Source organism: Pyxidicoccus sp. M6 (genome assembly GCF_055568925.1).
Window position 1 is genome coordinate 11,778,127 of record NZ_CM145714.1, and the last position, 230,686, is coordinate 12,008,812.

The 230,686-nt window shown below is 69.7% G+C and carries 180 protein-coding genes and 4 pseudogenes (2 of these 184 running past the window's edge); 76 read left to right on the forward strand and 108 right to left on the reverse strand.

From position 1 onward, the window contains the following. The 3 genes from ACVTJA_RS46340 to ACVTJA_RS46350 form a co-directional block, all read right to left on the reverse strand. Positions 1-158, reverse strand: partial view of a hypothetical protein gene (locus tag ACVTJA_RS46340; protein WP_465830495.1) — the beginning only. Its footprint begins 340 nt before the window's first position; only the first 158 of its 498 coding nucleotides appear in the window; the start codon lies at positions 156-158; its stop codon lies off the left edge, out of view. Between the two features lie 123 nt (positions 159-281). Then, complete coding sequence (bcp, locus tag ACVTJA_RS46345; RefSeq protein ID WP_465830497.1) at positions 282-950, reverse strand: thioredoxin-dependent thiol peroxidase; 669 nt, start codon at positions 948-950, stop codon at positions 282-284. Positions 951-1,018: 68 nt separating this feature from the next. Then, positions 1,019-1,543: a hypothetical protein gene (locus ACVTJA_RS46350; RefSeq protein WP_465830499.1), complete on the reverse strand. Its 525-nt coding sequence runs from the start codon at positions 1,541-1,543 to the stop codon at positions 1,019-1,021. A 61-nt stretch (positions 1,544-1,604) separates the two neighbouring features. Here ACVTJA_RS46350 and ACVTJA_RS46355 point away from each other — a divergent pair, with 61 nt between their 5' ends. Next, positions 1,605-2,249 (forward strand): hypothetical protein, encoded by a 645-nt coding sequence (locus ACVTJA_RS46355; protein ID WP_465830501.1) that lies wholly within the window; start codon positions 1,605-1,607, stop codon positions 2,247-2,249. 24 nt (positions 2,250-2,273) lie between these two features. On the opposite strand, the gene ACVTJA_RS46360 is transcribed toward ACVTJA_RS46355, so the two are convergent. Next, positions 2,274-3,596, reverse strand: a complete 1,323-nt coding sequence (locus tag ACVTJA_RS46360) for a response regulator (protein ID WP_465830503.1) — start codon at positions 3,594-3,596, stop codon at positions 2,274-2,276. Positions 3,597-3,712: 116 nt separating this feature from the next. On the opposite strand from ACVTJA_RS46360, the gene ACVTJA_RS46365 reads away from it, so the two are divergent. From ACVTJA_RS46365 to ACVTJA_RS46400, 8 genes are all read left to right on the forward strand, one after another. Beyond that, the gene (locus tag ACVTJA_RS46365; protein ID WP_465830504.1) at positions 3,713-4,114 is read left to right on the forward strand and encodes an MXAN_6627.5 family MYXO-CTERM protein; all 402 of its coding nucleotides are present in this window, start codon (positions 3,713-3,715) and stop codon (positions 4,112-4,114) included. A 9-nt stretch (positions 4,115-4,123) separates the two neighbouring features. Next, positions 4,124-5,167: a class I SAM-dependent methyltransferase gene (locus ACVTJA_RS46370; RefSeq protein ID WP_465830506.1), complete on the forward strand. Its 1,044-nt coding sequence runs from the start codon at positions 4,124-4,126 to the stop codon at positions 5,165-5,167. Between the two features lie 103 nt (positions 5,168-5,270). After that, the gene (locus ACVTJA_RS46375) at positions 5,271-6,716 is read left to right on the forward strand and encodes a UbiA family prenyltransferase (protein ID WP_465830508.1); all 1,446 of its coding nucleotides are present in this window, start codon (positions 5,271-5,273) and stop codon (positions 6,714-6,716) included. A 13-nt stretch (positions 6,717-6,729) separates the two neighbouring features. After that, the gene (locus ACVTJA_RS46380; protein ID WP_465830510.1) at positions 6,730-8,121 is read left to right on the forward strand and encodes an FAD-binding oxidoreductase; all 1,392 of its coding nucleotides are present in this window, start codon (positions 6,730-6,732) and stop codon (positions 8,119-8,121) included. A 25-nt stretch (positions 8,122-8,146) separates the two neighbouring features. Then, entirely contained in the window at positions 8,147-8,884 is a 738-nt protein-coding gene (locus tag ACVTJA_RS46385) for an SDR family oxidoreductase (RefSeq protein ID WP_465830512.1), read from the forward strand. Between the two features lie 68 nt (positions 8,885-8,952). Further along, positions 8,953-9,540, forward strand: a complete 588-nt coding sequence (locus ACVTJA_RS46390; protein ID WP_465830513.1) for a Uma2 family endonuclease — start codon at positions 8,953-8,955, stop codon at positions 9,538-9,540. 104 nt (positions 9,541-9,644) lie between these two features. Next, positions 9,645-10,235, forward strand: coding sequence for a Uma2 family endonuclease (locus ACVTJA_RS46395; protein WP_465830515.1), 591 nt, complete (start codon positions 9,645-9,647; stop codon positions 10,233-10,235). A gap of 123 nt (positions 10,236-10,358) precedes the next feature. Continuing rightward, positions 10,359-11,717: a DoxX family membrane protein gene (locus tag ACVTJA_RS46400; RefSeq protein ID WP_465830517.1), complete on the forward strand. Its 1,359-nt coding sequence runs from the start codon at positions 10,359-10,361 to the stop codon at positions 11,715-11,717. 36 nt (positions 11,718-11,753) lie between these two features. On the opposite strand, the gene ACVTJA_RS46405 is transcribed toward ACVTJA_RS46400, so the two are convergent. The 3 genes from ACVTJA_RS46405 to ACVTJA_RS46415 are packed head-to-tail and all read right to left on the reverse strand — an operon-like array spanning position 11,754 to position 15,969. Next, entirely contained in the window at positions 11,754-13,736 is a 1,983-nt protein-coding gene (locus ACVTJA_RS46405) for a hypothetical protein (protein WP_465830519.1), read from the reverse strand. Positions 13,737-13,770: 34 nt separating this feature from the next. Further along, positions 13,771-14,886: an MBL fold metallo-hydrolase gene (locus ACVTJA_RS46410; protein WP_465830521.1), complete on the reverse strand. Its 1,116-nt coding sequence runs from the start codon at positions 14,884-14,886 to the stop codon at positions 13,771-13,773. Positions 14,887-14,925: 39 nt separating this feature from the next. Then, positions 14,926-15,969 (reverse strand): SDR family oxidoreductase, encoded by a 1,044-nt coding sequence (locus tag ACVTJA_RS46415; RefSeq protein ID WP_465830523.1) that lies wholly within the window; start codon positions 15,967-15,969, stop codon positions 14,926-14,928. Positions 15,970-16,062: 93 nt separating this feature from the next. Here ACVTJA_RS46415 and ACVTJA_RS46420 point away from each other — a divergent pair, with 93 nt between their 5' ends. Both ACVTJA_RS46420 and ACVTJA_RS46425 read left to right on the forward strand, forming a co-directional pair. Then, positions 16,063-16,722 carry a TetR/AcrR family transcriptional regulator gene (locus ACVTJA_RS46420; RefSeq protein ID WP_465830525.1) on the forward strand — a complete coding sequence of 220 codons (660 nt, stop codon included), beginning with the start codon at positions 16,063-16,065 and terminating at the stop codon, positions 16,720-16,722. 150 nt (positions 16,723-16,872) lie between these two features. Further along, positions 16,873-18,549 carry an FAD-dependent oxidoreductase gene (locus ACVTJA_RS46425; RefSeq protein ID WP_465830527.1) on the forward strand — a complete coding sequence of 559 codons (1,677 nt, stop codon included), beginning with the start codon at positions 16,873-16,875 and terminating at the stop codon, positions 18,547-18,549. Positions 18,550-18,558: 9 nt separating this feature from the next. Here the strand turns inward: ACVTJA_RS46425 and ACVTJA_RS46430 are convergent, their stop codons facing one another. The 8 genes from ACVTJA_RS46430 to ACVTJA_RS46465 all read right to left on the reverse strand — a co-directional run bounded on the left by ACVTJA_RS46430 (position 18,559) and on the right by ACVTJA_RS46465 (position 30,925). Next, positions 18,559-19,119: a Uma2 family endonuclease gene (locus tag ACVTJA_RS46430; RefSeq protein ID WP_465830528.1), complete on the reverse strand. Its 561-nt coding sequence runs from the start codon at positions 19,117-19,119 to the stop codon at positions 18,559-18,561. Positions 19,120-19,294: 175 nt separating this feature from the next. Next, positions 19,295-19,855, reverse strand: coding sequence for a Uma2 family endonuclease (locus ACVTJA_RS46435; protein ID WP_465830530.1), 561 nt, complete (start codon positions 19,853-19,855; stop codon positions 19,295-19,297). A gap of 139 nt (positions 19,856-19,994) precedes the next feature. Beyond that, the gene (locus ACVTJA_RS46440) at positions 19,995-20,261 is read right to left on the reverse strand and encodes a hypothetical protein (protein ID WP_465830531.1); all 267 of its coding nucleotides are present in this window, start codon (positions 20,259-20,261) and stop codon (positions 19,995-19,997) included. Positions 20,262-20,332: 71 nt separating this feature from the next. Continuing rightward, a complete protein-coding gene (locus ACVTJA_RS46445) occupies positions 20,333-20,626 on the reverse strand; it encodes a helix-turn-helix transcriptional regulator (protein ID WP_465830533.1) in 294 nt (97 codons plus the stop codon). 152 nt (positions 20,627-20,778) lie between these two features. After that, positions 20,779-24,693: a hypothetical protein gene (locus ACVTJA_RS46450; protein ID WP_465830535.1), complete on the reverse strand. Its 3,915-nt coding sequence runs from the start codon at positions 24,691-24,693 to the stop codon at positions 20,779-20,781. 12 nt (positions 24,694-24,705) lie between these two features. Next, entirely contained in the window at positions 24,706-25,266 is a 561-nt protein-coding gene (locus tag ACVTJA_RS46455) for a hypothetical protein (RefSeq protein ID WP_465830537.1), read from the reverse strand. Beyond that, entirely contained in the window at positions 25,263-29,753 is a 4,491-nt protein-coding gene (locus tag ACVTJA_RS46460) for a PKD domain-containing protein (protein ID WP_465830539.1), read from the reverse strand. The genes ACVTJA_RS46455 and ACVTJA_RS46460 overlap by 4 nt, the downstream gene beginning before the upstream one ends. Before the next feature lie 26 nt (positions 29,754-29,779). Further along, the gene (locus ACVTJA_RS46465; protein ID WP_465830540.1) at positions 29,780-30,925 is read right to left on the reverse strand and encodes a peptidylprolyl isomerase; all 1,146 of its coding nucleotides are present in this window, start codon (positions 30,923-30,925) and stop codon (positions 29,780-29,782) included. Positions 30,926-31,155: 230 nt separating this feature from the next. On the opposite strand from ACVTJA_RS46465, the gene ACVTJA_RS46470 reads away from it, so the two are divergent. Continuing rightward, entirely contained in the window at positions 31,156-31,743 is a 588-nt protein-coding gene (locus ACVTJA_RS46470; protein ID WP_465830542.1) for a hypothetical protein, read from the forward strand. 26 nt (positions 31,744-31,769) lie between these two features. Here ACVTJA_RS46470 and ACVTJA_RS46475 read toward each other — a convergent pair whose 3' ends face one another. From ACVTJA_RS46475 to glgC, 6 genes are all read right to left on the reverse strand, one after another. Continuing rightward, positions 31,770-32,867 (reverse strand): NAD(P)/FAD-dependent oxidoreductase, encoded by a 1,098-nt coding sequence (locus ACVTJA_RS46475; RefSeq protein WP_465830544.1) that lies wholly within the window; start codon positions 32,865-32,867, stop codon positions 31,770-31,772. A gap of 340 nt (positions 32,868-33,207) precedes the next feature. Then, positions 33,208-34,917: a fatty acyl-AMP ligase gene (locus tag ACVTJA_RS46480; protein ID WP_465840681.1), complete on the reverse strand. Its 1,710-nt coding sequence runs from the start codon at positions 34,915-34,917 to the stop codon at positions 33,208-33,210. Positions 34,918-34,991: 74 nt separating this feature from the next. After that, a complete protein-coding gene (locus ACVTJA_RS46485) occupies positions 34,992-35,279 on the reverse strand; it encodes an acyl carrier protein (protein WP_465830546.1) in 288 nt (95 codons plus the stop codon). After that, positions 35,272-35,847 carry an isoprenylcysteine carboxyl methyltransferase family protein gene (locus tag ACVTJA_RS46490; RefSeq protein ID WP_465830548.1) on the reverse strand — a complete coding sequence of 192 codons (576 nt, stop codon included), beginning with the start codon at positions 35,845-35,847 and terminating at the stop codon, positions 35,272-35,274. Before ACVTJA_RS46490 ends, ACVTJA_RS46485 begins: the two co-directional genes overlap by 8 nt. Beyond that, positions 35,841-36,926, reverse strand: coding sequence for a type III polyketide synthase (locus tag ACVTJA_RS46495; protein WP_465830550.1), 1,086 nt, complete (start codon positions 36,924-36,926; stop codon positions 35,841-35,843). The genes ACVTJA_RS46490 and ACVTJA_RS46495 overlap by 7 nt, the downstream gene beginning before the upstream one ends. A gap of 245 nt (positions 36,927-37,171) precedes the next feature. Continuing rightward, entirely contained in the window at positions 37,172-38,419 is a 1,248-nt protein-coding gene (gene glgC / locus ACVTJA_RS46500) for a glucose-1-phosphate adenylyltransferase (RefSeq protein WP_465830552.1), read from the reverse strand. 138 nt (positions 38,420-38,557) lie between these two features. On the opposite strand from glgC, the gene ACVTJA_RS46505 reads away from it, so the two are divergent. The 3 genes from ACVTJA_RS46505 to ACVTJA_RS46515 all read left to right on the forward strand — a co-directional run bounded on the left by ACVTJA_RS46505 (position 38,558) and on the right by ACVTJA_RS46515 (position 41,419). Continuing rightward, positions 38,558-38,740, forward strand: a complete 183-nt coding sequence (locus ACVTJA_RS46505) for a hypothetical protein (RefSeq protein ID WP_465830554.1) — start codon at positions 38,558-38,560, stop codon at positions 38,738-38,740. A 22-nt stretch (positions 38,741-38,762) separates the two neighbouring features. After that, positions 38,763-39,713, forward strand: a complete 951-nt coding sequence (locus tag ACVTJA_RS46510; RefSeq protein ID WP_465830556.1) for a helix-turn-helix domain-containing protein — start codon at positions 38,763-38,765, stop codon at positions 39,711-39,713. Between the two features lie 95 nt (positions 39,714-39,808). Continuing rightward, the gene (locus tag ACVTJA_RS46515) at positions 39,809-41,419 is read left to right on the forward strand and encodes a TIGR02996 domain-containing protein (RefSeq protein WP_465830558.1); all 1,611 of its coding nucleotides are present in this window, start codon (positions 39,809-39,811) and stop codon (positions 41,417-41,419) included. Between the two features lie 10 nt (positions 41,420-41,429). Here the strand turns inward: ACVTJA_RS46515 and ACVTJA_RS46520 are convergent, their stop codons facing one another. From ACVTJA_RS46520 to modA, 4 genes are all read right to left on the reverse strand, one after another. Further along, a complete protein-coding gene (locus ACVTJA_RS46520; protein WP_465830560.1) occupies positions 41,430-42,557 on the reverse strand; it encodes a serine hydrolase domain-containing protein in 1,128 nt (375 codons plus the stop codon). 92 nt (positions 42,558-42,649) lie between these two features. After that, positions 42,650-43,720, reverse strand: coding sequence for a molybdenum ABC transporter ATP-binding protein (gene modC / locus ACVTJA_RS46525; RefSeq protein WP_465830562.1), 1,071 nt, complete (start codon positions 43,718-43,720; stop codon positions 42,650-42,652). Further along, the gene (gene modB / locus ACVTJA_RS46530) at positions 43,717-44,391 is read right to left on the reverse strand and encodes a molybdate ABC transporter permease subunit (protein WP_465840682.1); all 675 of its coding nucleotides are present in this window, start codon (positions 44,389-44,391) and stop codon (positions 43,717-43,719) included. The genes modC and modB overlap by 4 nt, the downstream gene beginning before the upstream one ends. Then, positions 44,391-45,158 carry a molybdate ABC transporter substrate-binding protein gene (gene modA / locus ACVTJA_RS46535; RefSeq protein ID WP_465830564.1) on the reverse strand — a complete coding sequence of 256 codons (768 nt, stop codon included), beginning with the start codon at positions 45,156-45,158 and terminating at the stop codon, positions 44,391-44,393. Before modA ends, modB begins: the two co-directional genes overlap by 1 nt. Before the next feature lie 110 nt (positions 45,159-45,268). On the opposite strand from modA, the gene ACVTJA_RS46540 reads away from it, so the two are divergent. After that, positions 45,269-45,769: a MarR family winged helix-turn-helix transcriptional regulator gene (locus tag ACVTJA_RS46540; RefSeq protein WP_465830566.1), complete on the forward strand. Its 501-nt coding sequence runs from the start codon at positions 45,269-45,271 to the stop codon at positions 45,767-45,769. Between the two features lie 185 nt (positions 45,770-45,954). Beyond that, a complete protein-coding gene (locus ACVTJA_RS46545; RefSeq protein WP_465830568.1) occupies positions 45,955-47,514 on the forward strand; it encodes a Do family serine endopeptidase in 1,560 nt (519 codons plus the stop codon). On the opposite strand, the gene ACVTJA_RS46550 is transcribed toward ACVTJA_RS46545, so the two are convergent. After that, entirely contained in the window at positions 47,495-48,148 is a 654-nt protein-coding gene (locus ACVTJA_RS46550) for a YdcF family protein (protein WP_465830570.1), read from the reverse strand. The genes ACVTJA_RS46545 and ACVTJA_RS46550 overlap by 20 nt on opposite strands. A gap of 225 nt (positions 48,149-48,373) precedes the next feature. On the opposite strand from ACVTJA_RS46550, the gene ACVTJA_RS46555 reads away from it, so the two are divergent. After that, positions 48,374-48,763, forward strand: a complete 390-nt coding sequence (locus ACVTJA_RS46555; RefSeq protein WP_465830572.1) for a hypothetical protein — start codon at positions 48,374-48,376, stop codon at positions 48,761-48,763. 132 nt (positions 48,764-48,895) lie between these two features. Beyond that, positions 48,896-49,447, forward strand: a complete 552-nt coding sequence (locus tag ACVTJA_RS46560) for a hypothetical protein (RefSeq protein WP_465830574.1) — start codon at positions 48,896-48,898, stop codon at positions 49,445-49,447. A 46-nt stretch (positions 49,448-49,493) separates the two neighbouring features. On the opposite strand, the gene ACVTJA_RS46565 is transcribed toward ACVTJA_RS46560, so the two are convergent. The 4 genes from ACVTJA_RS46565 to ACVTJA_RS46580 all read right to left on the reverse strand — a co-directional run bounded on the left by ACVTJA_RS46565 (position 49,494) and on the right by ACVTJA_RS46580 (position 52,616). Continuing rightward, positions 49,494-50,267 (reverse strand): endonuclease/exonuclease/phosphatase family protein, encoded by a 774-nt coding sequence (locus ACVTJA_RS46565; protein ID WP_465830576.1) that lies wholly within the window; start codon positions 50,265-50,267, stop codon positions 49,494-49,496. A gap of 292 nt (positions 50,268-50,559) precedes the next feature. Beyond that, positions 50,560-51,168 carry an MXAN_6652 family MXYO-CTERM-anchored protein gene (locus tag ACVTJA_RS46570; RefSeq protein ID WP_465830577.1) on the reverse strand — a complete coding sequence of 203 codons (609 nt, stop codon included), beginning with the start codon at positions 51,166-51,168 and terminating at the stop codon, positions 50,560-50,562. Positions 51,169-51,241: 73 nt separating this feature from the next. Beyond that, positions 51,242-51,916 carry a TetR/AcrR family transcriptional regulator gene (locus ACVTJA_RS46575; RefSeq protein WP_465830579.1) on the reverse strand — a complete coding sequence of 225 codons (675 nt, stop codon included), beginning with the start codon at positions 51,914-51,916 and terminating at the stop codon, positions 51,242-51,244. Between the two features lie 25 nt (positions 51,917-51,941). After that, positions 51,942-52,616 carry a DUF4336 domain-containing protein gene (locus ACVTJA_RS46580; RefSeq protein ID WP_465830581.1) on the reverse strand — a complete coding sequence of 225 codons (675 nt, stop codon included), beginning with the start codon at positions 52,614-52,616 and terminating at the stop codon, positions 51,942-51,944. 176 nt (positions 52,617-52,792) lie between these two features. Between ACVTJA_RS46580 and proS the strand changes: the two genes are divergently transcribed. Beyond that, complete coding sequence (gene proS, locus ACVTJA_RS46585; protein WP_465830582.1) at positions 52,793-54,226, forward strand: proline--tRNA ligase; 1,434 nt, start codon at positions 52,793-52,795, stop codon at positions 54,224-54,226. A 131-nt stretch (positions 54,227-54,357) separates the two neighbouring features. Here proS and ACVTJA_RS46590 read toward each other — a convergent pair whose 3' ends face one another. Next, a complete protein-coding gene (locus tag ACVTJA_RS46590) occupies positions 54,358-55,218 on the reverse strand; it encodes a caspase family protein (RefSeq protein WP_465830584.1) in 861 nt (286 codons plus the stop codon). A gap of 85 nt (positions 55,219-55,303) precedes the next feature. Next, positions 55,304-56,581: an adenylate/guanylate cyclase domain-containing protein gene (locus ACVTJA_RS46595; RefSeq protein ID WP_465830586.1), complete on the reverse strand. Its 1,278-nt coding sequence runs from the start codon at positions 56,579-56,581 to the stop codon at positions 55,304-55,306. 79 nt (positions 56,582-56,660) lie between these two features. Here ACVTJA_RS46595 and ACVTJA_RS46600 point away from each other — a divergent pair, with 79 nt between their 5' ends. The 4 genes from ACVTJA_RS46600 to ACVTJA_RS46615 all read left to right on the forward strand — a co-directional run bounded on the left by ACVTJA_RS46600 (position 56,661) and on the right by ACVTJA_RS46615 (position 60,574). Continuing rightward, the gene (locus ACVTJA_RS46600; RefSeq protein WP_465830588.1) at positions 56,661-57,185 is read left to right on the forward strand and encodes a metal-dependent hydrolase; all 525 of its coding nucleotides are present in this window, start codon (positions 56,661-56,663) and stop codon (positions 57,183-57,185) included. A 3-nt stretch (positions 57,186-57,188) separates the two neighbouring features. Further along, positions 57,189-57,773, forward strand: coding sequence for an RNA 2',3'-cyclic phosphodiesterase (thpR, locus tag ACVTJA_RS46605; RefSeq protein WP_465830590.1), 585 nt, complete (start codon positions 57,189-57,191; stop codon positions 57,771-57,773). Positions 57,774-57,812: 39 nt separating this feature from the next. Further along, on the forward strand, positions 57,813-58,424 hold the full coding sequence (locus ACVTJA_RS46610) for a YiiX family permuted papain-like enzyme (protein WP_465830591.1): 612 nt from the start codon (positions 57,813-57,815) through the stop codon (positions 58,422-58,424). 89 nt (positions 58,425-58,513) lie between these two features. Further along, a complete protein-coding gene (locus ACVTJA_RS46615; protein ID WP_465830593.1) occupies positions 58,514-60,574 on the forward strand; it encodes a MopE-related protein in 2,061 nt (686 codons plus the stop codon). Positions 60,575-60,580: 6 nt separating this feature from the next. On the opposite strand, the gene ACVTJA_RS46620 is transcribed toward ACVTJA_RS46615, so the two are convergent. The 11 genes and pseudogenes from ACVTJA_RS46620 to ACVTJA_RS46670 all read right to left on the reverse strand — a co-directional run bounded on the left by ACVTJA_RS46620 (position 60,581) and on the right by ACVTJA_RS46670 (position 71,512). Next, positions 60,581-61,348, reverse strand: coding sequence for a methyltransferase domain-containing protein (locus ACVTJA_RS46620; protein WP_465830595.1), 768 nt, complete (start codon positions 61,346-61,348; stop codon positions 60,581-60,583). Positions 61,349-61,411: 63 nt separating this feature from the next. After that, the gene (locus ACVTJA_RS46625) at positions 61,412-63,901 is read right to left on the reverse strand and encodes a sialidase family protein (protein ID WP_465830597.1); all 2,490 of its coding nucleotides are present in this window, start codon (positions 63,899-63,901) and stop codon (positions 61,412-61,414) included. Positions 63,902-64,332: 431 nt separating this feature from the next. Next, the gene (locus tag ACVTJA_RS46630) at positions 64,333-65,100 is read right to left on the reverse strand and encodes a hypothetical protein (protein WP_465830599.1); all 768 of its coding nucleotides are present in this window, start codon (positions 65,098-65,100) and stop codon (positions 64,333-64,335) included. 166 nt (positions 65,101-65,266) lie between these two features. Continuing rightward, on the reverse strand, positions 65,267-66,022 hold the full coding sequence (locus tag ACVTJA_RS46635) for an ABC transporter ATP-binding protein (RefSeq protein WP_465830601.1): 756 nt from the start codon (positions 66,020-66,022) through the stop codon (positions 65,267-65,269). Then, on the reverse strand, positions 66,019-66,264 hold the full coding sequence (locus ACVTJA_RS46640) for an ABC transporter ATP-binding protein C-terminal domain-containing protein (protein ID WP_465840684.1): 246 nt from the start codon (positions 66,262-66,264) through the stop codon (positions 66,019-66,021). Before ACVTJA_RS46640 ends, ACVTJA_RS46635 begins: the two co-directional genes overlap by 4 nt. Positions 66,265-66,330: 66 nt before the next feature. After that, a pseudogene (locus tag ACVTJA_RS46645) lies at positions 66,331-66,798 on the reverse strand (ATP-binding cassette domain-containing protein); the annotation flags it as partial. A gap of 95 nt (positions 66,799-66,893) precedes the next feature. Next, the gene (locus tag ACVTJA_RS46650; RefSeq protein WP_465830603.1) at positions 66,894-67,958 is read right to left on the reverse strand and encodes a branched-chain amino acid ABC transporter permease; all 1,065 of its coding nucleotides are present in this window, start codon (positions 67,956-67,958) and stop codon (positions 66,894-66,896) included. After that, positions 67,958-68,878: a branched-chain amino acid ABC transporter permease gene (locus ACVTJA_RS46655; RefSeq protein ID WP_465830605.1), complete on the reverse strand. Its 921-nt coding sequence runs from the start codon at positions 68,876-68,878 to the stop codon at positions 67,958-67,960. Before ACVTJA_RS46655 ends, ACVTJA_RS46650 begins: the two co-directional genes overlap by 1 nt. After that, a complete protein-coding gene (locus ACVTJA_RS46660) occupies positions 68,878-70,104 on the reverse strand; it encodes an ABC transporter substrate-binding protein (protein WP_465830607.1) in 1,227 nt (408 codons plus the stop codon). The genes ACVTJA_RS46655 and ACVTJA_RS46660 overlap by 1 nt, the downstream gene beginning before the upstream one ends. Positions 70,105-70,225: 121 nt before the next feature. After that, positions 70,226-70,921 (reverse strand): YsnF/AvaK domain-containing protein, encoded by a 696-nt coding sequence (locus ACVTJA_RS46665; RefSeq protein WP_465830610.1) that lies wholly within the window; start codon positions 70,919-70,921, stop codon positions 70,226-70,228. A gap of 36 nt (positions 70,922-70,957) precedes the next feature. Next, a complete protein-coding gene (locus ACVTJA_RS46670) occupies positions 70,958-71,512 on the reverse strand; it encodes a hypothetical protein (protein ID WP_465830612.1) in 555 nt (184 codons plus the stop codon). Between the two features lie 363 nt (positions 71,513-71,875). Here ACVTJA_RS46670 and ACVTJA_RS46675 point away from each other — a divergent pair, with 363 nt between their 5' ends. Beyond that, positions 71,876-72,730, forward strand: a complete 855-nt coding sequence (locus ACVTJA_RS46675) for a DUF2382 domain-containing protein (protein ID WP_465830613.1) — start codon at positions 71,876-71,878, stop codon at positions 72,728-72,730. Positions 72,731-72,758: 28 nt separating this feature from the next. Here ACVTJA_RS46675 and ACVTJA_RS46680 read toward each other — a convergent pair whose 3' ends face one another. The 5 genes from ACVTJA_RS46680 to ACVTJA_RS46700 all read right to left on the reverse strand — a co-directional run bounded on the left by ACVTJA_RS46680 (position 72,759) and on the right by ACVTJA_RS46700 (position 78,049). Further along, positions 72,759-74,273, reverse strand: coding sequence for a serine/threonine-protein kinase (locus tag ACVTJA_RS46680; protein WP_465830615.1), 1,515 nt, complete (start codon positions 74,271-74,273; stop codon positions 72,759-72,761). Between the two features lie 63 nt (positions 74,274-74,336). Further along, complete coding sequence (locus ACVTJA_RS46685; RefSeq protein WP_465830617.1) at positions 74,337-74,633, reverse strand: hypothetical protein; 297 nt, start codon at positions 74,631-74,633, stop codon at positions 74,337-74,339. A gap of 90 nt (positions 74,634-74,723) precedes the next feature. Next, entirely contained in the window at positions 74,724-76,547 is a 1,824-nt protein-coding gene (gene dnaK / locus ACVTJA_RS46690) for a molecular chaperone DnaK (RefSeq protein ID WP_465830619.1), read from the reverse strand. A gap of 6 nt (positions 76,548-76,553) precedes the next feature. Beyond that, the gene (gene grpE, locus ACVTJA_RS46695) at positions 76,554-77,447 is read right to left on the reverse strand and encodes a nucleotide exchange factor GrpE (RefSeq protein ID WP_465840686.1); all 894 of its coding nucleotides are present in this window, start codon (positions 77,445-77,447) and stop codon (positions 76,554-76,556) included. 95 nt (positions 77,448-77,542) lie between these two features. Continuing rightward, positions 77,543-78,049: a transcriptional regulator gene (locus tag ACVTJA_RS46700; protein ID WP_465830621.1), complete on the reverse strand. Its 507-nt coding sequence runs from the start codon at positions 78,047-78,049 to the stop codon at positions 77,543-77,545. 240 nt (positions 78,050-78,289) lie between these two features. On the opposite strand from ACVTJA_RS46700, the gene ACVTJA_RS46705 reads away from it, so the two are divergent. The 8 genes from ACVTJA_RS46705 (at position 78,290) to ACVTJA_RS46740 (ending at position 89,928) form a co-directional block, all read left to right on the forward strand. Continuing rightward, positions 78,290-80,578 carry a lamin tail domain-containing protein gene (locus ACVTJA_RS46705; RefSeq protein ID WP_465830623.1) on the forward strand — a complete coding sequence of 763 codons (2,289 nt, stop codon included), beginning with the start codon at positions 78,290-78,292 and terminating at the stop codon, positions 80,576-80,578. Positions 80,579-80,829: 251 nt separating this feature from the next. Next, complete coding sequence (locus ACVTJA_RS46710; protein WP_465830625.1) at positions 80,830-81,477, forward strand: hypothetical protein; 648 nt, start codon at positions 80,830-80,832, stop codon at positions 81,475-81,477. Between the two features lie 232 nt (positions 81,478-81,709). Next, the gene (locus tag ACVTJA_RS46715; protein WP_465830626.1) at positions 81,710-82,402 is read left to right on the forward strand and encodes an RNA polymerase sigma factor; all 693 of its coding nucleotides are present in this window, start codon (positions 81,710-81,712) and stop codon (positions 82,400-82,402) included. After that, on the forward strand, positions 82,399-83,154 hold the full coding sequence (locus tag ACVTJA_RS46720) for a hypothetical protein (protein ID WP_465830627.1): 756 nt from the start codon (positions 82,399-82,401) through the stop codon (positions 83,152-83,154). Before ACVTJA_RS46715 ends, ACVTJA_RS46720 begins: the two co-directional genes overlap by 4 nt. Further along, positions 83,151-84,869 carry a caspase family protein gene (locus ACVTJA_RS46725; RefSeq protein WP_465830629.1) on the forward strand — a complete coding sequence of 573 codons (1,719 nt, stop codon included), beginning with the start codon at positions 83,151-83,153 and terminating at the stop codon, positions 84,867-84,869. Before ACVTJA_RS46720 ends, ACVTJA_RS46725 begins: the two co-directional genes overlap by 4 nt. Before the next feature lie 22 nt (positions 84,870-84,891). After that, positions 84,892-86,766 carry a DUF7151 family protein gene (locus ACVTJA_RS46730; RefSeq protein WP_465830630.1) on the forward strand — a complete coding sequence of 625 codons (1,875 nt, stop codon included), beginning with the start codon at positions 84,892-84,894 and terminating at the stop codon, positions 86,764-86,766. 60 nt (positions 86,767-86,826) lie between these two features. Continuing rightward, the gene (locus ACVTJA_RS46735; protein WP_465830631.1) at positions 86,827-88,866 is read left to right on the forward strand and encodes a DUF7151 family protein; all 2,040 of its coding nucleotides are present in this window, start codon (positions 86,827-86,829) and stop codon (positions 88,864-88,866) included. A 117-nt stretch (positions 88,867-88,983) separates the two neighbouring features. After that, positions 88,984-89,928, forward strand: a complete 945-nt coding sequence (locus ACVTJA_RS46740; protein ID WP_465830633.1) for a hypothetical protein — start codon at positions 88,984-88,986, stop codon at positions 89,926-89,928. A 19-nt stretch (positions 89,929-89,947) separates the two neighbouring features. On the opposite strand, the gene ACVTJA_RS46745 is transcribed toward ACVTJA_RS46740, so the two are convergent. Continuing rightward, positions 89,948-90,856 carry a hypothetical protein gene (locus ACVTJA_RS46745; RefSeq protein WP_465830634.1) on the reverse strand — a complete coding sequence of 303 codons (909 nt, stop codon included), beginning with the start codon at positions 90,854-90,856 and terminating at the stop codon, positions 89,948-89,950. Between the two features lie 70 nt (positions 90,857-90,926). After that, complete coding sequence (locus tag ACVTJA_RS46750; RefSeq protein ID WP_465830636.1) at positions 90,927-92,441, reverse strand: matrixin family metalloprotease; 1,515 nt, start codon at positions 92,439-92,441, stop codon at positions 90,927-90,929. A 282-nt stretch (positions 92,442-92,723) separates the two neighbouring features. Between ACVTJA_RS46750 and ACVTJA_RS46755 the strand changes: the two genes are divergently transcribed. From ACVTJA_RS46755 to ACVTJA_RS46785, 7 genes are all read left to right on the forward strand, one after another. Beyond that, entirely contained in the window at positions 92,724-94,439 is a 1,716-nt protein-coding gene (locus ACVTJA_RS46755; protein WP_465830638.1) for a DUF6311 domain-containing protein, read from the forward strand. A 300-nt stretch (positions 94,440-94,739) separates the two neighbouring features. Continuing rightward, entirely contained in the window at positions 94,740-96,125 is a 1,386-nt protein-coding gene (locus tag ACVTJA_RS46760) for an ATP-binding protein (protein ID WP_465830640.1), read from the forward strand. A 198-nt stretch (positions 96,126-96,323) separates the two neighbouring features. Then, positions 96,324-96,821 (forward strand): hypothetical protein, encoded by a 498-nt coding sequence (locus ACVTJA_RS46765; RefSeq protein WP_465830642.1) that lies wholly within the window; start codon positions 96,324-96,326, stop codon positions 96,819-96,821. 27 nt (positions 96,822-96,848) lie between these two features. Beyond that, positions 96,849-97,745 carry a Gfo/Idh/MocA family protein gene (locus ACVTJA_RS46770; protein ID WP_465830644.1) on the forward strand — a complete coding sequence of 299 codons (897 nt, stop codon included), beginning with the start codon at positions 96,849-96,851 and terminating at the stop codon, positions 97,743-97,745. Positions 97,746-97,872: 127 nt separating this feature from the next. Then, positions 97,873-98,655: a VOC family protein gene (locus ACVTJA_RS46775; RefSeq protein ID WP_465830652.1), complete on the forward strand. Its 783-nt coding sequence runs from the start codon at positions 97,873-97,875 to the stop codon at positions 98,653-98,655. 161 nt (positions 98,656-98,816) lie between these two features. Then, positions 98,817-100,379: an AAA family ATPase gene (locus tag ACVTJA_RS46780; protein WP_465830654.1), complete on the forward strand. Its 1,563-nt coding sequence runs from the start codon at positions 98,817-98,819 to the stop codon at positions 100,377-100,379. After that, positions 100,376-101,098: a hypothetical protein gene (locus ACVTJA_RS46785; protein ID WP_465830656.1), complete on the forward strand. Its 723-nt coding sequence runs from the start codon at positions 100,376-100,378 to the stop codon at positions 101,096-101,098. Before ACVTJA_RS46780 ends, ACVTJA_RS46785 begins: the two co-directional genes overlap by 4 nt. A gap of 3 nt (positions 101,099-101,101) precedes the next feature. On the opposite strand, the gene larC is transcribed toward ACVTJA_RS46785, so the two are convergent. The 9 genes from larC to thiL all read right to left on the reverse strand — a co-directional run bounded on the left by larC (position 101,102) and on the right by thiL (position 110,038). Then, the gene (gene larC / locus ACVTJA_RS46790) at positions 101,102-102,274 is read right to left on the reverse strand and encodes a nickel pincer cofactor biosynthesis protein LarC (protein ID WP_465830658.1); all 1,173 of its coding nucleotides are present in this window, start codon (positions 102,272-102,274) and stop codon (positions 101,102-101,104) included. A gap of 1 nt (position 102,275) precedes the next feature. After that, positions 102,276-103,028: a nickel pincer cofactor biosynthesis protein LarB gene (larB, locus tag ACVTJA_RS46795; protein ID WP_206724145.1), complete on the reverse strand. Its 753-nt coding sequence runs from the start codon at positions 103,026-103,028 to the stop codon at positions 102,276-102,278. 25 nt (positions 103,029-103,053) lie between these two features. Next, entirely contained in the window at positions 103,054-103,659 is a 606-nt protein-coding gene (locus ACVTJA_RS46800) for a chemotaxis protein CheC (RefSeq protein ID WP_465830660.1), read from the reverse strand. After that, a complete protein-coding gene (locus ACVTJA_RS46805; RefSeq protein ID WP_465830661.1) occupies positions 103,656-106,031 on the reverse strand; it encodes a chemotaxis protein CheA in 2,376 nt (791 codons plus the stop codon). The genes ACVTJA_RS46800 and ACVTJA_RS46805 overlap by 4 nt, the downstream gene beginning before the upstream one ends. Positions 106,032-106,081: 50 nt before the next feature. Next, positions 106,082-106,450 carry a response regulator gene (locus ACVTJA_RS46810; RefSeq protein WP_011556618.1) on the reverse strand — a complete coding sequence of 123 codons (369 nt, stop codon included), beginning with the start codon at positions 106,448-106,450 and terminating at the stop codon, positions 106,082-106,084. 69 nt (positions 106,451-106,519) lie between these two features. After that, positions 106,520-106,942 carry a chemotaxis protein CheW gene (locus ACVTJA_RS46815; RefSeq protein WP_465830664.1) on the reverse strand — a complete coding sequence of 141 codons (423 nt, stop codon included), beginning with the start codon at positions 106,940-106,942 and terminating at the stop codon, positions 106,520-106,522. A gap of 43 nt (positions 106,943-106,985) precedes the next feature. Continuing rightward, on the reverse strand, positions 106,986-107,654 hold the full coding sequence (locus tag ACVTJA_RS46820; protein ID WP_465830666.1) for an MmcQ/YjbR family DNA-binding protein: 669 nt from the start codon (positions 107,652-107,654) through the stop codon (positions 106,986-106,988). Next, a complete protein-coding gene (locus ACVTJA_RS46825; RefSeq protein WP_465830667.1) occupies positions 107,651-108,976 on the reverse strand; it encodes a methyl-accepting chemotaxis protein in 1,326 nt (441 codons plus the stop codon). Before ACVTJA_RS46825 ends, ACVTJA_RS46820 begins: the two co-directional genes overlap by 4 nt. Positions 108,977-109,105: 129 nt before the next feature. Then, the gene (gene thiL, locus ACVTJA_RS46830; RefSeq protein WP_465830669.1) at positions 109,106-110,038 is read right to left on the reverse strand and encodes a thiamine-phosphate kinase; all 933 of its coding nucleotides are present in this window, start codon (positions 110,036-110,038) and stop codon (positions 109,106-109,108) included. Between the two features lie 121 nt (positions 110,039-110,159). Here thiL and ACVTJA_RS46835 point away from each other — a divergent pair, with 121 nt between their 5' ends. After that, a complete protein-coding gene (locus ACVTJA_RS46835; protein WP_465830671.1) occupies positions 110,160-111,728 on the forward strand; it encodes a hypothetical protein in 1,569 nt (522 codons plus the stop codon). 16 nt (positions 111,729-111,744) lie between these two features. Here the strand turns inward: ACVTJA_RS46835 and ACVTJA_RS46840 are convergent, their stop codons facing one another. From ACVTJA_RS46840 to ACVTJA_RS46850, 3 genes and pseudogenes are all read right to left on the reverse strand, one after another. Further along, the gene (locus ACVTJA_RS46840; protein ID WP_465830672.1) at positions 111,745-112,230 is read right to left on the reverse strand and encodes a YfbK domain-containing protein; all 486 of its coding nucleotides are present in this window, start codon (positions 112,228-112,230) and stop codon (positions 111,745-111,747) included. Positions 112,231-112,321: 91 nt separating this feature from the next. After that, a pseudogene (locus ACVTJA_RS46845) lies at positions 112,322-112,585 on the reverse strand (carboxypeptidase-like regulatory domain-containing protein); the annotation flags it as partial. An 81-nt stretch (positions 112,586-112,666) separates the two neighbouring features. Next, a complete protein-coding gene (locus ACVTJA_RS46850) occupies positions 112,667-113,470 on the reverse strand; it encodes a sigma-70 family RNA polymerase sigma factor (protein ID WP_465830674.1) in 804 nt (267 codons plus the stop codon). 223 nt (positions 113,471-113,693) lie between these two features. Here ACVTJA_RS46850 and ACVTJA_RS46855 point away from each other — a divergent pair, with 223 nt between their 5' ends. The 5 genes from ACVTJA_RS46855 to ACVTJA_RS46875 all read left to right on the forward strand — a co-directional run bounded on the left by ACVTJA_RS46855 (position 113,694) and on the right by ACVTJA_RS46875 (position 125,946). After that, positions 113,694-117,722, forward strand: coding sequence for an nSTAND1 domain-containing NTPase (locus ACVTJA_RS46855; protein WP_465830676.1), 4,029 nt, complete (start codon positions 113,694-113,696; stop codon positions 117,720-117,722). 102 nt (positions 117,723-117,824) lie between these two features. Beyond that, positions 117,825-118,892 (forward strand): ADYC domain-containing protein, encoded by a 1,068-nt coding sequence (locus ACVTJA_RS46860; RefSeq protein ID WP_465830677.1) that lies wholly within the window; start codon positions 117,825-117,827, stop codon positions 118,890-118,892. A 104-nt stretch (positions 118,893-118,996) separates the two neighbouring features. Further along, entirely contained in the window at positions 118,997-121,783 is a 2,787-nt protein-coding gene (locus tag ACVTJA_RS46865; protein WP_465830679.1) for a CHAT domain-containing tetratricopeptide repeat protein, read from the forward strand. 135 nt (positions 121,784-121,918) lie between these two features. Continuing rightward, positions 121,919-122,962 carry an ADYC domain-containing protein gene (locus ACVTJA_RS46870; protein WP_465830681.1) on the forward strand — a complete coding sequence of 348 codons (1,044 nt, stop codon included), beginning with the start codon at positions 121,919-121,921 and terminating at the stop codon, positions 122,960-122,962. Between the two features lie 152 nt (positions 122,963-123,114). Then, entirely contained in the window at positions 123,115-125,946 is a 2,832-nt protein-coding gene (locus ACVTJA_RS46875) for a CHAT domain-containing protein (protein ID WP_465830683.1), read from the forward strand. Positions 125,947-125,959: 13 nt separating this feature from the next. Here ACVTJA_RS46875 and ACVTJA_RS46880 read toward each other — a convergent pair whose 3' ends face one another. The 3 genes from ACVTJA_RS46880 to ACVTJA_RS46890 form a co-directional block, all read right to left on the reverse strand. Then, positions 125,960-126,547 carry an NYN domain-containing protein gene (locus ACVTJA_RS46880; RefSeq protein ID WP_465830685.1) on the reverse strand — a complete coding sequence of 196 codons (588 nt, stop codon included), beginning with the start codon at positions 126,545-126,547 and terminating at the stop codon, positions 125,960-125,962. Between the two features lie 72 nt (positions 126,548-126,619). Beyond that, positions 126,620-128,122 (reverse strand): ATP-binding protein, encoded by a 1,503-nt coding sequence (locus ACVTJA_RS46885; protein WP_465830687.1) that lies wholly within the window; start codon positions 128,120-128,122, stop codon positions 126,620-126,622. Then, entirely contained in the window at positions 128,119-128,844 is a 726-nt protein-coding gene (locus tag ACVTJA_RS46890; protein ID WP_465830688.1) for a GTP-binding protein, read from the reverse strand. Before ACVTJA_RS46890 ends, ACVTJA_RS46885 begins: the two co-directional genes overlap by 4 nt. A 288-nt stretch (positions 128,845-129,132) precedes the next feature. On the opposite strand from ACVTJA_RS46890, the gene ACVTJA_RS46895 reads away from it, so the two are divergent. The 3 genes from ACVTJA_RS46895 (at position 129,133) to ACVTJA_RS46905 (ending at position 132,756) form a co-directional block, all read left to right on the forward strand. Next, a complete protein-coding gene (locus tag ACVTJA_RS46895) occupies positions 129,133-129,669 on the forward strand; it encodes a GNAT family N-acetyltransferase (protein WP_465830690.1) in 537 nt (178 codons plus the stop codon). Positions 129,670-129,962: 293 nt separating this feature from the next. Next, the gene (locus tag ACVTJA_RS46900; RefSeq protein WP_465830692.1) at positions 129,963-131,648 is read left to right on the forward strand and encodes a type IV pilus twitching motility protein PilT; all 1,686 of its coding nucleotides are present in this window, start codon (positions 129,963-129,965) and stop codon (positions 131,646-131,648) included. 1 nt (position 131,649) lies between these two features. Further along, complete coding sequence (locus tag ACVTJA_RS46905; RefSeq protein ID WP_465830693.1) at positions 131,650-132,756, forward strand: type IV pilus twitching motility protein PilT; 1,107 nt, start codon at positions 131,650-131,652, stop codon at positions 132,754-132,756. A 26-nt stretch (positions 132,757-132,782) separates the two neighbouring features. Here ACVTJA_RS46905 and ACVTJA_RS46910 read toward each other — a convergent pair whose 3' ends face one another. From ACVTJA_RS46910 to ACVTJA_RS46945, 8 genes are all read right to left on the reverse strand, one after another. Further along, positions 132,783-133,355: an imm11 family protein gene (locus ACVTJA_RS46910; protein ID WP_465830694.1), complete on the reverse strand. Its 573-nt coding sequence runs from the start codon at positions 133,353-133,355 to the stop codon at positions 132,783-132,785. 19 nt (positions 133,356-133,374) lie between these two features. Continuing rightward, the gene (locus ACVTJA_RS46915; RefSeq protein ID WP_465830695.1) at positions 133,375-134,730 is read right to left on the reverse strand and encodes an AHH domain-containing protein; all 1,356 of its coding nucleotides are present in this window, start codon (positions 134,728-134,730) and stop codon (positions 133,375-133,377) included. A gap of 216 nt (positions 134,731-134,946) precedes the next feature. Further along, positions 134,947-135,948 (reverse strand): hypothetical protein, encoded by a 1,002-nt coding sequence (locus ACVTJA_RS46920; protein ID WP_465830697.1) that lies wholly within the window; start codon positions 135,946-135,948, stop codon positions 134,947-134,949. Then, positions 135,945-137,528 (reverse strand): AAA family ATPase, encoded by a 1,584-nt coding sequence (locus ACVTJA_RS46925; RefSeq protein WP_465830699.1) that lies wholly within the window; start codon positions 137,526-137,528, stop codon positions 135,945-135,947. Before ACVTJA_RS46925 ends, ACVTJA_RS46920 begins: the two co-directional genes overlap by 4 nt. Continuing rightward, the gene (locus ACVTJA_RS46930; protein WP_465830700.1) at positions 137,506-138,768 is read right to left on the reverse strand and encodes a restriction endonuclease subunit S; all 1,263 of its coding nucleotides are present in this window, start codon (positions 138,766-138,768) and stop codon (positions 137,506-137,508) included. The genes ACVTJA_RS46925 and ACVTJA_RS46930 overlap by 23 nt, the downstream gene beginning before the upstream one ends. A gap of 8 nt (positions 138,769-138,776) precedes the next feature. Further along, positions 138,777-140,285: a type I restriction-modification system subunit M gene (locus ACVTJA_RS46935; protein WP_465830702.1), complete on the reverse strand. Its 1,509-nt coding sequence runs from the start codon at positions 140,283-140,285 to the stop codon at positions 138,777-138,779. After that, on the reverse strand, positions 140,282-143,695 hold the full coding sequence (locus ACVTJA_RS46940) for a DEAD/DEAH box helicase family protein (protein WP_465830703.1): 3,414 nt from the start codon (positions 143,693-143,695) through the stop codon (positions 140,282-140,284). The genes ACVTJA_RS46935 and ACVTJA_RS46940 overlap by 4 nt, the downstream gene beginning before the upstream one ends. A gap of 52 nt (positions 143,696-143,747) precedes the next feature. Continuing rightward, complete coding sequence (locus ACVTJA_RS46945) at positions 143,748-145,289, reverse strand: sigma-54 interaction domain-containing protein (RefSeq protein WP_465830704.1); 1,542 nt, start codon at positions 145,287-145,289, stop codon at positions 143,748-143,750. A gap of 107 nt (positions 145,290-145,396) precedes the next feature. Between ACVTJA_RS46945 and ACVTJA_RS46950 the strand changes: the two genes are divergently transcribed. Together ACVTJA_RS46950 and ACVTJA_RS46955 are read left to right on the forward strand one after the other, a co-directional pair. Beyond that, entirely contained in the window at positions 145,397-147,085 is a 1,689-nt protein-coding gene (locus tag ACVTJA_RS46950; protein ID WP_465830706.1) for a hypothetical protein, read from the forward strand. A gap of 157 nt (positions 147,086-147,242) precedes the next feature. Continuing rightward, positions 147,243-147,638: a VOC family protein gene (locus ACVTJA_RS46955; RefSeq protein WP_465830708.1), complete on the forward strand. Its 396-nt coding sequence runs from the start codon at positions 147,243-147,245 to the stop codon at positions 147,636-147,638. A 47-nt stretch (positions 147,639-147,685) separates the two neighbouring features. Here ACVTJA_RS46955 and ACVTJA_RS46960 read toward each other — a convergent pair whose 3' ends face one another. Then, positions 147,686-148,513, reverse strand: coding sequence for an SDR family NAD(P)-dependent oxidoreductase (locus tag ACVTJA_RS46960; protein ID WP_465830710.1), 828 nt, complete (start codon positions 148,511-148,513; stop codon positions 147,686-147,688). A 186-nt stretch (positions 148,514-148,699) separates the two neighbouring features. Between ACVTJA_RS46960 and ACVTJA_RS46965 the strand changes: the two genes are divergently transcribed. From ACVTJA_RS46965 to ACVTJA_RS46980, 4 genes are all read left to right on the forward strand, one after another. After that, entirely contained in the window at positions 148,700-149,269 is a 570-nt protein-coding gene (locus ACVTJA_RS46965) for a regulatory protein RecX (RefSeq protein ID WP_465830712.1), read from the forward strand. A 69-nt stretch (positions 149,270-149,338) separates the two neighbouring features. After that, positions 149,339-150,523 carry a cytochrome P450 gene (locus tag ACVTJA_RS46970; protein ID WP_465830714.1) on the forward strand — a complete coding sequence of 395 codons (1,185 nt, stop codon included), beginning with the start codon at positions 149,339-149,341 and terminating at the stop codon, positions 150,521-150,523. A gap of 133 nt (positions 150,524-150,656) precedes the next feature. Then, positions 150,657-151,448 carry a hypothetical protein gene (locus ACVTJA_RS46975; RefSeq protein ID WP_465830716.1) on the forward strand — a complete coding sequence of 264 codons (792 nt, stop codon included), beginning with the start codon at positions 150,657-150,659 and terminating at the stop codon, positions 151,446-151,448. A 158-nt stretch (positions 151,449-151,606) separates the two neighbouring features. Continuing rightward, positions 151,607-151,996, forward strand: coding sequence for a response regulator (locus tag ACVTJA_RS46980; protein WP_465830718.1), 390 nt, complete (start codon positions 151,607-151,609; stop codon positions 151,994-151,996). Positions 151,997-152,020: 24 nt separating this feature from the next. On the opposite strand, the gene ACVTJA_RS46985 is transcribed toward ACVTJA_RS46980, so the two are convergent. From ACVTJA_RS46985 to ACVTJA_RS47055, 15 genes and pseudogenes are all read right to left on the reverse strand, one after another. Next, a complete protein-coding gene (locus ACVTJA_RS46985) occupies positions 152,021-156,133 on the reverse strand; it encodes a protein kinase domain-containing protein (RefSeq protein ID WP_465830720.1) in 4,113 nt (1,370 codons plus the stop codon). Between the two features lie 84 nt (positions 156,134-156,217). Next, a complete protein-coding gene (locus tag ACVTJA_RS46990) occupies positions 156,218-157,681 on the reverse strand; it encodes a HEAT repeat domain-containing protein (protein ID WP_465830722.1) in 1,464 nt (487 codons plus the stop codon). Between the two features lie 48 nt (positions 157,682-157,729). Next, positions 157,730-158,431 (reverse strand): hypothetical protein, encoded by a 702-nt coding sequence (locus ACVTJA_RS46995; RefSeq protein WP_465830724.1) that lies wholly within the window; start codon positions 158,429-158,431, stop codon positions 157,730-157,732. A gap of 111 nt (positions 158,432-158,542) precedes the next feature. Continuing rightward, positions 158,543-158,791 (reverse strand): annotated as a pseudogene (locus tag ACVTJA_RS47000) (sensor histidine kinase); the annotation flags it as partial. Between the two features lie 193 nt (positions 158,792-158,984). After that, on the reverse strand, positions 158,985-159,680 hold the full coding sequence (locus ACVTJA_RS47005) for a J domain-containing protein (RefSeq protein WP_465830726.1): 696 nt from the start codon (positions 159,678-159,680) through the stop codon (positions 158,985-158,987). 165 nt (positions 159,681-159,845) lie between these two features. Continuing rightward, complete coding sequence (locus tag ACVTJA_RS47010; RefSeq protein ID WP_465830728.1) at positions 159,846-160,655, reverse strand: hypothetical protein; 810 nt, start codon at positions 160,653-160,655, stop codon at positions 159,846-159,848. 26 nt (positions 160,656-160,681) lie between these two features. Continuing rightward, positions 160,682-163,834, reverse strand: coding sequence for a TonB-dependent receptor domain-containing protein (locus ACVTJA_RS47015; RefSeq protein ID WP_465830730.1), 3,153 nt, complete (start codon positions 163,832-163,834; stop codon positions 160,682-160,684). A gap of 138 nt (positions 163,835-163,972) precedes the next feature. Beyond that, entirely contained in the window at positions 163,973-165,736 is a 1,764-nt protein-coding gene (locus ACVTJA_RS47020) for a GMC oxidoreductase (RefSeq protein ID WP_465830731.1), read from the reverse strand. A 13-nt stretch (positions 165,737-165,749) separates the two neighbouring features. Continuing rightward, positions 165,750-166,409: a hypothetical protein gene (locus tag ACVTJA_RS47025; protein ID WP_465830733.1), complete on the reverse strand. Its 660-nt coding sequence runs from the start codon at positions 166,407-166,409 to the stop codon at positions 165,750-165,752. Continuing rightward, entirely contained in the window at positions 166,390-166,518 is a 129-nt protein-coding gene (locus ACVTJA_RS47030; RefSeq protein ID WP_465830735.1) for a hypothetical protein, read from the reverse strand. Before ACVTJA_RS47030 ends, ACVTJA_RS47025 begins: the two co-directional genes overlap by 20 nt. Positions 166,519-166,814: 296 nt before the next feature. Beyond that, positions 166,815-172,571 (reverse strand): RHS repeat-associated core domain-containing protein, encoded by a 5,757-nt coding sequence (locus ACVTJA_RS47035; protein ID WP_465830737.1) that lies wholly within the window; start codon positions 172,569-172,571, stop codon positions 166,815-166,817. 153 nt (positions 172,572-172,724) lie between these two features. Further along, positions 172,725-177,851 (reverse strand): PA14 domain-containing protein, encoded by a 5,127-nt coding sequence (locus ACVTJA_RS47040; RefSeq protein ID WP_465830739.1) that lies wholly within the window; start codon positions 177,849-177,851, stop codon positions 172,725-172,727. Between the two features lie 174 nt (positions 177,852-178,025). Further along, positions 178,026-178,802, reverse strand: coding sequence for a hypothetical protein (locus ACVTJA_RS47045; RefSeq protein WP_465830741.1), 777 nt, complete (start codon positions 178,800-178,802; stop codon positions 178,026-178,028). A gap of 92 nt (positions 178,803-178,894) precedes the next feature. Next, positions 178,895-180,652: a hypothetical protein gene (locus ACVTJA_RS47050; RefSeq protein ID WP_465830742.1), complete on the reverse strand. Its 1,758-nt coding sequence runs from the start codon at positions 180,650-180,652 to the stop codon at positions 178,895-178,897. Next, positions 180,649-181,287, reverse strand: coding sequence for a hypothetical protein (locus tag ACVTJA_RS47055; protein ID WP_465830744.1), 639 nt, complete (start codon positions 181,285-181,287; stop codon positions 180,649-180,651). The genes ACVTJA_RS47050 and ACVTJA_RS47055 overlap by 4 nt, the downstream gene beginning before the upstream one ends. 247 nt (positions 181,288-181,534) lie before the next feature. On the opposite strand from ACVTJA_RS47055, the pseudogene ACVTJA_RS47060 reads away from it, so the two are divergent. From ACVTJA_RS47060 to ACVTJA_RS47075, 4 genes and pseudogenes are all read left to right on the forward strand, one after another. Then, positions 181,535-182,389 (forward strand): annotated as a pseudogene (locus ACVTJA_RS47060) (YVTN family beta-propeller repeat protein); the annotation flags it as partial. A 16-nt stretch (positions 182,390-182,405) separates the two neighbouring features. Next, the gene (locus tag ACVTJA_RS47065; RefSeq protein WP_465830746.1) at positions 182,406-183,020 is read left to right on the forward strand and encodes a hypothetical protein; all 615 of its coding nucleotides are present in this window, start codon (positions 182,406-182,408) and stop codon (positions 183,018-183,020) included. 942 nt (positions 183,021-183,962) lie between these two features. After that, complete coding sequence (locus tag ACVTJA_RS47070) at positions 183,963-184,922, forward strand: cytochrome c oxidase assembly protein (RefSeq protein WP_465830748.1); 960 nt, start codon at positions 183,963-183,965, stop codon at positions 184,920-184,922. After that, entirely contained in the window at positions 184,919-185,299 is a 381-nt protein-coding gene (locus ACVTJA_RS47075; protein WP_465830749.1) for a c-type cytochrome, read from the forward strand. The genes ACVTJA_RS47070 and ACVTJA_RS47075 overlap by 4 nt, the downstream gene beginning before the upstream one ends. A gap of 231 nt (positions 185,300-185,530) precedes the next feature. On the opposite strand, the gene ACVTJA_RS47080 is transcribed toward ACVTJA_RS47075, so the two are convergent. The 3 genes from ACVTJA_RS47080 to map all read right to left on the reverse strand — a co-directional run bounded on the left by ACVTJA_RS47080 (position 185,531) and on the right by map (position 189,982). Next, positions 185,531-187,942, reverse strand: a complete 2,412-nt coding sequence (locus tag ACVTJA_RS47080) for an ABC transporter permease (protein WP_465830751.1) — start codon at positions 187,940-187,942, stop codon at positions 185,531-185,533. A gap of 251 nt (positions 187,943-188,193) precedes the next feature. Further along, positions 188,194-188,862 (reverse strand): DUF2231 domain-containing protein, encoded by a 669-nt coding sequence (locus ACVTJA_RS47085; RefSeq protein ID WP_465830753.1) that lies wholly within the window; start codon positions 188,860-188,862, stop codon positions 188,194-188,196. 307 nt (positions 188,863-189,169) lie between these two features. Continuing rightward, complete coding sequence (map, locus tag ACVTJA_RS47090) at positions 189,170-189,982, reverse strand: type I methionyl aminopeptidase (RefSeq protein ID WP_465840688.1); 813 nt, start codon at positions 189,980-189,982, stop codon at positions 189,170-189,172. Between the two features lie 104 nt (positions 189,983-190,086). Between map and ACVTJA_RS47095 the strand changes: the two genes are divergently transcribed. The 3 genes from ACVTJA_RS47095 (at position 190,087) to ACVTJA_RS47105 (ending at position 194,653) form a co-directional block, all read left to right on the forward strand. Then, positions 190,087-190,365 carry a LysR family transcriptional regulator gene (locus ACVTJA_RS47095; RefSeq protein WP_465830755.1) on the forward strand — a complete coding sequence of 93 codons (279 nt, stop codon included), beginning with the start codon at positions 190,087-190,089 and terminating at the stop codon, positions 190,363-190,365. Positions 190,366-191,138: 773 nt separating this feature from the next. Further along, positions 191,139-192,749, forward strand: coding sequence for a helix-turn-helix domain-containing protein (locus tag ACVTJA_RS47100; RefSeq protein WP_465840689.1), 1,611 nt, complete (start codon positions 191,139-191,141; stop codon positions 192,747-192,749). Next, a complete protein-coding gene (locus tag ACVTJA_RS47105; RefSeq protein ID WP_465830756.1) occupies positions 192,632-194,653 on the forward strand; it encodes a TonB-dependent receptor in 2,022 nt (673 codons plus the stop codon). Before ACVTJA_RS47100 ends, ACVTJA_RS47105 begins: the two co-directional genes overlap by 118 nt. 184 nt (positions 194,654-194,837) lie before the next feature. Here the strand turns inward: ACVTJA_RS47105 and ACVTJA_RS47110 are convergent, their stop codons facing one another. The 3 genes from ACVTJA_RS47110 to ACVTJA_RS47120 form a co-directional block, all read right to left on the reverse strand. Beyond that, the gene (locus ACVTJA_RS47110; protein ID WP_465830758.1) at positions 194,838-196,826 is read right to left on the reverse strand and encodes an ATP-dependent DNA helicase; all 1,989 of its coding nucleotides are present in this window, start codon (positions 196,824-196,826) and stop codon (positions 194,838-194,840) included. A 180-nt stretch (positions 196,827-197,006) separates the two neighbouring features. Beyond that, on the reverse strand, positions 197,007-197,789 hold the full coding sequence (locus tag ACVTJA_RS47115; RefSeq protein ID WP_465830759.1) for a hypothetical protein: 783 nt from the start codon (positions 197,787-197,789) through the stop codon (positions 197,007-197,009). Beyond that, the gene (locus tag ACVTJA_RS47120) at positions 197,786-198,781 is read right to left on the reverse strand and encodes a site-2 protease family protein (RefSeq protein ID WP_465830761.1); all 996 of its coding nucleotides are present in this window, start codon (positions 198,779-198,781) and stop codon (positions 197,786-197,788) included. Before ACVTJA_RS47120 ends, ACVTJA_RS47115 begins: the two co-directional genes overlap by 4 nt. A gap of 213 nt (positions 198,782-198,994) precedes the next feature. On the opposite strand from ACVTJA_RS47120, the gene ACVTJA_RS47125 reads away from it, so the two are divergent. From ACVTJA_RS47125 to ACVTJA_RS47135, 3 genes are all read left to right on the forward strand, one after another. Next, the gene (locus ACVTJA_RS47125) at positions 198,995-199,342 is read left to right on the forward strand and encodes a hypothetical protein (protein WP_465830763.1); all 348 of its coding nucleotides are present in this window, start codon (positions 198,995-198,997) and stop codon (positions 199,340-199,342) included. 106 nt (positions 199,343-199,448) lie between these two features. Continuing rightward, positions 199,449-200,243 carry a hypothetical protein gene (locus tag ACVTJA_RS47130; RefSeq protein WP_465830764.1) on the forward strand — a complete coding sequence of 265 codons (795 nt, stop codon included), beginning with the start codon at positions 199,449-199,451 and terminating at the stop codon, positions 200,241-200,243. A 49-nt stretch (positions 200,244-200,292) separates the two neighbouring features. Then, positions 200,293-201,000: an HAD family hydrolase gene (locus ACVTJA_RS47135; protein ID WP_465830766.1), complete on the forward strand. Its 708-nt coding sequence runs from the start codon at positions 200,293-200,295 to the stop codon at positions 200,998-201,000. A gap of 97 nt (positions 201,001-201,097) precedes the next feature. Here the strand turns inward: ACVTJA_RS47135 and ACVTJA_RS47140 are convergent, their stop codons facing one another. After that, a complete protein-coding gene (locus ACVTJA_RS47140) occupies positions 201,098-201,556 on the reverse strand; it encodes a transcriptional regulator (RefSeq protein ID WP_465830768.1) in 459 nt (152 codons plus the stop codon). 263 nt (positions 201,557-201,819) lie between these two features. Between ACVTJA_RS47140 and ACVTJA_RS47145 the strand changes: the two genes are divergently transcribed. The 3 genes from ACVTJA_RS47145 to ACVTJA_RS47155 all read left to right on the forward strand — a co-directional run bounded on the left by ACVTJA_RS47145 (position 201,820) and on the right by ACVTJA_RS47155 (position 207,003). Then, positions 201,820-202,689, forward strand: a complete 870-nt coding sequence (locus ACVTJA_RS47145; RefSeq protein WP_465830770.1) for a calcium-binding protein — start codon at positions 201,820-201,822, stop codon at positions 202,687-202,689. A gap of 244 nt (positions 202,690-202,933) precedes the next feature. After that, positions 202,934-203,944 (forward strand): lipid kinase, encoded by a 1,011-nt coding sequence (locus ACVTJA_RS47150; RefSeq protein WP_465830771.1) that lies wholly within the window; start codon positions 202,934-202,936, stop codon positions 203,942-203,944. Positions 203,945-204,147: 203 nt separating this feature from the next. Next, complete coding sequence (locus ACVTJA_RS47155; protein ID WP_465830773.1) at positions 204,148-207,003, forward strand: carboxypeptidase regulatory-like domain-containing protein; 2,856 nt, start codon at positions 204,148-204,150, stop codon at positions 207,001-207,003. 6 nt (positions 207,004-207,009) lie between these two features. Here the strand turns inward: ACVTJA_RS47155 and hrcA are convergent, their stop codons facing one another. After that, positions 207,010-208,044, reverse strand: coding sequence for a heat-inducible transcriptional repressor HrcA (gene hrcA / locus ACVTJA_RS47160; RefSeq protein ID WP_465830775.1), 1,035 nt, complete (start codon positions 208,042-208,044; stop codon positions 207,010-207,012). A 234-nt stretch (positions 208,045-208,278) separates the two neighbouring features. On the opposite strand from hrcA, the gene yedA reads away from it, so the two are divergent. Beyond that, positions 208,279-209,271 (forward strand): drug/metabolite exporter YedA, encoded by a 993-nt coding sequence (gene yedA, locus ACVTJA_RS47165; protein WP_465830777.1) that lies wholly within the window; start codon positions 208,279-208,281, stop codon positions 209,269-209,271. A 123-nt stretch (positions 209,272-209,394) separates the two neighbouring features. On the opposite strand, the gene ACVTJA_RS47170 is transcribed toward yedA, so the two are convergent. From ACVTJA_RS47170 to ACVTJA_RS47195, 6 genes are read right to left on the reverse strand one after another with little or no spacing between them, the layout of a single operon-like run. Further along, the gene (locus tag ACVTJA_RS47170; protein WP_465830779.1) at positions 209,395-210,297 is read right to left on the reverse strand and encodes a hypothetical protein; all 903 of its coding nucleotides are present in this window, start codon (positions 210,295-210,297) and stop codon (positions 209,395-209,397) included. 4 nt (positions 210,298-210,301) lie between these two features. After that, positions 210,302-211,402 (reverse strand): PAAR-like domain-containing protein, encoded by a 1,101-nt coding sequence (locus ACVTJA_RS47175; RefSeq protein WP_465830780.1) that lies wholly within the window; start codon positions 211,400-211,402, stop codon positions 210,302-210,304. Continuing rightward, the gene (locus tag ACVTJA_RS47180) at positions 211,402-212,466 is read right to left on the reverse strand and encodes a hypothetical protein (RefSeq protein ID WP_465830782.1); all 1,065 of its coding nucleotides are present in this window, start codon (positions 212,464-212,466) and stop codon (positions 211,402-211,404) included. Before ACVTJA_RS47180 ends, ACVTJA_RS47175 begins: the two co-directional genes overlap by 1 nt. Continuing rightward, a complete protein-coding gene (locus ACVTJA_RS47185; protein WP_465830784.1) occupies positions 212,463-213,587 on the reverse strand; it encodes a DUF2169 family type VI secretion system accessory protein in 1,125 nt (374 codons plus the stop codon). The genes ACVTJA_RS47180 and ACVTJA_RS47185 overlap by 4 nt, the downstream gene beginning before the upstream one ends. Positions 213,588-213,601: 14 nt before the next feature. Beyond that, positions 213,602-214,897, reverse strand: a complete 1,296-nt coding sequence (locus ACVTJA_RS47190) for a TIGR02270 family protein (RefSeq protein WP_465830786.1) — start codon at positions 214,895-214,897, stop codon at positions 213,602-213,604. Between the two features lie 11 nt (positions 214,898-214,908). Further along, positions 214,909-215,580, reverse strand: a complete 672-nt coding sequence (locus ACVTJA_RS47195; protein WP_465830788.1) for a DUF6484 domain-containing protein — start codon at positions 215,578-215,580, stop codon at positions 214,909-214,911. A gap of 563 nt (positions 215,581-216,143) precedes the next feature. Between ACVTJA_RS47195 and ACVTJA_RS47200 the strand changes: the two genes are divergently transcribed. After that, complete coding sequence (locus ACVTJA_RS47200; protein WP_465830790.1) at positions 216,144-217,154, forward strand: CPBP family intramembrane glutamic endopeptidase; 1,011 nt, start codon at positions 216,144-216,146, stop codon at positions 217,152-217,154. On the opposite strand, the gene ACVTJA_RS47205 is transcribed toward ACVTJA_RS47200, so the two are convergent. Together ACVTJA_RS47205 and ACVTJA_RS47210 are read right to left on the reverse strand one after the other, a co-directional pair. Further along, on the reverse strand, positions 217,124-217,780 hold the full coding sequence (locus tag ACVTJA_RS47205; protein ID WP_465830792.1) for a hypothetical protein: 657 nt from the start codon (positions 217,778-217,780) through the stop codon (positions 217,124-217,126). The two genes, ACVTJA_RS47200 and ACVTJA_RS47205, sit on opposite strands and share 31 nt — an antisense overlap. A gap of 79 nt (positions 217,781-217,859) precedes the next feature. Beyond that, positions 217,860-218,012: a hypothetical protein gene (locus ACVTJA_RS47210; RefSeq protein WP_465830794.1), complete on the reverse strand. Its 153-nt coding sequence runs from the start codon at positions 218,010-218,012 to the stop codon at positions 217,860-217,862. A gap of 64 nt (positions 218,013-218,076) precedes the next feature. Here ACVTJA_RS47210 and ACVTJA_RS47215 point away from each other — a divergent pair, with 64 nt between their 5' ends. The 3 genes from ACVTJA_RS47215 to ACVTJA_RS47225 all read left to right on the forward strand — a co-directional run bounded on the left by ACVTJA_RS47215 (position 218,077) and on the right by ACVTJA_RS47225 (position 220,912). Next, entirely contained in the window at positions 218,077-219,363 is a 1,287-nt protein-coding gene (locus ACVTJA_RS47215; protein ID WP_465830796.1) for a Kelch repeat-containing protein, read from the forward strand. 93 nt (positions 219,364-219,456) lie between these two features. Continuing rightward, positions 219,457-220,344 (forward strand): hypothetical protein, encoded by an 888-nt coding sequence (locus tag ACVTJA_RS47220; protein ID WP_465830798.1) that lies wholly within the window; start codon positions 219,457-219,459, stop codon positions 220,342-220,344. A 139-nt stretch (positions 220,345-220,483) separates the two neighbouring features. Continuing rightward, positions 220,484-220,912 (forward strand): hypothetical protein, encoded by a 429-nt coding sequence (locus ACVTJA_RS47225; protein ID WP_465830800.1) that lies wholly within the window; start codon positions 220,484-220,486, stop codon positions 220,910-220,912. Positions 220,913-221,038: 126 nt separating this feature from the next. Here the strand turns inward: ACVTJA_RS47225 and ACVTJA_RS47230 are convergent, their stop codons facing one another. After that, positions 221,039-224,026: a PAS domain-containing protein gene (locus ACVTJA_RS47230; protein ID WP_465830801.1), complete on the reverse strand. Its 2,988-nt coding sequence runs from the start codon at positions 224,024-224,026 to the stop codon at positions 221,039-221,041. 272 nt (positions 224,027-224,298) lie between these two features. On the opposite strand from ACVTJA_RS47230, the gene ACVTJA_RS47235 reads away from it, so the two are divergent. From ACVTJA_RS47235 to ACVTJA_RS47245, 3 genes are all read left to right on the forward strand, one after another. Next, positions 224,299-224,616 carry a type II toxin-antitoxin system RelE family toxin gene (locus ACVTJA_RS47235; protein WP_465830802.1) on the forward strand — a complete coding sequence of 106 codons (318 nt, stop codon included), beginning with the start codon at positions 224,299-224,301 and terminating at the stop codon, positions 224,614-224,616. A gap of 286 nt (positions 224,617-224,902) precedes the next feature. Continuing rightward, positions 224,903-225,103 carry a hypothetical protein gene (locus tag ACVTJA_RS47240; protein WP_465830803.1) on the forward strand — a complete coding sequence of 67 codons (201 nt, stop codon included), beginning with the start codon at positions 224,903-224,905 and terminating at the stop codon, positions 225,101-225,103. Positions 225,104-225,105: 2 nt separating this feature from the next. Further along, positions 225,106-225,390, forward strand: coding sequence for a hypothetical protein (locus ACVTJA_RS47245; RefSeq protein WP_465830805.1), 285 nt, complete (start codon positions 225,106-225,108; stop codon positions 225,388-225,390). Between the two features lie 60 nt (positions 225,391-225,450). Here ACVTJA_RS47245 and ACVTJA_RS47250 read toward each other — a convergent pair whose 3' ends face one another. Together ACVTJA_RS47250 and ACVTJA_RS47255 are read right to left on the reverse strand one after the other, a co-directional pair. Next, complete coding sequence (locus ACVTJA_RS47250; protein WP_465830806.1) at positions 225,451-227,433, reverse strand: hybrid sensor histidine kinase/response regulator; 1,983 nt, start codon at positions 227,431-227,433, stop codon at positions 225,451-225,453. Between the two features lie 118 nt (positions 227,434-227,551). Next, positions 227,552-230,686 carry the 3' portion of a HAMP domain-containing protein gene (locus ACVTJA_RS47255; protein WP_465840690.1) on the reverse strand. It continues 4,020 nt past the right edge of the window, so only the last 3,135 of its 7,155 coding nucleotides appear in the window; its start codon lies beyond the right edge, outside the window; the stop codon is at positions 227,552-227,554.

The following is a 230,686-nucleotide window of genomic DNA, read 5'->3' on the forward strand; positions in this document are numbered from 1 at the left end:
GCCTCGGGCTGATGGCCGCGCTGGGCAAAGACATTGCCCCGCGACTCCCCGGGCTGCTTGCCACCCGTCTCGGGCAGCCCACCGCAGCCCGCGCTCAGCAGCACGCCCACGGCCAGCGCCGCCGCCTGGCCCCACCGCCGAAAAGTCCGCTCGCGCATGTCCACTCCTCCGAATCCCTGCAATCGGTTGTCCGTCACCCCGAGGAGTTGGGCACGCCGGGTGTCCGAACCACGGGGCGGCTACACAGCGGCCCGTCTGGCCGCTCGGGCCCAGGTATAGCCTCAGCGACGGGCGCGGGCAGCAACCTTCGCGGTGCCCTTCTTCGCCGTGGCCTTCCGGGCAGGCGCCTTCTTCGCGGTGGCCTTCTTGGCCGGAGCAGTCTTCTTCACGGCCTTGGCACCGGTGGTCTTCTTCGCGGGCGCGGCCGTCTTCACGGGTGCGGCCTTCTTCGCGGGGGCGGCGACGGGCGCGCTCTCGCTCTTGCCGCTGCTCTTCGCGCCGAGCGCGGCGAGCACCTCGTCCACGTGGCCGTTCACCTTCACCTTGGGCCAGACCTGCTTCACGCGTCCATCAGGACCGATGAGGAAGGTGGTGCGGGTGATGCCCTCGAACTTGCGGCCGTAGAGCGACTTCTCGCCCCAGACGCCGTACGCCTCGAGCATCCGGTGCTCCGGGTCCGCGAGCAGCGGGAAGGGCAGGCTGTACTTCGACGCGAACTTCCGGTGGCGGTCCACGCTGTCCGCGGACACGCCCAGCACCACCGCGCCGGCGCCCCGCAGCGTCGAGTGCTCGTCGCGGAAGTTGCACGCCTCGGTGGTGCAGCCGGGAGTGTCGTCCTTCGGATAGAAGTAGAGGACGACGTGCTTGCCCGCGTGCTGCGCGAGCGTCACGGAGTTGCCGTCCTGGTCGGGGAGCTGGAAGGCGGGGGCCTGGTCACCTGCTTGGGGCATGGGCATGGCGCCTCATTAACGGCAAATCGCGCCGCCCTCAACGTCCAGCGTCGTGCCTCCGGCATCCGCTACGGCGGGTTGCCCGCGTCACCGGGGCGGGGGCCCGCGGGCTCGCCGACGTGGGCCGTGCCCTCCTCGCCCTCGGGGTGGGCGTGCGCCTCGTACTTCACGAGGTCCGCGTGGCACTGCGCCAGCGCGTGCTGCAGCGGCACGCGGGCCGACTCCTCGCGCGTCTCGCCCAGCTTCTTCGCCAGCGCCTCGCACGCCGCGCGCTTCACGTCCACCGCGGCGGTGCCGGGCCCGGTCGCGCCCGGCGTGGCCAGGGGACGCGGGGGCAGCGTGCCGCGCAGGGTGCGGATGGCGGACAGCCGCGCCTCCGCCTCCGGCCGCGCCTTCGAGTCGCGGGGCACCGCCTCGAACTCGGCGATGACGGCGTCCCATTGGGCGTCCCGGGGAGGCACGCCCTTGTCGACGAGCGCGGTGTAGTCCGCCTCCGCCTTCTTCAACTGCTCCGGGCCCTTGTCGCACCCGGGGGCCAGGAGCAGACAGAGCGACAGCGGCAGCGCGGCGAGACGTCGGATGGCAATCCTCATGAAGGGCGGGTCCTCCTGTCCCGCTGGCCTCCGGATTGAAGCACGGCTAGGGTGCCGCGTCGTGTCGCCCATCCTCCTTGCCTTCCTGGTCGGTCTCTCCCAGGGCCTGCTCCACGCGGTGGGGCCGGACCACTGCGCCGCCATGGCCACGCTCGGCACGCTGGGGGGAGGCCGCAAGCGCCTCGCCCTCGCCACGGCGCTGCGCTTCGCGCTCGGCCACGCGGCCATGCTGGGCGGTATCGCCGCCGTGTGCCTCCTGGCCGGCGTGGGCCTGTCGGAGACCTTCGAGCGCTGGGCGGAGGTGTTCGGCGGCGGCGTCCTCGTCGCGCTCGCGGTGACGGCGCTGCTCTTCCCCAACAGCCTCAATCACGGCCACCCGCACCTGCCCGGACACTCCAAGGAACCGCACGAGCACGTGCACACGGTGAGCACCGCGGCCGGCGCCTTCATGGCCATCAGCGGCGTGCGCTCGCTGCTGCTGGCGCTGCCCCCGCTGTTGATGGGCGGCAGCATGAGCCTGGCGGCGTGGACATACCTGCCCGGCTTCGCGCTCGGCATCCTCCTGGGCATGGGCGCGGTGGGCCTGCTCTTCGCGGAGGGGCTGTCCCGCCTGGGTGACGGGCTCACCGCGTGGGTGCAGCGCGCGGTGGCGCTGGGCTCCGGCGCGCTGGGCCTGTTCTGGATTGGCTCGCGGCTCGGCGGCTGACGCCGGCCGGGCCAGGCGCATCCACTACGAGCGCTTGTCCAGGATGCCCAGCGACATCATCGCCACGAGGAAGCCGTAGACGACGTGCTCGGGGCGGTTGGCGAAGGCCAAGAGCTCCGCCACGGTGCGGTTGCCGTCAATCTTCGGCAGGAGCTCCGCCTCCCACCGCTCCAGCTCCACCTCGTTGAGCTGGTAGGCCGGGGCCACGGCGGGGATGAGCCTGTCTTCGGGCTGCAGGAGGCGGCGCAGGCGCTCCGGCTTGTAGAGCTTCTTGATGCCGCGGACGATGAGGTTCGCCGGGTGCACGTCCAGCTTGATGGACTCCGAGGAGGCCTTCTCCTTGAAGCTCATCACGTACGTGCCCTCGTCCCACGCGAAGAGCGAGTAGATGACGGCCTTCACCTGCTGGCCCACGTAGTAGAGCCGCTCGGTGTCCTTGAGCAGGCCGCGCTCCACCAGCACGTCGCCGGTGCGGCGGTTGGTCTGCGCGGCCACCGCGGACGCGTCCTGGAGCTGCTCGGGCTTTATCTTCCCGACGCGCACGAGGAACTGGCCGAAGCGGTCCGCCAGGAGGTTGGAGAGGGCGAACACCGGCGTGCCCTTCTCGAAGTAGACGACCTTCTTCACCTTGCCCTTCTGGATGCCCAGCTCGCCCGTCTCGCGCGACAGGTAGAAGGCGGTGAGCAGCGAGGGCAGGTTGTCCTTCAGCTCGCCACGGCGGCTGCCCGGAGCGCCCGCCCCCACGGGCAACGGGTCCGGCGGCCGGCCCGGCGTGGGCGGACGCACCTGGGTGACGGGCACCTTCTGCATGGGGCTGGCGGTGAGGTTGGCGCCGCGGATTTCCGCCGTGATGTTGCCGCCGCCCGTCACCTTGATGCGGCCGGTCAGCTCCATGGCGTCCTGCGGGCCTTCGTCCTCCACGTCGATGTCCAGCTCCACCTCGAAGGCGTCATGCGTCGAGGCGGGCGGCGCCTTCTTCTCCACCGGGAGGACCTTCGTCATGGCCTCCAGGAGCTTCTGGGCCTCGAAGGGCTTCTCGAAGTAGCCGGCCGCCTGGTACTTCGTGCGCGACTCGACGGCGTGCTTGCCGCCCTTGAAGACGCCGGTGATGAAGAGGAGCGGGAGCTGGGGGTTGTCCTTCCGCAGCGCGTCCGCGAGGTGGTACCCCATCATGTCCGGCAGCAGGATATCGAGCACGGCGGCGGCCGGCGGGTTGGCCTTGGCCACCTCGATGGCCTGCTTTCCACGGTTGGCGCCGACGACCTCGTAGCCCGCATCCTCGAAGAGCTGGGTGAGGAGGGACAGAAGTTCCTGGTTGTCGTCGACGACGAGGATTCGGGGTGCCATCGCGGGGCGTACCGTACCAGATGCGGGGGGAAGGGTCAGACAATCCGCCTGCCCGCCGGCCCCGTTCCATGGAGGATGCATCCGTGCCGCCAGGGGGTTAGGGTGGCTGCCCCGTGATGTCCTCCACCCGTCATCCCCTCCTCTCCTGGATGGTGGGCCTGCTGGCCTGCCTCCCCCTCCTGCTGCCCGCCGGGGCCCTGGCGCAGTCCGACCCCGACGCGGGGGCTGATGCCGACGCGGGGGCCGACGCCGGCGGCGGCATCCATATCCCCATCCCCGACGCCTCCGTGGGCGAGGGAGGCCCGGACCGGGACAACCCCGAGGGCGAGGACGGCCATCTGCCCGTCACGTGCCGCCGGAGCGGGGACTGCGCGGCCCGCTTCACCTGTCAGGACGGCCTGTGCCGCTATACGGGGGTGCGCAAGGCGGAGAGCGCGGGGTGCCTGCTCGGCCCCGAGGCCACCCTGCTGGTGGTGGGACTGGCCGCGGTGGCCGTGCCCCGGCGGAAGAAGCGGTAGAGGACGCGCATGCGGCTGGGGCTCAAGGCGGACAACCTGCTGGAGCGCGTGGCGGACTGGTTCAACCTGGCCCCCCAGCCGCTGGCGCATGCCTTCTTCGGGATGATGGCGTCCCGCACGCTGATGGCAGGCGTGCGGCTGGGCGTGTACGCGGCGCTGGCGGAGGGGCCGGCCTCGGCGGAGTCCCTGGCGGAGCGGCTGAAGCTCTCTCCCGAGGGCACCCGCACCCTGTTGGAAGCCCTGGTGGCCTGTGAGGCCGTGGAGCGCCAGCGCGGCGGCCGCTACCGGCTGGCGCCCCGGGCGAAGCGCTGGCTGGACCCGCGCTCGCCGAGGTACGTGGGCGCCTTCCTCGAGTTCAACTACACCCAGTGGGACTGGTGGACGGGGCTGGAGGGCGTGGTGCGCTCCGGCGAGGCGGTGGACATCCACCAGTTCGCCCCCGAGGACCCGCGCTGGCGCGACTACATCCACGCCATGCACCAGCTCGCGCGGCTGGCGGCGCCGGAAGTCGCGGCGGCCATTCCCCTGCCTCGCGGGGCGAAGAGCCTGCTGGATTTGGGCGGCGCGCACGGCTGGTATGCGGCGGAGCTGTGCCTGCGGCACCGGGGGCTGAAGGCCACGGTGCTGGACTTGGAGGGCAGCGCGCGCGTGGGCCGGGACATCATCACCTCGGCGGGGCTGAGCCACCTCGTCACCCATCGCGAGGGGGACATCCTCACCGCGGAGCTGGGCGGCCCCTACGACGCGGTGCTGCTCTTCCAGGTGATGCACCACCTGTCGCCCGCGCAGAACGTGGCCCTGCTGCGGCGGGTGCGCGGCGCGCTGGGCTCCAAGGGCACCCTCGCCGTCCTGGAGTACCTGCGCGAGGACATCGACGACCCGGCCAGCTCCGCGCCGCTGATCGGCCTGCACTACTTCCTGACGTCCGGCGCGGCGGCCTACACCCCCGCGGAGGTGGAGGGCTTCCTGGACGACGCGGGTTTCCGCATCGAACAGAGCCGTCCCATCCGCCACCTTCCGCTGCAGACGCTGTTGCTGGCCCGGCCGGACTGAAGCAGGTTGCCCCAGGGGCGGGGCACCCCGGGCCGGCGACCCACGCTCCAGTTCCCGCGGCAGACATACGTCCTCCCCGTGCGCTACCCTGCGCCCCTTTCCGATGCTTCCCGAAAAACCGCTTCCCGCCGACCCGCCGGACGTGCCGCTCGCCGTGGACCTCGACGGCACGCTGGTGCGCACGGACACGCTGCACGAGAACCTGCTCGTCCTCTTCAAGCAGGCGCCGTGGCTGCTGCTGCTGGTGCCGCTGTGGGTGCTCAGGGGCAAGGCCTTCTTCAAGGCGGAGGTGGCGCGGCGGGCGGCGCTGGACGCCTCGCGCCTGCCGTACAACGAGGAGCTGCTGGCCTTCCTGCGCGAGGAGCAGGCGCGGGGCCGCAAGCTGGTGCTGGCCACCGCGGCGGACCGGCGCATCGCCGACGGCGTGGCCGCGCACCTGGGCCTCTTCTCGGAGGTGTTCGCGAGCGACGGCACGGTGAACCTGTCCGGCGCGCGCAAGCTGGCGCGGCTGAAGGAGGCCTTCGGCACCTTCGACTACGCGGGCAATGACGGCGTGGACCTGCCGCTGTGGCGCGAGTCGCGCCGGGTGGTGGTGGTGCACGCGCCGGCCGGCGTGCTGAAGCGGGCGCACGGGCTGGGCCGCGAGGTGCACCGCGTCTTCGAGCGCCCCCGCGTGGGCCCGCGCGTCTGGGTGAAGGCGCTGCGCGTGCACCAGTGGGCCAAGAACGCGCTCGTCTTCGTCCCGGTGCTGGCCGCGCACAAGGCGCTGGAGCCCGGCCTGCTGCTGCGGGCGGTGCTGGGCTTCGTCGCCTTCAGCCTGTGCGCCTCCAGCGTGTACGTGCTGAACGACCTGCTCGATTTGGAGTCGGACCGGCGGCACCCGACGAAGTGCAGGCGCCCCTTCGCCGCGTGCGCGCTGCCGGTGAGCACCGGCGTGGTGCTGGCGCCCCTGCTGCTGCTGGCCGGCGCGGCGGTGTGCCTGCTGCTGCCGTGGGCCTTCTCCGCGCTGCTGGCCTCGTACTACGCGCTGACGCTGGCGTACTCGCTGCGGCTGAAGCAGGTGGTGATGCTGGACGTGCTGGTGCTGGCGGGCCTGTACACGGTGCGGATTTTTGGCGGCTCGCTGGCGGTGGGCGTGCCCACGTCGAGCTGGCTGATGATGTTCAGCATGTTCCTCTTCCTCTCGCTCGCGCTGGTGAAGCGGCTGAGCGAGGTGCGGCGGCTGCGCCAGTCCAACGAGACGGCGGCGCACGGGCGCGGCTACCTGGCGCAGGACTACGAGCAGCTCGCCAGCCTGGGCGCGGCCGCCGGCCAGGTGTCCGTGCTGGTGCTCGCGCTCTACATCACCTCCAAGGAGGTGACGGCGCTGTACTCGCACCACGAGTGGCTCTGGCTGCTGTGCCCCATCATGCTGTACTGGGTGGGACGGGTGTGGGTGCTGGCGCATCGCGGGCTGGTGAACGAGGACCCGCTCGTCTTCGCGCTGAGGGACCGGGTGAGCTACGTGGTGGGGCTCTCCGCGGCCCTGGTGCTATGGGTCGCCCGGTGAGAGGTCTCTCGCGATGAAGTCTCTGGAGTCCTGGGGACGCTATCCCCAGGTGGAACAGCGCTCGCACGCGCTGGTGTGGCGCTCGGACGCGCTCCCCCGGACCGACGGCACCCAGCTGCCGCATGGCCTGGGCCGCAGCTATGGCGACTCCTGCCTCAACGAGGGCGGCACGCTGCTGCTCACGTCGGGGTTGGACCGGCTCATCTCGTTCGACGCGGCCACGGGCGTGGTGCGCTGCGAGGCGGGCGTCACGCTGGACACGCTGCTGCGCCTGGCGGCGCCGCGCGGCTGGTTCCTGCCGGTGACGCCGGGCACCAAGTTCGTCACCGTGGGCGGCGCCATCGCCAACGACGTGCACGGCAAGAATCACCACCGGAGCGGCACCTTCGGCCGCTACGTGCGGCGCTTCGAGTTGCTGCGCTCGGACGGCAGCCGCCGCGTGTGCGCGCCGGATGAAAATCCGGACTGGTACGGCGCGACGATTGGCGGCCTGGGGCTCACCGGCCTCGTCACCTGGGCGGAGGTGCAGCTCAAGCCCATCAGCAACCCGTACGTGCTGCAGGAGACCGTCCCCTTCGAGAACCTGGACGGCTTCCTCGACGTGGCCCGCGCGTCCGAGGCGGACCACGAGTTCACCATGGCCTGGGTGGACTGCCTCGCCGTGGGGCGGAAGGTGGGCCGGGGCCTGTTGTACCGGGGCAACTTCGCGCCGCCGCAGTTCGACGGGCTGCCGCTGAAGAAGAGCCACCTGTCGCACGGCTCGGGGCTGGCGGTGCCCATGGACATGCCGGCCTTCTGCCTCAACCGGCTGTCGGTGTCCGCGTTCAACTGGCTCTACTACCACCGGCAGAACGGCAAGCCGAAGCAGCACCTCACGCACTACGACCCGTTCTTCTACCCGCTGGATGCCATCTACGGATGGAACCGCATCTACGGGAAGCGCGGCTTCCTCCAGTTCCAGTGCGTGGTGCCCTACTCCACCGCGCGCGACGCGCTGAAGGAGATTCTCGAGCGCAGCTCTCGCGGCGGGCTGCCCAGCTTCCTCTCCGTGCTGAAGACGTTCGGTGACATTCCCTCTCCGGGGTGGATGTCCTTCCCGCGCCATGGCGTGACGCTGGCCATGGACTTCGCCAACCGCGGCGAGAAGACGTGGCGGCTGGTGGAGGAATTGGACAGGGTGACGCGCGAGGCGGGCGGCGCGGTGTACCCGGCGAAGGACGCGCGGATGAGCCCGGAGAGCTTCGCGGCGTACTTCCCGAGGCGCACGGAGTTCTCGCGGTACATCGACCCGGCCTTCTCGTCGTCCTTCTGGCGGCGGGTGAATCCGGTGACGCTGCCCTTCTCCCTGGAGTCCGAGCGCGGCCCGGCGGCCTCGCGACCCCAGTCCCTGCTTGCGATTCGCTGATGTCTTCTCCGAGATTGCCCACCCCATGAAGAAAGTGCTCGTCCTCGGCGCCACCAGCGCCATTGCCCAGGCGACGGTGCGGCTGCTCGCCGCGCGCGGTGCCTCGCTGTACCTCGTCGGCCGCAACGCGGCGAACCTGGACGCGGTGGCGAAGGATGCCGCCACGCGCGGCGCCGCGAAAGTGGAGCAGCGCGCGGTGGACCTGAACGACTTCGCCGCGCACGAGCCGCTGGTGGACGCGGCGTACGCGGCGCTGGGCGGGCTGGACGGCGTGGTGCTGGCGCACGGCGTGCTGGGAGACCAGGCGGAGGCGCAGAAGTCCTGGGAGGCGACGGAGGCGGTGCTGCGCACCAACTTCCTCAGCGCGGTGTCGCTGCTGACGGTGCTGGCCAACCGCTTCGAGGCGCAGAAGGCCGGCACGCTGGTGGTGATTTCGTCGGTGGCGGGAGACCGCGGCCGGCAGAGCAACTACGTCTACGGCGCGTCGAAGGGCGCGCTCAACGTGTTCCTCCAGGGCCTGCGCAACCGGCTGGCGAAGTCCAACGTGGCCGTCGTCACGGTGAAGCCCGGCTTCGTGGACACGCCGATGACGGCGCACATTCCGAAGAACAAGCTGTTCGCCTCGCCGGACAAGGTGGCGCGGGGACTGCTGCGCGCCGCGGATGCCCGGAAGAACGAGGTCTACGTGCCCGGCATCTGGGCGCTCATCATGCTCATCATCCGCACCATTCCCGAGGGAGTGTTCAAGCGGATGAAGCTGTAGCCGACGAAGCGCCCTACCTCCCGGGTGGGGCGCTTGTCAGACGCCCCTGATATCCCCACACTCCGTGCATGGCCTACGGCGCGCGCAAACTGGAGCGTCCGGCGACTCTCGCCGACATCGAGGCCCTGCCGGAGGGCGTGGTGGGGGAAATCATCGATGGGACGCTGTACACGCATGCGCGGCCTGGGGACGGGCACATCTATTTCGGGCTCCGGCTCTTCGGTGAGCTGGATGGGCCCTTCCAGCTCGGGGCCGGTGGACCGGGCGGGTGGTGGCTCCGGGTAGAGCCTGGAGTGCAGGTGGAGGGCTCGCCGGAGTTCATGCCGGACCTCGCCGGATGGCGGCGCGAGCGGGTTCCCGAACCACCCGAGGGACGGTGGACCCGCGCCCCGGAGTGGGTCTGCGAGGTGCTCTCTCCCTCGACGAGCGCCTATGACCGGCGCATCAAGCGCCCCTTCTACGCGCGCATCGGTGTCCAGCATCTGTGGTTCGTCGACCTGGAGGAGCGCACGCTCTCCGTCAGCCGGCAGGTGAACGGCTTCTGGATGGAGACGGGCGTCTACGGTGAGGACGACGCACGCATCCGCGTGGCGCCATTCGAGGACATGGAGCTGCGGCTGGGATGGCTCTGGCAGTTCGCCGGTGGAAGGCGCTGAAGCTTCTCCGACTCGGTTGGGAAAGGCCGTACATGCGGAACGCATGGCCTTCGCAATCAAGCATGCCCCTTGCCGGTGGCAGAGAGCCTCTTCATACTCATTACATGAGGTACGGGGAACAGAACCTGGGACGTCCTGCTACCTTCGCTGATATCGAAGCGCTACCGGAGCACCTCGTCGGTGAGGTTACTGACGAAAGACTCTATGTGCATGGACGCCCACCGGCTGTGGGCTCCTATCTACAGGGGCAGCTCATCCACGCTTTGTGGGGCCCGTTGGATCGAGGAAAAGGAGGCCCTGGCGGATGGAGGATCTCCAGGGAACCTGGTATCCGCGCGGGAGGCTCACCGGAATTCGTGCCTGACTTCGCGGGCTGGCGCCGGGAGCGGGTCCCTCGCCTTCCCGATGCACAATGGGAGCTCGTCCCCGACTGGGCCTGTGAGATTACGACCCGCTACACACGCGCCTATGACCAGCGCATCAAGCGCCCCTTCTACGCGCGCATCGGCATCCGGCACCTGTGGTTCATCGACCTGGAGGCAAAGACGCTCTCGGTCAGCGAGCTGAACGGAGGCCGCTGGGTGGAGCTGGGCGTGTACGGTGAGGATGACGTCGTCCGCGCCGCGCCGTTCGACGCCATCGAGCTGCGGCTCGGCGAGCTGTGGCCCGTCATCGACACGTCTTCCCAGGAGTGAAGGCGTCAATGCACCGAGACGCCATCGGGTTGCAGCAGCCCCAGCGTCCCGGCGATATGTTTGCCTTTTGAGGGGTGATTTGGGGCGACCTCCAGGGTTTGGCTACGCTGCGGCCCGCCCGCCATGACCACTGCCGCCCCGCTTCCGCCCACCCCGGAGCCGCTGGCTCCGGTTGCCTCCACGTTCCAACCCGTCACCACCCCCGTGCCCGGTGACTGGAGCCTCGCACGGCGCATCGTCTTCCGCTTCGGCTTCGCGTACCTGTTCCTCTACTCGCTCCCGGGGCCGGTGGGCTCCATCCCGGGCATGGGGTTCCTCAACGAGGCCTTCGACGCCTTCTGGCACGTCGTCGTGCCCTGGGTGGGCAAGCACGTGGTGGGGCTCGCCGAGGACATCACCGTCTTCACCAATGGCAGCGGTGACACGACCTACAACTACGTGCAGTTGCCCGTGTACGTCGCCTTCAGCGCGCTGGTGGCCACCGTCTGGTCCGTCATCGACCGGCGCCGCACCCAGTACGTGAAGGCGCACGATGTGCTGCGCGTCTTCCTCCGCTATGTGCTGGCCATCAGCATGCTGTCCTACGGCCTGGCCAAGGTCTTCAAGTCGCAGTTCCCCTTCCCGTCTCCGGACCGGCTGGTGGAACCGCTGGGCGAGTTCTCCCCCATGGGCCTCTTGTGGACCTTCATGGGGTACTCGAAGGGCTACAACATCTTCACCGGCGGCGCGGAGGTGCTGGGCGGCCTCCTCCTGCTCTTCCGCCGCACCACCACCCTGGGCGCGATGGTCGTCATCGCCGTCATGACCAACGTGGTGGCACTCAACTTCTTCTACGACGTCCCCGTCAAAATCTACTCCTCGCACCTGCTGCTGATGGCCGTCGTCCTCGCGCTGCCAGACGTCCAGCGCATCCTCAGCGTCGTCCTGCTCAACCGCCCCACGCAGCCTCGCGAGCTGGGCATGCCCTTCCAGTTGTCACGCCGGGAGGCCCGGGGCTTCCTCGCCGTGAAGGTGCTCTTCCTCGCCATCGTGGGCTGGTCGTTCTACGAATCGCGGGTGGAGTTCCTCGAGAAGTACAGCGACTCAGCGCCCAGGCATCCCCTCTACGGCCTCTACGAGCCCGAGTCCTTCACCCGCGACGGGCAGGTGCTGCCGCCGCTGCTGGGAGACACCCAGCGCTGGAGGTACTTCACCGTCAACCGCTTCAACCGGACGACCGTGCGGACAATGGATGGCAGCGTGCAGCGCTTCACCCTGGCGCACGACCCGGCGAAGAAGACCGTCACGCTCACCGAGGGCGCTGGCGAGGCGAAGAAGGAGACGGTGCTCACCTACTCCCAGCCGGACGCGGAGCACCTCGTCCTCCAGGGCACCTTCAAGGATGCCCCCATCGAGGTGCGCCTCAAGAAGGTGGACGAGTCCAAGCACCTCCTCATCAGCCGCGGCTTCAACTGGATTCAGGAGTTCCCCTTCAACCGCTGAGCCGGCCCACGCCGGGCCAGCCCATACGGCACGCCCTCACTGCCTCTTCGCGGGGACGTTCTTCTCCATCATCGTCAGCGCGAAGTTGTAGTTGTTGAACATCTGCATGCGCGACTTGAAGAGGCTGCCGCGGCTGATGCTGCCCTGGCACGCGTAGGCGTTCTCCGCGCTCGTGTTCGTCACGGTGTTCAAGAACGCCTGTACGCCGTTGTACCCATCCGTCAGCACCGTGTTCAGCGCCGTGGTGTCCGGCGTCGCGACCGCCGTCTGGAGGATGGTGCGGTAGGCCGGCACCAGGGTGGCGAGGATGTCCGCGCCGCCCTGGATGGTGGGGCCGAAGAAGCTCGGGCCCCCCGGCGAGAAGTGCAGGTACTGGCCCGCGGGCAGGGAGGTGTTGCGGAACAGCATGGCGGAGCCCGTGTTGGACGGGCACGACGTCGGGTCGCCGAAGTAGACGACCCCGAGCGAGCCCCAGCCCTGACGGAAGCCATAGCCTCCCGAGGCCACCAGCGGCGCGCCGCCCGGACGCCACGCCGTGGAGTAGGCGCTGTTGAAGGGCGCGGTGGTGTTGACGAAGGACAGCGCGTCCACGCCGCCGTAGGCCGCGTGCACCGTCCAGCCGCGGTGCGCGAGGATGGGCGCCAGGTGCTGCGCGTTGTAGGCCAGGCCGATGGGGTCCGTCAGCGTCGGGTAGATGCCGAAGACATGGCCCGTGGCCCAGTGATACAGCGAGCGCGTCGCCCCCGTGCTGGAGGACGCGTCGAAGCCCCGGCCATAGCCGGAGATGCGCGAGGCGTTGGAGGCGATGTCGAAGCCCAGCCGCGTGAGCTGCGCGAGCCCGCCCACCGTGTAGATGCTGGTGTAGCCGCCCTGCACCGGCTTCGCGGGGTCTCTCGACAGGTCCGTCCCCAGGAACGGGAGGATTTCCGTGCTGGTGTCCAGGCAGCCATCGGGCGAGGGCACACCTCCCGCGGGGAGCAGGTCATTGGCCCCCAGGCGTGTGGCCAGGGGCTGGAGCGCCGCCCCGCAGGGGTTGGTGGCGGAGTACGTCCGGCGTGCGCGGGAGCCCGTCATGGAGGCCAGGGCCGTCACCTCCGTGTGCAGCCTGAAGCGCACATCCAGGGTGCCATCGATGCTGGTCGTGTACGAGATGGGCGGGTAGTTGGTGTTCAGGCTCTGCGCGAGGAACGGCCAGATGAAGTAGCCGCTCGCGTCCGGGAGCATCTGCGCCGGTGAGTCGTAGGACAGGCTGCCGTTGGCGTTGAGGATGGAGGTGTCGCGCAGCCGCCAGATATTGAAGGCGGTGGAGGTGGGGCGCGGCAGCTTGAGCTCCTCGATGCGCGGGTCGGGGTAGCCGCCCGACTGGCCGTAGGTGCTGCCGGCCATCACCCGCTCGGCCACGCTGGAGGGAATGAGGACGCCGACGTCGTTGGTGCCGGTGACGAGCGGGGCATAGTGGAAGGAGATGCCCCACAGGTGCCCGCGCAGCCGCGCCTCGTGGAAGGCCGTGCCGAGCCCGTCGCTGATGCCGTACGTGCCCCCGCGCAGGTTCCGGTACGAGTACTGCGCCAGCAGCATGTGCGACAGCAGCATGCACGTGTGGTAGCGCACATAGCTGGCGGCGGACGCCGGGTCGACGGTGTTGTTGTAGCAGAGCTGCCGCGCCCGGAACTCCGCCCACTGGTCCTCGGTGAGCGGCGGTGCGAAGTGGCCGAAGGGGCTCACCTGCTCGCTGCGCGCGGCCCGGGCGTCAATCTGCCGCAGCGTCAGCGCGGTGCCCGCGCTGTCCACGCGCACCGTCGTGTCGTAGAGCGACGGGAGCTGGCAATAGAGCGAGCCGCCGCAGCCGTTGGCCAGGCGGTCGAGCGCCTCGCGCAGCTTGCCGCTGAAGTCGGCCTCGGTGATACCCGCCTCCACCGTGCCGAGGGCTTCCGGGGGCGGAGACACCACTTCGTCATCGGGCGCACAGCTCGCCACCGCGAGGGACAGCACCACCGCCGCAATGCTTCGCTTGAGCATCCATTCTCCTGGAAGAGAGGGTGCTCACATCCTCTCAGGGCCCCCTGACGAAGCCCCGTGACAATTGTTTCTGGATTTCATTACCCCCGGGCAGCGGCGGCACGTCTCGGCCCTCGCCGAAGCCCAGGGCCCAGAAGCGAGGGCGCACCGGCTCGCGCGCCACCAGCCGCAGGAGGAGGTACTTCGCCTCGTCCTGGCCATCCAGCGCCAGCGCGAAGGTGCCGTAGTGCATGGCCACCGACGTGGCCGAGCGCAGCACCTTGTGCGCCTGGAGCGCTTCCTTCGGCCCCATGTGCACCGGCCGGAAGGCGGTGGGCCGGTACGCGCCGATGGGCAGCACCGACAGCCGCATGGGCCCGAAGCGCTCGGCCATCATCGCGAACTGCGGGCCATAGCCCGTGTCTCCCGCGAAGAGCACCGGCCCGCCCGACGTGGAGAGGACGAAGCCCGCCCACAGCGTCGCGGACGTGTCCGTCAGCCCGCGGTTGGAGCGGTGCTGCGCCGGCACCGCCGTCACCCTGTGCCCCGGTGACACCTGCGTGGACTGCCACCAATCCAGCTCCTCCACCCGCCGGAAGCCCTCCCCGTGCAGCAATGCCTTGTTGCCCAGGCCCACGATGAAGAGCGGGTGGTGCGCCTCTTCCAAACGCCGCAGCGTGCGGAAATCCATGTGGTCGTAGTGGTTGTGACTCACCAGCACCACGTCGATGGGCGGCAGGTCCTCGAAGCGGATGCCCGGCGGGCGCACACGGTGCGGGCCCACGCAGGACAGCGGGCTCGGCCGGTCCGAGTAGATGGGGTCCGTCAGCACATTCAACCCGTCCGCCTGGAGCAGCACCGTGGCGTGGTTGATGAACGTGACGCGAAGCTGGCCCGGCCCCACGCGCTCCGGCGGCGGCTTGCCGGGCGGAAGCTCCTCGTAGTCGCGCCACGGGCCCCGGGCCTCCGTGCGCATCGCCTCCAGGACGTCGCCCAGGCCGAGCCGGCGGACGGGCTCCAGGTTCTCGAACTGCTCACCGTCGAAGTGGTCCGTGACGGGGCCTTCATGCCGGGGCCCGGCGAAGAGACAGCCGCCGAGCCACGGCGCGCACAGCAGCACGAGCAACGCGAGGCGCTTCGTCAGCGTCGGAGAGGTACCCAGGTGCGGCATGCGGAGGCGCTCCAGCGAATCCAGGGGTCCCTGCCCACGTCACGCGGCGGTGGCGGCCGGGGCCCCGCTCGCGACGCCGCCCACCCGGGCATCATGCTCGCGAACCCAGGCCACGGTGTCACGCAGCGTCTCCTCCAGCGGACGGAAGGACGCATCCAGCTCCCGGCGCGCCTTGCGCGAGTCCACCTTCAGCTTCGCGTGCATGGTGCGCACGCCCTCCACCGTCATCACCGTCGAGCCACCCGTCAGCCGCGCCCACGCCTCGGACATCGCCGCCACCGTCAGCGCCACCGGATGGGGCACGTTCCAGCGAGGCGCCGGTACTCCCGACACCTGGGTCAGCACCTGGAAGAGGCGCTGGAAGTCCACGAAGTCGCCGCCCACGATGTAGCGCTCGCCAGCGCGGCCCTTCTCCGCCGCCACCACCATGGCCGCCGCCACGTCCCGCGCATCCACCAGCGACGAGCCCCCGTCCGGCACCGCCGGCAGCTTCTTCGCCAGGAAGTCCCGCACGAGCTGCCCGGCCGCCGTCGGCGCCGCGTCCCAGGGACCGAACATCCACCCCGGCAGGATGAACACCACCGGCAGCCCCGTACGCACGCTGAGCGCCTTCAGCTCCCGCTCCGACTCCACCTTGCTCTTGAAGTACAGGTTGGTGGCCGCCACCGGCGCGGGCGGTGTGTCCTCGTCTCCCGCCGAGCCGTCCGGCTTCAGCCCCACCGTCCCCGACGAGCTGACGTCGAGAAAGCGCTTCACGCCCACCCGGTGCGCCGCCTCCGCCAGCTCCACCGAGCCCTTCACGTTGATGGCGTGCAGCTTCTGTGCGTGGTCTCCCGGCCCGTAGTACTCGCGGAAATAGGCCGCCGTGTGGAATACCGCGTCGCAGCCCTCGAGCGCGTCCGCGAAGCCCTTCACGTCCTCCATGTCCCCTTCCACCACCTCCACCCCGGACAGCCCGCCCAGCACCTCGCGCGCCTTGGCCCGAGAGCGGACGAGCGCTCGCACCGGATGCCCCTTCGCCACCAGCTCCCGCACCAGGTTGTTGCCCAACAGTCCCGTGCTGCCCGTCACGAACGCGTGCATGTGGCGCCTCCCGGCCAATATGAACAGTGCTCAGATAAAGACCGGACTTAACAGTGTCAAGATGAACGACACCGGCGCGGACGGGAGGAGGCCATGACGGCGCGCGGCAGGAAGTCCGCCCCCCAGGCGCGGCGCACCTACCACCACGGGGATTTGCGGCAGGCGCTGGTGAACGCCACGCTGGAGCTCATCGCCCGGGAGGACGCGGGAGCGGTGTCCCTGCGCGAGGTGGCGCGGCAGGCCGGCGTCAGCGCGGCGGCGCCCTACCACCACTTCCGCGACAAGAACGCGCTGCTGGCCACCGTGGCCGAGGAGGGCTTCCGCGCGCTCAACGGGCGCATGGCCGAGGCGCTCGGGCACGGACAGGGGGCGAACCCCACGGAGGTGCTGCGCCGGCTGGCGCGGTGCTACGTGCGCTTCGCGATAGAGCACCCCTCGCACTACCGGGTCATGTTCCGGGAGGAGTGGAACGACGAGGAGAAGTACCCGAGCACCCACGCCGAGGGGATGCACGCCTTCCAGCGCCTGCTGGAGTGGGCGGCAGCGGCCCGCGCGGCCCAGGGCCACGGCGACGACCCGGAGACGCTCGCGCTCACCACGTGGGCCTGGGTGCACGGCCTGGCCTCGCTGTGGAATGAGGGGCCGCTGCGCAAGAAGACGGGAGGGAGCTCCATCGAGCCGCTCCTGGAGCGCTCACTGGATTTGTTCGTCCAGGTCGTCGGCGCTCCCGCCCCCAAGCGCGCTCCCCGCTGAAGCGCCTCTTCGCGGACACGCGGCGGGTGATTCCAGGGTGGTCCGCCATGCCGCGCCGGCCGCCTCCTCTCCGGGCGGCGTGGCAGCGCCCCCACGCCCACCCGGCGGGGATTCATTGCGACGCTCCGGAGGCCTTCCCAGCTTCGGGGCATGGACATCCCCCCCGTCACGAGCGAGCCGGGGCTGGACCCGACGGACCCCTATGCTCGCGAAGCGCAGACCTTCCCGCGGCTCAACGCGGAGATGGCGGAGCGCATCGCCGCCTACGGCCAGGAGGAGCGGCTGCCCGACGGCACGCCCGTCTTCGAGCGCGGGCAGCGCAGCGTCGACTTCTTCTTCGTGCTCGAAGGCACCATCGAGATTTTCGCGACGGACGAAGAGGACGCGCCCCACGTCCTCGCCGTCCACGACGAGCACCAGTTCACCGGCGAGCTGGACCTCTTCAACGACCGGCAGATTCTGGTGAGCGGCCGAGCCCGGGGCGACAGCCGGGTGCTGCGCGTGAAGCGGAGCGACTTCCGGCGCATGGTGAGCAACGAGACGGACATCGGCGAAATCATCATGCGCGCGTTCATCCTGCGCCGCGTGGGGCTCATCAAACACGCGCAGGGAGGCGTGGCGCTGATTGGCGCGGGCCATGCCGCGGACACGCTCCGCCTCCAGGGCTTCCTGGTGCGCAATGGCTATCCTTACCGGCTGCTCGACACCGACGTGGACCCGGATGCCGGCGGCTTCCTCGACTGCTTCCACCTCACGCCCGAGCAGCTCCCCGTGGTGATTGCCCCCGGCGAGCACGTGTACCGCAACCCCACCAACGCCGAGCTCGCGGATGACCTGGGGCTCAACGAGACGGTGGACGCCGCCCATGCCTACGACGTCGCCGTGGTGGGCGCGGGGCCCGCGGGGCTGGCCTCCGCGGTATACGCGGCATCCGAGGGGCTGGAGACGCTGGTGCTCGAGGGCCTGGCGCCGGGAGGCCAGGCGGGGACGAGCTCCAAAATCGAGAACTACCTCGGGTTCCCCACCGGCATCTCCGGACAGGCGCTCGCGGGACGGGCGCAGGTGCAGGCGCAGAAGTTCGGCGCGCGGCTCATCATCTCCCGCTCCGTCACCGGCATCGACTGCGAGAGCACGCCGTACCGCTTGCACCTGGAGGACGGCCGCACCGTGTCGGCGCGCTCGGTGGTCATCGCCACGGGGGCGCGCTACCGCAAGCTCGACGTGCCGGACCTCGCGCGCTTCGAGGGCCAGGGCATCCACTACGCAGCGACGGCCATGGAGTCGAACCTGTGCACGGGCGAGGAGGTCATCGTCGTGGGCGGTGGCAACTCCGCCGGACAGGCCGCCGTCTTCCTGTCGCGCACGGTGGCGAAGGTCCACCTGCTCGTGCGCGGCGAGGGGCTGGCCGCGACGATGTCCGACTACCTCGTGCAGCGCATCCAGTCCTCGCCGCGAATCGAGCTGCACACGCGCACGGAAATCACCGGGCTCGCGGGGCACCGGTTCCTGGAGGAGGTGACGTGGGCACACCGGCCGACCGGGCAGCTGACGACACGTCGCATCGGCAACGTCTTCGTGATGATTGGCGCCGAGCCGAACACGGAGTGGCTCAACGGCTGCCTGGAGCTGGACGGCAAGGGCTTCATCCGGACGGGAGTGGATTCGCGGGGGCGGACGCTCGCGTCACCGTTCGCGACATCGCGGCCGGGCATCTACGCGGTGGGGGACGTGCGCTCGGGCTCGGTGAAACGCGTGGCGTCGAGCGTGGGCGAGGGCTCCGTCGTGGTGCAGGCGATTCATGGCTTCCTGCACCCCACGGTGATGTGAGGCGCGAGGTCAGCGCTCCCAGAGGGAGGCCAGCTTCAGCGGGAGCGCTTCGAAGGGCTCGGCGCGGACCAGGTCCTTGCCGGTGTGCGTGCCGAGCATGCGCCAGGTGCCCTCATCCAGCCGGTAGACCTCCAGCGTCTGGAGCCGCGGGTCCACGAGCCAGACGTGCTTCACGCCTTCTCGGGCGTACACCGCCATCTTCCGCTTCCGGTCCAGGGTTTCGGTGGAGGGAGACAGCACCTCGCAGAGCCAGTCCGGTGCGAGCTCCACGCCAATCGTGTCCGGCCCGTCTGGCATTCGCTCGCGCCGCCATCCCGCGAGGTCGGGCTCCACCACATCGCGCCTTAGATGCAGGCGGGGCTCGAACAGAATCACCCAGCCGCCAGGCCCCTCCTGACCTTCTTCTTCATCGAAGGGTACGAGTTTCTTGAACAGCCGGCTGGCAGCCCGACTGTGGATGAAGCGTGGCCCCGGGCTGACGTACAGCTCGCCGTCGATGATTTCGCCGGTGACGCCCGGCGGGAGTCGCTCCAGCTCCTCGTACAGGCTCTCCAGTCGCGACTTGCTCATGCCCCCAGAATGCGGCTCCGCGTACCGCCTCGCAAGCCGCGCCTCCCCCTCCACCTGGATGTCATCGGTCATGTGTGCAGCATGAATCAGACCTCTGACATCCTGACAGAGTCATGGAATCCAGGAGGTCACACGGCGATGACTCGTAGGTCGCCTTGCAAGAATTCACAGCCTCTCAGCGTTCCCAGAGGGAGGCCAGCTTCAGCGGGAGCGCCTCGAAGGGCTCGGCGCGGACCGTGGCATTCCCCTCGTGGGTAGAGAGGAGCAGCCACCGGCTTCCCTCCAACCGGTAGACCTCCAGCGTCTGGGGACGCGGGTCCGCGAGCCACAAGTGCTTCACGCCCTCTCTCGCATACGCCGCCATCTTCCGGGCCCGGTCCAGCTTCTCCGTGGACGGCGACAACACTTCACAGAGCCAGTCCGGAGCAAGCTCCACACCGACGACATCCGGTATCTCAGGCATGCGCTCGCGCCTCCATCCCGCGAGGTCGGGCACCAGAACATCGCCGCCCAGATGCAGCTCGGGCTCGGGAATGAAGACCCAACCTCCTGGCCCTTCCTGTCCCGGTTCCTCATCGAACGGCATCAGCCGCTTACCGAGCCGGAAAGCCGCCCGCCCGTGCGGCGTCCGAGGGCGGGGACTCACGTGCAGCTCGCCGTCGATGATTTCGCCGACGACATTCGGAGGGAGTCGCTCCAGTTCCTCGTACAGGCACTCCAGTCGCGACTTGCTCATGTCCCCAGAATGCGGCTCCACGTACCGCCTCGCAAGCCGCGCCTCCCCGCCCACCTGAATGTCATCGGTCATGTGTGCAGCATGCACCCGACCTCTGACATCCTGATGGATTCAGGCAATCCAGGAAGTCACATGGCAATTACTCGTAGGTCGCCTTGCACTGGTCCTCGTGCCAGAAGCAGGGACGCTTGTTCTTGCGACAGGACTCCTCGGTGGTGTGCTTCAAGCAACTGCACCCCCACTCGTCGTCGCACTCCACGGGGCCGCGCAGGGTCTGCACGGTCTGCACGGGGTACGGCGCGGGTACTGGCGCTACCGGCCCGGACTCCTCCCGCGGCTCCGGGGCTTGCTGTTCCTCACAGGCCACCAGGCCCAGCAACGACACGACGACGAGCCAATGACGCATCCACCACCTCCCGCGCGTCAGACAGTTGCCGCCTGGAAAACGTTCCCGCGCATGACACGCTCTGGTTCGACTCAGGCCTCCGCCCCGCCCCCCTTGCGCGCGGCGAGCACCGTGGACGCCCAGTCCTCCGGCGTCGTCTTGCGAAAGCGCGCCGGAGAGCACCCCACCTCGCGACGGAACGTGTTGATGAAGTTCGAGAGGTCGCCGAAGCCCACGTCGAAGGCAATCTCCGTCACCGGCCGCGAGGTGTCACGAAGCAGCTCGAGCGCGCGCCGCACCCGCACCTGCATCAGGAAGCGATGCGGCGTCACGCCCGTCTCGCGCTTGAACACGCGGAGGAAGTGGTACGGGCTCAACCCCGCCACCCGCGCCAGGTCTCCCAGGCCAGCCCCAGCGTCGGCCCTCCCTCCGCGAGGCGCCGCTCGGCGAGGTGCCGCAGCGCCTCGACTCGCGGCAGGGGCGGAAGCACCGAGCACGCGAAGTACCCGGGCTCCGGCGCTACGGGCCGAGCGTCAGCTCAGCCCTTGTTGTCCTTGTCGACGACGTTGTCCACGCCGTCCTTGTCGTCGTCGCCGGGCGGCTCCTTGCCGTCCGGGATGCCATCGGCGTCGCTGTCCGTGTCGAGCACGTTCGGCAGTCCATCGCCGTCCGCGTCGCCCTGGACCTCCTCCTTGTCCGGCAGCCCGTCCTGGTCCTGGTCTCCCTTCGAGTCGAGCGGCACCTCGAGGACGACTGTGTCCGTCCGCCCCGAGCCGCTGCACTTCCCGTCACCCGGGTAGATGGCCGTGGCGGACCACTTCCCTCCCGCCACCGTGAGCCGGTAGTCCTCGAACGCACCGCTGCTGTTCGTCGTCACCGTCTGGTACACGGGGTTGCCGTCCCCATCCGTGTAGCGCAGGAGCAGCTTCTGTCCCGGCCGCTCGGGCTTCGTGTAGCCCTTCACGAGGATGATGCCGCACACCTCGGGCGGATTCTTCGGGTCATAGAAGTAGACCCTGCGCTTCTCGTCCGGCTCCTGGTGATACGCGGGGAACTCCTTGCAGCTCACCTTGCTCACCTCGGGCGGCTCGATGAACACGGTGGTGCGGCGCCGCAGCGGCACGCGCACGGTGGCTCCGCCCATCCGCACCAGCGTGTCCCCTCGCGGAGTCCACGCGGTGACGTGAGCGTCGTGCGAGACGCAGTCCTTGTCCTTCTCGTCGGGCTGGAACACCAGGTGTCCCTCCAGCAGCTCGCCCGGCTTCACCGTCGCCTTCTTCGGCCCGAACTCCTGCTTCCAGTGGCCCGGCACGCCCTCGTAGCGGAAGTAGACGAGCTGCTCCTCCTTCTCGTTGGCGTTCTTGAACTGGAAGCCGAAGTCCACCACGTCGTACGGGCTCGCGTGGCTGGACTGCTTCACCCAGAGGTTCTGCTGCGCGTCGTTGTCGCTCGTGTTCGTGTCCGACGTCATGCGCCGCAGCTGCACCTTCACGCAGTTGTGCGGGTCATCCACGCCCACGGGCTTCCACACCACGTAGATGTCGCGCGACTCGCCGGCCGGAATCACCGGGATGTAGACAATCTTGTAGAGGTCGAATGAGCCCTCTCCGTCCACCGTGTGGTACGGCGCGGAGAGCAGGAAGCGGACCTCCGTGTCGTACGCGTCCGCCGGGCCGTCGTTGTAGACGCGGGCGTAGATGCGGTTGTCCTGGTCCGCGATGGGCCGCTCGTCCACCTGCGTGGTGTTGTAGCCGCCGCCGTCCTCCTGGTTGTCCACCCAGATGTCGGGGCTCGTCCACTCGGGGTTCCCCTTGCGGATGCGGACGTTGTAGTCGACGGGCGGCGTGTAATCGACGGTGACGTCGAAGCCGCCATTGGACGGGCGCTCGGCCGTCACGCGCACGGTGATGCCCGTGCCGGGAGGCGCATCCGAGTCCCCCACGCCCAGCGCCGCGTCGCCCACCGTGGTGGCCGGCGTGCGGTCCCGGATGACGACGGGCACCTGGCCCTGCGGAATGGCCTTGTTCGCGTAGTACACGAGCACGCCCTTCTGCGGCACCGTCTGGTCCCGGTTCGTCAGCGACGGCGTGCGCGACTCCACCCAGTAGAAGTGCGTCTCCTCCTCGAAGGACGTCACGCCCGGCGTCAGGCCAATGGCGATGGCGCCGTACTGCCCGCCTACCAGCGTGCTCTGGAAGCTCACCGGAATCGCCGGCTGGCCCGTGCGCGGCGACGTGCCGGGCGGACGGGGGATGAAGAGAATCTGCCCGCCGCTGCTCGTCACCCATTCGGCGTGCTGCTTGGACCACACCAGCGGGTGGGCGCCCTCGAAGGGCAGCGCCATGTTGTCCCAATGGTTGGCGGGCTCGGCGACGGGGAACTCCACGTTCTCGTGCGGGAAGAGGTCCACCAGGCCGAACTGGTGCGAGTAGCCATGCGCGAACTGCGCCAGCGAGTTGCTCGGGCCCTGGATGGAGACGGAGAGCCAGCGCGTGGTGCCGCCCACCGTGTACGGCCAGTTGCCCGTGGTGGCCCAGTCGCGCGTGAAGCCCGGGTCGTTCACCACCAGGATGACGCGGTCGATGTCATCCGACGGGTCCGCGGTGGGGCCGTCCAACGCGCCCGGCTCGTCGAACAGCAGCTTGTCCAGCGCGTCCGTTGCCAGCTCCACCAGCGGCGTCTGGTCGCTGCCGGAGTACTCGGTGCTGTCGTGCCCCAGCGCCAGCGGGCCCTTGAAGATGGGGAGCAGCGTGGCCTGGTTGTAGCTGACCTCCGAAATCCACTGCGTCAGCGCGTCCACGCGCGAGGTGACGGTGGCCTCGTCCGCGCTGCCCATGATGTCCGAGAAGTCCACCCGGAGCACCAGCGTGTCCTGGTTCCCGTCGGGGAACGGACCGCGCGCCACCTGGACGGGGCGGATGGCGAGGTTGTTGTTCTTGCGCACCTCGTCCAGTCCCGTGCCGGGCGTCAGCCGGTCATAGAGGTTCGTCACGCGCGCCGTCAGCGTGAAGCGGCCGTCGCCCGCGGTGGCGGACTCGGGGGCGGGCGGCCGGAAGAGGATGGGGCCCACCACGGTGACGCCGTGGGCCGTCATGGTGGCACCGGGCACCGTGGGCACCGAGAGCGCGTTGCCGGGCACGTTGACGGTGGAGCTGGAGTAGCTCTCGTAGAAGCCGTCCTCGCTCCAGTTGTTGGGGAACACGAGCGGCGACGACGGGTCACCCCAGTACAGCTTCACCGAGGAGTTGGTGGCGGGCGCGCTGTTGCGGTTGCGCACCATCACGTAGACGTAGTTGTTGGTGTCGAAGCGCGGCTGCTCGAAGGCGTAGTAGCCCAGCCCGTTCTGGGCCGCGGTGGCCAGGTTCACGTCCGGCCGGTGGCGCACGAGGATGTCCGGCGAGGACAGCGTGAAGCTCGTCGCCGTGGGCTCCGTGCCCGTGTCCCCCAGGTAGTCGCGCACGTACAAGTCGAAGGGCATCGGCGCGCCCGAGCCCAGGAAGGCCACGAGCCGCGCGGCGTCCGAGTCGATGACGAACACGCGCCCCAGCCCGTCAATCTCCAGCTTCTGCGGCGAGGTGAAGAGCGGCGCCACGCCCAGCGTGGAGTCGAAGGTGCCGTCCGACCGGAAGACGGTGACGCGGTGGTTCTGCGTGTCGGCCACCCACATCATTCCATCCGGCGACACCGCGACGTCGCGCGGGCTGCGGAACTGGTTGGCGCCCGTGCCATTCGAACCGAAGCGCAGCGGCGCGCCCACCGGCGGAACCTTCACAATCTGATGGTGGCCCGTGTCCGCGATGTAGAAGGTGCCGTCCGGCCCCACGTCGAAGCCGCTGGGGCTGAAACACGTGGGGTCCGACAGCGCCACCTCCCAGCTCGTGTCGTCCGGCCCGTCCGCCACGAGGATGCGGTTGTTGCCCGAGTCGAGCAGGTACACCCGCCCCATGGGCCCCACGGTGATGTCCTTCGGCTGCGCAATCGTCAGGCCCGCCACGCTGTTGCGCGTGGTGGACGCGAAGGCCGGGTCATACGTGTAGCTGGAGGTGCCGGCGTTCCACCGGTACAGCTCCACCTCGCCGCCCACGCTGTCCACGGCGTAGAGGTTGCCCTGCGCGTCCGCGGCCACGCCCTGCGGCTGGTTGAGGGCCTGCTCCTGCGTGGGGTCCATCACGAAGCCGACCTCGGACCAGGAGGGACTGCCGCCCGAGAGGGTGGAGATGGCCGTGTACTTGATGCGCCGGTTCGCGGTGTCCGCCACCAGCACGCGCCCGTTCAGCTCGTCGACACCAACGCCGAAGGGGATGAGGAAGCCGCCCGTGACGGGCTGGGGCGGACCGGCATCGGCCGCGCCACCGCCCAGGGACGTCTGGCTCCAGACGAGGACGAGCGCCACGAGCAATACGAGAGGACGCCGCACCGCCAGCAGGCGGTGGGAGGAAATGGTGAGGCTCAAGGAGGGAGTCCTTTACTTGTCGAGGAGGAACCGGGCCCGCGACACCGAGCCCTTGTGCTTGGTGGACTGGCCGTGCTTCGTCACGTAGTCGCGGAGGACGATCTTCCCGTCGGCCCAGCGCGACACCTCGGTGACGGCCAGCTCGCGCACGGTGTCGTCCGTGTCGTCCAGGAAGGTGAGCGTCTCCTCCTTCGCGACGTCCGGCCCGCGACGCGCGAAGGTGTTGAGGGACAGCCGGCGCAGCCCCACGCTCTTCGCCTTGCCCGCCTCGGCCACGTGCTGGCCCAGGCGCGCGTCCCACGGCATCTCCTTCACGGGCTTCGACACCAGGTAGGAGAGCACCGAGGCGCGCACGGCCTCCGCCTCGGGCTTGCCTTCCACCGACTCCCAGATGTCCGAGAGGGCCGAGGCGCGCGCCGCGGGCGTCACCTCCTTCTCGAAGCGGGTGAAGGCGGAGATGCGGCCGAGGCCGTCATCCGTGGCGAAGTCACGGCCGAGCCGCACGGCGCTGGACTGGGCGAGCGCCATGGAGGAAAGGGTGAGTGCCAGGACAGCCAACAGGCGCCGAATCATGGGTTCCTCATGAAGCGCGTGCCGCGCGCGCGGGTGATTTGCTGAATGGTGTGGACGGCGGTGTCGTCCCACAGCCGCTTCGTGTTGCCGATGTTGCGCGGGGCGGAGGTGATGGTTCCGTTCCGCATCAGGTTGAAGACGTCGTGCACGCCGCCGTAGTGCCCGCCCCCCGCCCAGCCGGCAGTCCCTCCACCGGCCTCGCCCGCCGTCAGCGTGGCGTTGGTGACCATGTGGCCCACCTCGTGAGCGCCCGAGTAGTCATTGGCGGCGGCCCGCCCCGCGACGAAGACGAAGTTCCTCGCGGTGGAGGCTCCGGGAATCCACCCGTCCGGGAAGGACTGACCGCGGTCACCCGACGAGAAGTTGCCCACGAGCATCATGTAGATCGTGTTGGCGTTGGCGGGCGTGGCGGGGTCCACTCCGCGCGCCAGGTTGATGAGCGCCTGCTGGTCCGCCGAGGGCGCGAGCGTCCCGTGGCTGCCCGTGAAGGTGCCGACGTTGTTCAGGTTCACCGCGCTGCCAACGGGCAGGCTGATGACGTCCGTGGCGGCGGTGTGCACCACCTCCACGCGAACCCCCATGGGGATGAACCGCTCCCGGAGGATGTCCGTGAGGGTGGTCACCGTCGCCGCGGGAATGGCCGCGATGCCCAGGTTGGCCGGGTCCTGGAAGTTGAAGACGCGGACCGTCATGACCCGGCGCTCCTCGGGCAGGCGCTGGAAGAGCGGCGTCTTGAGCAGGGTGACCGAGGCCGCGGGGTCCATGGGCTGGTACCTCGCCACCACGCGGCCGTCCGGGTTCTTCGTCTGGCGGACGCGGTGGTTCGCCGCGTCGTAGGCCGCGTTGCCCGGGTGCGCCGTAAGGCCCGTGTTGGTCGCCTGGTCCCGGTCCACCGGGTCCGCCACCACCATCACCGCCTGGGACACGAAGATGCCCGTGTTGGCCCCCGTCTCGGTGAGGGTAACGGTGCGGTTGGTGGCCGGGGAGTCCTGGACGGTGGTGCCGTCCGCCTCGGTGGTGAACCACTCCAGCGCGTACTCCTCCACCGTGGCGGCGTTGGTGTTCCGCGCCGCGTCGGTGAGCTGGTAGTAGAAGCGGCGCGAGTCACGGCCGATGAAGTTGTCCGGGGTGGCCGCGGCCGCCAGACGCGACTGGTCCTCCTCGTTGTAGAGCGTGTCGACGAGGCCGAAGGCATCCGCCGCCAGCCGGAAGGCGAAGTCCCACAGGCCCACGCGGACGAAGAGCGCCTGCGTGTCGGCTCCCGTGATGCGGAAGTCGTTGTTGGTGTCATTCATCGTCGCCAGGTTCCAGAGGTTGAGCTTCAGCTCCTTGCGCGGCGGCGCGGTGCCCGTGGGCGGCCGGAACTCCACCTGAAGCACGGGCGAGCCGGGCAGCAGGGCCTCGACGTAGACCTGCGCGGGGACGGCTTCCGCCGGGAGGTTGAACGTCTTGGGCAGCACCAGCTCGGTGGTCTTGTTCGCGTTGGTCCACACCTTGAAGAGCGCCGGCCCTCCCGTGCTCAGGACGAGCTGGCCGTCCACGCGGGGCTGGAAGCGGAGCGTGACGGCGACGAGGTCGTTCTCACCGGCGGCGGCGGGCGCCTGGGCCGAGTCGACGACGCCGTTCGCATCGTCGTCGTCCGAGTTGACCGCGATGGACAGGCCGCTGGCGGGGATGGCGTGGCCGGGGACCTCGAGGCCCAGGTCGTAGAGGTAGAAGGGCACGCGCGGCGACACGCCCAGGGAGCGGCCGCTACGGAACGCCTCCACCTCCATCTGGTATTTTCCCGGGGCCTGGGGCGTGGAGCCCACGCGGCCGTTCCACGAGAAGGTGCCCATGGCGGCGGCGCTCGGCGTGTTGCCGCTGGCCACGACGCTGCCGGACGTGTTGAGCACCCGCCACTGCACGCTGGAGATGGAGAGGGCGCCGTCCACGCGGTAGTCGAACGTCACGTTGCCCGTGCCCGCCACCACGGCGGAGCGGTCGAGGTACGGCGCGGAGCTGGCGAGCTGGAGCGTGACGGTCTCCGTCTGGATGGCGTGCGGCTGGAAGCCGACGAAGGGCGTCGGAGACAGCGAGAAGTCGAGCAGCGTCACGCGCACGTCGTAGTGGCCGGTGGGAGGCCGCGTGCCGGCGTTGGTGTACCCGTTCCAGTTGAAGACCAGGGGCAGGCCCTTGCTCATCGGCGGGACGTTCAGCTCGTACGCGGAATAGACGGGCGTGGCGCTGCCGGTGGGGAAGACCTCCAGCAGCGTGTACATGCCCAGGGCGAAGAGCGGGTCTTCGTAGAGCGAGGAATCGATGTGGTAGTAGACGTCGATGTCCGCGCTGTCGAAGGACTGGACGATGGCGGGCGTGAGGGTGGTGGGCGCGTCCACGCAGACGCCGGACAGGCAGTTGCCGATGGTGACGCCCGTCTCCGCGTAGTTGGTCTGCGAGGGCATGTCGTCATCGGTGACGGTGAGGCGAATCCTCCAGAAGCCCTGGCAGGCCGGCGGGACGGCGGCACCCGCCGGGTAGAGGGTGAGGACGCTGGCCGAGGGGCCGCTCGGCAGCGAGGGCGAGGCACACCCGACGGGCGGCACCGCGGACCAGGTGTAGTTCGTGATTCCCAGGCCCGAGCCGGGCGTGCCCGTCACCACGTTGTCGAGGTCGAAGCTGGCGGAGCCGTTCACCACGATGGCGTTGGGCAGCACGCCCGCGAGGTTGACGAGGTACCACGCCGAGCCGCTGAGGACGGCGGCCGGCAGCGTCTGGGGCGGGACGACGACGACGGTGTGCCGCGTGCGCGCGACATTGCCCTCGCCGTCATGAACCTCCAGCTCGAACTGCCACTGGCCGGGCTGCATGTCGCCCCAGTCCAGCGACAGCGTGGCGTTGTGCGCGGGGACGAAGAAGACGTCATCCACGCGGCCGGTGGTGTACTCGCCCCACGCGTCCGGCGGGATGTCCACCACGTACCAGGTGTAGCTGACGATGCCCGGCGAGATGTTCCGAGCGGGGCCGCTGTCCGTCACGTGGCAGCGATTGGGCTGACTGGGGCACGGCGAGTCGGGGTCCACCGAGCCGGTGCCGTCCAGCACCAGGGGGAACTCCAGCAGGTGCGCCACGTCCGGCCCGGAGATGTCCGCGGTGGGTACGTCATCCACGAGGATGGAGCGCTCCTGCTGCACGGACTCGCCCTCGTCGTCGGTGGCGGTGAGGCGCAGAATCCACGTGCCGGCGGAGCTGGCGGTGGTGGCGCGGGTGACGGAGGCGCTGGTGGACAGCACGGCCAGCGGGGACACGCCCGCGGACTGCGGCGCCTGGAGGAGCTCCCACTTGAAGGTGAGGTTGCCTCCGTCGTCATCCGTGGTGACGGTGGTGGACGCCTGGAGCGCCTGGCCCACGTCGATTTCGGTGGGGCCGGCGAAGGAGATGCGCGGCTTCAGGTTGCGCACCGTGACGGTGACTGTCTCGGAGTCGGTGTCGCCCTCGTTGTCGCGCGCGGTGACGCGGAAGCGCCAGGTGCCCACGTGGAGACCGGTGGTGGGGATGTTGATGCCCGGCGTGGTGGCGTAGCCCGTCGTCGGAGCCATGCCGGAGCGGGTGGGCGCCTCCAGGATGTCCCACGAGAAGGTCAGCGCGCCGCCGTCCACGTCGTTGGTGGGCGACGCCGTGAGGTTGATGGGCGTGTTGGCGTCAATCTCCGTGGCTCCGGCGACGCTGATGTTGGGCGGGACGTTGGGGACGGTGAACGAGTAGCTGAAGGTCTTCAGCTCGCCCTCGTTGTCGGCGACGTCCAGCGCGAAGTTGTAGGTGCCGATATCCCGGTCGCTGGTGAAGGTGATGGTGGGGTTGGCGGTGTTCGCGTTCGTCAGCGTCGCGGGAGACATGGGCGGCTTGCTGACGATGCGCCACGCATGGGTGAGCGCGCCGCCATCCCCGTCACTCGAGTTGGCGCGGAGCGTGACGGTGTTGTTCCACGCCGGCGTGGGCGTGTGATTGATGCTGGCCGCGGGCGGCGAGTTGACGACGTTGATGAAGAAGCGGACGGGGGTGGCGAAGTTGCTGATCGCCGCGGGGTCACAGATGACGTTGCATGGCGGGGCGACCCCGCTCCAGCAGTAGTTGGGGTTGGCGTACTTGCCGTTGCAGGTGACGGTCTTCAGGCCCAGGTCCCGAAGAGAGTTGTAGGTCAGCCTGAAGTGGAACTCGGGCTGGCTGTCCCCATTCGAATCGAAGATGGAGCAGGCCGCGGGGAGGGAGAACGGCCCCGCTGTGGGCGCGCCCGGGTCTCCGGAGCCTGGAGCAATCTGCACCGATGGCGCGGGCGAGAAGCCGGTCTGGGTGCACTCGACGAGAAAGGGCCAGAGGAAACCGTCCTCGGCGGTCACCCAATAGTCACCCGTGGTCTTGACCTGCTGGTTTCCGGAGAAGTCCGCGGCCTGGCTGGCGGAGGCAGCGAGGAGCAGGACGAGGGCCGCGGTCCATGGGATGCGCTTCACGATGGTTCTCCAGATGGGGACGGGGCTCATGGGCGCGGGCTGCTCTGCGGAGAGGAGGGAATGGCGACCGGGCCGGCCGGGACGGGCTGCGGCGGCGCCGAGGTGGTCGAGAGGGAGAACGAGACGTGGTCGGAGGTGGCGGTGGGCTTCAGCAGCTCCGCGAGCAACGCCGCGTAGCGTTCAGCGAAGAGGTCCTTGATTTGCGCCTTGGCGCGCAGCTCTCCGAGCAGCCCCTTCAGCCGGGCATCCGCGTACAGGCGCTCCAGGCCGGCCTGGATTGCGGGCGCGGCGTCCTCGAACTTGCGGTCCAGCTCGGGCAGCACCTCGTGCACGAGCAGGAAGCGACAGCCCTCCTTCGTCTCGATGACGCCGGTGAGCTTCCCGGGCTCGAGCTCCACGAGGGCCTTCCAGACCTCCGGGTCCACCGTGTCCTCGGTGAGGCCCATGCGCGCGCCGCCGAGGGCACGGGTGGGGCCTTCCGAGGACTCGCGGGCCGCGTCGGCGAAGGCGATGGCGCCCTCGCTCACCTTCTCGCGCAGCTCCTTGGCCCGGGCGTAGCACTCCTTGCCGGGGAGGATGAGCACCTCGCTCGCGTTCACCCGCTTCGGCTGGTGGAAGCTCTCCGGGTAGCTCTCGTAGTAGCGCTTCACCTCGTCGTAGGGGACTTCCACGGCCTTGCTCGCCAGCCGCTCGCGCAGGAGGCGCTGGCGGATGTCGGCGCGGATGCCGGTGCTGCCATCCGGGGTGCGCTCCACGTACTGCTTGAACTCCTCGGTGGTGGGGAAGGACTGCTCGAAGGCCGCGAAGGCCACATCGATGTCCTTCTCGGAGACCTCGAGGCCCTGCTCCTTCGCGGCCGCGTCGGTGACGGCTTCATCGATGAGCTTCTGGACGATGGAGTTCTTGAGCAGCAGCGCGTCCGCGTCGGGGATGCGGCCGTCCTCCGTCGTCACGCGCGCGGCGGTGAAGGCAAGCAGGTGATTGAACCGCTCCAGGGAGACGGGCTTGTCGTTGACGAGCGCGACGTCCTGCTCCTCGGGCAGGTCCAGCCGGCCCGAGTCATAGGCGGAAGAAGCCGCGAAGCCACCGAGGGCGATGGAGAGCAGGCCGGTTGCGAGGAGCCACCGGCGGACGGATGTTCGAGAACGAGGGCGAGAAGGCGTGGCTTCCATGGGCACCGGGAGCGGTTGTCGGGAACGGGAATGCGTCGGGCCCGGCCCTGAGCAAGGACCGGGCCCACGGAACGTCCCGAGGGAGCGCGGCTCCGCGCATGCGCCCACGTGTTGCCTGCGAGGCAACTGCGTGGGGGCGCTGTGGACTGCGGGTCTACGGCCGGCGGGGAGCTTCCGCGTCAGGTGCGATAGAAGAGGCCCGGTACGCGGTCCTCGAACCAGGAGCAGCGATGCGCCTTCATCTATTTGGAATCGCCCTGTCCGTCGTGCTTGGCGCGGGATGCGGGAGCACCCGTAGCAGCGCTCGCAACGACGCCGCTGGTGACTACCGTCTCGCGGACAACGGGAGGAAGGGGCTGATCATCGTCTCGACCCGCTTCTCCACTGACTGCAAGGAGGGTGAGACCCCCACCGCGACGCTCGGTTACCAGGACCCCTCTGCCAGTCACGGGTACGAGAGTGAGATTCCCGTGAACGACCCGTCCATCGAACAGGCGTTCCAATCGCCTCCCGGCCACTTCCAGGTCAAGGCGCTCTTCGAGGGGACGTACCGCATCCGAAGCCTGCAGATCAAAGACAGTCCGTCCTTCCGTCCCATCTACAAGGAGACCCGGACGGAGTTCGAAGTCGAAGCAGGCAAGGCCGTGTACCTCGGCGAAGTCCACATCAAGCTCACCCACTGCGACTCCATCCCGGTCATCACCACCATGATCTCCGACCAGTGGGAGCGGGACAGCAAGCTCTTCGAGCAGAAGATGAAGAACGTCCGCGCGGACGAGGTCGTCAAGCGGCTCCTGGGCCAGGCCGCGAAGCCGTAGCACGCCAGCGACAACGCGCCACCGGCTCAAGCCACCACGGCGTGGAGGATGCGCTCGAAGAGCCAGGGCGCCTTCGCGAGCAGGTGCACCACGGGGCGGCGCAGCCGGGGACGGCGGGCCAGCATGAGCAGCGCGCGCGTCGTCCAGGCGTACTTGCGGAACACGCGCTGGAAGCTGGCCTCGTAGGGGCGGAGGGCGTCCTGTGTCGCGCCCTTCGCCAGTGCATCGGGTAGCAGCGTGCCCAGAGACTCCGCGCAGGCGAAGGCGAGAGAGAGCCCCTCTCCCGTCAGTGCATCCACGTAGCCGGCGGCGTCTCCCACGAGGGCGAAGCGGTCCGCGACACGTGCCCTCGCAACTCGTGCGAGGGGGCCCGCGCCTCGTGCCTGCGAATCCGGCGCGGCTCCCGCGAGCCGCTCGGACAGGCGGGGGAAGCGTGCGAGCATCGTCTCGAAGCTCACGCGCCCATCGACGATGCCGTCCTCCCAGAGGAAGGCGAGCCCCACTCGGCGGGCCCCGGCGGGCGTGACGTAGGCCTCGACGCCGTCCGCGAAGTGCACCTCCACGTAGGGCGTCCACGGCTCCAATTGGAAGTGGCGACGGAGGCCGAAGCGCCTCGGGCCCGTGGACTCCACGTCCAGCCCTTCCGCGCGCCGCAGCGGCGAGCCGAGCCCGTCCGCCGCCACCAACATCCGCGCCTCCACCGGGCCTTCCGCCGTCTCCAGCGTCACGCCTTCGCGGGTGCGACGGTGGGACAGCACCTGCGTGCGCTCGCGCAACTCCACGCCCACGTCGCGGGCTCGGGCTACGAGTGCGGAGGCGAGGGCCACTCGCCGCACGCCGAGGCCACCGGCCCCGGGCAGCAGCCCCTCCACCGTGGAGCCATCCTCCTGCACGTAGCGGATGCCCACGAAGGGCGAGCTCTCGCGCCGGTCCAGAAGTGCCAACGCACCCAGCCGGTCCAGCACCGCGAGCGCCGGAGGCATCAGGCCCTCACCACAGGCCTTGTCGGCGGGCACCGTGGCGCGCTCCAACACCACCGTGTTCAGGCCGCGCGCGGTGGTGGTGATGGCCACGGCGAGTCCGGCCGGGCCTCCGCCCACCACCGCGACGTCGTACCGTCTCACGTGGCTCGCCCCCGGCTCTTCATCATGCTCCGTGTGCCCCGCTCGGACCGCACGGGCGCATGTGGCTCGCGCAGCCTCATGTCGAAGCATCGGGCGCAGCGCGCCGATCCATTCAGGACACGAGGACGAGGACTGCCCGCACGACGAGGGGGACCTCCCGGCGGCCGGAAGCAGCGGAAGGAACGTTCATTCCACCGGCCCGCCTCCCAAGAGGGTGGGCATGAGGCGCCTCCCTGCGGCCGGGAGCGGCGGAAGGAACACTCATTCCGCCAGCCCGCCGCCTGGTGGCATGGAGCGGAGTGCTGGGAGCGTCGGCGCCCTGAACCAGCCACGCTCCCGCTCACGTATCGTGCTCCGCCCTCGCCATGGCGATGGCGCTCTTCGCCATCTCCACCGCCATGCCGACCATGCCCACCTTCTTCGGCGGCGTCAGCTCTCCCGCCAGGTAGCGCCGCAGCGCCTCCGTCCGCCGCAGCTTGCCGCTCGACGTGCGCGGCAGCGTCCCCGGCTCCAGCAGCTTCACCGTGTGCGGCCGCACGCCCGTGGCCTCCACCACCGCCGCGCGGATGTGCTCCTCTACCTCGTCACCCACGCCCGGCGCAGCGCGCTCCGCGAGGATGAGCAGCGCCTCGTCCTCGCCGCCCTCTGGCGTGAAGCCCAGCGCCACCGCGCAGCCCGTGCGCACGCCGTCCACCGCCTGCAGCGGCTCCTCGAAGGCCTGCGGCGCGTGGTTGGCCCCGCGGATGATGACCACGTCCTTCGCCCGGCCCGTGAGGTACAGCTCGCCGTCCGCCACGAAGCCCAGGTCTCCCGTGTCCAACCAGCCGTCCGCCGACAGCGCCCGGCCCGTGGCCTCCGCGTCTCCGAAGTAACCCGACATCAACGACGGCCCCCGGGCGAAGACGCGCCCCACCCGCTTCTCCGGCAATGCCGCGCCCACGCCGTCGCGCACCTCCACCTCGAAGCCGGCCACCGGCGCGCCCACGCTCACCAGCTCGCGAGTCCCCGTCTCCACCCGCGCCTCTCGCGCCAGCACTCCGGCGTCCACGCCCAGCGAGCGTGGGCCCCGCCCCTCCGGCGGGAAGGTCACCGCCAGCGACGCCTCCGACAACCCGTACACCGGCCGCAGCGCCCGCGCGGAGAAACCCCACCGCTCGAAGCGCTGCGCGAAGCGGCGCAGCGTGTCCGCGGACACCGGCTCCGCGCCATTGAGCGCGTGCTTCCACCAGGACAGGTCCACCCCCTGCATCTCCTCGTCCTTCACGCGCTTCAAACACAGGCCATACGCGAAGTTGGGCGCGGGCGAGATGAAGCCCCGGTGTCTCGACAGCGCGCGCAGCCACAGCGCGGGCCGCGCGAGGAAGGCCTCTGGCGGAATCAGCACCAGGTTGCCCGGGTAGTACAGCGCGGACAGCACGCAGCCGATGAGCCCCATGTCGTGGTACAGCGGCAGCCAGCTCACGCCCACCTGCGGAGTCCCCGGCCGCAGCGGCATGGCCACCTCCAGCGCCGCCACCTGCGACATCAGCGCCCCTTGCGTCAGCGCCACTGGCTTCGGGTCCACCGTGGAGCCGGACGAGAACTGGATGAGCCCCAGTCCCTCCGGACTCACGGGCACCTCGTGCTCCTCGTCCCCGCGAGCCACCTCGTCCACCGTGTGGCAGCCCAGGCGGGGACGCGCCCGCTCCACGCTCGGCCCCAGCAGCAGCCGCACCCGCGAATCCGTCAGCACCGCCACCGCCGCCGTCACCTGGAGCATCCGCGCCGTGGAGCGGTGGTACTCCTCCAGCCGGCCGAGCCGCACCGGCGGATAGAGCGGCACCGGCACCGCGCCCGCGAGCAGCGTGCCGAAGTATGCGTCCATGAAGCCCGGCGACGTCGGCAGCAGCAGCGCGACCCGTTCACCCTCGCGCACGCCCAGCCGCGCCAGCCCCGCGGCCGTGCGCCGTGCACGGCGGTATACCTCCTCCCACGGCACGGACACCTCGCGCTCGGCCGCGTCCACGAACGTCAGCCCGTGCGGGGTGGTGCGCGCGGTGGCCGCGAGCATCGCATTCACCGTCGCGTACTTCAGCGCGGGAAGGGAGGGCCCCTTCACGGACGCGCCTCCAGCCTCCACGCCCTTCACGGGCGTACCTCAGGGCCCTGCGCGCCCTTCGCCGCCGCGGCGGCGGCCCGCTGCGCCACCAGCTTCGCCAGGTCCGCCACCGTGCGGACATCCTGCGCGTCCTCCTCGGACAGGCGGATGCGGAAGCGGTTCTCCAGCCCCACCGCCAGCACCGTCAGCCCCAGGCTGTCGAGCTGCAGGTCCTTCAGGAGGTCATGCCCCGGCTCCACCGCGCCCTTCCACTCCAGCTCGTCGGCGGCGATGCGGCGGATTTCCGCCAGCACTTCGAGTTCGGACTCAGTCACGGGGCACCTCCGGGATGAAGCGGGGACGGTGGGCAAACGCACGCGCATACGCGTCGCCGAGCGCCGCCTCCTCCGCGCGAATCCGCACGAAGAGCAGCGCCGCGTTTCCCACCGAGAAGAAGAGCGCCGTCCGCCACGCGCCGTGGATGAGCGGCACACACGCCAGCTCCAGCACCACCGCCACGTAGTTGGGGTGACGCAGGAACCGGTAGGGCCCGCCCGTCACCGGCGGCAACTCCGGCACTACGATGATGCGCGAGTTCCACCTGTCACCCAGCGTGCCGATGGCCCAGTACCGCAGGGCCTGCGCCGCCACCGCCCCACCCAACGCCACCCAGCCCCACGCTCCCAGGAAGGGGGACTCCAGGACGAGCACCTCGGCCACACAGGCCACGAGGAACAGCGTGTGGAACACCACCATGAAGCGGTAGTGCCCCTGCCCCGTCTCCACGCCGCCCCGCGCGAAGGCCCGGTCCGCGTTGCGCTTGGAGAGCACCAGCTCCACCAACCGCTCCGCCACGAGCAGCGCCATGAAGCCCAGGAAGACGGCGTGGGTGGACGTCACCATCGCAGGAGCACCATCTCCGCGCAGAAGCCCGGGCCCAGGGCCATCACCATGCCCCAGTCACCAGGACGCGCCCCGGCGTTCTCCAGCGTCTCGCCCAGCACGAAGAGCACCGACGCCGAGGACAGGTTGCCCACCTCGCGCAGCGACGCCCACGAGCGCTCCAGCGTGGCCGACTCCAGCTCCAGCGCCTCCTCGAAGGCCTTCAGCACCTTGGGCCCGCCAGTGTGCGCCACCCAGTGCCGCACATCCCCGCGAGTGAGGCCATGCTCCGCGAGGAAGCCGTCCACGTTGCCGCGGATGTGCTCCTTCACCAGCGTGGGCACCCGGGCGGAGAGCACCACCTTGAAGCCCGAGTCCACCACGTCCCAGCCCATGACGCGCTCGGTGTCCGGGTAGAAGACGGAGCGCGAGGCCACCACGCGCGGGCCCGTCGCACCGGGCGCCTCGGCGCCGCGCAGCACCGCGCACGCCGCGCCGTCTCCGAAGAGGCCGGAGGCGATGATGTTGGGGATGGAGAGGTCCTCCCGCTGCAACGTCAGCGAGCACAGCTCCGTGGCGATGACGAGCGCGGTGTGCTTCGGGAAGGCGCGCAGGTAGTCCGCGGCGCGCGCGACGCCGGTGGCCCCCGCCACGCACCCGAGGCCGAAGAGCGGCGTGCGCTTGAAGTCGTCGCGGAAGCGCACGCGGTTGGCCACGCGCGCCTCGATGCTGGGCGTGGCGATACCCGTCACGGTGATGAAGAAGACGTGGTCCACGTCCACCGGCCGGAGCTCCGCCTTGTCCAGCGCCTGGCGCACCACCGTCTCGCTCAGCTCCGTGGCCGCGCGAATCCAGGTGTCGTTGCGCTGCTGGAAGGTGACGAGCGGCGGGTAGGCCTCAATCGGAAGCGCGAGGTGGCGGCCGCCGACCTGCACGGCGCGGTGCAGGTCCTCCAGCCGCTCGAGGTTGAAGTGCCGCGTGGCCCACAGCTCGCGGAAGGCCGCGATGAGCTGCTCCTGCGTGGCGTAGTGCGGGGGAAGGGCACGACCTACCGCGTGGATGAAGGGCGAGCTGTCCTGGCCGGATGCGCTGCTGTGCATGGAGTTCTCGAATCCTACGCGACCATCGCGGGATGACGCTTACCCGGCTGCCCGGCCCGACGCGAGACGCGCCGCGCCTGGATGAATGCCGCCGGACGCGAACCCTGTACCATTGTCGTACGCTAGACGCGCGACACGGTTCCGAGAAGTCGTCGGGAGCGCGCTGTCTCACGGCAGACAGCGTCCAGCCCCGCTGAAGGAATGCACCCGAAGCTTGAACAGGGCTTGAACGCGGGAGGCGCAGCCTACTCGAAGCGGTAGCCCTTGGGCACCACGGTGATGCCCGACTCCGTCACGGTGAAGCCGCGTGCCTTGTCGGCCTCGAGGTCGAAGCCAATCTTCGCATTGGGCGGCACGCGCACGCCCTTGTCGATGATGGCATTCTTCACCTGCGCGTGCCGGCCGATGTCCACCTCGTCGAAGACGACGGAGCGCTCCACCTTGGCGTAGCTGTTCACCCGCACGCGGCGGAAGAGGATGCTCTCGCGCACCACGCCGCCGGAGACGATGCAGCCTCCGGCCACCATGGAGTTGAGCGCGCGGCCCACGCGCTCGCCCGACTCGTGGACGAACTTGGCCGGTGGGCTGTACTCGCTGCCGGTGCGCAGCGGCCACTCGGCGTTGAAGATGTCGAACTCCGGGTTGACGGACACCAGGTCCATGGACGCCTCGTGGTACGCGTCCAGCGTCCCCACGTCGCGCCAGTACGTGTTGGGCCCCGTCTGCCCGGGGATGGGGTTCTTCGCGAAGTCGTACGTCTGGATGTGGTAGCCGTCGCGCAGCGCGCGGGGCAGCACGTCCTTGCCGAAGTCGTGCTGCGAGCCCTCCGTCTTCGCGTCCACCTCCAGGAGTTCGGCGAGCACCTTGCTGCGGAAGATGTAGTTGCCCATGCTGGCGAGCGCCGTGTCCGGCCGGCCGGGGATGGGCTTGGGGTCCTGGGGCTTCTCCTGGAACTCCGTCACGCGGCCGCGCTCGTCCACCTGCATGACGCCGAAGCGGTGCGCGTCCGCGAGCGGCGTGGGGTACGCGGCGATGGTGATGTCGGCGCGCTGGGCCTCGTGCAGCTCCAGCATGTGCGCCACGTTCATCTTGTAGATGTGGTCGCCGGAGAAGACGGCGAGGTGCTCGGGGCGGTGGTTCTCCACCAGGTGCATGTTCTGGTAGATGGCGTCCGCCGTGCCCCGGTACCAGACGGGCCCCAGCTCCTCGTACAGGTACATCTGCGCCGGCACGAGCGTGATGAAGTAGTCCGACAGCAGCACCGAGCCGAAACGCCACCCGCGCTGGATGTGCTCCGTCAACGACTGCGCCTTGAACTGCGTCAGGACGTAGATGGAGAAGATGCCCGAGTTGATGAAGTTGTTGAGGGCGAAGTCGATGATGCGGAACTTCGACCCGAAGGGCACCGCCGGCTTCGAACGCCGCAACGTGAGCGGCGCCAGCCGCGTTCCCTGCCCGCCTGCGAGGACCATCCCGAGAATGCGCGTGGCCATGCGGTGCTGTGTCCCTCCCGGCCGCGCAGTATAGGGGCCCGCCCGGCTTTGTCCGGCCTCCCGGCTCCGCGGGGACAATGTCTTCATGCGTCACGGGACAGTGGCGGCGGTGCGGACAACGGCGCACGCGTCATCAACATGAGCTTCAGGACGTCCAACGGGACGTCGCTGTGCTCGGGCTGCGTGTCCATCCAGAGCGCGGTGGACTGCGCCGTGCAGAAGAACGTGGGGGTCGCCGCCGCGGGTGAAATGAAATTACTCGCGGTCTCGTTCGTCTTCACGGCCCGGGGGGTGCACGTTGCCGGCCATCTTTTCTACTGACTCGGTTTCCGAGAAACAGCGTGTGGAGTACTGGCAGGAGACGGCGAGCCGGGTGTTCCTCGGCCTGCGCACGGAGCGGAAGCGCAGGGATGAGCCGTTCTTCGGCCGGTTGGACCATCGGGAGGCCGGGCCGTTGTCGGTGACGCACCTGCACTCGGTCTCGCAGCGGGTGTACCGGGGGGAGCGGGAAATCTCCCGTGCGCCGCGCGAGTGCTTCTTCATCTGCATGCAGTTGGAGGGCGTCTGCACGGTGCGGCAGCCTCGGCGGCAGGAGTACCAGACGCGGCCGGGTGACGTGGAGTTGCTGGATGGAGTCCGGCCCGGGGAGATCTCCTTCGACGCCGCGTACCGCCGGGTCGTCATCCTCGTCCCGTATGCCGCGCTCCGGCCGAGGCTCGTCGACCCGGACAAGTCGATTGGGAGCGTGCTGCGGGCCACGGAGGGCACGGGCGCGCTCGTGTCCGCGTACGTGAGTGCCTTCGCGCGCAACGAGGTGGCAGAGCCGGTCTCGGGCTCGCTGTCGGACATCCTGGTGTCGTTGCTCGCGGTGGGCTTCAACGCGAAGGAGGATGGAGAGCGGCCGGACGCCGCGAGCGTGCGCGAGGCGCGGCGGCACGCCATCCGGGACTACGCCGAGCGCAACCTCTCGGACCCGGCGTTGAGCCCGACGACCGTGTCGGCCCACTTCCGCTGCTCCACGCGCTACCTGCACGAGCTGTTCGCGGAAGGGGGCGAGTCCTTCATGCGCTGGGTGCTGGCACGGCGGCTCGCGCGGTGCCGGCAGGCGCTGCTGGACCCGGCGCTGCGGGAGCGGACCATCGCGGACATCGCCTTCCGGTGGGGGTTCCAGGACCTCTCGCACTTCGGCCGCGCCTTCAAGGCGGCCTTCGGCATGACGCCCCGAGAGTGCCGCGCGGAATGCGCCGGACCTCGTGTGGCCGCGAAGAGCCGGCGGCGTCCGCTGCCGCACTGAGGCACACCGCGACGGGCCGGGCCCAGGCGTGCAAGATGCACCGCCCCGATGCGTCAGGTCGGGGTGAAGCCTGTTTCGCGTCCAGGAAGGGACCGATGCCGAAGAAGCGCGAGTCGAAGGAGCCCTCTCTCCCGGAGGCCGTGGCCAGCGGTGAGTGGAGCACCGTACTGATTGGACTGCTCGACGCGTGGCGGGCCGCACCGCACCGGGAACTGGCGGACCGCATCGTGTCCGTGGGCGCGAAGGTCTCTGGAGGCCAGCCGCTCTCCGGTGCGTGGGAGGACGTCGCGAAGATGCCGGACGCAGCGGTGCTGTCGGCCTTGCTGGACACGCTCCTCGACAAGGGCTCGGTCAAGGCGCGTGCGCGGCTGGAGGCACTCGAAGCCTGGCCGGAAGACCCGCGCATCGACCGGTGGGTGGCCGAGCGGTACGCCGACCCGCCCTTCACGAGCACCGGCGCCCGTCCCTTCTGGACGCGGCTGTTGCCGCTCGCGCGCCGCATCCGGGATGCGCGGGCCGCGGAGACTCTCAAGAAGGCCCGTGCGGGCTACGACCGCTCGATTCCGTACGAGGACTTCCTCGCGGCCCACCTCGACCGCATCCAGTCCGAGCTGGACGCCGCGACCGACACGGAGCTCTCCATCGGGATGAGCCAGGTGCTGCCGCAGGTGGACGCCGCGCTCCACACGGAGGCCGAGGCCTCGAAGCCCGCGCGCTCGGGAGATGCCGAAGCGCTGCTGGCGCAGGTGCTCGCGAATCCGGAGGACAACGAGGCGCGCGCGGTCCTCGCGGACGTGCTGCAGGAAGCAGGGCATCCTCGCGGTGAGCTCATCGCCCTCCAGCTCGAAGCGACCCGCCGTCCGCTCACTCCCGCCGAGGTGAAGCGCGAGCGGCAGCTCATCAAGACGTCACGCAAGGAGCTGCTCGGGCCGCTCGATGACGTGCTGAAGCCCGACTGCACCTTCTCCCGTGGCTTCCTCTCCCGCGCCGCGCTGAAGCAGGGCAATGCGCGCGCGCTCGAGAGCGCCATCGAGAAGACCGTGGGCCACCCGCTGTGGGCCACCGTCGAGCACCTCGAAGGACAGGGCGACTACGACATCACCCTGCATGAAGTGATGAAGTCGCTGCGCTCACTCGCGCATTCCAGCGTCGGCGCCAGGAAGCTGGCCCGGATGCCGAAGCTGGAGGCGCTCGTCGACGGCGGCGCCACCGACGAATGGCTCGACCTCGCGAAGGCCGCGGACGCCTTCCCACGGCTCCGCGAGCTCGACATCCTGCTCTTCCCGCGCCAGGTGCTCGAATTCCTCCAGTCGCCCCTCGTCGCGCGTCTGGAGCGACTCCACGTGAGGCTGAGCCTCCCGGGCCATGACCCATCCACCACCGAGTCCGCGCTCGCCCTTCTCGCGCTGGTGCCGAAGCTGAAGGTCCCCGACCTCACCCTCCGCATGGTCCGCTACACCACGAAGGACTGGGGCAGCGGCTACCACTTCGTACGGGATGCCGCCGGCAGGCTCTCGGTCCGCGTCTTCACCACGGAGATGAACGAACCACACGAGCGGCTCGTGCAGGCCGATGTGCTGCGAGGCCTGGACCACATCGCGAAGCTCCAGCCCGCGAGCTTCGTGGTGGCCCATCAACTGCGCACCGGGCTTCGGACGGCCGTCGAGCAACGGGCTCGCGAGCTCGGAGCCACGCTCGAAGGCTGACCGCACGGGCTCACTGAGTCGTGAGGACCTTCAGCAGCTTCCGCGCCGTGACTCCCGGCAGCTCGACGCCCTCGCGATTGGTCATCACCGCCAGCGAGGCCTTCTGCGTGGGCAGCCAGACGGCGAAGGCCGAGAAGCCGTAGATGTTGCCGTTGTGTCCCTGCATCGGCAGGACGGAGTCCGTCCACTGCGCGAGGCCCAGCCCATAGCCGGAGTCGCCCTCCGGCGTGCGGGCCCATCGGAGCATCTCGGCGCGCTGCGCCTGGGGCAACAGGTCCCCCGAGAGCAGGGCCTCGAAGAAGCGGCTGAGGTCGTCCGCGCTCGACACCAGGGCGCCGGCCGAGCCCGCCGCAGACGGGTGGAGCAGCCCCTCCAGGTTCGTCCACGCGCCACTCTCCGAGTCGCGGATGTACCCGCCCGCGGCGAGAGCAGGCAGTGTCTCCGCGCCATCCAGACCCGTGCTCGTCAGGTGGAGGGGCTCGATGATGCGCGTGCGGAACTGCTGTGCCACCGACGTGCCCGACACGGCTTCGATGATGCGGCCGAGGAGGATGTAGTTGGTGTTCGAGTACTCCCAGCGCATTCCCGGCTCGAAGGAGGGCGAGCGGGCCGCGCCGTACGCGATGAGCTCTTCGGGCGTCCACACCTTCCCGGGGTGGGCATATGCGTCGGCGAGGAAGTCCGGGCTCTTGGTGTAGTTGAACGCGCCGCTCGTGTGGTTGAGGAGCTGGCGCACGGTGATGCGGTCCGCGCGGGGGAAGTCCGGAACCCACGTCGCGAGCGGCGCCTCCAGGGACAGCTTGCTCTCCGCCTGGAGCTGGAGGGCCACCACGGCGACGAAGGTCTTGGTGATGCTTCCCGCGCGGAGCCGGTCCTCGGGCTTCATCGCGGTGGCGGACTCCACGAGGGACAGCCCCGTCGCGCCCCGCCACGTGCACTCCGGGAAGCGGAGCGAGGCAGTCATGCCTGGAAGGTCCTCCGCCTTCGCCGCCTCTTCGAGCGCGTCCTGCAGCCGGGAGCCGAGCCGCTCGCAGGGCGTGCCTTGCGGTTCGGGCTCGGGCTCGTCCTTCCCGCATCCCACGAGCGACAGCAACAGCCATGCGCCAAGGGCGAGCCGGGTGGAACGGTGACTGCGCATCTCAGGTCCTCCAGGTGAACGACGGGTACGAGCACCCGAACACCGGAGCCGGATGTTTCTGTCACTCAGTGGCGGACGTGTGGACGCAGCACTCAGCGCAGCCGGCGGCACGCAGCGGTCTTCACCGCGAGGTACACGCGCGCTCCTGGTGCCACGCCCAGCTCACGCACGGAGGCCGCGGTGAGCCGCACCACCCAGCTCACGCCGGCCACGTCCACCAGGGCGGCTTCCTCTCCCGAAGGCGCCGGCTCCAGCTTCGTCACAGTCCCCGTGAGCACGTTGCGCGCGGAGACGCCGGACAGGGGGCCCATGGAGAGCAGCACGTCCTCGGAGGGCACCGCGTACGCCGCGCGCGTGCCTGCCGCGAGCTCCGGCGCGTCCGGCACCCAGAGCGACAGGGCCTCCGCGATTCGCAACCGCAGGCCGCCGCCCTCCGGACGTTCCAGCGTGCCCTCCAGGATGTTCTCCTCGCCCTCCTCTTCCGCCGCGAGGAGCCCACGGGCCGCGGTGCCCAGAACCTCGGACGCGGGGCCTGCGGCGCGGACCCGGCCTTCATCCAGCAGCAGGGCTTCGTGGGCGAGGACCCGCGCCTCTCCGAGCTGGTGCGTCACGTACAGCATCGGCACCTTCGCCTCGTCGCGCACGCGCAGCAGGTACGGCAGCACCCGCTCCTTCAGCGCCACGTCGAGCGCGGCCAGGGGCTCATCGAGCAACAGCAGCGCCGGGTCCGTGGCCAGCGCCCGCGCCAGGGCCACGCGCTGCTTCTCGCCGCCGGAGAGCGTTGCCGGGTAGCGGTGCAGCAGCGGCGCCAGCTCCAGCAGGGCAATCGCCTCGTCCGCCCGCGAAGCCCGTCCCTTGCGCTCACCGAAGCGCACGTTCTGTCCGGCGGTGAGGTGCGGGAAGAGCAGCGCGTCCTGCGGCACGTAGCCCATGCGTCGTGCTTCCGGCGGAACGTCCACACGCGCGTCACTGTCGAGCAGCACGCGCCCGCTGACCTCCACGCGTCCACGTGCTCCACGCCGCAATCCCGCGAGCACCTCCAGCAGCGACGTCTTCCCCGAGCCCGAGCGCCCCATCACCGCCACGGACGCTCCCGCGAGGCGCGTCTCCACCTCCAGCGTGAAGCGCGCCAGCGGCAGCCGGATGGAGAGGACCAGGCTCACGCGCGACCCCGCCGTCCCCGCCGCCGCGTCACCACCTCCGTCGCGTACACCGCCGCGAAGGCCAGCAGCGTCGCCACGCCCGCGAGCCGCAGCGCCTCCGCGTCCTCTCCCAACTGCGTCCGGTGGAAGATGGCCAGCGACAGCGTCTGCGTCCGCCCGGGAATGTTCCCCGCCACCAGCACCGTCGCGCCGAACTCACCGAGCGCCCGGGAGAACGCCAGCAGCGCCCCCACCAGCACCCCGCGCCACGCCAGCGGCAGCGTCACGCGGAAGAACGCCCTCACCCGCGAGTCGCCCAGCGTGCGCGCCACCGCCACCAGCCTCGGGTCCACCTCCTCGAACCCCGAGCGCGCCGAGCGCACCAGCAGCGGGAACGCCATCACCGCGCTCGCCAGCACCACCGCCTTCGGCGTGAAGACCACCTCCACGCCCCACGCGTCCAACACCCGCCCCACCGGCCCGTTGCGCCCGAGCAACTCCAGCAGCACCAGGCCCACCGCCGTGGGCGGCAGCACCATGGGCAGTGCCAGCACCGTCTCCACCACGCCCTTGCCCGCCCCGTCCCACCGCGCCAGCGCGTACGCCACCGCCACCCCGGGCGGAAGAATCAGCAGCGTGGCCACCGCCGCCACCGCCACCGTGAAGAACACCAGGCCCGCCGTACCTTCCATCACGGCGCGCGCGGCTCCTTCCCGCCCAGCACGATGAAGCCCTGCCGGGCGAACACCTTCCGCGCCTCCTCCGTCCGCAGGAAGCGAACGAAGGCCCGCCCGACCTCCGGCGCCTTCCCCTTCGCCAGCGCCGCCACCGGGTACACGATGCGCGGCGCGTCCGCGTCCGGCACCGCGAAGGCCACCTTCACCTTCTTCGACTGCGCCGCGTCCGTCGCGTACACCACGCCCGCGTCCACCCGCCCCGCCTCCACCGCCGACAGCGCCGCGCGCACGTCCAGCGCCGGCACCACCTTGGGCTCCAGCGCCTTCCACAGCCCCGCGTTCTCCAGCCACCCCTTCGCGTACACCCCCGCCGGCACCGCCGCCGGGTCCGCCAGGGCCAGCCGCTTCACGCCCTTCAAGCCCTCCGGCCCGGACAGCGTCTCCTTCGCGTCCGCCGGCACCACCACCACCAGCCGGTTGGACAGGAGGTCCACCCGGGTGCCGGGCTGCACCAGCCCCGCCTTCTCCAGGGTGTCCATCCGGACCGCGTCCGCCGACAGGAATGCATCCGCCGGAGCCCCCGCCGCCACCTGCCGGGCCAGGTCACTGGACGCCCCGAAGGCGAACTCCACCTCGTGCCCCGTGGCCCTGGCGAAGGCCGGCGCCAGCTCCTGGAGGGCATTCGTGGTGCTCGCCGCGGCGAACACCAGCGCCTTCTCCGCGAGCGCGGGAACGGCGGTCAGCAGCAGAAGAAGCGAGCACAGCAGGGAGAAGGGACGCATGATGGGATGCCTCGTACGTTCCACAGCAGGCGAGGGCACATAGTCCATATGCTCGCTCCCGCCCAGACAACGGGTTGACCCCAGACCCCCAGGCCGCTAAGGCATACTCCGTGTCACGGAATATCCATAAAGAGGAAGAAGACGTCTCGAGCGATGTGCACAAGCTGCACCAGCTCCTGCTCGCGCTGGGCCGGCGTCGCTCGCTCCGTGACCCCATCGCCAGCACCTGCGAGCAGCTTCAGTTCACCCCGCCACAGGTGCACGCCTTGATGTGGCTCGGCCAGGACGGCGCGCTCACCATGGGCGAGCTGGCCCGGCGGCTGGGCGTCACGGAGAAGACCGTCACGGGTGTCGTGGACCGCCTGGAGCGAGAGGGCCATCTGGTGCGCGAGCGCAGCGCGTCGGACCGCCGCGTCGTCCGCTGCCGCCTCACGCCTGACGGGCAGGCGACCTTCCAGAAGCTCGAGCGCTTCATCTTCCAGGGCATGGCGCAGATGCTCGGCATCCTCGACGCCAGCGACCGCAAGGCCCTCTTCCGCATCCTCGAGAAGCTCCTGCGCCGCTCCGACGCGTCGGCGGCAGCCCCGGGCTCCCGCGAGCGCTCGGCCTGACCTTCGCCACCGCGAGGCCGGTGCCCCACCGACTCGCGGCCGGACAGGAAGTGAACGGAGGTTCATGTCGCCGCGCCGGCTCGGCGTGCGCGACGCTGCCGCCGTGACGAGTCCCCGGGCGACACTCCGCTCGGGGGGCAGGCAGGGAGGCCCGGCCCAAGGCCACGCGTAGATTGGAGGAAGCCATGAAGCGAAGCACACGCACGCTCACGGCGGGTCTGGGGCTGGTCCTCGTGCTGGCGGGCTGCCGCCGAAGCCAGGAGGAGGCTCCCTCCACTCCGCCGCCCTCCGCGACCCAGGAGGCTCCCGCGAGCCCCTCGCCCGGCGCCGGTGGCGAGACTCCCGCTCCCGCCCGGCAGCCGATGCCGCCGGACATGAGCTCCGCGCTCGCGTCCATCGCTCCGCTGGTGGAGTCCGTGAGGGCCGCGGTCGTCAGCGTGGAGGTCCGCTCGGTGGCGCCATCCCACCGCGTGCAGGAGGACTCTCCGTGGGGCGAGGAGGGCGAATCTCCCTTCGGCAACACCCCCTGGGGACCCTTCACGCCGTTCGGCCGAAGGACGCCGCCTCCCGAGGAGATGCCACGCCAGGGGCTCGGCTCGGGCTTCATCATCGATGCGCGCGGGCTGGTGCTCACCAACAACCACGTCGTGGAGGGCGCGACGGAGATTCACGTGCAGCTGCCCGACGGGCGCGAGCTGAATGCGAAGGTGCTGGGCACGGACCCGCTCACGGACGTGGCGCTGCTGCGGCTCCAGCTCCCCCGGGACGCGAAGCCGCTGCCGGTGGTGCGCCTGGGCGACTCGGAGGCGCTGCGCGTGGGCGACTGGGTGGTGGCCATCGGCAACCCCTTCGGGCTGAGCTCCAGCGTCAGCCTGGGCATCGTCTCCGCGAAGGCCCGCGAGATTGGCGCCAGCGCGTACGACGAGTTCCTCCAGACGGACGCCGCCATCAACCCCGGCAACTCCGGCGGCCCGCTCTTCAACATGAAGGGCGAGGTGGTGGGCATCAACACCGCCATCATCGGCGAGGGCTCGGGCATCGGCTTCGCGGTGCCCAGCAACCTCGTGCGCGCGCTGGCGCCGCAGCTCGAGAAGGAGGGCGCCGTCACGCGCGGCTGGATGGGGCTGACGGTGCAGGACCTGACGGCGGACCTGGGCGAGGCGCTCGGCCTGCCGATGCGCAAGGGCGCCATCGTCACCGACGTCTCCGAGGGCACGCCCGCCGCCGAGGCCGGACTCCAGCCGGATGACGTCATCGCCGCCGCGGACGGCAAGCCCATCGACTCGGGACGGGCGCTCACGCGCATGGTGGCGCTGACGCCTCCCGGCACCCCGCTCACCCTCTCCGTCCATCGCGGCGGGAAGAAGCAGGACGTGAAGGTGACGCTGGGCACGCGGCCGGACCTGGAGGGCGTTGCGTCGCGGAACCATCCCCCCGCGCAGGAGCAGCCCGCGCACCAGCGGCTGGGCCTGGGCCTGGCGGACATGGACCCGCGGCTCGCGCGGGCCCACGGACTGCCGCCGGTGGGCGCGCTGGTGACGGACGTGGACGAGGCTTCGGTGGCGGGGAACGCGGGGCTGGCGCCGGGCATGGTGGTGGTGGAGGCCGGCGGCAAGCCGGTGCGCGGCGCGGAGGACCTGATGCGGGTGCTGCGCGAGGCGAAGCCCGGTCAGCACGTGCTGCTGCGCGTGGCGGTGGCCGGCGGCGGGCGCGAGCTGCGCGCGTTCACGGTGCCGGCGGAGTAGCCGCGTCCGCGGGGGCCCGGGCCAGCAGCACGCGCGGGTGCAGCAGCAGGGCGATGGCCTCGCGCACCGTCCAGTAGAGGCGGTCCAGCGCGTGGAGGTTGCGCTCGGTCTCCAGCGCGGGGCTGGTGGCCACGTCCAGGCCGTTGAGGCGGAAGTACTGCCGCGCGCGCAGCAGGTGGTACGGGTCCGAGACCACCACCACGCGCCGCGCGCCCAGCATCCGGAGCAGCTTCGCGGCGAGGCGGGCGTTCTCCTCGGTGGAGTGGCTCTCCTCTTCGAGGACGCACGCTTCCGCCGGCACGCCCAGCCGCGTCGCGAGCGACAGCATCACCCGTGCCTCCGAGGGTGGATTCACGCCGACGCCGCCGGAGAAGACGAGGCGGGGGGCCACGCCGCGCTGGTACAGCTCCACCGCCTTCTCCGTGCGCGCCCGCAGCGCTCCGGACGGCACGCCGCCGGGCAGCACGCGAGCGCCCAGCACCACCACCGCGTCCGCGGACTCCGCGCGCTCGCGCTGGCCGAAGCGGTCCACCACCCACGCGAGGCCGAAGACGCCGCACGTCAGCGCGCCGGCAGTGACGATGAGGAGCCGGCGGATGAACCCGGCCCTGGGGGACAACGAGGAAGGCGGCACCCGCCGAACGGTAGCCGCGCTCCGGCCGGGTGTCGCGAGCGTCGCGGCCCGGAAGGAACGCTCATTCCGCCTGGTCAGCGAGCGGGCGGCCTGGAAGGAGCGCTCATTCCGCCCACCCCACCAGCGCCCAGGCCCAGCTGGAACGTTCATTCCGCTCCGGCGGCGAGCGGGCGCACACACCGGCACGGTGGACGAGCCGGGGCCGGCTGCGCTCCAATCCGCCGCATGATGACCGAGCAAGACGCGGCGAAGGCGCTGTCCGACGCGGAGTTGGTGCCCTGCGCGGAGATGCAGTTGATGGATGCTCGCCGGCTGGTGGAGGCGTGCCTGAGCGCGGACGTCCCGGCCCTCGTCCACCGCGAGGCCTGCGCCAAGGCGGGCTGCACCCCGAAGTTCCAGGTGCTCGTGCGTCCCGAGGACGGCCCCCGCGTCGCCACCCTCCTCCAGCAGCGCTGGCTGGACAGCATCCAGCGCGAGGGCCTGGTGTCCGCGGCAACCCCCATCCACCCCGCAACCACCCAGGACGAGGACGGAGAGCCGCCTTGTCCCGCCTGCGGCACCGCCGCGCCCCTGGTCGAAGGCGCCTGCGCCGACTGCGGTCTCCAGCTCGATTAGCAAGCAAGCTGCAAATTTCCGCTATTACATCTTTCTTCACTTCCGGGATTCGGCGCACAATGAATGGGCCGGAGCACGCCGGGAGCACACCCACGGGCCAGCGTGCTCGGGGCCCGTAGCGGAGGACATTGAATGGAAGTCAAAGGCGTCGCGTTCCTGGCGCGACAGCAGATGATGGTGCAGGCCCACGGCGAGGCGGCCTGGAAGGCCTTCCTCACGGAGTTCGCCAAGAAGGAGCCCTTCTTCGCCAACCCCATCATGCCGGTGACGCGCATGCCGGTGGACGCGTTCCTCCACCTCAACGAAGACCTGCTGACGCGCTTCTACGGCGGCAACAAGGAGGCGTGGTGGCAGTTCGGCGTGAAGTCCGCCGAGTACGCGCTGAGCCAGGGCCAGCTCAAGACGATGTTCAGCCAGGGCGATTTGCGCCGCTTCCTCCTCTTCACCCCGGGCATCTGGAAGGGCTACTTTACCGAGGGCGACCTCAGCGTCCACCCCGGCCAGGGCCACACGGACCTGAGCATCACCAACGTGCCCAAGCCCCATGTGTACTTCGAGCTGTCCGTCATGGGCTTCGCCCACGGCGGCCTGACCTTCCTCGGCGCGAAGAACCTCACCCGCCAGGTCCTCAAGGGCTACACGAAGGGCGACAGGGAAGTGCTGTACCGCTTCAACGTGAGCTGACGCCCGCCGCCGCCCCGCGACACTCCGGGGCGGCTGGCACGCGAGCTCAGGGCGCGGAGCCGGCGACGCTCCCGGCGGGGCGCTCGGCCACCGCAGGAGCCGGCGCCGGATTCAACCGCAGGTCCGCTACCACCGGGTAGTGGTCGGACGCCTCCACGTGCAGCACGCGGCTGGACACCGGCGTGAAGGCATCACACGCCAGCACGTAGTCGATGCGCAGCGCGGGGAGGACGAACGGCATCGGGTACGTGCCGCGCGCGCCACCGGTGGCGGCGACCACGTCGCGCAGCTCCCGCCGCAGCAGGCGGACGGGGCGCGAGTCCGGGTCGTCGTTGAGGTCCCCCAGCAGCAGCTTGGGCCGCGAGTCCTTCGCCATCAGCCGCGCCACCAGCGCGCTCTGCCGCACGCGCGCGTCGCCATTGAAGGGGCGGCGGATGAGATGCGTGAGGTAGAGGCTCACCTCGCGCCCGTCCACCGTCACCACCGCGTGGGCCAGCGTGCGGGGCTCCGCGCCATGAGGTACCGGCAGCGGGTACTGCTCCATCGCCTCCAGCGGGAAGCGCGACAGGAGCGCGATGCCGTAGGCGCCGCCGTACAGGTCCGTGGTGCGGAAGTGCGCGCGGTACAGCAGGCCGGTGAGGTGGGAGAGCTCCGCCACCTGGTCCACCCCGCCCGCGCGCGTGGAGCCGACGTCCACCTCCTGCAGCGCGACGACGTCCGGAGCAGAGGCGCGGATGACGTCCGCCACGCCCTCCAGCCCGCGGAGGCCGGACTGGATGTTGAAGGTCATCACCCGCAGCTCTCCCGTCTTGCGCTGCACGGAAGAGACGGCGGCCTCCGGAGCGCGGAGGCCAGGGCCGGTCGCACACGCGAGCGGCCCCATCAGGAACAGGATGGGAAGGAGTCGGCGGAGGTGCATGCGTGAAGGGCGCGGATGTTAGGCCGCGCTCCCGGACGCTGTCGCCCCACCCCTCCAGGCCCGCTCGTGGAGCGGGCAACCGGCTACGCAATGCGGCGCTCAGGCCCGCCGAAGCAGGTCCTGTCAGAGGGAGCCACCGCCGAAGCCGAGCCATCGGGATTTGGCGCTGCTCCCCCTGAACGGACGCAGCGGCCTAGCGACGGCGGCGCAGGCGGGCGCCCAGCATCAGCAGCGCGGCGCCGAGCAGCGGCGCGCCACCGGCGGCGGAGCAGCCGCCCTCGTCGTCCCCCTCGGCACTGCCGCCGGTGATGGTGATGGTCTTCACGGTCTGCGCGGCGCCGTCGCCCGTCGACTCGCTGTTGAAGTTGGTGGAGTTGCCCGCGCCGAAGAGCTTGATGGAGCTGCCGCTGGCCGGCGCCACCAGGGTGAAGTCGAAGCGCACCGTGCCGTTGGTGAAGGCCTTGGGAGCGGAGTGCGTCAGCTCGCCCTCGGACTTCCTCTGGCCGGAGCCGGCGGTCAGCGTGCCGCTGTCCACCGCCACGTTGAAGCCGCCGCGCTGGGCCGCGCCGCCCGAGATGATGAGCGAGTAGTTGCCGGTGGCGCCCGCCGCCAACGTGTCCGGCCCCTCCAGCGTCACCGTGGGGATGTTGGTGCCCGTGTGGCAGGTGGAGCTCATGCACGTATTACCGGCCTGCTTGCCGCTGGCGCCCGTTTGACCGGCGGCGGACGCGAACGCGGAGCCGGAGACGAGGCACGCCGCCATGGTGCCAACAATCCAGAGAGACGAACGAGACGACCGCATGAAGCCTCCTGAAGGCGAACGACTGGGAAGGAGGCCCTTCATACCGCGACGCGGCAACTGTTCCCAGCAACACTCAACGCACACCGGCCCGCATCAGCAGTGCACAGGCCTCGTCACGCAGCTGTGAAAGCGTGTGCCGCGTGCTTCCACCGGCATTTTCCAGCCCCGCCACCAGCGACAGCAGCCCGTGCGCCACCGTCCACGCGACGTTGGCCAGCCGGCGCGGCTGGAAGCCCGGGGCGAGCCGGCCCGCGCGCGCGTCCGCCTGGAGCCGCGCCTCCAGCGCATCGTTGAGCCGCGCGCTCAGGGCGTACACCCGCTCGCGCTGCGCGTCGGACTGGCGGCCCAACAACTGCGGCCAGAGGTACACGACGCGGAAGGAGTCCAGGTCCTCGGCGTACAGGTCCACCTTGGCCCGCACCAGCGCGGAGAGCGCCTCCACACCGCTGTCCGCGGAGGCCACCGCCGCCTCCAGCACCTCCACCTCGCGGGCCAGCCCCTCCACGGCCAGCTCGCCGACGAGCTCCTCCTTGGAACGGAAGTAGTAGAAGAGCGACGGCTTGCTCAGGTCCGCCTCCTGGGCCACCGCGTCCAGCGTCAGCCCGGAGACGCCCTCGCGCACCAGCACCGCGCGCGCGGCGGTGAGGATGGCCTTGCGCCGTCCCTCCTGACGCCGGGCCTTGCGCGCCTCGCGCTCGTCCGCGCCGGACGCGGGCGCCTCCGCGCGGGGCTGCACGCGGCGGCGCACGGCCGGGGACTTCTTCCCTCCTCCGCTAGAGCCGGGCGAAGCCATCCACCAGCGCCTTCTTACCGCCCTGCTCCACCACGTCGCCGTGGCACACCACCACCCGCTCCACGTCCCACGCGAGCACCTTCTCCAGCGACGCGCGCACCGCCGCCTTGTCCTTCATGAGGGCCCGCGCCGTCAGCGTGGTCGCCAGCCGCTGCCAGCCGCCGCTGAGCTTCAGGTAGGCGCGCAGGAGCCACGAGTCCGTCCTGTGGAAATTGAAGGCCAGGTCGGTGACGAGCGCTGTGCGGCTGGGGCGGTGAAAGAAGAGCACCTCGTCCACCCTCGGCATGCCCCGGACGAAGGCCTGGTCGATGACGCCCGCCCAACCCGCGTCCGGCGCGTCGCCCAACTCCAGGTCGATGCGCAGGTCCGGCCGCTTGCGCCTGAGCTTCGGGGGCGCCGCCACCTTCGCGTCCGGGTACGCCGCCGCCCAGTCCTGGACGGACAGGTGGTGCAGGAGGTTGGGCGCCACCAGGAAGCGCACCGGGCCCAGCGCGTCCACCGCGGCACGGACCTCGGGGCTGAAGCGGACGGGCGAGTGAACCCACAGTCCGCCGTCAGGCAGGCGAACCACCGTCATCCGGCCTCCCACCTCGAGGCCTCCCATCCGGAAAGGCACGGTGAGCACGTGGACGTCCTCGGCCACGGGGCGAAGCATGGCGACCTCCTGGCTGCGACTTTCAACCTTCGTTCCGTATTTTGACCTTTGGTCGAAAAATCCGCAACCCAATCCATGGGACAGGGAACGACTGGGGCGACGGGGCCGTTGATTTCCGGGGGGGCCCGTCGTAGGCAACCGTCCTCTTTCAACGACTCAAGAAGGGTGCTCCGCACATGGCCGAGAAGCTCACGCCCCGCGAGAAGGGCTTTTCCGAGTGGTACGTCGACCTGGTCCAGAAGGCGAAGCTCGCCGACTACTCGGACGTGAAGGGCTGCATGGTCATCCGGCCCAACGGCTACGCCATCTGGGAGAACATGCAGCGTGTCCTGGACAAGATGTTCAAGGACCTGGGCCACAAGAACGCCTACTTCCCGCTGCTCATCCCCGAGAGCTACCTGAAGAAGGAAGCCGAGCACGTCGAGGGCTTCAACCCGCAGCTGGCCGTCGTCACCCACGCGGGCGGCGCCAAGCTGGAGGAGCCCTACGTCATCCGGCCCACCAGTGAGACCATCATCAACCGCTCCTTCTCCAAGTGGATTCAGAGCTACCGGGACCTCCCGCTGCTCCTGAACCAGTGGGCGAACGTGATGCGCTGGGAGATGCGCACGCGCCTGTTCCTGCGCACCACCGAGTTCCTCTGGCAGGAGGGCCACACCTGCCACGAGACGGAGGAGGACGCGGAGAAGGAGACGCTCCAGATGCTGGAGGTCTACCGGACGTTCGCCGAGGACTACATGGCGATGCCGGTGCTGCCGGGGCGCAAGTCGGAGTCGGAGCGGTTCGCCGGCGCGCTGCGCACGTACAGCATCGAGGCGATGATGCAGGACAAGAAGGCGCTGCAGGCGGGCACCAGCCACAACCTGGGGCAGAACTTCGCCAAGGCCTTCGACACCCAGTTCCAGGGCCGCGACGGCAAGCAGCACCACGTCTGGCAGACGTCGTGGGGCGTGTCCACGCGCCTCATCGGCGGCCTCATCATGACGCACTCGGATGACAACGGCCTGATTGTCCCGCCGAAGCTGGCGTCCAACCACGTGGTCATCATCCCCATCTTCGGCAAGGCCTCGGACGCGGAGAAGGCGCAGGTGCTGGAGAAGAGCCACGCGCTGGCCGCGGACCTGCGCAAGGCCGGCCTGGGCGTGACGGTGGACGACGACGAGTCGAAGGGCCCGGGCTTCAAGTACTTCGAGCACGAGCTCGTCGGCACGTGCGTGCGCATCGAGATTGGCCCCAAGGACCTGGCCAAGGACTCGTGCGTCATGGTGCGCCGCGACCTCAAGCAGAAGGAGTTCGTCGCGCTGGGCGAGGCCGTCTCCAAGGCGCAGGCCATGCTGGACGCCATGCAGAAGGACCTCTTCAACAAGGCCAAGGCCTTCCGCGACGCCAACACCTTCGAGGTCAACTCCTACGAGGAGATGAAGGAGAAGGCGGACGCGGGCTTCCTGCTCGCGCACTGGAACCTGGACCCGAAGGTGGAGGCGCGCATCAAGGAGGAGACGGGCCTCACCACGCGCTGCCGGCCCTTCGCCCTCAAGCAGGAGCCGGGCAAGTGCATCGTCACCGGCGAGCCCTCGCCGGGCCGCATCGTGTTCTCCAAGGCGTACTGAGCTGACGCCGGAGCGAACGCCCGGATGCGGCCCGGGCGCACTGAGCAGCACGTGAGCTGAAGGAAGACAGAGGGCCGCGGGGATTGCCTCCGCGGCCCTTCGTCATTTCCGCGCCGTGGCGCCGTGCGCGCTCAGGGCTTGAACGGCGCCTGGCGCTCGAACTCGCGGCTGGGGACGCCCACCACCGAGTAGGCCGGCGACTGGAGCGGCGGCATGCGCCGGAGGATGCCGCGGTGGAAGGCGCGGTAGCCGGCTTGGAACTTGCCGCCGTTGTAGACGCGCAGCAGGTTGGCGGTGAACAGGCCGTTGAAGGTGCCGTCACTGGAGAGCTGGTTGTCCTGGCAGCCGGAGACGAGCAGCACCGTGGCCTTCATCGTCGCGCGCGGGTCCTCCTTCGGCAGCTCCTTCATGATGGCGTCGTACATGGCGCGGTTGTTGCGGTAGGTGCGCAGGGCGATGACCTCCGGCATGTTCTTGAAGCGCCGCTCCTCCCCCTGCACTTCCTGGACGGTGTCCGACAGCATGGCCAGGTTGCCGCTGCTGCGCAGCGCCGCATAGGCCGTCCGGCTCACCGAGCCGCTGTGACAACTGTCGGAGAGCATGAACACGCGCACGCCCGGACGGAGCTTGGAGAGCGCGGTGTAGATTTCGTCGTCGATGAGCTCTCCGTCATAGAGCACCCACGTCTCGTCCCGAGCATCCGCCTCGTCGCCGTTGGCGTCCGGAACCTGGCCGCCGTGCCCCGAGTACGTCAGCAGGAACAAGTCATTGGGTTGCAGCACGCGGGCCGCTTCCTCGAACTCCTTCAGCACACGAGCGCGCGTCGCCTCCTTCGTGAGCAGCTTCGTCACCTTGCTGTAGTTCAGCCCCCGGGCGATGGCCTCCATGTCGTCCGCGTCCGCCTCGCAGGCCAGAAGTGCTCCGTCCCAACCCGCATAGTGCTTGGGGTCCACCGAGTTGAGGCCGATGTTCAGCGCATATCCCTGAGCCATGAGTCACACTCCTCCCTTGTTGTGCGGGTGGAGCGTGGGCTCGGGCCATGTGACACGGCGGAGCGGCGGCCGAGCGGGCCGGCGCTCACTTCGCGGCGAGCAGGCCCTGCTTGCGAGGGGCGAAGGTGGTCACGGGCTCCGACTTGCCCGCGACGGGCAGGGGCGTGGCCGGCTCGAAGTCGAAGTCCGGCTGGCACTGCCGCATCGTCGCTCCGGACACGAGCATGGGGACGCCCACCTTCTTGGTGAGTCCCTCGATGCGGCTCGCGAGATTCACTGCGTCGCCAATCACCGTGTACTCGCGGCGCTGCTCGCTGCCCACGTCTCCCACGACGACGCGCCCGGTGTGGATGCCGATACCGATGCGCAGAGGCTCCTCGCCCCGCGCGGCGCGCCTGGCGTTGAGCGCATCCAACTCCTCCAGCATGCGGAGCCCACACGCGACGGCGGCCCGCGGGTGCCCCGGCAGGTCGAGCGGCGCGCCGAAGTACGCGAGGATGCCGTCGCCGATGAACTTGTCGAGCGTGCCCCCGTGGCGGAACACCACGTCCACCATGCGCGAGAGGTACTCGTTGAGCAGCGCCACCACCTCCGGGCTGTCCATGCGCTCGGACATGGAGGTGAAGCCGCGGATGTCGGAGAAGAGGAGCGTCACCTCGCGGTGCTCGCCGCCGCCGGACTCGGCGCCGCGCTCGGCAATCTGGCGGGCCACTTCCGGGGAGAAGTAGCGGCCCAGCCGCTCGCGCTGCATCTCCTCCTGCGCCACCTGCATCACGAGCCCCAACACCTGCCGGCCGATGAAGACGGCCGCCAGCGCGGCGAGCGCGACGACCAGCACCATGCCGTAGAGGAAGAACTGCCGGGGAATGTCCGCGGCGAGCGCCAGGGCCGCCTCCAGGACGATGGCCATCGCAGCGGCCGCGGCCACGCTGGCACGCGACAGCGTCACCAGCGCCACGACGACCACCAGGGTGATGTACACGCCCAGCGCCAGCAGGGCGATGGTGGCCTGATTGACGGCGACCTGATTGGCGATGGCCGGATTGTCGGCGGCCTGGGTCCCCAGCTCACGGATGGCCAACCCCTGGAGGATGAAGACAGCCGGCATGTCCACGAAGGCGAGCAGCAGCGCCGACCGACTGAGGAGGGCGGGGAAGAGGCGTGCCGCGAGCCACACCGCGAAGGCCACGCCCACGTAGGTTCCCAGCGCCCACAAGGGCACCTGCCAATCATCCGTCCAGGCCGCGAGCAGCCAGCACGCCACGCCCGTGAAGCGGACGCGGTTGAGCCACTCGCCCACTTGCGCGCGCCAGCCGTCCAGGCGCTGGCGCAGGGTATCCTCGACATGGGAGCGCTTCTGCATGGGGCCGCAACGCTAGCCCACGCGCCAAGGCCTCTCCAGACACGGGCCGGCGGGCCCGGGTGGGCTATCCTTCCGGTGCATGGCAAGCATCGGTCACGTGGCGGTGGGCATGGCGCTGGGGCGGTACGAGGCGGGCGGCGCGTCCGCGTGGAGGCAGGCGGGCGCCATGGCGCTGCTCGCCCTGCTCGCGCTGCTGCCGGACGCGGACGTGGTGGGCTTCAAGTTCGGCGTGGCCTACGCGGCGCCGTGGGGACACCGGGGCGCGTCGCACTCGCTGGTGTTCGCCACGGGGGTGGCGCTCGTCGCGATGGGGGTTGCTCGGGCCCTGCGTGCTCCGGTGGCGCGCTGGGGTGTGCTCACGTTCCTCGCGGTGGCGAGCCATGGGCTGCTGGACGCGCTCACCGATGGTGGCCTGGGCGCGGCGCTGCTGTGGCCGTTCTCGAATGAGCGCTTCTTCGCGCCGGTGCATCCACTGCCGGTGTCGCCCATCGGCGCGCGCATGCTGTCCGCGCGCGGTATGTACGTCGTCGGAGTGGAGCTGCTCGCCTTCATCCCCTTCTGGGCCTACGCGCTGTGGCCGCGCGGGCGCCGACTGGAGTCCTGAGCCATGCGCCTGTTCACCGCCGTCACGCTGGGAAGCACGATTGAGTCGCGCGCCACCGCGGAGCTGGAGCGGCTGCGCGCGCTGGCGCCGCATGCCCGTTGGGTGAAGGCGGAGGGCGTGCACCTCACGCTGGTGTTCCTGGGCGAGGTGGAGGAGGCGCGGCTGCCGTCCCTGCGCGAGGCGCTGGAGCCCGTGGGCCCGCGACACGCGCCCTTCGTGCTGTCCGTGGGCGGAGGAGGCAGCTTCGGCTCGCCCGCGCGTCCGCGCGTGCTCTGGGCGGACGTGCGCGGGGCGACGGATGCACTGAAGGCCTTGCAGGCGGACACCGCCGCCGCGCTGCAGCCGCTGGGCTTCGAGCCCGAGCACCGCGAGTACACCGCGCACCTCACGCTGGCGCGCTCGAAGGACCCGCGTGGGGACCCGGCCCTCGCTCGGTGCGCGCAGGCACTGCATGAGGCGAGCTTCGGTGAAGGTCGCGTGGACCGGCTCATCCTCTTCGAGAGCCGGGGCGGACACTACCACCCGCGGTTGGAAGTGCCGCTCACGCGAGCGCCCACCCGTCCGGGTGGCATCGGGTCTGCACAATGACGAGGGAGGCGCGGGCAAGCGCCTGAAAGGATTCGAACGATGCGGTGGAGTGTCCTTGTCGCGGTGTGGCTCGGAGCACACGGTGCGGTCGCGGCACCTCGGCTGGAGACGTCCTTGCGCACGGGCGATATCGTCCTGCACACCTCGCGCTCACGTCAGTCGGAGGCCATCCGCGCGGCGACGGAGAGCCCGTTCTCGCATGTCGGCATGGTGGAGGTGACGCCCCAGGGTGCGTGGGTGGTGGAGGCCGTGCAGCCCGTCCAGCGCGTGCCCTTCGCGAAGTGGAAGGCGCGCGGCGTGAAGGGCCACATCCTGGTGCTGCGGCCGAAGGACCTGAGCGACGCGCAGCGGCAGCAGGCGGTGGACGCGGCGAAGGTGCACCTGGGCAAGCCGTACGACTGGAAGTTCGGCTGGGACGACGAGGCGATGTACTGCTCGGAGCTGGTGCGCAAGGCGTACGCCCAGGGCGCGGGTGTGGAGTACGGGAAGATGGAGCGCCTGGGCTCGCTCAAGGTGCAGGGCCTGGAGAAGGCGATGCGTGAACGCTATGGGGTGAAGGTTCCGCTGGACCTGGAGCTGGTGACGCCCGCCAGCCTGGCCGCCGATGAGAAACTGGAGGTGGTGCACTCGGATTTCCCCTCGGTGCGATAAGCAGGCGTGTTCCGGCCTGGACATCTCGCGCCTGAGACTGAAGGGCGAGGGCTCTGGAATTGCGGGAGGGCACGGCTAGGATGTGCACCATGCGACGCGTCCTGCTGATTCTTCCCCTCCTCGCGCTTGCTGGCTGCAAGGAAGAGAAAACTCCCCAAGGTGGCGTGAAGGTCACCGTCACCTATGAAGGCTTCAAGCCCGGCTGCATGCACGTCATCGCGCGCGACGTGGCCAGCGGGACGGAAATCACCCAGGAGGTCAAGGACACGGTCACCCCCGACGACGGCACGCTCGTGGTCGCGGTGCTCCCACCGGACAACTGGGGCACCGCGATGCAGGTGGAAGCGCGAGCCTTTGAGCGAGTCTGCGGCGTCCAACAGGTCGCGACCGACTCGCTGGAAGTCGTGATGACACGAGGCCAGTCGGCCACTGCGTCTCTGTCGCTGAAGGCAACGGACGCGGATAAGGACGGTTACGTCGCCAGGCTCTCGGGCGGCACGGACTGCAATGACACGACCGGCGGGGCCAACATCCATCCGGGCGCGGAAGAGTTGTGCAACGACGTGGACGACAACTGCGACGGCGAGTTGGACCCAAAGACGTTCCAGTTGGGAGCGGCGTGCACCGCCTCCGGCTGCAGCGGCACAAATGCCTGTGGCAGCGATGGCAAGGCCTTCTGCCAGACGCCCACCGTCTTCCAGGCGTATCGGGACGCGGACAACGATGGGTACGCGGACAAGAGCGCGACCGCGAAGACCTTCTGCGGCACCGTGGACCCCGGCTATATCGTCACCACCACGCCCGACGACTGCGATGACACCCCCGTCACGGGCGCCAGCGTGCATCCCGGGGCCACGGAGCTCTGCGACACCCGGGACAACAACTGCAACGACCAGACCGACGAGGGCATCGCGGGGCGTGGTGACTCGTGCACCATTTCAGCGACCCAATGTAACGGCACCCAGCAGTGCACCGTCGGGAGCGGGTTGACGTGCATCGCGACGCAGGCCGCGATGAAGTGGTACCCGGACGCGGACGAAGACGGCTATGGCCCGAACTCAGGGGAGAGGGAGTCCTGCGTGCAGCCCCCCACTTTCGTCAATCAGGGCGGCGACTGCGATGATGGCAACCCCTACATCAACCCCGGCGAGACCGAGGTTTGCGATGGGCTCGACAACGACTGCAAGTCCCCATCCGACGATGCGGCCGTGTGCCCGGGGGGTGGACCGAAATGGGTTGCTACACAAGACGTAGGCTCGTCGACCCAGGTCTGGCATTCGGTCTCAACCTGGACGCCAGGAGGCGTGTGGTTCGTCGGCGACAACAACCGCCGCGCGTTCATGAAGCCGACAGAAACGGCGTTCACCGTGACGACGAATGGGTGCGGTAGTTCGACGACTGCCTGGTATTCCGTCTGGGCCGACCCCACCAACGGTCGTGCCTATATGGGCTCCGCAGGTGGCCGGTTGGCGACACAGGACCCGTCCGCCAATCCTGGCTGCACCGAGGTCGCGAACGCTGATGGTTACTCCGTCCAAGGCATCATGGGCGTGAGGAACAACAACGTGCTCGAGTTCTACGGAGCAAGCGACGAGAGCAGCGCGGCAGATTTCGGCGCTGCATTCCGCTGGGACGGAACCAGCAGCACGGTGACCTTCAACCCCAATACCGTGCTCCCCCTCTATGACGTCCACGCGGTGGCCCCGGACCGGGTCTTCGCGGTCGGGGGTAGTAACTCGGGCACCTTCGTGGGACCGCGTGTCAACTGGTTCAACAATGTGTCGGGGGGGTGGGACTCGATGGAGGTGGAGACGAAGGTCACGGGGCTGTTGCGCCTCAATGGAGTCTGGCTGGTAAACAGGCAACTGATGTTCGTCGTAGGTGATGACGGCGCCGCCCTGCGGTGGGACGGCTCGACCTGGACCAAGCTGAACTTCCCCAACAACGACGACCTGACTTCCGTGATCGCCTTCGGCATGAACTCGGCCTACGCCACCTCGCTCCAAGGCAACATCTACCGATTCAATGGCATGAACTGGACGCGAATTGGCGATCTCGGGAGCGTCCAGCTCCACGACATCGCGGGCACCAGTCCCGCGGACCTCTGGGTGGCCGGCAACAAGGGCAACATCATCCACTGGCCCCAGTGATGGAGCTCAGCGCACCCGCCGCGCCACCACGAAGCGGCGGGTGAAGAGGTACGGCGTACCCCGCTCCTGCTTCGGGTAGGCCTGACGCAGCAGGGGCTTCAGCGTGTCGAGGAAGCCCCTGCCCTCCTCCGGCTCCAGTGCCGCCAGCACGGGCCGGAGCGTGGTGCCCATCAGCCACTGGAGCACCGCGTCCTCGCCCGGCAGCACGTGCAGGTACGCCGTCTCCCACGCGTCCACCGCCAGCCCCAGGCCGGACAGCAGCGCCTCGTAGGTGGCCAGCGTCTCCGCGTGCCCCCGGCGCACCGACTCCAACTTCTGAGCGAAGCGCGGCAGGGCTCGCACGTCGTCGATGAGGCGGTGTGAGGGCGCCTCGAAGTTGGCCGGCACCTGGAAGGCCAGCACTCCTTCCGGCGCAAGCTTCGCCACCAACTGCTTCAAGAGCGCATCATGGTCCGGCACCCAGTGCAGCGCCGCGTTCGACACGAGCACATCCAGCGGCGCGGGAGGCTGCCAGCCCGCGAGGTCCGCCACCTCGAAGCTCAGTGACTCCGGCGGCGGGCGGCGGCGCGCCTCCTCCACCATCGCATCCGACGAGTCCACGCCGTACACGCGCGCGTCCTTCCACCGCCCGGCCAGGACTCGCGTGAGGTCCCCCGTGCCGCAGCCCAGGTCGGCCACGTACCTGGGCGCGTCCACGTCCACGCGCATCAGCAATTCGAAGAAGGGGCGCTTCCGCTCGTCACGGAAGTGCGAGTACTGCGACGGATCCCACATGGCGACCACCTCCTGGCGGTGCGGCGGGCACCGCGCGCCAGGAGGTGTAACGCGAGCGCCTGCTCAGCGCTTCACCCTCAGCACCTGGAAGCCTCGGCCGGACGTGCCGAAGCCGCGCACGTTGTCCATCCGCACCACCACGTCTCCCGAGGGCAGCACGCCCCACACGCCCGCCTGCGCGAAGGCGGTGCTGCTCAGTCGCTCGTAGCGCAGGGCCTCGCGCCAGGTGACTCCGTCCGGGCTGGTGAAGAGGCGCGCGTAGATGTCACCCGGCGCCTGGACGTCTCCGGCGCTCGCCCAGCCCGTGCCCATGGCCCAGCCACCTCCGGGCAGCGGCATGAAGGAGTACGCGGGACCGGGTAATCGCAGCAGCGCGTCCACGCGGCCGCTCGGGAAGAGGCGCAGCAGCTTCGGGTACTCGGGCGCGTAGAGCGTGGACTGGCCCAGCAGCAACGAGCCGTCGGACTGCACCGCGCCCGCCACTCCGTTGGCCGCGTACCCGTTGAAGATGCTCGTCCAGTTGCGCCCACCATCCGTGGAGCGGAGCACCGCCGTCTGCGCGCTGCTGCTGCCCATCGTGGCCCACAGCGCCCCCGTCGTCGCGTCCACGAAGAGCGAGTAGCCATGCCGGTGCGCCGTCAACGTGGAGCGCACCGTCCACGTGGCCCCGCCGTCGGTGCTGGCCCACAGACGTATCGGCGTGTTGGACGAGGTGAAGGTCTGGTACTCGAGGAAGAACCAGGTGCTCCCCAGCTCCGCGAAGCTGTGCGGGCCGAAGGCCCGATAGTTCCCGAGGCTCACCGCGTTGCCCCACGTGCGCCCGCCGTCCGTGGAGCGCTGGAGCTGGTAGACGCCGCTGCGACTCGCCACCGCGAGCAACGTGCCGCTCTTCATCGCGGCCATCACCCAGAGGTTGCCGCCGTTCTGCCCGCGCGCCGTGAAGGTGCGGCCACCGTCCGTGCTCGCCAGCAGGTTCGAGCGGCTCCCGTCGAGCGCCAGCGCGTACACCGTGCCCGCACCGTCCACCGCGAGCACCTCGTGCGTGGTGTTCGTGTACACGGGCTCCAGCGTGATGGGGCCTGACGTGCCACCGTCCGGCAGCGGCGTGCCGCCGTCCGTGGTGGTGCCTCCGTCAGTGCTGGTTCCGCCATCCGCGCTGGTGCCACCGTCAGTGCCTGGAGTGCCGCCATCCGTGCTGGTTCCACCGTCGGTTCCGGTGCCGCCGTCCGTGCTCGTGCCACCGTCAGCGCCAGTGCCACCGTCCGTGCTCGTGCCACCGTCGGAGCCGGGCGTGCCTCCGTCCGTGCCTGAGCCCCCATCCGGCGGCGGCGTCCCTCCGTCCGTCCCACCATCCGGCGGCGGCTGCGGCGTGACAGAGAGCGCCACGCGCGACACCGTGCCCCAGTTGCTCGCATCGGGCGCTTCGCCGAAGAGGCACGGCACCTCGGAGCTCTCCGCGGGCAGCACATCCACCGCGTTGAGATACCCCTTGAACGTCTCGTCCCCGTCGAGCGTCACCGCGCTTCCGAAGCTTCCATCGCGCAGCACGCGCACGCGCAATTCGTAGTGCTCGTTGAGCACGCGCACGCGGTTGTAGAAGGCATACAGCGTGCCGCCGATGCGCGTGGTGGCCGCCTGCATGGCCCAGTCCGACGTGCCCTCCACGAGGATGCGCGGGCCGAAGGACGTGCCGTCGAAGTGCCGGTAGTAGAGCTTCTCCGTCTCGTCCTTGTAGACGAGGTCGATGCCGCCCTTCCCATCCTCCACCGCGCTCAGCGCGGCCCCGTGGTAGATGCCGTCGGAGAACGCGTCGCGCACCGGCCCCCACGTGCCCAGCGGGTCCGAGTCATTGCGGATGCGCATGCGCGTGGGCTCGAAGCCGTCGTGCATGGCGTAGAAGAAGACGAGCTTGTTGCCCACGCTCAGCAGCCGCCCGCCGCCCCGGTGCTTCACCCACCCGAGGTCCGGCTGCCGCGTGAAGGTGGCGCCGCCGTCCGTGGACACCGTCACCACCGCGGTGGTGCTGCCATCCGACTCCAGCCGGAAGGCCTGCACCCAGAACCGTCCCTTCGAGTCGCGCGCCAGGAGCGCTCGCGAGTAGCCGGTGGTGTCGTCCGGCGAATCCAACACGCGCACCGCCGGCTGCGGCGCCCACGTGTCAGAGCCGGACTGGTAGCGCCACCACTGGAAGTACACGTCATGCCGCCGCGATGGCGACAGCTTCGGGTCCTCGTACGAGTACACGAGGGCCACGTCCCGCCCCACCGCGAGCAGCTCCGCGCGGTCCGGGTGCGTCGAGTCGGACTGGATGTCCGCCACGCGCCGCACGGTGCGAAGCGCGTCCTCGGAGCGGTAGAGCACCAGCCCCTTGCCGTCCCTTCCTCCCTGCTGAATGGCCACCAACCACGTGGCGGGACGCCCTGAACCTGTCTCGATGCGAACAATGTGGCGCTGTGCCGGGAGCGTGAGGGCATTGCCCCCGCTCACCGGAACCAGCGACGTCCCACCCGCCGCGAGCACCGCGGCGAGCAGGGCACCAGCCAGCCCCGTCATTCCTTTTCCCCTCCCGTCAACTCCCCGGAGGGAAGCTAGGACCGGGGCACAGGAGCGGAAACCGGGTCGGGACAACCACATGGCCCCATCCGAGGAGCCCGCCAGCCTGCCTGCCGCCCGGCCCGCGCTCCCTCGGGAGTGCATGGCTCACTGGGGAGTGGCTGACACCTACGCGCCTTCACGGGAGCGACTCGGACCCGCACGACCCCGTGAAGGAGTGCGTCTGGCGAAACGAACTGCTTCGCGCGGAGCTCCGGCCCACGCTCCCCACCGAGGAGCGTGCCCGGAAGAACTGTCCTGCGTCGCGCAGCGGCTCCATCCAGCCCGCGCTGTCTCGTCGAAGAGAAGCGGGTCAGGAGGAACGACCTACTCCGCGCAACGGCTCCGGCCCACGCTCCTCCACGATGAGGAGCGTGCCCGGAAGAAGCGTCCTACTTCGCGCGACGGCGGCGGGTGCCGGCGTCCGGAGCGGCGGTGCCCGCATCCGTGGCGGTCTCCGTGCCCGTGCCGCTGTCGACGGCCGGGCCCGCGTCGGCCGTGCCGGCGTCCGCGCCCGCTGCACCCGCGCGCTGCACCGGCGGGGGCGGGTTCACCAGCGCCAGCGAGCCGAGGAACTCGTCCGAGCCCGGCGCGCCGATGCTCGGGTTGTAGAGGACGAGCATGGTGTAGAGGCGCGGGCCCACCAGGTAGTTGCGCGCCTTCACCTCGCCGTTGGGCGAGGACACCGTGTAGGCCTTGCCGGGGTAGCCGTCGATGGTGATTTCCTGCTCGTTGCTGACGGTGCCCTTGAGCTGGTTGGTGAGACCGTCACGGCCCTCGTTGAGGAAGGCCTCCGCGGGACGCGCGGCGACGACCTTCTCCGGGTAGTCCGCCGTGCTCACGGAGAAGATGACGCCCTCCGGCGTCTGGAGCGAGTACGCGGCCGTGGCCACCTCGCCCGCCGGAATGGTGACCTTCTGACGCTGCGCCTTCGGCTCGCCGGGCATCTTCACCGAGAAGCCCTCTTCCGCGTTCACCGTGGTGAGCTGCGGGCCGGCGGCAGCGGGAGCTTCCCCGCCAGCGGCCTCGCCGCCCTCGTTGGGCAGCTCCTCAATCGTGGAGGTGGCTTCCTTGTTGTCGGTCTTCTGCTGACCGGCGCACGCGGCGGCAATCAGCGCGAAGGTGGCAACGGCTGCGAGGAGACGTGACAACGAGGGCATGGGCACTCTTCCTAATTGAGGTTGAACGCAGTGCGTCGTTGATGGACGCTAGACGAATTGCTTGCCTGCTGACTACCCGAACTTCGGGGGCTTGCCAGTTTCATTGCGACTTCTACGTCCGGGGAGCGTCAGCGAGAGGACGTAACGGCTGGCCCGTCCTCCCGGTCTACTCGCCGAGGTACGCGCGGCGGACCTCGGGGCTGTCGAGGAGCGCCTTGCCCGGCCCCGCCATCACCACCTCGCCCGTCTCCAGCACGTAGCCATAGTGCGCCGAGTTGAGCGCGAGGTGGGCATTCTGCTCCACCAGCAACACACTCACACCTGTAGCATTCACCTCGCGCAGCGTGCGGAAGATGGTCTCCGTCACCTGCGGCGCGAGCCCCAGCGAGGGTTCATCCAACAGCAGGAGCTGCGGCCGGCTCAAGAGCGCGCGGGCGATGGCCAGCATCTGCTGCTCGCCGCCGGAGAGCGTGCCCGCGAGCTGCTTGCGGCGCTCCTTCAGCACCGGGAAGAGCGTGAAGCCCTTCTCCAGGTCCTGCTGGATGCCGTCCGCGTCCTTGCGCAGGTACGCGCCCAGCTCCAGGTTCTCCAGCACGGTGAGGTTGGGGAACACGCCCCGCCCTTCCGGCGCGTGCGCCATGCCGCGCGGCACCAACTGGTGCGCCTTGAGGGACGTGGTGTCCTTGCCGTCGAGAGAAATCCGCCCCGCGCTGGGCTTGAGCATGCCGCTCACCGCGCGCAGGGTGCTCGTCTTGCCCGCGCCGTTGGCGCCGATGAGGGCCACCACCTCGCCCTTGCCCACCGTGAGCGAGACGCCCTTGAGCGCCTGGATGGCGCCGTAGTGCACCTTGATGCCATCCACGGACAGAAGCGGCGGGAAGGCCCGGCGCTCACCCAGCGTCTTGACCTGTGCCTCGCTCACGCCGCCCCTCCGTGGCTCTCCAGGTAGCTGTCGCCCAGGTACGCCTCGATGACCTTCCTGTCGCTGCGCACCTGCGCCGGCGCGCCCCGGGCAATCGTCTCGCCGTGGTCCAGCACCGTAATCTGCTCGCAGATGCCCATGACCAGCTTCATGTCGTGCTCGATGACGAGCACGCCGAGCTGGAAGTCGTCGCGCAGCTTGCGGATGAGCACCATCAGGTCCGCCTTCTCGCGCGTGTTCATGCCGGCCGCGGGCTCGTCCAGCAGCAGCACCCGGGGCTTCGTGCCCAACGCGCGCGCAATCTCCAGGCGGCGCTGCTCACCGTAGGGCAGGTTGCGCGCCTCCTCGTCGCGACGGTGCGACAGGCCCATGACCTCCAGCAGGTGCTCCGCCTGCCGCGTCAACTCCCGCTCCTCGTTCTGGAAGTGCGGGGTGAGCAGCAGCGCGCGCCACCAGTCGCGGTAGTTGGTGAGCGCGTTGCTCAGCTTGGAGCCCATGCCCGAGTCGTGCGGGTGCAGCGCGCCCTGCGCCCGGCAGGCCACCTTCACGTTGTCCAGCGCGCTGAGCGCGCGGAACAGGCGGATGTTCTGGAAGGTGCGCGCCAGGCCCAGGTGGTTGATTTGATGCGGCTTGCGGCCATTCACGCGCTGCCCCGCCACGCGCACCTCGCCGCGGGTGGGCTGGTACACGCCGGTGAGCACGTTGAACGCGGTGGACTTGCCCGCGCCGTTGGGACCGATGAGGCCCAGCAAATCTCCCTGGCGGATGGTGAGGGAGAAGTCCGTCAGCGCCTTGAGGCCGCCGAACTGGATGCTCACCCCGTCCGCCTGGAGCAGCGGGGGCCGGGTGTCCTGACTCGTCAGCACCGCGCTCACGACAGCCCCCTGCGCTTGCGCGGAAGCCACCGCGGCAGCACGTCCCAGATTTCACGCGTGCCAAACAGGCCCTGCGGCCGCGACAGCATCAGCACCACCAGCAGCAGGCCGTAGATGGGCATGCGAATCTGGTCCACCTTCTGCGCGAGGCTGCCCTCCGCGCCGAGCGCGTTGAACAGCGAGCGCATGCCCTCGGGCAGCAGCGTGAGGAAGATGGCCGCGATGATGGCGCCCGTCGTGGAGCCCAGGCCGCCCAGCACCACCATGACGACGATTTCCATCGACTTCACGAAGGTGAAGGAGCCGGGGTTGATGATGGGCACGAAGTGGGCGAAGAGCCCGCCGGCGATGCCCGCGAAGAACGAGGAGATGACGAACGCGCGGACCTTGTAGCCGGTGGTGTCCACGCCCATGGCCTCGGCGGCCACCTCGTCCTCGCGGATGGCCCACAGGCTGCGGCCATGGCTGCTGCCGGCGATGCGACGCGCCACCAGCACCACGAGGAACACCCAGAAGTAGACCATGTACGGGCTGGAGTACTGGGGGATGCCGGACAGGCCCAGCGCGCGGCCGAACGCGTTCGTGTTCTGCACCACCACGCGGATGATTTCGCCGAAGCCCAGCGTGACAATCGCGAGGTAGTCACCGCGCAGGCGCAGCGACGGCAGGCCGACGAGGAAGCCGCACGCCGCCGCGGCCATTCCGCCCGCCAGCAGCGCCACCAGGAAGAGCACCTGGTCGCTGGCCGCCACGGGGAGGAAGGACAGCGCCACCTCCTTGAGGTTCAGCGACAGGAAGCCGGAGATGTACGCCCCCACCGCCATGAAGCCGGCATGGCCGATGGAGAACTGGCCCGTCATGCCGTTCACGATGTTGAGGCTCGCCGCGAGGATGATGTTCACCCCAATCACCGACAGCAGATAGACGGCGAAGGGGGACTCGCTGAGCACCCATTGGAACAGCGCCAGCACCGGCAGCGCCACCAGCACGGGGAAGACGCCGCGCAGCGAGGGAGGAATGGCGGAGCGGGCCTCGGGGACCGGAAGGGCCGGGGTCTCCATCAGACCTTCTCCGCCGCGACGCGGCCGAACAACCCACCCGGCTTCACCAGCAGCACCAGGATGAGGAAGCCGAAGGCCACCGCGTCACGCCAGGTGCTGGCCGCGTAGCCCACGACGAACTCCTCCACCAGCCCCAGCACCAGGGCGCCCACCACCGCGCCCGGCACGTGGCCGATGCCGCCAATCACCGCCGCCACGAAGGCCTTGAGGCCCACGTACAGGCCCATCAGCGGGCTCACCGACGTGTCCTTGATGGCGTAGAGCAGGCCCGCGCCCGCCGCCAGCGCGCTGCTGAGCATGAACGTCAGCGCGATGACGCGGTCGGTGGGGATGCCCATCAGCGCGGCCACGCGGTGGTCCCAGGACACCGCGCGCATCGCCCGGCCGAAGCGCGTGCGGAACACGAGGTACTGGAGGCCCACCATCAGCGCCACGGCGATGAAGAAGCTGATGATCTGCCAGTTCCACACGACGACGTCGCGGTCGCCGATGACAATCCACTCGGTGGGCTCGATGACCTCCGGGAAGGCGCGCGGAGACGCGCCGGGCAGGAAGCCGATGTCGAGCTGGAAGCCGTAGGAGAGCGCGAAGGAGATGCCGATGGCGGTGATGAGCGCCGTCAGCCGGGGCTTCTCGCGCAGCGGCCGGTATGCGAACCGCTCGATGAGGAAGCCGAGCAGCGCGCAGCCCAGCATGGCCACGGCGAAGATGAGCGCCACGCCCAGGAGCGAGCTACGCACCTCGCGCCCGAGGGCGAACGCGGTGGCATAGCCCATGTAGACGCCGACCATCATGACGTCGCCATGGGCGAAGTTGATGAGCTTGAGGACGCCGTACACCATCGTGTAGCCGAGCGCGACGAGCGCGTAGATGGTGCCAGCGGCCAGACCGTTGATGAGATGCTGGAGGAGCTGCGCCATTAGGGATTGACGGTGGTGACGTATTCGGTCTTGCCGTCCCCGACCTTGAGGACGACGGCGGACTTCACGGCGTTGCGCTTGTCGTCCAGGGTGACGGTGCCCGCCACCCCCGGGAAGTCCTTCGTCTGGGCGATGGCGTCGCGGATGGACGGACCGGTGAGGTCCTTCGCGCGCTTGAGGGCCTCAATCGCCACGTGGGCCGCGTCGTAGCCCAGCGCCGCCAGCGCGTCCGGCACGCTGCCGTAGGCGGCCTTGTAGTCGCTGATGAACTTCTGCACGCGCGGGTCCGGGTTGTCCGGCGAATAGTGGTTGGAGAAGTAGCTGCCCTGGATGGCGCTGCCGCCCAGCTCGAAGAGCTTCTCGGAGTCCCAGCCGTCACCGCCCAGCAGCGGAACCTTCAGGCCCACCTCGCGCGCCTGGCGGGCGATGACGCCGACCTCGCTGTAGTAGCCCGGCACGTAGATGCCATCCGGCTGCGTCTTGCGGATGGCGGTGAGCTGCGCGCGGTAGTCGGTGTCGCCCTGGCTGTAGCTCTCCGTGGTGGCAATCTTGCCGCCCATCTCGGTGAACTTGCGCGTGAAGACGTCCGACAGGTCGATGGAGTAGGCGCTCTTGTTGTCCTGGAGCACCGCCACCTTGTTCAGCTTCAGGTTCTCGCGGGCGAACTTCGCCATCACGAAGCCCTGGAAGGGGTCGATGAAGCAGACGCGGAAGATGAAGTCGCCCTTCTGCGTGACGGTGGTGTTGGTGGACGAGGGCGTAATCATCGGCACGCCCGCGGCCTGCGCCTTCTCCGCCATGGCCAGCGAGTTGGACGAGGCCACGTCGCCGAGGATGAGCACCACCTTGTCCTGCGTAATCAGGCGCGTGGTGGCCTGCGCGGCCTCCTCGGGCTTGCTCTGGTTGTCGTAGACGCGGATGGCCAGCTTCTTGCCCTTCACGCCGCCCGCGGCATTGGCCTCCTTGAGGGCCATCTCGATGCCGTTGCGGGTGGAGATGCCGAAGGTGGCCTGGCCGCCGGTGAGCGCGCCCACCTGGCCGAGGAGGATGACGTCGGAGCCGGCGGGGACCTCACCACCGCCCGGAGGAGGCGTGGCGGGCTGCTGCTGTCCCTGCTGCGCGGTCTGCGCGCCACCCTCACCGGATGGAGCGGGCTGCGTCTTCTTCTCGCACGCTGCCGCGAGGACGGCGAGCGCGGCGAGCAGCATCGGGGCAAGGCGTCGCATGCGGGGCTTCCCTCCAAGGGGGGATGACGGCAAAGCCCCGGTTTTCTAGGGGAGGGTTTCCAATGGGTCAAGCTCGCAGCCCGCGCGGGGCCACTCCCACACGCTGCGTGCAGTGCGTCAGTCAGGAGTGCAGGCCGTCCACCGGGCCTTCGTGGAGCACCTCGCCCCGCTCCTCGATGTCTGCTGTCTCCCGGCGGACGGTGGTGTGCACCTGGCGCAGCTCCTCCTGGGTGGACTTGGAGACGACGACCTCCTGCCAGACGTGGGCCGTCTTGGTGAACTCCACCTGCTCCTCATAGAGGGGGATGACGAGGGTGGCCTCCTCGAAGGGCGTCACGCCGCCCGGCACCGTCCGCTCGTCCGCCGTCCGGGCGCCCTCGGCCCCGGCGTCCTCCGCCTTCACCCGCTCCACCACCAGCTCCTCGCGGCGCACGGGGATGGAGAAGTGTTTCACCTCGGTGCGCACCACCTTGCGGATGCGCACCTGCCCCACCTCGTGCGGCACGGCCCGAGGCTGTGCCTCCTCGTGGGCCAGGGGGATGATGATGTCCTGCGAGTCCACGGCGTAGCCGGTCCGCGACTCCGCGTCCCCCTCCCCGCGGGTGCGGGGGCCGGGGCTCAGCTGGTCCTTCGTGAGGCCGAGCAACACCTCGCCGTCCCTCACCTCCACCACGTCGCCGTAGCGGGCCACGTAGTCCCGAGAGCGGAGCAGCCCGCGCTCGACGACGAAGGTGTCCTCACCGCAGCCCACCACGGTGCCCAGCTTCACCCCGTCCGCCGTGAAGACCCGCATCCCTTCCTGTACGTCCTTGCGCATCCGCTGCTCCTCTCAGAGTCATGGGGCCCGCTCGGCTCACCCGGAGGTGGACGCCTGGGCCTCGTGCCAGGGTTGCTCCCTGCCGCTGGGCCCGCGCCGGGGCCTGCGTTCCAATGCGCGGAGCGCCGCGTCTCCGGACGGCGCCTTCACGGGGGCCGCCGCGTGCTGCTCCAGCAACGCCAGACGGCGACGCCGCGCCTCCCTGCGCCGGTCCGCTGTCAGCGCGGCTTCGTCCAGCGCCTCCTGGGCCAGGTCGGACGCCTCGGTCCCCACGGCGCCGGCTGTCTCGTGCTCCGCCCTGAGCGCGGAGCCGCCCGCTGAGTGCTCCCCCCCGTGCGCGAAACCGTCCGCCGCAGGCGTCGTCCCGGGCGCGGAGCGGGCGTGGCGACGTCGGCGCACGAGCCCTCCGGTCAGCAGCGCGGCCAACGCGCCCGCCGTCCAGCCCACGCGAGCGGGGGAGCGCCCCGGCTTCACATGAAGGAAGTGACGCAGGCCGCTCAGCATGAGGGGCGCTCCCAGGCCCGCCGCCGCGCCACCCAGCAGCAGCTCGCTCCACCGCCCGCGTCGCGTGCTCTCCTGCTCAGTGCGCATCAAGGCCTCCCTCTCCCGAGTGGGCACTCCCGACGCCGCCAGGGCGTGTGCGTACGAAGGTGGGGTGGGCCCACTCCCCAAGGAAACCCCTCATGCGGCGCTGCCCGCCTGCCTTCGGTGCTCCTCGCCCCGAGAGGAGGCAGGGAGGCATGCCTGCGTTCGGGCGGGCAGGCACATGGGCGAGCCCCCTGGCCACGCCGCACGTCCCCTGTCGTTTGGCCCACCCGCTCCCACCTTCCCGTTTGAAGACCGGAACGCGGGGGCTGCCCAGGGCCTCGTGCAGGCGCACGGGGCAGGCAATCACCAACCCCCTGGGACCACGCGCGCTCCGGCACACCCCACCCTGGTCACAAGGAGCCAGCCATGTTCCAACGCAGCAACGTGAGAGAGGGAATGGTCGTCCGCAGCATCGACGGCGAGAAGCTCGGCAAGGTATTCGCCGTGGGCGACGGCGAGTTCCACATCGAGAAGGGCCTCTTCTTCCCGAAGGACTATCTCGTCCGGTACTCCGAAATCAGCGACATCCGGGCGGATGAAATCATCCTGAACCACGGCAAGGAGGCGCTGCGGAGCCTGGGGCGTGACGACAACCGCTACGCCACGGACACGGGTGCGACGGCGGGCCTGGGCGGCGGCGCGGGCGTGGGCCCCGGCGCGGTGGGAATCCCCGCGGAGCGCACCGCGACAGGATATGGCTCCACCACGACGGGCCTGGGGACGGACACCACGATGTCCGGCAGCGGCCTCGGCACCGACACGCGCATGGGCCTGGGCGGCGAGCGCACCGTGACGGGCCGCACGGAGGACGTCTCCATCCCCGTGCACAAGGAGGAACTGGACGTCCTCAAGCGCGAGAAGCAGGCCGGTGAGGTACGCGTGAAGAAGGACGTGGTGGAGGAGGAGAAGGTGGTGGACGTGCCGGTGCGCCGCGAGCGCGTGCGCGTGGAGCGCCGCGACGTGACGCCGGACCGCCCGGCCATGGGCGCCTCCTTCCAGGAGGAGACAGTGGTGGTGCCGCTGCGCGCCGAGGAGGTGGAGGTCCAGAAGCGCGCCGTGGTGGATGAGGAGGTCATCATCCACAAGGACGCCATCGAGGAGGAGCGCCGCGTCTCGGAGAGGGTCCGCCGCGAGGACGTGAGCATCCGCACCGAAGGCGACGTGGAGGGCGCGCGCTCGCTCGAGTCGCCCACCGACGACCCGTCCAAGCGCGGCTACTGAGCCGCCGCCACGGCCGGAAGTCCGGGCTTCAGCGCGCGGACTTCCGAGGCGGAGGACGCACCTGCGTCTCCTCCGCCTCCACCGGTGAGACACCGGGCCTTCCCGCGGCCTCGGTGCGGTCCATGCGGGTGAACTCGCGCAGCCGGTCCGGGAAGTGCTTCGACGTGAGCCTCGCCAGCTCCACGTCCTTCGCCGGACGGCACACGTCCGACAGCCGGTCCGCCATCTCCTGCGCGCTGCCGAAGCGCGCCTCGGGCCGCTTGGCCAGCGCGATTTCGAGCACGTCCCACAGCGGCCGGGGCATCGAGTCCGGCCGGGGCAGCCGCTCGTCGCAGATGGCCTGCATGGAGGCCAGCTCATCCCCCCGGTCGAACGCGCGGCGCGCGGTGAGCGCCTCGTAGAGGATGAGCCCCATGGCGAACAAGTCGCTGCGCGAGTCCAGCCGCTGGCCCCGCGCCTGCTCCGGGGACATGTAGAGCGGCTTGCCCTTCACGATTCCCGGCAGCGTCACCGTGCGCTGCGCGCGCGCCTTGGCCACGCCGAAGTCCAGCACCTTCACCCGCCCGTCGAACCCCACCATGAGGTTGTGTGGGGACAAGTCGCGGTGAACGAGGTGCAGCGGCGCGCCGTCCTCGCCCTTCAGGCCGTGCGCGGCCTGGAGCCCCTGCAGCGCCTGCACCACCACCGCCACCGCGTGCTCCGCCTGCAGCGGGCCCTTCAGCGCGCGGATGAGCCGGTCCAAATCCACGCCGCGCACCAGCTCCATGGCGATGTAGTACGCGCCCTGCGCCTCGCCGAAGTCGTAGACGTGGACGAGGTTGGGGTGCGACAGCCGCAGTCCGATGCGCGCCTCGTCCAGGAACTGCTGGACGATGGAGGGGTCCGCGGAGAGGTGCGGGAGGATGCGCTTGAGCGCCACCAGCCGGCCCAGCCCCTCCGGCCCGCGCGCCCGCGCCACCAGCACCTGCGCCATGCCGCCGGTGCCCAGCGGCGTCACCACCTCGTACTTGCCGATGCGGCCGCGCGGCACGGGCGTGTCGTCCAGGGCCAGCTCATCCAGCCGCTCCAGCGCGTTGCGCCCGTCCATGAGCGCGAGGAAGCCCAGCACCGCCGTGTCGAGCTGCTCGCCGATGGCCTCCACCAGCTTCATCACCAGCCCGCCGCCGTCCTCGAAGCCGCCCTCCACCACCAGCCCCATGCCGCCCAGCTCCAGCTTCCCCAGCTTCAGCCGGGTGCAGAAGAGCATCCGCCCGTCCTTCAAGCGGTGGGGCCCCGTCCAGCGCGCCGCCTCGAAGACGTCCACGCCCAAATCACCCAGCACACGCGTCAGCACCGGGCCCTTCGTGCCGCGAAGGGACACGAACCCCGCGGGCGCGTGCACCATCCGCGCGCACTGCGTGAGGAACACGTCCACCCCGGCGTCCAAATCCAGTCCGCGCTCGAGGCAGTCCTCGAGAATGTCGTCCGCCATCCGGTGCACCGCCACCAGGCCGCGCAGGAAGGCGACTTCCGTCTGCAGTGAGGGAAAGTCCACGGGACCCATTCAACACCCGTGGGTGACATGCCTGGAAGCCGGGGTATCCCCGTACACCCCGCAGGGTGGGTGTTACACGCGCTCCCGGTCCTTCAACGAGACACTGGCGGTAAGGCGCTCGGGCGTGCCGATACGGGACGGCGGGAGGCCGCGCTCGTCGATGAGGCCGTGGGCTTCCAGCACGCGCTCCAGGTGGGCGATGCGCTCACGGAGCAGCGTGGTGTCGGAGGCGCCGAGCTGCGCCTCGCGCAGGCGGATGAAGGCATCCACCAGCGGCTTGAGAGAGAAGCGCAGGGTGAGCCCCAGCATGGGGATTCCAATCACCATGGTCACGATGAGGACGGTGGTGACGGCTTCGGTGACTTCCATGGCGGGTGCCTCTGGCGGACTGCGGGGTTGCCGCAGTCTACGCCCGGGCGCGGAAACGATTGCACGCGCCCGGTGGAGGCACCGGACGAATCAGCTCGCCTGACCCGTGTAGATGGCGTCCGCGATGCGGTAGGCGCTGCCCTCCAGACGCTGGAAGGCGTCCTTGAGCGCGCCTGCGTCGGTGGTGTTGAGCAGGCCCTTGAGCCGCTCAAGGTCCGACTTGATTTCCTCGCGGTCCTTCTCCGACAGGAGGCTGGCGTACTCCTCCAGGCTCTTCTCCGTCGTGTAGATGAGCCCGTCCGCGTTGTTGCGCAGCTCCGCCAGCTCCTTCTTCTTCTTGTCGTCCGCCGCATGCGACTGGGCGTCCGTAATCATCCCCTGGATTTCCGCCTCGGACAGGCCGGAGTTGCTCACCACGCGCACCTGCTGGACCTTGCCGGTGCCGAGGTCCTTGGCGCCGACGTGGACGATGCCGTTGGCGTCGATGTCGAAGGACACCTCGATTTGCGGCACGCCGCGCGGCGCGGGCGGAATGCCGACGAGCTCGAAGCGGGCCAGCGTCTTGTTGTCCGCCGCCATCTCGCGCTCGCCCTGGAGCACGTGCACGCTCACCAGCGGCTGGTTGTCCACCGCCGTGGAGAACACCTGGCTCTTCTTGCAGGGGATGGTGGTGTTCTTGTCGATGATTTTCGTGAAGACGCCGCCCGCCGTCTCGACGCCCAGCGACAGGGGCGTCACGTCCAGGAGGAGGACGTCCTTCACCTCGCCCTTGAGCACGCCGCCCTGGATGGCCGCGCCCACGGCCACGACTTCATCCGGGTTGATGCCCTTGTGCGGCTCCTTGCCGAAGAACTCCTTCACCTTCTGCTGCACGCGCGGCATGCGCGTCATGCCGCCCACCAGGAGCACCTGGTTGATGTGCTGCGCCGTCACGCCCGCGTCCTTGAGGGCAATCCGGCACGGTTCAATCGTGCGGTCCACGAGGTCCGCCACCAGCGCCTCGAAGGTGGCGCGGTCCACCGTCTCGGTGAGGTGCTTGGGGCCGCTGGCGTCGGCGGTGATGAACGGGAGGTTGACCTCCGTCTCCGGCGCGCTGGACAGCTCGTGCTTGGCGCGCTCGGCGGCCTCCTTGAGGCGCTGCAGGGCCATGCGGTCCTTGCGCAAATCCAGGCCGTTGTTCTGCTCGGCGAAGCGCTTGGCGAGGTAGTCGATGAGCCGCTGGTCGAAGTCCTCGCCGCCGAGGAACGTGTCGCCGTTGGTGCTCTTCACCTCGAAGACGCCGGCGTTCAGCTCGAGGATGGAGATATCGAACGTGCCGCCGCCGAGGTCGTAGACGGCGATGCGCTCGGTGCCGCCGTCCTTCACCTTGTCCAGGCCGTACGCGAGGGCCGCGGCCGTGGGCTCGTTGATGATGCGCAGCACGTTGAGGCCGGCGATGCGGCCCGCATCCTTGGTGGCCTGGCGCTGGCTGTCGTTGAAGTAGGCGGGAACGGTGATGACCGCCTCGGTGACGGGCTCGCCGAGGTAGTCCTCCGCCGTCTGCTTCATCTTCATCAGCACGATGGCGGAGATTTCCGGCGGGCTGTAGCCCTTGCCGCGAATCTCCACCCACGCGTCGCCGTTGGGGCTGGGCGCCACGCGGAACGAGCTCACGCCGATGGCCTTCTTCGCCTCGGGGGAGTCGAACTTGCGGCCGATGAGCCGCTTCACCGCGAAGACGGTGTTCTCCGGGTTGGTGATGGCCTGCCGCTTGGCAATCTGCCCCACGAGGCGCTCACCGGAGTCGGTGAAGCCCACCATGGAGGGGGTGGTGCGGCTGCCTTCACTGTTCGGGATGACCACCGGCTCGCCGCCCTCCATGACGGAGACGCACGAGTTGGTCGTCCCAAGGTCGATTCCAATCACCTTGCCCATGACGGTTTACTGGCTCCCCCCCGAAGAATCTTGGGTCTGCGGGGGAACAGGAGTCCCCTCGGATGCGGACGCGGTGGCCGGAGCGGCCTCCGCGGACTCGGTGGCGACAGGCGCGGGCGCCGCGGCGGGCGCGGGGGCCTCGGCGGGCGGGCGCGCGACGACGACCATGGCCGGACGCACCAGGCGCTCGTTCAGGTAGAAGCCACGAACGACCTCATAGGCCACGTGGCCCGCGGGCACGTCCGCCGTCTCCACCTGCTGAATCGCCTCGTGGACGCGCGGGTCGAACGGCTGGCCCTTCGCGCTGAAGGACTTCACACCGTGGCGGGCGAGCGCGTCCTCGAAGGACTTGCGCGTCATGGCCACACCCTTCTGGAAGCTGTCGATGTCCGGCGACTTCGCCGCGGCGTCGAGCGCGCGGTCGAGGTTGTCCATCACCGGGAGCAGGTCCTTGAGCAGCTTCTCCGAGCCGAAGCGCTGGACCTCCTCCTTCTCCTTCTGCGCGCGCTTGCGGTAGTTCTCCAGGTCCGCGGCGGCGCGGATGGTGCGCTCCTGCGCGTCCTTGGTGCGCTCGTGCGTCTCGCGCAGGCGCTCCAGCGTCTCCCGGGCCTTGGCCTGGCTGAACTCGAGCTGCGCCTTGAGGGACTCCACCTCCTGGCGAAGCGCCGCCACCTCTTCGGGCGTCGCCTCGGCGGCGGGGGCGCTGGCGCTCTCCTCGGGCGGAGGAGCGTCGGCGGCGGACTCGTCGGCGGAAGCCCCGGGGGCCTCCACCTCGATGACCGTCACCTCGTCGTCCTCGTCCATGCGACGCTCGACGCTGCGGACCGCCGCGTCGATGACGTCCTGCCCGATGTCCGTCTGGATGCTGCCCTTCTCGTTCGAGCCGGCCACGGCGCGCACTATGTCACGCACCCGGGGCTGTTCCAACTCAGGGAAACGACTGGCAGAACCCAAACCTGGGGTGCGAGCGGGCTGGCTTCACACGTAGCGGAACTTCACGCTCCGGCGGTGGGCTTCTTCGCCCGGCCAATCGTCTTCTTGGAAGTCGATGCGGCTTTCTTGGCGGCGCCCTTGGACGCGGCCCCCTTGGAGGCGGCCTTCTTGCGGCCGATGGACTTGGGGGCCGCCTTCTTGGCCGCGCGGCCCTCCGACTTCGGGGCGCCGGCGGTGGCGGAGGCTGGAGCCGAGGCCGTCCTGGAAGTCGCGCCGGCCTTCGGGGGCTCGGCCTGCTGGCCGGACTCCTCGGGCTTGAAGGCGCGCTCGACGGCGCCCTCGACCTGGCGCACGGCCGTTTCGATCTTCTCCGTCGCCACCTTGCTGGTAGTGGCGGCCCAGGTGCGCAGCTGCTCCAGGCCCTCCTTCACGCGGGTCTGGTTCTCCGGGTCCTTCACCTCCTTGAGGAGGCGCTGGGCCTCACCGCGCAGGTCCTCGGTGGTGCGCTTGAGCTCGTCGCCGGTGCGCTTGAGGAAGTCCATCAGCTGCTTGTCCCACTTCTCGGCCATGTGCTGTGTCCTCCGTGGGGCGGCGGGGCCCCCCTTCATGAATCATGGCACCGCGCGCTCGTTTGGGGCGCAAAACCTTCCCAGGCTTTCTGGAGTCACGCACGAGCGCGACGGTGATTGCTCCGGCTACTGGAAGACGTGAACACCTTGCTACACGCCTCGTGCACGCGAGAGCGGAGAAGCGCTAGAGTGTTGCGCACTTCGGGCCACCCCACCGAAGCCCTGCCGGAGCCCGCCGACATGTTGTCTGCCCGAGTGGTCGGGACGCTCGCCGTCCTCGTCCTGCTGTCCGCCTGTCCCGAAGGTCGCGGAGACCCGACGGACGGCCCACGGCTGCCCACCAACGAGCTGTCCGCCACCACGGTAGGCGTCACCTACGAGACGCAGTTGTCGGCCACCGGAGGCGCCGCACCCCTGAACTATGCGGCCACCCGCCTGCCGCCCGGGTTCACCTTCAACGCGTCCGACGCGAAGCTGACCGGCCCGGGCACCGAGTCCGGCGAGTTCAGCATCACCGTGAGCGTCCGGGACGCAGTGGGCAGCGAGGACACCCGCACCTGGGAGCTGAAGGTGTGGCCCGCGCCCGTGCTGGGGGACGAGTCCGTGCCGGGCGCCATCGTGGGCACCAGCTACTCGCACGTCTTCGCCAGCTCGGGAGGCCGGCCGCCGCTGCGCTGGTCCGTGGTGAACGGGCAGTTGCCGTCGGGCCTGTCGCTCACCCAGGAGGGTGTGCTCAGCGGCGTGCCGCAGGGGCGCGGCATCTATTCCTTCACCCTGCGCGTGCAGGACGCCAGCGGGGCCACGTCCGAGTCGTGGCGCGGGCTGGAGGTGGTGGGCCCGGGAGAGCAGCCCGACGCGGGCCCGCCGCCGACCACCCTGCCGCTGTCGGTGGGCAACTGGAACATCGAGTGGTTCGGCGACACCCTGTACGGCCCGTCGGACGAGCCGCTGCAGCTGGCCAACGCGGAGGCCGTGCTGGCCGACGCGGGCGTGGACTTCTGGGGCCTGGGCGAAATCGTCAGCACGGCGCAGTTCAACGAGCTGAAGGCTCGGCTCGGGTACGACGGCTTCCTCTCGGACGACAGCACCCGCGTGTCCGCCGGCACCGGTTACTACACCTCCACCGAGCAGAAGCTCGGCGTGCTCTTCAAGTCGGACGTGGTGAAGGTGCTGAAGGCGGAAGTCGTGCTGGTGGACAAGGACTTCGACTTCGCCGGGCGGCCGCCGCTGCGGGTGGACCTGCGCGTCACCCGGGGCGGCTCCAGCGTGGACTTCACCGCGCTCGTCGTGCACCTGAAGGCGCTCGCGGGCACCGAGGAGTACCAGCGGCGCCTGGCCGCGGCCGGCTGGCTCAAGAGCTACATGGACACCAACCTGCCCACGCAGCGGGCCATGATAGTGGGCGACTGGAACGACGACGTGGACGTGTCCACGACGACGAACCCGTCCACCCAGTCGAAGTACGACACGCCCTTCCGCAACTTCGTCAACGACACGCAGCGCTACACCTTCATCACCCAGGCGATGTCGCTGGCCGGCATCGGCAGCACGGTGGGCCGCAGCACGTTCATCGACCACCAGCTCGCCACCAACGAGATGGCCACGAACTACGTCGCCAACTCGGCCCAGGTGCTGAGGCCGACCATCGCCAGCTACAGCTCCTCCACGTCCGACCACTACCCCGTCATCAGCCGCTACGACTTCGGGCAGGCCGCGCGCGCGCTGAAGGTCACCGCGCCCAACGGTGGGGAGACGCTCACCTCCGGCACCACGTACGCCATCACCTGGACGGCGAATGGCGTGGATACGGTGAAGATTCAGTACTCGGTGGACAACGGCACCACGTGGCGCGACATCGTCGCTTCGGTGTCCGCCGCCACCGGGCGCTACACGTGGACGGTGCCCTCGGACAACTCCGGCGGCGCCCGCGTGCGGGTGAGCGACACGCGCGACGCCACCTTCTTCGACGCCAGCGACAACACCTTCGTGCTGAACCACGCCGCCGCGCAGGTCTTCATCAACGAGTACCTGCCCCACCCGAACAACCTGCCCGGCTCGAATCCCCCGGCCCCGGACTACGACCAGATGTTCGTGGAGGTGCTCAACACCGGCAGCACGGCGGTGGACATCAGCGGCTGGAAGATTCACGACGACAAGTCGTACAGCGGCGCGGAGCCGGTGCGGCACGTCTTCCCGGCCGGCACCGTGCTGCAGCCGGGCAAGGTGTACACCGTCTACGGAGGCGCCTCGGCGGTGCCGGCGGGGGTGAGCAACGTCGCCTACGCGAGCGGCGGCGACGGGCTGCGCTTCAACCGCGGCGTCAACGTGGGCAGCAGCGGAGACACGGTGTACCTCGTCCTGTCGGACGGCACCGTGCAGGACAGCAGCGCCTACCGCGACACCCTCCAGGGCACCTCGTACAACCGGAGCCCGGACGCCAGCATCACCGGCACCTGGGTGCAGCACACCACGCTGAACTCCAGCCTCACCGCCTCGCCCGGCAAGCGCGCCAACGGCTCCGCGTTCTAGGCAGGCGGCGCTTCACCTCCGGCGCCCGGGTGGGCTCCACAGCCTCCCCGCCTCGCCCGAGCGACTCGGCGCTCCAGGAGGCGGCGCTTCACCTCCGGCCTGTACCGGACACATGGCCCACCTCTGTCTCCCGAGTCGGCAGGGAGGCCGGGCGGTCAGGGGACGCGGCGCGCTCCCGTCCCCGGGGTCGGCCCGGCATGGAGACACGCTCCAGACCGCGAGCCGCACCCCACATATAAGGAGGGGGCGCCATGGTGGAGACGCTGACGCTGTACCGTCCGGTGGGGCTGAAGGAGGCGGAGCTCGTGCTGGCCGCTGACTGCGCGGGCTTCCCGCCCCGGCTGCCGGACCAGCCCCTCTTCTATCCCGTCATGAACGCGGACTACGCGCGGCAGATTGCCCGCGACTGGAACGCGCCGGACGCGGGCTCGGGGCACGTGGGCTTCGTCACCGCCTTCGACGTGGACGCGGCGTTCGCCACCCGCTACCCCGTGCGCACGGTGGGGGCTCGCGCCCACCAGGAGCTGTGGGTGCCCGCGGAGGAGCTGGTGGACTTCAATGCCCACCTGGTGGGCCCGGTGCGCTTCACCGAGGTCTGGTATGGCGCGTCGTACCAGGGCCCGGACTCGCCGCTGGGGCCGCTGACGGGGCAACTGGAGGCCCTGCACGCGGCCGACGAGGCCCGGCTCCGTGAGCTGATCCACGCCCGCCCGGCCCTCTTCCTCTGCAACCACGGCTGGTGGGAGTCCACTCCCTCACAGACACAGGGGCTGGAGGACGAGGTCCGGAACGACCTGCTCGGTCGGGTGCGCACGGCATGGGCGGCGGCCTGGCCCGCGTGGCCCCTGCCCGGCCGGGCGCCCAACCCGGAGCGACACCTTCCCGCCAGGCGGCAGTAGTCCCGGCCAGCATCCCCTGCTTCCGCGCATGCGGAGGCAGGGGCCCGCCCGGGTCGTTCAAGACCGTACGACCTCCACCGCGCAACGAATCGGGCCCTTTCGCTCAAGAAATCGACGGCTCGTCGTTTCTGCCGACAACCCAGATTTCGAGCCCGTTCCGTATCCCTTTTCGTGAGGGAGCCGGACGGCGCGGGCACGGTGCCCGTGCCGGCTCGCCTGGGACGGAGACTCCGTGCTGCCAGGAAACGACAGGTCCGTCTTGGACGCGTTCCGCCGGGGGGACGCGGCCGTGCTCACGCTCGTCTATCGGACGTACTCGCCGGAGGTGCTCCGGTACCTCTCGCGGAAGTTCGCTGTGGGCGGTGAGGCGGGCACGCGGACGGTGGGGCTGTCCGCGCTGGATTTGGACGCCGCGCACCAGGAGACCTTCGTACGCGCCTTCCGGCCCAACATGCGGCAGGCCTACGACGGGGTGCGCCCGTACCTGGGCTTCCTGCTGACGGTGGCGCGCTCGACGGCCATCGACCTGATGCGGGCGTCCGGGCGCGTGGCGCGCGAGGCCGTCCCCATGGATGACGCGCCGGAGTTGGGCCACCTGCCCACCGAGGGGCGCAGCCCGGAGGAGGAGGCGCTGGGCACCGAGGTGCGCGTGCTGGTGCGCCGCTTCCTGGACGCGCTGTCGGAAGAGGCGCGCGCGCTGGCGCAGCTTCGCTTCGTGGAGGGGTTGTCGCAGGAATCCGCCGCCGAGCAGCTTCAGCTCACCCGAGGAGAGGTCCGGGTGCGCGAGAAGCGGCTGCGGACGCAGTTCACCGAGCATCTGAAGGCCTCGGGCTGGCTCGACACGTCGGCCGAGCCCGGGCGGATGGAGCTGGGAGTCCTCCTGGCCTCGCTCGCCCTGTGTGCGATTGGGAGCATGCCATCATGAGGTGGTACGAAAGACACATCGACGCCAGTCTGCCGCGCTGGTCGCTGGGGGCGCTGTCCTCCCAGGAGTCCGCCCGCCTGCTGCGCCACGCTCATGGTTGCGCACGCTGCGGCCCCCGGTACGAGCGTTGGGCCCAGGCGCACCGCGCGCTCGAGGGTAACGTGGACCTGCCCTCCTCCGTGGAGCAGCAGGCGCTGACGGACGCCGGGCTCGCGGCGGCCCTCGCGGCGGCGGCGCCCCAGGAAGCGCAGTCGCGCTGGCCCTCGCTGGCGGTGCTCGGCGGCGCGCTGGCGGCCGTCTTCCTCGCGGTGCTGCTGTCCCAGCCCGAGACCACCGTCAATCCGAAGGAGTTCACCTCGCGGGGCGACGGTCCCATGCCCGGCGTGGCGCTGCGCATCTTCTGCTCCGCCGCCGGCAAGCCCATGCGCGAGCTGCACGCGGGCGACGCCTGCCAGGCCGGCGCCATGCTGGCCTTCGCCGCCGGCGGCAGCGCGCCCTACACCCACGTGGCCGTGCAGGTGCGCGGCGCGAAGAAGGCGGAGGTCGTCGCGGGGCCCTTCTCGCTGCCCGGAGCGCTGGGCAAGGAAGGCCCCCTGGAGCTGACCGTACCCATGCCGCAGACGGCGGGCGTGGTGGTGGTGACGGCCGCGTTCTCGGACCGCCCGGCCGCGGCCCTGGCGACCCTGCGCGGAGAGCAGCACGAGGGGTCGGTGGTGCTCAGGCAGGAGGTCAAGGTAGAGGAAGGTCCATGAAAAACCTCGGACTGCTCCTCGGGGCCGTCGCGCTGCTGCTGGCCCGCGGCGCCTCGGCGGAAGGGGTGGTGCGCCGCGCGCTGGTCATCGCCCACAACGGGAGCGATGACCCGGCGCTGCCGGACCTGCGCTTCGCGGACGACGACGGCGTGCTGTGGGCGGAGACGCTCCAGCGGCTGGGCGTGGAGACGACGCTGCTCGTGGACCCGGACGAGGTGACGCGCGCGGGCGGCCGGCCGGTGCTGGCCGGGGCGCGGCCTCCCACGCCGGACGAGGTGAAGCGCGAGGTCGCCCGGCTGCGCGCGGCCAGCCAGGCCGACGACGAGCTGGGGCGCCAGACGGACGTGCTCGTCGTCTACGTGGGCCACGGCAACACGGACGAAGCGGGGCGCGCGTACTTCACGCTCCAGGGCGGCCGGCTGGACAAGTCGAGCTTCTACTCCGACGTGGTGGACCCGCTCGGCGCGGACTACGTGCACCTCATCGTGGACGCGTGCCGCGCCTCGGGCGTGGTGGGCAGCCGCGGCGGCGGTACGGACGCGGCCGTGCTGGCGGAGCTGCGCGGCATGCTCGCGCGCGAGCAACTGGCCACCCGGCCCAGCGTGGGCGCCATCTTCGCGGAGAGCGACGACGGCGAGACGCACGAGTGGTCCCGCATCCGCGCCGGCGTCTTCAGCCACGTGGCGCGCTCCGGCCTCATGGGCGCGGCGGACATCAACGGCGACGGGAAGGTGGAGTACAGCGAGCTGGGCGCCTTCGTGTCCGCGTCGCTCCAGGCGGTGAAGGGCCTGCCGGCGCGGCTCACCCTCCACGCCTTCGCCCCCATCGCCGACCCGCGGCGCCCGCTGGTGGGCCCGGCGCCGGGAGGCCCCAGCCTCACGCTGCCCTCGGGCTTCGAGCACTCGCGCATCTCCGTGGAGGACGCGGACGGGCGGCGCCTGGCGGACGTGCGGCGCTCCGAGGACCAGTACGTGCTGCTGCGGCTGCCGGAGCGCGACGTGTACTGGGTGCGCACCCCCACCGCCGAGGCCCGCATCACCCTGGCGGAGCTGACCACCGGGGTGGTGAACATGACCGCGCGCGAGCTGCAGGAGCGCGGCCCCGCGGAAGAAGCGCTGCGGCGCGGCCTGTTCGCGGTGCCGCTCGACAAGGGCTTCTACGAGCAATACGTGGCCACCGCCGGGCTGGTGCCGGTGGAGCTGGGCCGCGCCTTCCCGCCGGCGGAGGGTGGCGTGCTGCCGCACCTGATGCTGCGCTCGCCGGAGACCCGGGGATGGGATTTGGGCCTGACGGCATCGCGGGCCCCACTCGGCCTGAACACCTTCGCCATGGGCCCGAGCGTGGCATTGCGGGCCGAGCTCGCGCCGAACCTCTATTACGGCGTGCGCGGCACCTACGCGCTGACGCCGGTGGCGCGCGACGGCATCCGCCTGCACCGCGCCACGGTGCAGGGCCTCGTGGGCACGGAGGGGCTGTACCGCACGCCGCTGTTCCTGGAGGTCGGTGCGGGCTGGGGCTTGCTGGGGGCGACGAAGGGCGCCGCTCGCATGGCCGACCCGGCGGTGCTCACCACGCACGCGGCCGCGGGGGTGACGGCGAAGGTGTCGGGCCTGCGTCTGCGGCTGGCGGCCACGCTGTCCGCGGACCGCGTCACCCTCAGCGGGGATGACTACTGGGACCGGTCCTACGGTATCGAGCTGGCGCTGCGGCGCTGAGGCAGGGCGGGTGATGAGGCACGTGTCGAAGAGGGGGATGTGGCTGGGCCTGTTGGCGCTGGTGGCCGGCTGTGATGGCATCGACCTGGAGCAGCTCGTGAAGCAGCACGAGCCGCTCAGCCGAATCACCCAGGAGCCGGAGGGTGCCCACTGCGCCCATGGCGGCAAGGTGGTGCGGACGGGGTTGGACCTGGACGACGACGGCGTGCTCGCCGACGGAGAGGTGAAGACCACCGAGTACCTCTGCGACTCCGCCATTCCCGGCGTGCTGGCGCTGGTGACGCAGATACCCGCGGGGGAGAAGTGCCGCTCTGGCGGCTGGCTCACGCGCGCCGGGCTCGACCTGAATCGCAACGACGCGTTGGAGGACTCCGAGGTCACGCGCGAGGTCTACGGCTGCAACGAGCCGGAGAAGGTCGTCACCCGCGTGCGCGCGCTGCAGGGGCCTCCGTTCCCCTGCCAGTCGGGCGGGGCCATGGTGGAGTCGGGCGTGGACCTGGACCTGGACGGCGCGCTGGGCGACTCGGAGCGCCAGGCCCTGGCCGTCGTCTGCAGCGCCCCGGCCCTCGTCAAGACGCGCCTGGTGGCGGAGGGCACCAGCAATGCCTGTCCCAACGGCGGCACGCGCGTGGATGCCGGCCTGGACGACGACGGCGACGGTGCGCTCGAGGACTTCGAGGTGGCCGCGAGCGCCCGGGTGTGCAAGGGCCTGCTGACGTATGACGGCCCCTACGTCATCCGGACCGCGGCGGACGTGGCGGCGCTCGAGCGAATCTCCCGCATCCGGGGCCCGCTCCTGCTCTCCGCCACGCCGGTGACGGCCGTCTACCTCCCGGAGCTGACGACGGTGGAGGGCCAGCTCCTCATCGACAGCAACAGCGAGCTGACGCGCGTGGAGCTTCCGGGCCTGCGCTACGTGGAGCAGGACGTGCGCGTCGACTTCAACGCCAACCTGACGACGCTCACGCTGGGCGACAACGCGAGCGCCCCGACGTGGGTGGGCACCAACGTCAACGTGGAGACCAACCCGAAGCTCACCACCCTCTCCGGCCTCGGCGCCCTGGTGCCGCGAGGAAGCATCGTGGTGAACGACAACGACGCGCTCGAGTACCCGGGGGTATTCAGCCGTCTCTTCGAGCTCACGGGCAACGTCGTCGTCGACAACAACGACGCGCTGGTGGAGCTGCCCTTCGCGAACCTGCGGCAACTGGGCGGCAACGTGTCCATCCGGCACAACCCGGCCCTGCTCTCGCTGGCCGGCACGGCCCTGGTGCGCGTGGGGGGAGATTTCGGCGTCTCCGACAACGACGGCCTCCTCAGCCTGGCGGGGGTGGCGCGGCTGGAGTCCGTCGGCGGCCAGCTCATCGTGCAGGACAACGACTCGCTGCTGGCCACCTCCGGGATGACGGCGCTCACGCACGTGGGGTCGCTCCAGGTCCAGGGCAATCCCCTGCTGTCCTCCGCGGGCGAGTTCCCCCTCCTGAGCACCATCGACAACGCGCTCATCATCTCCGGCAACGCGCAGCTGACGTCGCTGGGGAACTTCATGCGCATCCAGCACCTGGGCCTGCTGTACGTGGGCAACAACCCGGTGCTGACGAACTTGAAGGGGCTCGACCAGGTGCAGACGATGGGAAGCCTCAGCCTGGAGAACAACGCGGCCCTGACGAACCTGCTGGGGCTGAACACGCTGCGAGCGCTGGACGAGCTGAACCTGGTTGGCAACGCGAACCTGGCGCGAGTCGACATCCCCACGCTGGAAAACGTGGCCACCACCTTCACCGTGGTGGACAATCCGAAGCTGCCCACGTGCCGGGCCACGGCGCTCGCGACGCAGGTCTTCACCGGCGTCGCGGCGCAGATTACCGGCAACGACAGCACGGCCACCTGTGATTGAGCACCCCGCGGGGCGCGGTCCGCCGCGCCCTCGTGGAACGGAAGAGAAGAAGAGGCACCGATGCGATGGACGTGGATGGCGGCGCTGGTGCTGGTGGCGGGCTGTGACGGCATCGACCTCAAGCAACTGGTGCGGCAGCACGCGGCGCTCACGCGGGAGGCCGGGGAGGACTCCGGCGAGAACTGCGAGCACGGCGGCACGGCGGTGCAGTCGGGCGTGGACCTGGATGACGACGGGGAGCTCGACGACGGCGAGGTGACGGGCACCCGGTACATCTGCTTCGAGGTGCTCACGTCCCAGCGGACGGAGCCCAAGGGGGCGAACTGCGAACATGGCGGACAGGCGGTGCTGTCGGGCGTGGACGTGGACTCCAGCGGCACGCTCGAAGAGGCCGAGGTGTCGGCCACCGCGTACGTCTGCGCCACCGCCGTTCCGGACGTGCTGGTGACCACGCAGCCGGTCCCCTCCGGGCAGAGGTGCCCCCTGGGCGGACAGCGGGTCCAGGCCGGGCATGACGCCGACGGCGACCACCTCCTCGATGACGGGGAAGTCACCAGCGAGGTGTACGGGTGCACGGAGAAGGAGCCGGTGCTCGCGCGTCTCAGCGTGCTGCTGGCCAATCCCTTCGGCGGGGGCTGCCGCACCAACGGCACCCTGGTGGAGGCGGGCTCGGACGTGAACCGGAACGGGGAGCTGGAGGACGGCGAACTGCGGGCCACGGTGCCCCTGTGCGCCAGCTTCAACCAGGTCATCAAGCGCCTGCGTCCGGAGCCGGCCGGCGTGACCTGCCCCACGGGTGGCACCGCGGTGGACGTGGGCCAGGACACCGACGGGAGTGGAGCGCTCGGCGACGACGAGGTCCTCGCCAGCGCGTACGTGTGCCAGGCGACCCTGACGTACGACGGGGACTACGTGGTGGACGACGCGGCGGATGTCCTGGCGCTGGAGCCCATCTCCCGAATCCGCGGCACGCTGCGCATCCAGAACACCGCTCCCGAGCAGGTGCGGCTTCCGAACCTGGTGTTGGTGGACGGAGGGGTGCGCGTCACCTCCACCCTGAGCCTGAAGCACCTGGAGCTGAAGGGCCTGCGCTACGTGGGAATGGAGCTGTACCTGGGATACAACAGCATCCTGGACACAGTGGAGATGGGCGTGGGCTCGGGCACGGGTCTGGAGCCAGCGGTGTGGGTGGGGACCAACCTGGTACTCATCTCCAATCCGAAGCTGACGACCCTGGTCGGGCTGGAATTCGTGGCCCCGCGCCGCGACTTCACCCTGGAGAACAACGACTCGCTCGAATCCCCGGCCCTGCTCCCGTTCGTCGAGGAGCTCACCGGCAACATCTACATCGGCGACAACGACGTGCTGCGGGAGCTGCCGCTGTCGAACCTGCAGCGGGTGGGTGGCACGGTGGCAATCGCCGCCAACCCCGCCCTCACCTCGCTGAATGGCCTCAACAGCCTGACGAGCGTCGGTGGCAACCTGTCGGTCCGCGACAACGACGCGCTGGAGAGCCTGACGGGCCTGCCGGTGCAGCGCGTGGACGGCACGCTGGACATCTCGGGGAACGACGGCCTGACGTCCATCGGAAAGCTGACCGGCCTGGAGCGGGTGGGCGCCATCTCCATCACCGGCAACTCCGCCCTGGAGACGGTGTCCGACCTGCCCGCGCTGGAGCTCGTCGACGGCGAGCTCTTCATCGGCGCCAACGCGAAGCTGCGGGCCGTGAAGGACCTGCCCGCCCTCGGGTACGTGGGAGGGACGCTCTCCGTCCGCGGCAACCCGCTGCTCCATGACCTCTCGGGCTTCGGACGGCTGCTGCGCCTGGACAAGCTCGACGTGCGCAACAGCGACGCGCTGGAGAGCCTGGGCGACCTGAGCGGCCTGCGCGAGTTGGAGGAGCTGGTGGTGCAGGCGAACCCGAACCTGACGCGCCTGGGCCTGACGGGGCTGACGCGGGTGGACACGCGCTTCGTCGTCACGGACAACGCGAAGCTGCCCACGTGCCGGGCCACGTCGCTCGCGGACGGTGTGTACCTGGGCCCCGCAGGGGAGCGGGTCATCGAGCGGAACGACGACGTCACCGCCTGCGGGCCGTAGACGGACACGCAGCCGCGCCCATCGCCCTGCCAGGCATGGCTTCCTGGCAGGCGCGCGCCATGACAGACTGTGGCGCGCCCGGGCCGGCAGGGCATTGAAGACACGAGGACGCCACTCATGTCCCGCCGGATGCTCCGCGGTACCCTTTCCCGCCTGCTGCTTCTCGCGCCCTTCACCTCGGGCCTCGCGTGTTGGTCGTCGACCTCGGGCTGTGAGGCGTCGTCCGAGCAGGAGACGTTCCGCATCAGCAGCGTCGAGCTGCGCGACGGCGGCACGGCCTCCGCGGACATGCCCTGCGAGGAGCTCTGCGCGGCGCTGGGCCATGCGGCCCCCTGCGCGGTGTCGCGCTCCGAGGGCGCCTCGTCCCCGGACCAGGTGACGTGCGAGGTGCAGGTGCTCTGCGAGGGCCGGCGTCCCGAGGGCCTGCGGAGCGACGGAGCGGTGACGGAGCGGGTGTCCTGGCTCGGCGCCCTCTACGCGAGGATGGCGCACCTGGAGGCCGCGTCCGTGCCGGCCTTCGAGCGGCTCGCGGAGGAGCTCGAGGCGCACGGCGCTCCCGCGCGGCTGGTGCGGGCGGCGCGCCGCTCGGCGAGGGACGAGGTGCGCCACGCCCGGGCCATGGAGCGCCTGGCGCGGCGCCATGGGGCCTCGATGCCCAGGCTGGAGGTGGCGCCCTTCCAGCCCCGGGCCCTGGAAGCGCTGGCCCTGGAGAATGCCGTGGAGGGCTGCGTGCGTGAGACCTTCGGCGCGCTCCTCGCGGGCTGGCAGGCGCGCACCGCCGAGGACCCGGCCGTGCGCGAGGCGCTGCGGACCATTGCTCCGGACGAACTGCGGCACGCGGAGCTCTCGTGGTCCATCGACGCGTGGGCCCGGCATCGCCTGTCCCACGAGGCACGGAGCCGCATCGAAGAGGCCCGGCGGGAAGCGTGGCGCGCACTGGAGCGGGATGTCGCGGCGGCGGTGCTCCCCGAGCACGAATGCCGCCAGGCGGGGCTTCCCCCACCAGGCATGGCGCGCCAGCTCGTGCGGGAGCTGGCGCGCTCGATGCGGGCCACGGCCTGAGACGCCGTGGCCCGGTACGTCAGAAGGTCTTGTCGAGCAGGGCCTCACAATCCCGCGGAAGGGCCGCATCCTTGAGGTGCAGGGCGACAGGCCCCGAGGCCGCGCCCGGCTCCCACTGCAGGCGCACGAAGCACCGCTCCCCCAGGGTGACGACATGGAGCCGCGAGGCAATGGCTCCCTTGGGGAGGGCTCCGAACATCACCACCCCATCATCCAGGCTCTTGAGAGACTGGCGAGCCCCCGCGGGTGTGGTGCTCCTGCCGTAGAACCGGCCGGAGCGCACATCCTGCGGCACCGCCGCGAGCGCCTCACGCCGCGTCTCCGGCACCGACACGCGCGCCGACGCGGCGTACCGCCGTACCTCGTCGAGAATGGCGGAAGGCGAAGCCCCCGGCAGCACCTCGTGGCGAACCGAGGCGCTCTCCAGGTCCACCACCCCGTGCTCTCCTCGCAGGAGCACATGGGCCCCTGGAACGAAGGGCGAACGGCGCAGGAAGAACAGGTGTGTACGGCCCGGAGCCACGTCGGGCGTCCGCCCCATCGACAGGTCCGACGACACCGCGGGCACGGAGAGGATGACCCGCCCACCCACGGCCCGCTCCTCCCGTTCCGGGTTCTGGTAGAGCACCTCGGCCACCTCGACCTCGAGCTGGTGGTAGTACCTCGGGCTCCTGCCGCCGCCCGCGTGTGCCTGCGCATCCAGCACCCGGAGGACCCTGCCCGTGACGATGACGTCTGACTGGGCCACGTACCCTTCGGGGCCGTAGGGATAGTCCGAAAAGTCATTGACGACCTGCCCCCGTGCGCTCCCGGGGCGCAGGCGCGCCTGCACGTCCTCCGGCATGAGCACCCGGGCGGCGAGAGCGGAGCCCAGCCCGGCGACCGCGCCGAGCGTGCACAACAATGCATGTCTCTTGAAATTCATCATGGTCCGTTGTTCCAGAAGTGAGCCACGGCACTCCGACCGCCACGGCGGCCGGGCGCCGTTCATGGACAACTCAATAGCCGCCCGCCGTCACCAGCTTCGTCCGGGAGATGCCGGGTCCCAGCAGCGTCTGACCATCAATCTGGGCCGTGCTGTCCACGCACGACGAACCGCTGCAATCACGCACATACAGGTACGCGGTGCGAGCGTTCAGGGTCGAGCCGTGAATGATTTCCAGGCGGTTGCCATCGATAATCTGGATGTCCGCCGCCACGTTGAGGATGTAGCCCCCGGCCACATAGGTGCCGAGGTGCATATAGTCCCCGGAGCTGTTGATGTATCCCTCCCCGATGCGCAGGGTGTGGGTTCCGTCGGCGGACGGGAAGGCCGTGAAGCAGCGGTAGGCCTGGGCCGGCGTCCAGTAGCCACAGTCGATGGCCACGGGCGCATCCGTCCACTCCGTGTCCAGGTTCTTCTGAGCCGTCCACGTATTGGACGTGGTGGAGGTGGTGAAGCGCAGCTTGCCGGTGTCCTTGTCGATGAACGTCATGACGAGCCGGCTCGTGCCCGGGTCGAACGCCAGGCTGGGGCGCCGGCGCGAGTGCATCCCCGACAGCTGACGCGTCCCCCAGGTGCAGCCCAGGAACGTGGGGAAGATTCCCCGCGCCACGAGGATTTCCGCCCCGTCGTTCGCCGCCAGGTACGCTGTCGCGAACCCCCCGGACGGGTCCTCGGAAACGGCGACGCCGTCATACGTCCACTCGGTGGAGTTGATGCACTCGGGACCGAAGGTCTGCCCGTTGATGAAGACGTGCGCCAGGTTGCTGGTCGTGTCAGCGGGGTCCGTGTGGTCGGTTTCGTATGCGACGAGCGACCAGTCGTCGTTGCGACGGGTGGCGACGCCAACGCTTCCGGAAGTCCGCCCCACCACCGTCCAGCTTCCGCCGGTGCGCTCCCTCACCTTGACCTGGGCGACCCGCACGAACTGCCGGTTCTGGGCGCCCGTCTTGTCGTCCACGCGAGGGAACCGCTTCGGGTAGGCGCCAAAGGCATATTGCTTCTGCTTCATGACGGCCTCCTCCACCTGGCCGTCGGGAGGATGGTCCAACCCCATGCAATGACCGAACTCGTGCGTGAGGATGGACTGGATGTCCAACTTGCCATTGCGGTCGTCCGAGTAGGGGTCCGGGTCGGACGTGTTGTTGTAGATGTCGATGGCACAGTTGTCCGACACGGAGAGGGGCCAGGCCTGAGTGCGCCCCACACACGCCCCTCCCGAACAATCGCCGTCGCAGCACGTCTTGGCTCCAATCTCCACATCCGACGCGCTCGACGTCGTGTCATAGAACTCGATGTGGGTGGCGAAGCCGACGCCCACGTTCAACCAGGACTGCAGGGCGGAACGGGCCAGGTGCATGGTCCGCAGCGGCGCCAGGCCGAAGATGGACTGAAAGTCTCCCGTGACGACATCGATGATGTATGGGTTGTCACTCCACCTCATCCCGTAGAACCAGAAGCTATAGGCTCCCGCCGAGAACGAGGACAGGAATCCCATCAGAAAGACAAGCACAGCACTGGTGCGTTTCATGACCCCTCGTTGAACGACCCGTTGCACGACTCCATATCCACGGCGCCGCCAAGGAAGCATGAACAGCCATCCAACAACAAGTGCAATTAATTACACAAAATAGACTTGCGCTTTTCCAAAACCACTCGCCTGATTGTCCTCCGGCCATGACAGGTGACGGGCTGGATGTGCCTTCGGCGCGGGAGGCGCCCGGCCCCATCAGGTAGGGTTTGCGCGGGCTGGAGCAGGAGCTTGCCCCGGCAGGAAGCGCGACCCTACAGTGCCGCCCGTGCTCAGACCGTCATGTCCAACAACCCGAATCCGGCGGCGTTGATGGAGTCCCCCTCGCCCGCGCTGACGCCTCCGCTCTCCTCGCGTGCGAGCCGTTGGGCCCCGCTGGTGGCCGCGCTCGGCGGGTTGGGCTGGTACCTCTGGTTGGGCGGCGGCAACACCCTGTCGCCCACGCGCATCGACTGGATGATGCGCGAGGACTGGGCGGCCGAGCTCTTCGGCTGGTTCTTCTTTCGCAACGCTCCCTGGAGCCTGCCGCTCTCCTCGCCCAACCAGCTCTACCCCTACGGCACGTCGATAGCGCTCACGGACGGCAACCCGCTGGCGGCCGCGCTGTTCAAGCTCTTCAGCCCGCTGCTGCCAGCGGACTTCCAGTTCATCGGCCCCTGGTTGGCCCTGTGCTTCATGCTGATGGGCTACTTCGGCGCGCGGCTGGTGGCGGTGGTGTCGCCGCGCCCGGTGCATCAGGTGCTGGGCGGACTGCTGCTGGCGCTGGCGCCCCCCATGGCGGCGCGCTTCGGCCACCCCACGCTGTGCGCGCACTGGGTGCTGGTGGCCATGCTGTGGCTGCACCTGCGTGACACGCCGGATGCCCGTACCGCGAGACAGTCACTGGCGCTGGCGGCCGTCTTCAACGTGGTGGCGGCGGGCACGCACGCGTATCTGGTGGCCATGCTCGCGCCGCTCGCGGTGGCGCTGGCCGTGCGGTTCGCGCTCGGCAGGGTGCTCGGGTGGGGCGCGGCGGTGGCGGCCTCGCTGGGCTTTCTCGTGCTGGACGCGCTCGCCGTGTTCCTCCTGGGCTACTTCGTCACCAGCGGACTGGGCGCGGAGGGCTTCGGCGACTTCTCCGCGGACCTGGCCACGCTGCTCAACCCCATGGGCTGGTCCAAGCTGCTGCCTTCGCTGAACGCCGCACCGAGGCAGGGCGAGGGCTTCGGCTTCATGGGCGCGGGCGTGCTGCTCCTGCTCGCCCTGGCCGTGCTCGCCACGACGTTCCGCTTCCGCATGCTGCGCGACGTGCCGTGGCGCCGTGGCGTGCCGCTGGCGGTGACGGTGTTCCTGATGGCCGTCTACGCGCTGTCCTGGCGCGTGACGTGGCTGGGGCGGCAGGTGGTGGACCTGAGAGCGTTGTACGAGCCCCTCTCCCGCCTGACGTCGGCCTTCCGCTCCTCGGGGCGCTTCGTGTGGCCTCTGAGCTACCTGCTGATGGCCTGCGCGATGCTGCTGTGGCTGCGGCTGTGGCGGGGTCGGCCGTGGGTGGGCGCGGCGGGGCTGGTGCTGGCCGTCGGGGTGCAGGCCCATGACTGGCGCGCGGACCGCAGCCACCTGCACCGGCCGGGGGTCTTCCGCCGCCTTCAGGCCCCAGAGTGGGCGGAGCTGCGCGGCACCTACCAGCACCTCGCCCTCTTCCCGCCGCACGTCCAATGGGTGTGCCGCTACGACGAGCCGGTGGTGAATGCGCTCGGCTACGTGGCCTACCGCATGAAGCTGACCTTCAACAGCGGCTATGCCCCGCGCTCGCCACCGGAGCTGGCCCGGGAGTGCAACGCGCCGCTCCGCCCCGGTGGCATCGACGCGGACACGGCCTACGTGGTGGCCCCCGAGGCGCTCGGCCAGTTCCTCCAGCAGGGCGCCCGCTGTGGCGTGCTGGAGGGGCTGCCGGTGTGCGTGGCGGGGAGCCGGACAGACGCCTTCGCCCGGGCACTGGAGCGCCAGCCGCTGCGATAGGTTGCCGGGAGTCGGACCCACGCCTCCGCCCGGGCGCTGGGGCGTCAATCGCCGCGCCAGGTCGCCCGCAGTCGGGCCGACGCTTTCGCACAGGTGCTGGAACGCCTTCCGCCGCGCCAGATTGTGGGGACAGCCAGCACTCAGGGCCGGACACGGCACGGAGGCACCCTTTCAGCACCTGAAGCCCCATTCACCTGCGATAGTCACCGGGCGGCCGGGCGCTCCTCCCGCCGTCCGGGCACATGGCCGGCGTGGTCAGGAGATGGACACCCTCTCAGGGAAAGGCAGCATCGGAGACGTATGGGAAGCGAGGACATCGTCACAGCGCTGCGCCGGGTGCCGTTGTTCTCCCGGCTCACCGACGAGCAGCTCCAGTGGATGACCCAGCATGGGCGGCAGCTCCGCTTCGCGGCGGGCACGCGCGTCGCCACGCAGGGCGACCGTGCCGACGGGCTCTCCGTCATCCTGGAGGGCCGCACGGAGTGGACGCGCCACGTGAATGGGCAGGACGTGCCCGTCGCGTCGCTCGGCGCGGGCGAGCTCTTCGGCGAGCTCATCCTCTTCCTCAACGCACCCCACCCGTCCACCGGCGTCGCGGCGACGGACGTGCGCCTGTTCCGCCTGGAGCCGGCCACCTTCTGGGAACTGCTGCGCGTGGCGCCGGTGCTCAGTCGCGGGCTGATGGAGCTCGCCTCGCAGCGCCAGCAGCCCCACGAGACGAGCTCCACGCAGCAACCGGAGCTGCTGTCCGCCGGCCAGCTCGCGGCCGGGCTGGCGGGTGAGCTGGAGAACCCCGCCGCTTCCTCCAGGCGAAGCGCCGCGCGCCTGCGCGACACCCTGCGCGCGGTGTCCGCACGAGCCATGGCGCTGGGCGAGCACGGCCTGTCCCCGGCGCAGCGAATGGCCCTGCTCGCCCTCCCGCGCGAGGCCGCCGAGCGTGGCCGGACGTCTCCCCTGCTGGAGCCCGTGGCCCGCGCGGAGCGCGAGGAGGCACTGGGCACCTGGCTGGAGTCGCGCGGCGTGTCGGAGGCGTGGGATGCGGCGCCGGTGCTGGTGGCCTCGGGGCTCGACGTCGCGTGGCTGGAGTCCGTGTCCATGCGCGTGGGCGAGGCGCTACTGAGCGACGTGCTCGCGTGGCTGGTGGCGGCGGTGACGTGCGACGTGCTGCTGGCCGAGGTGGAGCGCGGCACCGCGCGCGTGTCCACGCTGGTCGAGGGAATGAAGGCCTACAGCTTCCTCGACTCCCTGCCGGTGCAGGAGGTGGACCTGCACGAAGGCCTGGAGCACACGCTGTCCGTGCTGAGCCACCGCCTGACGGACCGCATCACCGTGGAGCGCCAGTATGAGCAGAGCCTGCCGCGCATGAAGGCGGAGGACGGCGCGCTCGAAGAGGTGTGGACGCAGCTCGTGCTCAACGCGCTGCAGGCGCTGGGCGAAAACGGCGGCCGCCTGCGGCTGCGCACGTGGGCGGAGAACGGACGGGCGGTGGTGGAGGTGGCGGACGACGGGCCCGGCATCCCGAAGGACCTGATGCCTCGCGTCTTCGAGCCCTTCTTCAGCACCCGGCCCCACGCGGCGGGCCTGGGCCTGGATGTCTGCCGCCGAATCGTCGAGCGACACGGGGGCGAGCTGCGCGTGCTGTCCGAGCCCGGCGGCACCCGCGTTCAGGTGCGCCTGCCCGTGTAGCGACGTGCGGATGTCCGGCGCCGTACGGGTGCGAAATTCAACCGGTGACGGATGCGGCGCGCCAACCGGGACGGAGCGTCACCCGCTACACGCACGCCCGGCGGGCGGATGGCCCGAGGTGGACTGAAGGCGTGGACTCGGCCGCACCTCCGTGCCGCGCTGGCCCGCGTGTACACTGGAGGGCACGCGGAGGCTCAAATGTCCGGTGAGATTCAGGGCGCCTGGTTCAAGGCCATCCTCGGCTCGATGACCGCCGCGTCCTCGCGCTTCCCACAGCACCAGCAGCGCATCAACAGCATGCGCGACGACATCTGGTACGCGTGGGAGGACTACGTCCACATGACGGGCGAGCTGCATGCCGCGCTGGGAGACCGGGCGGTGGAGGCGATTGCGCAGCGCTCGGCGATGCGCACGCTGCCGCTGGCGAGGGCCCTGGGCTTCGACTCGGTGGAGAAGGTGTTCGGCAACTTCGACGCCCTGCTGCGCGGCATGGTGAGGAACCTGCCGCACGCGGACTCCACGCGCACCGTGTCCTTCATGCCCCTGGCGGCGGAGCTGGAGACGCAGTCGCGCCTGCCCACGCCGCTGTTGCTCGGTACCTTCCGGGGCCTGCTGATGGGCTTCGGGAAGATTGTCACCGAGGCGAAGGTCTCCACGCGCGGGGGCACGCGGCGCTTCTCGCTGCGCTGGATGTGACGCCGGGCTCTGGCAGGCTCCGCGTCCATGGTGCGCATCGGCGTCATCGGAACGAAGTGGGGCCTCATGCACGTGGGCGCCTTCCGCGCGGCGGGCGCGGAGGTGGTGGCCTCGCCCGACGCGGCCCACCGTGCGCATGTGGAAGCGGCACTGAGCGCGGGCCGTCCTGTCTTCTGTGAGAAGCCACTCACGCGCACCGCCGAGGAAGCGAGAGCCCTGCGCGCGCGTGCGCACTCCGCGGCAAGCCCGGCGGCGGTGAGCTTCCCCTACCGCATGTTGCCGTCCCTGCGCGCGCTGAAGGCGTGGCTCGCGGAGCGGCCGGTGCGCCACCTCGTACTCACGTTGCGCAATGGCTTCGCTGTCGACGAAGGCAACACCACCGGACCGATGCTCGGCGCTTCGGGCGACTGGGGCGGCATGTCCCATGTCATCGACGCGGCACTGTGGCTCGCGGGCGCCTCCCCCGTCTGGGTGCAGGCGTCGCTCTCCGGCCGCCCCGTGCACACCGCGGCGCTGCATGTGGGGCTGTCCTCCGGTGCGGTGCTGATGCTCACCCACGCCGCATGTCCGGAGCCGGGCATCCACGGAGGCTGGACACTGCTCGGGCGCGGCTGGGAGGCCGGCTTCTCGGGAGGCTACGTGCCCTCTCGCGAGGGCTGGTGCGTGTCCCCCGTGCGCGGCTTCGAACACGGCGCATGGAGGGACCTCGCGCCCGGCCTGGAGCCGCGTCCCGGCGAGCGCGAGCCGTGGGCCCAGGCGCATGTCGAAGGCGCGCGGAGGTTCCTCGGCCTGCTGCGCGGTGAGCCGCGCGACGGGCTCGCCACGCTGGAGGACGGCGTCACCGTGCAGGAGCTACTCGCGGCGGCCATGGTGTCCGAGGAGCAGGGTCGCCGGGTCCACCTGGAATCGCGCCCCGGGGCATGAACGCCGTCCTGCTCCGCCTACAAACCCGGCACTCGCGACACAGACGCATCGCGCCCCACGCGAAGGGACGTGTTGGTAGTTTCCGCGCGCCCGAACCCCCGGGCATTCCCCATTTCCCGAGGAGCGCATGATGCCCGCGGTGGACCAACACGCGGTGGGAACCCCTACCTGGATGGACCTGATGACGCCGGACCTGGAGAAGGCCCGAGCCTTCTACGGCGCGCTCTTCGGCTGGAAGTTCCAGGTCGGCCCGAAGGAGACGCACTTCTACACGATGTGCCAGGTGGACGGCCGCAACGTCGCGGGCATGGGCCAGCGTCCGCCCGACGCGCCCTTCCCTCCCGCGTGGAGCGTCTACTTCGAGGTGGATGACATCGACGCGTACGCCTCGCGCGTGCGCAAGCACGGCGGTCACGTGGGCATGGGCCCCATGGACGTCATGGAGGAAGGGCGGCTCGCGTTCTGCTCGGACCCCACGGGCGCGCACTTCGGGCTGTGGCAGTCGAAGAAGCACCACGGCGCGCAGCGGGTGAACGAGCCCGGCAGCATGACGTGGCACGAGGTGAGCACGCGCGACGGCGCCCGCGCGCGTGACTTCTACGCCGCCGTCTTCGGGTTGGAGCCGAAGAAGATGGAGGGCATGGACTACTGGGCGATGCACAAGGGGCCGGACCCCGTCGTCGGCGTCTTCCAGACGAACGGCAAGAGCCCCGCGAACGCGCCGCCGCACTGGATGAACTACTTCGCCGTGGCGGACACGGACGCGACAGTGAAGAAGGCCACCGAGCTGGGCGGCAAGGTGCTCGCTCCGCCCATGGACACGCCCTATGGCCGCATGGCCGTGGTGGCCGACCCGGCCGGCGCGACGTTCTCCGTCATCAAGCTGGCCATGCCCGCGCAGGGCCAGTAATCCCCTCGGGTCCCCACGAACAGGCGGTGCTCCCCCGCCTGTCCGGCACCCGTCCGTTTTCGGCCTCGCAGCCGCGCGCTTATCGGGAGGGCACCCACCTTGCGCCGTGCCCCCATTCGTTGCGTGATGGACGCCTGACGTAGCGCGCCCCGCGAGCCTCCATGTCCACGCCCCCAGACTCCGCCCGAGCCTCCCGTGTCTCCGAGCCGTGGCTCGAGGAGCTCGACGTCCTCGTGCGGGCCCGCTACCCGCTGCTGTACCTCGTCTCGTGGGAGGAGCACCGCGTGGACGCCGTCCTCGCGGAGCTGGCCCGCACGCACGGCAAGGCGCTCTTCCACTGGTCCATCATCCGGGGCCTGCGCAACGTGGGCACCTCGCGCACCGCGCCGCTGCCCGAGGACACGCGCTCGCCCATGGACGCGCTGGCCGCGATTGAGAAGCTGGGCGAGCCCTCGCTGGTGGTGCTCAAGGACTTCCACCCCTATCTCGAAGAGAAGGGCGTGGTGCGCGCGCTGCGCGAGCTGGCCCACTTCCTCAAGAGCACCTTCACCACCGTCATCCTCCTGTCCCCCGCGCTGCAAATCCCCATCGAGCTGGAGAAGGAAGTCTCCGTCGTCGACGTGCCGCTGCCCGGGTACAACGATTTGCTCCGGCTGCTGAAGGAAATCGTCGCGGTGGTGCGCAGGGGAAACAAGGCCACCGTGGAGCTGTCGCGCGAGCACGCCGACCAGCTCATCAAGGCGGCGCTCGGGCTGACGCTGTCGGAGGCGGAGAACGCCTTCGCGAAGGCCATCGCCACCGACGGCAAGCTGGGGCCGGAGGACATCAAGCGCATCCAGGACGAGAAGCGGCAGGTGATTCGCAAGAGCGGCCTGCTGGAGTACTACCCGCCCGAGGAGAGCCTGGGGAACGTGGGCGGGCTGACGAACCTCAAGTCCTGGCTGAGCCAGCGCACCGCCGCCTTCGGAGAGCGCGCCCGCCAGTTCGGCCTGCCCGAGCCGCGCGGCCTGCTGCTGCTGGGTGTGCAGGGCTGCGGCAAGAGCCTCACCGCGAAGGCGGTGTCCGCGCACTGGAACCTGCCGCTCTTGCGGCTGGACATGGGGCGCATCTTCAGCGGGCTGATTGGCTCGTCCGAGGAGAACCTGCGCAAGGCCATCCGCGTGGCGGAGAGCGTGGCGCCGGTGGTGCTGTGGGTGGACGAAATCGAGAAGGGCCTGTCGGGCGTGGCCTCCTCCGGCACGGGGGACAGCGGCGTGTCCGCGCGCGTCTTCGGCACGCTGCTGACGTGGCTCCAGGAGAAGACGGCGCCCGTCTTCGTGGTTGCCACCGCCAACCGCATCGACGGCCTGCCTCCGGAAGTGCTGCGCAAGGGGCGCTTCGACGAAATCTTCTTCATCGACCTGCCGGAGCAGGCCGAGCGGCAGGACATCTTCCGCATCCACCTGCACCGCCGGAAGCGCGAGCCCTCGGCGTACGACGTGGACGAGCTGGCCACGCTCACCGCCGGCTTCAGCGGCGCGGAGATAGAGCAGGCGGTCATCGCCGGCCTCTATGAAGCCTTCGCAGAGGGGAAGGAGCTCACCCAGCAGCACCTGACGCGCGCCATCCAGGACACCTTTGCGCTCTCCGTGACGATGGGCGACGAGATTGGCCGGCTGCGTGAGTGGGCGCGAGGCCGCACGCGTCCGGCCTCCACGCACGCCACGCCCGGGAGCCCGAGATGAAACCCCGCCTCTCCCGCTTCCTCCACCTGGAGCGTGCGCGCGCCGAGCGCCCGGAGCCGGAGACGTCCTCGCGGCTCCAGAGCGGCGGCCGCTTCGAGTCCATGGAGGAGCGGAAGGACGCGCCCCAGGAGGCCGCCATTCCCGAGGCACACCTGGAGCGCTTCAAGGGCCACGACGCGCCCGTGGGGCTCGCCCAGCCTCCCGAGGAGGACGCGCGCCGCTTCCCGCGCTGCATGCAGTGTGAGTCCGAGAATGGCCGCTTCGCGCGGACGTGCAGCATGTGCGGCGCGGACCTCGGGACGCCGCAGCAGCTCGAATACAACGAGCGCCTCTGGCAGGAGCGGAAGCAGGGGCTGACGCGGACGCTGGAGGACGAGCGCGAGGCCCTGCGCCAGCTCGAAACCCAGCGGCAGCAGGAGGCACAGCAGAAGCGCGAGGACGCGGAGCGACTCGCGCGCATGCTGGAGCAACTCCGCAAGGAGGAGCAGTCCTACGGCTTGCTGCGCCACGGCATCCAGCACGCGACGGTGGCCACGGCGCTGCTGTCGCTCATCCCCGACCGGCGCCTCCGCTGGCTGACGCTGGCGGGAGTCGTGGGCCTGGCACTGGGGCTCCTGCGCTTCGGGGAAGGAGGGACGCAGTTGGCGGGGATGGGCCTCTGCGCCCTGCTCGCCGTCCTCTTCATTCCCCCCAACCTCCTTGGAAAGCGGCGGCGCTGAGCCTCAGCCCGCCCGGGAGAGCGCCGCCACCGCCGCGGCCATCACCTGCTTCACGGGCACGCCCGCGGCCTCGGCCACCTTGCGGCAGTCCTCGAACTCCGGATGCGCGTTGAGCACGGCGCCATCGCGCAGCCCGCGCTTCACGCGGACCCTGCCCCACGGAGTCTCCACCTCCACCCAGTCGCGCTCCAGCGCCTGCCGCTCCACGCGGTGGTAGCGCACGCCCAGCGTGGTGGACTCGCGCAGCACCGTGTCCATCACCGTCTCGCGCTTGCCGCCCTCCACCACCGCGCTCAGCAGATGTCCGGGCCGGCTCTTCTTCATCACCACCGGCGCCACCCACGCGTCCAGCGCGCCCACCGCGAGCAGCCGCTCCACCAGGTGCCCCAACAACTGCGGCGTGGCGTCGTCCAGGTTGGCCTCCACCACCCAGAGGCCTTCCGTGGGCGCCTCGTCCATGCGGCCCAGCGATGCGCGCAGCACGTTGGGCCTGTCGCGGAAGTCCTTCGTCCCGACGCCGTAGCCCACCTTCTCCACGATGAAGTTGGGAGGGTGGCCGATGTGCGTGAGCACCTTGAGCAGCGCCGCGCCGGTGGGCGTCGTCAATTCGCCCACGCCCTCGAAGCGCACAGGCACGTCGCGCAGCAATTCCAGCGTGGCGGGCACGGGAATGGGCATGTTGCCGTGGGCCACGCGGATGGTGCCGCTGCCCAGCGGCGGCGGCGCCGCGTACACCTCCGGGTTGCCCAGCAGCTCCAGCACCACCGCCGCGCCGCAGATGTCCACGATGGAGTCCACCGCGCCCACTTCGTGGAAATGGATGTCGTCGATGGACACGCCGTGCACCTTCGCCTCGGCCTCGCCGATGGCGCGGAACACCGCCAGTGCCCGCTCCTTCGCGCGCTCCGGCAGCGTGGGCGCGGCCTCAATCAGCTTCCGGATGTCCGAGTAGGCCCGGTGCGGATGCACCTCGCGCGCGTCCAGCACCACGTCCAGGTGCGTGCCGCTGATGGCGTGGCGCACCGCGCGCTGCACCGCCAGCTTCCAGCCCGGCACGCTGAGCCCGCTCAGTGCCTTTTCAATCTCCGCGGGCAAAAGCCCCAGGTCCACGCCGGCCGCGAGGAACATGTCCCCGGCGATGCCGCCCACGGGCTCCAGGTAGAGGATGCGCCGCATGTCAGCGCCGTCCCTTCGTGCGGGAAATCAGCGCCGCGTAGAAGCCGCCGCCGAAGCCGTTGTCGATGTTCACCGTGGCCACGTTGGAGGCGCACGAGTTCACCATGGCCAGCAGCGCGGACACGCCCTTGAAGTTGGCGCCGTAGCCCACGGACGTCGGCACCGCCACCACGGGGATGCCCACGAGGCCTCCCAGCGCGCTGCCCAGCGCGCCCTCCATGCCCGCGACGACGACGGCCGCGTGGCACTCCTGGATTTCCTCCCGCCGCCGCAGGAGCCGGTGGATGCCCGCCACGCCCACGTCGTAGACGCGCCGCACCTCGGCGCCCATGGCCTCGGCGGTGATGGCCGCTTCCTCCGCCACGGGGATGTCGCTGGTGCCGGCCGTCACCACGGCCACCTTCCCCGCGCGCACCTTGCCCTGCTTGAGGTGGAAGATGCGGGCCACCGGGTGGTACTCGCCCTTGGGGAAGCGCGCCACCAGCGCCTCCGCCTTGTCCGGCTGCAGCCGCGTCACCAGCACCGTCTGCTTGCGCTCCACCAGCGCGGCGACGATGCCCAGGAGCTGCTCCACCGTCTTCGGCTCGCCCAGCACCACCTCCGGGAAGCCGAAGCGCAGGTTGCGGTGCGTGTCGAGCGTCGCATAGCCCAGCTCCGCGAAGGGCAAATCCTTCAGCTTGCCGACGGCGTCATCCACCGACACGCGGCCCGACTTCACGCTCCCGAGGAGCTGCTTCAGCGCCTTCTCATCCATGGGCGCCCGTCTACCGCGAAACCGGCTACCCGCCCAGCAGCCGCTCGTGCAGGTCGTTGGCGCTCTGGCGATCCAGCAGCCACAGCACCTGCCCACCCACTGGCGGCACCGTGGCCGCCTGGAAGCGGGCCTCCATCACCACCACGTCGCGGGTGTTGATTTTGCGGGCCACCAGCTTCTCCAACGCCTCGCGCGCGTCGCAGCGGTGCATCTCCGGCACCGAGGGCATCAGCTTCCAGCCCGTCAGCCGGCCCACGGCGGACAGGAAGGCGCTCGCCGCGATGTTGCCGACCTCGGCCATCACACTGTCGCGCTCGGCCTGCTGGGCCGGATGCCCGCCCAGCAGCAGCGACTCCATCGCGCTCGCGTCCGCGCGGGGCAGGATGAGCAGCAGGTCCCCGATGAGCTCATCCCCTTCCATGCCGAACGCCACCATCACCCCCGGGGCGTTTCCGTCCAGCAGCGACGCGGCACCCAGGGCGCCACCCGTCATCAGCACGCGGGGAATGGAGAGGTCCACCTTCCTCCCGCCCATGAGTCGGGAGAGCGCATTGACCGCCTGGCCGGAGCCGATGTTGGTCAGCTCGCGCAGGAGGTCCACCTGCGGGTCGTTGGGAAGGGGGAGGCTCACGCGGACAGTAACCTCGGCACGTCCAGGATGAACACCGGACGGCCACTACCGAGGATGGTGACGCCGGACAAGCCGGGCAGCAAGTCGAGCGGCCGGGACAGCGGCTTGAGCACCACCTCCTCCTGGCCCAGCAGCCGGTCCACCGCCAGCGCCACACGCCCGGAGTCCGCGTCCATCACCACGAAGGGTCTCGCCCCCTGCCTCGCCGGGGCCGGCACCCCCACCAGCGAGTCCAGCGAGTGCACCGGCAGCAGCGAGTTGCCATGAGGCAGCAGCGCCGTCTCACGGCTGCGGCTGAGCATGTCGCCGTCCGCCTCCGTCGCACCCACCACCTTGGCGATGGGCAGGCCGAACACCTCCTCGCCCACCTCCACGAGGAGCAGGTGCACCACGGCCACCGTCAGCGGCAGCCGCAGCGTGAAGCGCGTGCCCCGGCCCTTCTCGCTGTCGATTTCCAGCGTGCCGCCGACGTTCTCCACCACGCGCTTCACCGCGTCCATGCCCACGCCGCGGCCGGAGATGTCGGTGATGTCCTTGGCGGTGGAGACGCCCGGCAGACAGGACAGCAGGAAGGCCTCGCGGTCCGTCAGGCGTGCCGCGTTCTCCACGGACAAGAGCCCCTTGGCCACCGCCGAGGTCTTCAGCTTCGCGGGGTCCATGCCGCGGCCGTCGTCCTCGATTTCGATGATGACGCGGTCCCGGGCGCGCTTCACCGCGACGAGCACGCGCCCGCGCGGCCCCTTCTTCGCGGCGATGCGCTCCTCGGGGGACTCGAGCCCGTGGTCGATGCAGTTGCGCAGCAGGTGCATCAGCGGGTCCGCGAGCTCATCCAGAATCGCGCGGTCCAGCTCGATTTCGGCGCCGGTGATGACGAGGTCGACCTCGCGCTCCTTGCGGCGGGCGATGTCGCGCGCGGCGCGGGGCAGCCGGTCGGTGATGAGCGACAGCGGCGTCATGCGCGCCGTCATCACCTTGTCGTGCAGGTCCTTCACCAGCGTGTGCAGCCGGTAGACGCCCTCTTCCAGCGCGGGGCGCGTGTTCTCCGGCAGCACCTTGCCCACCTCGCGCAGGCGGGCCGTGGCGAGCATCAACTCGCCCACCGTGTCGAGGAAGTAGTCGAGGAGCTCCGTGCGCACGCGCACCGTGCGCGACGAGGAGTCGTTGACGGGGCGGCTGCCGTCGGCCGTCGGCGGCGGCGCGCTGACCGGGGCGGGCACGGCCACCGCCGGCTTCACCGAGATGACCTCCACCTCGGCCACGTTCTTGAGGGCGGCCTGGATGCCGGTGTCGCCGGCCGTCGTCTCCAGCTCGAGCTGGATGTAGCCGTCGGGGATGCGGCCGGCCTTCAGCTCCTCCAGCGCGGGCCGCAGGTCCACCAGCGAGCCCAGGTTGGTGAGCCGCTTGTGCACGAGGAACGCGCGCACACCGGGCACCTGGCACGTGGGGGCGATTCGCAGCCGCACGGCCCAGCGCTGCGAGGCGACGCGCGCGTCCGGCACGGCGGGCACCGGCACCGGGGTGGGCTGGAGGGCCGCCGAGGGAGGCACGCTCGCCGAGGCCTTCAGGCTGTCGCCCAGGTCCGTCGGGGCAGGGACGGCCAGCCCCAGCGCCGCCGCGACGACGGCCACCGCGCCCGGGGCCGCGCCCACGGAGGGCACCGTGGCGGAGGAGCCCGTCGAGTCCGGAGAGGCAGCCCCCGGCGAGAGCAGATCCGGAGGCAGGCCCAGGCCCGCCACCGGAACGGAGGCCCCCGCCATCCCGACCACGCCCGACGCGCGGGACGCGGAGGATGCACCGGAGGCTTCCGATGAATCGGCGCCGCCGCCAGCGGTCTTCGCACCGCCCTGCGTCCCCACCGATGCCGCGGAGCCCGTGCCCGCGCCGCCCACCTGGGCTCCGGACGCCGCACCACCCGCCTCCTCCGAAGCGCCACCGGCCGGCTTCAGCGCGGTGACCTTGGCGACGCGGGTGACGGCCAGCGCCTGGCCCGTCATCGCGGTGACGCGAGTGCCGAGCTGCGTCAGCAACACCGAGGCATCATCGGGCGGCTTGTTCTCCGCCACGGCCCTCACCTGCGCGAGCATGGTGTCGGCCGCTGTGAGGAGCAGGTCCACCACGTCCCGGTCCAGGCGCCCGCGGTCCTGCCGCACGGCGTCGACCAGGTCCTCCACGCGGTGGGCGAGGATGGCGATGGACTCGAAGCCCATGGAGGACGCCATGCCCTTCACCGAGTGGGCATGACGGAACATGGAGTCCACCACGCTGGCGGAACCCTCGCGCTCCAACTGCACGAGGTCGCGCCCGAGCGCTTCCAGGTGGTCCGTGGCCTCGGAGATGAAGAGTCCGAGGTAGCGGGACATGTCCATGGTCATGGCCCGGCCTCGTCAGGACGAAGGGAACGGCCGCCGTGGGGCGAGTCCGCTCACGTCTCTCCCAGCACCTTCTTCACCACCGCCAGCACGTCCTCGGCACGGAACGGCTTGACGATGAAGTCGGACGCACCCGCCTCGATGGCCTCCATCACCAGGCTCTCCTGACCGAGCGCCGAGCACATGATGACCACGGCGCTGCTGTCCGCCTTGATGATCTCCCGCGTGGCCTCGATGCCGCTCTTGAACGGCATCACGATGTCCATCGTGGTGAGGTCGGGCTTGAGCTCCTTGTACTTCTCGACCGCTTCCAGCCCGTTGGCGGCCTCACCGACGACCTCGAACCCTCCAGACGCAAAGATGTCCTTGATCATGTTGCGCATGAAGATGGCGTCGTCGACGACCAGGACCCGCTTAGCCATTGAGAAACTCCGCCTCCGAATCACCTAGAGGAGCGCGGACACTAGCATCCGCGCTTTCCAGGGGGCTACTCACTTGGAATGGGTGAACAAGGCAACCACTGCGGCATCCAGCCCCTCGGGGTCCAGGACGGTTACACCCAGACCACCCAGCCGGGCGACGCCCCGGACGGCGGGCGTCAGCTTCCCGGGCGCCGAACTGACCCGTTCCACCGCTTCGATTCCGTCCACATCCGTCACCAGAAGGCCCAAATCTCGCCGCCCGCGGTCCAGCAGCACCACCCGCGCCGAGGGCGTGGGGCCCTCGGGCAGGCTCAGGAGCTGCCGCAACTCCACCACCGTCACGACCCTGCCGCGAAGGTTCATCACCCCGGTAATCGCCGGGGGCGCGCGAGGCACCCGCGTGAAGCGCTCGGGAGGCACGACGACCTCCCGCACCGCCGACAGCGGCAGCCCGTAGCGCTCTTTCTCCACCCGGAAGATGACGTGCCGCACAGGGGTAACGTTCTATCAGCTTTGAAACGGCGGGAACTGCGAGCTAAGCGGATCGGGCAGCGGCCTTGCCGCGCCGCGCCGAGGAGGCGGGGGCCTTCCCGGAAGCAACCTTCTTCGCGGTGCCGGACGCCGGCGCCGCCTTCTTGGGAGCAGCGGCCTTCTTCGCCGCCGGCTTCTTCGCGGAAGCCTTCTTCGATGCACCGGCCTTGGCCACCGAGCTCTTCGCCGCAGCCTTCTTCACGGCGCCAGCCTTTACCAGAGCCTTCTTCGGAGCAGCGGCCTTCTTCGCCGCCGCGCCCGCCTTCGCCTCCCCATCCTCAGGGGGAGACCCCGCGCCCATCGCCTTGAGCACCTTCTGCGGCGCGACGGCGCGGAAACTCTCGTGGATCCACTGGCCGAGCAGCTCCACGGGGACGTCCTGCCCGGACTTGAAGATGGAGGTCACCCAGCCGCTCTTGCCCATCCCGTAGCCGGTGGGCGCGGTGAAGGGGAGCATGAGGGCGGCGGCGTTGGACTCGGGCAGCTTGGTGGTGACGGTCAGCTGCGCCTCCTCGAGCACGAGGATGGCGAACATCTTCCCCTTCACCTTGCCGGCGCGGTGGCCCCAGGGGAAGTCCTCGGTGGCCTCCGGCAGCGAGAGCATCACCTCGCGCAGGCGGTCCTCGGCGGCCTGGAGCTTCGGGTCCGGGTTCGCGACGGGAGTCGTGGTCATGGGCCGAGGCGGAAGCTGCGCACGACGCTCTGCAGCTCGACGGAGAGGTTGGTCAGCTCGCTGGCCAGCGACGTCATGCGCGACACGGCGGCCGTCTGCTCCTGGATGACTTCCTGGATGGCCTCGGTGGAGGACGCGTTGTTGCGCGCCACCGACTTGATTTCCTCGATGGCCTTCACCATCTCCTCGCTGCCCTTGAGCTGCTCGCGGGTGCTCTCGGAGATGAGGTGCACCTTCTCCGTGGCCTTGCGGATGGTGTCGGTGATGGCGCCCATGGAGCGGACGATGTTGCCCAGGTCCTCGCGGCCCTCCGCCAGCTCCGCGATGCCCTCCTTCATGGCGCTCACCACGGAGGTGGACTGGCCGGAGATGTCGCGCGCCAGCTTGGAGATCTGCTCGGCGGAACGGCCGGCGCTCTCCGCCAGCTTGCGGACCTCGTCGGCCACCACCGCGAAGCCGCGGCCGTACTCGCCCGCGCGCGCCGCCTCAATCGTGGCGTTGAGCGCCAGCAGGTTCGTCTGCTGCGCCACCTGCGTAATCGCGTCGACGATTTTGGAGATTTCCTGCGTCTTCTCGCCGAAGGCGAACACCTGCTGGCTGGCGGACTCGATGCGGTTGAAGACCTTCTTCACCTTGTCGCCCGCGAGCCGCGCCGCCTTGGAGCCGTCCTCCGCCGCGCTGCTCGTCTCGGCCGCCGTCTTCGCGGCGTCCTCGGCGCTGGCGGTGGTGCGCTGGATGCTGCCGGCCATCTCGGTGATGACCTTCGACGCCTTGGACACGAGCTGAGACTGCGACTCGGCGCCCGAGGCAATCTTGTTCATCGACGAGCCCACTTCTTCCGTGGAGCCGTTGACGTTCTCCGCCGAGCGCTGCAGGTCGATGGCGGTGTCGGCGACGCTCTTGGCCGTCTCCTGAATCTTGCCCACCAGCTCGCGCAGGTTCTCCTGCATGCGGGTGATGGCGCCGGTCAGCTCATCGATTTCGTCGCGGGTGCTGCCGCCCTCGGCGGCCACCGGCTTGGACAAATCTCCCTGGGAGATTTCGTACGCGGAGCGGCTGAGCACCTTCACGCGGGTGACGCGCGCGAGCAACGAGGGCAGCAGCGCCGCGGCCCCGCCGGTGATGAAGATGGCGACACCGCCGCGCACCAGGTCCTTCCAGATGGAAGGCTCGGGGCTCAGCTCCCGGAAGATGATGTCCGAGGAGAACATCCACACCGTGAGGAGCAGCCCCAGCACGACGTAGCCGTTGAGAATCTTCCGGTGGAGGGAGACCTCACGCGTGGCACGGGGGCTGTCCACGGCCCGGAGCAGTCGCGTCACGGGCTCGCGGCGGGGAGATAGTCCGGGGGATGTGTCGTCGCGAAGGGGACGGCGCACGGGATGCTTTCAGGGGAGAAGAAGCGTCACGGGTTTAGCCTTGCTGTTGGGCAGGGTCAATCCGCCGACAGACTACCGGAAGTGGTCGAACCCCCTCGGCGGTGGGAGAACGCGGCCTGTCATGTCCCGGCAAACCCACCCGTTTCCCTCTGAAACGAGCCCGATTCGCGTGACGGCGTGCCCCGCCCGGGCGCACGCGCGCTCGAATGCCCGGCTGCGTGCCGGGGGAACGGACATGAGCAGCTCGTAGTCCTCGCCACCCGCCAGCGCGCCCTCCGCGCCGAGCGCGCCGCGCACCGCGGGCGTCATCGGCAGTTGCTCCAGCTCCAGCGTGACGTGCACGCGCGAAGCGGTGCACAGATGACCCAGGTCCTGCGCCAGCCCGTCGGACACGTCGAGCGCCGCGGAGGCGAAGCGCGAGGCCAGTCGCCCCAACGCCACGCGAGGCTCGGGACGCCGCTGGCGCCGCACGGCCGCGCCGCGCTTCACGCCCGCGAGCAACTGCTGCAGCCCGAGCCGCGCTTCGCCGAGCGTGCCGGACACATAGAGGACGTCGCCGGGCCGCGCGCCGCCGCGCGTGAGGGCCGGGCGCGACAGCTCGCCCGCGGCGGTGATGGTGACGGACAGCTCCCGCGCGGACGTGAAGTTGCCGCCCACGAGCGCAATCCGGTGCTCGCGCGCCAGCGCCGCCATGCCGCGCGCAATGCCTGCCAACTCCCGTGGTGGAAACCCCCTAGGCAGCGCGAGCGCGCAGACGAACCAGCGCGGCGTGGCACCCATGGAAGCAATATCGGAAAGATTCACTGCCAGCGCTTTGTGGCCGATGTCCTCGGGTGAAAACGCGGCGCGGGTGAAGTGTACATCCTCCACCACGGCATCGGTGGTGACGCACAACGCGCCGCGCCGGGGCGCGAGCACGGCGCAATCATCCCCCGGCCCCACGGGGACGCGGGCCTTCGGGAAGTGGCTGAGGAAGCGGCGGATGAAGTCGAACTCACCGGGCATCGCAGTGGAGGAAAGACCACTCGCAGTCCGTGGGCAATGAATTGGCAACTGGCGCAACTTCTTTCACGATTTAATGAGAATCAGAGAGTTGGGGCTTGTCTGCCCCATGGGGGAGGAATCCATGTCGAAGGTTGGTCAGCGTCCGTCTGTCAATTCCGCGTCGCAGGAGCCCGCGAAGCCAAAGGGCACGACAACGAAGCACGTCAGCACGCAGCAGGCCTCCGCCTTCTTCGGCACGGTGGCGGCCGCAGCGGTGCCGAAGACAGCCGTGGCGAGCAAGGGCACCCAGGCGGCGCCGGCGGCCGCGACGCTGTCCGCGTCCCTGTCCCAGCCCATGGCGGCCCCCAAGGAGGTGCTGCCCAGCCTGCTCGCGCCGCTGCCCGAGACGCGGATGTACGATTGCATCAACGAGGCCTTCCGCGAGGTCTTCCAGGGGGAGCGCCTGCCCAAGCGGCAGGAAATCGATAGCTGGATGACGTTCGCCAAGAAGCTCCGCGAGAAGGAGCCGACCATCTCCGCGGAGAAGCTCCGCTCGCTCGTCGCCAGCGAGATGCGCAAGCAGCGCGATGGACTGGACGCCATCACCCCGGACAGCATCGTCAAATACATCCAGGACGCGGTGAGCTGGGTGTCCCAGTGCTACGAGGGACAGACGCGCAATGCCTCTCCGGCCGAGGTGGCGGAGTGGTCTGCCTTCGCGCAGCAGACGCTGGCGAAGAACCCGGACATGACGCCGGAGAAGCTCAAGTACGCCATCCAGGACGCGGTGCGCGCGAAGGTGACGGGCATGACGGCGGGGCCCGGCGGCGGCCCCAACATCGACAAGTTCATCAACGACGCGGTGAGCTGGGTGGCGCAGTGCTACCAGGGCGGCCCGCGTGACGCGACGCCGGCCGAGATGGCCCACTGGCGCGACTTCGCGCAGCAGAAGCTGAAGGAAAAGCCGGACATGACGCCGGAGCAGCTCAAGTACGCCATCCAGGACGCGGTGCGCGCGCGCGCCACCGGCCTGGAGGTGGGCGCCAACGGCCGGCCGGACATCGACCGGTTCATCCACGACGCGGTGAGCTGGGTGGCGCAGTGCTACCAGGGCGGCCCGCGCAACGCGACGCAGAGCGAGCTCAATGACTGGCGCCAGTTCGCGGAGAAGAAGCTGGCCGAGGACCCGGGCATCACCCCCGAGAAGCTCAAGTACGCCATCCAGGACGCGGTGCGCGCGCGCGCCCTGGGCATGGAGGCGGGCGCCAACGGCAAGCCGGACATCGACCGGTTCATCAAGGAAGCGGTGAGCTGGGTGGCGCAGTGCTACCAGGGCGGCCCGCGTGACGCGACGCCGGCCGAGCTCTCCCGCTGGCGCCAGTTCGCGGACCAGAAGCTGAGGGAGAAGCCGGAAATGACGCCCTCCGAGCTCAAGTACGCCATCCAGGACGCGGTGCGGGACGACGCGCGCGGCGTGGGCGGGCCCGCGGAGTCGGCCGACCTCAACAAGTTCATCACCGACGCGTATCAGTGGGTGTTCGAACTGTACCGGGGCCAGCCCGCCAACAACCCGCGCCGCCCGACGGAGCGCGAGCTTCGCGAGTGGGCGGCGTACGCCAGGGAGCAGCTCAAGAAGAAGCCCGAGATGACGGCCGAGGACCTCAAGTACGTCATCCAGGACGGCCTGCGCACCGCCATGGGCAACATGTAGCCGGGCTTGCGCGCCGCTACTCGATTCGCGGCACGCGGTCCGGGTCCATGAGACGCAGGGGGGCCACCGCCTCGAAGCGGTCCGGACGCGAGTCCAGCGAGGCGGCCCTGCGGATGAGGTCGCCCAGTTCCACCACCTCCGGGCGCTGGGCGAGCGGCGGGCCCACCTGCGCGTGGAGGGAGCTGAGCTGCTCCCACGTCAGCGGGCGCATCCAGTAGGACGCCCGCAGCTTCTCCGCGAAGGCGGCGGCCACGTACGACAGGCGCGAGGACGGCGACGCGCTGGCGAACGACGGGCGGAGGATGCGGGCGGGCAGCGACTTCACCACCTCGCGCGAGCTGCCGCCCTCGGGCGCCTTGTAGCGCAGGCGCAGCGTGGCGAAGGCGTCCAGCGGCTCGCCGCGCAGCTTCACCTCGTAGATGGCGGTGACGGTGTGGCCGGAGCCGACCTCGCCCCCTGCTGGGACGGGCGCCCCAGGGAACGCTCTCGGAGCCGCCGACAATCTCGACAGCCTCCGCGAGGCTCTCCGGCAGCAGGTACACGTTCATCCGGTACGTCCGGTTGAGCCGCACCACGACGGTCCGGGCATGGGGCCTGGCGCTCTCGAGCTCGAAGCGAAGCGTGTAGATGCCGGGGGGCAGCTGCGGAAGCCAGTAGAAGCCATTCTCGTCGGTGACGACGGTCCGCTCGCCCATGAGGCTGGGCGAGGTGGCGGTGACGACGACGTCCGCGACCGTTCCCCGGTCCATGCCGTCGAGCACCGTGCCCATGATGGCGCCGAAGCCGTCATCCGCCAGAGCGGGCGGGGCAAGCAGGAAGAGGACGCACAGCAGGGCAATTCGGAGCGAGGGCGTCATCCGCGAGGACCTCCGTCATCGGAATGAGCCCTTGTTCCACGAGACGGCCTGCCGCCACCGCACGGCCGCCTCAGCGCACCATCATCGTTTCATCACGGGCCCGCCGGGCTGCCGGTCCTCCTCACCGAAGAGCTGGCTCATGCTCACGTCGAACTGGCTGTCGAGCACGGCCATGAAGCTGTCGAAGCCGCCCGCGGAGAGATTCAGCCGCGACAGGAGGCGGCGCCGCGTCTCCTCGTAGATGCTCTGCCGCGCGGCCTTCACCCAGCGCGAGACGGTGGACTGGTTCACCCGCAGGAGCGCGCCCAGCTCCGTGGTGGAGAGCCGGTCCACGAAGTAGAGCCGGAGCAGGTGCCGCTCGTCGGAGGCCAGCGTGGCGAAGGCCTCGCGCAACGCCTGGCGGAGCTCCGACTGGTGGCGCTGCTTGATGAGGTCCAGCTCCGCGTCGACGCCCGGCGCGGGGAGCGCGTCGAGCACCTCGGCCACGTCCTCGTCGGGCGCGGGCTTGTCGGTGGCCTGCAGCTTGAGCGCGATGCGCACGGCGGTGACGCGCACCCAGCTCAAGAGCGCGCCCCGGCCCGTATAGTCATTGATTCGCGGCTCACTGTCCGGCGTGCGGACGAGCAGCTTCACGCGGGCCAATTGACAGACATCGTCGAGCACCGCCGAGGGCTGCTTCAGGTACGCGAGGAGCCCGGGCAGCCTGGACAGGTAGTGCAGCTCGAAGGCCTCCACGGCGGCGGACATGCCCTGGCCACAGGCACAGGCGAGGTACAGCTCCGTCAGGGATAGCGGCTCGATGAGCGCTTCGATGGAGGCGCCGGAAGGGGCGTCTGGAAACCGCTCGGCGAGATGGCGCACGAAGACGTCGGCGGGGAGCGCCACGGTATTCCACTGCGAGCGCGAGGCCTCCCACGCACGGCTGAGCAGACCTTCGAGCGCCGTGGCATCCGCGGGGGGTGTCAACCGTACCCGGGCATGGGACAGAAGCGTTGCAACCAGTTCCGGCGGATTTGCCATGTGGGTCCCAACCCCTCGCATCCCATCGATTGGCGTGGGGGTGTTGTCATTCCGTGAGGCTCTTTGCGAGACTCTGTCACCAACCACCATGACTTCGTCAAACGCGGCCCGAGATGCGGGGGCGGCCGCCCTCCCCTGTCTGTCCGACGAGCTCCTGGTGGACCTGGTGGAGGGCCGTCTGCCTTCGGACACGCTGGCCCGGGTCCACGAGCACGCCGCGGGTTGTGACCTGTGCCGCACGCTCATCGCCGCGCTCGCCCGGGGTGGATTGGCCCCGGGTGCCCCGTCTCCCGAGTCGCGGGAGCTCCGCCCGGACGACCATACCCAGACACTGTCCGGTGACGCGGCCGCGCAGCAGTCCCTGCCCCCCGCGCCGCCTCCGGGTCCCTGGACGCCGCCCACGGCGTTCGACGAGTTCCAGCTCGGGCCGCCGCTGGGGCGCGGAGGCATGGGCGTGGTGTACCTCGCGACGGACACGTCGCTGGACCGGCGTGTCGCGGTGAAGTTCATCGCCTCGTCCCAGCCAAGGCCCCGGGTGCGCGCGCTCTTCGAGACGGAGGCGCGGGCCATCGCGCGCCTCCAGCATCCCAACGTCGTCACGGTGTTCCGCGTCGGCACGGCGGGAGGCCATCCGTACATCGTCTACGAGTACGTGCTGGGCAGGAGCCTCTCGCAATTGCAGCTGCCGCTGCCGTGGCGGCGGGTGCTGACGTTGGGGTTGGGGCTCGCGCGAGGGCTCGCGGCGGCGCACCGGCAGGGCGTGCTGCACCGGGACTTGAAGCCATCCAACGCGCTCGTCACGGATGACGGCGTGGTGAAGCTGCTGGACTTCGGGCTGGCCGAGTACTTCGACGTGAACACCTCGGCGCCACTCTCGCGCCCGAAGGCGCACGCGGGCACGCCACGCTACATGGCACCGGAGCTGTTCCGCGGCGAGCCCGCGTCTCCGCAGAGCGACATGTACTCGCTGGGCGTCACGCTGTACGAGCTGTGCACGGGCGACGTGCCACTGGGGGCGCCGGCGCGGCTGACGGACAGCGCACCGGCGCGGGAGGCCGTGAGCCCGCTGCCGCTCACGCCGGACATCGACCCGGAGTTCGCGACGCTCATCCGGCACTGCCTCGCGCCGGACCCAGCCGAGCGGCCCGCGTCGGCGGACCTGCTCCGTGAGGCTTTGGAGCGCCTGGAGCAGCTCCACTCGGCGACGCCGCTCGCGGCGGGGAATCCGTACCGAGGGCTGGCGCCCTTCGAGGCGGAGCACCGCTCGCTGTTCTTCGGACGTGACGCGGACATCCGCGCGGTCATCGAGCGCCTGCGCCGCCAGCCGATGGTGCTGGTGGCTGGGGACTCGGGAGTGGGCAAGTCGTCGCTGTGTCAGGCGGGAGTGCTGCCCCGGGTGGCGGCGGGAGAGCTGGACGCGGAGCGGGACATGGCCACGGTGACGCTGTGGCCGGGGGGCCGGCCGTTGCAGGCACTGGCGGCGGCGCTCGCGCCCCGGCTGGACATGAAGGAGGCGGACGTCGTCCTCGCGCTCACGGGGGTGGACGGCTGGCTGGGGCCGGCGCTGCGCAAGGCGCACCAGGGGCGGCGGGGGCTGCTCATCTTCATCGACCAGTTGGAGGAGCTGCTCACCCAGTCCGAGCCGCTGCAGGCCGCGCGCTTCGCGCAGTTGTTGGGAGAGCTGGCGCTGCCGTCGCCCGGAGTGCGGGTGCTGCTGGCGGTGCGAGGCGACTTCCTGACGGGCATCTGCTCGCTGCCCGGCATTGGAGAGGAAGCCGAGCGCGCGCTCTACATCCTCCGTCCGCTGACGCCCGCGGGCGTGCGTGAGGCGATTGTGGGGCCGGCGCGGACCCGGGGCGTGGCCTTCGAGTCCGAGGAGCTCATCCAGACGCTCGTCGCGTCGATGGCGCACGGTGAGGGCACGCTGCCGCTGTTGCAGTTCGCGCTGGCGGAGCTGTGGGAACGGAGGAACCCGGCGCACAGCCGGATTACGCGGCAGGCCCTGGAGGACATGGGAGGCGTGGCGGGGGCGCTGTCACGGCACGCGGATGGAGTGCTCGCGAGGCTGAGTCCCACGGAGAAGCAGGCGGCACGGCGGCTGATGTTGCGCCTCGTGACAGCAGAAGGGACGCGCATCGAGCTGGGCGAGGAGGAACTGCTGACCACGAAGGAAGCAGCGCCACGCACGGCGTTGCGCGCGCTCACGGAGGGACGGTTGCTCCACGCGCATACCGTGGGTGGTGAAGCGCGGTATGTGATTGCGCACGACTCGCTGATTCAGAGCTGGGGCACACTGCGCAACTGGCGAGACAGGGACATCGGCCAGCGCGCGGTGCGGCAGCGAATGGAACTGGCGAGCGCGGAGTGGGAGCGGTTGTCGCGCGCACCCGAGGCACTGTGGGGACAGCGACACATCGACGAAGCGCGTCCGCTGGACCCGGCCACGCTGGGGCCCCGTGAGCGCGCGTTCCTCTCTGCGTCGCAGAGGGCGCTGAAGCTCCAACGGTGGTGGCGATACATGGTCGCGCTCGGGGTGCTGCTCGCGCTCGGGGCCGTGTACGGTGGGCTTCGCTTCCAGGCGTATCAAGAGGATGAGCGCATCATCCAAAGCCATATCGCGATGGCCCAGCAGCAGCTCGATGCGGGGCGTAAGCTCGCGAAGCAGGCTCAGGCTCGCGCCGAGGGGGCATTCCCGCGTTATGACGGCAAGGTCTCCCGCCCCACCGAGACCAGCGAGGCGTCAGCGGCCCTCCTCGCCGCGGAGGCAATCTGGGATGAGGCCCGGCAGTTGAGAGCCAGGGCCGATGAGTCCTTCGCACGCGCCACCGACTCCCTGGAGCGGGCGCTCGACCGAGAACGGGACCGTGAGGAAGCGCGCCAGCTCCTCGCGGAGGTCCTCGACGAGCGGATGCAGCTCGCCGAGGACTTTCACCTGAAGGAACTGGCCGCGAGCCTGCGTGAGCGCCTGCAACGACTGGAGCTCACGGCCCAGGTCACTCCCCAGCGCTCGCTCAACAGCCCGGCGGAGCTCGACGTGGAGACCACACCGCCGGGAGCACGTGTCGAAGCCGAGCGGTACGAGCCGGACGCTCGAGGCACATTGCAGCTCAAGCCCCATGGATTCATCGGTACGACGCCCATCTCCCGCGCGAAGCTGCCCGCCGGCTCGTATCTCCTCCACGTCACCCGCCCGGGCCACATTCCGGTCGACATGCCGGTGCTCCTCAAGCGCGGAGGCTCCGAGAAGGTCGAGTTCCCGCTGCCAGCCTCCGGCTCCGTGCCTGACGGCTACGCGTATGTGCCGCCAGGGTGCTTCCTGACGGGCAGCGCCGACGCCGAGCCGATGCGACTGTTCATGCGCGCCGCCCCACTCCACCGGCTCTGCCTCAAGCAGGGATTCCTCATCGGCAAGAGGGAGGTCACATTCGCCGACTGGTTGGCCTATCTGAACACGCTGCCCCCAGGAGCCAAGGCCCGGCGCATCCTCGAAGAGCCGCTCATCAACGGCGCCGGCAAGGCCATCACGCTGCGGCACCAGCCCGGCAAGGGCTGGACGTTCTCCCTGCACCTGTCGGGCGAGGGAGTCCCCCTGTCCGCGCGCGAGGGCGAGAAGCTCTTCTATCCGGACCGCACGCGGCGACAGACCGCGGACTGGCGCAACTTCCCGCTGTCCGGCATTTCCGCCAGGGAGCTCGACGGGTACTTCTTCTGGCTGAGCAGCCAGGGACGGCCCGCCGATGCACGACTGTGTAGCGACCAGGAATGGGAGTACGCCGCGCGCGGCGCCGATGGCCGCGCCTACCCGCACGGCGACAACCTGGGGCCGGACGATGCCAATATCGACGCGACCTACGGGCGCCAGTCCCTCGCCTTCGGCCCTGACGTGGCCGGCGCCCATCCCGCCTCGACGAGCCCCTTCGGTCTCGTGGACATGACGGGCAATGCCCTGGAGCTCACGCGGCCCGTCACCATGGAGTTGGGACGCATCATCGTGAAGGGTGGCGCCTGGTACTACGACTCCGGCTCCGCGCTCGCGGCCAATCGCAGCGCGGGGGACCCCACGCTCCACGATGCGCTGGTGGGTGTGCGTGTCTGCGCGCCCGTGCCGTCCCGGTAGGTTCTATCCGAATTCGTGCATAGCTCTCCGTCCTCGGGGCTCCTCCCCATTGAAGGCGCCGGCTTCGCGCCGGCCGCCCTACCCAACGGAAGAGGTATGCCGATGAACGCGCTGAAGAAGTCCCTGCTCACCCTCGTGTGCATGCTGTTCACGCCGCCGGTGCTCGCAGCCCATCCGGCGCACGTCACTCCCCCCAAGGAGGCTCCGCGCGGACGGTCCGTCGCCTCGGTGTCGGTCGTCGACCGGTACGCGCTGCGCTGCCGGGGCCAGGCCCCCACACGGGACATCCGGACGCAGGGCACGATGCTCTGGGGAACGAAGCGCTCGTGGGACCCCGAGCAGGTGACGGACGAGCGGCGCAGCGTCCTCACGGCCATCAACGCCAATGCGGTGAGCACGGCGGCCGAGGGAGTGACGGGAGTGCGAGTGGAAGAGGGCCGGCTGGTGGCGTTGCCGGATGCGTCCAGCCCCGTCGTCGGCACGGTCCTCCAGGGAACGGACAGCGAGGGCCACCCGGTGGAAGTCGCCATCTGCGCCGTGGAGCCCTCGGATGACCCGACGATGGAGTGGTACCGCATCGAGGCATGGAACGCGGTGGCGCAGGAATGGGAGAACCCGTGCGTGGCCACGGGGCAGGTGCCCTCGCCGCGAGTGCTGGCGGTGAGCGGCGTCTGGGACGCCACGGGTGCGAAGCAGGCGGCACCGGGCCAACTGACGCTGGCGTGCGAGACGGGTGTCATCAACAAGTGCGCCAACTGGGGCTTCAAGCCGTGGGCGGTGCGTGATGGGAAGTCGCTGGCCGACCTCCACCAGGCCTGCACGCGGATGGCGCGCGCGGACTACTGCGGCAACGGCCGGAGCCATACGCTGGAGGCCACCGTCATCGACTTCTACGACCGCTTCGGCATGTCCACGCGGACGACGCAGGCCTCCCCGAGCTGGGACCCGGCGCTCGCCTCGTTCGAGGCGGCCTGGGCGCCTGATGGCGCGACCTGCGTCGCACGCACCCGGTATGCACACTCGCTGGAGTCCATCGCCCAGGAGTGCCCCGGCCGCTTCCGCACGGGTGAGCCGGTGGAACTGGGTGATGGGGACCGCTGCACGCTGCAACGCGAAGGCCCGAGCCCCGGGACGGTGCTGCTGCGGAACAGGTCCTACGGCGGCAACTGAGCCTCAATCCCAGAGCGGCGTCATCGGGCCCACGAGCAATCGCGGGCCCTTGTTCATTCATCTTGCTTCACGGGAGAGCGCACATGAGGAGCGTGGCCGGATGCGTGCTGCTGGTCGTCCTGTGCTGTTCGGCGGATGTCGATGCGGTCGAGGATGAGACGGATGCGCGGCTGGTCGACGCACAGACTGCCTTCGATGAGGCAGCCAGGCTCCAAGCAGCCAGCCTGTACATCGATGCGATTGCGAAGAGCGAGCATGCGCTTGCACTGCGTGAACAGGTGCTGGGCGGCGCTCATCCGCGAGTAGCGGCTGTGCTCGAACAACTTGGCCGCCTCTTCGCGGAAGCAGGAAGCCCGTCACGTGCCGAGCCGCTTCTCCGGCGTGCGCTCTCCATTCGAGAAGCAGCGCTCGGCCAGGACCATCCTGACGTCGCCTCCAGCCTGGATGCGCTTGCATTCTTCTATCTCGACCTGGATGAGTACGACCGGGCGCAGCCCCTGCTGGAGCGTGCGCTTGCGATTCGCACAGCCGCGTTCGGCGAGAAGCACGCCCTGTCCGACACCTCGCTCAGGAACCTGGCGGTCCTGTATCTACGACGCGACATGGGCTCCCGGGCCACGCCTCTGCTCGAGCGTTCGCTCTCGATTCAGGAAGCCACTCTCGGCAAGCAGCATCCAGACGTGGCCAGGTCCCTGACCTATCTCGCCGGCGTCTATCTCGGGCAGGGTGCGAATACCCGCGTTGAGCAACTGATGCGTCGCGCCCTTGCTCTTCCAGCCTCCCCGCTCACACTCAACAACCTCGCCGGCCTCTATGTGAGCCGAGGCGCATATGCGCGGGCCAGGGCCCTGTATGAACGAGCCCTCGCCATGCTCGAAGCATCCCCCACCAGGGACTCCATGGTCCTTGCATGGACGCTCAACAGTCTCGCGAGACTCCACATGACCCAGGGTGCGTACACCCAGGCCATGCTGCTACAGGAACGCGAGCTATCGATTTTTGAAGCCTCCCGAGGCAAGAGCCATCCCGGTACCATCTCCGCACTCATCTCACTGGCCGGGATTCATCTCCTCCAACACCGGGATGCCGAGGCCGTTGCACTCCTGACCCGCGCATTCAGCCTCTCGGAAGAGTACATCCGCCAGGAGTCACTCGCCCTTTCCGAACCAGCGCTGGATGGATTCCTCCTGAACCTTCGCGCTGCCGATGAATACAACTACGGCCTGGCGCGAGCCCACCCGGACAATATCAGCATGCAGCGCCTTGCCCTCGCGACGGTACTCCTCCGGAAGGGTCGCTCCAGCGCGCAAATCGCTGACACCACACGCACCATCTATCGCAGCCTTGGCGAGGAGGACCGCGACGCGTTCTGGAGACTGCGCAGCCTCCGCACCCAGCGTGCTCAACTCTCCCTGGGCGGTCCCGGGACGCTGACTTCGGACGACTACCGCCAGCGGCTGCAGGCGCTCTCCGACGAGGGCGACGCGCTCGAAGCCGACCTGGCCAGGCGCTCCGCCCCCTTGAGAGCCTTGACCACCCTACCGCCTGCTTCGGAGGTCATCGACCGCGTTGCCGCCATGCTGCCCGCGAACGGGGCCCTCATCGAGCTCGTCGCATACATGAACAGGCCGCTCTATTTGAAATTCATCCCCGCGAGGCGATGGCGTCCGACTCCACTGCACTACCTCGCGCTGGTGCTCTTCCCCGACGCCCGCATCCGCGTCGTCGACCTCGGTCCCGCGGACCGCATTGACCGCGCCGCCTCCGAGCTGCGCGACGCCCTGGCCCGGCGCGACACTGCCTACCTGAATCTTTCGCAGAAACTCTACGCCCTCGTCTTCCAACCCCTGCGTCCCTTCCTGGGCAACACCCATCGTGTCTTCCTTGCCCCCGACGGTCAGCTCAACCTCGTCCCTTTCGATGCGCTCCACGACGGCCAGCGGTTCCTCATCGACTCCTTCGATTTCGTCCTGATGACCTCCGGCAGGGACCTGCTGCAGCGCCCCCAGGAGCGCTCTTCGGCCCGCTCCGTCGTCGTCCTCGCCGACCCTGCCTTCAACGCGCGGCCCGGGGCACCTTCGTCACTACCGGGCAATCCCACTCCCGCCCCCCAGCGCTCCCCGGCCCTCAACCACTTCTACGAAGCCCTGAGCAGGAGTTGGACCTGGAAGCCGTGGACGGCCTTGCCAGGCACACGGGGGGAAGCTGAAACCATCCAGCGTCTCCTTCCCCAGGCCGAGCTCCTGCTCGGCACCGACGCCACGAAGCAGCGGCTCCTCCAGCTCACCACGCCGGGCATCCTCCACATCGCAACCCACGGATTCTTCCTGGAGGACGCCTCCGCCGCCCCCAATGGTGCTCGCACGGTCGGCGAGGTCAGTGGCGCGGGCGACGGGCTTCCCGCACGACTTCCGGCGGACCCGCTCCTGCGCTCCGGCATCGTCCTCACAAGTGCGCAGGAGCCCTCGAAGAGTGGCGCGGCGACACCCACGGCTGCCTCCGAGAACGGAATGGTCACCGCCCTCGAGTTCGCGGGGCTCGACCTCTGGGGCACGCAACTCGTCGTCCTGTCCGCGTGTGACACCGGCCGTGGCGACGTGAAGCGAGGCCAGGGTGTCTATGGTCTGCGTCGCGCCTTGCTGACCGCAGGAGCGGAGACCGTGGTGATGAGCCTCTGGAAGGTGAGCGACGAGAGCACCCGCCTGCTCATGGAGGACTACTACCGCAACCTGCTGGCGGGCAGAGGTCGTGTGGAAGCCCTGCGTGAGGCGATGCGCACCCTGCGCGAGACGCATCCTCATCCCTACTACTGGGCTCCCTTCATCGCGCTGGGTCGGGACACACCGCTGCAATCCCTCACGCCCACTCCGCAGGAACCACCAACCCCGTGATGAGGCACTCCCGAACACTCGGGACGTGCCCCGGGGCCGGTAAGAATTCCTGCATAACTCGGAGTCTCAGCCGCTCTTCACCGCTGTAGGCGCCGGCCCGCGCCAGCGCTTGCACATCTCGAGAGAGGCTTCCCCATGAACGCGCTGAGGCTGTCCCTGTTACCGCTGTTCTGTCTGCTGCTCCCCCCGTCCGCCTTCGCCGCTGACGCGTCCCTCGTTCCCTCCTGGAGCTCGCGCTCCTCGAGTGGGCGGTACGCAAGCAGGTGTCTGGGCCAGGTCTCCGAGCGCGGTCCCGCCCCCGTCGGCACACTCCTGTGGGGTACCCGACGCTCGTGGGACGGCGGTCAGAAGACAGACGAGCGGCGCAGCGTGCTCGTCTCCATCAACAGCGAGAACCTCGTCATGGCGAATCCCGATGTGGAGTCGGTACGTCTGCGGCGAGGTCGTCTCGTGGCCGCGCCGGACGCGACTCGCGGTCTCGTGGGCACGGTATTTCGGGGCATTTCCGGTGACGGCAAGCCCGTGGACGTGGCCATCTGCGGTGCCGAGCCCTCCCACCAGGACCCCGATGTCATGTGGTACCGCATCGAGGCGTGGAACCCGATGGCGCAGCAGTGGGAAAATCCCTGCGTCTCCAACGCGCATGTCCAGGACCCTCGGGCCATGGTGGTGGCGGGTGTCTGGGACTCCAGCGGGCAACACAAGGACGCGCCGGGAAAGCTGACATTGGCGTGTGAGCTCGGCGCCATCAGCAAGTGCATCGACTGGGGTTACAAGCCCTGGGGCGAGCGCGACGGCCAGTCGCTGGCCGACCTCCACCAGGCCTGCACGCGCATGGCTCGCGCGGACTATTGCGGCAACGGGCGCAGCCATGCGCCCGAGTACACCACCATCGACATGTATGACGCGCTCGGCGTGCTCTCGCGGACAACGGAGACCTCCGCGAGCTGGGACCCGGCTCGCGCCTCGTTCGAAGCGGCCTGGAACCCAGACGGTGCAGCATGCCTCGCGCGGACTCGCGATGGCCGCCCCGTGAAGGAAATCCTCGCCGAGTGCCCCGGACACTTCCGCGTGGACCAGGCGGTGGACCTCGGCGATGGCGACTCCTGCGCCGTCCAACGCGATGGCATGGCTCCTGACACCGTGATGCTGCGAAACCGCTCGTACAGGAAACCCTGAGCCCGCCGGGCACAGCGGTGTGAACTCCGTGACAGCGCCACTGTTCGGCGGCGCGTAAGAAAGTCCCAGGGTCACCGTCTTCTCAGTCAGAGGAGACACCCCACGGTGGCCCGCGGCTCCACGGCCGGAAAGGACTCACGGAGCGGTGACACATGCGGCGAGTGCTCAGAGGGGCGGGGGTCGTCATCCTGTGCTGTCTGGCGGGACTGGCGGCGGTCGTGATTCGGCGGGATATGCGGTTGCGAGAGGCGCACGCGGCCCACGCCGAGGCAACGAGGCTCTTGGAGACCGGCCGGTACGCCGAGGCGCTTCCGATGAGCGAGCACGCACTCGCCATCCAGGAAGAGCTATTGGGCAAGGCCCATCCCGACCTCGCCCAGGCACTCACCACCACCGGCATCCTGCATGACAAGCAGGGCCATCCGGCGCAGGCGGAGCCGCTGTTCGAGCGCGCCCGTTCCATCATCGAAGCAACCCTGGGCCCGGACTCCCCCCAGTACGCCCAGGCCGTCGACAACCTCGCGCTCTCCTATTCCCATCGCGGCCAGTACACACGGGCCGCGCCGCGTCACCAGCTCGCGCTCGACATCTTCAAGGCGTCCCTCGGGCCGAACCACCCGGACGTGGCGCTCACCCTCGTCAACCTCGCGGTCGCCTCGTCCAACCAGGGCTTCCACACGAAAGCCGAGCCCCTGTACGAGCAGGCCCTCTCCATCCAGGAGAAATCCCTCGGAAAGAATCACCCAGCGGTGGCCCGGACGCTCAACAAGCTCGGCCGTCACCAGGCGGACCAGGGGCTATACGAGCAGGCCGAGGCGCGGTTCACGCGCGCGCTCGACATCCAGAAGGCGATGCTCGGCGAGGACCCTCCCGACGTGGCCGACACATTCAGCAACCTCGCGCGGCTCTACTCCAGCATGGGACGGGACGCGCAAGCCGAGCCGCTGCTCTCATGCGCGCTCCGCATCCGCAAGGCGGCCCTCGGAGAGGACCATCCTGATGTCGCGAGTACGATGAACAACCTCGCGAATCTCTACTCCCGCCAGGGGCGCACCATCCCCGCCGAGCAGATGTACTGGAGCGCTCTCTCCATACAGGAACGCCGGCTCGGAAGGGAGCATCCCGACATCGCCGGCACGCTCAACAACGTCGCGGGCCTGTATGCGAAGCAGGGGCTCCACGGCCTCGCGGAGTATCTGCTCAGGCAGGCGCTCTCCATCCAGAAGACGGCGCTGGGGCAGCGACATCCCGATGTGGCCCAGACGCTCGACAACCTCGCCTGGGGCCTCGTCGCCCAGGGAAGGCACTCCGAGGCGGTGCCGCTCTTCATGCAATCCCTCTCAATCACCGAGGAGCTCCTGCGCCGTGAGGCAATGGGCCTCTCCGAGCCGCGCCTCGCGCTCTACTTCCAGCGCCTCCGCGAGAACGAGGAGCGCCTCTACACCCTGCTGCGTGAGCATTCCTCCAACGTCGGATTACGGAACCTGGTCCTCACCACCGTGCTGCTGCGCAAGGGGCGCTCCGCCGAGGAGCTCGCCACCACCATGCGTGCCGTCCACGACAGCCTGGACGCGGCGGGCCGCGACACCTTCGCGCAGTGGCTCGAGCTGCGAGAGGAGCTCGCCGCGCTGGCGTTCACAGGTCCAGGCACGCGGCCGGTCTCCGCGTACCAGCAGCACCTGAAAGAGCTCGCGGCGCGAGGAGATGCACTCGAAGCGGACCTCGTGAGGCGCTCCGCGCGCCTGCGGGAGCTCCTCGAGCGTCCCTCCGCGGAGGACACGGTCGACAGTGTCGCCGCCACGCTGCCTCCCGATGGCGCGCTGGTGGAATGGGTGGCCTACACGGACCGGCCGTCCCAGGGCCCTGCCCTGCCCCGCTACTTCGCGCTGGTGCTCACCCCGGATGCACGCATCGACTTCGTCGACCTCGGCCCTGGGGACCGCATCGACGAAGCCGCGAAGAAGCTGCGCTCGGCGCTGGCCAACCGTGACGTCCACTTCCAGCGCCCCACGGCCACGCTCTACTCGCTCACCGTCCGCCCGGTGCTGCCGCTCGTGGGCCAGGCCCGGCGCCTCTTCCTGGCGCCGGATGGCCAGCTCGGCCTCGTCTCCTTCGACGCCCTTCACGACGGCCAGCGCTTCCTCATCGACCGCTTCGCGCTCTCCAATATCCCCTCTGGAAGAAAGCTGCTGCCGCGTACGGAGGATGCCCCGCCGTCGAGCTCCGTGGCTGTCTTCGTCCCCAGCATCGGCGCGCCACCCGCGACTCGTTCCGAGTCATTCCGCTCCGGCCGCTTCGCCGGCACGCAACGCGATGACTCCGACGCGCAGTTCAACACCTCGCTGCCCGGCACCCGCGAGGAGGCCCTGGCCATCCAGCATCAGCTTCCCCAGGCCCGGCTCTACCTCGGGCCCGCGGCCACGAAGCAGCAGCTCCTCCAGGTCCACTCGCCCGGCGTGCTCCACATCGCCGGCCACGGCTACTACGAGGCGCATGAAGCGCCCATGAGTGGAACCCGGGCGCTCGGTCAGTTCGGCGGCCTGAATGGCACGCGGACTCCACCTCCGGACGACCCGCTGCTCCGCTCCGGGCTCGTCCTCGCGGACGCTCACGGAAACGTCTCGCGAGTCACGGCGCTCGAGCTGGCGGGGCTCGACCTGCGGGGCACCCAGCTCGTCGTGCTCTCCGCCTGCGACACGGGCCGCGGAGACGTGAAGCCGGGCGAGGGCATCTATGGCCTGCGCCGCGCCTTCGCCATCGCGGGCGCGGAGACGGTGGTGATGAGCCTGTGGAAGGTGCGCGACGACAGCACCCACCTGCTCATGGAGGACTACTACCGCCACCTGCGGGCCGGGAAGGGACGCACGGAAGCGCTGCGCCTCGCCGCGCTCGGGCTGCGCAAGACGCGGCCGCATCCGTACTACTGGGCGCCCTTCATCTCGGTGGGCGAGGACGGTCCTCTTCGACTCGCCCCCGCCCGCTGAGCCAGACCGTGGCCTACAGGAACATCGTCGGGTCGAACTCGTCCACGTTGACGGGGAGCATGCGCGGCAGGGGCCGCTGGAAGACGCGGGCGTTCAGCTCCAGGTCCAGAATCCTCAGCCCCGAGGGCACGAGCTCACGGAACTTCTGGCTCACGTACTCTCGCAAGCCCAGCACCACCACCTGCCGCTTCTCCGCGAGCATGGGCTTCAGCGCGTCCGCGAAGTCCGCACCGTCGTGGCTCGCCAGCACCACCGAGGCATTGGGCCGCTGCGTGCGGATGTTCTCCAGCAGCTTCAGGATGCCCAGGTCCACCACCTTCTGGTCCTGCCGCCCGTACAGCAGCGCCACCTCGCAGCCCGCGGACTTCAGCGCGCGCACGAAGCCAATCATCACGTCCGGCAATTGCTCGCCGCGCGCGTTGAGCACCACCACGCAGCGCACCGGAGCCGGGAAGTTGTTCTCGCAGAAGGACACCAGCCGGTCGAACTGCACGCGGTCCTGGGACTCGGGCTTGCGTCCCACCACGTTGGACACGGCCCAGTCGATGTTCTCGGCGTCGATGAGTACGTACGAAGCTGCGGGAGGACGTCCGGTAAGCATGGCGCGGGAGGATACGCGCTGTGCCCATGTCACGGGGGGCTCACGTGCGGCCCCCCACCCGAAAGTCGACGCTCAGAACCGGTCCTGCCCCGACGAGTCCGGCACCGGCGCCAGCGCCATCAGCGGGCCGTGGTCCGGCAGCGGCGGGTGCAGCGGCAGCACCACCGTGAAGCGCGAGCCCCGACCGAACTCGCTCTCCACGGACACGCGCCCGCCGTGCCCCTCCACCAGGCTCTTCACGATGGCCAGCCCCAGCCCCGCGCCGCCGTGCTCGCGCGTGGAGCTGCCGTCCACCTGGTAGAAGCTCTGGAAGATGTGCTCGAACTGGTCCGAGCGGATGCCCACGCCCGTGTCCTCCACGGACACGCGGTAGCCCTGCCCGCCCAGCTCCGCCTGCGCGCCCATCTCGGACATCACCACCGACACCCGGCCCCCGGACGAGGTGAACTTCACCGCGTTGGCCAGCAGGTTCACCACCACCTGCCGCAGCTTGTCCGCATCCGCCGCCAGCCGGGGCTGCGTCGTGGGCGGCAGCTTCACCTCCAGCTCCACGCCCTTGCGCTGCGCCTGCGGCGCCACGCTCGACACCGCCGTCTGGATGACGCCGCCCAGGTCCACCGGCGCAATCGCCAGCCGCAGCTTGCCCGCCTCAATCTGGCTCAAATCCAGGATGGACGAGATGAGGTTCAAGAGCGACTCGCCCTTCTCCACAATCGTCCGGACGTACAAGAGCTGCTCCGGGTTGAGCGCCCCGGCCAGTCCCTCGGCCAGCATCTCCGAGTAGCCGATGATGGACGCCAGCGGCGTGCGCAGCTCGTGGCTCACCGTGCCCAGGAACGTGGACTTCAGCCGGTCCAGCTCCTTCAGCCGCGTGTTGGCCTGCGCGAGCCGCGAGTTGTGCGCCTCCAGCTCGCGGTGCGTGTCCAGCATCGCCTCGATGTGGAGCTGCGTCGTCAGGTACGCGCGCTGTCCGCTGGCCACCAGCGCCGACAGCACCTGCCCGAAGTGCACCAGCACCTGCGCCGCCGTGCGCTCGGGCGCGCGCCGCACCTTGCCCACCAGCTCGTGCGCCCGCGCCAGGTCCACCCCGGCGATGTCCGTCAGCGTGGGCGGGAAGTCGTGCAGTTCCTCGGGCGTGAAGGGGCCCAGGATGACGCGGCCCAGCGGGTCGCCCTCCCAGCGCACCGGCATCACCAGGTAGCGCAGGCCGGTGAAGCACGGCATCGCGACGATGCCCGCCTCCTCCACGCCCTCGCCCACCGCGGGCCGCGCCCCGTGCGCCGGCACCACCGGGCCGTCCTTCACCCGCGCCACCATGGCCGTGCAGCGCGTCCGCCCGTCCGGGAAGGTGAAGACGTACGAGCAGAAGTCCCCGTGCCCCACCTTCACGTCCGCCAGCTTGGTGCCCCGCGTGTCCAGCACCTTGATGCCCACGCGGTACAGCTCGCTGAAGCTCTTCACCACCTCCGTGAAGGAGGGCACGTCCAACATGTCCGCCAGCCCCAGCCGCCGCTGGAGCACGGACTCGCGACGCTGGGAGCCCACGCTGTCCGGAGGGCCGCTCGAGGTGCTCATCGCGCGCCCCCGCTGCCGCTGCGCTCGCCGCCGGCCGGCTGCCCGTACCGGGCCTCCAGCTCCGTGCCCCGGACGTCCATCCTCCGGAAGATCTGCCCCAGGAACTCCTCCTCCGTCAGCCCCAGGTTGCGCGCCAGGTGGGCGCGCGCGTCCAGCCGCCGGTAGGCCGCCTGGGCCACCGCGTGGAAGGTCTCCAGCACGCCCTCGCCCTTGAGCGCCACCGCGCCCACCACCGGCTCGCGGCCCCGCTTGCGCGCCACTTCCATCTCCGCTTCCGACCGGGCGTCCGGCAAATCCCGCTTGTTGAACTGGATGACCACCGGCACCTGGTCCACGTCCAGGCCGTTCTCCTTCATGTTCTCCTGCAGGTTGCGCCAGTACGCGTTGTTGTCCGCGGTGGCGCTGCGCCGGCTGTCCGCGATGAAGGCCACCGCATCCGCCCCCTGGAGGACGATGCGGCGCGTTGCGTTGTGAATGACCTGGCCGGGCACCGTGAACAGCTTCACCTTCACCTTGAAGCCGGAGGAGGTGGAGAAGAAGACGGGCAGCAGGTCGAAGAAAAGGGTGCGGTCGTCGTGGGTCTCCACGGTGAGCAGGCGGCCGCGCACCTCCGCGGAGGCCCGGGCGTGGAGATGGCGCAGGTTCGTCGTCTTCCCGCTCAACCCGGGCCCGTAGTAGACGATCTTGAGCGTCAGCTCTCGCTGGGCGTGGTTGAGTTGCAAGGGGGGAGCTCGGGCTTGCCAGGTCCGCGTGAGGAGGCAGACCTCCGGCACACGACGCCCGTTTTTATAGTGGGAAGCGGTCCGGTGCGGAAGGCCGGCCGGCTTACAGGCTTGGAAGCAGGGCTCATTCGAGGAATGGGCCGGGCGCATGGGGGGGTTGGCGAGGTCCGGCTCCTCACACTTGGGGAAGGCAGTCTCCTCACGTGAGAGGACAATGTGCGCGGAATCACCGCGTGCACGGGTGCCGGGGGAGCGGTTAGGATCGCAGCGCGACGGAGGAGCAAGGCGATGACGATGAAGCAGGTGGACCCGGGCGTGGAGATGGCCCCAGCGCCGGTGCTGGATGTGGCGGGCCTACCGAACGACCTGATGACGGCGGTGAAGTTCTCCTTGCCCACCGATGAAGACATGACGGCGGTGGCGGCCCTGCGCGCCAATTCCGAGCCCTGGAAGACCCGGGGCGAGACGCAGGAGGACAGCCTCAAGGCCCTCACCCAGCTGCGGCCCTACGTCCACGTGGCCAAGCTGCAGAGCCAGGTGGTTGGCTACGTGACGGTGGAGCGGGACGGCCCGGTGCCGGGCGCGGCGTACCTGCGCAACATCGTCGTGAAGCCCGAGCTGCGCCGCAAGGGCCTGGGCAAGGTGCTGCTGGAGCAGGCGCTCAAGGCGGCGCGCGACATGTACCGGAAGACCATCGCCCTCCGGGTGGACCCGTCCAACTCGGCGGCGGTGAGCTTCTACCGGAAGGAAGGCTTCACCACGGTGGCCACGGTGGTCTCCAAGAAGTCCGGCAAGCTCCGGCTCCTGATGTCCCGCGAGCTGTAGTCTTCCCGCAGCGCCCCCCGGGCGGGAGGCCACTCCTCCCGCCCCCCGCTCCGAGCGGGCCCGACGTCCCGGCCCCGGAGCACGCTTCACCCCCCTTCAACGGGAAAAGCGTCTTCTGGGGACCTGACTCCCGGGCGGCAGCCTGCCCGCACGCCTGGCGTGGGAGCGGGCCACCCGGGCCCGGACGCCGGGCATGGGGAGGTGGCACGCTCGGGTGAAGTGCTTCCGGCGCATTGTCGACTATCCTGCGGTCCCCGCATCCCCGCCTCCACCGCGGGCCGAGCCGACTCCGCATGAAACCCCTCGCAGAGCTGTTGCGTCACCTCGCGCGTCCTGGAGTCACGGAGCTGACCCTGGCGACGGGCCGCCCGCCGATGATCCGCGGAAACAACGGCTACGAGCCGGTGGACCCCGCGGCCGTGACGACGGAAGACGTCACCCGCGCCCTGCAGGCCATGGTGGGCCTGGCCCGTGCCTCGACGGTGTCGGAGACGCCGGTGCAGTGGTCCGTCAACGCCAACGGCCTGGGGGCGCTCTCCATCGCCGCCATGAAGCGGGGAGAGTTGATTCACCTGCGCCTGTCGCGCGCTGACGCCGCCACGCCCGCCGCGCAGCCCGCCGCACCGGCTCCCGCGCCAGCGCCCGCCGCCGCGCCAGCACCCGCCGCCACGCGCGCGCCCGCGGCTCCGGCGGCGACTCCGACGGCCCCCGCCGCGGCCCGGCCCGCGCCGGCTCCGACGCCCCAGGCTCCAGCTCCGGCGCCTGCCCCCGAGGCTCCGGCGGCCGTGCAGGCGCGTCCCACACCTCGCGCGTCGAGCGCTGCTGCCTGGCGCGGGCTGGCCGCGCTGCTCGAGGACGGCCGGAGCCAGGGCGCCAGCGACATCCACGTGGTGGCGGGCCGCCCTGCCCTCTTCCGCCTCGCCGGCGAGCTGGTGCCGCAGGGCCACGTGCTGGACGCGGCGCGCGTGGAGGAACTGCTCCTCCCGGTGGTGCCGGAGCGGCTGCGGCCGGTGCTGGAGCGCGAGGGGAGCTGTGACTTCTCGCTGGACTCGCCGGAGATGGGGCGCTTCCGCGTCAACGTGGGCCGGCAGCGCACGGGCCTCAAGGGCACCTTCCGCGTGATTGCCCGCGAAATCCCCACGCTGGAGTCGCTGGGCCTGCCGCCGGACATCGCCAAGGCGGTGCACCACCACCAGGGGCTCATCGTCATCACCGGCCCGTCCGGTCACGGCAAGACGAGCACGATGACGGCACTGGTGGACATCATCAACCGCGAGACGACGCACCACGTGCTCACCGTGGAGGACCCGGTGGAGCACGTCCACCCGCGCAAGAAGGCGCTCATCAGCCAGCGCGAGGTGGGCTCGCACACCCGGACGTTCGCCAGCGCGCTCAAGGGCAGCCTCCGCGAGGACCCGGACGTCATCGTGGTGGGCGAATTGCGCGACACGGAGACGGTGCGCATGGCGCTGGCGGCCAGCGAGACGGGCCACCTGCTCATCAGCACCATGAACACGCCGAGCGCGGCGAAGACCATCGACCGGCTCATCGACCTCTTCCCTCCGGCGGACCAGCAGCAGGTGCGCCTGTCGCTGTCCAGCGGCCTGCGCCTCATCGTCAGCCAGCGGCTGATGCCGTCCGCGGACGGCAAGGGCCTGGTGGCCGCGGCCGAGGTGCTCCCGGGCTCCGTCGCGCTGGGCAACCTCATCCGCGACAACAAGACGTTCCAGATTCCCTCGCTGCAGCAGCGCGGCAAGAGCCTGGGCATCGTCCGCTTCGAGGACTCGCTCGCGGACCTGGTGCGCGCCAACAAGGTGAAGCTGGAGGTGGCGAAGGGCTTCGCGGACAACCCGGACGAGCTGGAGGCCACCGTCACCGGCAAGCGGCCCGGCGCCACCGTGGCGGCGCCCGAGACACCGCAGGACGGCGCGCGGTTGTTGAGCAAGGTGGGCTCGCTGATGGGCAGGAAGGGCTCCTGAGATGAACACCCCTCGTATCTCCACCCTCTTCGACACGCTGCTGGAGCAGAAGGGCAGCGACCTTCACATGAGCGTGGGCTACCCGCCCCTGGGCCGCATCCGCGGCGAGCTGGTGCCGCTGCGCGAGACGCCCCTCACCCCGCAGGAGATGGAGGCGCTCCTCTTCGAGCTCATCAACCCGGAGCAGAAGCGCCAGATTACCGAGGAGCTGGACCTGGACTTCGCCTATGGCTACGGCACCAAGGCCCGCTTCCGCGCCAACTATTTCTACAAGATGACCGGCCTGGGCGCGGTGTTCCGCACCATTCCCAGCAAGGTGCTGTCGCTGGAGGAGCTGAAGACACCGGACGTGGTGCGCAAGCTGGCGGACCGGCGCAACGGGCTGGTGCTGGTGACGGGCCCCACGGGCAGTGGCAAGTCCACGACGCTGGCCGCGATGATCAACTACATCAACCACACCCGGCCCGCGCACGTCCTCACGATTGAGGACCCCGTGGAGTTCGTGCACGAGTCGCAGAAGGCGCAGGTGACGCACCGCGAGGTGGGCCCGCACGCGTCGAGCTTCGCCACGGCCATCCGCTCGGCGGGCCGCGAGGACCCGAACGTCATCCTCATCGGCGAGCTGCGCACCAACGAGACGATGAAGCTGGCGCTGCAGCTCGCGAGCTTCGGCGTGCTGGTGTTCGCCACGGTGCACACCAACAGCGCACCGGCCACCATCGACCGCATCATCAACTCCTTCCCCGCCGAGGAGCAGGGGCAGGTGCGCGGCATGCTGGCGGAGAGCCTCATGGGCATCGTCGCGCAGCAGCTCATCAAGACGGCGGACGGCAAGGGCCGCGTGGCGGCGCTCGAAATCCTGGTGGGCAGCAGCGCGATTGCCTCCATGATTCGCGAGGGCAAGGTGTTCCAGATTGCGTCCAAGATGCAGGCCGGCCAGAGCCAGGGCATGCAGACGCTGGACATGCACCTGGAGCGGCTGGTGAAGGACAACGTGATTACGCCCGAGGCCGCGCTGGAGAAGGCGCAGGACAAGGAGAACCTCGCCAAAATCATCTCCCGCATGAAGCCCGAGTGGGAGGTGCCGGAGGCGCTGAAGTCCATCTGAGGTGCCTGCCCGGTGAGGGACGCGGGCTACACCGGCTCGAACTTCGCGCCCGGCACCCGGGCGCGTTCCAGGGCGTCCTTGATGTCCTCGGAGACGATGAGGGCGAGGTTCCAGCCCTTGGTGCGGAACACCTTGGCATCTCCCACCTTCGTCGGGTCGATGCGCAGCTCGGAGATGGACTTGTAGTCGCCGACACGCTCGGGCTGTCCATGCTCCGGCAGCCAGAAACGCACCTCCTCGGACGCCGCTTCGTCGATGCAGCGGATGAGCTTCGTGGCCACGAGCATGAGGTACTGGTCCGGCTGCCCCTGGACGTCCACGGGGATGAGCTGCACATCGTCGGGGGCCAGCTCCGCGAAGATGGAGGCCACCCGGACGTGGACGATGGGAACCATGCCGAGACCGGCCGTGCAGAACTCCAGCCGCCGTCCTGGCTCATCGACGGGAATGGTCAGGCGTCCCTTGAGCTGGACGGGCCGCCCCGCCCTGAACACGTAAGGGTCATCCACTTCCCGTCCTTGTGCATCCAGGGGGTCGCCCAGGTCCCAATTCCCGACCTGCATGTCCTCTTTGAGCCGGAAGTAATGCTTCGTCGCCATGATGGACGGCCTCTCTACCTCACTCGCTCCGCGTCACCAGCTTGTTGAGCCGTGTTCCCTTCGTAGCGACCTCCTTCGCAAGCAGCTTGAGCTCGGCCGTGAGAGCCTTGCGGCACTCAGCGGCGGTGCGACACATGGCAGTCGCGTCATTGAGTCGCTCGTAGACTTCCTCATGATACTTCTGAGGGTGTGGCCCTTTGTGCCCCGGGACATCCACGATGTTCTCCGGGTCCTTCAGCTCCATTCCGGCCTTCCTGAAGATTCTCCTGAACTCGGGCGTCCAGGGCCCGCCTCGTGCCGTGGAAATCTCGTTCTTGTCCGTGGCGAGATGGTGACCGCCACGGCGCCCCTTCGGGCGTCCACCCCCCAGGCCCTCGCCCGCCATCGCCAGCGCATTGGGCGCGAGCGCGATGGTAAACCCCTCGGCCGACACCGCCACCGACTGCACGCTGCCCACCGAGACGTACTGGAAGCCAGCCTGCGACTCCACCGCCAGCGCAGCCTGCGCCGAGCCGGGCAGCCCCGCCGACTTCGCCGCCAGCCCCGCCGTGTTGCCGATGGCGGCTGTGGCCAGCATTACGAAGACGCGCGCCGCGTTCTCGCCGAGAACTTCACCGTACGCTTCGCTCGCATCGCTGAGCTGCTCGAAGGTGGTGGCCCGGTCCACCTCGTGCACCAGCGTCAGCCAGCCGTCGATGAGGCGCCACACCGTGTCCACACCCAGGTAGGCGATGGCCAGTGCCGTCAACGTCGCGGCGACGCCCTTACTCAGCGGCTCGGGCATTGCCCACAAGAGTAGATACATCGTCACCGAGGCCGTGAGCGTGGCGCGCAGGGCGACAGGGTCCGCCATGTCCTCCAGGGCTTCAGCAGTCTCCTCCCACACCGAGTCCATGGCGATGGCCATGGCCAGCGTGTACTTGCCGTCGCTGGCCAGCAGCGGGCCTTCATCCAGCAGGCGCAGGCAGTCCCCGGGCTGCTTCTTGCGCTGGCACCACTGGCCATAAGCGCTCGTCAGCGCCTCGTCCGCATAGGACGCCAGGAGATGCGGCCCGTCCGCGTCCTCGGGGCCCTCGGGGATTAGGCGCTGGCCGCGGCTGTCATAGCGGTACACCCCGCTTCGGGAAGGGACGCCAAAGAGCGCTCGTGCTTCCAGCATCGGACTGCGGAAGGGCCGCACGTTCCGCGCAAGCCGCGCCACGGCTTCCTCGAACTCGTCATCGTCGAGCTCCACCGCTTCCAACTCCGCTCCCGACTCCTCACGAGGAGTGATGACGAAAGCGTCGGAGCCGGTGTCCAGGTGCACAACCCGGGTGGCTGAACAGCCCGAGCCGACAAGCATCAGGAGCAGTGGTACGGCCCAGCGAAGCTTCATTGGCATCCTCCCGTTTGAGCTCCGCCGGAAGACGGGCCCCGACCTGAGTTACCAAGAGGGGCTGACGGCCTGGCACTTCTCATGGCTCTCAGCGGGGTGTAGCGAAGCGACATCTCCGTGAATCGTGCGCCCGTCACCCCGGCGCGCTTCAGGGCGTCTTTGATGTCCTCGGAGACGATGAGGGCGAGGTCCCATCCTCCAGAGGCGCAACGGCCATCATCCTCCCGCCGGAGGGTCACCCGCGAAGCTGCTGTCCGCGAGCAGGCGATAGGTCTTGGCTCCAACGCAGTACTCCGCCCGGCGCGCTTCGTGTTGCTCTTTGGAGAGCACGGTCAAATCATCTGTCTGACGCCCTCCGCGCGTGCTCTGGTCAAGCCCGGTCTGGACAGCAATGCCTCCGACTTCCGTCAGGAGGTAGCGGTTGTGCAGCTTGACTCCCCCGGGGCCCTCCGCCCATGCGAACGCGCGTACATTCACCCTCGGCCGCAGGAGCGGCCTGATGCGCTGCTCGCAGGCCTCCAGTTTGCGCCTTGCCAGCTCCGCCTCGGTCACGGGGCGTCCCTCGGCGCGCGAGGCCTGTTCGATGGCCTTGGGGGGGACCCCGAAATGAACCTGTATCTGGAGCTCATCGAGACCGCGACGATTCTGCGCCACGAGCAGATACTCCCTCATGGGCGCGAAGAATGTTTCATCAGCGGCATCGAAGTAGGGGTCAACGAAATGCAGCTTCGTGGCGCAACGCAGAATCGGCGCGAGCGCGTCCGCCAGCTCTCGCGGCCGCCTCAAGACGGGCGGAGCCGGCGGCGTCCAGGCGGGGAACTCCTGCTCATGCATCCGCTCCGCGACCACGAGATACGGCTCGGCAACGGAGGAGGAGCGGACGACGATTCCCCCGAATGGGAACTCGTGGTGTTCACGCACCGCCGCATCCAGCCATGACTCACCATCCGCGAGCCTGCCACGCCGGCGCGTCCCCGTATCCTGGATATGCCGGAGCAGGACTTCGAGGTTCTTGCGCGCTCTCTGGGCCTCCGGCGACTTGGAGTCGGCGAAGCTCGCCTGGAGCGCATTCATCACGAGCCTGCCCCATGCGGGCGATGGGAACGCGCACGCGACACGACGCTGGCCAGGTCCCATCTGCGCGCGGAATGGATACGCGACACGAGGGTCATGCCATGACGCCACCAGCTCCGGCTCGAGCGCGAACTCATGAATCATGAGCCGTAGACCTCCTCGAAGCGCTCATCGAAGAAGCCCTTGGGCCAGGCGTCCTTGAAACCGCCATCCTCATCGACCCGGAGGCGGCTGATACGGACCCCCTCGGGACGATTCTCGACGTAGAGGACGCTCAGCATGTCCGCGGCGAAGGGCAGCGTATTCTCGGGAAGCGACTTGTCGGTCGTCTCGCGGATGCGGCGAAGCAGCCGCAGGATGAGGTGCTCGCTGTGGGTCTCGACCAGAACGGTCCGTCGCCCGCTATCGCGGGTCGCGGCGTCGATGTACAGGTCGCCGAGGCCGACCTGGACCGCTGGATGGACGTGAATCTCCGGCTGCTCCACCATCGAAAGAGCCCCTCGCCCCTCCGCGAGCGCCGCGACCACGACGGGAATGATCTGCGAGACCCCAGCCCCCACCTCGGACGGCAGCACCAGGGAGCCCGCCCCTGTGTCGAGCAGCAGCCGGCGCACGACCTTGTCGACGTGGCCTGCGGACAGTTCCTCTGCCGTGGCCGCCCCCTCGAAGAGCTGCTGGACCACGATCTGGCAGCCCGCGCCAAGCCGCTGCAGCCAGGAGTTCGTCCGAGCGACGAGGTCTCCGCGGTCCGCGAGCAGCAGGTCCCATGCGGCAAGCCCGTCGGCCCAGCTCGTGAGCCGGCCAGCGCGCTCGTAGAGGAATCCGCGCGGGGGAATGGTCCGCAGCGGACCGATGTAGAGCGCATCCCGCAGCGATGACAGGAGTTGGGCGGTGGTCCCGAGAACGACCATCTCGAGAAAGGTCCGGACCTGCGCGGCAACTGCAGCCTTCTCCTCCGTGTCGTCGCCGACCGCGATGACCCGCAGAGGCTCGTCGACAGGCGGGAGCGCGGAGAAACGCGACTGCGCGACGGCGAAGACGGGCAGCGCACGCCCATCTCCGAAGCCACTGCCATCCCCGAGCCCGTCGCCAACGCCATGACCGCCACCTTCAGCCTCAAGCGCGCCGTGGAGGACGTCCTCAGGAACGGCTATCTGTCCCCAGTCCTCCGTGACGTCGCGCGCTGCCTCGGAGATGAGAGGATGCCCGAGGTTCACGCGAACGTTCAGCGGCTCGCCTTCGCGGAGGGAGGCCCCCGTCTCCAACCAGACGAGCGGCTCCGAATCTCCCGCCACGCCGATGACCGCGCGCTCGACGAGCGGCCCCCGGAAGGTCTTGGTGGTCCTGAAGCGGATTGTCAGCTCCAGCCAGGCCGACTCGATCTCGTCGTCAAGGTCGTGGAATGGAAAGCCCGTCAGGTCGCGCCCGAACCTCTCCAGACTGCTGGGGGTCGTGAACTCGGCCCGCAGCACAATGGCGCGATTCACCTCGTGCCGGTGAACGAACCGCGCGAACCCACCAAGTTCGAGCACGTTCCCACCAAGCTCGGTGCGGTCAACATCCGCAGTGCCACGCGCGAGGAGTTCATGCAGGTAGAGCAGCGCTTGGAGCACGGTGCTCTTGCCTGCGCTGTTCGCACCGAAAAGAAGCGTGAGCGGGGCGAAGTCGACGCGCTGGCGCGAAGCAATGCCCTTGAAGTTCTCAAGCTCGATGGCGCTCAGCATACACCTCTCCCTTTTCCCCCATCACAAACTCCGGCAGCTGTGCCATTGAGACCAATGTTGGGGGAGTGCCCTGAAATGCGCGACTCACAAGAGACGCCAACAGCTCCTCGGCCTCCTGTAAAGCTATCGTCTCGTGCTGCATTGCCCTGCGGAGCAAAGACTCGAACTCAGCAAAGGTTGCCATCAGCTTTCCGGGGGGACGCATCACTACGTGAGCCCTAAGATGAGCAGCCGTCAAGCCCTCGGTATTCACTCCGCGCGCCAGCTCAAGTAACTGCCTCTGCGCCATTCGGAGATGCGTAGCAATATAGCTACTCTCGCCAGCCTCACTCGGGATTACTGCCTTGACATCTTGATTGAAGCAGAGTGGAACTTGCGCGACAGACACAGGCAGTCGCCGCGCCAGGATCTTGCTCTTCACGACTACAAGCACAGCACCAGGCTGCACCACTTTGGTAGAGCTTGCCCGCACCGCTTCGGTGGAGACGTGCTCCTGGGTGTTGAACATCAAATCAGATTTGAAATCCTTCGCAGTCGCCCACGGTATATTGCCAGCGAAGTAATCCGGCCGTGCCCGACTAGGCGTGCCACCACCGAGCACTTCGGCGACTTCCCCCAACGACTTCACCTCCCACCTCTTCGGATTAGTCACCGGATCCCCGAACATCTCTAGGAACGTCGAACGCAGCAGTTCCTCGGAAAGCGCGATCGCATCCTTGCGCTTGCGGCAGATGGCGTCGGCCTTGTCAAGAATGTCGGCGATGTGGCGCTGCTCGGCGAGTTGAGGGAGCGGTAACGGAGTCGTGCGAATATCATCCTGCGTGATGTTGGTCATCGACCCGCTCGTACCACCTGCACGTCCTTGGAAATGTGCACGTGCGCTCACCGAGCGCAGCGCACGATTGAGGTAGCGGGGTTCGACGATGTTGCGGTCAGGAACGAGGCGGAGAATCTTGTCGGACAGAAGTAGGTGGGGATAATTACCTTCAACAATTACAGAGGCACCAACGAGTTCGCGCGTATTCGCGCGTGAGATGAGTATGTCACCGTGCATCGGTCGCGGGCAGTCTCCAGGATCGTACCCAATCAGGATGGCCTTATTCTCATCTGGGCGAAAGGTGCCCCACGTGACTGCACTGACTTTCAGAATCCCAAGCTCACCCGAGCGGGCAGGTCGCTCCTGGGTCTTTACACTCTTACCTGCCTCTATTCGGAGCAGGACGTCGCCAACAGTACTCATGGCCGTGCTCAAAGCATCTTCTCCAGTTCGGCCAGATCGCGTGCAATCTCTGTCTCCAAGCTCCGCAACCTCGCGAAAATCTCCTTCGGCGAGTCGAACTTAGTCTCTTCGCGCTGCGCCTCTTTGTACCGACTATTCGACAGGTCGAAGTTATTCTCCTCGATCTCCCTCACCGGGACCATGAAATGCTTTGCGGTGCGATCGGTATCATCACTGGCGTTCCGATTCTTCCAACAAGCAAGAGCATCGGGCAGCTCATTCTCATCCACCTGATCTCGCTTGTCGTCTAGCGAGAAGCCGTCAGCCTCGACACGGTAGAAGAACACGTGGTCCGTCTTGCCGCCCTTCGTGAAGACAAGAATCGCAGTCGAAACTCCCGCGTAAGGTTTGAAAACCCCCGAAGGCAGCGAAATCACGGCCTCAAGCTGGTTCTCCTTCACGAGCAGCTTCCGAAGCTCGGTGTGAGCCTTCGACGAGCCGAAGAGCACCCCGTCCGGCACGATGGTGGCGCTCCTCCCCCCCTTCTTCAGCATTCGCAGGATGAGCGCAATGAACAACAGCTCGGTCTTCTTCGTCTTCACCGTCTGCGTCAACACCGGGTGAACGTCCCCCTCGGCAAGGCTGCCCTTGAACGGAGGATTGGCGAGAATGACGTCGAAGCCGTTCGTCGCCTGCTTCGGGTACATCTCGGGGAAGGAGTTCGACAGCGTGTCCTGATAGTGGATGCCCGGGTTCTCGACACCGTGGAGCATCAGGTTCATCGAAGCGATGCGCAGCATGGTCGCGTCGAAATCGAAGCCGTAGAACATGCTGTTCTGGATGTGCTCACGGTACGGTTCGAGCAAATCACCCGTGTAGATGGTCTCGCCGTTCTCCCCCTTGAGCTTGCCCTGCTCCGACGTGTGCTTCTCCAGCAGGTACTGCATCGCGCTGATGAGGAAGCCGGCGGTCCCACACGCAGGGTCTCCGATGGTCTCCGTGGGCTTGGGCTCGAGCAGCTCGACCATGAAGCGGATGATGTGACGCGGCGTCCGGAACTGTCCGTTGATGCCGGCGGTCGTGAGCTTGCTCAGCAGGTACTCGTAGAGGTCCCCCTTCGCGTCGCCCTCGGTAATCGGCAGCTTGTCGATCATGTTCACGGCCGAGACGAGCAGGCTCGGCCTCTGAATCATGAGCTGCGCCTCCCGCATGTACTCCGAGAAGGTCGTTCCTCCGTTCAGCTTGCGGAAGTGCGGAAAGACCTCGTCGCGCACCACGCGCAGCATCTCGCCCGCGTCCTTCTGCTTGAAGTTCTTCCAGCGCCGGGGGTCGTCCTTGCCCGAGAAGCGCCCGTGGAAAGGCTTCCTGGTGCGCTCAGCCTTCCGCTCTCCGGTCGTCTCCATGATGTCGAGAAGGCGCGCGAACATCAGGAAAGAAATCTGCTCGATGACCGTCAGCGGATTCGTGATGCCGCCGGTCCAGAACTCGGTCCAGAGCTTGTCGATGTCGCTCTTCTGCTGGGTCGTCAGGGTGCTCATGATGCCTGGCTCGTGGGGGGTGGGGCGTCGGGGGCTGCCCGTTTGGGTTCGAAGATGCTCAAGATGGCAAGGAGCTCATCGACGTCACCAGGGTCGGTGAAGATGCCGTCGACGCTCTCCGCGTGAAGAGTCGTGAAGGGCGGCTCATAGAGTCGCTCAATCTCGATGCCGCCGTTCTGCGCGATGTGGTTCTGCAAGGCCTGAAGGAAGCGGAGCTGCTGCCAAGACAATCGCGGGTGCTTGTGGACGAACGCGGTGAAGGCCTGTTCCACGGCCGCCGCGTCGAGCCCGACGAGTCCTCTGAACACGGTGAGCAGGGAGCGCCGCGTCTCGGGGTCATGCCCCACTAGGTGTTTCACATTGGCCTTGTCGTCCACCTCGAGGACGAGCTTCGCGAGCGCTTCCAGCTCGTCGTCGCGCACCACCTGGCCGGCGCGGATGCGCTGAAGAATGGGGTTCTCCACGAAGTGCTTGCGCAGTACATCCTCGACCCGCCGCTTGTACTCGACCAGGTCGAGCCCTTCGAGGCGGGGGATGTAGGTCGTCGCGGAGAAGTCCGCGTCGTCGACGTCGAAGACCCGCGGCGCGACGTGGGCCGTCGGAGGATGTTGCTGGTACTTCATGATGCCTCGCAGCTCCCGGCGCAGTCCTTCCAGGTGGTGGACCTCGACCGAGGACCAGAACTCCTTGCTCTGCACCTGCTTGATGGACTCGGCGCGCGCCTTGACCGGGTTCTGGTTCTTGGCCAGCAGCGCCACCGCGTCCTCCACGCGGGCGCGCAGGTCCAGCACCCGGGGCGCATTGGGACCGCCCCGGACCAGCTCCACCTGAAGGCGTGTCATGAGCAGGTCGAAGCGGTAAGCGTCCTCTTCGCCGCGAATGCTCCGCAGGTGCTGCAGGGGCGCCGCGATGGACAGGAGGTCCGCCTTCGTCGCCGGGGCGAAGTGATGAACCCGGTCGCCGTCCGCCAGCATTTCCAGTTCCTTCCGCCGGTCACGCACCTCGATGCTGTGGGTGTCCTGTACGGCGCGTACGTCCCCGATGATGAGCGCAGCAGCGGACTCGAACGTGAGCGAGTCCATCCTGTCCAGCGCGGCCTGGGCCAGTTCGACGCGCGCCTCGAACAGGTGCTGCAACAGCGACTTCTGCGGCGAAGGCTGCGTCTCCTTGTACTTCTCGTCGAAGAACCAGAAGTTCGACCAGTGGTCGAAGATAAGGAACTCCGTCTTGTCGCGGCCGGGGCCGAAGAGGTCTTTGCAGAGCCGCGTTCCACGGCCAATCATCTGCCAGAACTTCACGTAGGACTTCACGGGCCTGGCGAAGACGAGGTTCACGACTTCGGGGACGTCGATACCGGTGTCGAGCATGTCCACCGAGATGGCGATGGTCAGCTCGCTGCCCGGGTTCTTGAAGTCGTCGATGAGCTGGTCGGCCCTGGACTCCTGGTTGTCGATGACGCGGCAGAAGGTGGAGCCGTACTGCGGGTACAGCTCGCTGAACACCTCCGCCAGGTGCACCGCGTGGACGTGACTGCGCGCAAAGACGATGGTCTTGCCGACATGGCTGGACGTTGCCTCCCGGATTCCCTCCTCCATCAGCGAGCGCCAGATGAAGCGCGTCGTGTCCTTGTTGAAGACGTGTTTGTCGAGTTCCTCCGCGTCGTATTCGACAAGCTGTGCCGCCGGGTCCTGGTCTTCGAGTTGCTCGCGCTGCTCGTCGTTCATCTGCGAGTAGCGAAGCCCCCGTTCCCGGAACTGGCTCGTGAACGAGCGCACGCGGAAGGGCACGAGGAACGGCGGCTTCGAGTTGACCGCATCCTCGAAGCTGAAGTGCGAGGTGGGGTCCCGGTCCTCGCAACCGAAGAGCGCGTAGGTATTGCGCTCGATGAAGCGCACCGGCGTCGCTGTGAGCCCGACCTCGAGAGCATCGAAGTATTGAAAGAGCGTGCGGAACTTCTTGTAGATGCTGCGGTGCGACTCGTCGGCGATGACCAGGTCGAAGAAGCCGACGTCGAAGTCCTCGAAGCACTTCATCATCGCCGGGTAGGTGGCCAGGTAGATGCGCTTGTCGCGATCTCCCGACGTCGCGCTGTCCACGACGACGCGCGGCTCACCGGGCATGTACTCCTTGAACACGCGGTCCGCCTGCTTGCGCAGCTCCCGGCGGTCGCACAGGAACAGGATGCGCTTCACCCAGCCGGCGTGCATCAACACATCGCAGAGCGAGATGGCCACGCGCGTCTTTCCGGTGCCCGTCGCCTGCACCAGGAGCGCCTTGCGCGACTTCGTCTCGAACCGCTCGCAGACGTGCTTGACGGCTTCGAGCTGGTACATGCGGTTCGCGATGGCGAGGTTGGGCTCCACCATCGCGAGTGGCTTCTTGTTCGTCCGCTGGTGGACGAGGTACTCAAGGCTGTCCTTCGAGTAGAAACCGTACACCTTGCGGCACGGGTAGCCCTGCACGTCATCCCACAGGAAGATGTCGACGCCGTTGGTGAAGAAGATGACCGGGCGTACTCCACGCTCCTGCTCGAGGCAGGAGGCGTAGTTGCGCGCCTGCTCCTGACCCGACCTGGCATCCCTGGCCGTCTTCTTCGCCTCGATGACGGCGAGCGGCGTGCCGTCGTCTCCATAGAGCACGTAGTCGGCGTAGCCCTCGCCCGAGTCCGTCGGCATGCCCGAGAGCCTGACCTCCTGCCCTACCTCGGACGTGCTCGCGCCATTCGGCCCCACGTTCCAGCCCGCCGCCAGGAGTGCCTGGTCGATGAGGCGGCGGCGTGTCTGCTCCTCGTCGAACTGGAGGAACGAAGCGACCTTCTGCCCCTCCGCCTTCAGCCCGGCCAGCTCGGTTGCGTGCTCGGCCGCCGCACGCTCCGCTTCGAGCCGCTTCCGGGTCTCCTCCTGGAGCGCGGTGAGCACGGACTCATACTTCGCTTCAGCGAGGCGCAGCTTCTCGAGCGCATCCTTCGTCTTCCCGGCGGCGCCAGTGTCCGGCGGGGGGGCCACGTACTTCGGTGCATCCTGCCGGTCGCCCCCATCAATCTGGACGTGGAACCAGCGGGCAATGTCGAAGAGCTGCGCAAGGCAGTCGAGTGAGAGCTGACTCGTGATGGGACGCCGGGGATGAGCGGCATGGTTGCCACCCTTCCGCACCGCGTGGAGCTTGTTCTGCACCACCTCGGGAACGGACTGCCGGAACGGCTCGGCGGTCATCAGGTCATTGAGGTTGTCAGAAAGGGGGGGCTGCAGCCGGTACGTCGCATAGATGGCGGCGACAGCGTGCTCGACGAAGGTGCGCTGCTTGATGAGGGAGCTGGCCGGGTCATCGTGGGCGTAACGCTCCGCGAAGCCCGCGAGGTCCGCGAGCACCGCGCGCTTCGCGCGCAGGAACTCAAAGTTCTGCGACTTCATGTTCTCGCGCTCCTCGACGGCCATGCCGACGCACTTTTCAATGACCGTGCCATCAGTCGTGAACCTCGTATTTCGCGAGCCAGTTCGTCAGGGTCTGGTAGCTCGGCAGCCCCACGAGCTCCGCGGCCCGGGTCTTGTTTCCATGGGCCTCGTCCATGGCGCGCCGGAGGTAGTCGCGAGCGACTTCCTTCAGGAGTTCCGGCAGGTTGAAGCCGCCACCCAGCGGCCGCCCGAGAACGTCCCGGCGCGAGGAGGCGGCCACGGGGAGCAGGGCCTCGCGGACATCTTCCGCCGAGATGGAGGCCCCCTCACTCCAGATGGCTGCGCGATGCAGGGTATTGAGCAGCTCCCGCACATTGCCGGGCCATGGATGGGTGAGAAGAAGGTTCCTTGCGCCGGCAGAAACCTTCTTCTCCCTGTAGCCCGGCTCGGTGGCGGCCTCGCGGTTCACCAACTCCACGAGGTGGTCGATGAGCACCCCGAGGTCCCCGGTGCGCTCCCGGAGCGGGGGAATCTTCAGGACCGCCACGGCGAGCCGGTAGAAGAGGTCCTCGCGGAACCGGCCCGCCGCGATTTCCTCGGTGAGCGTCCGGTTGGTGGCGGCGATGATGCGAACATCGACCTTGAGCGGCCTGGTGGCTCCGAGGCGTACCACCTCGCCTTCTTGAACCACTCGCAGCAACTTCACCTGCGCGGGCCCCGGCAGCTCACCCAGCTCATCGAGGAAGAGCGTGCCGCCGTCGGCGGCCTCGAAGTACCCCTTGCGCGGCTGCTTGGCGTCGGTGAACGCGCCCCTCTCGTGGCCGAAGAGCTCGGACTCGATGAGCTCGTCGGGAATCGCGCCGCAGTTGACGGCGATGAAGGGACGCTCATGCCGCGGGCCCGCCCGGTGGATGGCCCTCGCGAGCATCTCCTTGCCCGTCCCCGACTCTCCCTCGATGAGCACAGGGACATTCCGGACGGCGACGCGACGCGCGCGCTGGATGAGCCGCTCCATCACCCGGCTCCGGTGGATGATGTCGGCGAACTCAGGTGCTTCCGGGGCCACTCCCGCGCTCCCTTGACGCAACCGCTCATCCTGCTCGCGCAGCAGCTCGGGGATGAAGTCCGCTGAAATGTCGAAGGGCACCGAGGCGGTGCGGACGCCATGGCCCCTGGACGACTCGATCAACTCGGCGGGGAAGCGCGTCTTTCCAAGAAGAATCCAGACGGCCGCCATGGCCGGCGTGCCGGGGCTCAAATGGAAGGTGAGCGCGACATCGCGGGGACGGTCGCCCAGCGCACGCTGCACCCCGCGCACGGCGGCTTCGTAGATTTCGCCGAACTCCGTCGGGCCGCTGAGCCGCTCATGGACGACCTCGAGCCGCGCCTTCGTCCTGCCACCGAGCCACTTCAAATAGGGCGCGACGACGGGCGCCTCGTAATCCGACAGCAGGAAGGCCTCATCAAAGGAGCGCACCTCCAGGGCCTGCGCGATGGGGCCCACACCCACCACATCGCCCTCGGTAGGTGCTCGGAGGTCGGTCTTGCCGACCCAGGCGATGAGGACCTTGCGCACGAGGGTGAAGGTACAAGCCAGCTTCTCCCCACACAAGGAATCTTGCCACCGCCACCAGCTCATCCCCTTGAACCCAGGAAAGCGGCTGCCCGTGGAGTAGGCACGCAGGCGCTGGCGCGGCCAATGCATCGGGGAGGGTCACCATGACAAACCTGAATCGCGCCGCCCAGCTTCAAGTCTCCGTTGCCTACGTCTCCGAAGAGGTCGCCGCGCACGTGCGCGACCCGCGCCCCACCAGCATCGCCCTCTTCGGAGACCTCGACGAGGCACAACGCGAACAGCTCGCCCTCGATGCCTGGAGCATCGGCCTCCGGGCACTTCACAATGCGCACACCGCGGCGCAGGAGGCGAAGCTGAAGGACGTGGGAGAAGCCCTCGTCGCGGACCTCGACGACCAGCTCCGCGCCCACATCGAGCAACAGCAGGCGACGATTGCCGCCGTGCTGGGGAGCTTCTTCGACCCGAAGGACGGACAGGTCACCCAGCGCCTCTCCGCATTCGTCGAGGACCAGGGCGTCCTCGCCCGGCTGCTCGACAAATACCTCGGCCCGAAGAACAGCGTGCTCGCCGAGGCGCTCGCGCGTCAGGTTGGTGAAGCGAGCCCGCTCTTCAAGAAGCTGAGCCCCACCGACAGCAACGGCCTGGTGAAGACCCTCGAGGGGCAGCTCCGGGCGGTCATGAACCAGGGGCACGCGGAGCTCGTGCGCGCGCTCGATCCGCTCGCCGAGGATGGCGCGGTCGCCCGGTTCCTCCGCAGCCTCCGCGAGGAGCTGAAAGGGGCCGACGAGGACCGCGCCCGGCAGCTCTCCGCTGCGCTCGCGGCCCTGGATGCGAACGACGAGAACTCGCTCTTGAGCCGGCTCGTCCGCGAGACACAGCGGTCCCGTGAAGCGGTTCTGTCCGCCGTGAATCCGGATGCGCCCAGCTCGCCCATGTCCATCCTGAAGGCGAGCCTCACGCAACTCCTCCAGGAGCAGGCCGCGACCCAGAGCGACCGCGACAAGCAGCAGGAGTCCCGCCAGGCCCAGTTCGAGAAGGAGGTCCGGGAGGCGCTCGCGCGCATCGAGACCCGGCGTACGCAGGACCAGAAGAGCACGCGCGGCGGGTTCGACTTCGAGGACGCGGTCATTTCCTTCGTCCGCGCCGCCACCCAGGGTGCCCCCTGCATCCTCGACGTGACTGGAGCGACGGCGGGTGTCGGCCGGTGCAAGAAGGGCGACGCGGTGCTGCGGTTCACCCAGGAGAGCGCCTTCGCCGGAGCGGGCGTGGTGTTCGAGGCGAAGCGTGATGCAACCTACACGGTGCAGAAGGCTCTCGACGAGCTCGACGCCGCACGCAAGAACCGAGAGTCCTCGGCCGGCGTGTTCGTGATGGCTCGCTCACATGCGAGCGATGTGTTCCCTCGGTTCGTGCGCTACGGAAACAATGTCCTCGTGACCTGGAATGAAGAGGACCCCGCGACGGACGCCTACCTCCACGCCGCCGTACTCCTCGGGATGGCGCTCGTCACCCGGAGCCGCACGACTGGCGATGCAGGCGACATCACTGCGCTGCGCGACATCGAAGCGCGCATCGAATCCGAGCTCTCCCGCCTCGAAAAGATGGAGAAGCACAGTGAAGCCATCCGGCGGAATGTCGATGGCATCAGCGACGAAATCCGGAAGGCCCAGAAGAGCCTCGACCTCCTGCTCCGGAAGGCGCAGAGCACCCTCCGTGCACTGAACGTCGAGCTCAACGACGAGGGAACCGAGCGCGGCTCTCCCATCGGATTGCCGAACGGCTCCTTCCAGGCGGCAGTGATGGCTCTTCCAAACGGAGGCGGAGCAGCCTGAGACTCCTTCATCGAGGACTGGCGCTTTCGGATGTTCGCGATGGCCGCACCGATTGTGGCCAGCCTTGTAGAGCATCGCCTCCAGCAGGGTCAGCGCGGTGGGGAGAATTTTTCTTGCAGCCGCAGGCAAGTAGAGTGCGCCGCCGGGAGGAGTACACATGAGCGACGGCAGCAAGCCGATGGGCAGCGTGGGCTGGATGGACCTCACGGTGAAGGACGCCGTCAAGGTGAAGGACTTCTACCAGGACGTGGTGGGCTGGACGGCGTCCAGTCTGGACATGGGCGGGTACGAGGACTTCGTGATGACCCCGCCCGGCACCGAGGCTGCCGCCGGAGGCATCTGCCACGCGCGAGGCTCCAACGCGGACCAGCCGGGCGGGTGGATGATCTACATCACCGTGGAGAACCTGGACCGCAGCCTGGAGCGCGTCACCGCGCTGGGCGGCAAGCTGCGCAGCCAGGTGCGCTCCGCCGGAGGCATGGGCCGCTACGCCGTGATTGAGGACCCGTCCGGCGCGACGTGCGCGCTGTTCGAGTCCGCGAAGAAGGCCTGACGCGCCGGGACGCCCCGAGGGAGCCCCGGCTCGGAGCGCGGCACGGCTCACGAGTCGTGAGAGACCTTCGGGTCCTTCTCCGACATGTGGCGATGCATGGCCGTCTTCGCGGCGTCAGGCAGGACGCGCGTGGAGGCGGCCATCACCTTGTTGGTCAGCGAGCCGGCGACCACCTTGTCCTTGCCGGCCATGAGGGCCTCGAAGCCCTCCTTCGCGACCTGCGCCGGGTCGTCCTTCTCCTGCTGACCCACGCGGGTGTCGTCCATGCCGGCGCGGTGGAAGAAGTTCGTCTCCGTGGGGCCCGGCATCAGCGCGGTGACGGTGATGCCCACGTCCTTCAACTCGTTGCGCAGCGCCTCGGAGAAGGACTGGAGGAAGGCCTTCGACGCGCCGTACACGGCCTCCAACGGCGCGGGCAGCACGGCGGCGATGGACGAGGTGAAGAGGATGCGCCCCTCCCCGCGCGCCACCATGTCCTTCACCACGCGCTTGGTGAGGTGCACGGCCGAGGTGATGTTGAGCTGGATGAGGTTGAGCTCGGCCTTCAGGTCCGTCTCGCGCGCGAAGTCACCGCCCACGCCCACGCCCGCGTTCACCGCGAGCGCGTCCACCGGACGCCCCAGTTCCTGCACCTTCTTGTAGAGCTGCTCCACGCCGTCGTACGTGGCGAGGTCCACCTGAAGGGACTCGACGCGGGCGCCGTCTGTCGACAGCTCGGTGCGGGCCTGGTTGATGCCGGCGTCCTCGGCGGCGATGAGCAGGTCGAAGCCGTTCTGGGCGAACTGTCTCGCGAGCTCCAGGCCGATGCCGCTGGAGGCACCGGTGACGAGGGCGAGGGGACGGGACTCGGGCGCGGTCTTCTTCTTGGTGGCCATGGGTGTGTCCTTCAAGGTGCGAAAGGCGGGAGTGCACTCATGGGTGGGGACGGGGCGACGCATCGGGAAGGCACGCAGGCCCGTGCGCGGGGCATGCGGCCGGGCGGGCGTATGACGGGGCGGCTCGTGAGCCCCACCTCTGCAATCCCTTCAGGCGGTCAGACCCGGGTGGTAGACCCCATCTCCATGGACGAGTCGCGGGACGGAGAGGACAGGAAGCCCGCGGGCCCGCGACAGCCGAAGCGGCCCCGCAAGGTGTCTCAGAAGTACCTGGAGAACGCCGCCCTGCACTACCTGAAGCGGTACGCGGCCACGCAGAGCCAGCTCCAGCGCGTGCTGATGCGCCGGGTGGACAAGTCCCTCAAGTTCCACGGTGGAGACCGCGCGGAGGTGCTCAAGTGGGTGGACGAGCTCGTCGCGAAGCTCGTCCGCAACGGGCTCCTCAATGACGAGGCCTATGCGCGAATGAAGGCCACGTCCCTGCGTGCCTCGGGCCGCAGCACGCGGATGATTGCGCAGAAGCTGAGGCTGAAGGGCGTCTCCGCGGAGCTCGTCGCGCGCAAGGTGGCGGATGCCTCGTCCGAGGTTTCCGACGAGGAGGCCGCGCGCATCTGGGCGCGAAAGAAGCGGCTGGGCCCGTTCCGCAGGGATGCGCGGACGCGCGAGGAGAACCGGCAGCGGGATTTGGCCGCACTCGCTCGGGCGGGATTCTCGTTCGGCATCGCGAAGAAGGTCATCGACTCGGACCCGGCGTAGCCGCCCCACGACCAGCCTCCGCCGCATCGTCCGTATCCCCAACGGAGTCCCTCCCCACCGGAGACACCGTTGAAGACGTACGACCTGTTCGCCCCCGCCTCCGAAGCCGAGCGCCACGACCTCTACGCCCGCATGCGCGCCGAGCCCGGCCTCTGCCGCATCGAGCCCTTCGGTGCCTATGCCGCCGCCCGCTATGACGACGTGCGCGCGATTCAGAAGGACGCACAGCGCTTCTCGTCCGAGGCCCTCGCGGTGACGGCCGAGCCGCCGTGGCTCGGGCCCAACCCGGTGGCGCAGTCGCTCGTCACGAGGGACCCGCCGCGACACACGCAGCTTCGCGCGCTGGTGAGCCGGGCCTTCGGTGCCTCGGGCATGGCGCGGCTGGAAGCCCAGGTGCGCCATGAGGCCGAGACACTGGCCGAGGCCGCCGTCCGCCGCCGCGAGGTGGACTTCGTGGACGCACTCTCCTTCGTGCTGCCTCGCAACATCATCGGCCGCATGCTCGGACTGGAGCCCTCCACCTTCACCGAGTTCAAGCGCTGGTCCGTCAACATGGGCCTCATCAGCTCCGCCGTGCCCGAGCAACACCAGGGCATCCGCGACACCGTGAAGGAGATGGAGGCCTACCTCGGAGACGTCATCGCCGCGCGCCGCCGCCAGCCCGGGGACGACATGGTGAGTGATTTGCTCCGCGCGGAAGTCGAGGGCCGCCAGCTCACCGACGCGGAGGTCCTCTCCTTCCTCTTCCTCCTCCTGCCCGCCGGCATGGAGACGACCGCGCAGCTCATCGGCAACGCGGCCATCCTCCTCGCCCGCTTCCCCGAGCAACTCGAACAGGCACGCGCCGACGCGACGCACATTCCGCGCTTCCTCGAGGAGGTGCTCCGCTACGAGTCCCCCGTGCAGTTCGCCTTCCGCATCGCCGTGACGGACGTCGAGCTGTCCGGCACCACCGTGCCCGCGGGCAGCCTCGTCATGGGGCTGGTGGGCAGCGCCAACCGCGACGAGCGCGTCTTCGAGCAACCGGACCGCTTCCTCCCCGGCCGAGACAAGGGCAGCCAGCACCTCACCTTCGGGCACGGCATCCACTTCTGCCTTGGCGCACAGCTCGCACGCATGGAGGCGCGGCTCGCGCTGGAGGCGCTCGTCCCTCGCATCCGCGCCGTGAAGCTCCGCTCCCCGGACGTCGAGTGGCTCCCCGGCCTCACCATCCACGGGCCCCGTACGCTGCCGATGGAGCTCGTTCCCGCCTGACGGCTACGGCGCCGGGGGCCATGGGCGTTCGGTCGAGGGAAGGCCAGGCCCCGCGGTCAGGCCTCGCGGCCGCTCGCGTCCTTCGCGGGACACGGGGGTCCCCTTGGTCCACGGCGACGAAAAAGCGTACGACATGGCTCGCAGCCTGCTGCCCTCCACCGGACGCAAGGGGGCACGCGAGGCCAAGGCATCCATCACCCGGAGCACCCGGCATGCCGTGCGCAGCCGCCTGAATCGGCTCGAGCTCGACCCCGACGCCGCGGACGACTGTCCCGACCTGGACGAGGACTCCACGCGCGAGATGCGCTACGTCGTGTGGCGGCGCCGCTCCCGGGACAAGGTCAATCCCTTCCAGCGCTGGGCCCGCGCCGTCACCGCCAACCTGCCCCGCGATGACCGCCTGAAGCGCGTGCGCGGCCTGCTGCCGCAGGGACTCATCGGCGAGCACGCCCTGAGCCACCTGAAGTGGAACGAACACTTCGAGAGCACCGCCGAGAAGGAAATCGGGGAGGCGCGCCGGCGGGCGTATCGCCGCCATCGGCACGGGTGGAACCTCGACCGCGGACTGCTCGCGGAGCTCCTGCGCGAGCTGGTGCGCGTGCCCGGAGGCCAGCGGGCCTTCAACGACTACCTCAAGCAGGCCTGCGCGACGTCCTGGAGCCGCAAGCGCGGCCGTGACGGGCGGCGCCACGGGGTGTGGCATGGAAAGGGCCCCACCCGACTGTTGTTGGGTGCACACGACGTGCTGCCCTTCATCGAGGTGCTGACCCACCCGGGCTGGAGGGCGCCGCCACTGAAGGGCACGCCGTCCCTCCCGGAGGCCACGCAGGCGGCCCATGCCTTCCTGCGCGCCTTCCATGAGCACCACGGTGACCTCGCGGCCACGCTCGCGGCGATTCCCCGGCGCGCGCTGCCTCCGTTCTGAAGCCCACCGGCCCTTCCTCTCCGCACGCCATTCCCCGGCGAAGCCCCTGACCGCCTGTTCCCACCGACTGTCCAACGCGCTCGTTCACATTCTCGCGCTCGCGTCCCACTCCAAGTAGACGGGGCGCACGGTCGCCCATCACCGGAACGAGGCGCAGCATGAACAGCCAGCCCAGGGTCCTCCTCATCGACGACGACGCGGACCTCCTCGAAATCTACACGTACGCCCTGGAAGAGCTGGGCTGTGTCGTTTCGACGGCGCGTGATGGCCAGGAGGGGCTGGAACAGGCCCTCACGGTGCACCCCGACCTCATCATCACCGACGTGCACATGCCGCGAGTGAACGGGCTGGAGTTGTGTCACCGGCTGCGCGCCGACGAGCACCTGCGCGGTACCCCGCTCATCATCCACAGCAGCGAGAACGCCATCATCGCCCCGCGAGGGGAGGTCTTCCTGCACAAGGACGGTGATTTGTCCCGGCTCCTCGCGGAGGTGAGACGGAGCCTCGGCGGAGGGAGGGACGGACCCACGCTTGCCTCCGTGGCCTGAAACCCCGGGCTCCGGAGGCACGGCTCAGGACAGCTCGGCCAGCAGCCTTCGCGCGGTGCCCAGGTCGGGCAGGTCCTCGTCCGGAGGCGCACCGACGCAGGCCGCTGTCAGTATTGCGTGCGCATCACCCGAGTCCCCGATGTCCCGCAGGAGCTGGGCCAGGCGCACGCCCACCCGCAACACGTGCCGTGCCGAGCCGAAGCTCCGGGCCGTGCCGAGCGCCTGCTCGAAGGCTTCCCTCGCGGCACGCGGCTCCCCTCGCAGCAGGTGCACCTCACCGCGGAGCTGGAGCAACTCTGGCAGGTAATGGCCCGCCCGCGTCTCCTTCATCAATGCCAGGCCTTCGTCGATGACCTCGGTCGCCTCGTCGAGCTGTCCGGCGCAGAGGTACGCCCGGGCAAGGCATGCCGTGCAGAAGGAGTAGACCAGCCGGGCCCCCATGGCGCGCAACATTCCCAATCCCTCGCGCGCCCTCGCGATGCCCTCCTCCGAAGCTCCCAGCAGCGCGAGCACCATGCCCTGGAAGCAGCGGCATTCCGCCATGATGAACGAGAACCCATTCTCCGCGCATATCGCGCAGGCCCGCTCCGCCACCGCCCGCGCCTCCTCCAGGCGGTTCGTCTCCGCGTCCATGGCCAGCCCGAACATCAGCGCCGTCGCCAGCGCATAGGGGTGGTGCATCGACTCGGCGAACGCGAGCGCCGCCGTGTAGCTGGCGTGCGCCGTCCGGGCCATGCCGAGCTGCAGCTCGCTGACGGCCAGGAACAGGTGCCCGTAGAGAATCTGCTCGACGACGTAGCTCTCGCGGCCGCCGTAGGTCTGGAAGAAGGATTGCGGAAGGGCCTGCGTGGCGAACAGCGTCCGGACCTGGAGTCCGTGCATCCGGCAGCCCGCGTAGTCTCCCCTCCAGTAGTGCAGAAAGGACAGCGCGCCGTGCACCACCATCCGCGGCTCCGCTTCCAGTGACGTCCCCAACAGGCACCGCATGCGCGACGCCAGCAGGTCCGCCTCGTCAGGGTCGCCTCGCACCATCGCCGTGTTCCAGAGCCCCCACAGCACCTGGATGGGGGTGTCTCCCATGGGGTCGCTCAACTCCAGTGCCCGGCGATAGACGGTCCTCACTTCCTCCGGCGCGAACCCGCGAGCGAGGACGAGTGCCAGACCGAGCTCGCCGCGCAGGGCCACCTCCCGCTTGTCCCGCTCGCGCGAGGCGGGCAGCAACAGGAGCTGCTCCAGTGCACGGGAATGGTGCTCCGCGGCCTCGGCGATGGCGGACTTCTCCAGGGCCCGCTGCCCGGCGCGCTGCCACAGGTCCACCGCCCGTGACGTCATCCCCGCTTTCGTCGCGTGCTGCGCCAGCAGCTCCGGCTGCTCCTCCACGAGCTCGGGGAACTCCAGCTCCAGCGCCTGGACGACCCGGGCATGGTGGCGCTGCCGGGTGCTCCGCAGCAGGCACTGGTAGGCCGCGTCCTGGATGAGCGCATGCCTGAAGGCATACGTGGCGAAGGGCGGTGCTCCTCGCCGGAAGAGCAGCCCGGCTCGCTCGAGCTCCTCCAGCTCCGGCAGCAGCTCCGCCTCCGGCAGGAACGAAACGGCGCGCAGCAGCTCGTAGCTGAACTCCCGGCCCAGCGTGGCCGCGAGCTGGAGCTGTGCCCTCTGGCGCGTAGGGAGCGCGTCCAACCTCGCCAGCAACAACCCGCTCAGCGAGGAGGGAATCGGTGGGGTGTCCGGCGCGGACGCGTCCGGCACTCCCAGCTCCAACACCGCGCGCGTCAGCTCCTCCGCGAAGAGAGGGATGCCGTCCGAGCTGGCCACGAGCCGGGCCACCATGGCGTCAGGCAGCGCGTGCTCCCGCGAAGCCTCGCGCACGAGGGCCGCCGTGTCCTCGGGCGACAGTGGCGCCACCTCCAGGACATGAAAGCCCGGGCGTCCGGTCCACGTGTGCCGGAAGTCGGGTCGCGCGGTGAGCAGCACGCGAACGGACGCGTCATCGAGCTGCCGTGGAAGGACGTCCAGGAACTGGAGCGTGGAAGGGTCCGCCCAGTGCAGGTCCTCCACCACCAACATGAAGGGCCGCCTCGAGGCCGAGTGCCGCAGCAGCGCGGCGAGCGCCTCCAGGATGCGCTCCCGCTGCCGCTCGCCGGACAGGTGCAGGAAGGGAGCGCCCTCCGCGATGGGCAGCGACAGGAGCGAGGCGAGCGGATTGAACTGCTCGCGTGGCAGGCCGAGGACTCCCAGCCACGCATCCAGCTGCTGCCGCCTGCGCGCCGGCGCGTCCTCGGGCGCCAGCTCCAGGAAGCGCTGGAGCCATTCGATGAGCGGGTGGAAGGCGCTGTGGCCATACTGCGGCCAGCACTGGCAGCGGGCCCAGGTGCTCGCCCCTCGCGGCTCCCGGTCATGCAGCTCCTGGACGAGGCGTGACTTGCCGATGCCGGCGTCCCCTCGTAGCAGGACGACGGTCCCCTTTCCGGCCGGTGGCGCGTCCCGCCACGCGGCCAACTGGCGCAGCTCGCGCTCACGCCCCACCAGCGGAGACAGCGCGCCGGGAATGCGCGAGCCATCGAAGCGGCTCACACCCCAGACCTCTCCCAGCACCTGGTGGAGCCCCATGGAAGAGATGCCGGACAGCCCATGGAACGTCTCCGTGCCCAGGGCCTTCGCACGGAAGCGCCCGCGCACGAGCATCCGCGTCGCGTCGCTGACGAGCACCGTGCCGGGGGCGGCCTGCTCCGCGAGCCAGCGCGCCACTCCGGGGGCCTCACCCCGCGGGTCGGGCGCCGTACCGTCAGCGCCAGCCGGAGGCTCCGCCAGGACCACCAGGTCCGAGTGGACGCCCACCCGCGTCTCCACGCCTTGAATGCGCGCGTCGGCTGACCTTCCCGGCAGCGTCCGTGTCAGGCACAACGCCGCGCGCACCGCCCACTCCGCGTCGTCCTCGCGGGCAACGGGAAAGCCGAAGCACGCGAGCACGCCAGAGCCACCCGCCCTCATTGGAGCGCCGCCATGCTGGCGCAGCACGTCCTCACAGGCGCGGCGAAGGGCCGCCTCCAGCTCGACGGCGTCCTCCGGGTCCAGGTACCGCCCGGCGGCCGGGCGCAGCGACAGCCGGCACGACACCAGCGTCACCTGCCGCCGCTCCGCCAGGACGGCGCCCGAGCTCCGGGACGCGCGTGGAGCCATCTGCTCGCGCAGCGCGCACAGCCGCTCCAGCAGCGCGGCCCCCGAGGCGGGACGGGCCTCCACGTCCTTCGCGAGGGCCGAGGCCACCAGTCGCTCCAGCGCCTCGGGCAGCTCGGAGCGACCCTCGCGCACGGAGGGCATCGGCTCGGTGGACAGGACTCTCGCGCGCAGCTCCCGGGTGTTCAGCTCGCGCAGCGGCAGCCGGCCGCGGAGCAACTGGAAGAGCAGCACGCCCGCGGCCCACACGTCCGCGCGCGCGTCCACGGGTCCTCCCGCCCACTGCTCCGGAGCCATGTACGGAGGCGTTCCCGCCCGGTCCATGGAGTCATCGGGGGACGCCGCCGCCGACAGCCGTGCCAGGCCGAAGTCGAGGAGCTTCGCCCGGCCCCCTCGCAGGATGAAGACGTTGCCCGGCTTGAGGTCGCGATGCACCAGGCCCCGCTCGTGCGCGTGCGCCAGGCCCGCCGCCACGTCCACCAGGATGTCGAGCACACGCCGCGCGTCGAGCGGCCCCCGCCGCAGCAGGGCCTGCAGGGACTCGCCCTCCAGGAGCTCCATCACCAGGAAGGCAACCCGGGGAGTGCCCGGGCCGGACGCGCTCCTCGGGCCGGGGTTCCACACGGACACGTCGTGGATGCGGACGATGTTCTCGTGGTCCAGCCGGGCGATGGCCTGCGCTTCCTCTCGCAGGAGGCGCTCGCGGCGCTCCGGCTCGGCGAGCCGGGGCCCCCGCGCCAGGAACTTGAGGGCCACGGTGCGCCGCAGCTCGTGGTCCAGGGCCCGGAACACCTGGCCCATGCCTCCGCCGCCCAGCGGCGCGAGCACCTCGTACCGCGCCCCGTCCAGCCCTCCCAGCCGCTCTCCTGGCAGCGGCAGCGGCGCCTCCGCGTGCGCGCCGGAGAGCACCCTCAGCAGCGAGTCCTGGAAGTCGGATTCCGTGTGCGTGGGCTCGCCCATCGTGTCCCTCTCGAGTCCCGTGGAGGCCGCGTGTCGCGGGACACACGGCCTCCCGTGGAGAGAGTCACGAGGGCGCGCTTGTGACTACCGCTTCTGCTTCGCGAGCCACGTCCTCCACTGCTCGCCCGTCTCATACTTCTTCCCGGACAGCTTCTGGAGGACGCTCACCGCGGGCTCGCGGTTGATGGGCTGGTTGAGCGACGCCATGGTGACGAGCTGCTCGCCGAGCTGCTGGATGAGCGGCTTGCGCTGCGCCTTCAGCGCCGCGGGCTTGAGGTCTTCCAACAGGTAGTCCAGCAGGAAGGCCGACTTGTTGCGGTCCGTCGTCTGCGGCAGGGAGAGCGCGTCCACCACCGTGGCCACGTCCATCAGCGGGTGGTCCGCCTTCTCCTGGGTGGCCAGCAGCACGCGCAGCACGGCGTTGCGCACGCCGACTTCCGGGTCGCGGATGAACGGCACCAGCGCCGCCACCGTCTCCTCCGGAGTGGCGGCATATCCGAGCAGGAAGGCCGCCGCCTCGCGCGACTCGGCGTCGGCCTCCTCGCGCAGCACCTTCACCAGCCCGTCCTTCGCCGCGGGCACCTTCTCGACGAAGACGGCCTCGATGGGCTCCAGCTCCGGGTGGCCGAAGCCGAAGGCGCAGTGGACCACGCGGCACTTCGGCTGGGACGGGTCCAGCTCGCCGGCCATCATGATGGCCTGGACCCGCTTATCGTAGGCCCGCCACCGGGCGACGAGCCCCTGCGGGTCCTCCGGATGGCCGGACGGCGTGGGGAGGAAGCGCAGCCGGTGCGCGTCCTCCGCGTCCACGAGGTCCGCCGTGATGTACGCGCGGCCTTTGTCGTCGCCCGAGTGGAAATAGATGTAGCTGATGCTCGCGAAGGCAAGGTCGTGCTTCTCGCGCAGCGTCTTCTCGGCGAGCTTGAACATGGCGCCGCTGTGCACGGCGGGCTTCCCCACCTCGTACTTCAGCAGACGGAGCACGGTCTCGCCATCCACGCGGCGCGAGCCATACACGTCGACGGCTCCGAGCTTCGCGATGGGAAAGGGATTGGGCTCCAGGTTCCGCTCAAGCCGGCGGTTGGACTCCACATGGTCCACCACGCGACTCCAGTTGGAGTCGGCATGGAGCGTGTCCAGCTCCGGGTCGAACTTCAGACGTTCCGCCTCCGCGAAGCCGCCGTCGACCACGCGCTTCAGCAACTGCAGCGCCAGGGGCGCCTCACCGTTCAGCGCGGCGCAGCTCGCGGCCCGATAGCGGGCCTCGTTGCGGGACACGTCATCCGTGCTCGCCTCGGCGAGCTGGAGGAAGCGCTCCTTGCACGCGGGGAAGTCCAGGGCCTCATATGCCTGCTCGGCGCGCTCCCCCAGCACCTGTGTGCTCTCCGCCGGTGCCGTGGCGCTCTGCGCGGGGGCCGCGGCGCTCTGCGCGGGAGCAGCGGAGCTCTCCGCCGGTGCCGGTGCCGGCGTGGCGGTCTCGGGTTCCGCGGGCGCATGGGCGCACCCCACGGCCAGCAGCAACAGCGCGCTTCCCAGTGACTTCCTCATGGGCCCCTCCTCGTCGAAGAAGGCCCATGCATAGCCTACCCGGGAGGCTCAATACCAAACGTCCACCCCCACCGACAGCGTCGCATCCGCGGAGAGCTGGGAGCCGATGCCCTGACGCAGGTCGTCCCAGCCGCCGCGCGTCACCAGCATGGCGCGCAGCAGCCTCGACACCTCGTGCTGCAAGCCGAGGCTCGCGCGCACCGGGACCTCGAGTCTCCCACCGGCGGGAACACGCACCGCCGCGCCCTGCACGCCGAGGAAGGCCTCGCCGAAGGGAAACCGCCGCGACATGGAGACGCCCAGGGCCGGCCCCAGGCCTGCCTCGTCGCTGTCGCGGGTGGCCGTGCGCACGTGGAGCCCGAGCTGCGCCGCCACGTTGAAGCGCCGGGGCTCGGCGACCAGAATCGCGATGCAGGACACCTCCTCCCCCGGAGACTCGGCCTCGTCCCGGTCATCAGGGTTGCCGCAGGGGGCGCCGGCGTACTGCGGCGTGAGCTGCCGGTGATACGCCGCGTCAAAAGCCCACGTGCTGTTGTCGTAACCCAGTCTCATTTCCAGCACGAGGCTCTGGACGGGCGCACCCTCCGCCCAGGCGCGATTGATTGGAACGAATGCCCCCACGCCCGCGGCGTCCGTCCCCACGAGCGCGCTCGCGCCAAGTGGGCGCATCCCCACGGAGGGAAGCGAGAGCAGGGGCAGCTCGGCGGCCGCGTCCCTCGGTGCCATCCCCAGCAGCACCACGACGGCCAACCAGGCCCTCCCAATCCCCCTCAGCCTCGGCTCCCGCATCCCGCTTCCCTCCGTGGACAACCCCGTCAAGCAACCTACGGGCACACAGGGGCGCGAATCCTCACGGAAGCTTCATGGTTTCAACACGGCGGCCCGCGACGGCAGGCGCACCTCGAAGGTGGCGCCGCGCCCGGGCTCGCTGGCCACGTGGATGGTGCCTCCGTGGGCGTCCACAATCTGCCGCACGATGAAGAGGCCCAGCCCGAGGCCGCCGTGGTTTCGGGCGGAAGGAGCGCGCTCGAACTTCTCGAAGATGCGCGGCAGCGCCTCGGGCTCGATGCCCATGCCCTCGTCGCGCACCACCAGCCGGGCGGCCTCGGCGACGGCACGCACCGTCGCGAACGTCGGCGGCTCCAAGGGGGGCTCTCGGCGCAAGGCGGAAGTCCTCATGTCCCGCTCTGCATAGCGAGGGCCCATGGCCCCCGCATGCCACGGGAGCTCCACCCGTAACAGGGATGCTCCACGCCGTCCAAGCCACGCGAAGCCCCGGCGTGCAGGTTCACACAGCGCGTGTCTACTGCCGCCCGCTCCGTCCCGGGCGCACCGGCGCCGTGAGGCTCGCGAAGGCGGCGTTGATGCGCTTCGTCTCCGCCTCGGCCACTTCGCGCAGCTTCGGCCCCAGCCCCGCCACCTTGTCCGGGTGGTACTGCTGCAGGAGCACGTTGCGCGCCGCGCGTGCTTCCTCGAACGAGGCTCCCGGCGGCAGCCCCAGCAGCGCGTACGGGTCCTCCACCCGCTCCGGCTCCGGCGGCGCGCCCTTCGCGCGCGAGGCCCGCTTCGCGCGGTTCTTCAGGAGCCGCTCCATGGCGATGAGCTTCACGCGCGTGAGGATGGCCTCGTTGCGCTCGCGCTGCTTGAGCCGCACGTAGCCCTGCTGCGACAGCGCGCTGATGAACAGCGACACCGCCTGAGACGCCAGCGCCTGCGTGTCCAGGTTCAGCGCCGGCTCGCTGCGCCAGCACGGCTTGCCGTCCGCGAAGATGAAGACATCGCCGGGGTTCACCGCCGCCCCTTCCGCGGCGCGCGCGAGCGCCTCGGGAGTGGCCGACGCCAGCTTCACGTCCGTGGACCAGGCGGAGATGCGGTCCGCCAGCTCGGGCGAAAACGCGTTCTCCGTGCCGTCCGTGCTCGCCAGGACGACCGAGGTGCCGGCGCGCTGCGTGAAGCGACGGAGCTCCGTTGCGGTGCCGAAGAAGGGAACCGAAAGCATGCGCGGGACGGTGGTGGCGGATGCGCTCGCTGAAGCGCCGCGACCATGTAGCGTCCCGCGTTTGAAATGTCGAGATGGGTCCGGCAACGCTCACGGGCTCGACGGAGCACGCAGCGCTCCGCCGAGCCCGTTATCGAGCCCGTTGACGAGCTCACCGCATCCGTGTCACGGCTGCTCGCGGTCCGACGGCACCTCGCCGGTGAGCACGCAGATGAGGGCCACGGGGTCGCACTTGACGGGGAAGATGGGGTTGATGCCCGAGCCGCGCAGCCGCCCCGCGTCGTAGTCCGCGTACGGGTCGCACGCCGCCTCGTTGACGCCGCCGTCGCTGAGCCCGCACGTCACCACCGGCCAGATGCCCTTCGCGCTGTACTCCGCGGTGCAGCCGTTCTCCGTGTAGCGCAGGTCCGCGATGAACTGCGTGCCCGGAATCCCCGGCGTGTTGTAGACGCGCAGGTTGGACCACTCGTACGTGAAGCTCTGCGCGGCCTGGGCGGGCGGGCCGCCGTCCGGCAGCACCCCGCCGTCCGGCAGGCCTGGCGCCGTGGCGGGCACGTCCAGCCGCGCGGGCGTCAGCGTGGGCACGTCGCAGAAGTTGTCCGGTCCCGGCGCCGCGCTGGCGAAGGGGCCCACCGAGTACGTCGCGTGCGTGGGGTCCGGGTCCGGCCGCGTGGCCGCGAAGTCCCGCCCCAGCTTGCCCAGCCGGGCGCTGCGCACCGCCAGGGTGTCCGCCGCTCCCGGGTCCTCGCTGAAGTACTTCTGCAGGCCCACGCGCTCTGGCGTGAGCCGTGCGCACTGCAGGTCCGGATTCTGCCCGGGCTTCAGGGTGTACGTCGCGGCGAAGGAGCCGGTGGAGCCGTCGATGCTCGCGCGGGCCACCACGCACTGCGGCTCCGGGTCCTCCACATTGCACGCGAACACGGCCACGGAGGCCGCCGCCACGCCCACGCTCAGTCCCATCAGTCGAAGTTTCATCTGGAAGGTGTCCTCTCGGGAGCGGGCTAGAAGCTCAGCTTCGCGCCGAAGCGGATGGACCGCGGCGCCTGGTACGCCGTCGGGCGCTTGAAGTTGGGATTGATGTCCGCCTCGTTGATGGGCCGGTTGGTGGTCGTGGAGATGACCCCGCACCCCGTGCTGTCCTTCCGGTTGCAGGGCTCCAGGTCCGCCGGCGTTCCACCCTGCTCGATGGCGAACACGCGCGTGTTGGTGAAGGTCTGGTCCACGTTCGTGTACTGCTGGAAGTTGAAGAGGTTGAACACGTCCATGGACACGCTCAGCGTGTAGCCCTTCGACAGCCTCTGGTTGATGCCCACGTGCGTGTCGAAGTTGTGCACCCAGGGCAGGCGGCCGGCGCTGCCACGCGGGAGGATGAACGTCTCCGAGCCGCTGCGGCGCGGGTGCAGGCCCAGGTAGTTGAGCGGTGTGCCCGAGCGGGCCCGGTAGCCGCCACCCACGACGAAGCTGGTGGCGCGGGTCAGCACGAACTCGCGCGCGCCGAAGGCCTTGAACGAATGCGTGCGGTCGCCAGGCAGCGGGCCGTCGCGGTTGGTGGTGAGCGACACCAGGTCGAAGTCGCGCGTCAGGTTGGGAGACAGCTGCCCGGTGTCCGCGCGGAACAGACCGGAGTAGTTGCCGCGCAGCTTGGACCACGTGTAGCTGGCCTGGGCGAGCCAGCCGTCGGCGAAGGTCTTCTGGTAGTACAGGTTCACCGCGTCGTAGTGGCGGCGGGCCTCCGGGAAGTCGGTCGAGTAGCCCTTGCCCGGGTTGCCCAGGAAGAACGTGTTGCCGTCATCCCGGCTCATGTCCTCGATGACGTCGTTGAGGACGCGCCGGGTGTACGCGACGCCGAAGCGGCCCAGCGCCAGCTCGTACTCCGCGCCCGCCATGAATTCGTCCGAGGACTGCGCGCGGATGTTCGGGTCCACCGGCACGCGGTCTCCACCCTGGGCATCCCAGGTCTGGTTGGGGCCCTCGTTGGCGTTGCCCAGGCGCTGGCGGTTGGCGGCGGTGCAGCCCGTCAGCAGGGATTCGCGGTCGCTCGGGTTGCATGCCGGCGCGGTGTAGGTCGCGGACAGGAGCTGCTGCTGCGGGAAGGACAGGTCCGCCATGTCCAGTGGGACGTTCTCGTAGAAGCGCGCGTAGTTGACGAACAGCTTGGAGCGGCCCAGTTGCGTGAAGTCGTAGATGGCGCCGATGCGCGGCGACCACTGGTTGGGCAGGTACAGGCCCACCTTGTCATCCAGGCCCCAGATGGTCTGCACGTCGTAGCGCAGGCCCACGTTGACCGTCACCTTGTCCAGCACGTTCCAACTGTCCTGCACGAAGCCGCCCACCGTCAGCGACGTGGACGTGCCCTGCTTGCTGGCGAGGAACACCGGGGTGTCCGGCGCGGACAGGTAGCCGTACTCGTTGAGGCTGAACCAGCAGTTCCCGCTCGTGCACTCCTGCCAGGGCGTGCGGCCCGTGCGCGCGCGGTTGAGGGAGAAGCTCGTGCGCTCCGCGTCGAAGCCGGCCTTGAAGATGTGGTGGCCAAGCGCCTGCACCAGGTACGTGCCCATCACCTTGCCCTGCACGCGGTCCAGCTCCGCCTCGCTGATGGTGTTGGGGCCGCCGGTGGAATAGGAGGTGACGGGGCAGTTGAGAGAGCGCTCGGCGGGCGTGGTGCCGCAGACGTCCGGGTCCGGCAGCGTCTCGAACTCGGTGATGGCGTGCGGCGTGCGCGTGCGGCGCCAGGCGAGGTTGGACTGCCCGGCCAGGCCCTCGCTGGAGCCCAGCGCCGAGCCGTCCGACGGCAGGGTGGAGTCGGCCTGGTGGTGCCAGCCCAGCGTGGCGTCCACGAGGAGCGTCTTGTCGAAGAACGACGAGGACTGCTTCGCGACGATGTCCATGACGCTGTTGGAGCGCTGCGTGGCGATGGACTCGTAGGTGCCCTGGACGAAGGCGGTGCAGGACAGGCCCACGCACACCTCCGGGTCTCCGTCGCGGCTGAAGGAGTACTTGCCGTCGCCGCCGGAGGAGCGAGGCGTGCCGAAGACGGACACCGACAGGTTGTGGTCGGCGTTGAAGAGGTACGTCAGCTTGCCGATGTACTGCACGCTGCGCTCGTCCGCGAAGCGGCGCGTCTGAGAGCCTTCAATCGGCGTCACCAGCCCGAAGCCGGTGGCCGGGTCCTTGCGGCGCGCGCCCACGGCCGCGCAGCCGTTCGCCGGGTCCTCCACGTCGCAGTATTCGAGCTTGCTGAACTGGCGGTCCACGCGGATGCGGTTGAAGGACGGCGCCACGCCCACGTAGAACCAGAGCTTGTCCTTGAGGATGGGGCCGCCCAGCTCGAAGCCCAAATCCCCCTGGTTCCACGGAGTGCCCGTGGCGGAGACGACGCTGCCCTCCTGGCGGATTTCCGTGCCCGAGCGCTGCAGGGCCCCCGGCGCCATGTTGGCGAACACGGAGCCGTGGAACTCGTTGGAGCCGGACTTGGTGACGACGTTGAGGACGCCGCCGGTGGAGCGGCCGTACTCGGGCATGTAGCCGCCGGTGATGACGTTGACCTCCTGGATGAACTCCACCGACAGCGGCGTGCCCAGCGTGCCCACGCCCGGGTCGTTCACCGACAGGCCGTCCACCACGAACTGGCTCTCCGGCGACGAGCTGCCGCTGACACTCACACCGTAGCGGTCCTCCGTCGCCCCCGGGGCCAGCTCGGCCAGCGACTCGAAGGAGCGCGACGCGGAGCCCTTGGTGCCCGGACGGATGACGGCGATGTTCTTGATGAACTCCGCGTCCACGCTCAGGCCCGCGGTGCTGCTGCCCACGTCAATCGTGGGCGGCGTGGCGTTGATGGAAATCTCCTCGCCCAGCGACGAGGGCAGCAGTTGGATGTTGACGCGCACCGTGCGGTCCAACCGCAGGACGACGTCGGCGCGCACGAAGGGCTCGTAGCCGTCGCGCTCCACGCGCAGCGTGTACGTGCCCGGCGGGAGCTGCGGAATCCGGTACAGGCCGCTCGCGTCCGTGACGACGGTCCGCTCGCCCTGCAGCCGCGGGGACGTGGCCGTCACCACCGCGTCCACGAGCGGCTTCTGGTCCGCCGCGTTGGAGATGGTACCGGTGATGACCGAGGTGCCCTGGGCCAACGCCCCCGCACCCCAAAGCAACATCGCGAGACACAACCCGCGAGCAAGACCTGCGCGTGTGGACAAAGCGGCCGCCCCTCCCTGAAGTAGGGGCGGCACTCTGTCTCAAGTCACGAGAAAGCAACAATACTGAAAATAACAGCCTTCACTGGCAGCATGACTTCAAGCGGGAGCCTGTACGCCCGGACGCACGCGGGGCTGCGTGGGCACGTAGCGGGGTGTGCGGCCGGCGAGGAGGTGGTCGGCGAAGCGGTCCGCGAACGCGGCGATGGTGAGGCTGGGATTGGGACCGACGGGTCCCGGCATCGCCGAGCCGTCCGCGATGTAGAGGCCGGGATGCCCGAAGGCTTCTCCATCCACGTCCACGACGCCCTCATCGGGCGTGCGGCCCAGGGGACAGCCGCCGAGCGGGTGCACGGTGATGACGCGGCTCAGGTAGCTGAGAGGGTTGTGCACCATCTTCCCCTCCAGCGCCTTGGCGATGTCCGCCATGGACTGGCGCACGCGCTCGAAGTACTCGCGCGAGCGCTTCTCGCTCCAGTCGACCTCCAGCATCCCGTCATCCGTGAGGCCCATGTTCCCGTTGGGGATGTCCCGCCCCATGGCGAGCAGCGGCAGGGACGTGGCCGAGCCGATGCAGTCGCCCAGCACCTGCGCAATCTCCTCGCTGACGTCCGAGTCGCGGGTGAGCCCCAGCCAGCCCTTCGCGAGGCGGGCCGCCAGGCGCGTGCCGCGCTTGAGCAGCGCCAACTGGTTGGCGCCTTCGTAGAGCCAGTTGAAGAACTCCGGGTAGCCGGCGTCCTCCACGTAGTAGCCGCGCCCGGTGCCCCCCTCCTCCTTGCCCCGGAAGTGGAGCGCGCTGGTGATGACGGGCCCGTGTCCTCCGTCCAGCACGCGCGGCAGCCGCGTGCCGGAGCTGCTGTCCGTGCAGCGGAGCATGAAGCCGAGCAAATCTCCGTTGCCGCAGAAGCGCGTGCCGAGCCGCGCGCTGAGCGCCGGGAAGTACCGCTTGTTCTTCAGCAGCAGGTACGTGGTGCCGAAGGTGCCCGCGGCCAGCACCAGCCGGTCCGCGGTGAGCGTCACGCGAGGCAGCAGCTCCGAGGACACCTCCATCGGCTCGCCCTCGCGCGCGTCCGAGTAGTCCACGTACTGCACGACGTAGCCGCCGCCGTCCCTGGGCCAGAAGGCCTTCACCTCGGCGCGGGTGCGCAGGTCGGCGCCGTGGCGCTTCGCCGCGGAGAGGTACGTATGGTCGAGCGTGTTCTTGCTGCCGTAGTTGCAGCCGATGTCGCACTCGCCGCACAGCCGGCACGTGGTGCGCGTGCGGCCGTAGAGGTTGGGGTAGGGCTCGCGGATGGGCTCGCCCGGCACGGGTGTCTCGTCGGGGTTGCTGAAGGTGACGGCCAGCGGAGGCAGCTGCCAGTCGTCGCGCCGGCCCAGCCGCTCGGCGGCGAGCTTCATGGCCTGCGTCTTGGCGGTGGACGCGTAGGGCTCGTGCTCCAGCGGGTAGCGCTGGGCGTTCATCATCCGCTCCACGACGTCGTAGTGCGGGTCCAAGTCCTTCCGGGTGACGGGCCAGGACTCGTAGCCGCCTTTGTGCAGGTCCTCGTGGATGAAGGTCTTCTCGTCCTTGCGCAGGAGCACGTTGGCGTAGATGAGCGAGCCGCCGCCCAGGCCGGAGGACACCACGCCCCCCAGGCCCTTGAAGGACCAGAGGTTGAACATGCCGTGCATGCCCTCGCTGGGGTCCCAGAAGTTGTGGCGCATCGCATGAGGGCTGCGAGGGAAGGAGCCCGGCGGGTACGCCTTGCCGCGCTCCAGCACGCAGACCCGCAGGCCCGCCTCCGCCAGCCGGTAGGCCATCACCGAGCCGCCGAAGCCGGAGCCGACGATGATGGCGTCGAAATGGGTGTTTGCCGTGTCCATGACGTCCCCCTCCTCACACACCCGCCGTCGTCGATTCCTCGCCCGTCGTGCTCTCGGGCTCGCGCTGCTGGGACGCCGCCTTTGCGTGCGGCACGTAGATGTCCCAGAGGGTGCCGAGGAAGAACTTGCCGAAGCGGCCCACCGCCTCGGCGCCCTCCATGCCCTCGCGCGCCGAGCGCATGCTGGCGACGAGCTTGAGGAGGTCTCCCACGCCGAGCGTCAGCACGCCCGCCCCCACCACCGGGCCGCGCGCGTCCGGGCCCTCGTGGAGCTGCGAGTACAGGCGCGTGGTGTCCTTCCACAAGTCAGGCCCGCGGTCGTCGTGGATGGTCTTCGTGCCCTCCAGGAAGTACTCCTTCCCGTTGACCTCGATGCGCAGGCCGTACGTCATCAGCCGCGTGTTCGGGTCATCGGTATTGCGGAAGAGGTTGAAGGTGCCCACGCGTACGGGCAGGTCCTCGCCGAAGGGCGGGTAGTCGACGCGGGCCACGAGGCGGGCGGCGTGCTGGGTGTCTTGCACGAAGGCGTCCATGTCATCCACGGTGATGGTGCAGTGCATGGTGAAGGGCGTGTCCCGGCCCTGGTGAGCGCCGGCCACCGGGTCGGTGACGCCGAGGGCCAGGGGCCCGGACATGGTTTCGCGGAAGGTCAGGTCAGGGGCGGATTGGGTCATCTGTTTCATCTCCGGAGTGAAGGAAGAGGCCCCGGTCGCTGGCCACCGCGAGGTAGCGCCAGGCCTCCGGGGAGCCCATGTCGATGAGCGAGGCGGCGGAGGGGACCACGGGTCCTCTGGTTGCCTCCTCGTCCCCTGAGGACGAGGACGAGCTCGCGTCCGTCACCCATGAAGCAGGGGACGGCCTCTGCGTGGTGCGGCGAGCTGGCGGGTTCGACGGACATCGAGCGGCCCCCCATCCCGTGAGAGCGGAGGCCGCGCGGATGTGATGCAGTGACGCGGTGACGGACGACCGGGCCGTGCCTGCTTGCCCTCCGGCCCGTTCAGCGCGCAGGGTGCATGGCGCGTCTCCCAATGGCTGGAGGAAGACGCGCCATGCGACTCCGATGAAGCTTCCCTACGTGCTCACGGGTCCAGGCTGCTGTCGAAGACCCAGTCGTAGTGGCGTCCCGCCAGCTCGTCCAGACTGGCGCCATCCGGCATCTTCCGCGAGCTCTGGATGTTGCCGATGACGTCCATGTAGCCCACGTCCCACGCGTACTTCTGCGCCTGCGCGTCGGTTTTGATGCCGAGCACCGCGTTGATTTCCTGCAGGGCGGCCTCCTGGGACCCCGTGGTGGACACGCCCGTGCCGTAATAGGAGGCGGCGAAGCGCTGCATGTCCCGGAACGTCGTCATCAACAACACGCGGTTCGCCTCCGGGTTGCGCCAGGCCTGGTCGGCGTTGTGGTTGAAGAAGATGCTCCCGTCGCCGCTTTCGGTGATGCCCATGCCGTGGCCCACGCGGGTGAACATGCCAGCCAGCGTGGGGATGTACAGCGGCCACCCGCGCGAGTGCGGGCCGCTGATGCCGTACGAGTACGCGTAGTTGTACTCCACGTCGTACACGTAGATGGGTCCATAGCCGACGTCCTGCACACCATGCAGCAGCGTGCCGAAGTCGCTGAGGCGCCCTCCAGGCATGTCCGCGTAGGCCGTGAGCCACTCGTCCATGTCCGAGTTGAAGTGGTGGAAGGTCGTGTCGCCCCAGAGGATGTTCATGGCGTCCACGGGCTTGGTGTCCATGAAGTGGTCCACGCCCGCGGTGTAGGAGGCGATGATGGCCGCGTCCCGGTCCGTGAAGCCCGCGAGCTGCGCCAGCCGGTACGTCAGCGCGCCGTGCACCAGCTCCTCGAACTGGCCCTCCCGGTCCGTGAAGGAGACGGGGTTGTTGGCCGCGTAGGAGTAGAGGTTGCAGCTCACCGTGCTGGAGAGGCAGCGCTGCGGCTCCTCCAGGAAGAGCGGGTCCGGCGTGAGGAAGCGGCTGATGGCCGGGTCGTAGTCGCGCACGCCCAGGCGCACCAGGCCGAGGTCCGCGTCGTAGGCCCGCTCGACGAAGTCGTACGCGGCCGTCTGCGGGCGGCTCGCGCGGTCTCCGTACGGAGACGCGGGCAGCGGCGCGCCGCTGTCGTCGGACACCACCGTGCCGCGCATGTCCGTGGCGAGCGGCCGCCACGCGCCGTTGACGAGCACCCCGAGCAGCCGCCCGCCCACGCGCAAGGGCTGCGTCAACCCGGTGGCGTCCAGATAGCCGCCGCCGTCCAGATATGCCGCCAGGTGCGCGCCCCCGGACAGCTTCGCGAGCCGGTGGCCCGTCTCGTCATGGACGAAGGTCCACGTGTCCGTGCCCCGCTCCGCCCGGGCGAGCTGCCCGTTGGGACCGTAGATGAGCGTCAGGCCATCGCGGGCGACGGTGCGCCCCACTCCGTCGAAGCGGTAGGTGGCGCCACCCGCCCGCAGGGTGCTGCCCCGCATGACCAGCGAGCGCACCTGCCCTGCCTGCGCCACGGACTCGGGCAGGCCCGTGTCTCCGTAGGTATAGCCATACGTGTCCCGCGCGTCCGAGGTGCCGAGGAGGTAGCCCTCGGGCGAGTACGCGTGGCTGCGCACCAGGGACAGGCCCGCGACGGACAGGTTCTCCGTGTCGATGAGCCCGCGCGCGTTGTGGCTCCACGAGGTGGACGCGACAAACCCGGTGGCCGCCCGGCTCTGGCTGAAGCCGTTGCTGACGCGGGTGAGCGCGTCGTAGCTGAAGGTGGCCTGGGTGTCGCCGTTGATGGTGGCCGCCGCCACGCGCCCCTGCGTGTCGTGGTCGATGATGACGAGCGGCACGCCGTTGACGGACACGCCCCGCGTCCGCCCGTACGCGTCCGTGTCGTAGGTCATGTCGACGCAGGTGACGAGCGTACCGTCCTGCTCGCGCACGCACGTCTGCTCCTCGCGCGTGCTGCCGTCGTCGCGCAGGCCGACCTGCGTCTCCACCGTCCGCCAGCCGGTGAAGGACAGGGTGCGCTTCAGCGGCGTGCCGTCCACCCGGTACTCCGTCTTCCGCGTGTAGCCGTCACCGGCCACGGCCGTCAGCAGGCCCGGCCAGTCCGTCCGCGACGGCTCCTCCGGCGTGGCTCCGTCGAAGTAGAAGACGTAGTCCTGCGAGCCGCCCGCGGCGAGGTCCGTGTGCCGCACCCGCACCGTCCGGCCGAGGATGTCGTGGGTGTAGGCCTCCTCGCGCACCGGCGCTCCGGTGGGCGACAGGAAGCTCTTCTTCGCGAGCAGCCCCGTCACCGGCTCGTAGGTGAAGCCAACGGAGGCCACGCCCTCGCGCTCCACCCGCGACACGCGCCCGTGCCCATCGAAGGAGACGAAGTGGGTGGTGCCGTCCGGCAGCCACACGCGGCGCAGCCGCCCCAGCGCGTCGTACTCGAAGGACGTGCGGACGTTGGACTCGTTCTCCACGGCCACCACCTGCCGGCCCGTGTCCATGAAGCGGCGCGTGTGGTGCGTGCTGTTCTCCACGGACTCCTGCTTCAGCAGCCCACCCTCCAGCGTCAGGCCGGAGAGCACGTTGCGCGTCACGCCCACCTGCAGGTGCGACAACGCCTCGGCCTCGTGCCCCAGCCCGGAGCTGCGCAGCACGCCCAGCACGTCCGCGCCCGCCAGCAGGGTGCCGTAGTCCACCGCCGTCAGGTCCACCGTCGCGTCCAGGGGCGCGCGCGCATACGTCCGCGACTCCATCAGGGCGCGGTCCTTCATCGTCACGTCCTGCACGGCCCAGCCCTCGGGGATGCCCACCGCGCGGGCCACGGCCTCTCCACCGGCCGTCTGCCACTCCACCTGCGTGCTGGCCACGCCCGAGGCGGCGTCCACCAGCGTCCGGGTGAGGATGCTGCCCGGCTGCGTGGCGGTGGCGTACCGGTAGGTGAGCTGCAGGTTGGGGTTCAGGGCGCTGGCCCCGCCCAGCGAGTCCCACTGCCGCTCCAGCCGCTCCAGGCCGTCATAGCGGAAGGACTGCGTGAAGCCGTGCGCGCCGCGCACCGTCGTCAGGGCGAGGATGGAGTCCGTGAGCGCGTCTCGCTGCGTGGCCTCCAGCACCACTCCGTCCGGAGACGTCGCGCGCCGCAGCAGCAGCGTGCCCGGCTCGTACTCGAAGGTGGTGGTGCCCTGCCCCGGCACCGTCACGCTCTGGACGAGGCTGTCCGGCCGGTACGCCACCTGCTGCACGAGCAGCGTCTCGTCCGGGGTGAGGCTCTCCACCTTCTCCACCTGGCCCTTCGCGTCACGCGTGAGGCGCACCTCGTTCTGGAAGTCGAGCGACGGGTCCGTATGCGTGCCCGTCACCCGCGTGCGCTCCGTCACGCAGTGCAGCGCGTCCGCCAGGGCGGGCACCGTGGCCAGCCAGGACTCCGTCGTCAGCGTGCCGTTGCTCGTGTACCGGACGGCGTGCGTGGGGCAGCGCCCGTCCGCGTACGCCACGTACTCCGTGCGCTCGCCGAGCGTCTGGCCGTCGTCCTGCGCCCACCCGCTGCCCTGCTCCTTGAGCCGCTTCCAGGCGATGCCCTGGTACAGCGCGTCCTCGTAGAGGCGATACGAATACGTGTGCAGGCCGGGCACCTGGACGTCGTGCCGCGTCTCCGAGGCGAGCAGCCCCGCGTAGTCGTCCGCGTTCAGGAAGTGGGCCTCCGTGACGAGCCCGGGGCCGGAGTGGATGACATTGCCGAAGCCCACCAGGAAGCGCGCCTGGCTGTGCAGCGTGGGCGCGTCGTACTGGTAGGTGTGGCGGATGAGCCCCGCGCCGCTCGACTCGGAGACGAGCGCGGACAGCACGGCGGACCGGCTGCGGATGCCCGGGCGCGCCGGGGCGCGGCCGTACTCGAAGCGCAGCGCCGTGCCCCGCCCGTCCTCCGCCGACGCCAGCAGTCCCGTCTGGGGCGTGTCCAGCGACAGGGCCCAGGCGCGACCGCCGATGACGTAGCTCACCTCCGTGTTGCCGCTGCCGGAGAAGTCCCCCACCACCGGCTTGGAGGCGCTGCTCGACAGACTCACGAGCCCCTCCACTCTCACGTAGACGAAGTCCTTCCCATTGTTGACGTAGAAGAAGCTGCCGCCGCCCGTCAGCTTCGTCAGCAGCAGGTCCGCCAGGCCATCCTTGTTCGCGTCCACGAAGGTGAAGTGGTAGTCGGCCAGGTTGGTGACATTGGAGTTGCCGTACTTCACGTTGTAGGCGAGCCCCGCGTCGAGGAACGTCCCGTCTCCGCGCCCCAGCCACACCACCACACCGGTGGCATACCGGGCGATGAGGTCCGCCAGCCCGTCTCCGTTGAAGTCATGCACCCACGAGGCCGTGGGCGTGAAGGACGGCCGCAGGGTGCCCTGGATGCGCGGGCCGAAGCTGAACGTCCCGCCCGTGCTGGTGTTGGGCAGCACCGTGTACGCGCCCGCGGACACGCGGACGAAGTCCGGCTGCAAGTCCTTGTTGATGTCCGCCAGCTTCACGTTGGCGGAGGGAATCCAGTTACCCCAGGGCAGCACCTCCGTGTCCAGCGTCTCCCCCGCGCGCGTGCACACCGTCAGCAGCGTCTCCGTGCTGGAGTTCTGGGTGTGCATGCCCAGCACCTGGTACGCGCCGTCCCCGTTGCGAAGCTGCGTCAGCAGCCGGGGCGGGTTGGAGGCAGAAGGGGCGCGCCAGCAGTCCACGGGCGCCCCCGGCGCTGGAGCCGGCGGGGGCTCCGCCACGAAGGCCCCGTCCTGCTGCCGCCACAGCGTGTAGTCCTCGTGGTTCTCCAAATCCAGCCGGCCGTCCTCGTCGATGTCCAGCAACGTGGCCCGGTCCGGCTGCGTCGCCAGCGTGCCCTCCGTGGCCAGCACGCCGTCGAGCGACGGCGCCTCGGTGAGCACCGCCGCCGACACGTGGTCCGCGGAGCGGTGGTACGTGTAGCGCATCGGCGGCAGCGACTGCCCGGAGGGGAAGCCCTGCGTCACCTGGGTGAGGAAGTACGCGGGCCCCAGTCCCTCCTCCTCGTAGGTGAGGACGTGGCGCCAGCGCTCCTCCCACAGTGCTGACTGTGCGTTGCGCACGCGGGTGATGACCGTGGAGACGCGCCTGTCCAGCTGCACCTCGTTGCCGGAGCGCACGTCGCGGAAGGGCCGGGCGAGCGCCGTGTACTCCAGCTCCACCCGGTTCTGGAAGTTCGTGCCCTGCCCCCCGTAGGAGAGGCTCTTGAGGAACTGGCGCCCGGAGGCGTTGGCCTCGTAGACCAACTCCACCTGGCGGCCCAGCGGCGTCTCCACGCGCGTGAGGTACCAGGCATAGGTGCCCTTCGCCGTCACCGTCCGCGCCGCGCCACCGAACGTCCAGCGGCTGCCGTCCGGCTGGGTGGCCACCAGCGTGTCACCCACCTCCTCCACCCGGACCTGCGACTCGAAGCCGGCGGCGTACCAGCGCTGGTCCGCGCCACGCACCATGCGGCCCCAGGGCCCCGTCAGCTCGTCGGTGGCGTAATCAATCGCGCCCAGCGCCCGCCAGCGGGTGATGGAGAGCGTGTTGCCCCAGCCCATGCCCCACTCGGACAGCCCCTTGTCCGGGGAGTAGGAGGGGAACGGCTGCACCAGCGCCGAGCCGCGCTCTCCGGGCAGCGCGAAGCTGGAGGCCAGGCTGAAGCCGCCCCGGCTCACGTCCGCCGGCCCGAAGGCCGTGCCCGCCAGCGGGCCCGCCAGCGAGCCGCGCTCGGGCGTCTTGAGCTGCGGCGCCTGCACACGCGCGTCCAGCGCCGTCGTCTGCGCCCGCGCCCCGAGGGCCAGAAGACAGAGGAACATCCACCACGAGGACACTGCGTCCCGTCGTCTCATCTCGAAAGTCCGTCCTGTGAAGGGGAAGAAGAAGCGCGCGCGCCGCGCCCGGTTACGCGGGAGGGCGCGCGCGTTGACACACACTGGCACCGTCACGCGGGCCAGCGCCGTGCGGGAGGACCGCACGGCACCGGCCCGGGCGTGAGGCGCGGACTACTTGCAGCTCTCAATCCACGTCATGCTGGAGGCCACCGTCTTCGGCTCCACCTCGAACATGAGCAGCACGCCGACGACGTCCCCAAGGGAGAACGGGTCCGCCATGTACGGCGCCAGCACCGAGGCATCCACGTCGAAGGACGTGAAGGGAGACAGCCCGTTGCCCAGCCGGAGGTTCGTCCAGCCGCGGAAGGTGGCGATGGCACTCTCCCGCTTGCCGTAGAGCGTCGTCACGCCGTCGCCCAGCCAGGCCGGGTTCTGGTGCACGTAGACGGCCGGCCCCTTCTGCAGCGGGAAGGTCATCTGGTTCTGCGCCCACGCCGGGAGGACGATTTCCCCGTTGTTCCACGTCGTCTCGTTCGGGAGGCCCTCGTGGACGAAGTACATGCTGAAGGAGCGGATGACCGGCGTGCTCCGGTTGCACAGCAGCTTCGCGCTGCCTCCCGTCTTCGAGTACAGGTCCTCGGGCAGCACCGTGAAGCGGACCAGGCCGCTCGTCGGGTCCTCGAGCTGCTTCCACGCGGAGAGCACGCGCACGCTCGTCTCCGGCAGGTCCACACCCGGCACCGGGACGCTGTACGTGGGCTGCACCTTCCCCGGCCGGGGGAAGTAGACAGCCGCCACCGGGAAGGCCCCCGTGGAGGTGTTGGTCTGGCGCCACGCATCATCCAGCAGCGGGTAGAGCCCGTTCGCCACCCGCAGCACCGTGCGGGCCTGCTCCAGCGGTGACGCCGTCCAGCTCGTGTTGAGCAGCGAGTCCACGTCCGCGGAGTAGATGCCCAGCAGGTTGCTCGCCACCTCCGGGTAGCGCAGGGAGACGATGGGGAGGAGCTCCTGGTTGAGCAGCGTCATCAGGTTCTGGAGCGGGAACTCCAGGGCGTAGGCCTGCACGTTGCTCAGCCTCCAGCGCGTCATCAACTGGCGCAGGTGGGACTGGGCCTCGTTGCGCCCCACCTCGTCCGCCAGGGCCTGCAGCTCCATGCGCGCCAGCCCCTGCTCCCGGCGGAGGGCGTCGATTTCCGCCCGCCGCTCCAGCGTGGTGAGGAAGTGCTCCAGCCAGGCGCTGAAGGCGCTCATCACCGTGGGCGGGTACGTGGACACGCTGCACTGGCACGCGTCCTGGAGCTGGCTGTAGGCCTCAGAGCGCAGCGTGGCCAGGTCCTGCGCCGTCAGCCGCCCCTTCTCCAGCAACTGCGCGGACTGGCCGGCCAGCTCCGCGCGCGTCTCCTGGATGGCGGTGAGCAGCTTGGGCATGAAGGCGCCCGCCGGCTCGAACTGGCGCACGGTGACGTTGAGCCTGCTCTGGTATTGCGCCTGCTGTGTCGAGTCCGTGGGCGGGATGCAGTCGCCGCGGTCGTTGAGGACCATGAGCAGGTCCACGTCCGTCTGGGGAATGACCGTGGTGCTCGGCTTGCGCACGACGTGCACGTCGAGGATGTCCTCGCGCGTGGCCATCCCGTCCAGGGTGCTGTCCTTCTTCATCTCCAGGAGGAGCAGGCTGCCCACGGGGAACTCGGGGAACGGCGTGTTGGGCAGGCGCAGGCCTCCCACGAAGCTGGCGGAGATGCGCGCGTCCGTGCCCCGCGTGTTGGTGGTGGACTGCCGCCAGGACGAGTTCGTCCCGCTCTCCGTCTTCTCGCACTCCTGCGTGCTGGCGGAGTAGCCAAGGGAGCCGCCCAGCGGCGATTGGGGGATGGTGCCTCCGAAGGACAGGTTCGCGGAGAAGCCGTAGCAGGTGGTGTTCGCGACCGAGTGCGACGTGTACTGCGCGCTGTCCACGACGAACGCGTTCTGCCTGCCAACGAAGGAGTTGGACTCGATGCGCAGCACGTAGCCTTCCGGACCGACCAGCGCGTCGCCGACGGAGATGTTCCCATTCGCCATGCCCTCCACGGGCTTCAGCCCCGTGTACGAGCGCAGCGCGCAGGTGGGCGAGTACACGTCGGCGTCGGGCACCTGGAGGGTGATGACGTCCTTGGCCCGCGCCGTCGCACGCCAGACATTCGTGTCGGGCACCGAGTGGGACGCGAAGCCGTAGACGTTGTCGCCCGGCAGGGCCCCGCCCTGCGTGAAGCGGGCGCTGGCGGCGCTGATTTTGAGCGAGGACGTCCCGCCCGACACCGGCAGCAGGTGCCCGTCCATCATCGCCGCGGAGGTCGCCGCGGTGTACGACGCCATGAAGCGCGCCCAGCGGGCGTCGGCCGTGCCCACCAGGTAGCGCAGTGCCGACAGGTCGTCACTGGCCTTGGAGAAGCGGGCCACCTCGACCCGGAGCTTGTCATTGAGGCTCGCGATGATGCTCGTGCTCTGCGCCTCGGCCAGCAGGTCGCTGACGAGCTGCGTGCGCTGGGCGCCGTAGCCGTCCACCTGGGCCTGGAGCGCGGCCGTCTTTCCCGCCAGGGTGCTGATGGCGGTCTGCTGATAGGCCAGGTGCATGCCCTGGTGGAGCTCGTGACGGTCCTGCGACTCGAGGAGCCCCGTGGCCGCGTGGTTGCGCGTGCGCTCCCGGGACATGCGCACCAGGGAGGCCAGGTTGCGCAGCGAGGGGGCGAGCGCGTCCACCCGCTCCGTGACGAGCAACTCCTCCAGGAGCGCCTTGGCGGCGGTGCCATCCACGGGCTCGGGCCTGCCCGCGCCGTCCGCCACGGCGCGCGCCAGGGGCAGGTAGCTCTGCCGCATCCGGTTGAACACCGAGCGCCAGCCCGTGTCCACCCGGGTGGCACCGTCCACCGCCGTGCCGAGCGCCACGGAGTCCGGCAGCGCACTCAGCACCGCCCAAGACTGGGCCACGGCACTGCTCACGCCTGGCGCCGTGCAGTCCTTGAGGCGGCAGGCGAAGTCGTGCGCCGCGCCCGCGAAGCGCAGCTTCAGGCTCATCGTCTGGAGCGCGTCGCTGACCACGAGGGCAAGCGGCGCGGAGGTCAGCGGGAAGCCGTCCCCCGGGAGCGCCGCCAGGAGGACCTCCTGGTCCGCCTCCAGGTGCGAGCGGGTGAGCCGCTCCTCGAAGTCGGAGGGCAGCGGCACCTGGTTGGCGCCGGTGAGCACCAGCCGGTTGGAGTAGACGCCCTCCCAGAACGCCTTGACGAGCAGGTGCGTGTCGCCCCAGAGCGCCTCGCTGGGAGGCAGCGTGGCGGGCTCGAGCGCGCGCCCCGCGGTGTACCAGCGCTGCAGCCCGCGCAGCCGGGCGTGCAGGGTGGTGTCCGCCGCGCTGCCCACGCCGGGCAGTGGCGCCTTGAACGCCTTCTCCAGCAGCGGCTTGAGCATGTCCCGCGCCGGGCCGTCATAGAGGGTGCCAGCCAGGGGAATGAGCCGCGCCTGCTCGGCGAGGGCGCCACACATGTCCAGCGCCGCGGCCACGCGCTCGTTGGACACGTGGTTGCCCTGGGCCAGCACGCGGCACAGCGCCAGCGTGTTGTTCAGCGCATCGGTGGCCGGGCTGGTGCCGTACGGCACCGGGGGCGTCTGGCTGCCCGTGCAGGCATCCGTGCCGAGCAGCGCGTTGTCGACGAAAGACAGGCTCAGGGAGGGGTTGGAGAAGTACTCGCCCTTGAAGCCCCGCCGGCTCAGGTCGGGTTGGGTCGGGTCATCCTCCCTCGGCGGATACAGGTCCGTGGGGAGGAGCTGCATCAGGTTCGTCGCGTCCCACATGAAGAACGAGGCCAGCGCGTTCCCCGTGTCCTCCATGTACTCGACGCTGACGGGCAGGTACTGCCCCGTGAAGAAGTAGTCGGTGGGCGTCTCGATGATGCCTTCCGAGAGGGTACTGAAGCGGTCCGCCCCCAGGTGCGCCACCTGCAGCCGGGCGCCGTCATCCGAGTTCACGACGAAGGACCACTCGCCCGTGGTGGGGATTTTGACGAAGCCCGTCCAGCGCATGGAGAAGTTGTTCACGCCGATGCCCTGCGACGGCCCGCCCTGGCCCCAGACGTAGTCCGACACCGCATCCAGCCGCACGAGGCGGTTGGACGACAGGCGCTGGCTGGAGGTGCGCGGCTGGTAGAGCCGGAGGATGGCCTGGAGCTGGGCGGAGGTGAGCTGGTCGCCATACCGCTCCGCCAGCAGCTTCAGGTCCGTGACGAGCTGGTTGTAGAACGCGACGCGGTCCACGCTGAGCGGGAGGGCGTCCTGCTCCAGCAGCTTGAGGTACTTCATCTCCCGCTCGAAGCGGGCCTGGGGCTGGCTGGTGGGGAGGTCATCGCCGGTGGTGCACTCGAACGCGCTGACGGCGGACGCGCGCGTGTCCGCCTTGGCGTGCACGGCGGTGAGCCCGCTCGGCGTCAGGCCCGGCTGGGAGTACTGGAGCCCGCGCTCCGACAGCCGCAGGTCGTCTCCAACGTAGTCGAGGTTGAGGTTGCCGTCGCAGGTGGCGGGGTCCGTCTCCAGCGCGTTCACCGTGGCGCGGCAGGCCCTGTAGACGGGATTGCAGGAGTAGACCTCCGAGCGGTCCCGGCACGTCGTGTCGTTCGTCCCCTCGCGCTCGTTGTAGCGCTTCACGACGTTCGTGAGCGTGGTGGAGGCAGCCTGTGTGAAGGGCTCAATCGTGTAGCAGGTGAAGCTGCCGTACGCGTCTTCGTAGCACTGTGAGCTGGAGTTGCCGTAATTGCGGGCGCCGTAGAACACGGACGAGGTGATGGGCGTGGCCGCGTACTGCCAGTTGGCGGCGATTTCCGCCGTCACCCGCTGCTGTGCAATCTGCTCGGCCGTCTGGTTGTAGTAGACGTTGATGCTCGTCGAGCAGTTCATCTCGGCGGAGCAGTAATGCTCCGTCACCACTTCGCCGGACAGCGCCACCCACTGCGTCTTCTCGGCCGGGGTCCAGTACTGCTCCACGCCGTAGGCCGGACGCCGGCAGTACCAGCGGGTGCAGGAATTGTAGTAGCTGACGCCGCACGCCTCGGCGGGCGCGCTGACATGGCACTTGTTCCGGAACACCCAGGGCCCGCGGCAGACCTGGTTCATCTTGTCCGCCACCGGCTCGGAGAAGCGCTCCGGCCGGCACGCCGCCCCGTCCACTTCCGCCTTCTGGCTCTCCAGCGAATCCGGGGGCCCTTCCTCAACTCCGCAGGCTCCGAGGACGGCGAGCACCAGCGCCAATCCCAAACATCGATAACCAACCCTTTGCACGTCTGCTCCTGGAGGCCCGCGCAACCACCCCGGCACGTGGCGACGCACTCCGACCCTTGATTACAGCCTTGTTGGAACTACCAATGAGCAGCGGTTCCCTGTCCCGGCGCCCGCACATATACGTGCGGGGCCGAAATTCCTGGTCATGCGGGGATGGCGCCGGAGGCGGGGATTTCAGCGCGGTCCCGGAGACTGCTGCTGGCGCAGCCCCTCGCGGAACACGGTGAAGACGGCCTGCCCGCAGCGGCCCGACACGTCCGCCCTCGCTCGCGCCACGCGGACCTCGTAGCGCGTGCCATTCACTGTCAGTGTCACGGGTTCGCCGACGCTCGCGAGCACGGGCGAGCCCCGTGCGCTCTCGAAACGCAGGCGCACACCTCGCGTCCCCGCCACTGCTTCGCAGCCCGCGTCCTCCCAGCGGACGCGCAGCTCCGGCACGAGGCCCGGCGGCAGCAGCACCTCGCCCTCCGGCGTGGTAGGCGCGCTCGGCACCGTGAGGAGCAGCAGCCGGCCCTGCTCGTCCCGCAGCGTGTCGCCCGCGAGCAGCGCCGGCTCCTCGCCGTCGCTGGAGAGACAGCTCCCCGGCTCGCGGTGGCTCACCCACGCCACGTTGCGCCCCTTCAGGTCCGCGAGCACGCCCGGCACGGTGAGGCTGTAGCTCACGCCACCCTTCACCGCGCCCGTCTCGTACTCCAGCACCGAGGCCCACTGGTCCTGGTAGCGGTACGCGCCCTGGAGCTGCCGCGCCACCGTGAAGCGCCGCTCCAGCCGTGGGCCCGTGCGAGCCACGTCCTCCGGCTCCTCCTTGAAGGCCACGTCCACCTGCGCGGCGCGCCAGACCTCGTCACACGGGCCCGCGACATGGGCCTCCGTGGGCGCGGACGCTGCCACCGCGGGCGTCGATGAGGAGACCGCCTCCGAGCGGGTGGAGACCGGGGGCGAGGACGCCACGGCAGGGCCCGCGTCCACGGCCGCGACCTCGGAGCGTGAGCGACAGCCCGCGATACACAGGCCCAGGAGAACCGCGGCGACAGTACGCCCGCTCACGGACACTCGGCGTACAGCACCGTGCCGTCCGCCGACACCTGGAAGTCCCGGCCCTCCACCTGACCTCGCGCGAGCAGCCGCTCCCGCTTGCGACGCACCGCCTCGCGACGGGCCTCCGCCGACCGCTCCACGTAGGGCACGAAGGCCTGGGCTCGCGCCGGCCCGCCCTTGTCGTCCGGCGCGTACCTCGCCAGCAGCGTGCGCGCCTTCACCGGGCCCGAGCCGTCGTCCGCGTCACCGTCATCCGAGAAGTCCACCTCCAGCGTGCCCCACTCATTCACGTCGCAATCACATGAGCCGCACCCGGGATAGCTGCAGCCGAGGAAGCCGTCGCGGCACGCCGCACACGCGGCCTTCGGAGACGCGCTGCACGCCGCGCACCCATTCCCGCCGAACGAATACGAGGACCACCCCGAGTTGCTCACCCCCGTGAGCTGGTAGCGGTAGTTCATCACGCTGTTGTGCACGACGCTGTACTGGTCCGCCACGTCGTTGCCGTTGTGGTCCAGCGCCAGGTTGTGTCCCAGCTCGTGGATGAAGGTGCCGCGCTGCTCTCCGGCGCTCGGGCTGGCCCAGCAGCCCATGCTGATGATGACGTCGTTGCCCAGCATCTCCGCCCGGCCTGATGAGCACGACGTGCTGCTGCTGTGCTTGTACCCCCACACCACGTAGTGGAAGTACGGCCGCCGCTCCGGGTTCACCGTGGAGAACGCGCTCGACTTCAGCGAGTAGAAGTCCACCCCGCCGCTGCACGCGCCGTAGCAGACCACCTCGTACCAGGGCAGCGTCCCGTCGATGAACGCGTGCAGCCGCACGTTGGAGTCCTGGGCGAACACCGCCGAAGCGTCCGCCACCAGCGACGCGTACGGCTGCCGCGTGAGGTACGGGTTCGTCGGGTGCTGCATCCAGTCCACCTCGACATAGACATCCCGCGCGGAGGGGCTGCCCCACTCGGAGAAGGAGAAGCCGTCGTTACCGAACAGCTCCAGCGGGTCCGGCACCATGTCCCCGTCCGAGTCCGACTCCTCCGGGTTCGTCCCCACCACCGGCTCCAGCGCGTCCGACAGGCCGTCCTCGTCCCCATCGTTGTCGTCGAAAATCGTGGACCACAACTCCTCGTCGTGGATGAAGCTCGCCGTGCCCGTGCTGCCCGGGTAGCGGCCCACCACCGCGCGCTGGGCGCCGGCGTTCTGCGTGCTCGCCGCGACGAGGTACGGGTACGTCTTCGGCCCGCTGTCGTCGTCGAGCTGGAGGAACTCCGTGTTGGAGCGCAGCAGGAAGATGAGGTGGTCTCCCGCGCCCGGCGTCGTGGACGAGACGCGGAAGGTCTCCTTCGCCTTCCAGGAGAAGGCCACGGGCACGCCGCCAAAGGGCTGGTTGGCCAGCAGCAGCGTGCCGTTGCGGTACAGGCTCGCCGTGCCGCCGCGCCCGTCCGCGTAGGCGCGCACCCAGACGCGGTAGTAGCCCGAGTCCGGCGCCGTGAAGGTCACACACGAGCGCGTCGAGCCGGAACAGTCGTCCCCCACCACCACCTGACTCCAGCCGCTCCTGTCTCGCAACACGTGCAGCACCGTGTCCGGGGCCGTGCCGGTGAGGTCTCGCGTCTCGAAGGTGTAGGTCTGCCCGGCGTCCAGGTACGTGCTCAGCCAGATGAAGCTGCCCCAGTCGCGCGATGCCACGTAGTGCGGCCCCGCCATCGCTACCATGGGCGCCAGCAGCACCAGCGCGTGCAGCACTCGGATGCAAGCCTTCATCGCGTCTCCTCCCGGCCGAAGAACCACTCCTTGAATGCGTCCTGCCTGCGGGCCTGCTCCTCGAGGGACAGGCCCTGCCACTTCACCCGCTCCTCCGCGAGCGCCTGCTGGTAGCGCGCGTCCACCTCTCGCGCGCGGGCATCAGCAGTGGAAGGCTCGGGAGGCGCGGCCAGCTTCGCGGCGAGGTTGAGCGCGGCCAGGTAGCGCCGCTCCTTCTCCGCGCGCGTCTCGGGAGTCGCGTCCAGGAAGGCGCGCTCCGTGCGCGTCACGAGCGAGGCCACGTCGTCCACCGGCTCCTCGCGCAGCAGCGCCTCCTCGTCGGGCGTCAGCGGTACCAGCGCGCGCGAGGCGAAGCGGGCCAGCGCGGACGGCTCGGCGGGCGTGCTCGCGACCTCCACCGTCGCGCCGTGGCGGGTCGTGGCGAGCTCCACCTGGACGCGGGGACCGGGCGCGTCCTTCGCACCGGCGGAAGCGGGCGTCGAGCCCTCGCGGGCCACCGTGGGTGCGGTGGGTGGAGGCGCGGCCCGAGGGCTCGGGCGCTCCGGTGCGTCCTCCATCACCCAGTGGGGTACGAGGAGCGGGACTCCCGCCGCGAGCAGCAGGATTCCGAGCACCGCGCCCCCCACCCCAGCCATGTCCACCCGTGCGCGCATGCGTCCCCCGGTCGCTGCCTCGCAGCTCTAGCGCCATTTCCTCGTGACTTCAAACCTCCCGAGGGATGGGCTCTCCGTCGCGTGACGCGCAGGTGCCGCGAACACACGACGCCGAGCGCCCCGGGGTGAACACTTGCCGCCACGCACGGGCCCGGGCGCGGCGGCCATCCGGAACATCCATCCCATGCACCGTGCCCGTCCCGCCTTCCGTCCCGCGCTCCTCCTCGCGATGGTGCTGCTGTGCGTGGCCGCCGTCCCTCCGAAAGCCGCCACTCCCGGTCCGCGCGTCTACGTGAGCAACGAGGCGTCCAATGACATCTCCGTCATCGACGCAACCACCGACCGCGTCATCGCCACCATCCCCGTGGGCAAGCGACCCCGGGGCCTGCGGCTGAGCGCGGACGGACGGACGCTGTACGTCGCGGTGAGCGGCTCCGCGCGAGGAGGACCCGGCGTGGACGAGAGCAAGCTGCCGCCGCCGGACCGGAGCGCGGACGGCATCCCCCGGGTGGACACCGTGAAGCTCCAGCTCGTCGACGTGCTGGAGAGCGGAGACGACCCCGAGTCCTTCGACCTGTCCCCCGACGGCCAGCGCCTCTACGTGTCCAACGAGGACGCCTCGCTCGCCTCCGTCGTGGACGTGGCCTCCCGCAAGGTGACGAAGACCGTACCCGTGGGCGGCGAGCCCGAGGGCGTCACCACCCGCCCCGACGGCCGCGTCGTCTACGTCACCAGCGAGGAGCACCACCAGGTCTTCGTCCTCGACACGACCACGAACACCGTGGCCGCGCGAATCCCCGTGGGCCAGCGCCCGCGCTCCATCGCCTTCACGCCGGACGGCCGGTACGCCTTCGTCACCGCCGAGTGGGGCCGCACCGTCAGCGTGGTGGACGCACAGAAGCACGCGGTGCTCGCCACGATTCCAATTACCAGCGAGCGCGTGAAGCCCATGGGCGCCGCCGTCTCGCCGGACGGGCGCACGCTGTATGTCACCAACGGGCGTGGCGGCTCGCTCACCGTCATCGACGTGGCCACGCCGGCGGTGACGCGCACCGTGGAGGGCGTCGGCGAGCGGCCATGGGGCGTGGGCGTCTCGCCTGATGGCAGGAAGCTCTACACCGCGAACGGCCCGTCCAACGCACACCACGCACACCATCGCCTCGACGCTGGAGAACCTGGTGTTGCTGGCGCTGCTGTTCATCGGTCCGGTGGAGGAGCAGCACCAGGTGGATGTGACGGTGAACGGCGTGTACTGGTACTTCGTCGTCGCGAGCTGGGTGCCCACCTATTGCATCCTCATCCTGGCCCCCGCGGTGCTCGGAAGCCGAAGGAGGGTGGCCATGTCGGAGGCGGCAAGGGACGACAGCGGGAGCACGCGGCGGAATGCGGCACTGTGGACAGGCGTGTTGCTGCCGCCCTTCGCGTGGCTGCTCGCGTTCCAGGTGAGCTACAGCCTGGTGACGACGGACTGTCAGAAGGCGCGGCCCGCGCTGTTACACGCGGTGATGGTGGGTGCGCTGGTGCTGCTCGGCGTGGGCGCGCTGTGCGCGTGGCGTTCGTGGAAGGCGCTGCACGGCACGCCGGGCACGCTGGAGGACCCGGGCGCCGGGCGGGCTCGGTTCATGGCCCTGTTCGGATTGGGGACGAGCGCGCTGTTCGCCCTGCTGCTGCTCCACACCGCGATGCCCACGTTCCTGCTGAGGCCCTGTGGCTGAGCGACGCGCCATCAGGAAAGGCGGCATCGAGGCCTCAGCCGTCGGGCGGGAAGAGCACTCCCGGCGCTCCCCGGGGTTTCCCCGAGTCGGCACCGGTGCGGCTCGACGAACCCCCGCGTGGCAACGGACGTCTGGGTCAGGGCGAGGCAGCCCCCAGCAGGCCGCCCCGCTCCGCGGGGAGGAGGCCTCATGGAATGAAGGCTCATTCCATTCCTCCCGGCACTCGGACGGCGACACATCCCCTCCCTATCGAGCGGATGCTCGGTGGAATGAGCGTTCATTCCGGTGCTCCTGCACCCCAGACGACGACTCCGCCCCGCCCCGTGGCCCGGGTGCCCCATGGAATGAGCGTTCATTCCGGTGCTCCTGCACCCCAGACGGCGACTCCGCCCCGCCCCGTGGCCCGAGTGCTCCATGGAATGAGCGTTCATTCCGGTGCTTCCGGTCACCGGGAGGTCCACCGTTGCTACTCCGCTGGGCGAAGGGACCGTGGAATGAGCGTTCATTCCGGTGCGCCTGGTCACCGGGAGGTTTCCCGTCGCTACTCCGCCGGACGAAGCCCCTGCGGAATGAGCATTCATTCCCATGCTCCGAGCCGCCGGGAGACACCTCATTCCCCAAGCGCTGGGAGGAGACTCCGCGGAATGAGCGCTCATTCCGCTCCGCCCAGTCGGCGGAAAGCACCTCGCTCCTGCTCCGCCCGATGGAGTCCCCGCGGAATGAGCGTTCATTCCCATGCCCCGAGCTGCGGGAAGCGCCTCACTCCCAATCCACTGGGCGGAGGCTCTGCGGAATGAGCGCTCATTCCGGCGTCCCCGGCCGTCGGATGGCGCCTCCTGCCAAACAGTCCGCATGCTCGCCGTGGGTGAGGACGGGCACATCGCCATTCACAGGTCTCGGGCATCCGCTCCACCCGGGTACCTGCCCTCGTGGCAAGCCCCGATGACTCGGGGATGGCAGGCGGGTCCGCTGCGCCTGATGGGGCTGCTCTTCCCGACGCTGGCGTGGGCCCATGGCGGCGAGCACCACCTCACCGCGCGCACCGTCCTGGGCTGGTGGACGTGGGACCCGCTGGTACTGGGGACGCTGGCGGTCTCCTCGTTCCTCTATGTACGCGGGCTGTGGCGACTGTGGCGCAACTCAGAGCCCGGCCGTGGCGTGCGCCGCTGGAAGGCAGTGGCCTTCGCGCTCGGCTGGCTCACGCTGGCGGTGGCGCTGATGTCCCCGCTCGACGAGCTCAGCGACATCCTCTTCTCGGCGCACATGACGCAGCATGAATTGCTCATGCTGGTGGCCGCGCCGCTGCGGGTGCTCGGCCGGCCGCACCTGACGGCCCTGTGGGCCCTGCCCCTTCCCGCCCGCGAGCGCGTGGCTCATGCCGTCCAGGCTCCACTCGTGCGTTCGACGTGGCGCGCGCTCACGGGGCCCTTCGTGGTGCTGCTCGTGCATGCGGTGGCGCGCTGGGTCTGGCACATCCCCGTGCTCTTCGAGGCGGCGCTCCGGAGCGAGGCCGTGCACGCGGTACAACACCTGAGCTTCTTCTTTACCGCCGCGCTCTTCTGGTGGGCCCTGCTGCGCGGTCGCTACGGCCGCGCGGGCCATGGCGTGGGAGTCCTCTTCGTCTTCGCCACCGCCGCGCACACGAGCATCCTCGGCGCGCTGCTCACCTTCGCTCGCTCCGTCTGGTATCCGCTCTACGAGGGCCGCGCTCGCGAGTGGGGCCTGGGCGCGCTCGAGGACCAGCAGCTCGCGGGGCTCATCATGTGGATACCGTCGGGTGCCATCTTCATGGCGCTGGGGCTGGCGCTGTTCGCGGCGTGGCTCGGCGAGTCGGAGCGACGGGTGTCGCTCGGCGCGACGGCTACGCCCACGGCTCCGGCTCCGAAGGAGGTCCGCCCGTGAGCCCGCGACGCATGGGAGTGACACTCGTGGCGCTGATGCTGATGGCGCTCGCGGGCTGCAATCACGACGCGGAGGAGCGTGCGGCCCAGCTCACCGGAGGCGACCCGGCGCGCGGCAAGGTGGCCCTCCAGCACTACGGCTGCGGCGGATGCCACGTGATTCCCGGCGTCCCGGCAGCGAGTGGGCAGGTCGGACCGTCCCTGGAGGCCATCGGCGTGCGCTCGTACCTGGCGGGCCGGCTCACCAACTCGCCGGAGAACCTGATGCAGTGGGTGTGTCACCCGCAGCAGGTGGAGCCCGGCAACGCCATGCCGGACGTCGGAGTCACCGAGGAGGACGCGCGCCACATCGCCGCGTACCTGTACACTCTGCGGTAATGGCGCATGGACCGAGTGCTGCTGCCAGCAACATGCCCGGACGCGTCACCCAGCCTGAATGACACGTGGACCGAGTGCTGCTGCCAGCAACATGCCCGGACGCGTCACCCAGCCTGAATGACGCGTGGACCGAGTGCTGCTGCCAGCAACATGCCCGGACGCCAGCCAGCCTGGAGGTGCCGCGAGGTGAGCGCGGCAGTCGGTGCACATCCCCGCCACGGTCGTCCTGGCTCAACCGTCCCGCTTGAGGGCCTCGTTCGGAGCCACGCGCATCGCCGAGGCCGCCGGAAGCCAGCTCGCCGCGAGCGCGGTGAGCAGCAGCACCACGGGCGCGCCGAGGAAGATGAGCGGGTCATACGTGGAGACACCGAAGAGCATCGCCGCGAGCGCCCGCGCCACCAGCGCGGCCCCCACGAGCCCCGCCATGAGCCCCAGGCCCGTGAGCCGCATCCCCTGCCCGATGACCATGCGCAGCAGCCGGCGCGGCGTCGCCCCCAGCGCGCTCCGAATCCCCAGCTCGCGGGTGCGCTGCGCCACCCAGAAGGCGAGGATGCCGTACAAGCCCACCGCCGCCAGCACCACCGCCAACACCGCGAACGCGCCGAGCAGCCCACCCACCACGCGCGCCTGCGCATAGCTCTCCTCCACCACCGTCTCCAGCGGACGGGCCTTCACCATCCGGAGGCTGGCATCCGTCGCGCGGAGCCGCTGGTGCAGCAGGGGCATGAGCTGTCCGGCGGGCAGCGTGGACTTCACCGCGAGGTTCAGGTTGTGGCGCAGGTCCTGGAACAGGGGCACATAGATGTCCCCCGAGGGCATGACGGAGAGCCGCTCCATCGGCACGTCCCCGACGACGCCCACGACTTCGTGGACCTTCCGCTCACCCGAGTCCACCACATCCAGCTCGAGCCGCGCCCCGACGGCGCTCCGCCCCGGAAGGAAGCGGCGCGCGAAGGCCTCGGTGACGACGACCACGCAAGGGCTGGAGGCCGTGTCACGCGCGTCCGGATAACGGCCCTCCTTCAGCGGAATCCCGAGCGCCTGGAAGTAGCCCCCGGTGACGGGCACGTAGCCCACCTGGGGCGAGGCCTCGCCGGACGAGGCCTCACCCACGAGCTGGAAGCGCGTCGTCTGCCGCCACACGCTGCCCGAGAAGGGCAGGTTGCCCGTGAGCCCCACGGCGGACACGCCGGGAATCGACTCGATGCCGGCGAGGAGCTCCCGAGCAACGGAGGCCGCGGCGTCTTCGCCGGAGTACTTCTCCAGTGGCAGGAACACCTCCGCCACCGTCACGCCGCGCGGCTCGAAACCGAGCGGGACATCCTGGAGCTTCCACACCGTGCGCAGCATGAGCCCCGCGCCCACCAGCGGCACCATCGCCAGCGACAACTGGACGACGACGAGCACGGAGCGGGTGAGCCCCAATGAGGTGACGCGCGTGCCTCGCGCCATGGAGACGAGCGCCCCCGTCCCCCGCGAGGCATGGAGCGCGGGCAACAGGCCCACCAGCACCGCCGTCGTCAGGGAGACCACCGACGCCGTCACCAGGACGAAGGGCTCCACGCCCGGCCCGGACATGAGCTGCGGAGGGACGAGGGTGCCCATCAAGTCCCGCCCCCACAGCGCGATGAGCAGGCCGAGGACGCCGCCGAGCAACGCACGGACCGCGCTCTCCACGAACACCAGCCGGACCAGGTGTGCCCGGCTCGCGCCCAGCGCGAGGCGCACCGACATCTCGTGCAGGCGCGAGCTTCCCCGCGCCAGGAGGAGGTTGGTGAGGTTGGCGCAGCCGAGCAGCAGCAACAACGCCGCCACCACGCTCACCACCTGCAACTGCGTGCGGGACTGCTCGACCCAGAGTTGATGCAGGGGCTCCACGCTCGCGCCGGTGAGCACCACGCCCGGAACGCGCTCGGTGTCCAGGGCCAGCCGGACGAGCTCGGAGCGCCCCTGCTCGGGAGTGAGGCCCGGCTGGAGCCGACCGAAGACGCGCAGCGCGCTGCCCTGCTCGGTGGCCGGGTCCAACGCCAGCGGCTTCCAGACCTCCACCTCCGGCTCGAGCTGGAAGCCCGCGGGGAGGACACCGACGATGGTGTGGACCCGGTCATCCAGGACGATGCTCCGCCCGAGCACGCGCGGGTCCGCGCCGTACAGCCGCTGCCACAGGGAATGCGCGAGCACGGCCTCGGAGTCCCCGCCGGGCACCTCGAGCTCCGCGCCCCAGAGCCGCCCCAGCACGGGCTGCACTCCGAGCATCGGGAGGAGCCCGGCGGAGGCGCGGCCCACCGTGAGCCGGTCATCCGCCTCGGTGCCGCTGAGGACCTGCCGTCCTCCATGGAAGCCCTCGATTCGGGAGAAGCTCCGCGCGCCCTCGCGCCAGGCGTTCCACACGGGGAGCGTCACGCGGACCCTGTCGCGCAGGGGCCCCGCGCCCGCGCCCGGCGTGGTCGTCTGGAAGAGCCGGTAGAGCTGCGAGGCCTCCGGGTACGGCAGGGGTCGCCAGAGCACCTGGTACACGATGCTGAAGACGGACGTGGTCGCTCCAATGGAGAGCGCCAGCGTGGTGACGACGACCGCGGTGAACACCTTCTCGCGGAGCATCGAACGCACGGCGAGCCGGAGTTCCTGGAGGAGTGAGGCCATGGGGGGTGTATCGGCGCGAGCGGGCAGACCCGTGCGAGGGGCCTGGGAGGGACGTCGCGGATGTGAGCAACAAGAGTGCCATGTCCGGCCACTCGAAGACGGAGCCTCCCGCCTCGCTGCATGGCGGCGAGCCGTCTCGGCCGCCTGGCGGGCATGCCCGGAAGTGGGAACACGCGGTCCCATTCCCGGGCACACCTCGGGCACCGTCACGCTCGCGGCCCGGCTCCTTGCGGCATCGTGCGTCGGCCGACCTACGCCTGCGGCATCGCGCGCCCGGCCGCAGAGGATGCATCGAGAGGGAGCGGCAGAGTGGCGTCCTCGCTGGAACGCAGGCCCTCGGCACCGGGGGCCAATGGCCGCGCGCCGGTGAGCCACTCGCGCGTGCGCGACACCAGCCACTTCACGCCCAGCAGCGCGTCCTTCACCAGGGCCACGGGCGCTCGAGCCGACAGCAGCGGTGGCCCCTTCAGCGTTCCCTGCGGCGAGTCCTCGGGCATCGGATTGATGCCCACGCCCAGCTCGTAGACCATCTTCCCGCCGAGCGACGCCGTGTAGAGCGCCAGCCCGCACGCGGCGAGCCCCAGCACCGCCGTGACGACGGTGGGCTCGCGCTTCAGCCGCCACGCCGTCACGCCCAGAGCCCCGAGCAGGATGACCGAGTTGCCCACGCCATGCAGGAAGGTCATGTCCCGGGCGCGAGGAGAATCCATCCGCACCTCCTGGCTGGCGGCCAGTCCCGCGACACCCGCGAACACGCCGCTCAGCGTGCCGGCCACCCACACCCGACGAGCGACCCTCGCCCAGGCCCGGTCACCCGTCGCCACCGAGATGAGGTCCGCCACCGCCGCCGTGGGCAGCAGCGCCAGCGGTGCGTGGACCACCGAGGGGTGCAGCTCATGCAGCAACATCTCTCTCTTCATCGCCCGCCCTCCTGGCTTCGACGATGAAGGGTAGGCACCCCACTGAGCCACGGCAGGCACGGCTGCCTGCCCGCCCTGCATCCGGATCCGCTCCTGTCGTGCGGTCTCGCCTCCGTGTCTCAGGCAGTAACGCCAGACTGCCTGCCCTCCAGGGGGCTTCCATCCAGTCGTCGCGTTCCGGCTTCATGCCCTGGAGGGATGACGCGAGCCTGCCGAGGCCTCCAGCGGGACGCATCCGACCGGAGTGTCCTGTCGCCATGCCTTGAAGCGATGGAACGCGTCTGCCTGCCCTCCAGCCTGACGGTGCTCAGCCGGCGTGTCCCGCGTCCAGGCTCTGCATCTGGGACACTGGGATGGTGAGGGGCAGCTCCTGCCGGGTGAGCACTTCACAACCGTCGGCGGTGACGAGAATCGTGTGCTCGAACTGGGCGGAGAGGCTCCCATCCTCCGTGACCACGGTCCATCTGTCCGGCATCACGCGGATGCCCTTGCGTCCGAGGTTCACCATCGGCTCGATGGTGAGGACCATCCCCGAGCGAAGCTTGATGCCCGTGCCGCGCCTCCCCGTGTGAGGCACTACCGGCGGACCATGCATCTGGTGACCGATGCCATGGCCGCCGAACTCCTCCACGACGGAGCAGCCCTCCTTGTGCGCGAGCTCCTCGATGGCCGCGCCGATGTCGCCCAGCTTCGCGCCATGACGCACCACCGCGATGCCCGCGTCCCGGCAGCGCCGCGCCACGTCCACCACGTGCCGAGCCTCCGCCGACACCTCTCCGATGAGGAACGTGGCCGAGGTGTCCCCGTGGAAGCCGTCGAGGAATGTCGTCACGTCCACATTGATGATGTCACCCGGAGCGAGGTGCTCGTCCGGACGAGGGATGCCGTGGCAGACCACGTGGTTTCGACTGGTACAGACGGTGGCGGGGAAGCCGTGAAAGCCCAACTGGCTTGGCCTGCCACCCCGGCGCACCGTGTCCTCGCGAACCCACGCGTCGATGTCCGCCGTGGAGATTCCGGGCGCGAGCCGCGACGCCACGTACGCCAACGTGCCCGCGGCCGCCTGGCTGGCGCGACGCAGGCGCTCCACGTCGGTACCCTTGAAGAGGGGAATCGTCATGCCGGGCAAGGTGGCGTCCATCCCGGCACTCCGTCCAATGCTGTTTCAGCATGACAGAGAGCCCGGCGTGTACCGGGCCTTCGGAGCGCGGTAGTCTCCGGACCGTGAGCCTCACGCACATCCAGTCCTTCGTCGCCGTGGCCGAGGAGTGCCACGTGGGCCGAGCCGCGCGGAGGCTGCACCTGACGCAGCCTCCGCTCAGCCGTCACATCCTCGCGCTCGAGGACGAGCTCGGCGCACCGCTGTTCGAGCGGACGGGGCGCGGCATGCGCCTGCTCCCCGCGGGCGAGGCGTTCCTCGTCCACGCTCGCCGCATCCTCGCGGAGGTCGACGCGGCGGTGCACACGGTGCGAGGCGTCGCGAGCAACCGCACCAGCATTTGAGCCTGACCTTCCTCGCGAAGGACGACGCCGCCAGCTCCACCATCGGCTGGCTGCGCGGTACACACGCCTATTCATGAGGTGAGGACCCCGCGGAATGACGGTTCCCTCCACTTTGGAGGCACCGCATACCAGCTCCTCAGCACAACCTGCTGAATGCCCCGCGATGGTCACTCCGGTGTCAGGAGAAGTGCCTTGAGGAATGAGCATTCCCTCCGTTGCAATGCCCCCATTCCGGGCAGCCAGCGCCAGGTCCTGAATGTGCGGCGCCCTCCGCTCCGTCAGGCGGAATGCATGGCGGAGTGAGCGCTCCTTCCACCGTGGCGGCATCACGAGCCAGGCATTCCAGTTCCAGAACCTGGATGCGCGGCGCTCACCTCTCCGTCGTCAGGCGAAGTACCTCGTGGAACGAGCGCTCATTCCACCACTGCGGCACCACGAGCCAGGCATTCCAGTTCCAGGACCTGGATGCACGGCGCTCACCTCTCCATTGTCAGGCGAAGTACCTCGTGGAATGAGCGCTCATTCCACCGTGAAGACACACGAGCCAGGCGGTCAATCCCAGCTCCTGCATGGAATGACGAGGCCCATGAGGCCTTCAACGTGCGCTGACGCTCGAACCTGGGACGTCACCTCGTGGTGCTCCGCATGTCAGACCCATCCGGTAGACAGGCAGTCACTGACGATGTGTTCCCGGCAGCTGGTCGCCGAGGGTGTGGGAAGGGGATGGGGTCATGTGGTTTCACGAATCGGTGCACGCCAACGCCATGCACGGCATGGCGAAGGTCCTGGCGGATCGCGGCTACGAGAAGGTGCAGACCTGGGAACTGGCGCGAGTCATCGGCTGCTCGGTGGGTACGCTGTACCGCCGCTACGGAAACAAGGAGGGCATCTCCCTCGCGGTTCGTGACTTCACCGAGATGTGTCTCAGTGAGCAGGCACGCTCGGCCTTCGAGTGGAAACGCCAAGAGCCGGGCGTGGGCTTCCGCGAGGCCTTCCATGCATGGTGGTGGGAGCTGGCGTGGTGGGCGTTGCAACAACGAGCCCTCTTCGCCTTCACCTTCCTGCACTGGCATCCGCGGGCCCATACACCGGATACGCACCCGCCGTTCTGGCCTTCGTACCCGGGAGCCATCATCCGCTCGCAGTCATACGGCGGCGCAACCCGGGCACTGGTGCGCGAGGTGCTGGAGATTGGCGAGCGCGAGGGCGTCTTCGCTCCTGGCTGCGGCCGCGTGGGCGAGAAGCTGGTATGGGGCGCGCTGACGGAGCTGGCGCGCTCGGTGGCGCAAAATGATGCACAGGTGGGCGAGGCCGAAATCCTCGCCTCGGCCACGGCACTCTGGCGTGCACTGATTCGTCCCGAAGACTCCGGCCCGCGAGGTGCTGGCACTCCCCCTCCCACCACGAAGGAGCCCTCCCCCGGAGAAATGAGCGGTTTCGCGACGGCGGGTACATCGCTCTCACAGGAAATGACAGTCGCCGCCCCACCTCCTGGTGATGCGACCTCAGCGCGAACAGCGGCGGACGAAACTTCCTTGCGAGCAGAGGCGCATGCGACTTCAACGCAGACAGCGGCGGATAAGACTTCAGGGCTGACCGTAGCGAATGCGACTTCAACGCGGACAGCGGCGGATGCGACTTCAGCGCCGACCGTGGCGGATACGACATCAGCGCCGGCCGTGGCGCATGCGACCTCAGCGCCGGCCGTGGCGGATGCGACTTCAACGCGGACAGCGGCGGATGCGACTTCAGCGCTGGCTGTGGTGGCGGGAGCGCAGCCACCTCGTGCGAGCGAAGCAGCCGAAGTCCCTCACGTGAAGCTGGAGTCGGCGCTGGCGACTGGCTGTCGGACCAGGTTCGTCCTTCGGCGAAGCGCATTCACGGGTCCGAGGGCGGTCCGGCGGCGGGCAGGAGCAGCCCATTTCGCAGGCCGCCCTCGGACACGAGCCGCCCGGCGTCGTTCAGCACGTGACGGTGACCCCACCTGCAGTCCTCAGCCGCTGACGTCACCGCGTGCCCGTCAGCCGGTGCATCCGGTAGAGCAAGCGGAATGTCCGGACCGTGCACGCCGCAATTCCCTTCGAGCCACTCTCCGTGCTCCGCTCCATGCCTTCGACTCCGTCCCTGGGCGCTCCTGCTCGCGCTGTTGCTGTCAACAGGAGCAGGAGCGCAAGCCTCCGACGGCGGCGCGGACGGGTTCGTGGCCACGGCCGGAGACGGAACTGACGCGGGCGTCGCCACGACCGGAGACGGAGCCGATGCGGGCGTGGCCTCGGAGCCTGGCACTCCTGCTCCCGAAGGCGCGCGCTCCTCCGCCGGAACCGTCATCACGGGCACGCGACTGCCCCGTCCCATGCGCGACGTCCCCGCCACCACGGTGGTGATTCCTCGCGCTGAAATCGAGCGGAGCCCCACACTCACGCAGGATGCGCTCGTGCGCACCCTGCCCTCCGCCACCACGTTCCGCCGCACGCCCAGCCTCGTGTCGGACCCCACCGCGCAGGGGCTCAACCTCCGAGGGCTCGCGCCCTCGGGCGTCGCTCGCGGCCTCGTGCTCCTGGACGGCATTCCCGTGAATGACCCGTTCGGCGGGTGGATTTTCTGGCGTTCGCTGCCCCGGCTCGGGCTGGAGCGCATCGAGGTCGTCCCCAGCGGCAGCTCCGCCCTCTATGGCAGCGCCGCGCTCGGAGGCGTGGTGCAGCTCGTCTCGCGTCCCATCGCACGCCCCGAGCTCGCGGCGGACCTCGCCTACGGCAACCTCGACACCGGCTTCTTCGCCGCGCGGGGCGCCGACACCTGGGGCCCTGTCCGCGCATCGCTGGAGACGGAGCTGCTCACCAGCGACGGCTATCCCCTCGTCGTCGCCTCGCAGCGGGGCTCCATCGACACGAACACGCCCAGCAACCACGCCGTGCTCAATGGCCGCGTCGAGTCGGACGTCTCGGAAGCGCTCTCCGTCTCCGCCCGCGCGGGCCTCTTCCGGGAGAACCAGAACGGCGGCACTCGCTCCACCACCGCCCGCGTGGAGCAGGCCCACTTCGGCGCGGGTGCCCGACTTCGCACGGAGAGACTCGGCACCTTCGCCCTGGACGTCTACGGCCGGTTGCAGCGCTTCGAGCAGCAGCGCGCTCGCGTGGCGCCGGACCGCGCTGTCGAAGCGACGGCGGCCTCGCAGGACGTGCCCGCGGATGACCAGGGCGCATCACTCGTGTGGACGGTTCCTGCGTTGACGTGGGGCGGCACGCACGTGCTCACTGCTGGCGCGGACGTCCGGCGCATGGCAGGCACCTCGGAGGAGCACCTCTTCCCTCCCGAGCCCACCCCGGCCTCCACGCTGCTGCGCGCCGCGGGTGGCGAGCAACTCTCCGGCGGCGTCTTCCTCCAGGACCTCTACACCGTCTCCCCCGCGCTGGAGCTGTCCGCCGCGCTCCGCCTGGACCTCTGGCGCAACTCGCAGGGCGAGCAGCGCGTGGAGCGTGCCAGCGGCGACGTGGAGACCACCGCCTTCGAGGACCGCACCGAGCAGCAACTCAGTCCGCGCCTGGGCATCCGCCTGCGTCCCGTGGACTGGCTCACCCTGCGCGCCTCCGGCTATCGCGCCTTCCGCGCCCCCACGCTCAACGAGCTGTACCGTCCCTTCCAGGTGGGCACCGTGCTCACCGCCGCCAACGCGGACCTGCGCGCGGAGCGCCTCTGGGGCGCGGAGGCCGGCGTCGAGGCCGGACCCTTCCAGGGACTCACGGCGCGCGTCACCGGTTTCTGGAACGTGCTCGACGACGCCATCACCAACGTCACGCTCGCCGAGCCGCTGCCGGACGGCACCACCCGCCAGCGGCAGAACCTGGGCCGCGCGCGCGTGCGCGGCGTGGAGGCCGGCGTGGACTGGCGGCTGTCAGCCCGGTGGACGGCGCTGCTCGCGTACACCTTCGTGGACCCCACCGTCCTCCTCGCGCCGGGACAGCCGGAGCTGGTGGGCAAGCAGCTCGCGCAGGACCCTCGGCACCGGGGCACGGCCATCGTCAGCTTCGAGGACCCGGCCCTCCTCACCGCCACGGTTCAGCTTCGCGTCACCGGGCCGCAGTACGAGGACGACCTCAACGAGCGCGGCATGGGTGGCTATGCCCTGGTGGACGTGGCCGCGAGCCGCCACCTCTTCTGGAAGCTCGACGTCTTCGCCGCGGTGGAGAACCTCTTCGACCGCGAGTACCTCGCCGGTCGCGCGGGCGTGGACACGCGGGGTCCACCGCTCATGGCGCGCGTGGGCCTGCGGCTGCGCGGAGTGCCCTGAACACAGCATCCCCTGCCAGGAGCACCCGCGCGGGGCATGAGCTGCACGAGGCGGACTGGCCCGCCATCGCCGAGGCCCTCATCGCCCAGACCGGTGCCGCGCGGGCGCCGCGGTGAGCCTGTCGCCGGCTCAGCGAATCGTGCACACGCGCACCGCACACCGGGCCGTTGAACCAGCGGCCCTCTCAGCGAATCGTGCGCACCGGCCGCACCGGGCCGTTGAACCAGCGGCTCAGCTCCACCACGTCGTCCACGCGGCGCGCGGGCGGCAGGCTGGAGAGAAAGACGCGACCGTACGCCTTCGTCACGATGCGCCTGTCCAACATCGCGACGATGCCCCGGTCCGCCTGCGTGCGGATGAGCCGCCCGAAGCCCTGACGCAACGCCAGCGCCGCCTGCGGCAACTGGTACTGCTCGAAGGGCTCCTCGCCCCGCTGCTGAATCTGATGGATGCGCGCCGCCACCAGCGGGTCCCCCGGTGACGCGAAGGGCAACCGGTCGATGATGACCAGGCTCAGCGCGTCCCCCGGCACGTCCACGCCCTCCCAGAAGCTGTGCGCCGCGAAGAGCACACTCGGCGTCTCGCGGAAGGCCTCCAGCAATTGCTGCTTCGGCCGCTCGCCCTGGAGCAGCGCCTGGTAGGGCAGCCGCCCCGCCGTCAGCTCGTACGCGCGCACCATGTTGCGCAACGAGGTGAAGAGCACGAAGGCGCGGCCTCCCGTCACCTCGCAGAGCTGGAGGATTTCCTCCGCCGCCGCCTCGATGAAGCCCGGCGCCGCCGGGTCCGGCAGATGCGTGGGCGTGTACAGGGCCGCCTGCGTGGGGAAGTCGAACGGGCTGGGCACCGCCAGCGTCCGCACCTGCGTCACCGGCTGCCCGTCCTCGCCGTACAACCCCATCCGCTTCGCGAAGAAGTCGAAGCGGCTGTCCGCCGCCAGCGTCGCGGACGTGTACACCACCGTGTCGAGCGCGCCGTACATCCGCTCGCGCAACTCCTTCGCCACGTCGATGGGGCTGGCGCGCAGGAAGATGCCCTTGCCACGCTGCTCCGCCCAGTACACGTGGTCCGGCGACTCGGCCTTCAGCAGGAAGCCGAGCTGCTCGTCCAATTCGTCCGCGCGGCGCGTGAGGGCCGCCAATTCCGGCTCGCGCTCGCCCACGGTGAAGGAGGACATCGCGCCCAGCGACTCGCGCACGCTCTCCACCGCGGTGGACAGCTTCTCCATCGTCTCCGGCTTCAGCGCCACCGAGGACTCGAGCCCGGACAGCCCCAGCGCGCGAGGCGCCTGCGCGAAGAGCGCCTCCGCGCTGCTGCGCAGCCGCGCCGCCAGCGCGCGCAGCATGGCGTGACGCGAGTCCTCCTCCTTCAGCGCCACGACGGCGTCCCGAGCCAACTCCTCCAGCCGGTAGTTGGAGACGCTCACCCCGAAATGGCCGCTGGCCGCGTCCTCCAGCGCGTGCGCCTCGTCGAAGATGACGGCGTCGTACCAGGGCAGCACACCCTCGTTGCGCTTGCCGGAGCTGCGCAGCGACAGGTCCGCGAAGAAGAGGTGGTGGTTCACCACCAACAGGTCCGCGCCCTCCGCGCGCTTGCGCATGCGCGTGACGTGGCAGTTCTCATACAGCGGGCACTTCGTGCCCATGCACGTCTCGGACGTGGTGGACAGGCGCGACCAGGCGCTGAAGGACTCGGGGAGGTCCAGCTCGGCACGGTCTCCCGTCTCCGTGGCATCCGCCCACTTCTTCAGCTTCGGCCAGAGGCGGGCCTCCTCGCGCGAGGAGAACTGCGGGTCCTTCGAGAACGCGTCGTAGCGGTGCAGGCAGAGGTAGTTGCTGCGCCCCTTGAGGTACGCGGCCTCGAACTGGAGCCCCATCTTCTCCCGCATCAGCGGGAGGTCCTTGAAGAAGATCTGGTCCTGCAGCGTCTTCGTCGCGGTGGACACCACCACGCGGCGCCCCGACAGCAGCGCGGGCACCAGGTAGGCGAGCGTCTTGCCCGTGCCCGTGCCGGCCTCCGCCAGCAGGTAGCTGCGCTCGTTGAAGGCTCGCTCTACTGCGCGTGCCATCTGGAGCTGCTCGGGGCGGTGCTCGTACGCGGGCAGCGCCATTTCGAGCGCCCCTCCGGGACCGAGGAGGCTGTCGACGGTGTGGGACGTGGAACTGGGGAGCGACATCGGCACCGGACGCAAGGAGAACGGGGGCGGCCGGACAAGATAGCAGCGAGCCCCGATTCAGGCGCGTTTCCGTCCACCGCCGGCCCCGGCCCCTCGCATGCCCGGCCGGTCCACGGGGAGGCACCCACCGCGCCGGGGCGTGCCTCAGGGCCCCGACATCCGCTCGCGCCGGGGCGTGCCTCAGGGCCCCGACATCAGCTCGCGCAGGTTCTGGAACATGAACACGGCCATCGCCACCAGCGCCAGCAGCAGCACCGTCAGGGCGAGGGTCTTCACGCGCTTCTGCGCGGCGGACGGGCCGGAGGTCACCTCGGACGTCGCGGGCACCACCAGCGTGGCCCGCCGCACCAGCTCGTCCCGGCCGCGCTGGGCCATCGTATCGTCCGGCGCCCGCGCCAGCCGCAGCCGGTATAGCCGCCCCAGCATGGCCAGCTCGCCGCGCCCCATGGCCAGCGTCATCAGCCGGTCATGCGCGTCCCAGTCGTCCCACCGCGCGGCCAGCGCCTGCCATGCGTCCGCCAGCACGGCGGATGGCCGGTGCTCGTCCGCGCTGAAATTCACATACACGAGCCCGCACTGCGTACAGGACTCCGCGTCCTCGCGCCGGGGTGCCACACACTTGGGACAGGTGCCCGGCGGCGCCTCGAAGAGCGCCTCACCGGGCGGGGGCGCGCTCGCCGTCCGCCCCCGCACCACGCGCAGCGACGGCGAGCTGGCGCGCGTCAGGCCCGGAGGGACGGGCGGGCCGGAGACAGTGGCGACGGGCTCCGGCGGCGGAGGACTGCCTGGCGTGCCGCCCGCGCCCTCCCCGGGCAGCGAAGAAGCACCCACCGCGTAGGACGAGGCCATGCGAGCGCGGCTCTCCTCGCCGCAGCGGTCGCACTTCACCACGAGCACGCCCGCCTCCACCCGGAACACCTCCAGGGGCACGAGCCGCTCGCACGCCTCGCACTGGAACTTCATGACACCACCTGCCTCAAGGGGATGGGCATCGCACAGCCGATGAGTGCCAACAGGCACAGCGCGCAGATGATTTTGCGTGAAAGGCTGAGCGGCTCGCGAGGCTCCACCACATCCGGATGACCGAAGCCCACCAGCTTGCTCGTCACCAGGAGCCACAGTCCCCATGACGCGGTGACGAAGACGGTGAGGAACAGCAGCACGAGCGCCACCCCACGCCCCACCCACCGCGCCTTCGGCCCCATTACCGCGAAGGCCAGGTGCCCGCCGTCGAGCTGCCCCACCGGCATCAGGTTGAGCAGCGTGACGAGCAGCCCGAACCAGCCGGCAATCACCACCGGATGCACGAGCACGTCCTTGCCCTCGGGCACCGGGCCCACCGCCAACCGGGTGAGCCCCTGCATCAGCAGACTGTCCCCGAACACGGTGTGCACGCCGTGGAAGGCCTCCTCCGGCGCGGGCGGCGCGTGCGTGATTTTCGCCATCACCCACGCGAAGAGGTCCCGCCCGTACGCCCACAGCGAGTCGTCCCCGGGGAAGGCCATGGGCAGGCTCGGCGCGTCCACCACCGTGGAGTGCGCCAGCCCCCAGAAGAGGATGGGAATGGCCACCACCAGCCCCGCCAGCGGCCCCGCCGCGCCAATGTCCACCAGCGCGTTGCGGTGCGGAATCCTGTCGCGGATGCGGATGACGGCGCCCAGCGTGCCCACTCCCAGCACCGGCAGCGGGATGAAGTAGGGCAGCGACGTGTCCACGCGGTGCAGGCGCGCCAGCGTGTAGTGCCCCATTTCATGAGAGCCGAGAATGGCCAGCAGCGACAGGCTGAAGGCCAGCGCGCGCAGCGCCGCGTCGGGCGAGACTTCCCCCGGCGTGTAGGGCCGCTGGAAGTGGAAGTAGAGGAGATACGAGGTGAAGGTGGTCCCCACCGTCAGCAGGAGGAGCAACAGGTGGACCCAGTACCGGGGAGCGGGACGGGCGACGGGGACGGTGTCCATGCGCAAGGAAGCCTCGGGGTTGGCTAGCAAGAGGAGGTGTGCATTGCAATGCGCCCCCGACCAGCCCCTCTGAGACAGTCTGTTTCGGACGGACCTTGACACAGAGTCGACATCTGCTACGACCCCCGGCCGCTTGAGGTCCCTATCGAACGGCCGGGCGCTCTCCAAGGACGCTCAGCCACCGCACAAGCGTCTTTTGAAGAGGGGAAGACCATGAAGAAGTTCGTCCTGTCCGCCATCGCCGCCAGCAGCCTGGTTGCCTGCACCAGCGTTGAGAGCGCCGTCGTCTCCGGTACCGAGATTGCCTCCAATGGAGAGGCCGTCGCCGTCGTTCAGGCGAACGCCCTGGGCCTGACCGCCATCTTCCACATCATCGACATCGTCCAGAGCGACCTGGACACCGTCGTGAACAAGCTCCTCATCGCCGAGGCCAAGGCCATGGGCGCCTCCAAGGTGGAGCTGCTGACCGCCGGCACCACGCCCCGTCACGGCATCTACGCGCTGACCGGCTTCATCATCGGCGTGACCTCGTCCAGCGCCACCGGCGTGGCGGTGAAGTAGTCCACACCCTCCGCGATAGCGGTGGTGAGCGGGAGGCCCCCTGGCGACAGGCGGGCCTCCTTGCTTTTGTGCAACACAGTCCCTCCCCTCTCCTTTGTCAGCTCCCATGCGCGTCCTCCTCCTGTCGTGTGCCCTCCTCGCCATTGCCGGCTGCTCCCGGAAGGGCGCGGACGCCAACCTCGCCGCGGAGGTGAGGACGAAGCTCGCCGAGCGCGACGCGAAGCTCACCAGCTACCGCATCGCCGGCACCGTGAAGGACGAGGGCATGGACGCCGTCACCTTCACCTTCGACTACCGCGCGCCGCACCGCATGCGCGGCTCGCTGGGCCCGCCCGCCTCGCGCACCTTCGCGTGGGACGGCACGCACCTGTTCCAGCAGGTGGACCCCGAGAAGTCCTTCAGCAGCTTCAAGTCGGAGCTGCCCCCGGCGAAGCTCGCCGGTTTCCTCAACCAGACATTCAGCCCCTTCTCCCCGGAGGGCTTCCGCGTGCCGCTGCTGTTGCGCAGCGCCACCGCCCGCCGCGCCACGCACCCGCGCGCGCCCGAGGCGGTGGAGCTGGTGCAGACGCTGGAGGGCGAGGCCGAGGGCGTGGAGATGGTCTACGTGCTGCGCTGGCCGAAGCTGGACTTCCTGGCGAAGCGCACCCGCGCCCCGGACGGCACGGTGGCCGAGGAGCGCGTGGAGGAGGAGCACTGCGACGAAGCGCTCGGGATGTGCGTGCCGAAGCGCCTCACCCGGTGGCTGGGAGGCAGACAGGTGGGGGAGACGGTGCTCGGCCGCGTGGAGCTGAACGTGCCGCTGCCCAATGACGCCTTCACCCTCACCGCGCCGGAAGGCTACGCGGTGCAGTCCCGGACACTGGTGGAGTCCGCTCCGGGCACGCCCCCCTCGGGCGGTTGACCGGCCTCCACATCGTCCCCACCTTCGCTGCCGGGGGTTACTGGGACATATGGTGGAGAACGTCATCTTCGACGTGGATGGGACGCTGGTGGACTCGGTGGACGAGCACGCCGAGGCATGGCGGCGCGCCTTCCTGCACTTCGGCCGGGACATTCCCTTCGCGCACGTGCGCAGCCAGATTGGCAAGGGCGCCGACCAGCTCGTGCCCGTGTTCTTCAACGACGAGGAGCTGGAGCGCTTCGGCAAGGACTTGGAGGAGTACCGCGGTCAGCTCTTCATGAAAGAGTTCCTGCCCAAGGTGCGCGCCTTCCCGCGCGTGCGCGAGCTGTTCCAGCGACTGCGCGCGGCCGGCCTCCGCATCGCCCTGGCGTCCAGCGCCAAGGAGGAGGAGCTGAAGCAGTACGTGAAGCTGTGCGGCATCGACGGCCTGTTCGAGGTGCGGACGAGCAAGGACGAGGTGGACCGGAGCAAGCCTCACCCGGACATCTTCGAGGCGGCGCTGGCCCGTCTGGGCCGCCCGGACGTGCGAGGCACGGTGGTGGTGGGCGACACCCCGTATGACGCGCTCGCCGCCAACAAGCTGGGGCTGCCCACGGTGGGCGTGCTGGCCGGCGGCTTCCCCCCGGATGATTTGCGCTCCGCGGGCTGCCGCACGCTGGTGAAGGACCCGACGGAGCTGCTCGCGCGATTCGAGGCGTCGCCTCGCGCCTGGCCGTGGAACGAGGCCGGCGCCGCGCAGCCCGCGAAGGACGAGTAGGCGCGAGCGTCTGGACTCCCCGGGGACGCGGAAGAGGCGAGCCGCGCCGCGCCCCATCTCCCACGCGCGCGGGAGATGGGACGGAAAGCCCGGCGCGCTACTTCCGCGAGCTGCTCCGGCGGCCGCCGCTCCGGCCCCGGCTGCTGGTGCTCCTACGGTTGCTACCGCGCACGCCGCCGCGCGATGACGTGCTCCGGGAGCGCTTGCTCGTGGAGCCGCGCTTCGCGGTGGCCCGGCGCCCGGCGGTGCTGCGCGACGTGGACTTGCTGCCCGAGCGCGTGGAGCGCGTGGCCTTGCGGGTGGACGCGGCGCGAGCCTTTCCACCCTTCGCACCGGCCTTGCGCGCATTCTTGCGCGCGACGGGACGGCGGCGCGCGGCCTTGGCCTTGCTGCCGGAGCCGCCCTTCATACCGCCACCGGTGAGCTTGTTGACGGTGGCCCAGGCGCGGGACTCCGCCGTCTTCTCGCCCACGCCCTTCTTCTCGTAACCCTCCTCGATGTGTTCGGCCATGCGCTTCTGCTTCGCCGAGTACTTCGCCTTGCTTCCACGTGCCATGCGTTGCCCTCCTGGCAATGGGTCGGCGCCGGTGTGGAGCCAGCGTCGCCGGAAAGGTGGGCAGCCACCTGCCCACATGGAAGCGGGGCCCCGGCCACATGTGTCCACCCGGGAACGTCGGGGCCCACATCGGCACTTGCCACCGCACCGCGGAGTGCCCGGCGCACGCGCGGAAATTCCTCCCGCAACTTCTCCGCGCGGGCCGGGTTCAGGAGGAGCGAGGCCGGACACCGCAGCACCGCCCCACCTTCTGGAGGAATCCCATGAACCGCTTCGCTTCCCACCGCCGTCTGCTCGCCGCCGCGCTGTGCTTCACCCTGCCCCTGGGCCTCGTCGCCTGTGGAAAGGACGACGCCACCGAGGACCTCTACGTCGGCGAGGCCGCCGCGTTCCTCACCGCCTCCGAGGAGGGTGGCGCCATCGGCGGTGACGCGGTGGCCGACGCGGACACCTCCACCCTGACGTCCATGGCCGGCGAGGACGTGGACACCCTGAACGTGGAGCCCACGGACGACGGCAACGTGTGCGACTTCAGCGCCCGCCGGCAGGAGGTGCTCGACAAGTACGACGCGGACGGGGACGGCACGCTGAGCCGCGCGGAGCTGGCCGACCTGAAGGCGGACCTGGGCGAGCGGCGCGAGAGCGTGCGCCCGCGCCTCGCCGCCCTGCGCCAGCGCGTGCGCCACTGGGCCTTCTGGCGGGTGCGCTGGGCCTTCGACGAGGACGGCAGCGGCACGCTGTCCGCCGAGGAGCGCGCCGCGCTGGTGGACGCCATGCAGGCCCGCTGCGAGCGGCTGCGCGACGAGCGCCTGGAGAAGTTCGACGCCAATGGCGACGGCAAGCTGGACGCCACGGAGCGCCAGGCGGCGCGGCAGGCGGTGCTCGCGCAATGGCGTGAGAAGCACCAGGCGCTGGTCGCCGAGTACGACACCAACGGCAACGGCGTGCTGGACGACGGTGAGCGCCTGACGCTGCGCCAGGACCGGGTGGCCGCCGCCCAGCAGCGCCGCGCCACGCTGATGGCCACCTACGACACCAATGGTGACGGCGTGCTCAGCAGCGAGGAGGCCCTGCCGCTGCGCGAGGAAATCCAGCGCCGCATCATCGAAGGCCGCGACGCGGCGGAGGAGTAGCCCCGTACGCTCCAAGCGGCGGAGCAGCAATCCCGCGCCGGAGCCGCGAAGGAGCAGCGCCACGCCGAAGCCGTGGAGAAGTAGCCCCCGCGCACGAGCCGCGGGGACGCGGCAGCCCGCTCGGATTCCCCCAGGTGTCGCGTCCCCGGCCCCCAGGTCGCCCTCCCGGCGTCCTGGGGGTTTCCCTTTCTGACACTTCCGCCGCGGCCCTGTCCGAGCGGGCCGCTGGCCCGCATGCTCCCGCGTGAATACGTTGACGGGGACCTGCGAAAGAGAGGCTGTCCTGGAACCCGCCCTCATCGAGCCTCCGCGCCGCCGCGCCCTGGACGACGGGCCCGCGGTGCTGGTGGTGAACACCCGCTCGCGCTCGGGACGCGAGGCCTTCGACCTGGCTCGCGCGAAGCTCTCCGAGCGCGGCGTCCCGCTGGTGGAGTGCTACGCGCTGTCCCGCAAGGAACGCCTGGAGCACGTGCTGGAGCGGATGACCCAACTCGGTGCGCGGAACATCCTCGTGGGCGGAGGGGACGGCACGCTGAGCTGCGTGGTGGCGCGGCTGCTCGGCCGGGACGTGACGCTGGGCGTGCTGCCGCTGGGCACGGGCAACGACTTCGCGCGCTCGCTCGGCATTCCTCCGGACATCGAGGCCGCGTGCGACGTCATCGCGAATGGCTACACCGCGCGCGTGGACGTGGGGCTGGCCAATGGGCGTCCCTTCCTCAACGCGGCCAGCCTGGGCCTCGCCACCGCGATTGCGAAGCGGCTGACGAAGCGCCTCAAGCAGCGCGCGGGGAAGCTGGCCTACCCGGTGGCCGCCGCCGCCGAGGTGAAGGACCTCCAACACTTCCACCTGCGCATCCTGGCGGACACCCAGGAGTTGGAATTGGACGCGCTGCAACTGGTGGTGGGCAACGGCCGCTACCACGGCGCGGGCAACGTGGTGTCGCCCGACGCACAGCTCGATGACCGGCGCCTCCACGTGTACGCCATCACCGCCCCCTCCGCGGCGAACGGCCGCGAGGGCACCGGCCTGGGTCACCTGCAGGACGTGGCCACGTTGGCGAGAGTGGCCCTGTCGCTGCGCTCCGGCGAGCACCAGGAGCACCCGGCCGTCACGTCCCTGCGCGCGGCCCGCCTCTACGTGGAGGCGGACCCGGTGCAGGAGGTGAATGCCGACGGAGAGCTCATCGGCCGCACCCCCATGCGCTTCGAGGTGGCCCCGGCGGCGCTGCGCGTCTACGCACCCGCGCCAACCTGAATCCGGCCTCAGGTTCGCGCTTCGACGCGTCTATGCACCCGCGTCGGCATGAATGTGGCTTCGAGCTCTCGCCTCGCGGCACCCACGACGCCGTGCGTCGACGCACCCACGCCGACATGAATTTCGATTCAGGTTCCCTGCTGACCTAGGCTGGGCCATCCGCGGCGGCGGCCCCCTTCTCCCGCCGTGGGGAGGCCGAGCCCGTGCGCCAACGTTCCCGACTTCCCCTCCTCCTCGCCGCCTGCCTCGCCATCGCAGCAGGGCTGCTCCTCTGGCTCCGCGTGCCGGCCCCGGGAGGCGCGACGGAGCCCCACCCGGACACCTCGTCCGCCGCGGCGCCCGGCCCCGTTGCCACCGGGACTCCGCCTCGCGCGGGCGCGACGCCCACTCCCGCGCTGGAGAAGGCCGCCGCGCCCGAGGATGGGGCCTTCGTGCTGCGCGTGGTGGATGGCTCGGGCCCGGTGGCGGGCGCACAGGTGCGGGCGTGGCTGCGCCTCGCGGCGGACGGCAGCGGGACGACGCCCTGGCGCCACGCGGGCGAGGGCATCACCGGCGCGGATGGCACGCTGCGGCTGCCCGCCGGCCCCGGTGACTACCTCCTGTCCGCGTCCGCTCCGGGCCACGGCCCCGCCCGGCGCGAGGCCTCGCGGCCCGTGGGAGAGGCGGAGACGGCCGTGGAGCTCTCCCTGCCGGCGGGCGTGTCGCTGGAGGGCCGCACCGTGGTGGAGGGCCGCGATGAGCCGGTGCCGCTCGCGGAGGTGACGCTGCGCCCGTACCCCGGCGTGGCCCGCCTGGGGACGGAGCCCGTGGACGTGCCGGAGGAGTCCCACGCGGTGAAGAGCGACGCGCGCGGCCGCTTCGCCTTCGCCGGGCTGGCGCCGGGCCGCTACGAGTTGACGGCGGAGGCGGCCGGCTTCAGCCGCCGCACACTGCGCCTGCTCCAGGTGCCGCAATCCGGCGAGCTGGTGGTGGGGATGTGGAGCGCGGCCACCCTGGAGGGCTTCGTCGTGGACGCGAAGGGCCAGCCCGTCGCGGGAGCCGAGGTGTCCGCGTCGGGAGGCCTCACCCCGGCGAGCACCACCACCGGCGAGGGCGGCGGCTTCGCGCTCGAGGTGCAGGCGGGGGCCTGGGTGGTCTCCGCGCGGCGCGGCGAGTCCGCGGGCCGCGCGCCGGGCATCTACTCCGTGGCCGCGGGCGAGACGCTGCGCGGCCTCACCGTCACCCTGGGCGGGGCCAGCGGGCTGGAGGGCACCGTGTCCTCGACGGACGACGCGCCGGTGCGCGGCGCGGTGTTGGTGGCCACTCCCTCAGGTGGCACGGGCGCCATGGGCCGCGCCACCTCCGACGAGCGCGGCGGGTGGCACATGGACCTGCCGCCGGGCGAGTACGACGTGGCCGTGCGCGCGCAGGGCATGACGGGCCTCGAGCGCGAGGCCGTGGTGGTAACGCCGGGCCGCTACACCCCGCTGGACGTGAAGCTGGAGCCCGCGACGGCGGTGGTGGAGGGCTCCGTCGTGGACGGCGAGGGCCGGCCCGTGGCGCGGGCCACCGTGCGCGCCCAGCCCCGTACCGCCGGCGGGGTGGCGCGCACCACGCTCACCGGCGCGGACGGCTCGTACCGGCTGGAGGGGCTCGAAGCGGGCCTCACCTCCCTCCAGGCTCACCGCGAGGGAGCCTCCCAGGGAGCCCTCCAGCGGGAGGTGCTGAAGCCCGCCACCACGACGCGCGTGGACTTCACCCTGCCGGAGTCGGGCAGCGTGTCGGGCCAGGTGACGCGCGGCTCGGGGGCGCCCCTCACGGGGCCGGCGTTGGTGTACGCGCTCCCGCGCAACGGCACCGCGGGCATCGGTCACGTGGAGACGGACGCGCAGGGACGCTTCGAGCTCGAGCTCGCCGCGGGGGTGTATCAGCTCGTGGCGCTGCCGCCCGCCTCGCCCATCTACTTCCACGCGGAGGAGGACCCGGCGGTGACGGTGTCCGCGGGCGCGTCGGTGCGGCAGGACCTCACGCTGAAGGAGGACGCGGGCGCGCTCTCCGGCACCGTGCTGGAGCCCTCGGGCGCGCCCAGCCCGCTGGCGGTGGTGGCCGCCATCCAGGGTGGAGACTTCGCGATGACGCTGCGGGTGCGCGCGGACGAGGTGGGCCACTTCGCCCTGCCCCAGCGTCCGCCCAACGCCTCCCCGCTGGAGCTGGTGGCCTTCAACGGCGGCCGCATGGGCCGGCTGCAGGGCGCGCGCGAGGGCCAGGGCCCCGCGACGGTGCGCCTCCAGCCCGCGGCCACGCTGCGAGGGCGCGTGGTGGCGCCCAGCGGAGCCCCTCCGGACGGCTTCACGCTGGAGCTGCGGGACGTGAATGGCGAGGAGCTGCCATGGGCCCAGGCCTGGCCCACCACCCGGCGCTTCCCCGGGAGCACCTTCTCGCTGCCGGACGCGCCCGGCCAGCCGGTGAAGGTCTCGGTGCGCACCGAGGACGGGCGCACGGGCGAGGCCCGGGTGACGCTGACGCCGGGAAGCACCTCGGAGGTGGAGGTGCCCCTCACGGGCGGCGCGTCCTCCATCTCCGGGCGCGCGGTGTGGAGTCGAGGCGGAGCCGCCGCGGGCGTGGCGGTGTTCCTGGACCGCCCGGTGTCGTCCACCCCCGACGCGCGCACCGGACCGGATGGCCGCTTCCGCCTGGACGACGTGCGCCCCGGCTCGCACACCGTGCGGCTGTGGCCGCCCGAGGGGCGCGTGGAGACGCGCACGGTGCGCGTGGCGGCCGCGCAGGCGAGTGATTTGGGCGACGTCACGGTGTCCCCGCGCCGCGCCGCGCCCGGCACCCTGGGGGCGGGCTTCAGCGAGGACCGCGGCTACGTGACGTTCGCCTGGCTGACGCCGGACGGGCCCGCGGCGCTCGCGGGAGTCTCCGTGGGAGACCGGCTGGTGATGGTGGACGGGCTGGTGGTCCGCGACAGGACGGAGGCCGAGTCCCGCACGCGCGGGGCGCCCGGCTCTCCCGTGCGCCTCCAGTTGCGGCGCACGGGCGTGGAGCAGGAGCTGCTCGTCACCCGCGCACCGTAGCGCGCGCTACACCTTCTCCAGCACGCGCGACAGCACCTGCGCGGTGAAGTTCACCAGCGGAATCACGCGCCGGTAGTCCATGCGCGTGGGGCCGATGACGCCCACCGTGCCCAGCACCTGCTCCTGGTTGCCGTACGGGCTGGCGATGACGGTGACGTCGCCGGCGGCGGAGAAGTCGCTCTCCGCGCCGATGAAAATCTGCATCTCGTTGGCGCGCTGCACGCGGTCCAGCAACGACAGCAGCTTGTGCTTCTCGTCCAGCGCCTTGAAGAGCGCGCGCATGCGCTCCACGTCCGCGAACTCCGGCGCCTCCAGGAACGAGCCCGTGCCCTGGATGAGCACCCGCTCCGTGGTGGGCAGGTCCGTGGCCGCCGCGCCCAGCTTCAGCGCCTTGGCCGTCAGCGCGTTGTAGAGCGCCTGCTCCTGGTCCATCTCCACGCGGATGCGCTCGCGCGCCTCCTCCAGCGGGACTTCGCGCAAGAGCTCGGACAGGTAGTTGCTCGCCTTGAGCAGCTCGTCCGAGTTGATGGGGAAGTCGACGGTAATCGCCTTGTTGTGAACCTGGCCGCTCTGCCCCACCAGAATCGCGAGCACGCGGTCCTCGCGCAGGCGGACGAACTCGATGCGGTGGAACACGGACGCGTCGGGCCGCGGCGTCACCACGACGCCGGCGTGCCGGGTGAGGGAGTGGAGGATGCGGCTCGCCTCGCCCAGCACTTCTTCCAGGTTGGACTCCTGGACGAGGCCCGCGTGGATGAGCTCCCTGTCGCGCGGCGTCGGGTCCTTCAGCTTGACGAGCGTGTCCACGTAGAAGCGGTAGCCCTGGTCCGTCGGTACGCGGCCGGCCGAGGTGTGCGGCTTCTCCAGGAAGCCGAGCTCCTCCAGGTCGGCGAGCACGTTGCGCATGGTGGCCGAGGAGACGTCGAACCCGGGCCTGCGGGTGAGCTGTTGACTGCCCACCGGGCCACCCGTGGAGATGTACTCCTGGACCACGGCGCGGAGGACTTCCTTTTCGCGTTCTCCCAGCTCTTCGGACGACATCCCTGCTCACACTCCGGAGCCGGCGGCCCGGTGAGACATCCGCCCAGGCTCCACCGGAAGTTTAAGAAAGCGGGCCCGGCCGTTCAATCCGCGTTCCCCATGTCCGTACGTCCAGGTTTCGACGGCATTCCCCGCGCCGGAGCAGCAGGAGGGCAGGCAGGCGCCGTCGCGCCCGGGAGTCATGCCCTCCCGCACTGTACCGCACCAGACGAGCTCCGGCTGTGAGGTACGGCAATGCGCACATGGCTGCCCTGGAGCGCGGACGCTACAAGCGGCGCCACCGTGCCCGCATCTTCGTCCGCGCATCCCCTGGTTACCGCACCTTCCGCTCCCGCACTCCAGTCCGCCGCCAGCACCAGCGTCCCAGGCGCGAGCCGGGGGTGGTTCATCGCCAGTCTGTTGACGCTGTACCTCATCTGGGGCTCCACCTACCTGGCCATCCGCTTCGGACTGCAGGGCGGGCTGCCGCCGTTCCTGATGTCGGGCAGCCGCTTCATGCTGGCGGGCAGTGTTCTGTTCGCGGTGCTGTGGCTGCGCGGCGCGCCGGTGCCCGATGCGCGACAGTGGGCGTCGAGCGCGGCGGTGGGCGCCCTGCTGCTGGGCATCGGCAACGGGGGCATCGTCTTCGCGCAGCAGTGGGTGCCGTCGGGCGTGGCGGCGCTGGTGGTGGGCAGTCTGCCCATGTGGACGGCGATCTTCGGCGGCCTCTTCGGCCAGTGGCCGGGGCGCGCGGAGCGCTGGGGGCTGGCGCTGGGCTTCGCCGGAATCCTGGTGCTCAACCTCGGCGGCAACCTGGGCGGCCGCTGGCTGCCCACGGTGGCCATGATGATGTCGCCGGTGGCCTGGGCCTTCGGCTCCATCTGGAGCCGCCGCCTGCCCATGCCGGAGGGACTCATGTCCACCGCGGCGCAGATGCTGTGCGGCGGCGCGCTCATGTCCACCTTCGGCCTGCTGACGGGCGAGCACCTGCCGGCGACGACGCCTCCGACCAGCGCCATCCTCGCGTACTTCTACCTCGTCACCTTCGGCTCGCTGGTGGGCTACAGCGCGTATGGCTACCTGCTGCGTCACGCGAGCCCGGCGCTGGCCACCAGCTACGCGTACGTCAACCCGGTGGTGGCGGTGTTCCTCGGCGGAGTGCTCGCCGGTGAGACGATGAAGCCCACGGCCTGGGTGGCCATGGCCGCCATCCTCGGCGCGGTGGTGCTGCTCACGCGCAAGCGGTGACTTCATTGGCAGACGGTGCAGGACGATCGACTTCGGGCACTGCGCTTCCGGAGGTCCATGTCGAGGAGCCACTCGCGTCGGTGCCCTCCGCCGACTCCGCCGTGCGGCGCACCGTGGACAAACTCAGTCCGGGATTCGATGGCCGAAGAAGTAGCGGATGCCTGGCTGGTACTTGTCGGCATCCCCACGTTCGAGAAAATCCTCAACGATGGCCGCTGCAGTAAGGCTCTGCAAACGGCCGGAGTCATCGAAGAACGCGCGGCAATCCAAGCCTGTAGTGCCCTCGAGGAGCATTCGTCCTGCTTCGATGCGGTCCGGATGTTCGCCAGTACGCACCCTCGTCAGGAGGCGCTGCGCGACATTCCTGATATTCAGGCGGCCCCCTTCCCAAAGCGCATCCTGTTCGAAGAGCCTCTGGGTTGAAACAAGCTCCTGGAATGTCTTTTCGACCAGCTCGAGGTACTCCTCCTTCATGAACAATGGTGTAGATTCCTCGAAGGGGGGCGGCAATCCGTTTGATTCCCATACAACTCGGGGGCCGTGCCAGACAGACCCCGGTTCGGGCTCGAGCATCAGTGAAATGTAGTATTCGACTTCGGATTCGACTTCCCGGTCCTTCAGTTCCCGGTAATGTCGAATCAGATGGGGCGCGCCCCACACCCCAGCCGAGCGTGCGAGAATCTCGCAGAAGTATCGCCGGGTATTGGGACTGTATTCATCAGACTCCAGCAGTTTCTCGGAGGAATCTTCCAGCTCACGGATGACGGAGTAAGGGGCCGCGTAGGATAGGAGGGTCGCGCAGACGTTCCAGACTTCCGCATCCCGCTCCTCATGCATCAATCCGACGAGCCTCCGAGAAACCTCGAACCCTCCTTGCTGAAGGTTTGCCAAGGCGCAAGGAAGAACACGCCAGGGGTCATCGCTGGCGAGGTGGCGCAGATCCGCGACGTCCGGCGGCGGTGGTTTGGCGAAGTGCAGGCCATGACCCCACGGAAGAAAGCTGTGCCGAAGATAGGAAGGGCGCATGGGCTCACCGGAAAATCAACCTACGCTCGTCGGCCTTGGGAGGCATCATGTTTTGAAGGCGGGTCTGGGTGTCTTCGATTTCCAGACAGTCATCCTTGAGGACCGCAGTGGGAACGAGGTTTTGCACCGAGAAAGGGCAGCCGCCGGCATCCGCCGGGGTCATGTGGTTTACCTTGTCTTTCCTGGGGATGGCATGCCCCTTCAGGCGCCATTCCTCAATTGATTGCATTCGGGCTGACTCCCAGCGTCCGCCGTCCTTGGTGTTGCCGGCCAGCCCTGCGTGCACCACCTTGAAATGGACACCGCACCCCTGGTCCGGAGGATTGTGCACGTTGGGGCAGTTGGGGTGCTTCTGTCGAAGTTCCTGGAGCTTCTTGAAGTCGCGCTCGCACTCATCCCCCATGCGGATGATGTTGTCCTTGACGGAAAGGCCGGACTTCGCGTCGAGCTTGTTGGCCCAGGGAGGCATCGGCATCCTGCCCTCCGCGACCCGCTGGAGGATGTCCTGCATCTCCGCGCGCCGGTCCATCCTGTAGCGCGCGATGCGCCCGTAGAACTCCATCTCCGGAATGGTCTCGAAGGGCTGCCCCGTCGTCGGGTCCTTCTGGTTCTCGTGGAACGGCCCATTGCAACACGGGCACGTGCTGAGCGTGACCTGACCTGGATTGCTCGTGGCGCTCTGCGCGAGATTGGGCGTGGGGACCGCGTTGTTAGCGTTGCTGCCGTGATTGGAGGTCGTGAGGTCGATATGCCTCGGGACATTCTTGCCCTCGAAGTGGACATCCATCGACCAGGAGATGAAGTGGGTCTTCCCCGTCATCTGGTGGGAGACGACGCCAGCCCCAAAGTTGCGGGTGGCGGCCTCGTTCCCCAGTGGTGACGTCGCGTAATAGGAGTCGTCCCTCAGCATGACGGGCTTGCCGTTGATGGTGACCCGCTTGCTGCCCTGCTTCATGTCCCGGGAGAAGGACGTGTTCGGGTAGGGCACCGGCACCGGCCCTGCTGGTGGCGGGGGCGGGCTCATGCACACGTCCGGGAAGGCCGCCACGACCTTCCCGTCCCCGTCGGCGCACGCCACCTCATTGCCATTGGCATAGACCTTCATCAGGGCATCCCTCGTGGAGTGTAGGTGTCAGGGCCGCGCAATACTGCCGCTGCTCTCGCCCCGGCCCCGTCGGAGGTGGAGATGAGGGCTCGGGGGCCGGGCGCATACCCGTGGCGCAGGGCCACCGAGGCCCAGGCCAGGGCCACCAGGCCCGAGGCCGCCCCCGTCTCTCCCAGGGACTCCGCTGGGAGCCACAGCGGCGTGGACTCCCTCCGTGTATGCAGCAGCCGAGAGAGGGCCAGGGAGAGTTCCTTGAAGCCATAGCCCTCTCCCGAGGCGTCGGCGACGCGGAAGTCCACTTCAGCGACGTCCACGGCACTCTCGGCCAGGGCTTCGCGGTAGGCCTGCGCAAGCCCCAGCCCACGCAACGGCTCATCCGACCGCAGGGTGGCCCGCTCGTGCCCGAAACCGAGGCCCGTCAGCCATATGGGGCATGCGTCGTCGCGACGGGGCCGGCGCGTCAGCAGGAGGCAGGCGGCCGCCTCTCCGGGAATCACTCCATCCGAGTTGTCCGGGCGCAGCAGCCTTCCTCGGCGAAGCAGCCCGTCGAGACTCGACGCGTTGATGAAGGTGTCCACCGCGGCCACCAGGCAGCCGGAAAGCCGTGGGTGTCGGGCCAGCAGGCCGCGAGCTTCAGCCACTGCGTTGAGTCCCGCGGTATTTCCCAGGGCGAGACTTCGAGACAGGGTGCTCTCCAGCCGAAGCCCATGCACCTGCTGAAGGTGCTCGAATGCCCGGGGAAACACCTCCGAGACGCTTCCCGGGCTCTCGACGGACGCCGTCCCCACCAGCAAGGGCAGTTGGGCGAGCTCGGCTTCCTCCAGGCCCCGCACGGCGCCTGTCACCGCCATGCCCAAAAGCCCCAGGACTCGCTCCTCGCGCCGCAATTCCGGGGCGAGTGTCGCCGACTCGGAGAGGACGATGGGGGCGCCGTCGTTGTCGTGGTAGCGGCTCCTCTTGAAGCGATTCATCCGCGCACGCAGGGCCGCACCGGCCGACTCGGCGCCCAGTCCCAGCGGGCACGCCATGCCCGCTGCGGCGACGTACAGTGGCGTGGCGCTCATGACAGCCCTCCCGTCCGCCGCGCGCGGCTCCTCCAGGAGACCAGCGCGCCCAACCCTCGGAAGTAGGGCTTGCCGCGCAGGTACCTCACGGGCCCTTCCTTCGCACTCGGGCGTGGCAGGCCCACCTGCACCTCGCGAAGGTGGGTGAGCTTCTTGCCCAGCGGCACGGAGGCCCGCCACGTCACCACCACCTCGCGAGCATCCGCGTCGAGCAGCACGGTGTCCATGCGTGCTTCCGCGCTGACGTCGGACTCTCGGAAGCGGAAGGCCACCGGCACCTGGAGGCGCGGCAGCGTCACCGTCCAGGGACCGGACTCGGCCAGGCCCAGACACCGGAACACCTCACCCCCTCGCAGGGCCGGCAGTTGCTGGTCCTCGGGAGCACACTGGAAGTAGCGCGGGTTGAAGTCGCGGGGAAGGAAGGGGTAGTCCTCCGCCAGCCAGCGCTCGTCGTACGTGCCGGCATGGGCGAGGCGGGGCTGCCAGCCACGGCCCACCGGACCGAAGCCCACCGGCATCGTCTTTCCATCCCACTTCTCGAGGAAGTGCCGTGGGTGCTCCAGGTTGGGCAGCGGCGTCCCCACCGCATCCGCGACGCGAGGGTTCTGCCGGAAGCCTCTGCCCAGCGGGTTGCGCAGCTCCGCGCCGTGGTACTTCGGCTCCGGGTGGGAGGTGTCCACTCCGCCAAAGGCAAGCTCGTAGCGCAACGGCATGCGGACGAAGGGCCTGGGAGGCGTGGGCTTCAGGCCCACCATCCCCTTGTCCCAATGCCGGTCCCCCGTGACGCGGATGTCCTTGTGCCGGCCCGGCATCTCCACGCGCACCAACATCACTTCCGTCGCGCGCCCGTGGGGTGCGACGGCATGGCCCCGCACGAGGAGGTCTACCCACGGTTTGGTCAATGCGAAGTCATTCTCCCGGAGGAGGCTCGTGGACTCTGGAGCCCCGTGGTGCTCGTCCGTGTAGGCCACCGGACGTTGCACCTCCGCCAGTTGGGGCTCGCCGCCGCCGTCCATGCGGAAGGTGCCCTTGACGGCGACGACACAGTGCTCCCGGGCCTGGGCGTCCGTCGCCACGGCGAGGCCCGCGGACATGCCCGTGGTGTTCTCGCTGATTTGCATGGCGGCTCCTCGCGTCAGCGCAGCGTGCGCTCCAGGGGCAACAGTCTCAGTTGCTCGCAGGCCACGCGGGCCTGGGTCAGTGCCGTCCACTGTCGCTGGGTGAAGGCCCGGGTGGGAACGCGGTGCTGGCCCTGGCTGCGAATGGCCAACTCAAGTGCCAGCACGTGCCGGCGCCGCATGGGTCCATGCGTGAGGGCGTCCAGCAGCACGGGCCCCTCGAGGAGCTGGCCGTTCAGGTAACGCCGCTCCGCATGGAAGCGAGGACGGGCCTCCTTCCACCAGTACCTCACCGCACCAATGCACGGCCAGGGCAGCTCATCCTCGGGTCTGGGCACCAGGTCGGCATCCAGGTCCTCCTGCTGCTCGGGTGGCAGCGGCGCCCCTTCGGGGTGCTCCCCGGGAGGGAGGGCATGGAGGCCCTCCAGTTGGAGGCCTGTCATGGCCGAAAAGGCTTCCCCCGCCAGCCGTGCCACCAGTGGGTCCTCCAGAAGCGCGAGACAGGCCTCCATGGCGACGAGGCGACCGCTGAAGCCCAGGGCCCAGAGGACATGCGGGCGCATCTCCCGGGCCCCCAACATGTCCACCAGCAGGGCCGTATCCGCGTCGGTCCCGAAGAGGGCGAGCAGCACCATGGCCTGGGGCGTGTGGGCATTGCACGCGCGCACCGCCTGGCGGCAGGCCTCCCAGGCCATGCGCGCGCCCGAGGTGAGGCCGGCCTCCATGGCCGCGACGCGAATCCCCGGGTGCTCGGACTCCAGGAGACGAGGGAGGAACCGGCGCACGGTGTCGTCGGGATGAGGCGGGCTGCCACGCAACGCCGCCATCCGAGCCCGCGGCTCCTCATGGAGGAAGTACCCCGTGAGCAATTCAGGGGGCGCATCGTGGCGGAAGGCCAGCGCCTCCAGGAAATGGGCCTGAAGAGAGGAGTCATCCCTCTTCAGGAGCGAGAGCAGGTGCGCACCCAGGCCTGGGGCCGCGCTCAACTCCACCGCGCGTCGGACAGCCGGCCTCGCCTCGAGCACGTCGCCTTGCATGAAGTTGAGGACGGCTTCAACCTGCCCCTGGGCCAGCAGGACATAGGCGGCGGCGGTGATTCGCGACGCGTCTCCGGAGTCCAGCGCGGGCCAGAGCAAGGCTTCGGCGGCCTCTGCGCCGCCCAGCACCAGCCCGTGCACATGCGCCGCCAACTGCTCTTCCTGAGCCGCCGTGTCCGAGAGGTTGAAGTCCGGGGCCTCCAGGGCACGCTCCCATTGCAGCCACCGGAATGACGCCTCGTCCAGGTGCTCTTCCAGCACGTCTTCCAGCACCATGTCACGCCCCCCTAATTGATTCGGACGGAGCCGCCCTGGAGGCGGACGACGCCCTCGGCATACGTCTCCACGAAGGTCCCCTCGAGCAGGATTCGCCCGCTGCGCAGGAGCGTCAGGCGAGCCCTTCCGCACCGTAGGACCAGGCTCTCCTTGCCTTCGATGACCTGGATGTCCGCCGCGTCGCCACCTGCGCGGTGGTCCGCTGGTGGATGGACCCGTGCTCCACCTTGACCCGCTCGAGTGCTTTGCTCGCTCTGCTGGTGGAGCCGAACCGCCATGCCCTTGATGCGCACGATGCCCTCCGCCGAAGTCTCGACGGACGCCCCCTTCAAGGAGACCTTCCCGTTTCGCAGCAGGGTGACGGCAGATTCCCCGCAGCGCAGCACGAGCCCGTCCCGGCCCTGGATGACGTGAGTGGGCGACTCGGTGTCCTCAACCCGCGCGCCCGGAATCACATCCGATGGGGCGCTCCGCGGCGCGACGGGGAGCAGGGACATGATGATGGGCCGGCATGGGTCCCCATCCTCGAAGCGGAGCTCGACGGGCTGAGCCGCCTCGACCGCGGCCTGCAGTCCCTCCGCCTCCAACCGAACTACCTTGCGTGCCACACGAGGCCCCACCGGATTGCCCTCGAAGTCCACCACGGGCCGGCCCTCACCGTCCGTCCCGATGATGCGCCCCACGCGGCTCTCCCAAAGGGGTTCCAACGTCACCCCGGGCGACAAGGTGCGCAAAGAAGACGACATGCGATTCATGGAGATCCCCCCCCTCTTCGAAATGCAATGACAAGACGCTGAGTGGCCAGCATGGCTGGATAGGGCCCCAGCCCACGCGGTGACCGAGCTCTTCATGCGGCGAAGCGATTCAAACAGTCAGACCTTTCTCCACCAGACAACGCTATTGGTTTGGTCTGACTCCCGCGTATGGGGTGTGCTGACCTTGAAGGGCCACACTCGTAAATGCAATCCGACTGAAATAGCAAAATCGGGCAACGGCGGCGGACCACGTGACGTGTATTGCCTTCATTTCCACCTGCGGTCTGCCTGGAGCATGCCAACCGACCACTCGACGAAAGAGGGTCAAAGGTTTTCGACGGGATACAGGCTACATGTGGACGTTCGGCTTGTATGAGGTCCACCAGACTGCTGGTTCCGAGCCGCTGCGCCGTCGCGTGCTGCCCACCCACAATCGCCGATGCCCGGAGGGTGTGAGGCAATCAACACCCCCGGTGATACGTAGGGCGGCCATGCCTATCTCGCGCGCCCGAGAGTCCGCGGTCTTCATCTGTGTCACGCTGCTGCTGTCGTGGGGCCTGGGGGTGCTCTGGCTCCAGGACGAGAGCCGCTACATCCTGCTGCGGATGCTGATGTGCGTGCCCGGAGTCGTCGGGCTCGCCTGCGCGTGGTTCTTCCGGCGGGAGACGCCCGCCGCGGCCGGCTTCGCCTTCACGCGGTCCGTCCACTGGGGCGTGGCCGTGGGCATTGCGCTCCTGTACGCCGGGGTGCTGGTGGCCCTCGCGTATGCGCTGCGGCCGCTCTTGGGGCCGGACTTCATCCACTACACGCCCGAGGCGCTGCAGCGCGGCATGCCTGGGATTGGACAGTACAGCGGCCTGGCCGCGCTCGGCTTCATGCTGGTCCTCCTGCCGGTGGTGTCGCTGCCGTGGCTGCTGGTGGCGCTCGCGGTGCGCTTCGGCTGGGTGCGCAAGGCGGGCGCGGCGCTTCCGGCGGGAGTCTCCTGGTTGAAGTGGGGCGTGGCGGGCCTGCTCGCGGCGACCTTCGTTCCCTTCGGCCTCCCGGGCGAGCTGGGCGAGGAGGTCGGCTGGCGCGGCTACCTCGTGCGCCGCTGGGAGGACCGGCCGCTGGTGGCGCTCGGCATCCTCTCGGTGGTGTGGCCCGCGTTCCACCTGCCCATCATCTTCTCCAGCACGCAGCGCGGGCACGTGGCGCAGAACGTGACGTTCCTGCTGGCCATCGGCGCCGCGGCCGCGCTGTTCCAGGCCGTGTACCTGTGGACGCGCTCGGTGTGGCCGTGCGCCGTGCTCCACCTGGCGTGGAACTTCCTCAACCCGACGGTGCTGGGGAGTGTGTACTCGGGGAAGCCCGGCCTCTTCAGCGGCAGCGTCTGGGTGTTCAACGGCGAAGGCGTCCTCGGCGCCGTCGTCATGGGCGCCGTGATGCTGGGGCTGGTGTGGCGCTGGCGGGCGCGCACGCCGGATAGCGTCGCCTACGCTTCGAGCAGCCCGAGCAGCTCCTGATACGCCTCCCGGCGCGCGGGCTCGCGATGGAGCGCGTCCTTCAGGTGGCGCGCGGCCAGCGTCCGCAGGTGGCGGGGGATGCGCGGGCGGTCCGCGGGCTCCAGCCACCGGACGAGCCAGACCCAGTCGAGGTGACAGCCGAGCTCCTCCCCGAGCGAAGCGACCTGCTCGAGCTCCCGCAGGCTCAGCGTCGGCGGGGTGTCCGCGTCGAAGAAGTGGCCACAGAGGTGCTCGAACGCGATGGCGCGCTCTCCGTGACGGTTCAGGTCGCGCACGTCCTCGACGCCCGGCAGGCGCGCCTCGAACGCGTCACACAGGGACTCCAGCTTCGCGCCCAGAAACGCGACGCGGGCGCGACGGAGCACCTGCGTGTCGAGCCGGAAGACGCGCTCGGCGCCGCGCGCTCGCGGCTGCCAGCCGTGGCCCAGGGCGTGGAGGATGGCCTCACGCGCCACCCAGGGAGTGATGACGGTGCCGTGCTCCACCCAGGCCAGCATCCGCTGCCCGGGGGAATCCGCATCCTCGGCCACGATGCCCAGGCCCGGCTCGTCATTGGGCGCAACGGTCCATCGATAGCGCACCCCGTCGAGCGTCAGCAGTCGCGTGCCCTTCTTCGCCAGTGTCATGACCATTGCCATCCACGCGGAGGCCCTGTGGCGTCTGACAATGCCTTCCGGTCCCAGGGTGGACCTCGGCATGTCTGGTCTACGCTGCGGCCATGCCTCCATTCTCCGGACGCTCCTCCACCCGCGTCAGGCTCCTGCTCCTCGTCGTGGCGGGACTCAGTGCCTGCACCTGCGGCAGCCGGGCCACTCCCGCCAGCGCCTCCGCGCGCGACGCGCCGGCCGGCGCCGTCACGGCCGCACAGCCCTCCTCCGGGGCCCCCCTGCACGACGCGCCAGGGGACGGCAGCACAGGGACCGTGCGGTCTCCTTCCGAAGCCACCGCCCAGAAGGGCCCGCGTCCTTCCTCCTTCCGCCCGTGTCCGAACAAGGCGCCCGGAGGCTGCGACTACGGCGAGGCGTGTGACTTCACGGAGTACGACCTCCTCTGCGCGGAAGGACCGTGCGACAAGCCGCAGACGGGTGACCAGCGCTGCCACCACATCTGCGATGACGGCGCCTGCGGCCTCGGTGAAACGTGCGTGCGCCGCACCGTGCGCGAGAGCGACACGGGGACGGAACAACAACCGCTCTGCCTGTGTGCCGGCGGCAAGTGCCCCGAGCGAGGCCCGGGAGGAATCCCCCAGCCCGCCGAGGGCAGCCTCGCGCTCTGGCGTCGCGAGCGCGACCTGCCGCTGGACCTCTACTACCACGCGGCCACCGCCTCCCCGGACCGCCTCTTCGTCTCTGGAGGACTGCACATCCAGCAACTCACCGGTTCGGGCGCCAGCCTGGAAGAAAACGCCAAGGTGTTCTCCGCACCGCTCCAGCCCGACGGCAGCCTCGGCGAGTGGCGGGAGAGCGGGACGCTTCCGAAGCCACGCATTCACCACGGAATGGCAGTGCTCGCCGGGCGCCTGTTCGTCGCGGGGGGACAGCGGGGCAGTGACTTCACGGCCTCGGTGGTATCCGCCCCCATTCGCGAGGACGGCTCGCTGGGCCCGTGGCGCGAGGAAGCCACGCTGCCCCAGCCTCGTGCATGGCACTCGCTCGTGGCCAGCGGCGAGGTCCTGTGGGTCATCGGAGGCAGCATCGATTCGGGGGACTTCACCCAGGGGAAGCCCCAGGTGTTGCGCGCGAAGGCACCCGGCGCGCGCATCTCCACCTGGGAAGTGCTCGAAGCGCCCGGTGCGCTCCACTACGACCAGGGCGTGGCGCTCGCGAACGGGCGGCTCTACGTCGTGGGGTCCCGGGGCCAGCTCTCCTCCGTCTCGCTCGAAACAGGCCGGAACTGGCGCACCGAACGCATGCCGCCCTGGAAGGGAACCGTGGACTTCGGCGCCTCCGGACACCACCTGGTGCGACTCGTGGCGCTGCGCGATGCGCTCCTTCTCGTGCTGCCCCGGGGGCTCACCCTCACCGCGAGCCTCCAGCCCGACGGCACCGTGAAGGACTGGCAGCCGGCCTCGCGCCTGCACCACGTCATGAGCGGCTTCGCCACGGCGACGAGCCACACGGGCCGTGTCTATGTCCTCGGCGGCACGAGCAGCACGCCCACCATGCGGCGCAATCCGGAGGTCTGGTCCACGTCGCGACTCACGCCGTAGCGGCGTGCCCTCCCAACTCACGGACACACAACGCAATCCAGACGTCACGTGCTTGAGTGCCGGACACGACTCCCACGCGAAAGAGGTGGCCGGTTGCACATCCGAATCGCATCGTCGAGCGCGCTGCTGCTCCTCACCCTCTCCGCCGCCTGCGCGCATGCGCCCTCCAACGGAGCGCCGGCCCCCACCACCGCCTGCGCCGCGCCGGCGATGCTGTGCTGGGACTTCGAGGAAGGCACGCCGCCGGCCGGCTGGACGGCACATCGCGACGAGTTCAGCGGCCAGTTGCTCGTGGATGACACGCGCGCACACCGGGGTCGTTACGCGCTGCATGCCCGGGGCTTGTCCGGAGGTAGGGAAGGCACGCAGGGCGGACCGAAGAAGACCTTCCGCTTCGACCTGCCCGCCCACTTCGGTCCGGTGCTGTGGGGCCGTGTCTGGGTATACACGACGCCCGAGCGTCCCATGTCGCACGCGGGCCTCTTCAGCGCGCGCTATCAGCGGCCGGGCCACATGGGCGGCGCCTTCGACACACTCGACTGGTACGAGGTCGCCACCTGGCAGCAGAAGTACATGGCCATCTGGCATCCCCCCGAGCCTCCGGGCTTCCCGGAGTGGGTGCAGGTCTCCAGCGCGCCGCTCGTGCTCGACGCGTGGGCCTGCCTCGAGTGGCTCTTCGACGGCGCCAACGGCGACCACCCGGAGGCCGCCACGCCGCGCGTCTGGCTCGATGGCGTCGAGCTCGACTGGCCCCAACAATTCGTCTTCTCCGACCCGCCCACGGCGACGCCGCCGGTGAGGGAGAAGGCCACCGACTTCACGGTGGTGGAGACCGGCGTCATCCTCTACCAGGGCCTCACGGTACCCACCGACTGGTGGCTGGACGACCTGGCCATCGGCAGACAGCGGCTCGGCTGCAACCCCATCCACTCTCCAGCCTCACGCCATGACGCAATGCCTACCAGCCCAGACAAGCCCTGACGCACCTTGCCGGCATTTCGCGTCATCTCGTTTTGTCTCGATTCGGCAAATCATTACCATGGAATCCGACTAGAGTTCTGCCTCACCGGAAAAGGGTTCCATTCCTGAACCCTCACCCCTTCCGGAAGAGGAGATGCCCATGAACACGTTCCTGCGTGCAGTGGTGATGGCGGGCGCGAGCCTGGCGCTGGCGGCCTGCGGCGGCGCGATGACGCCCGAGGAGGCGGCGACGATTGAGAATGAGGCGCTCGCCCAGTCCGAGTCCGAGCTGGGCTCGTGCGCCAACTGGTCTGAGTGGAACCCCACCGGCAACCAGTTCTGTGACTACCGGAGCTGCGGCTACACCTGGACGTGTGACGGCTGGTACGCGAAGGGCTCCGACGCCGCCGCCAAGGGGACTCAGGACGAGAACATCCTCTACTGCGAGGACGGCTCCCCGGCCTACCGCGTCCCCAACCCCGGCACCTTCGCCGAGACGTACAGCTACCGCGTGTGCTTCGACCAGTACGGCAACTACACGCACACCGAATACCAGTACTCGTCCAGCCTCGTGACCTGCGGCTGCTGAAGTCCCGACGCAGTCCCGGCTCACGGAGCGCGGATGCTCCGTGAGCCATGAAGCGCGCCCCTGCTCAGCATGACGAGCGCCCGCTGACACAATTGCAATTCACGACACTTTTGTAACCCAACATCATCACTGGCGTCCCGCGTGACGCGGCAGGCGCACGGAGAAGGTCGTTCCCTCCCCGGCGGAAGACCTCACGGTGACGGTGCCCTCGTGGGCATGGACGATGCGGTCCACGATGTAGAGCCCCAGCCCCAGCCCGCGCGTCGTCGCCTGCTCGCGCCCCGTGCCGCGCTTCATGGGCTGGAAGAGGATGGGCAGCACGTCTGGGTGGATGGGCTCGCCCGCGTTGTGCACGTTCAACTCCAGCACACCGTCCTCCGCGTGCGTCTCCACCCGCACGGGCGCATCCTGTGCGCCGTAGCGCAGGGCATTGCCGAGGAGGTTCGTCACCACCTGGGCCAGCCGGTCCGTGTCCCACTCTCCCGCGCCGGTGCCCACCGTGGTGACGTCGATGCGCCGTCCCGGGTTGGCCAGCCGCACCTCCTCCACCACCGCGCGCACCAACTCATGGAGGTCCGCCGGCTTGCGGTGGATGGGAATGCCTCCACCGAGCCGCGCCTGGGTGAAGTCGAGCAGGTCTCGAATCATCCGGTCCGCGCGCCCGGTGGCGTTGCGGATGCGGTCGATGCCCTTTCGCGCGGCCTCGTCCAGGTCCGCGCGGCGCAGGAGCAGCATGGTGGAGAAGCCAATGGCATTCAGCGGGTTGCGCAAGTCGTGACTGACGATGCCGATGAGCTTCTCCTCCAGGTCCGCGCGCCGCTGCAATTCCTCCTCGCGCCTGAGCAGCCGCGCGTCCAGGCGCTTGCGCTCGGTGACGTCCATGACGGTGCCGATGAAGCGCACCGCACGGCCCTGCGCGTCCAGGAAGGCCTGGCCGTGCGCGGACAGCCAGCGCTCCACGCCGTCGTGCGGGCCCACGGTGCGGTACTCGACGTTGAACGCCCCGCCCGCGTCGCCCGCGAGCGCGCGCTGGACGACGTGCGCCGTGTGCTCGCGGTCCTCCGGGTGAAGGCCGGTGAGGAACGTGTCCCACGTCACCTCCGCGTCCGGCGGCAGGCCGAAGAGCGCCTTGCAGCGCTCGTCCCAGCGCAGCACGCCCGACACCGGGTCCAAATCCCACGTGCCCAGCCGGGCCGCCATCAGCGCCAGCCGCACCCGGTCCTCGCTCTGGCTCAGCGCGGAGTAGAGCTGGACGTTCTCAATCGCCACGCTCGCCAATTGCGCGAGCTGCATGAGCAGGGCCTCGTCCTCCTCGGTGAAGTCCCCCTCGTACTTGTCGGAGAGCTGGAGCAATCCCAGGCGCATGCCGTCGCGGCCGATGAGCGGCGCCGCCAGCCAGCCGCGCAGGGGCGGCCGCTCACCGCCCGGCGGGCCCGCGCCCTTCCAATATGGATGCGACTCCAACTGCACCTGCGACAGGCGCACCGGGCGGAGCGTGCGCGCCACGTACGTGTAGAGCCCGCCGTCATCCAGCGGCGGTGAGGACTCGCGCCACGCGGCGTACCTGTCGGAGAACGAGAGGGCCTGGAGGGACGGCCCCTCCCGCCCCTTCACCGCCATGGACGTCATGGCCTGGTGCGCGCCGATGAGCGCGCGGGCCTGCTCGGCGATGACTCGCAGCAGCGCGTCCAGCGTGGCCGTGCCGCTGATGGTGACGGACGCGGAGGCCAGGCCGCGGAGCTGCTCGGCGCGCTGGCTCTCCCGCTTGAGCAGCCGCGCGCGCGCCTCCTCCGCCTGCTTGCGCACGCTGATGTCCTGCATGGCGCCCACCATGCGCACGGCCCGGCCCGAGGCGTCCCGCGCGATGACGCCGTGGTCGGTGACGTGCACGTAGTGGCCGTCCCGGTGGAGGAAGCGGTACTCGCTGCGCCAGCGCCCCATGCCGCCGTCGATGGCGCGGTGGACGCCGCGCACCACGCGCTCCCTGTCTTCGGGGTGGATGCGGGACGTCCACCAGTCGATGTGCGGCGACACCTCGTGCGCGAGGAAGCCGAGCAGCGTCTCCACGCCCTCGTTCCACAGGACCGCGTCGGTGGACAAATCCCAATCCCAGATGGCGTCGGTGATGGCCTGGCTCGCCAGCCGGTAGCGCTCCTCGGAGGTGCCCAGGCGCGCGTGCGCGTCCTTGAGCTGACCGAAGAGGAAGGCCCGGTCGAGGATGCCGGAGAGGTACTCCACCAGCGTCTCCAGGTAGCGCTTGGCCTGCGGCTGGAAGGGCCGGGCGCGGGCGACGCCGACGTAGAGGACGCCCATCAGCTCGCCGTGCGGCCACAGCCGCAGCCCCATGAGCGTGGGCAGCCCGCCGCCGCACAGCCCCTCGCGCTGCGCGGTGGTGGACTCGGCCGTGCCCGCGAGCACGAGCGGCTCCTCGGAGGCCGCCACCCGGGCGAGGAACGTATTGCCGTCCAGGGGCAGCACGCGCCCCGGCTCCGGGGAACCCTCGCAGCGGCCGGTGGAGGCGACGAGCCGCAGCGTCCCCGGCGCGCCGACGAGGAACAGCTCCGCCCCGTCCGCCTCCATGGCCTCCATGATGAGCCGCACCATGGGCGTGACGTGCGGCCCCACGGGCTCGTCGCGCCCCAATGACTTGGGCGCCAGCGTCTCCAGTTGGCGCAGGGTGCGCTTCTCGCGCTGCCGGTCCTCCATGGTGTAGCCGGTGAAGGCGGCCACCGCGTGGTCCATGGCGGCATCGAGCGCGGTGAAGAGCCGCTGCGAGTCCTCGGGCGCGGGCTGCTCCGCGGGCGGGAGGTCCTCCCAGCGCTCGGCGAGGAGCCGCCCCAGGATGACGTACTCCGTCGTCACCTCGTCCTGGTTGTAGCCCAGCCGCAGGCGGCTCCCGATGTGGGCCTCCTCCTGCCGCTGCTTCGCCGTCGCCGTGTCCGCCGCGTTGCCCTGGCGCGAGAGGGCCGCGAGCGTGGAGAGGTAGTCCGGCAGCGTGTTGATGATTTCGGCGGGCTTGAGACCCCGGGCGCTCTCCAGCTTGCGGGCCTCGTCCAGGAAGCGCCGCACGAGCAGCTCACGGTGGCTTTCGATGAGGTCGGCGATGCCAGGCATGCGGGAGTGGGAAGGACCGCGCGTGGCTGGGATGATTGGGCCGACGGCTCGCAACGGGAGCGGCAAGGCCTCGCGAAATCCTCCGCCTGTCCACGGGGCAACAGCCTCACGGGGCAGAAACACCCGGCGGCGCCCACGTGGTTTGAAAAAGCTACAGGTGGGAGCCGGAACGACTCCCGAATTTCTACAGGCACCGGCCCCGGGGCTCGCGCCAAACGTCTGATTCCCGGCACCCTCGGGCTGGTGTGGAGGTTGCTAGGGCGCGAGTCAGAATGGAATCTCCCACCCCCGCTTCACCTCCCGCGTACGCGGTCGAGGTCGCTCCATCCGCGTGGCGTCAGCTCGGCCACCTCTCCAACCAGGACTACGTGCTCCTCCAGCAGCGGCTGACGGCACTGGCCTCGCTGGCTTCCGAAGGAAGGTTGCCGGATCCACGCTTCATCACTGGCGCCGGGGTGGACACGGCGCTGTCGCTCACCGTGGGGGACTTCGTCCTCCTGTACCAGGTGGACCCGGCGCGCGAGGCCATCCGGCTGACGGAAGTCACGCTCCGGCTCGCCACCCTTCCGCCTCCGGCGGGTCCCCGGTAGCGGGCGCGGCCCGGCGAGCCACCCGCCGCGAGCGCCCCAGAAGCGGCAGGCGGATACGCCTGTTTCCGCCCTGCAAATGTTACCGCTCCCCCTCTGACGTTCTTCGATGAACTCCCCCTCCCGGAACTCCAGTCCCTCCCGTGGCCGGGAGGCGGATGCCCGGGTCATCGACGGCGGACATCCCGCCCGTGCAGCCCGTCCCCCCACCATGCACCGCTCCCTTCCCAGAGCCGCGGGTCCCTACCGTGTCGTCTTCGCGCCCGAGGCGTGGAGAGAAATCGGGCTGATGCCCACCGCGCTCTTCGAAGTGCTCCAGCACGCCGTGGAGGACCTGGCCGCGAGGTGCGGCAGGCAGGGCCCCCCCGCCCCGGAGCGTGCCGCCCGGCGCAACCTCACCGTGGGTCCGCTGGTGGTGAGCTACGAGCGGGACGACGCGACACGGACCCTCCTCCTGGTGGACATCCACCGCGCTCCCGAGTCGCCGTGAGCATGGGCCGGCAGAGAGGCGGGGCGTGGCGTGTCGCCACCGCGCTGGAGGCGCGTGCCGCGTGGCAGGCGCTGACGCCGGGAGACCGCGCGGTGCTGGATGCGCAGCTCGCGGGCATCGCCGCGACGGTGGGCCTGCGGCAGTGGGTCAGCGAGGAGGAAGCGGCGGAGGAGTTCTCCCTGCGCGCCTCCGGTCACGAGGTGACGTACCGGCTGGAGCCCGACACCCGCATGCTGTGGGTGACGGGCGTCAGCCCGATGCGTCCCGGGGGACCGGCCCGGGCGTGACGCGGGAAGCCTTCCACCCGGGCGCGAGCCGCACGCGGAAGGCCGTGCCCTTCCCGCACCTCAGCTCGCGGTGCGCGTACCACCGGACTGGTGCACGGCGGCGAGCTGCGGCACCGTCTCGCGCGGAAGCCACACGTGGAAGGTGGAGCCCTCGCCGGCCACGCCCGCGGACTCCACCCAGATGCGGCCGCCGTGCTGCTCGACGATGCCCTGGCTGATGGTGAGCCCCAGCCCCAGGCCGCCGTACTTGCTGCCGTGCGCGCGGCCGAAGCGCTCGAAGATGAGGCTCTGCTTGTCCTTGGGGATGCCCACGCCACGGTCCCTCACGGCCAGGTGCACGCCCTCATTGCCCTCTCCGATGAGGCGCACCAGCACCTGCCCGCCCTCGGGCGAGTAGCGCATGGCGTTGGACAGGAGATTGGTCAGCACCTGGTCCAGGCGCCCGCGGTCCCACGTGCCCTCCAGGTGCTCCGGCGCCTCCACGTGCAGCTCGTGCCCTTGCGAGAGCACCGCCATGCGGTCTCGCGTCTCGCGCACCAGCTCGCTCATGTCGAAGCGCTCCAGCTCCAACGACAGGCGCCCCGCCTGCAGCCGGCTGATGTCCAGCAGGTCCTCCACCAGCTTCGCCATGCGGTCAATCTGGCGGTTGATGATTTTGAGCGACTTGCCGGGGCCCGCTTCCGTCTCGTTGCCCAGCTTGAGCAGGGCGAGGTGCGCGTGGCCCTTGGCGGCGGCCAGCGGGGTGCGCAGCTCGTGGCTGGCGGCGGCGAGGAAGGCGTCCTTCGCCTCGCTGGCCAGCCGCAGCGCCGTCTCCGCGCGCTGGCGCTCGGTGATGTCGCGCGCCACGGAGATGAAGCGGCCCGGGCCCTCGTTGGCGGCCACGAACTGGAGCATCACCTCCACCGGCACCTCGCTGCCGTCGCGGCGGCGGTGGGTGGTGGAGTACGTCTGGCTCGGCAGCGTGCCGCTGAGCAGCGGGGCCAGCAGCTTGCGGAAGCCCGCCTCGTCGAAGGCGCCCTCCACCTCCAGCACGGACAGGCCCACCAGCTCGTCCACGCTGGAGGCGAGCTGCTTGGCCGCGCCCGCGTTGGCATAGGTGAGCGTCAGCGAGTCGGGGGAGAACATGAGGACGCAGTCCAGCGTGGCGTCCAGCGTCGTCTTGAAGCGGCCCAGGGCCTCCTCCGCCCGGCGCTTGTCGTCGATGTCCGTGGCGATGGCAATCCAGCCCACGAGCTGCCCGGCCTCGTCGCGCTCGGGCACCGCGCGCAAGAGGTGCCAGCGGTACACACCGTCGAAGCGGCGCAGGCGGAACTCGCGCTCCACACGCTGGCCCAGGCGGATGGTCTGCTCCCACACGTGGCGCATGGCCTCCCGGTCCGTCGGGTGGACGAACTCCAGGAAGGTGGCCAGCGACAGGGGCTGGTCCTCGTTGACGCCGGTGTAGTCGCGCCCGACGCGGTTGGCGTAGGTGAACGAGCCGTCCGGCCGCGCCGCCCACATGATTTCCGGCAGCGACTCGGTGAGCCGCCGGTAGCGCAGCTCGCTCTGCCGCTCCAGGGCCTCGCGCTCGCGCTGGCGCAGCTGGGCCGCCTGCCGCTGAATCTGCTGCTCCTTGAGGAACAGGTCCACGAAGACGCTGACCTTGGAGCGGAGGATTTCGGGGTCGAACGGCTTGAGCAGGTAGTCCACCGCGCCGTGCGCGTAGCCCTTGAAGACGTGGGCCGCGTCGCGGCTGAGCGCGGTGAGGAAGATGATGGGGATGGTGCGCGTGCGCTCGCGCTGCTTGATGAGGGTGGCGGTCTGGAAGCCGTCCAGTCCCGGCATCTGCACGTCCATCAGGATGACGGCGAAGTCACGCTTGAGGAGGAACTTGAGCGCCTCCTCGCCGCTGGTGGCCTTCACCAACTCCTGACCCAGCGGGTCGAGGATGGCCTCGAGCGCGAGCAGGTTGGACGGGTGGTCATCCACCATCAAGATGCTGGCCCGCGGGCGCGGGGCGCCGTCCTGGGGGCGTTCGGCGGGGATGTGTTCGCTAGGCGTCATGGAGATGGGATGGAGGGGAGCCCCGTCCGTAGCATTCCAGCCGGGAGAGGCTAGGCGCAGCCCCCGCCGGACCCAAGCCCGGCGGAGGCAAGCCGTGTGCTAGCCATCACTCAGTCCGTCAGGTGGTCACCCACAGACGGATGAGCTCCAGCAGCTTGTCGGTGTCCACCGGCTTGGGCAGGTAGTCGCTCGCCCCGGCGGCCATGCACTTCTCGCGGTCGTCCTTCAGCGCCTTCGCGGTGACGGCGATGATGGGGAGGCTGGCGTACTTGAGGTCCTTGCGGATGGCCCGCATGGTCTCATAGCCGTCCATCTCCGGCATCATCACGTCCATCAGGACGATGTCCACGTCACGGTGCTGCTCCAGCATCTCGATGGCGGCCCGCCCGTTCTCCGCGAAGACCACCTGCATGCCGTGGTTCTCCAGCACGCTGGTGAGGGCGAAGATGTTGCGCATGTCGTCGTCGACGACGAGCACCTTCTTGGCGGTGAGCTCCGAGTCCTTCTCGTTGCGCTGGGTCAGCGCCGCGCGTGCCCTCGGCGGCAGGTTCTGGTCCAGCCGGTGGAGGAACAGCGCCGTGTCGCTGAGCAGCAGCTCCGGGCTCTTCGAGCCGCTCTTGAGGATGACGCTGCCCGTGTACCTGCGCAGCCGCGCCTCGTCCTTGGGAGTGAGCTCCTTGCCCGTGTAGACGACGATGGGCAGGTCACGGAAGCGCTGCTGCGTCTTGATTTCCTCCACCAGCTTGGTGCCGTCCGTGTCGGGCAGCAGCAGGTCGATGACGAGGCAGTCGTACTCGTTCTTCTCCAGGTTCTGGAGGACCTCCTCACCGGTGGCCACGGCCGTCACCGCCACGTCGCCGCCCTCGCTGAGCAGCTTCACCAGGCTGTCGCGCTGGACGTCGTCGTCCTCCACCAACAGCAGCCGGCGCTCCTTGCGCTCCAGGAAGCTGGCGAGCTGGTTGAAGACGCGCTCCAGGCCCTCCTTGCTGACGGGCTTGGTGAGGTAGCCGAAGGCGCCCTGCGCGTTGCCCTGGTGCTTGTCCATGACGCTGATGACGTGCACCGGGATGTGCCGCGTGCGCGCGTTGCGCTTGAGGCGGTCCAGCACGCTCCAGCCGTCCACCACGGGGAGCTGGATGTCCAACGTAATCGCGTGCGGCTGGTACTCGTTGGCCATGGACAGGCCGGTGTCACCGCGAGTGGCCACCAGCGCCTTGAAGCCCTTCTCCCGCGCCATCTGCACCATGATGCGGGCGAACTTCACGTCGTCTTCAATCACGAGGAGGACGCGGTCCCCCTCGCGGATGTGCTCGCGGTCATCCTCCACGGCGACGGGCGCCTGGTTGGACTCCACCGGCGGCGGCAGGGCCGCGTCCAGCACGTGGCTGCTCTCCGCCACCGCGGGCGGGACGTGGGCGGCCGCCGGCGCCGAGCCCATGGGCTCGAGCGGCCCGGGCACCCGGGGCATGGAGTCCCCCGAGCCGGACAGCGGCGGGAGGCCATCGTCCTCGGGGCTCAGGTACTCGGGCGGCAGGTACAGCGTGAAGGTGCTGCCCTTCTTCGGCTCGCTGCTGACGTGGATTTCGCCGCCCAGCAGCTTGGCGATTTCGCGGCTGATGGACAGGCCCAGGCCGGTGCCGCCGTACTTGCGCGCGGTGGAGCCGTCCGCCTGCTGGAACGCCTCGAAGATGAGGCGCTGCTTGTCCTTGGGGATGCCGATGCCCGTGTCCGTCACCGCGAAGGCGATGACGTGCCGCGAGCGCTTGAGCGTCTCGTGGTCGAACCGCGTCGCGCGGTCCGCCAGCGCCACCTTCATCCGGACGCTGCCCTCGTCGGTGAACTTGAAGGCGTTGGACAACAGGTTCTTCAGCACCTGCTGCAGGCGCTGCGGGTCCGTGCGGATGTGCCGCGGCGTGCCCGGCGCCACCTCCACCGTGAAGGCCAGCCCCTTCTGCTCCGCCACCGGGCGGAAGCCGCGGTCGATGAACTGGTTGAGCTCGGACAGGACGATGTCCCGCGGCTCCACCTGCATCTTCCCGGCCTCCACCTTGGAGAGGTCCAGAATCTCGTTGATGAGGCTGAGCAAATCTCCGCCCGACGCGTAGATGGTGTTGGCGTACTCCACCTGCTTGTTGCTGAGGTTGCCGTCCTTGTTGTCCGACAGCAGCTTGGCGAGGATGAGCAGCGAGTTGAGCGGCGTGCGCAGCTCGTGGCTCATGTTGGCCAGGAACTCGCTCTTGTACTTGGAGATGACGGTGAGCTGCTCCGCCTTCTCCTCGAGGCTGACGCGGGCGCGCTCCACCTCGTTGTTCTTCTCCTCGACGCGGCGGTTCTGCTCCTCGAGCAGCTTCGCCTTCTCCTCCAGCTCGATGTTGGTGCGCTTGAGCTGCTCCTGCTGAACCGTGAGCTCCTTGGACTGGCTCTGCAGCTCCTGCGTGAGGCCCTGCGACTGGAGCAGCAGCTGCTCCGTGCGCATGTTGGCGATGATCATGTTCAGCACCACGCCAATGGACTCGGTGAGCTGGTCCAGGAAGATTTGGTGGATGGAGCTGAACGGGTGGAACGACGCCAGCTCGATGACCGCCTTGACCTCGCCCTCGAAGAGGACGGGCAGGACGATGATGTTGAGCGGCGTGGCCTCACCCAGGCCCGAGGAGATGGTGATGTAGTCCGAGGGCACCTTGGTGAGCAGAATCGTCTTCCGCTCCAGGGCGGCCTGGCCGACGAGCCCCTCTCCCAGGCGGAACCGGTTGGCGATGTGCTTGCGCTCCCGGTACGCGTAGGTGCTGGTGAGCTTCAGCAGGGGCGTGCCGGCCTCGCCGTCCACCAGGAAGAAGGCGCCGTGGTGGGCGGAGACCAGCGGCGTCAGCTCGCTCATGATGAGGCGGCTGACGGCGTCCAGGCTCTTCTGGCCCTGCATCATGCCGGAGAACTTCGCCAGGTTCGTCTTGAGCCAGTCCTGCTCCTGGTTCTTCTGCGTGGTCTCACGCAGGTTGACGATCATCTGGTTGATGTTGTCCTTCAGCGCCGCCACTTCGCCCTCGGCGACGACGGTGATGCTGCGGGTCAGGTCGCCCTTCGTCACGGCGGTGGCCACGTCGGAGATGGCGCGCAGCTGGCTCGTCAGGGTACCGGCGAGCTGGTTCACGTTGTCGGTCAGCTGCCGCCACGTGCCGCGCGCACCGGGCACGCGGGCCTGGCCGCCCAGCTTTCCTTCGATACCCACCTCGCGGGCCACCGTGGACACCTGCTC

Coding starts and splice junctions, on each gene's coding strand:
- ACVTJA_RS46680 (WP_465830615.1), bottom strand. CDS start 74,273: ATGGGTCCCGTGGACTTTCCCTCACTGCAGACGGAAGTCGCCTTCCTG.
- modA (WP_465830564.1), bottom strand. CDS start 45,158: ATGCGTCCCTTCTCCCTGCTGTGCTCGCTTCTTCTGCTGCTGACCGCC.
- ACVTJA_RS46880 (WP_465830685.1), bottom strand. CDS start 126,547: ATGCTTACCGGACGTCCTCCCGCAGCTTCGTACGTACTCATCGACGCC.
- ACVTJA_RS46395 (WP_465830515.1), top strand. CDS start 9,645: ATGAGGTACGGGGAACAGAACCTGGGACGTCCTGCTACCTTCGCTGAT.
- ACVTJA_RS46610 (WP_465830591.1), top strand. CDS start 57,813: ATGCGGTGGAGTGTCCTTGTCGCGGTGTGGCTCGGAGCACACGGTGCG.
- ACVTJA_RS46935 (WP_465830702.1), bottom strand. CDS start 140,285: ATGAGCACCCTGACGACCCAGCAGAAGAGCGACATCGACAAGCTCTGG.
- ACVTJA_RS46595 (WP_465830586.1), bottom strand. CDS start 56,581: ATGCAGAAGCGCTCCCATGTCGAGGATACCCTGCGCCAGCGCCTGGAC.
- ACVTJA_RS46725 (WP_465830629.1), top strand. CDS start 83,151: ATGAAAAACCTCGGACTGCTCCTCGGGGCCGTCGCGCTGCTGCTGGCC.
- ACVTJA_RS47235 (WP_465830802.1), top strand. CDS start 224,299: ATGGAATCTCCCACCCCCGCTTCACCTCCCGCGTACGCGGTCGAGGTC.
- ACVTJA_RS47100 (WP_465840689.1), top strand. CDS start 191,139: ATGGCGAAGGTCCTGGCGGATCGCGGCTACGAGAAGGTGCAGACCTGG.
- ACVTJA_RS47230 (WP_465830801.1), bottom strand. CDS start 224,026: ATGCCTGGCATCGCCGACCTCATCGAAAGCCACCGTGAGCTGCTCGTG.
- ACVTJA_RS46480 (WP_465840681.1), bottom strand. CDS start 34,917: ATGCTCGCGGCCACCGCGCGCACCACCCCGCACGGGCTGACGTTCGTG.
- ACVTJA_RS46760 (WP_465830640.1), top strand. CDS start 94,740: ATGGGAAGCGAGGACATCGTCACAGCGCTGCGCCGGGTGCCGTTGTTC.
- ACVTJA_RS46735 (WP_465830631.1), top strand. CDS start 86,827: ATGCGATGGACGTGGATGGCGGCGCTGGTGCTGGTGGCGGGCTGTGAC.
- ACVTJA_RS46580 (WP_465830581.1), bottom strand. CDS start 52,616: ATGCTTCGCCCCGTGGCCGAGGACGTCCACGTGCTCACCGTGCCTTTC.
- ACVTJA_RS47140 (WP_465830768.1), bottom strand. CDS start 201,556: ATGGCACGTGGAAGCAAGGCGAAGTACTCGGCGAAGCAGAAGCGCATG.
- ACVTJA_RS47015 (WP_465830730.1), bottom strand. CDS start 163,834: ATGTTGCTTTGGGGTGCGGGGGCGTTGGCCCAGGGCACCTCGGTCATC.
- ACVTJA_RS46400 (WP_465830517.1), top strand. CDS start 10,359: ATGACCACTGCCGCCCCGCTTCCGCCCACCCCGGAGCCGCTGGCTCCG.
- ACVTJA_RS46420 (WP_465830525.1), top strand. CDS start 16,063: ATGACGGCGCGCGGCAGGAAGTCCGCCCCCCAGGCGCGGCGCACCTAC.
- ACVTJA_RS46660 (WP_465830607.1), bottom strand. CDS start 70,104: ATGCGACGCCTTGCCCCGATGCTGCTCGCCGCGCTCGCCGTCCTCGCG.
- ACVTJA_RS46440 (WP_465830531.1), bottom strand. CDS start 20,261: ATGCGTCATTGGCTCGTCGTCGTGTCGTTGCTGGGCCTGGTGGCCTGT.
- ACVTJA_RS47025 (WP_465830733.1), bottom strand. CDS start 166,409: ATGACCCAATCCGCCCCTGACCTGACCTTCCGCGAAACCATGTCCGGG.
- ACVTJA_RS46640 (WP_465840684.1), bottom strand. CDS start 66,264: ATGAACACGCGCGAGAAGGCGGACCTGATGGTGCTCATCCGCAAGCTG.
- ACVTJA_RS46545 (WP_465830568.1), top strand. CDS start 45,955: ATGAAGCGAAGCACACGCACGCTCACGGCGGGTCTGGGGCTGGTCCTC.
- ACVTJA_RS47145 (WP_465830770.1), top strand. CDS start 201,820: ATGAACCGCTTCGCTTCCCACCGCCGTCTGCTCGCCGCCGCGCTGTGC.
- ACVTJA_RS46675 (WP_465830613.1), top strand. CDS start 71,876: ATGTTCCAACGCAGCAACGTGAGAGAGGGAATGGTCGTCCGCAGCATC.
- ACVTJA_RS47085 (WP_465830753.1), bottom strand. CDS start 188,862: ATGAAGAGAGAGATGTTGCTGCATGAGCTGCACCCCTCGGTGGTCCAC.
- ACVTJA_RS46620 (WP_465830595.1), bottom strand. CDS start 61,348: ATGTGGGATCCGTCGCAGTACTCGCACTTCCGTGACGAGCGGAAGCGC.
- ACVTJA_RS46950 (WP_465830706.1), top strand. CDS start 145,397: ATGACAAACCTGAATCGCGCCGCCCAGCTTCAAGTCTCCGTTGCCTAC.
- thiL (WP_465830669.1), bottom strand. CDS start 110,038: ATGCCCGGTGAGTTCGACTTCATCCGCCGCTTCCTCAGCCACTTCCCG.
- ACVTJA_RS46615 (WP_465830593.1), top strand. CDS start 58,514: ATGCGACGCGTCCTGCTGATTCTTCCCCTCCTCGCGCTTGCTGGCTGC.
- ACVTJA_RS46495 (WP_465830550.1), bottom strand. CDS start 36,926: ATGCACAGCAGCGCATCCGGCCAGGACAGCTCGCCCTTCATCCACGCG.
- ACVTJA_RS46515 (WP_465830558.1), top strand. CDS start 39,809: ATGCCGAAGAAGCGCGAGTCGAAGGAGCCCTCTCTCCCGGAGGCCGTG.
- ACVTJA_RS46385 (WP_465830512.1), top strand. CDS start 8,147: ATGAAGAAAGTGCTCGTCCTCGGCGCCACCAGCGCCATTGCCCAGGCG.
- ACVTJA_RS47115 (WP_465830759.1), bottom strand. CDS start 197,789: ATGAAGTTCCAGTGCGAGGCGTGCGAGCGGCTCGTGCCCCTGGAGGTG.
- bcp (WP_465830497.1), bottom strand. CDS start 950: ATGCCCCAAGCAGGTGACCAGGCCCCCGCCTTCCAGCTCCCCGACCAG.
- ACVTJA_RS47250 (WP_465830806.1), bottom strand. CDS start 227,433: ATGACGCCTAGCGAACACATCCCCGCCGAACGCCCCCAGGACGGCGCC.
- ACVTJA_RS46925 (WP_465830699.1), bottom strand. CDS start 137,528: ATGCTGAGCGCCATCGAGCTTGAGAACTTCAAGGGCATTGCTTCGCGC.
- ACVTJA_RS46590 (WP_465830584.1), bottom strand. CDS start 55,218: ATGGCTCAGGGATATGCGCTGAACATCGGCCTCAACTCGGTGGACCCC.
- ACVTJA_RS46490 (WP_465830548.1), bottom strand. CDS start 35,847: ATGGTGACGTCCACCCACGCCGTCTTCCTGGGCTTCATGGCGCTGCTC.
- ACVTJA_RS46430 (WP_465830528.1), bottom strand. CDS start 19,119: ATGAGCAAGTCGCGACTGGAGAGCCTGTACGAGGAGCTGGAGCGACTC.
- ACVTJA_RS46465 (WP_465830540.1), bottom strand. CDS start 30,925: ATGGAAGCCACGCCTTCTCGCCCTCGTTCTCGAACATCCGTCCGCCGG.
- ACVTJA_RS46710 (WP_465830625.1), top strand. CDS start 80,830: ATGGTGGAGACGCTGACGCTGTACCGTCCGGTGGGGCTGAAGGAGGCG.
- ACVTJA_RS46905 (WP_465830693.1), top strand. CDS start 131,650: ATGAACACCCCTCGTATCTCCACCCTCTTCGACACGCTGCTGGAGCAG.
- ACVTJA_RS46555 (WP_465830572.1), top strand. CDS start 48,374: ATGATGACCGAGCAAGACGCGGCGAAGGCGCTGTCCGACGCGGAGTTG.
- ACVTJA_RS46980 (WP_465830718.1), top strand. CDS start 151,607: ATGAACAGCCAGCCCAGGGTCCTCCTCATCGACGACGACGCGGACCTC.
- ACVTJA_RS46470 (WP_465830542.1), top strand. CDS start 31,156: ATGCGCCTTCATCTATTTGGAATCGCCCTGTCCGTCGTGCTTGGCGCG.
- ACVTJA_RS47065 (WP_465830746.1), top strand. CDS start 182,406: ATGGCAGGAAGCTCTACACCGCGAACGGCCCGTCCAACGCACACCACG.
- ACVTJA_RS46990 (WP_465830722.1), bottom strand. CDS start 157,681: ATGAGGAAGTCACTGGGAAGCGCGCTGTTGCTGCTGGCCGTGGGGTGC.
- ACVTJA_RS46375 (WP_465830508.1), top strand. CDS start 5,271: ATGCTTCCCGAAAAACCGCTTCCCGCCGACCCGCCGGACGTGCCGCTC.
- ACVTJA_RS46930 (WP_465830700.1), bottom strand. CDS start 138,768: ATGAGTACTGTTGGCGACGTCCTGCTCCGAATAGAGGCAGGTAAGAGT.
- ACVTJA_RS46805 (WP_465830661.1), bottom strand. CDS start 106,031: ATGACCATGGACATGTCCCGCTACCTCGGACTCTTCATCTCCGAGGCC.
- ACVTJA_RS46810 (WP_011556618.1), bottom strand. CDS start 106,450: ATGGCTAAGCGGGTCCTGGTCGTCGACGACGCCATCTTCATGCGCAAC.
- ACVTJA_RS46370 (WP_465830506.1), top strand. CDS start 4,124: ATGCGGCTGGGGCTCAAGGCGGACAACCTGCTGGAGCGCGTGGCGGAC.
- ACVTJA_RS46700 (WP_465830621.1), bottom strand. CDS start 78,049: ATGGCCGAGAAGTGGGACAAGCAGCTGATGGACTTCCTCAAGCGCACC.
- ACVTJA_RS47205 (WP_465830792.1), bottom strand. CDS start 217,780: ATGACACTGGCGAAGAAGGGCACGCGACTGCTGACGCTCGACGGGGTG.
- ACVTJA_RS46390 (WP_465830513.1), top strand. CDS start 8,953: ATGGCCTACGGCGCGCGCAAACTGGAGCGTCCGGCGACTCTCGCCGAC.
- ACVTJA_RS47035 (WP_465830737.1), bottom strand. CDS start 172,571: ATGAGACGACGGGACGCAGTGTCCTCGTGGTGGATGTTCCTCTGTCTT.
- ACVTJA_RS46835 (WP_465830671.1), top strand. CDS start 110,160: ATGTCGAAGGTTGGTCAGCGTCCGTCTGTCAATTCCGCGTCGCAGGAG.
- ACVTJA_RS46505 (WP_465830554.1), top strand. CDS start 38,558: ATGAGCTTCAGGACGTCCAACGGGACGTCGCTGTGCTCGGGCTGCGTG.
- ACVTJA_RS46755 (WP_465830638.1), top strand. CDS start 92,724: ATGTCCAACAACCCGAATCCGGCGGCGTTGATGGAGTCCCCCTCGCCC.
- ACVTJA_RS47130 (WP_465830764.1), top strand. CDS start 199,449: ATGCGCGTCCTCCTCCTGTCGTGTGCCCTCCTCGCCATTGCCGGCTGC.
- map (WP_465840688.1), bottom strand. CDS start 189,982: ATGACGATTCCCCTCTTCAAGGGTACCGACGTGGAGCGCCTGCGTCGC.
- ACVTJA_RS46750 (WP_465830636.1), bottom strand. CDS start 92,441: ATGAAACGCACCAGTGCTGTGCTTGTCTTTCTGATGGGATTCCTGTCC.
- dnaK (WP_465830619.1), bottom strand. CDS start 76,547: ATGGGCAAGGTGATTGGAATCGACCTTGGGACGACCAACTCGTGCGTC.
- ACVTJA_RS47180 (WP_465830782.1), bottom strand. CDS start 212,466: ATGAGCGCCACGCCACTGTACGTCGCCGCAGCGGGCATGGCGTGCCCG.
- ACVTJA_RS46860 (WP_465830677.1), top strand. CDS start 117,825: ATGAACGCGCTGAAGAAGTCCCTGCTCACCCTCGTGTGCATGCTGTTC.
- ACVTJA_RS47070 (WP_465830748.1), top strand. CDS start 183,963: ATGACTCGGGGATGGCAGGCGGGTCCGCTGCGCCTGATGGGGCTGCTC.
- ACVTJA_RS46775 (WP_465830652.1), top strand. CDS start 97,873: ATGATGCCCGCGGTGGACCAACACGCGGTGGGAACCCCTACCTGGATG.
- ACVTJA_RS46380 (WP_465830510.1), top strand. CDS start 6,730: ATGAAGTCTCTGGAGTCCTGGGGACGCTATCCCCAGGTGGAACAGCGC.
- ACVTJA_RS46415 (WP_465830523.1), bottom strand. CDS start 15,969: ATGCACGCGTTCGTGACGGGCAGCACGGGACTGTTGGGCAACAACCTG.
- modB (WP_465840682.1), bottom strand. CDS start 44,391: ATGGAAGGTACGGCGGGCCTGGTGTTCTTCACGGTGGCGGTGGCGGCG.
- ACVTJA_RS46455 (WP_465830537.1), bottom strand. CDS start 25,266: ATGATTCGGCGCCTGTTGGCTGTCCTGGCACTCACCCTTTCCTCCATG.
- larB (WP_206724145.1), bottom strand. CDS start 103,028: ATGGATGAGAAGGCGCTGAAGCAGCTCCTCGGGAGCGTGAAGTCGGGC.
- ACVTJA_RS47020 (WP_465830731.1), bottom strand. CDS start 165,736: ATGGACACGGCAAACACCCATTTCGACGCCATCATCGTCGGCTCCGGC.
- ACVTJA_RS46940 (WP_465830703.1), bottom strand. CDS start 143,695: ATGAAGTCGCAGAACTTTGAGTTCCTGCGCGCGAAGCGCGCGGTGCTC.
- ACVTJA_RS46985 (WP_465830720.1), bottom strand. CDS start 156,133: ATGGGCGAGCCCACGCACACGGAATCCGACTTCCAGGACTCGCTGCTG.
- ACVTJA_RS46670 (WP_465830612.1), bottom strand. CDS start 71,512: ATGCGCACTGAGCAGGAGAGCACGCGACGCGGGCGGTGGAGCGAGCTG.
- ACVTJA_RS46740 (WP_465830633.1), top strand. CDS start 88,984: ATGTCCCGCCGGATGCTCCGCGGTACCCTTTCCCGCCTGCTGCTTCTC.
- ACVTJA_RS47175 (WP_465830780.1), bottom strand. CDS start 211,402: ATGAAGGTCTATGCCAATGGCAATGAGGTGGCGTGCGCCGACGGGGAC.
- ACVTJA_RS46665 (WP_465830610.1), bottom strand. CDS start 70,921: ATGCGCAAGGACGTACAGGAAGGGATGCGGGTCTTCACGGCGGACGGG.
- ACVTJA_RS46425 (WP_465830527.1), top strand. CDS start 16,873: ATGGACATCCCCCCCGTCACGAGCGAGCCGGGGCTGGACCCGACGGAC.
- ACVTJA_RS46745 (WP_465830634.1), bottom strand. CDS start 90,856: ATGATGAATTTCAAGAGACATGCATTGTTGTGCACGCTCGGCGCGGTC.
- ACVTJA_RS46655 (WP_465830605.1), bottom strand. CDS start 68,878: ATGGCGCAGCTCCTCCAGCATCTCATCAACGGTCTGGCCGCTGGCACC.
- ACVTJA_RS46875 (WP_465830683.1), top strand. CDS start 123,115: ATGCGGCGAGTGCTCAGAGGGGCGGGGGTCGTCATCCTGTGCTGTCTG.
- ACVTJA_RS46915 (WP_465830695.1), bottom strand. CDS start 134,730: ATGAAGCTTCGCTGGGCCGTACCACTGCTCCTGATGCTTGTCGGCTCG.
- ACVTJA_RS46685 (WP_465830617.1), bottom strand. CDS start 74,633: ATGGAAGTCACCGAAGCCGTCACCACCGTCCTCATCGTGACCATGGTG.
- ACVTJA_RS47080 (WP_465830751.1), bottom strand. CDS start 187,942: ATGGCCTCACTCCTCCAGGAACTCCGGCTCGCCGTGCGTTCGATGCTC.
- ACVTJA_RS46965 (WP_465830712.1), top strand. CDS start 148,700: ATGGACGAGTCGCGGGACGGAGAGGACAGGAAGCCCGCGGGCCCGCGA.
- ACVTJA_RS47200 (WP_465830790.1), top strand. CDS start 216,144: ATGCCTATCTCGCGCGCCCGAGAGTCCGCGGTCTTCATCTGTGTCACG.
- hrcA (WP_465830775.1), bottom strand. CDS start 208,044: ATGTCGTCCGAAGAGCTGGGAGAACGCGAAAAGGAAGTCCTCCGCGCC.
- ACVTJA_RS47010 (WP_465830728.1), bottom strand. CDS start 160,655: ATGAAACTTCGACTGATGGGACTGAGCGTGGGCGTGGCGGCGGCCTCC.
- ACVTJA_RS46910 (WP_465830694.1), bottom strand. CDS start 133,355: ATGGCGACGAAGCATTACTTCCGGCTCAAAGAGGACATGCAGGTCGGG.
- ACVTJA_RS46650 (WP_465830603.1), bottom strand. CDS start 67,958: ATGGAGACCCCGGCCCTTCCGGTCCCCGAGGCCCGCTCCGCCATTCCT.
- ACVTJA_RS46900 (WP_465830692.1), top strand. CDS start 129,963: ATGAAACCCCTCGCAGAGCTGTTGCGTCACCTCGCGCGTCCTGGAGTC.
- ACVTJA_RS47125 (WP_465830763.1), top strand. CDS start 198,995: ATGAAGAAGTTCGTCCTGTCCGCCATCGCCGCCAGCAGCCTGGTTGCC.
- ACVTJA_RS46820 (WP_465830666.1), bottom strand. CDS start 107,654: ATGACCACGACTCCCGTCGCGAACCCGGACCCGAAGCTCCAGGCCGCC.
- ACVTJA_RS46570 (WP_465830577.1), bottom strand. CDS start 51,168: ATGCGGTCGTCTCGTTCGTCTCTCTGGATTGTTGGCACCATGGCGGCG.
- ACVTJA_RS46955 (WP_465830708.1), top strand. CDS start 147,243: ATGAGCGACGGCAGCAAGCCGATGGGCAGCGTGGGCTGGATGGACCTC.
- ACVTJA_RS46360 (WP_465830503.1), bottom strand. CDS start 3,596: ATGGCACCCCGAATCCTCGTCGTCGACGACAACCAGGAACTTCTGTCC.
- ACVTJA_RS47135 (WP_465830766.1), top strand. CDS start 200,293: ATGGTGGAGAACGTCATCTTCGACGTGGATGGGACGCTGGTGGACTCG.
- ACVTJA_RS47170 (WP_465830779.1), bottom strand. CDS start 210,297: ATGCGCCCTTCCTATCTTCGGCACAGCTTTCTTCCGTGGGGTCATGGC.
- ACVTJA_RS46975 (WP_465830716.1), top strand. CDS start 150,657: ATGGCTCGCAGCCTGCTGCCCTCCACCGGACGCAAGGGGGCACGCGAG.
- ACVTJA_RS47225 (WP_465830800.1), top strand. CDS start 220,484: ATGAACACGTTCCTGCGTGCAGTGGTGATGGCGGGCGCGAGCCTGGCG.
- ACVTJA_RS46625 (WP_465830597.1), bottom strand. CDS start 63,901: ATGACGGGGCTGGCTGGTGCCCTGCTCGCCGCGGTGCTCGCGGCGGGT.
- proS (WP_465830582.1), top strand. CDS start 52,793: ATGGCCGAGAAGCTCACGCCCCGCGAGAAGGGCTTTTCCGAGTGGTAC.
- ACVTJA_RS46720 (WP_465830627.1), top strand. CDS start 82,399: ATGAGGTGGTACGAAAGACACATCGACGCCAGTCTGCCGCGCTGGTCG.
- ACVTJA_RS46920 (WP_465830697.1), bottom strand. CDS start 135,948: ATGATTCATGAGTTCGCGCTCGAGCCGGAGCTGGTGGCGTCATGGCAT.
- ACVTJA_RS46560 (WP_465830574.1), top strand. CDS start 48,896: ATGGAAGTCAAAGGCGTCGCGTTCCTGGCGCGACAGCAGATGATGGTG.
- ACVTJA_RS46870 (WP_465830681.1), top strand. CDS start 121,919: ATGAACGCGCTGAGGCTGTCCCTGTTACCGCTGTTCTGTCTGCTGCTC.
- ACVTJA_RS46770 (WP_465830644.1), top strand. CDS start 96,849: ATGGTGCGCATCGGCGTCATCGGAACGAAGTGGGGCCTCATGCACGTG.
- ACVTJA_RS47110 (WP_465830758.1), bottom strand. CDS start 196,826: ATGTCGCTCCCCAGTTCCACGTCCCACACCGTCGACAGCCTCCTCGGT.
- larC (WP_465830658.1), bottom strand. CDS start 102,274: ATGCGGCGCATCCTCTACCTGGAGCCCGTGGGCGGCATCGCCGGGGAC.
- thpR (WP_465830590.1), top strand. CDS start 57,189: ATGCGCCTGTTCACCGCCGTCACGCTGGGAAGCACGATTGAGTCGCGC.
- ACVTJA_RS46600 (WP_465830588.1), top strand. CDS start 56,661: ATGGCAAGCATCGGTCACGTGGCGGTGGGCATGGCGCTGGGGCGGTAC.
- ACVTJA_RS47055 (WP_465830744.1), bottom strand. CDS start 181,287: ATGGCTGGGGTGGGGGGCGCGGTGCTCGGAATCCTGCTGCTCGCGGCG.
- glgC (WP_465830552.1), bottom strand. CDS start 38,419: ATGGCCACGCGCATTCTCGGGATGGTCCTCGCAGGCGGGCAGGGAACG.
- ACVTJA_RS47245 (WP_465830805.1), top strand. CDS start 225,106: ATGGGCCGGCAGAGAGGCGGGGCGTGGCGTGTCGCCACCGCGCTGGAG.
- ACVTJA_RS47120 (WP_465830761.1), bottom strand. CDS start 198,781: ATGGACACCGTCCCCGTCGCCCGTCCCGCTCCCCGGTACTGGGTCCAC.
- ACVTJA_RS47240 (WP_465830803.1), top strand. CDS start 224,903: ATGCCCACCGCGCTCTTCGAAGTGCTCCAGCACGCCGTGGAGGACCTG.
- ACVTJA_RS47050 (WP_465830742.1), bottom strand. CDS start 180,652: ATGAAGGCTTGCATCCGAGTGCTGCACGCGCTGGTGCTGCTGGCGCCC.
- ACVTJA_RS46785 (WP_465830656.1), top strand. CDS start 100,376: ATGAAACCCCGCCTCTCCCGCTTCCTCCACCTGGAGCGTGCGCGCGCC.
- ACVTJA_RS46350 (WP_465830499.1), bottom strand. CDS start 1,543: ATGAGGATTGCCATCCGACGTCTCGCCGCGCTGCCGCTGTCGCTCTGT.
- ACVTJA_RS47185 (WP_465830784.1), bottom strand. CDS start 213,587: ATGCAAATCAGCGAGAACACCACGGGCATGTCCGCGGGCCTCGCCGTG.
- ACVTJA_RS46960 (WP_465830710.1), bottom strand. CDS start 148,513: ATGGCCACCAAGAAGAAGACCGCGCCCGAGTCCCGTCCCCTCGCCCTC.
- ACVTJA_RS46780 (WP_465830654.1), top strand. CDS start 98,817: ATGTCCACGCCCCCAGACTCCGCCCGAGCCTCCCGTGTCTCCGAGCCG.
- ACVTJA_RS46405 (WP_465830519.1), bottom strand. CDS start 13,736: ATGCTCAAGCGAAGCATTGCGGCGGTGGTGCTGTCCCTCGCGGTGGCG.
- ACVTJA_RS46520 (WP_465830560.1), bottom strand. CDS start 42,557: ATGCGCAGTCACCGTTCCACCCGGCTCGCCCTTGGCGCATGGCTGTTG.
- ACVTJA_RS46705 (WP_465830623.1), top strand. CDS start 78,290: ATGTTGTCTGCCCGAGTGGTCGGGACGCTCGCCGTCCTCGTCCTGCTG.
- ACVTJA_RS47190 (WP_465830786.1), bottom strand. CDS start 214,897: ATGGTGCTGGAAGACGTGCTGGAAGAGCACCTGGACGAGGCGTCATTC.
- ACVTJA_RS47005 (WP_465830726.1), bottom strand. CDS start 159,680: ATGCTTTCGGTTCCCTTCTTCGGCACCGCAACGGAGCTCCGTCGCTTC.
- ACVTJA_RS46885 (WP_465830687.1), bottom strand. CDS start 128,122: ATGAGCACCTCGAGCGGCCCTCCGGACAGCGTGGGCTCCCAGCGTCGC.
- ACVTJA_RS46895 (WP_465830690.1), top strand. CDS start 129,133: ATGACGATGAAGCAGGTGGACCCGGGCGTGGAGATGGCCCCAGCGCCG.
- ACVTJA_RS46365 (WP_465830504.1), top strand. CDS start 3,713: ATGTCCTCCACCCGTCATCCCCTCCTCTCCTGGATGGTGGGCCTGCTG.
- yedA (WP_465830777.1), top strand. CDS start 208,279: ATGCGCACATGGCTGCCCTGGAGCGCGGACGCTACAAGCGGCGCCACC.
- ACVTJA_RS46435 (WP_465830530.1), bottom strand. CDS start 19,855: ATGAGCAAGTCGCGACTGGAGTGCCTGTACGAGGAACTGGAGCGACTC.
- ACVTJA_RS46765 (WP_465830642.1), top strand. CDS start 96,324: ATGTCCGGTGAGATTCAGGGCGCCTGGTTCAAGGCCATCCTCGGCTCG.
- ACVTJA_RS46410 (WP_465830521.1), bottom strand. CDS start 14,886: ATGCCGCACCTGGGTACCTCTCCGACGCTGACGAAGCGCCTCGCGTTG.
- ACVTJA_RS46630 (WP_465830599.1), bottom strand. CDS start 65,100: ATGCCCTCGTTGTCACGTCTCCTCGCAGCCGTTGCCACCTTCGCGCTG.
- ACVTJA_RS46855 (WP_465830676.1), top strand. CDS start 113,694: ATGACTTCGTCAAACGCGGCCCGAGATGCGGGGGCGGCCGCCCTCCCC.